Annotated in this window: 203 protein-coding genes, 5 pseudogenes, 2 riboswitches and 2 other annotated features; of the genes and pseudogenes, 84 read left to right on the top strand and 124 right to left on the bottom strand. The window is 36.4% G+C overall.

Going from position 1 to position 215592, the window contains the following annotated elements; all coding sequences use genetic code 11:
• Both ACKTSC_RS04035 and ACKTSC_RS04030 read left to right on the top strand, forming a co-directional pair.
• Positions 1 to 256: IS3 family transposase (locus tag ACKTSC_RS04035; RefSeq protein WP_407856906.1), on the top strand; the 256-nt coding region annotated here is incomplete at its 5' end.
• Between the two features lie 235 nt (positions 257 to 491).
• Positions 492 to 962, top strand: a complete 471-nt coding sequence (locus tag ACKTSC_RS04030) for a universal stress protein (protein ID WP_407856905.1) — start codon at positions 492 to 494, stop codon at positions 960 to 962.
• A gap of 42 nt (positions 963 to 1004) precedes the next feature.
• Here ACKTSC_RS04030 and ACKTSC_RS04025 read toward each other — a convergent pair whose 3' ends face one another.
• Entirely contained in the window at positions 1005 to 2087 is a 1083-nt protein-coding gene (locus ACKTSC_RS04025) for an iron-containing alcohol dehydrogenase family protein (RefSeq protein ID WP_407856904.1), read from the bottom strand.
• A gap of 143 nt (positions 2088 to 2230) precedes the next feature.
• Between ACKTSC_RS04025 and ACKTSC_RS04020 the strand changes: the two genes are divergently transcribed.
• The 4 genes from ACKTSC_RS04020 to ACKTSC_RS04005 all read left to right on the top strand — a co-directional run bounded on the left by ACKTSC_RS04020 (position 2231) and on the right by ACKTSC_RS04005 (position 6612).
• Positions 2231 to 3682, top strand: coding sequence for an ABC transporter substrate-binding protein/permease (locus ACKTSC_RS04020; RefSeq protein ID WP_407856903.1), 1452 nt, complete (start codon positions 2231 to 2233; stop codon positions 3680 to 3682).
• Positions 3675 to 4397 (top strand): amino acid ABC transporter ATP-binding protein, encoded by a 723-nt coding sequence (locus tag ACKTSC_RS04015; RefSeq protein ID WP_407856902.1) that lies wholly within the window; start codon positions 3675 to 3677, stop codon positions 4395 to 4397. The genes ACKTSC_RS04020 and ACKTSC_RS04015 overlap by 8 nt, the downstream gene beginning before the upstream one ends.
• 24 nt (positions 4398 to 4421) lie before the next feature.
• Positions 4422 to 5573, top strand: coding sequence for a pyridoxal phosphate-dependent aminotransferase (locus ACKTSC_RS04010; RefSeq protein WP_332580932.1), 1152 nt, complete (start codon positions 4422 to 4424; stop codon positions 5571 to 5573).
• A gap of 142 nt (positions 5574 to 5715) precedes the next feature.
• Positions 5716 to 6612 (top strand): NAD(P)-dependent oxidoreductase, encoded by an 897-nt coding sequence (locus ACKTSC_RS04005; RefSeq protein ID WP_407856901.1) that lies wholly within the window; start codon positions 5716 to 5718, stop codon positions 6610 to 6612.
• Positions 6613 to 6684: 72 nt separating this feature from the next.
• Here the strand turns inward: ACKTSC_RS04005 and ACKTSC_RS04000 are convergent, their stop codons facing one another.
• Entirely contained in the window at positions 6685 to 7629 is a 945-nt protein-coding gene (locus ACKTSC_RS04000; RefSeq protein ID WP_407856900.1) for a magnesium transporter CorA family protein, read from the bottom strand.
• A 470-nt stretch (positions 7630 to 8099) separates the two neighbouring features.
• Here ACKTSC_RS04000 and ACKTSC_RS03995 point away from each other — a divergent pair, with 470 nt between their 5' ends.
• Positions 8100 to 8924, top strand: a complete 825-nt coding sequence (locus ACKTSC_RS03995; RefSeq protein ID WP_332580929.1) for a manganese catalase — start codon at positions 8100 to 8102, stop codon at positions 8922 to 8924.
• Between the two features lie 39 nt (positions 8925 to 8963).
• Here the strand turns inward: ACKTSC_RS03995 and ACKTSC_RS03990 are convergent, their stop codons facing one another.
• Positions 8964 to 10133 carry a galactokinase gene (locus tag ACKTSC_RS03990; RefSeq protein WP_407856899.1) on the bottom strand — a complete coding sequence of 390 codons (1170 nt, stop codon included), beginning with the start codon at positions 10131 to 10133 and terminating at the stop codon, positions 8964 to 8966.
• A gap of 1 nt (position 10134) precedes the next feature.
• A complete protein-coding gene (locus tag ACKTSC_RS03985; protein WP_407856898.1) occupies positions 10135 to 11166 on the bottom strand; it encodes a galactose-1-epimerase in 1032 nt (343 codons plus the stop codon).
• 245 nt (positions 11167 to 11411) lie between these two features.
• On the opposite strand from ACKTSC_RS03985, the pseudogene ACKTSC_RS03980 reads away from it, so the two are divergent.
• Positions 11412 to 12317: pseudogene (locus ACKTSC_RS03980) on the top strand (AraC family transcriptional regulator).
• Positions 12318 to 12331: 14 nt separating this feature from the next.
• On the opposite strand, the gene ACKTSC_RS03975 reads toward ACKTSC_RS03980, so the two are convergent.
• Positions 12332 to 13408 (bottom strand): NAD(P)/FAD-dependent oxidoreductase, encoded by a 1077-nt coding sequence (locus tag ACKTSC_RS03975; RefSeq protein ID WP_407856897.1) that lies wholly within the window; start codon positions 13406 to 13408, stop codon positions 12332 to 12334.
• A 140-nt stretch (positions 13409 to 13548) separates the two neighbouring features.
• Between ACKTSC_RS03975 and ACKTSC_RS03970 the strand changes: the two genes are divergently transcribed.
• Both ACKTSC_RS03970 and ACKTSC_RS03965 read left to right on the top strand, forming a co-directional pair.
• On the top strand, positions 13549 to 13875 hold the full coding sequence (locus ACKTSC_RS03970; RefSeq protein ID WP_332580925.1) for a PadR family transcriptional regulator: 327 nt from the start codon (positions 13549 to 13551) through the stop codon (positions 13873 to 13875).
• A gap of 2 nt (positions 13876 to 13877) precedes the next feature.
• Positions 13878 to 14831, top strand: coding sequence for a permease prefix domain 1-containing protein (locus ACKTSC_RS03965; protein WP_407856896.1), 954 nt, complete (start codon positions 13878 to 13880; stop codon positions 14829 to 14831).
• A 200-nt stretch (positions 14832 to 15031) separates the two neighbouring features.
• Here the strand turns inward: ACKTSC_RS03965 and ACKTSC_RS03960 are convergent, their stop codons facing one another.
• From ACKTSC_RS03960 to ACKTSC_RS03940, 5 genes are all read right to left on the bottom strand, one after another.
• Positions 15032 to 15616 carry a DUF1700 domain-containing protein gene (locus ACKTSC_RS03960; RefSeq protein ID WP_332580922.1) on the bottom strand — a complete coding sequence of 195 codons (585 nt, stop codon included), beginning with the start codon at positions 15614 to 15616 and terminating at the stop codon, positions 15032 to 15034.
• A complete protein-coding gene (locus ACKTSC_RS03955) occupies positions 15613 to 15927 on the bottom strand; it encodes a PadR family transcriptional regulator (RefSeq protein ID WP_407856895.1) in 315 nt (104 codons plus the stop codon). The genes ACKTSC_RS03960 and ACKTSC_RS03955 overlap by 4 nt, the downstream gene beginning before the upstream one ends.
• A gap of 108 nt (positions 15928 to 16035) precedes the next feature.
• Positions 16036 to 16998 carry a DNA/RNA non-specific endonuclease gene (locus tag ACKTSC_RS03950; RefSeq protein WP_407856894.1) on the bottom strand — a complete coding sequence of 321 codons (963 nt, stop codon included), beginning with the start codon at positions 16996 to 16998 and terminating at the stop codon, positions 16036 to 16038.
• A gap of 22 nt (positions 16999 to 17020) precedes the next feature.
• On the bottom strand, positions 17021 to 17290 hold the full coding sequence (locus tag ACKTSC_RS03945) for a hypothetical protein (RefSeq protein ID WP_071857201.1): 270 nt from the start codon (positions 17288 to 17290) through the stop codon (positions 17021 to 17023).
• Between the two features lie 163 nt (positions 17291 to 17453).
• Positions 17454 to 19025, bottom strand: a complete 1572-nt coding sequence (locus ACKTSC_RS03940) for an Nramp family divalent metal transporter (protein WP_407856893.1) — start codon at positions 19023 to 19025, stop codon at positions 17454 to 17456.
• A gap of 161 nt (positions 19026 to 19186) precedes the next feature.
• On the opposite strand from ACKTSC_RS03940, the gene ACKTSC_RS03935 reads away from it, so the two are divergent.
• On the top strand, positions 19187 to 19636 hold the full coding sequence (locus ACKTSC_RS03935; protein WP_407856892.1) for a hypothetical protein: 450 nt from the start codon (positions 19187 to 19189) through the stop codon (positions 19634 to 19636).
• A 31-nt stretch (positions 19637 to 19667) separates the two neighbouring features.
• On the opposite strand, the gene ACKTSC_RS03930 is transcribed toward ACKTSC_RS03935, so the two are convergent.
• The 5 genes from ACKTSC_RS03930 to ACKTSC_RS03910 all read right to left on the bottom strand — a co-directional run bounded on the left by ACKTSC_RS03930 (position 19668) and on the right by ACKTSC_RS03910 (position 24040).
• Positions 19668 to 21197: an ABC-F family ATP-binding cassette domain-containing protein gene (locus ACKTSC_RS03930; RefSeq protein ID WP_332580917.1), complete on the bottom strand. Its 1530-nt coding sequence runs from the start codon at positions 21195 to 21197 to the stop codon at positions 19668 to 19670.
• 466 nt (positions 21198 to 21663) lie between these two features.
• Positions 21664 to 21810: a hypothetical protein gene (locus tag ACKTSC_RS03925; RefSeq protein ID WP_407856891.1), complete on the bottom strand. Its 147-nt coding sequence runs from the start codon at positions 21808 to 21810 to the stop codon at positions 21664 to 21666.
• 182 nt (positions 21811 to 21992) lie between these two features.
• The gene (locus tag ACKTSC_RS03920; RefSeq protein ID WP_407856890.1) at positions 21993 to 22541 is read right to left on the bottom strand and encodes an ECF transporter S component; all 549 of its coding nucleotides are present in this window, start codon (positions 22539 to 22541) and stop codon (positions 21993 to 21995) included.
• The gene (gene thiD / locus ACKTSC_RS03915) at positions 22531 to 23349 is read right to left on the bottom strand and encodes a bifunctional hydroxymethylpyrimidine kinase/phosphomethylpyrimidine kinase (RefSeq protein WP_407856889.1); all 819 of its coding nucleotides are present in this window, start codon (positions 23347 to 23349) and stop codon (positions 22531 to 22533) included. Before thiD ends, ACKTSC_RS03920 begins: the two co-directional genes overlap by 11 nt.
• A gap of 157 nt (positions 23350 to 23506) precedes the next feature.
• Positions 23507 to 24040, bottom strand: a complete 534-nt coding sequence (locus ACKTSC_RS03910; protein WP_407856910.1) for a PadR family transcriptional regulator — start codon at positions 24038 to 24040, stop codon at positions 23507 to 23509.
• 111 nt (positions 24041 to 24151) lie between these two features.
• Here ACKTSC_RS03910 and ACKTSC_RS03905 point away from each other — a divergent pair, with 111 nt between their 5' ends.
• Complete coding sequence (locus ACKTSC_RS03905) at positions 24152 to 24685, top strand: phenolic acid decarboxylase (RefSeq protein ID WP_332580913.1); 534 nt, start codon at positions 24152 to 24154, stop codon at positions 24683 to 24685.
• Between the two features lie 38 nt (positions 24686 to 24723).
• Here ACKTSC_RS03905 and aspD read toward each other — a convergent pair whose 3' ends face one another.
• The gene (gene aspD, locus ACKTSC_RS03900; protein WP_332654185.1) at positions 24724 to 26325 is read right to left on the bottom strand and encodes an aspartate 4-decarboxylase; all 1602 of its coding nucleotides are present in this window, start codon (positions 26323 to 26325) and stop codon (positions 24724 to 24726) included.
• A 311-nt stretch (positions 26326 to 26636) separates the two neighbouring features.
• On the opposite strand from aspD, the gene ACKTSC_RS03895 reads away from it, so the two are divergent.
• A complete protein-coding gene (locus ACKTSC_RS03895) occupies positions 26637 to 26891 on the top strand; it encodes a hypothetical protein (protein WP_332580911.1) in 255 nt (84 codons plus the stop codon).
• Positions 26892 to 26923: 32 nt separating this feature from the next.
• Here the strand turns inward: ACKTSC_RS03895 and ACKTSC_RS03890 are convergent, their stop codons facing one another.
• Positions 26924 to 27658 (bottom strand): ElyC/SanA/YdcF family protein, encoded by a 735-nt coding sequence (locus ACKTSC_RS03890; protein WP_407856888.1) that lies wholly within the window; start codon positions 27656 to 27658, stop codon positions 26924 to 26926.
• 83 nt (positions 27659 to 27741) lie between these two features.
• Entirely contained in the window at positions 27742 to 28005 is a 264-nt protein-coding gene (locus ACKTSC_RS03885; protein WP_332580909.1) for a DUF6442 family protein, read from the bottom strand.
• Between the two features lie 203 nt (positions 28006 to 28208).
• Between ACKTSC_RS03885 and ACKTSC_RS03880 the strand changes: the two genes are divergently transcribed.
• Positions 28209 to 28823 carry a histidine phosphatase family protein gene (locus tag ACKTSC_RS03880; protein ID WP_407855177.1) on the top strand — a complete coding sequence of 205 codons (615 nt, stop codon included), beginning with the start codon at positions 28209 to 28211 and terminating at the stop codon, positions 28821 to 28823.
• 51 nt (positions 28824 to 28874) lie between these two features.
• Here ACKTSC_RS03880 and ACKTSC_RS03875 read toward each other — a convergent pair whose 3' ends face one another.
• A complete protein-coding gene (locus ACKTSC_RS03875) occupies positions 28875 to 29369 on the bottom strand; it encodes a GyrI-like domain-containing protein (RefSeq protein WP_332581657.1) in 495 nt (164 codons plus the stop codon).
• A gap of 71 nt (positions 29370 to 29440) precedes the next feature.
• Positions 29441 to 30403 carry a GIY-YIG nuclease family protein gene (locus ACKTSC_RS03870; RefSeq protein ID WP_332581656.1) on the bottom strand — a complete coding sequence of 321 codons (963 nt, stop codon included), beginning with the start codon at positions 30401 to 30403 and terminating at the stop codon, positions 29441 to 29443.
• Positions 30404 to 30645: 242 nt separating this feature from the next.
• Here ACKTSC_RS03870 and ACKTSC_RS03865 point away from each other — a divergent pair, with 242 nt between their 5' ends.
• The 5 genes from ACKTSC_RS03865 to ACKTSC_RS03845 all read left to right on the top strand — a co-directional run bounded on the left by ACKTSC_RS03865 (position 30646) and on the right by ACKTSC_RS03845 (position 37608).
• Entirely contained in the window at positions 30646 to 32403 is a 1758-nt protein-coding gene (locus tag ACKTSC_RS03865; RefSeq protein ID WP_407856887.1) for a C40 family peptidase, read from the top strand.
• Between the two features lie 139 nt (positions 32404 to 32542).
• Positions 32543 to 34219 (top strand): metallophosphoesterase family protein, encoded by a 1677-nt coding sequence (locus ACKTSC_RS03860; RefSeq protein WP_407856886.1) that lies wholly within the window; start codon positions 32543 to 32545, stop codon positions 34217 to 34219.
• Between the two features lie 201 nt (positions 34220 to 34420).
• On the top strand, positions 34421 to 34954 hold the full coding sequence (locus ACKTSC_RS03855; RefSeq protein ID WP_332653588.1) for a PadR family transcriptional regulator: 534 nt from the start codon (positions 34421 to 34423) through the stop codon (positions 34952 to 34954).
• Positions 34955 to 35003: 49 nt separating this feature from the next.
• A complete protein-coding gene (locus ACKTSC_RS03850; protein ID WP_407856885.1) occupies positions 35004 to 36539 on the top strand; it encodes an MFS transporter in 1536 nt (511 codons plus the stop codon).
• A 124-nt stretch (positions 36540 to 36663) separates the two neighbouring features.
• Positions 36664 to 37608 carry a tocopherol cyclase family protein gene (locus ACKTSC_RS03845; protein ID WP_407856884.1) on the top strand — a complete coding sequence of 315 codons (945 nt, stop codon included), beginning with the start codon at positions 36664 to 36666 and terminating at the stop codon, positions 37606 to 37608.
• A 44-nt stretch (positions 37609 to 37652) separates the two neighbouring features.
• On the opposite strand, the gene ACKTSC_RS03840 is transcribed toward ACKTSC_RS03845, so the two are convergent.
• Positions 37653 to 38096, bottom strand: a complete 444-nt coding sequence (locus ACKTSC_RS03840) for a MarR family winged helix-turn-helix transcriptional regulator (protein WP_407855184.1) — start codon at positions 38094 to 38096, stop codon at positions 37653 to 37655.
• Between the two features lie 73 nt (positions 38097 to 38169).
• Between ACKTSC_RS03840 and ACKTSC_RS03835 the strand changes: the two genes are divergently transcribed.
• Positions 38170 to 38733 (top strand): NADPH-dependent FMN reductase, encoded by a 564-nt coding sequence (locus ACKTSC_RS03835; RefSeq protein ID WP_407856883.1) that lies wholly within the window; start codon positions 38170 to 38172, stop codon positions 38731 to 38733.
• A gap of 107 nt (positions 38734 to 38840) precedes the next feature.
• Here ACKTSC_RS03835 and ACKTSC_RS03830 read toward each other — a convergent pair whose 3' ends face one another.
• The 3 genes from ACKTSC_RS03830 to ACKTSC_RS03820 all read right to left on the bottom strand — a co-directional run bounded on the left by ACKTSC_RS03830 (position 38841) and on the right by ACKTSC_RS03820 (position 42803).
• On the bottom strand, positions 38841 to 40163 hold the full coding sequence (locus ACKTSC_RS03830) for a 2-hydroxycarboxylate transporter family protein (protein ID WP_407855185.1): 1323 nt from the start codon (positions 40161 to 40163) through the stop codon (positions 38841 to 38843).
• A gap of 120 nt (positions 40164 to 40283) precedes the next feature.
• Complete coding sequence (locus ACKTSC_RS03825; RefSeq protein ID WP_332653577.1) at positions 40284 to 41999, bottom strand: malolactic enzyme; 1716 nt, start codon at positions 41997 to 41999, stop codon at positions 40284 to 40286.
• Positions 42000 to 42212: 213 nt separating this feature from the next.
• Positions 42213 to 42803 carry an isochorismatase family protein gene (locus tag ACKTSC_RS03820; RefSeq protein WP_407856909.1) on the bottom strand — a complete coding sequence of 197 codons (591 nt, stop codon included), beginning with the start codon at positions 42801 to 42803 and terminating at the stop codon, positions 42213 to 42215.
• Positions 42804 to 42939: 136 nt separating this feature from the next.
• On the opposite strand from ACKTSC_RS03820, the gene ACKTSC_RS03815 reads away from it, so the two are divergent.
• On the top strand, positions 42940 to 43398 hold the full coding sequence (locus ACKTSC_RS03815; protein ID WP_407856882.1) for a MarR family winged helix-turn-helix transcriptional regulator: 459 nt from the start codon (positions 42940 to 42942) through the stop codon (positions 43396 to 43398).
• A gap of 116 nt (positions 43399 to 43514) precedes the next feature.
• Positions 43515 to 44867, top strand: coding sequence for a dihydrolipoyl dehydrogenase family protein (locus ACKTSC_RS03810; protein WP_407856881.1), 1353 nt, complete (start codon positions 43515 to 43517; stop codon positions 44865 to 44867).
• Positions 44868 to 44961: 94 nt separating this feature from the next.
• On the opposite strand, the gene ACKTSC_RS03805 is transcribed toward ACKTSC_RS03810, so the two are convergent.
• A complete protein-coding gene (locus ACKTSC_RS03805; protein ID WP_407856880.1) occupies positions 44962 to 47274 on the bottom strand; it encodes an HAD-IC family P-type ATPase in 2313 nt (770 codons plus the stop codon).
• A gap of 278 nt (positions 47275 to 47552) precedes the next feature.
• Between ACKTSC_RS03805 and ACKTSC_RS03800 the strand changes: the two genes are divergently transcribed.
• The 3 genes from ACKTSC_RS03800 to yjeM all read left to right on the top strand — a co-directional run bounded on the left by ACKTSC_RS03800 (position 47553) and on the right by yjeM (position 52009).
• Positions 47553 to 48317, top strand: a complete 765-nt coding sequence (locus ACKTSC_RS03800) for an ABC transporter ATP-binding protein (RefSeq protein WP_407856879.1) — start codon at positions 47553 to 47555, stop codon at positions 48315 to 48317.
• Positions 48307 to 49902 (top strand): ABC transporter, encoded by a 1596-nt coding sequence (locus ACKTSC_RS03795; RefSeq protein ID WP_407856878.1) that lies wholly within the window; start codon positions 48307 to 48309, stop codon positions 49900 to 49902. Before ACKTSC_RS03800 ends, ACKTSC_RS03795 begins: the two co-directional genes overlap by 11 nt.
• Before the next feature lie 619 nt (positions 49903 to 50521).
• Positions 50522 to 52009: a glutamate/gamma-aminobutyrate family transporter YjeM gene (gene yjeM / locus ACKTSC_RS03790; RefSeq protein ID WP_332653573.1), complete on the top strand. Its 1488-nt coding sequence runs from the start codon at positions 50522 to 50524 to the stop codon at positions 52007 to 52009.
• Positions 52010 to 52045: 36 nt separating this feature from the next.
• Here yjeM and ACKTSC_RS03785 read toward each other — a convergent pair whose 3' ends face one another.
• Positions 52046 to 52345, bottom strand: a complete 300-nt coding sequence (locus ACKTSC_RS03785) for a DUF2316 family protein (RefSeq protein WP_407856877.1) — start codon at positions 52343 to 52345, stop codon at positions 52046 to 52048.
• Between the two features lie 261 nt (positions 52346 to 52606).
• Here ACKTSC_RS03785 and serC point away from each other — a divergent pair, with 261 nt between their 5' ends.
• The 6 genes from serC to ACKTSC_RS03755 all read left to right on the top strand — a co-directional run bounded on the left by serC (position 52607) and on the right by ACKTSC_RS03755 (position 59121).
• The gene (serC, locus tag ACKTSC_RS03780; protein ID WP_407856876.1) at positions 52607 to 53689 is read left to right on the top strand and encodes a 3-phosphoserine/phosphohydroxythreonine transaminase; all 1083 of its coding nucleotides are present in this window, start codon (positions 52607 to 52609) and stop codon (positions 53687 to 53689) included.
• Entirely contained in the window at positions 53690 to 54874 is a 1185-nt protein-coding gene (locus ACKTSC_RS03775; protein ID WP_407856875.1) for a phosphoglycerate dehydrogenase, read from the top strand.
• Positions 54874 to 56100: a DUF1015 domain-containing protein gene (locus ACKTSC_RS03770; protein ID WP_407856874.1), complete on the top strand. Its 1227-nt coding sequence runs from the start codon at positions 54874 to 54876 to the stop codon at positions 56098 to 56100. The genes ACKTSC_RS03775 and ACKTSC_RS03770 overlap by 1 nt, the downstream gene beginning before the upstream one ends.
• Positions 56101 to 56184: 84 nt before the next feature.
• A complete protein-coding gene (locus ACKTSC_RS03765) occupies positions 56185 to 57309 on the top strand; it encodes an SLC13 family permease (RefSeq protein ID WP_407856873.1) in 1125 nt (374 codons plus the stop codon).
• Positions 57310 to 57424: 115 nt separating this feature from the next.
• Positions 57425 to 58582 carry a trans-sulfuration enzyme family protein gene (locus ACKTSC_RS03760; protein ID WP_407856872.1) on the top strand — a complete coding sequence of 386 codons (1158 nt, stop codon included), beginning with the start codon at positions 57425 to 57427 and terminating at the stop codon, positions 58580 to 58582.
• Between the two features lie 80 nt (positions 58583 to 58662).
• Positions 58663 to 59121, top strand: coding sequence for a hypothetical protein (locus tag ACKTSC_RS03755; RefSeq protein WP_407856871.1), 459 nt, complete (start codon positions 58663 to 58665; stop codon positions 59119 to 59121).
• A 151-nt stretch (positions 59122 to 59272) separates the two neighbouring features.
• Here the strand turns inward: ACKTSC_RS03755 and ACKTSC_RS03750 are convergent, their stop codons facing one another.
• The 4 genes from ACKTSC_RS03750 to ald all read right to left on the bottom strand — a co-directional run bounded on the left by ACKTSC_RS03750 (position 59273) and on the right by ald (position 64957).
• Positions 59273 to 61018: a putative polysaccharide biosynthesis protein gene (locus ACKTSC_RS03750; protein ID WP_407855198.1), complete on the bottom strand. Its 1746-nt coding sequence runs from the start codon at positions 61016 to 61018 to the stop codon at positions 59273 to 59275.
• A 77-nt stretch (positions 61019 to 61095) separates the two neighbouring features.
• Entirely contained in the window at positions 61096 to 61797 is a 702-nt protein-coding gene (locus ACKTSC_RS03745) for a TIGR00266 family protein (RefSeq protein ID WP_407856870.1), read from the bottom strand.
• Positions 61798 to 62029: 232 nt separating this feature from the next.
• Positions 62030 to 63727 (bottom strand): M3 family oligoendopeptidase, encoded by a 1698-nt coding sequence (locus tag ACKTSC_RS03740; RefSeq protein ID WP_407856869.1) that lies wholly within the window; start codon positions 63725 to 63727, stop codon positions 62030 to 62032.
• 102 nt (positions 63728 to 63829) lie between these two features.
• A complete protein-coding gene (gene ald / locus ACKTSC_RS03735; protein ID WP_407856868.1) occupies positions 63830 to 64957 on the bottom strand; it encodes an alanine dehydrogenase in 1128 nt (375 codons plus the stop codon).
• 311 nt (positions 64958 to 65268) lie between these two features.
• On the opposite strand from ald, the gene ACKTSC_RS03730 reads away from it, so the two are divergent.
• Positions 65269 to 65652: a hypothetical protein gene (locus ACKTSC_RS03730; protein WP_332579698.1), complete on the top strand. Its 384-nt coding sequence runs from the start codon at positions 65269 to 65271 to the stop codon at positions 65650 to 65652.
• A gap of 5 nt (positions 65653 to 65657) precedes the next feature.
• On the opposite strand, the gene ACKTSC_RS03725 is transcribed toward ACKTSC_RS03730, so the two are convergent.
• Positions 65658 to 67193, bottom strand: coding sequence for an AcpB/EbpR/MafR family transcriptional regulator (locus tag ACKTSC_RS03725; protein WP_407856867.1), 1536 nt, complete (start codon positions 67191 to 67193; stop codon positions 65658 to 65660).
• Positions 67171 to 68694 (bottom strand): AcpB/EbpR/MafR family transcriptional regulator, encoded by a 1524-nt coding sequence (locus tag ACKTSC_RS03720; RefSeq protein WP_407856866.1) that lies wholly within the window; start codon positions 68692 to 68694, stop codon positions 67171 to 67173. Before ACKTSC_RS03720 ends, ACKTSC_RS03725 begins: the two co-directional genes overlap by 23 nt.
• Positions 68695 to 69019: 325 nt before the next feature.
• On the opposite strand from ACKTSC_RS03720, the gene ACKTSC_RS03715 reads away from it, so the two are divergent.
• From ACKTSC_RS03715 to ACKTSC_RS03705, 3 genes are all read left to right on the top strand, one after another.
• Positions 69020 to 69295 (top strand): HU family DNA-binding protein, encoded by a 276-nt coding sequence (locus ACKTSC_RS03715; protein ID WP_332579701.1) that lies wholly within the window; start codon positions 69020 to 69022, stop codon positions 69293 to 69295.
• 162 nt (positions 69296 to 69457) lie between these two features.
• Positions 69458 to 70381, top strand: a complete 924-nt coding sequence (locus ACKTSC_RS03710; RefSeq protein WP_332579702.1) for a permease — start codon at positions 69458 to 69460, stop codon at positions 70379 to 70381.
• Positions 70382 to 70391: 10 nt separating this feature from the next.
• Positions 70392 to 71228, top strand: a complete 837-nt coding sequence (locus ACKTSC_RS03705; RefSeq protein ID WP_332579703.1) for a TIGR03943 family putative permease subunit — start codon at positions 70392 to 70394, stop codon at positions 71226 to 71228.
• Positions 71229 to 71364: 136 nt separating this feature from the next.
• On the opposite strand, the gene ACKTSC_RS03700 is transcribed toward ACKTSC_RS03705, so the two are convergent.
• Positions 71365 to 72525, bottom strand: a complete 1161-nt coding sequence (locus ACKTSC_RS03700; RefSeq protein ID WP_407856865.1) for a cation diffusion facilitator family transporter — start codon at positions 72523 to 72525, stop codon at positions 71365 to 71367.
• A gap of 232 nt (positions 72526 to 72757) precedes the next feature.
• Here ACKTSC_RS03700 and ACKTSC_RS03695 point away from each other — a divergent pair, with 232 nt between their 5' ends.
• The 7 genes from ACKTSC_RS03695 to ACKTSC_RS03665 all read left to right on the top strand — a co-directional run bounded on the left by ACKTSC_RS03695 (position 72758) and on the right by ACKTSC_RS03665 (position 80249).
• Positions 72758 to 73096 (top strand): hypothetical protein, encoded by a 339-nt coding sequence (locus ACKTSC_RS03695; RefSeq protein WP_332579705.1) that lies wholly within the window; start codon positions 72758 to 72760, stop codon positions 73094 to 73096.
• Positions 73097 to 73470: 374 nt separating this feature from the next.
• Positions 73471 to 73710 carry a hypothetical protein gene (locus ACKTSC_RS03690; RefSeq protein ID WP_407856864.1) on the top strand — a complete coding sequence of 80 codons (240 nt, stop codon included), beginning with the start codon at positions 73471 to 73473 and terminating at the stop codon, positions 73708 to 73710.
• Positions 73697 to 75526, top strand: coding sequence for a glucosaminidase domain-containing protein (locus ACKTSC_RS03685; protein ID WP_407856863.1), 1830 nt, complete (start codon positions 73697 to 73699; stop codon positions 75524 to 75526). Before ACKTSC_RS03690 ends, ACKTSC_RS03685 begins: the two co-directional genes overlap by 14 nt.
• A 178-nt stretch (positions 75527 to 75704) precedes the next feature.
• Positions 75705 to 76562 (top strand): formate/nitrite transporter family protein, encoded by an 858-nt coding sequence (locus ACKTSC_RS03680; RefSeq protein ID WP_407856862.1) that lies wholly within the window; start codon positions 75705 to 75707, stop codon positions 76560 to 76562.
• Between the two features lie 274 nt (positions 76563 to 76836).
• Positions 76837 to 78357, top strand: coding sequence for a metal ABC transporter solute-binding protein, Zn/Mn family (locus tag ACKTSC_RS03675; RefSeq protein ID WP_407856861.1), 1521 nt, complete (start codon positions 76837 to 76839; stop codon positions 78355 to 78357).
• Between the two features lie 183 nt (positions 78358 to 78540).
• On the top strand, positions 78541 to 79476 hold the full coding sequence (locus ACKTSC_RS03670; protein WP_407856860.1) for a YibE/F family protein: 936 nt from the start codon (positions 78541 to 78543) through the stop codon (positions 79474 to 79476).
• Positions 79473 to 80249, top strand: coding sequence for a YibE/F family protein (locus ACKTSC_RS03665; RefSeq protein ID WP_407856859.1), 777 nt, complete (start codon positions 79473 to 79475; stop codon positions 80247 to 80249). The genes ACKTSC_RS03670 and ACKTSC_RS03665 overlap by 4 nt, the downstream gene beginning before the upstream one ends.
• Positions 80250 to 80330: 81 nt before the next feature.
• On the opposite strand, the gene ACKTSC_RS03660 is transcribed toward ACKTSC_RS03665, so the two are convergent.
• Both ACKTSC_RS03660 and ACKTSC_RS03655 read right to left on the bottom strand, forming a co-directional pair.
• Positions 80331 to 80612, bottom strand: coding sequence for a hypothetical protein (locus tag ACKTSC_RS03660; RefSeq protein ID WP_332579824.1), 282 nt, complete (start codon positions 80610 to 80612; stop codon positions 80331 to 80333).
• Between the two features lie 176 nt (positions 80613 to 80788).
• On the bottom strand, positions 80789 to 81748 hold the full coding sequence (locus tag ACKTSC_RS03655; protein WP_407856858.1) for a YncE family protein: 960 nt from the start codon (positions 81746 to 81748) through the stop codon (positions 80789 to 80791).
• 123 nt (positions 81749 to 81871) lie between these two features.
• Positions 81872 to 82110: a binding site (T-box leader), on the top strand.
• Positions 82111 to 82156: 46 nt separating this feature from the next.
• Positions 82157 to 82388: a binding site (T-box leader), on the top strand.
• A gap of 96 nt (positions 82389 to 82484) precedes the next feature.
• Here ACKTSC_RS03655 and ACKTSC_RS03650 point away from each other — a divergent pair.
• From ACKTSC_RS03650 to cydC, 13 genes and pseudogenes are all read left to right on the top strand, one after another.
• A complete protein-coding gene (locus ACKTSC_RS03650) occupies positions 82485 to 83831 on the top strand; it encodes a chorismate-binding protein (protein ID WP_407855213.1) in 1347 nt (448 codons plus the stop codon).
• Positions 83828 to 84358, top strand: coding sequence for an anthranilate synthase component II (locus ACKTSC_RS03645; RefSeq protein WP_332579713.1), 531 nt, complete (start codon positions 83828 to 83830; stop codon positions 84356 to 84358). Before ACKTSC_RS03650 ends, ACKTSC_RS03645 begins: the two co-directional genes overlap by 4 nt.
• Positions 84359 to 85372: an anthranilate phosphoribosyltransferase gene (gene trpD, locus ACKTSC_RS03640; RefSeq protein WP_407856857.1), complete on the top strand. Its 1014-nt coding sequence runs from the start codon at positions 84359 to 84361 to the stop codon at positions 85370 to 85372.
• Positions 85372 to 86128, top strand: a pseudogene (gene trpC / locus ACKTSC_RS03635) (indole-3-glycerol phosphate synthase TrpC). Before trpD ends, trpC begins: the two are co-directional and overlap by 1 nt.
• Positions 86125 to 86730 (top strand): phosphoribosylanthranilate isomerase, encoded by a 606-nt coding sequence (locus ACKTSC_RS03630; protein WP_407856856.1) that lies wholly within the window; start codon positions 86125 to 86127, stop codon positions 86728 to 86730. The pseudogene trpC and the gene ACKTSC_RS03630 overlap by 4 nt, the downstream one beginning before the upstream one ends.
• Before the next feature lie 12 nt (positions 86731 to 86742).
• A complete protein-coding gene (gene trpB, locus ACKTSC_RS03625) occupies positions 86743 to 87933 on the top strand; it encodes a tryptophan synthase subunit beta (protein WP_407855217.1) in 1191 nt (396 codons plus the stop codon).
• Positions 87930 to 88682 (top strand): tryptophan synthase subunit alpha, encoded by a 753-nt coding sequence (trpA, locus tag ACKTSC_RS03620; protein ID WP_407856855.1) that lies wholly within the window; start codon positions 87930 to 87932, stop codon positions 88680 to 88682. The genes trpB and trpA overlap by 4 nt, the downstream gene beginning before the upstream one ends.
• Positions 88683 to 88806: 124 nt before the next feature.
• On the top strand, positions 88807 to 90213 hold the full coding sequence (locus ACKTSC_RS03615; protein ID WP_407856854.1) for a C69 family dipeptidase: 1407 nt from the start codon (positions 88807 to 88809) through the stop codon (positions 90211 to 90213).
• A 153-nt stretch (positions 90214 to 90366) separates the two neighbouring features.
• The gene (locus ACKTSC_RS03610) at positions 90367 to 91266 is read left to right on the top strand and encodes a diacylglycerol/lipid kinase family protein (protein WP_332579720.1); all 900 of its coding nucleotides are present in this window, start codon (positions 90367 to 90369) and stop codon (positions 91264 to 91266) included.
• 306 nt (positions 91267 to 91572) lie between these two features.
• A complete protein-coding gene (locus tag ACKTSC_RS03605) occupies positions 91573 to 92994 on the top strand; it encodes a cytochrome ubiquinol oxidase subunit I (protein WP_332579721.1) in 1422 nt (473 codons plus the stop codon).
• Entirely contained in the window at positions 92987 to 94003 is a 1017-nt protein-coding gene (gene cydB, locus ACKTSC_RS03600; RefSeq protein ID WP_407856853.1) for a cytochrome d ubiquinol oxidase subunit II, read from the top strand. Before ACKTSC_RS03605 ends, cydB begins: the two co-directional genes overlap by 8 nt.
• Positions 94000 to 95712, top strand: coding sequence for a thiol reductant ABC exporter subunit CydD (gene cydD / locus ACKTSC_RS03595; RefSeq protein WP_407856852.1), 1713 nt, complete (start codon positions 94000 to 94002; stop codon positions 95710 to 95712). Before cydB ends, cydD begins: the two co-directional genes overlap by 4 nt.
• A complete protein-coding gene (cydC, locus tag ACKTSC_RS03590) occupies positions 95709 to 97457 on the top strand; it encodes a thiol reductant ABC exporter subunit CydC (RefSeq protein ID WP_407856851.1) in 1749 nt (582 codons plus the stop codon). The genes cydD and cydC overlap by 4 nt, the downstream gene beginning before the upstream one ends.
• A gap of 155 nt (positions 97458 to 97612) precedes the next feature.
• On the opposite strand, the gene ACKTSC_RS03585 is transcribed toward cydC, so the two are convergent.
• Positions 97613 to 98908 (bottom strand): chloride channel protein, encoded by a 1296-nt coding sequence (locus ACKTSC_RS03585; RefSeq protein WP_407856850.1) that lies wholly within the window; start codon positions 98906 to 98908, stop codon positions 97613 to 97615.
• Positions 98909 to 98964: 56 nt separating this feature from the next.
• Positions 98965 to 99038: riboswitch (Fluoride riboswitch) on the bottom strand.
• A 360-nt stretch (positions 99039 to 99398) separates the two neighbouring features.
• Between ACKTSC_RS03585 and ACKTSC_RS03580 the strand changes: the two genes are divergently transcribed.
• Entirely contained in the window at positions 99399 to 100244 is an 846-nt protein-coding gene (locus tag ACKTSC_RS03580) for a class F sortase (RefSeq protein ID WP_407856849.1), read from the top strand.
• Positions 100245 to 100285: 41 nt separating this feature from the next.
• On the opposite strand, the gene ACKTSC_RS03575 is transcribed toward ACKTSC_RS03580, so the two are convergent.
• The gene (locus tag ACKTSC_RS03575) at positions 100286 to 101836 is read right to left on the bottom strand and encodes an AcpB/EbpR/MafR family transcriptional regulator (protein WP_407856848.1); all 1551 of its coding nucleotides are present in this window, start codon (positions 101834 to 101836) and stop codon (positions 100286 to 100288) included.
• A gap of 164 nt (positions 101837 to 102000) precedes the next feature.
• Between ACKTSC_RS03575 and ACKTSC_RS03570 the strand changes: the two genes are divergently transcribed.
• Positions 102001 to 103374, top strand: coding sequence for a M24 family metallopeptidase (locus ACKTSC_RS03570; RefSeq protein WP_407856847.1), 1374 nt, complete (start codon positions 102001 to 102003; stop codon positions 103372 to 103374).
• 46 nt (positions 103375 to 103420) lie between these two features.
• Here ACKTSC_RS03570 and ACKTSC_RS03565 read toward each other — a convergent pair whose 3' ends face one another.
• From ACKTSC_RS03565 to ACKTSC_RS03550, 4 genes are all read right to left on the bottom strand, one after another.
• On the bottom strand, positions 103421 to 104689 hold the full coding sequence (locus ACKTSC_RS03565) for a PTS sugar transporter subunit IIC (RefSeq protein ID WP_407856846.1): 1269 nt from the start codon (positions 104687 to 104689) through the stop codon (positions 103421 to 103423).
• Positions 104690 to 105858: 1169 nt separating this feature from the next.
• The gene (locus ACKTSC_RS03560) at positions 105859 to 106221 is read right to left on the bottom strand and encodes a cupin domain-containing protein (RefSeq protein WP_407856845.1); all 363 of its coding nucleotides are present in this window, start codon (positions 106219 to 106221) and stop codon (positions 105859 to 105861) included.
• A 96-nt stretch (positions 106222 to 106317) separates the two neighbouring features.
• The gene (locus ACKTSC_RS03555; protein ID WP_407856844.1) at positions 106318 to 107565 is read right to left on the bottom strand and encodes an MFS transporter; all 1248 of its coding nucleotides are present in this window, start codon (positions 107563 to 107565) and stop codon (positions 106318 to 106320) included.
• Between the two features lie 67 nt (positions 107566 to 107632).
• Positions 107633 to 108844: a pyridoxal-phosphate-dependent aminotransferase family protein gene (locus ACKTSC_RS03550; RefSeq protein WP_407856843.1), complete on the bottom strand. Its 1212-nt coding sequence runs from the start codon at positions 108842 to 108844 to the stop codon at positions 107633 to 107635.
• 136 nt (positions 108845 to 108980) lie between these two features.
• Between ACKTSC_RS03550 and ACKTSC_RS03545 the strand changes: the two genes are divergently transcribed.
• Positions 108981 to 110615, top strand: a complete 1635-nt coding sequence (locus tag ACKTSC_RS03545) for a PucR family transcriptional regulator (protein ID WP_407856842.1) — start codon at positions 108981 to 108983, stop codon at positions 110613 to 110615.
• A 30-nt stretch (positions 110616 to 110645) separates the two neighbouring features.
• On the opposite strand, the gene arcC is transcribed toward ACKTSC_RS03545, so the two are convergent.
• Genes arcC through allC form a run of 7 tightly spaced genes read right to left on the bottom strand, consistent with a single transcriptional unit; the run spans position 110646 to position 118692 of the window.
• Complete coding sequence (gene arcC, locus ACKTSC_RS03540; RefSeq protein WP_407855232.1) at positions 110646 to 111584, bottom strand: carbamate kinase; 939 nt, start codon at positions 111582 to 111584, stop codon at positions 110646 to 110648.
• Between the two features lie 45 nt (positions 111585 to 111629).
• Positions 111630 to 112484 (bottom strand): oxamate carbamoyltransferase subunit AllH family protein, encoded by an 855-nt coding sequence (locus ACKTSC_RS03535; RefSeq protein WP_407856841.1) that lies wholly within the window; start codon positions 112482 to 112484, stop codon positions 111630 to 111632.
• A 33-nt stretch (positions 112485 to 112517) separates the two neighbouring features.
• The gene (locus tag ACKTSC_RS03530) at positions 112518 to 113780 is read right to left on the bottom strand and encodes a YlbE family protein (RefSeq protein ID WP_407856840.1); all 1263 of its coding nucleotides are present in this window, start codon (positions 113778 to 113780) and stop codon (positions 112518 to 112520) included.
• A gap of 11 nt (positions 113781 to 113791) precedes the next feature.
• Positions 113792 to 115549, bottom strand: a complete 1758-nt coding sequence (gene fdrA / locus ACKTSC_RS03525) for an acyl-CoA synthetase FdrA (RefSeq protein WP_407856839.1) — start codon at positions 115547 to 115549, stop codon at positions 113792 to 113794.
• Between the two features lie 15 nt (positions 115550 to 115564).
• Positions 115565 to 116632, bottom strand: coding sequence for an ureidoglycolate dehydrogenase (allD, locus tag ACKTSC_RS03520; RefSeq protein ID WP_407856838.1), 1068 nt, complete (start codon positions 116630 to 116632; stop codon positions 115565 to 115567).
• Between the two features lie 20 nt (positions 116633 to 116652).
• On the bottom strand, positions 116653 to 117438 hold the full coding sequence (gene allE, locus ACKTSC_RS03515; RefSeq protein ID WP_407856837.1) for a (S)-ureidoglycine aminohydrolase: 786 nt from the start codon (positions 117436 to 117438) through the stop codon (positions 116653 to 116655).
• Positions 117439 to 117462: 24 nt separating this feature from the next.
• Entirely contained in the window at positions 117463 to 118692 is a 1230-nt protein-coding gene (allC, locus tag ACKTSC_RS03510; RefSeq protein ID WP_407856836.1) for an allantoate deiminase, read from the bottom strand.
• Positions 118693 to 118845: 153 nt separating this feature from the next.
• On the opposite strand from allC, the gene ACKTSC_RS03505 reads away from it, so the two are divergent.
• Entirely contained in the window at positions 118846 to 119688 is an 843-nt protein-coding gene (locus tag ACKTSC_RS03505; protein ID WP_407856835.1) for an alpha/beta hydrolase, read from the top strand.
• A gap of 58 nt (positions 119689 to 119746) precedes the next feature.
• On the opposite strand, the gene ACKTSC_RS03500 is transcribed toward ACKTSC_RS03505, so the two are convergent.
• Positions 119747 to 121024 carry an MFS transporter gene (locus ACKTSC_RS03500; protein ID WP_407856834.1) on the bottom strand — a complete coding sequence of 426 codons (1278 nt, stop codon included), beginning with the start codon at positions 121022 to 121024 and terminating at the stop codon, positions 119747 to 119749.
• A gap of 252 nt (positions 121025 to 121276) precedes the next feature.
• Here ACKTSC_RS03500 and ACKTSC_RS03495 point away from each other — a divergent pair, with 252 nt between their 5' ends.
• On the top strand, positions 121277 to 121465 hold the full coding sequence (locus ACKTSC_RS03495; protein ID WP_407855241.1) for a hypothetical protein: 189 nt from the start codon (positions 121277 to 121279) through the stop codon (positions 121463 to 121465).
• 177 nt (positions 121466 to 121642) lie between these two features.
• Here ACKTSC_RS03495 and ACKTSC_RS03490 read toward each other — a convergent pair whose 3' ends face one another.
• The 13 genes from ACKTSC_RS03490 to ACKTSC_RS03430 all read right to left on the bottom strand — a co-directional run bounded on the left by ACKTSC_RS03490 (position 121643) and on the right by ACKTSC_RS03430 (position 135312).
• Entirely contained in the window at positions 121643 to 122647 is a 1005-nt protein-coding gene (locus ACKTSC_RS03490; RefSeq protein WP_407855242.1) for a PfkB family carbohydrate kinase, read from the bottom strand.
• A 4-nt stretch (positions 122648 to 122651) separates the two neighbouring features.
• The gene (locus tag ACKTSC_RS03485) at positions 122652 to 123296 is read right to left on the bottom strand and encodes a bifunctional 4-hydroxy-2-oxoglutarate aldolase/2-dehydro-3-deoxy-phosphogluconate aldolase (protein ID WP_407856833.1); all 645 of its coding nucleotides are present in this window, start codon (positions 123294 to 123296) and stop codon (positions 122652 to 122654) included.
• Between the two features lie 58 nt (positions 123297 to 123354).
• Complete coding sequence (locus tag ACKTSC_RS03480) at positions 123355 to 124872, bottom strand: UxaA family hydrolase (protein ID WP_332579733.1); 1518 nt, start codon at positions 124870 to 124872, stop codon at positions 123355 to 123357.
• An 83-nt stretch (positions 124873 to 124955) separates the two neighbouring features.
• Positions 124956 to 126419 carry a glycoside-pentoside-hexuronide (GPH):cation symporter gene (locus ACKTSC_RS03475; protein WP_407856832.1) on the bottom strand — a complete coding sequence of 488 codons (1464 nt, stop codon included), beginning with the start codon at positions 126417 to 126419 and terminating at the stop codon, positions 124956 to 124958.
• A 96-nt stretch (positions 126420 to 126515) separates the two neighbouring features.
• Entirely contained in the window at positions 126516 to 127931 is a 1416-nt protein-coding gene (gene uxaC, locus ACKTSC_RS03470; RefSeq protein ID WP_407856831.1) for a glucuronate isomerase, read from the bottom strand.
• An 18-nt stretch (positions 127932 to 127949) separates the two neighbouring features.
• The gene (locus ACKTSC_RS03465; RefSeq protein ID WP_407856830.1) at positions 127950 to 129368 is read right to left on the bottom strand and encodes a tagaturonate reductase; all 1419 of its coding nucleotides are present in this window, start codon (positions 129366 to 129368) and stop codon (positions 127950 to 127952) included.
• A 205-nt stretch (positions 129369 to 129573) separates the two neighbouring features.
• Positions 129574 to 130581, bottom strand: a complete 1008-nt coding sequence (locus ACKTSC_RS03460) for a LacI family DNA-binding transcriptional regulator (RefSeq protein ID WP_407856829.1) — start codon at positions 130579 to 130581, stop codon at positions 129574 to 129576.
• A gap of 294 nt (positions 130582 to 130875) precedes the next feature.
• Positions 130876 to 131124, bottom strand: a complete 249-nt coding sequence (locus ACKTSC_RS03455; protein WP_332579738.1) for a GlsB/YeaQ/YmgE family stress response membrane protein — start codon at positions 131122 to 131124, stop codon at positions 130876 to 130878.
• Positions 131125 to 131150: 26 nt separating this feature from the next.
• A complete protein-coding gene (locus ACKTSC_RS03450) occupies positions 131151 to 131774 on the bottom strand; it encodes an Asp23/Gls24 family envelope stress response protein (protein ID WP_332579739.1) in 624 nt (207 codons plus the stop codon).
• A gap of 56 nt (positions 131775 to 131830) precedes the next feature.
• Positions 131831 to 132031, bottom strand: coding sequence for a DUF2273 domain-containing protein (locus ACKTSC_RS03445; protein WP_407855248.1), 201 nt, complete (start codon positions 132029 to 132031; stop codon positions 131831 to 131833).
• Positions 132032 to 132042: 11 nt separating this feature from the next.
• Entirely contained in the window at positions 132043 to 132618 is a 576-nt protein-coding gene (gene amaP / locus ACKTSC_RS03440) for an alkaline shock response membrane anchor protein AmaP (RefSeq protein WP_332579741.1), read from the bottom strand.
• Positions 132619 to 132756: 138 nt separating this feature from the next.
• Complete coding sequence (locus ACKTSC_RS03435) at positions 132757 to 133650, bottom strand: SDR family oxidoreductase (RefSeq protein ID WP_332579742.1); 894 nt, start codon at positions 133648 to 133650, stop codon at positions 132757 to 132759.
• A 606-nt stretch (positions 133651 to 134256) separates the two neighbouring features.
• Positions 134257 to 135312 carry a bifunctional transcriptional activator/DNA repair enzyme AdaA gene (locus ACKTSC_RS03430; protein WP_407856828.1) on the bottom strand — a complete coding sequence of 352 codons (1056 nt, stop codon included), beginning with the start codon at positions 135310 to 135312 and terminating at the stop codon, positions 134257 to 134259.
• A gap of 206 nt (positions 135313 to 135518) precedes the next feature.
• Here ACKTSC_RS03430 and xerS point away from each other — a divergent pair, with 206 nt between their 5' ends.
• Complete coding sequence (gene xerS / locus ACKTSC_RS03425) at positions 135519 to 136628, top strand: tyrosine recombinase XerS (protein ID WP_407856827.1); 1110 nt, start codon at positions 135519 to 135521, stop codon at positions 136626 to 136628.
• 105 nt (positions 136629 to 136733) lie between these two features.
• On the opposite strand, the gene ACKTSC_RS03420 is transcribed toward xerS, so the two are convergent.
• The 3 genes from ACKTSC_RS03420 to ACKTSC_RS03410 all read right to left on the bottom strand — a co-directional run bounded on the left by ACKTSC_RS03420 (position 136734) and on the right by ACKTSC_RS03410 (position 139506).
• Positions 136734 to 137453: an alpha/beta family hydrolase gene (locus tag ACKTSC_RS03420; RefSeq protein ID WP_407856826.1), complete on the bottom strand. Its 720-nt coding sequence runs from the start codon at positions 137451 to 137453 to the stop codon at positions 136734 to 136736.
• A gap of 147 nt (positions 137454 to 137600) precedes the next feature.
• Positions 137601 to 138527, bottom strand: coding sequence for an aldo/keto reductase (locus ACKTSC_RS03415; RefSeq protein WP_407856825.1), 927 nt, complete (start codon positions 138525 to 138527; stop codon positions 137601 to 137603).
• Between the two features lie 112 nt (positions 138528 to 138639).
• Positions 138640 to 139506, bottom strand: a complete 867-nt coding sequence (locus tag ACKTSC_RS03410; RefSeq protein WP_407856824.1) for a VOC family protein — start codon at positions 139504 to 139506, stop codon at positions 138640 to 138642.
• 162 nt (positions 139507 to 139668) lie between these two features.
• Between ACKTSC_RS03410 and ACKTSC_RS03405 the strand changes: the two genes are divergently transcribed.
• Positions 139669 to 139980 carry an ArsR/SmtB family transcription factor gene (locus tag ACKTSC_RS03405; protein WP_407856823.1) on the top strand — a complete coding sequence of 104 codons (312 nt, stop codon included), beginning with the start codon at positions 139669 to 139671 and terminating at the stop codon, positions 139978 to 139980.
• A gap of 151 nt (positions 139981 to 140131) precedes the next feature.
• Here ACKTSC_RS03405 and ACKTSC_RS03400 read toward each other — a convergent pair whose 3' ends face one another.
• Positions 140132 to 140695 (bottom strand): TetR/AcrR family transcriptional regulator, encoded by a 564-nt coding sequence (locus tag ACKTSC_RS03400; RefSeq protein WP_407856822.1) that lies wholly within the window; start codon positions 140693 to 140695, stop codon positions 140132 to 140134.
• Between the two features lie 124 nt (positions 140696 to 140819).
• On the opposite strand from ACKTSC_RS03400, the gene ACKTSC_RS03395 reads away from it, so the two are divergent.
• Positions 140820 to 141722: an NADP-dependent oxidoreductase gene (locus ACKTSC_RS03395; RefSeq protein ID WP_407856821.1), complete on the top strand. Its 903-nt coding sequence runs from the start codon at positions 140820 to 140822 to the stop codon at positions 141720 to 141722.
• Positions 141723 to 141899: 177 nt separating this feature from the next.
• Positions 141900 to 142205 (top strand): hypothetical protein, encoded by a 306-nt coding sequence (locus ACKTSC_RS03390; RefSeq protein ID WP_407856820.1) that lies wholly within the window; start codon positions 141900 to 141902, stop codon positions 142203 to 142205.
• A 467-nt stretch (positions 142206 to 142672) separates the two neighbouring features.
• Here ACKTSC_RS03390 and ACKTSC_RS03385 read toward each other — a convergent pair whose 3' ends face one another.
• The 12 genes from ACKTSC_RS03385 to ACKTSC_RS03330 form a co-directional block, all read right to left on the bottom strand.
• Positions 142673 to 143251, bottom strand: a complete 579-nt coding sequence (locus ACKTSC_RS03385) for an ECF transporter S component (protein ID WP_407856819.1) — start codon at positions 143249 to 143251, stop codon at positions 142673 to 142675.
• Positions 143252 to 143257: 6 nt separating this feature from the next.
• Positions 143258 to 144232 (bottom strand): nucleoside hydrolase, encoded by a 975-nt coding sequence (locus tag ACKTSC_RS03380; protein WP_407855267.1) that lies wholly within the window; start codon positions 144230 to 144232, stop codon positions 143258 to 143260.
• A 24-nt stretch (positions 144233 to 144256) separates the two neighbouring features.
• Positions 144257 to 144301, bottom strand: a riboswitch (PreQ1 riboswitch).
• 570 nt (positions 144302 to 144871) lie between these two features.
• On the bottom strand, positions 144872 to 145729 hold the full coding sequence (locus ACKTSC_RS03375) for an aldo/keto reductase (RefSeq protein ID WP_407856818.1): 858 nt from the start codon (positions 145727 to 145729) through the stop codon (positions 144872 to 144874).
• 43 nt (positions 145730 to 145772) lie between these two features.
• Positions 145773 to 146753 (bottom strand): aldo/keto reductase, encoded by a 981-nt coding sequence (locus ACKTSC_RS03370; protein ID WP_407856817.1) that lies wholly within the window; start codon positions 146751 to 146753, stop codon positions 145773 to 145775.
• Positions 146754 to 146830: 77 nt separating this feature from the next.
• Positions 146831 to 147142, bottom strand: a complete 312-nt coding sequence (locus tag ACKTSC_RS03365; protein ID WP_071857302.1) for a carboxymuconolactone decarboxylase family protein — start codon at positions 147140 to 147142, stop codon at positions 146831 to 146833.
• A 6-nt stretch (positions 147143 to 147148) separates the two neighbouring features.
• A complete protein-coding gene (locus ACKTSC_RS03360; protein WP_407856816.1) occupies positions 147149 to 147565 on the bottom strand; it encodes a cupin domain-containing protein in 417 nt (138 codons plus the stop codon).
• 21 nt (positions 147566 to 147586) lie between these two features.
• On the bottom strand, positions 147587 to 148105 hold the full coding sequence (locus tag ACKTSC_RS03355; RefSeq protein ID WP_407856815.1) for a flavodoxin: 519 nt from the start codon (positions 148103 to 148105) through the stop codon (positions 147587 to 147589).
• An 86-nt stretch (positions 148106 to 148191) separates the two neighbouring features.
• Complete coding sequence (locus ACKTSC_RS03350; protein ID WP_407856814.1) at positions 148192 to 149073, bottom strand: LysR family transcriptional regulator; 882 nt, start codon at positions 149071 to 149073, stop codon at positions 148192 to 148194.
• 142 nt (positions 149074 to 149215) lie between these two features.
• On the bottom strand, positions 149216 to 150049 hold the full coding sequence (dapF, locus tag ACKTSC_RS03345; protein WP_407856813.1) for a diaminopimelate epimerase: 834 nt from the start codon (positions 150047 to 150049) through the stop codon (positions 149216 to 149218).
• Positions 150050 to 150072: 23 nt separating this feature from the next.
• Entirely contained in the window at positions 150073 to 151371 is a 1299-nt protein-coding gene (lysA, locus tag ACKTSC_RS03340) for a diaminopimelate decarboxylase (RefSeq protein WP_407856812.1), read from the bottom strand.
• Positions 151372 to 151381: 10 nt separating this feature from the next.
• A complete protein-coding gene (locus tag ACKTSC_RS03335) occupies positions 151382 to 152536 on the bottom strand; it encodes a M20 metallopeptidase family protein (protein ID WP_407856811.1) in 1155 nt (384 codons plus the stop codon).
• A 147-nt stretch (positions 152537 to 152683) separates the two neighbouring features.
• Positions 152684 to 153646 (bottom strand): bile acid:sodium symporter family protein, encoded by a 963-nt coding sequence (locus ACKTSC_RS03330; protein WP_407856810.1) that lies wholly within the window; start codon positions 153644 to 153646, stop codon positions 152684 to 152686.
• 453 nt (positions 153647 to 154099) lie between these two features.
• On the opposite strand from ACKTSC_RS03330, the gene dapA reads away from it, so the two are divergent.
• The 5 genes from dapA (at position 154100) to ACKTSC_RS03305 (ending at position 158926) form a co-directional block, all read left to right on the top strand.
• Positions 154100 to 154984, top strand: a complete 885-nt coding sequence (gene dapA / locus ACKTSC_RS03325; protein ID WP_407856809.1) for a 4-hydroxy-tetrahydrodipicolinate synthase — start codon at positions 154100 to 154102, stop codon at positions 154982 to 154984.
• Position 154985: 1 nt separating this feature from the next.
• Positions 154986 to 155741, top strand: a complete 756-nt coding sequence (gene dapB, locus ACKTSC_RS03320) for a 4-hydroxy-tetrahydrodipicolinate reductase (protein WP_332579766.1) — start codon at positions 154986 to 154988, stop codon at positions 155739 to 155741.
• Positions 155742 to 155804: 63 nt separating this feature from the next.
• Positions 155805 to 156506 (top strand): 2,3,4,5-tetrahydropyridine-2,6-dicarboxylate N-acetyltransferase, encoded by a 702-nt coding sequence (gene dapD, locus ACKTSC_RS03315; protein WP_332579767.1) that lies wholly within the window; start codon positions 155805 to 155807, stop codon positions 156504 to 156506.
• Positions 156507 to 156625: 119 nt separating this feature from the next.
• Positions 156626 to 157267: a hypothetical protein gene (locus ACKTSC_RS03310; protein ID WP_407856808.1), complete on the top strand. Its 642-nt coding sequence runs from the start codon at positions 156626 to 156628 to the stop codon at positions 157265 to 157267.
• A 381-nt stretch (positions 157268 to 157648) separates the two neighbouring features.
• Positions 157649 to 158926, top strand: a complete 1278-nt coding sequence (locus ACKTSC_RS03305) for an amidohydrolase family protein (RefSeq protein WP_407856807.1) — start codon at positions 157649 to 157651, stop codon at positions 158924 to 158926.
• A 342-nt stretch (positions 158927 to 159268) separates the two neighbouring features.
• On the opposite strand, the gene ACKTSC_RS03300 is transcribed toward ACKTSC_RS03305, so the two are convergent.
• The 9 genes from ACKTSC_RS03300 to ACKTSC_RS03260 all read right to left on the bottom strand — a co-directional run bounded on the left by ACKTSC_RS03300 (position 159269) and on the right by ACKTSC_RS03260 (position 166978).
• The gene (locus ACKTSC_RS03300) at positions 159269 to 159805 is read right to left on the bottom strand and encodes a TetR/AcrR family transcriptional regulator (RefSeq protein WP_407855279.1); all 537 of its coding nucleotides are present in this window, start codon (positions 159803 to 159805) and stop codon (positions 159269 to 159271) included.
• A 30-nt stretch (positions 159806 to 159835) separates the two neighbouring features.
• Positions 159836 to 160537 carry an ABC transporter ATP-binding protein gene (locus ACKTSC_RS03295; RefSeq protein WP_332579771.1) on the bottom strand — a complete coding sequence of 234 codons (702 nt, stop codon included), beginning with the start codon at positions 160535 to 160537 and terminating at the stop codon, positions 159836 to 159838.
• Positions 160538 to 160587: 50 nt separating this feature from the next.
• Positions 160588 to 161649, bottom strand: coding sequence for an ABC transporter permease (locus tag ACKTSC_RS03290; protein WP_407856806.1), 1062 nt, complete (start codon positions 161647 to 161649; stop codon positions 160588 to 160590).
• A gap of 133 nt (positions 161650 to 161782) precedes the next feature.
• Positions 161783 to 162526, bottom strand: coding sequence for a nicotinamide riboside transporter PnuC (pnuC, locus tag ACKTSC_RS03285; RefSeq protein ID WP_332579773.1), 744 nt, complete (start codon positions 162524 to 162526; stop codon positions 161783 to 161785).
• 47 nt (positions 162527 to 162573) lie between these two features.
• Positions 162574 to 163269, bottom strand: a complete 696-nt coding sequence (locus ACKTSC_RS03280) for a deoxynucleoside kinase (RefSeq protein WP_332579774.1) — start codon at positions 163267 to 163269, stop codon at positions 162574 to 162576.
• A 283-nt stretch (positions 163270 to 163552) separates the two neighbouring features.
• Positions 163553 to 163963 (bottom strand): prenylated flavin chaperone LpdD, encoded by a 411-nt coding sequence (gene lpdD, locus ACKTSC_RS03275; protein WP_407856805.1) that lies wholly within the window; start codon positions 163961 to 163963, stop codon positions 163553 to 163555.
• Complete coding sequence (locus ACKTSC_RS03270) at positions 163953 to 164525, bottom strand: UbiX family flavin prenyltransferase (RefSeq protein ID WP_407855283.1); 573 nt, start codon at positions 164523 to 164525, stop codon at positions 163953 to 163955. Before ACKTSC_RS03270 ends, lpdD begins: the two co-directional genes overlap by 11 nt.
• Before the next feature lie 9 nt (positions 164526 to 164534).
• Positions 164535 to 166007, bottom strand: a complete 1473-nt coding sequence (locus tag ACKTSC_RS03265) for a UbiD family decarboxylase (protein ID WP_332579777.1) — start codon at positions 166005 to 166007, stop codon at positions 164535 to 164537.
• A gap of 95 nt (positions 166008 to 166102) precedes the next feature.
• Complete coding sequence (locus ACKTSC_RS03260; protein ID WP_407855284.1) at positions 166103 to 166978, bottom strand: LysR family transcriptional regulator; 876 nt, start codon at positions 166976 to 166978, stop codon at positions 166103 to 166105.
• A 112-nt stretch (positions 166979 to 167090) separates the two neighbouring features.
• Here ACKTSC_RS03260 and ACKTSC_RS03255 point away from each other — a divergent pair, with 112 nt between their 5' ends.
• Entirely contained in the window at positions 167091 to 167822 is a 732-nt protein-coding gene (locus ACKTSC_RS03255; protein WP_407856804.1) for a DUF554 domain-containing protein, read from the top strand.
• Positions 167823 to 167935: 113 nt separating this feature from the next.
• Here ACKTSC_RS03255 and dhaM (ACKTSC_RS03250) read toward each other — a convergent pair whose 3' ends face one another.
• The 10 genes from dhaM (ACKTSC_RS03250) to ACKTSC_RS03205 form a co-directional block, all read right to left on the bottom strand.
• On the bottom strand, positions 167936 to 168304 hold the full coding sequence (gene dhaM, locus ACKTSC_RS03250; RefSeq protein ID WP_407855286.1) for a dihydroxyacetone kinase phosphoryl donor subunit DhaM: 369 nt from the start codon (positions 168302 to 168304) through the stop codon (positions 167936 to 167938).
• Complete coding sequence (dhaL, locus tag ACKTSC_RS03245; RefSeq protein ID WP_407855287.1) at positions 168297 to 168875, bottom strand: dihydroxyacetone kinase subunit DhaL; 579 nt, start codon at positions 168873 to 168875, stop codon at positions 168297 to 168299. Before dhaL (ACKTSC_RS03245) ends, dhaM (ACKTSC_RS03250) begins: the two co-directional genes overlap by 8 nt.
• 32 nt (positions 168876 to 168907) lie before the next feature.
• Positions 168908 to 169891, bottom strand: a complete 984-nt coding sequence (gene dhaK, locus ACKTSC_RS03240; protein WP_332579782.1) for a dihydroxyacetone kinase subunit DhaK — start codon at positions 169889 to 169891, stop codon at positions 168908 to 168910.
• 61 nt (positions 169892 to 169952) lie between these two features.
• Positions 169953 to 170675: an MIP/aquaporin family protein gene (locus ACKTSC_RS03235; protein WP_332579783.1), complete on the bottom strand. Its 723-nt coding sequence runs from the start codon at positions 170673 to 170675 to the stop codon at positions 169953 to 169955.
• 66 nt (positions 170676 to 170741) lie between these two features.
• Positions 170742 to 172265, bottom strand: a complete 1524-nt coding sequence (glpK, locus tag ACKTSC_RS03230; protein ID WP_407856803.1) for a glycerol kinase GlpK — start codon at positions 172263 to 172265, stop codon at positions 170742 to 170744.
• A 10-nt stretch (positions 172266 to 172275) separates the two neighbouring features.
• On the bottom strand, positions 172276 to 174075 hold the full coding sequence (glpO, locus tag ACKTSC_RS03225) for a type 1 glycerol-3-phosphate oxidase (RefSeq protein WP_407856802.1): 1800 nt from the start codon (positions 174073 to 174075) through the stop codon (positions 172276 to 172278).
• A gap of 261 nt (positions 174076 to 174336) precedes the next feature.
• Complete coding sequence (locus tag ACKTSC_RS03220; RefSeq protein WP_407856801.1) at positions 174337 to 174738, bottom strand: VOC family protein; 402 nt, start codon at positions 174736 to 174738, stop codon at positions 174337 to 174339.
• A 146-nt stretch (positions 174739 to 174884) separates the two neighbouring features.
• The gene (locus ACKTSC_RS03215) at positions 174885 to 175703 is read right to left on the bottom strand and encodes an Asp23/Gls24 family envelope stress response protein (protein WP_332653523.1); all 819 of its coding nucleotides are present in this window, start codon (positions 175701 to 175703) and stop codon (positions 174885 to 174887) included.
• Positions 175704 to 175930: 227 nt separating this feature from the next.
• Positions 175931 to 178360, bottom strand: a complete 2430-nt coding sequence (locus tag ACKTSC_RS03210) for a glycyl radical protein (protein ID WP_407856800.1) — start codon at positions 178358 to 178360, stop codon at positions 175931 to 175933.
• 152 nt (positions 178361 to 178512) lie between these two features.
• Complete coding sequence (locus tag ACKTSC_RS03205; RefSeq protein WP_332579788.1) at positions 178513 to 179256, bottom strand: DeoR/GlpR family DNA-binding transcription regulator; 744 nt, start codon at positions 179254 to 179256, stop codon at positions 178513 to 178515.
• A gap of 157 nt (positions 179257 to 179413) precedes the next feature.
• Here ACKTSC_RS03205 and ACKTSC_RS03200 point away from each other — a divergent pair, with 157 nt between their 5' ends.
• The 3 genes and pseudogenes from ACKTSC_RS03200 to ACKTSC_RS03190 all read left to right on the top strand — a co-directional run bounded on the left by ACKTSC_RS03200 (position 179414) and on the right by ACKTSC_RS03190 (position 180991).
• Positions 179414 to 180190 (top strand): glycyl-radical enzyme activating protein, encoded by a 777-nt coding sequence (locus tag ACKTSC_RS03200; protein WP_332579789.1) that lies wholly within the window; start codon positions 179414 to 179416, stop codon positions 180188 to 180190.
• An 87-nt stretch (positions 180191 to 180277) separates the two neighbouring features.
• A complete protein-coding gene (locus ACKTSC_RS03195) occupies positions 180278 to 180451 on the top strand; it encodes a hypothetical protein (RefSeq protein ID WP_407856799.1) in 174 nt (57 codons plus the stop codon).
• Between the two features lie 145 nt (positions 180452 to 180596).
• Positions 180597 to 180991 (top strand): annotated as a pseudogene (locus ACKTSC_RS03190) (GtrA family protein).
• A 22-nt stretch (positions 180992 to 181013) separates the two neighbouring features.
• On the opposite strand, the gene ACKTSC_RS03185 reads toward ACKTSC_RS03190, so the two are convergent.
• Both ACKTSC_RS03185 and ACKTSC_RS03180 read right to left on the bottom strand, forming a co-directional pair.
• A complete protein-coding gene (locus ACKTSC_RS03185) occupies positions 181014 to 181991 on the bottom strand; it encodes a Gfo/Idh/MocA family protein (protein WP_407855292.1) in 978 nt (325 codons plus the stop codon).
• A gap of 26 nt (positions 181992 to 182017) precedes the next feature.
• Positions 182018 to 183037: a Gfo/Idh/MocA family oxidoreductase gene (locus ACKTSC_RS03180; protein WP_407856798.1), complete on the bottom strand. Its 1020-nt coding sequence runs from the start codon at positions 183035 to 183037 to the stop codon at positions 182018 to 182020.
• Between the two features lie 220 nt (positions 183038 to 183257).
• Between ACKTSC_RS03180 and ACKTSC_RS03175 the strand changes: the two genes are divergently transcribed.
• On the top strand, positions 183258 to 184118 hold the full coding sequence (locus tag ACKTSC_RS03175; protein WP_332579827.1) for a MurR/RpiR family transcriptional regulator: 861 nt from the start codon (positions 183258 to 183260) through the stop codon (positions 184116 to 184118).
• Between the two features lie 70 nt (positions 184119 to 184188).
• A complete protein-coding gene (locus ACKTSC_RS03170) occupies positions 184189 to 184680 on the top strand; it encodes a GNAT family N-acetyltransferase (RefSeq protein ID WP_407856907.1) in 492 nt (163 codons plus the stop codon).
• A 43-nt stretch (positions 184681 to 184723) separates the two neighbouring features.
• On the opposite strand, the gene ACKTSC_RS03165 is transcribed toward ACKTSC_RS03170, so the two are convergent.
• On the bottom strand, positions 184724 to 185410 hold the full coding sequence (locus ACKTSC_RS03165; protein ID WP_332579793.1) for a DNA-directed RNA polymerase subunit omega: 687 nt from the start codon (positions 185408 to 185410) through the stop codon (positions 184724 to 184726).
• Between the two features lie 356 nt (positions 185411 to 185766).
• On the opposite strand from ACKTSC_RS03165, the gene ACKTSC_RS03160 reads away from it, so the two are divergent.
• Together ACKTSC_RS03160 and ACKTSC_RS03155 are read left to right on the top strand one after the other, a co-directional pair.
• Positions 185767 to 186330 (top strand): LOG family protein, encoded by a 564-nt coding sequence (locus ACKTSC_RS03160; protein WP_407856797.1) that lies wholly within the window; start codon positions 185767 to 185769, stop codon positions 186328 to 186330.
• The gene (locus ACKTSC_RS03155) at positions 186331 to 186768 is read left to right on the top strand and encodes a nucleoside 2-deoxyribosyltransferase (protein ID WP_407856796.1); all 438 of its coding nucleotides are present in this window, start codon (positions 186331 to 186333) and stop codon (positions 186766 to 186768) included.
• Positions 186769 to 187063: 295 nt separating this feature from the next.
• On the opposite strand, the gene ACKTSC_RS03150 is transcribed toward ACKTSC_RS03155, so the two are convergent.
• Positions 187064 to 187348 (bottom strand): PspC domain-containing protein, encoded by a 285-nt coding sequence (locus ACKTSC_RS03150; RefSeq protein WP_407856795.1) that lies wholly within the window; start codon positions 187346 to 187348, stop codon positions 187064 to 187066.
• A gap of 6 nt (positions 187349 to 187354) precedes the next feature.
• Positions 187355 to 188947, bottom strand: coding sequence for a daptomycin-sensing surface protein LiaX (gene liaX / locus ACKTSC_RS03145; RefSeq protein WP_407856794.1), 1593 nt, complete (start codon positions 188945 to 188947; stop codon positions 187355 to 187357).
• A 192-nt stretch (positions 188948 to 189139) separates the two neighbouring features.
• Between liaX and ACKTSC_RS03140 the strand changes: the two genes are divergently transcribed.
• Positions 189140 to 189625: an AmiS/UreI family transporter gene (locus ACKTSC_RS03140; protein ID WP_407856793.1), complete on the top strand. Its 486-nt coding sequence runs from the start codon at positions 189140 to 189142 to the stop codon at positions 189623 to 189625.
• An 86-nt stretch (positions 189626 to 189711) separates the two neighbouring features.
• On the opposite strand, the gene dhaL (ACKTSC_RS03135) is transcribed toward ACKTSC_RS03140, so the two are convergent.
• Genes dhaL (ACKTSC_RS03135) through rpiB form a run of 8 tightly spaced genes read right to left on the bottom strand, consistent with a single transcriptional unit; the run spans position 189712 to position 194556 of the window.
• The gene (gene dhaL, locus ACKTSC_RS03135; protein ID WP_332579799.1) at positions 189712 to 190380 is read right to left on the bottom strand and encodes a dihydroxyacetone kinase subunit DhaL; all 669 of its coding nucleotides are present in this window, start codon (positions 190378 to 190380) and stop codon (positions 189712 to 189714) included.
• A gap of 57 nt (positions 190381 to 190437) precedes the next feature.
• Positions 190438 to 191430 carry a dihydroxyacetone kinase subunit DhaK gene (locus tag ACKTSC_RS03130; RefSeq protein WP_332579800.1) on the bottom strand — a complete coding sequence of 331 codons (993 nt, stop codon included), beginning with the start codon at positions 191428 to 191430 and terminating at the stop codon, positions 190438 to 190440.
• A gap of 15 nt (positions 191431 to 191445) precedes the next feature.
• Positions 191446 to 191787: a Lin0368 family putative glycerol transporter subunit gene (locus tag ACKTSC_RS03125; RefSeq protein ID WP_332653506.1), complete on the bottom strand. Its 342-nt coding sequence runs from the start codon at positions 191785 to 191787 to the stop codon at positions 191446 to 191448.
• Between the two features lie 25 nt (positions 191788 to 191812).
• On the bottom strand, positions 191813 to 192235 hold the full coding sequence (locus tag ACKTSC_RS03120; RefSeq protein WP_332579802.1) for a Lin0368 family putative glycerol transporter subunit: 423 nt from the start codon (positions 192233 to 192235) through the stop codon (positions 191813 to 191815).
• A gap of 26 nt (positions 192236 to 192261) precedes the next feature.
• Positions 192262 to 192645 carry a dihydroxyacetone kinase phosphoryl donor subunit DhaM gene (gene dhaM / locus ACKTSC_RS03115; protein ID WP_332579803.1) on the bottom strand — a complete coding sequence of 128 codons (384 nt, stop codon included), beginning with the start codon at positions 192643 to 192645 and terminating at the stop codon, positions 192262 to 192264.
• Position 192646: 1 nt separating this feature from the next.
• Positions 192647 to 193420: a triose-phosphate isomerase family protein gene (locus tag ACKTSC_RS03110; RefSeq protein ID WP_332653503.1), complete on the bottom strand. Its 774-nt coding sequence runs from the start codon at positions 193418 to 193420 to the stop codon at positions 192647 to 192649.
• Positions 193421 to 193447: 27 nt separating this feature from the next.
• Positions 193448 to 194092 carry a fructose-6-phosphate aldolase gene (gene fsa, locus ACKTSC_RS03105; RefSeq protein WP_332579805.1) on the bottom strand — a complete coding sequence of 215 codons (645 nt, stop codon included), beginning with the start codon at positions 194090 to 194092 and terminating at the stop codon, positions 193448 to 193450.
• 14 nt (positions 194093 to 194106) lie between these two features.
• On the bottom strand, positions 194107 to 194556 hold the full coding sequence (gene rpiB, locus ACKTSC_RS03100; protein WP_332579806.1) for a ribose 5-phosphate isomerase B: 450 nt from the start codon (positions 194554 to 194556) through the stop codon (positions 194107 to 194109).
• A gap of 224 nt (positions 194557 to 194780) precedes the next feature.
• On the opposite strand from rpiB, the gene ACKTSC_RS03095 reads away from it, so the two are divergent.
• The gene (locus tag ACKTSC_RS03095) at positions 194781 to 195551 is read left to right on the top strand and encodes a DeoR/GlpR family DNA-binding transcription regulator (protein ID WP_332579807.1); all 771 of its coding nucleotides are present in this window, start codon (positions 194781 to 194783) and stop codon (positions 195549 to 195551) included.
• A 165-nt stretch (positions 195552 to 195716) separates the two neighbouring features.
• On the opposite strand, the gene ACKTSC_RS03090 is transcribed toward ACKTSC_RS03095, so the two are convergent.
• From ACKTSC_RS03090 to ACKTSC_RS03080, 3 genes are all read right to left on the bottom strand, one after another.
• Positions 195717 to 196799 carry a WxLIP family cell surface protein gene (locus tag ACKTSC_RS03090; protein ID WP_407856792.1) on the bottom strand — a complete coding sequence of 361 codons (1083 nt, stop codon included), beginning with the start codon at positions 196797 to 196799 and terminating at the stop codon, positions 195717 to 195719.
• Positions 196800 to 196802: 3 nt separating this feature from the next.
• The gene (locus ACKTSC_RS03085; RefSeq protein ID WP_407856791.1) at positions 196803 to 197543 is read right to left on the bottom strand and encodes a WxL domain-containing protein; all 741 of its coding nucleotides are present in this window, start codon (positions 197541 to 197543) and stop codon (positions 196803 to 196805) included.
• Between the two features lie 228 nt (positions 197544 to 197771).
• Positions 197772 to 198920: a cation:proton antiporter gene (locus tag ACKTSC_RS03080; RefSeq protein ID WP_332579809.1), complete on the bottom strand. Its 1149-nt coding sequence runs from the start codon at positions 198918 to 198920 to the stop codon at positions 197772 to 197774.
• Between the two features lie 180 nt (positions 198921 to 199100).
• On the opposite strand from ACKTSC_RS03080, the gene ACKTSC_RS03075 reads away from it, so the two are divergent.
• Together ACKTSC_RS03075 and ACKTSC_RS03070 are read left to right on the top strand one after the other, a co-directional pair.
• The gene (locus ACKTSC_RS03075; protein WP_407856790.1) at positions 199101 to 199451 is read left to right on the top strand and encodes a DUF488 domain-containing protein; all 351 of its coding nucleotides are present in this window, start codon (positions 199101 to 199103) and stop codon (positions 199449 to 199451) included.
• Positions 199452 to 199620: 169 nt separating this feature from the next.
• Positions 199621 to 200178: pseudogene (locus tag ACKTSC_RS03070) on the top strand (YitT family protein); the annotation flags it as partial.
• A 130-nt stretch (positions 200179 to 200308) separates the two neighbouring features.
• Here ACKTSC_RS03070 and ACKTSC_RS03065 read toward each other — a convergent pair.
• From ACKTSC_RS03065 to ACKTSC_RS03055, 3 genes are all read right to left on the bottom strand, one after another.
• Complete coding sequence (locus tag ACKTSC_RS03065; RefSeq protein WP_407856789.1) at positions 200309 to 200632, bottom strand: hypothetical protein; 324 nt, start codon at positions 200630 to 200632, stop codon at positions 200309 to 200311.
• Between the two features lie 17 nt (positions 200633 to 200649).
• On the bottom strand, positions 200650 to 201309 hold the full coding sequence (locus tag ACKTSC_RS03060; protein WP_071857383.1) for an ABC transporter ATP-binding protein: 660 nt from the start codon (positions 201307 to 201309) through the stop codon (positions 200650 to 200652).
• Positions 201310 to 201430: 121 nt separating this feature from the next.
• Positions 201431 to 202948 carry an ABC transporter permease gene (locus ACKTSC_RS03055; protein ID WP_407856788.1) on the bottom strand — a complete coding sequence of 506 codons (1518 nt, stop codon included), beginning with the start codon at positions 202946 to 202948 and terminating at the stop codon, positions 201431 to 201433.
• Between the two features lie 247 nt (positions 202949 to 203195).
• Between ACKTSC_RS03055 and ACKTSC_RS03050 the strand changes: the two genes are divergently transcribed.
• The 3 genes from ACKTSC_RS03050 to thyA all read left to right on the top strand — a co-directional run bounded on the left by ACKTSC_RS03050 (position 203196) and on the right by thyA (position 206155).
• A complete protein-coding gene (locus tag ACKTSC_RS03050) occupies positions 203196 to 203870 on the top strand; it encodes a response regulator transcription factor (protein ID WP_332653494.1) in 675 nt (224 codons plus the stop codon).
• A gap of 4 nt (positions 203871 to 203874) precedes the next feature.
• Positions 203875 to 205200, top strand: coding sequence for a sensor histidine kinase (locus ACKTSC_RS03045; RefSeq protein ID WP_407856787.1), 1326 nt, complete (start codon positions 203875 to 203877; stop codon positions 205198 to 205200).
• Positions 205201 to 205279: 79 nt separating this feature from the next.
• Positions 205280 to 206155: a thymidylate synthase gene (thyA, locus tag ACKTSC_RS03040; protein ID WP_407856786.1), complete on the top strand. Its 876-nt coding sequence runs from the start codon at positions 205280 to 205282 to the stop codon at positions 206153 to 206155.
• Between the two features lie 42 nt (positions 206156 to 206197).
• Here the strand turns inward: thyA and ACKTSC_RS03035 are convergent, their stop codons facing one another.
• The 8 genes and pseudogenes from ACKTSC_RS03035 to ACKTSC_RS03000 all read right to left on the bottom strand — a co-directional run.
• Positions 206198 to 206968: a DeoR/GlpR family DNA-binding transcription regulator gene (locus ACKTSC_RS03035; protein WP_407856785.1), complete on the bottom strand. Its 771-nt coding sequence runs from the start codon at positions 206966 to 206968 to the stop codon at positions 206198 to 206200.
• A 101-nt stretch (positions 206969 to 207069) separates the two neighbouring features.
• Positions 207070 to 207930, bottom strand: coding sequence for a ketose-bisphosphate aldolase (locus ACKTSC_RS03030; protein ID WP_332579817.1), 861 nt, complete (start codon positions 207928 to 207930; stop codon positions 207070 to 207072).
• The gene (locus tag ACKTSC_RS03025) at positions 207930 to 209351 is read right to left on the bottom strand and encodes a PTS fructose transporter subunit IIC (protein WP_332579818.1); all 1422 of its coding nucleotides are present in this window, start codon (positions 209349 to 209351) and stop codon (positions 207930 to 207932) included. Before ACKTSC_RS03025 ends, ACKTSC_RS03030 begins: the two co-directional genes overlap by 1 nt.
• Positions 209352 to 209807: a PTS sugar transporter subunit IIA gene (locus ACKTSC_RS03020; protein ID WP_407856784.1), complete on the bottom strand. Its 456-nt coding sequence runs from the start codon at positions 209805 to 209807 to the stop codon at positions 209352 to 209354. It lies immediately after the preceding gene.
• Positions 209808 to 210000: 193 nt separating this feature from the next.
• The gene (locus ACKTSC_RS03015) at positions 210001 to 213153 is read right to left on the bottom strand and encodes a type I restriction endonuclease subunit R (protein ID WP_407856783.1); all 3153 of its coding nucleotides are present in this window, start codon (positions 213151 to 213153) and stop codon (positions 210001 to 210003) included.
• Between the two features lie 11 nt (positions 213154 to 213164).
• Complete coding sequence (locus ACKTSC_RS03010; protein WP_407856782.1) at positions 213165 to 213767, bottom strand: restriction endonuclease subunit S; 603 nt, start codon at positions 213765 to 213767, stop codon at positions 213165 to 213167.
• Positions 213757 to 215352, bottom strand: coding sequence for a type I restriction-modification system subunit M (locus ACKTSC_RS03005; RefSeq protein ID WP_407856781.1), 1596 nt, complete (start codon positions 215350 to 215352; stop codon positions 213757 to 213759). The genes ACKTSC_RS03010 and ACKTSC_RS03005 overlap by 11 nt, the downstream gene beginning before the upstream one ends.
• 122 nt (positions 215353 to 215474) lie before the next feature.
• A pseudogene (locus tag ACKTSC_RS03000) lies at positions 215475 to 215592 on the bottom strand (IS30 family transposase); the annotation flags it as partial.

Below are 215592 nucleotides of genomic sequence, written 5' to 3'. Positions count from 1 at the left end.
CTGTGAGCGAGTAAAACAAAAAAACGTTATCCAAAGTATGTCCCGTAAGGGTACACCTTCAGATAACGCTCCAATAGAGTCGTTTCATGCCTCACTAAAGTCAGAAACGTTCTACATCTCAAAAGAGACGATAGGCTCTAATACTAGAGTAATCGATATTGTAGAAAATTACATCTATTTTTGGAATCATAATAGAATTTTATCCAAATTAGGGTATCTTTCGCCCGTCGATTACCGGTCAGCAAGATTAAATTGAGTTGCTCTTTTTATTTTGTATCAAAAAGTAGTTGCACTTCCCCTTATATAGAGGTTCTCTCTTTTTCTAGTCATTTGATACCTGCTATATAATATTTTATAAAAATAAAGGTATAAATATAGACAAACTGTTGATAGTGACAAAACTATTATGGGTGAAAAAGGCTGTTCCGATCTTTATCTTATAAACTGGTATATAATCAAATTATAAAGAAAAAATTGAAATGAGGGATACTATGAGTAATAAGATGTTAGTTTTAGTCGGAAGCGATGGTAAACCAGAAAATGCTTTTAGAAAAGCGGTCGAACTGGCTGAAAAAGAAAAAAGCGAATTACATGTTTTGATTTATAATACAACTTTAAAAGAAAATATTGCTTTAGAAGAAAGTGAAGAATTTTCTTTAGAAGATAGTTATATGGGAGAATTGACCGTACCAGATGTACAATTGATGGAAGATTTAGATGAAGAAAATCAGGCAGAAATAAAAGAATTTGTTTCGAGTATTAAATTGAGTAATCCGGATAACTTGATTATTTCATATGTGTCTTATGGATTAAAAAAAGCTGTTCTTAATTATGCGAATGAAAAAGAGATCGATTTGGTCATTTTAGGGCAAGAGGAGTCTCTTTATACACGCTTAACCTTTGATTCATTGATCAAACATCTGGCTAACAAATCAGCAAGCAATTTATTGATCATCAAATAATAAAAAGATCTTTTCTTTCAATTACGAAAGAAAAGATCTTTTTTAGTTTGTAGTGAATTTTTCTAACTCTTTCATTTTCTCAATGATCAATGCGGGTGTGATGGGTTCTTTCATTAAATGAATCGTTTCTTCTGGAGCACAGGCACGCTCAGCGACAGCTTGATAGTCACTCTCTGTTAACTGTAATTGTAAGTCCTTCAAGTTGGTTGGTAAATGTAATTGATGATAAAAAGGTAACAAGGCTTCTATTTCTGGTAGCTTTTTTTCAATCATTAGTTGGACCAAGATGCCATAGGCTACTTTATTTCCGTGAAGTTGTTTATGACTATCGGGTAGAACCGTCATCGCATCATGGATTGAATGCGCACCAGCCGTTCGGCCATATTCATCGCCAAATCCCCCAACCATTCCGGCTAACAAAATGTTCGTTTCGACTACATCGATAAATGATTGATTGATTTTTTTGTTTTCCATGGCCTCAAGTGCAGAGGTGCTTTCTTGTAATAAAATATCGCGACATTTTTTAGCAGCGAATTCCGCAACTTGTACTTCGATCGGCAGTATGTCTAGTTGTGAGATGATGGCAGAGGCTTCATACCATTTGGCTAAGGTATCACCGATGCCAGCTACCATCAATTCTTTTGGTGAATGAAGAAGAATTTCAGGATCAATCAAAACTAAATCGGTTGCTTTTGGAAAAATATCGTACCGTATCATGACATCCGTTTCGTCATAAATGACACTTAGCGGTGTATATGCAGCACAAGTTGCAGCTAAGGTTGGTAAGATAATGATCGGCAAGTGCGCTTTGTAGGCTGTAAATTTTGCTAAATCAGCTACTTTTCCTCCGCCGACAGCAATGATACCATCAAATTTTTCATTTATGCATAAAGACGCAAAATATTCAGCTGCTTTATCGGTACATTGGCCGCCATAATAATGAAAATTTTGTGAGATAGCTAATTTAGGGAAATGAGATTTAACCGCTTCCCATGAATCTTTTCCGTGAATTATCAACACATTTTTTATTTTTCGGCGTTCAAGGTGTGAGGGTAAATTCTCCCAAGCCTTTGTTTTAAGCTCATATTCTTGTGGAGCACCACGAACAATCAGTTGTTTCGTCATCTCAAAACTTCTTTCATCATTTTTTTATTTAAATCTTTTTTTATTATAATAGGTGTGGTAGTATAAGTGCAAGTTGTTTTGAATATTTATTCTTTAATTATTCATATACTTATATTATTATTCAATCAAAAGGAGCGGAATAAATGAAAAAGAAGTTTTGGCTACTGCTAGGACTAGTAGTATTGCTACTAAATTGTTTACCGATAAAAGCTCATGGAGCAGAAAAAGATGTAATCTATGAACGTATCCAACAAAGTGGAGAATTGGTTGTAGGTCTTTCAGCTGATTATGCTCCATATGAATTCCATGCCGATGTGAATGGCCAGGATAAAATTGTCGGATTTGATATTTCGATTGCAGAAAAAATTGCTAAAGATATGGGTGTAAAATTAAAAATTGAAGAATTAGGTTTCGATGCCTTATTAGGAGCATTGAAAACGGGAAAAATCGATTTGATTATTTCTGGGATGTCGATTACTGAAGAACGATTAAAAGAAGTTGATTTTTCAGATCCTTATTTTGTAGTTCAACAAAAGGTGTTAGTGCGCAAAGATGACAAAAATAAATACAAAACCACTGATGATTTTGAAGGAGTTTCTGTAGGGGCACAAAAACAGACAACACAAGAAGCACTTGTCAAAAATGAAATGACGGGTGCCGACTTGACCTCATTACAAAAGGTTCCAGATTTGATCAACAATTTGCTGAATAAAAAAGTCAATGCGGTGGTAATGGAGCAGCCAGTGGCAGAAGCTTATGCCCAACAAAGTAAGGACTTGGCAATCGCTTCGGTTGGCTTTGAACAAGGAGAAAAAGTCACTGCTATCGCTATGTCAAAAAATACTCCTGAGCTGAAACAACATGTTAATGCATCGATCAAAACGATCAACGATAAAGATCTATTAACCGGTTATAAAAAGAAAGCAAATGAATTGATGTTCCAAGAAGACCAATCATTCTTGCAAAAATATGGTCCTTACTATTTAAGTGGGGCAAAATATACGATTCTATTAGCTTTTGTCGGTGTTTTATTCGGTTTGATCTTTGGTAGTTTATTAGCATTGATGAAACTAAGCAAAAATAAATTGTTGAAAGCTTTGGCAGTTATTTATATTGAATACGTACGTGGAACACCGTTATTAGTTCAAATCTTTATCGTGTATTTTGGAACAGGGGTTGTAGGACTAGATCTTTCAAAATTATTAGCCGGCTGTATCGCTGTTTCGTTGAATAGTGCGGCTTATGTGGCGGAAATCGTTCGTGCAGGTATCAATGCTGTCAATAAAGGACAGATGGAAGCAGCTCGTTCATTAGGGATGAATCAAAAGGAAGCAATGCGATTCATTATCTTCCCGCAAGCAATCAAGAATATTTTGCCGGCATTAGGCAATGAATTTGTGACGATCATCAAGGAATCATCGGTCGTTTCAGTTATTGGTGTATCCGAATTGATCTTCCAAACAGGTGTCGTGCAGGGAGCAAGTTTCAAACCATTCTTGCCATACGTTCTAGTATCGTTGATTTACTTTGCGATGACTTTCTGTATTTCCCGTCTATTAGGTTTAGTTGAAAGGAGAATGGGATTGAATGATTAATGTAAAACAATTATCTAAAAATTTTGGTGAAAATGAAGTTTTAAAAGCGATTGATCTAAATGTCAAAGATGGGGAGGTCGTCGTTATCATCGGACCCTCTGGCAGTGGGAAAAGTACGATTTTACGTTGCTTGAATCTACTAGAGGAACCAACTTCAGGCGAAATCTTTTTTGAAGACCAGAAGATCACCGCTCCGGATAGCAACATCGATAAGATTCGTCAAAAAATGGGAATGGTTTTCCAAAGTTTTAATTTGTTCCCGCATATGAGTGTATTAGAAAATCTAACGATCACACCTGTCAAAATAAAAAAAGAAGATCCAGTAGCTGCAAAACAAAAAGCATTAGCGTTGCTAGATCAAGTGGGATTAAAAGAAAAAGCAGAAAGTTATCCATCGAATCTATCGGGTGGACAACAGCAACGGGTAGCAATCGCGCGAGCGTTAGCGATGAATCCTGATGTGATGTTGTTCGATGAGCCGACCTCTGCTTTAGATCCGGAAATGGTCGGAGAGGTCTTAACAGTTATGCAAGACCTAGCCAAAGAAGGAATGACGATGGTCGTGGTCACACATGAAATGGGCTTTGCTAGAGAAGTAGCCGACCGAGTAATCTTTATGGCAGATGGAGTGATCCAAGAAGAGGGGACACCAGAAGAAATATTTGATCATCCGCAAAATAGTCGGACGCAAGATTTCTTAAATAAAGTTTTGTAGCCAAAATTAGCAGGAGGACATAGGATGGACAAGAACAAAATAGCCCAACGTTTTCAACAACCGGCCGAAAATCTGTTGATGAATATTGCAATTTTAGCAAAAGAGCAAGAGGATATTATTGATTTATCGATCGGAGATCCGGACATCATCACGAATCAAAAAATCATTGATGCTGCATATCAAGAGGTGAAACAAGGAGCGACTAAATATACTGCCCCCGCCGGCAGTAAAGAGTTATTGTCGACGATCATCGATTATTATCAAAAAAAATACGATCTAACGTTCCAATTGGATCAAGTTCGAGCGACAGTCGGGGCGTTGCATGCGATTTATTTAGCTTTGCAAGCGATCTTAGATCCCGGTGATGAAGTTATTTTACACGAACCATATTTTTCACCCTACAAAGAGCAAGTGGTTCTCTCTGGTGGGACACCAGTTTTTGTTCCGACCTATGAAAAAAATAATTTTCAAATTGATGTGGCTGATTTAAAAGCTGCAATCACAGATAAAACGAAAGCTATTTTGATCAACTCGCCGAACAATCCAACGGGAGCGGTTTTTTCAGCCGAAACATTGAAGGAGATCGCCCAAGTTGCGATTGAACATGAACTTTTCATTATTTCAGATGAGATTTATGAGGATTTTGCTTTCAAAGAAACTTTTGTTCCAATGGCACGCTTGGCGCCGGAAAATACTATCACGATCAGTGGCTTATCAAAAGGATTTGCTATGACCGGATGGCGTCTCGGGTATATGATTGCGCCTGCTTACATCAATCAAATTGCTGGAGTTATCAATGAAAGCATCACTTATTCAGCACCAACTGCTTCTCAACGTGCAGGAATCTATGCGTTGAATCATTATGAAGAATTCGTACCGCCAACAGTAGCGATTTTTAAAGATCGCTTAGCTTATATTGAAGAACGAGTTAATGAAATTGATTATTTATCGCTAAATTCAGTCGCGGGCAGTATGTATGCATTTATCAATATTAGTAAAAGTGGTTTGGGTTCAGTGGCTTTTGTTGAAAAAATATTAGCAGAAACAGGAGTACTATTTGTTCCCGGCAAAGCTTTTGGTGAAACGGTCGGCGATGAGTATATTCGTTTAGCAGCTACACAACCAAAAGCGGTCTTAAAAGAAGCATTTGATCGTTTAGCCAAAGTCCAATTTTAAAGCAAAAAAGTATTCGATCTTTAACCAGAAGATCGAATACTTTTTTGCTTTTAAACAATTGCGGAAGGTGTGAAAGGATTATTGTTTACCTGATAGCTAGAAAGCTTTATCATAGAGATAGAATCGATTATGGGAGGCTGACATGAATAAATTTAAAAAAATGGTCGCGATTGAACCGACAAAGTTGTTGCCAGAATGGGATGAAGAATTAAAAGAGTTAGCGGAAGAAGCAATTTTTTATGAAGACATTCCTGCGGATACTAAAACAGTCATTGAACGGATCGGTGATGCGGATTGTGTGATGCTAAGTTTTACTAGCTTTATCGATCAAGAAGCATTAGCAGCATGTCCCAACATTCGTTATATTGGACTGTGCGCGAGTCTATATTCACCTGAAAATGCCAATGTCGATATTCGTTATGCGAAAGAAAATGGGATCGTTGTTACTGGAGTACGTGATTATGGCGATGAGGGTGTTAAAGAATATGCGATCAGTGAATTGGTTCGTCTGCTTCAAGGACGTGGTCCTGCGATGTGGAAAGAAGAACCCATGGAATTGACCGATGTTAAAGTTGGAATCGTTGGAATGGGAACAGTGGGCAGTTTATTGGCTAAAACAATGAAGTTCTTTAGTATGGATGTTAACTATTACAGCCGCACTCGTAAACCATTACTTGAAGAAGACTTGGCGATGACTTATTATCCATGGGATCAGTTGTTGCAAGAAGTCGATATTTTAATTACTTGCTTGAATAAAAATGTTGTTTTATTAGATGAAAAAGCATTCGAATTATTTGGCAATGGGAAAATATTGATGAATGTTTCGATCGCACCATCTCATGAACTACCTGCACTAAAACAGTGGCTAGAACAGCCAGGAAATTTTGCTTTTAGTGATACTGAAGCTGGACTAGGTGAAGAAGTGATCGGAATGAAAAATGTTTTTGCAGGAAAAACGAATGCGGGGTTGACATCGAAGGCTAAAGTTCGGTTAGCTCAAAAAGTGATTCAAAATATCGAAACATTTTTAAACAATTAAAAATTATCTCCAAAAAGAGTGGCTAAGATCGTTATCGGAGATCCTAGCCACTCTTATATTTGAACGAGCCGGCTATTTAGTATAATCTTTTCGTTTTAAATGGATGGCGAAGATAATTGACAAGACAATCGCACATCCGATAACGATAAAAAAGCCCATCTTAGATCCCTCACCTGGCAGACCACCGGTATTCATCCCCCAAATCCCAGAAATCAAGGCCGGAATCGCTAAAACCAATGCAGCTGAATCTAAATATTTCATCAAATGATTCAAATTATTATCCATCATATCACTGAATAATCCGCCGACTGTTTCTAATAAATCACGGTAGATATGGATCAGTTCTTCTGCGTGTGATTGACGCAATTTTATATTGTATAAGAGTTTAGTATCATTTAAATCAGTAGCAAAATCGGTCTCTTCCCACAAAATAGTCAAGGTTTTTGCTTGTCCGCGGAGCGTATGATCCAAGTAGATGACGTCTCGCTGCGTATCTGCTAAACGAAAGAGGGCTTCATTTTCGGTTGTTTTGCGTGCTGCCTGATCCAATTCATCAATCACTTTTTTTACGCGCAGCAATTCTTTAATAAAATGAGCATAAGTCAGGTAAATGACATTGGCACATAATTTATTTAAATCGCTAGTTTCGTTTGAAAAACGTTTAATAAAGCGATCAACAAAATTTGAATTATCTCCTACATAAGTAATGATCAATGCCTCAGAAATAATAAAAATCAACGGTTCTAAACGCTGTTCGATCGATTGATCGGTTTTAGCAGAAAGATTGGTCAACACTAAGATTTTTATATCCCCTAAAACAGGGTTATCCATTTGTTCTAAACGTGAAACTTCTTCTGCTTCATCGCCGCCGATAAAAATGTTTCGGGGCAGTTGGTAGGTAGAGACGATATCTGCTTGCTCACTCTCTGTCGCTTTTTCTAAAACGATCCAGTTTCCTTCATTGGATGAGCTTTTTTGGATGCCTTGTTTATCAGTGATCTCATAATAAGTAATCATTTTGTGAGGTCTCCTTTATAGTTAGTTAATAAGCGGCAGTCGGTGGCTATGAAAGAATTTTTTAGAACAATCTTATACTATCAGCATATAATCGGGTGGTTTTTATGTCAAATAATCAGATATAAACAAGTAGAAAAGAATAATTTTGTTCATGGGCGAGTTTGCTCGGGATATCCGCAGATAAAAATGAGTGCTCAGAAAAATCAACATCCCTAACTGAGTAGCGCTAAACAAATTTTTGCAGTTGATGCGATCACTAACAGGCGCTCGGGATCAATCAAGCATATTCGATCGAGTGTTTTCGCTTTCAAAAAAATATTTTATAGATTAACATAAATTATAGGGGAATATTATTTCTCTAAAGTTTGAACACAGTTATCTTATGTAAAGATGATGAAGTAAATGGACCAACCAGCACGAAGCAAGACCATTTTTAATGGTTGAAAACTCAAAAGGGAGGAATATTATTTATGTTTTTACACAAGAAAGAATTACAATTTGAAGCAAAGCCAGATCGTCCGAATCCAATGGTAGCCAAGTATTTACAAGAGTTGATCGGCGGGCAATATGGAGAAATGAGTGTTGCTATGCAATACTTATTCCAAGGTTGGAGTTGTCGAGGCGAAGAGAAGTATAAAGATATGTTAATGGATATTGCTACTGAAGAAATCGGCCATGTTGAAATGTTAGCAACAATGGTGGCGCGTTTATTAGAAGGTGCACCTGTGGAAGACCAAGAAGCTGCAATGAAAAAAGATCCGGCTATTGGGGCGATTATATCAGGAATGAATCCCCAACATGCTATTGTTGCTGGACTTGGGCCACGACCAGTGGATAGTATGGGAAACCCCTGGAATGCTGGTTATATTATTGCTAGTGGGAATTTATTGGCAGATTTCAGAGCAAATTTAAATGCCGAATCGCAGGGACGCTTACAAGTAGCTCGTATATATGAAATGATCGATGATAAAGGTGTCAAAGATTTGTTGAAAGTTTTATTAGCTAGGGATAGTTACCATCAAAATCTTTGGGCTTGTGCCGTTAAAGAGTTAGAAGAAAAAGAAGGAACGATATTAGTCCCGAGTACTTTCCCGCGTGAAGAAGAACGCTTAGATATCGCTTATGATTTTTATAATTTTTCTGAAGGTGAAGAGAGTAAAAAAGGTTCTTGGGCATCCGGCGAAGCGCTAGATGGACAAGGGGAATATCGATACTTCAAAGAACCTAAGATTGAAGGAGCAGCTCCGAAATTAGAGGCAGTAACACCAAAAATGTATGGAACGCCTAAAAAATAATAATAGCGCCTTTTAACGAATTCGTTAAAAGGCGCTATTTTAATTTATTTTTGCAGTTCCTGGACCAATATGGGCGACATAAAAAGCGGGCGCATAACCAATTGCTTGTGTGTAAATATCATGAACATTTTTTTTGAAAGCGGGAATCGCTTCTTCATTAACTAAGGCGATGGCACAACCGCCAAAACCAGCACCCGTCATTCGAGCGCCTAAAACATTGGGTTGTTTTTGTGCCGCTTCTACTAGAGTATCTAATTCTATTCCAGTTACTTCGTAATCAAAACGAAGTGAATGATGAGAGGCATTCAATAGTTTTCCAAATGCACCCAAATTCCCTTGAACTAATTCTGTTTTTGCTAATAAGGTTCGTTGGTTTTCAGTGACAGCGTGGCGTGCTCGGCGAATGAGTGTTTCGTCACCAATCAAGTAACAATTTTTTTCAAAAGTCTCTGTATCTAAAGCGCCTAAAGAGGGGATCGCTAATGTTTGTTGCAATCGTTCCAATGCCTCTTCACATTGACTTCGACGTTCATTGTATTTTGAGTCGGATAATTCACGGCGTTTATTTGTATTCATAATGACAATGGCATAGTCATTTAATTCAACAGGGACCATTTCATAATCTAGTGTATTCGTATCTAATAAAATCGCATGGTCTTGTTCACCAAAACCCACTGCAAATTGATCCATAATACCGGAATTTACCCCGATAAATTCATTTTCTACTTTTTGTCCAAGCTGAACGAGAGTTAAACGATCAATGGTCAAATCAAATAAATCTTCAAGCATCACTCCGACTAAAAGTTCTAATGAAGCACTGCTAGATAGTCCAGCACCATTTGGAATGTTGCCTTCGATCAATAAATCAAAGCCATGATCGATTGAATAACCTGCTTGTTGGACTTTTAAAATCATCCCTTTGACATAATTCGCCCAGTTGTCTTTTTTATCATAAGTTAGTTGATCGATTTCAAAACGGATCACTCCGAGTTCTTCAAAATTGTTTGAGTAGACCGAGACTGTTTTATCTTTTCTTGGGGCGGCCACTCCATAGGTCCCATAGGTGATAGAAGCGGGAAAAACGTGTCCACCATTATAATCGGTATGTTCACCGATCAGGTTGATCCGACCAGGAGAAAAATAATGATTACTTTCGTTAACTGCGTAAAGATCTAAAAATTTTTCTTTCAAAGTAGGGATGATGTCCATCTTAATCGACTTCTTTCATAATTATTTTGAAGCGTGTAGTAGTTTCATAAGGTTGATCAGCTGTTAAGCTGATTGAACCGAAAGCTGGAAATTGTTCTGCTCCTGGAGCTGTTTGCGTTTCAAAAGTGATACCGCCATGATCAGCTAAAGTTTTTCCATGCATTTCCGGTGTATCTTCACCAAAATTAGCTGTGAAAATAACGATACTTGATGCATCTGTAAACACTTCTAACGTGATTAAACCGTCTGGACTAGTTAATCTAGCTGCACGTTCTTGTAAAATTGAATTGTCCAAGAAGAATGGATGGTCGATACCATTGAATAATTCTTTTTGGTCAAAGTTACTTGAAAATACTGTATCCAACGTTTTAGCAACTTGGAAATCAAAAGCTGTATTTGTCACGGCTACTTTTTCTCCAGTCGGGATACTGTCGGAACGTAATGGTGCATAGTAGCTACTATTTAACCATAACTGGTGGTGATCGATTGGTTGAGTTACATCACCAGTCAAATTAAAATACACATGATTTGTCGGATTAAATAAAGTTGGTTGATCGCTAATCGCTCGGGTAGTCAGCTCCCAAACATTTTCTTCGGTCAAAGTATAGCGAACTTCGACTGTTAAATTACCGGGAAAACCGTGTTCGCCATCAGGACTAACAGTAGAAAAAATAATTGAAGCGGTATCGGCAGTTTCTTCGATTTGATAGGTCCATTTTTTTGATTCAAATCCAGGTTTGCCACCATGTAAGCAGTGACCGTTTAATGGATCTGTTGCTACTTGGTAATTCATTTTCCCTAATGAAAAGTGACCGTTTTCAATTCTTCCCGCAACACGACCAACCGTAGCGCCAATGTATGGATCTTTTGTCAAATATTCTTCGGCAGAATCAAAGCCTAATACTAATTCGCGCTCTTTTCCTAAACGTACGATTCGAGCACCTAAGTCAGTTGCTGACAGATGAAAACCCGCTTCATTTTCCAGCGTGATCAAACGGTACCCTTGTCCAAATTCTTTTTCTGTAATATGCATCAAAAAAACCTCTCTCTTATGTTAAATAATCCGCTCATAATGATTTTAACGATTAAAAGGGCAGCTGACAAGGAACAACTGATCGCTAATTCTAAGGATTAAGGATAAAACAATTTTAACAAGAAAAGGCTTACTTGGAAATGACTGGATGTGGCACCTATTTAACTTTTTGTTGCATAAAGGTATATATTTTAAAATGATATAATAGAAATAAAGAATAACGGCTAAAAATTTGGGAGGATAAGATGGAACAAGCAATCTTTTTAAAAAATAATATCCAGCATTTTGATAGTAAGTTGCATTTTGATTTTTGCGGTGTCTCAAAGACATTTCCGTTCCATGCGTTTGGGCCTTCTGTTCGATCAAATTATATTTTGCACATCGTTTTAGCAGGTAAGGGAGTCTATCACGTCAAAGATAAAAAATTTACTTTGAAAAAAGGAGATTTATTTTTGATTCGACCAGGAGAATCAACGTTTTATTTAGCGGATGGCTCAGACCCTTGAATCTATTGCTGGCTGTCATTTGGTGGGCCGGAAGCAGATCAAATCATGAAACAGTCTCCTTTTAAAGAAAATCAATATACGTTAACGTCAAAAAAAAGTGAACGCTATTTAGCTCTTATTTTAGAATGTCTTTCGTACAATCAAGAAACCCGAACCGATGAATTAAACTTAACAGCTTTAGTTTATCGTTTTTTAGCGGAGTTGTTGGCAGATGGTGGCAGTCCGCAAAAGGCAGAGCGACAAAAATACTCACCCATTGCAATTGAGGCGATCAAATATATCGAAAAGAATTATGAACAATCTTTGATCGTTGGGGATGTGGCAAAAGAACTAGCAGTTGATCGTAGTCATCTTTCACGTATTTTCCATGAGCATGTCGGTATGCCGATCAAACAATATATTTTAGCAGTGCAAATCAATCGGGCGGCTTATTTATTATCCATGACTAATGAATCCATCGAGTTAATTGCTGAAAAGGTTGGCTTTAAGAGTCTGGTTGTTTTTAGTCGTAGTTTTAAAAAGTTGACTGGGGAAACAGCTTCGGCATATCGGAAACGAATGAACGCTGATGAGTTTACAATTGCATCTTTAGATCAATTAAATCAACAATTAGAACAACAAATGATTGTTCGCCGAGCAACTTAAGAAGCGTTGGATGATTAATCCAACGCTTCTTTTTTAATATAGGTAGACAATTCTTTTTTGTACATTGCCCAGTTTTTTTGACCGGTGTTCAAGTATTGTGCTAATAGATAACCGATATATGGCCCAGTGGTCAAGCCGGAAGAACCTAATCCGCTAGCGACGATTAATTGGTCATTCAATTGGCCAAAAAAAGGTGCAAAGTCCGATGTATAAGCACGTGTGCCTACACGATAATGAAAAGGTTGATTAAATAAATAATCTGGATCTATTAAAAATTTTTTTGCGCTTTGTGTTAGTTGTGTAAAAGCTTCTTTGGTTGGTTCTAAGTCCCAAGCGGCATTATTTTCATGGGTAGCGCCTAATAAAATTTTACCATTCATAAAGGGGATCAAATCGGCCTCGCCATCCAACATTGCTACAGGATATTCGCTACTCATTTTAACTGAAGTATCAAACACTAAAAGTTGGCCTTTTTGTGGCCGAAGATCTACTTGATAACCTAGCGGAGCTAATAAATTTTTTAATTGAGGACCAGCCGTCAAAATAATTTGGTCAAATTTTTCTAATTGTTCAGTTAATATTACACGTTTAGTAATTAGGTTAATCCCTTTTTTTTCAGCTAAATGTTTTAAATGGATCAAATAAGCTTTACCGTCTAAACGACCGCCGCCACTAATCTTGACCGATGGAACGGCCTTTAATAAAGGTAGCGCATGCTGGGTTTGTTCTCCTGACAACCGTTCGATTTGACCTAATTCCGGAGCGGATAATTTACGTTGTTCTGCTAATTCAATTAAAGCATCCAACTTTTCTGCCGGCCGAATAATCAGTGTACCGCTTTTTTGGTAAATTGTTTGATTCAGGTGGAAATCTTGAATTAATTTTGGGAAAAAAGCTGCCCCATCCTTTGCAAGATGGTACCATTTTTGATTTCTTCTTTTGGAAAGCCAAGGGGAGATGATTCCCGCACTAGCTCCTGTCGCTTGCCCAGTCGGTTCATCAAACAAGGTGACTTGGTATTTATCGGTATCTAAATAATTGGCTAGCGTCATTCCGATAATTCCGCCGCCGATAATAGCAATTTTTTTCAATTGGCTCACTTCTTTCTTTTATTAAATTTTGCCATAGTCGTTCATACATTTCAAATAAATACTTTTTTTACTTTACCTGTCGTAGTAATTATCGTACAATGATTACAACGACAGATGAAGTAATTTTAGGAGGTGGCAGAATGATTTCAAGTGATGGGATTCGCGGTTACAATGATGTAATCATTTTGTCAGTATTAAAAGAGGGCGACTCATATGGTTATGCGGTCTCTCAAAAAATTCGCGATATCAGCGAAGAAATCTATGTCATTAAAGAAACTACGCTTTATTCGGCGTTTAATCGGTTAGAAAAAAATGGTTATATACAATCCTATCCTGGAGAAGTTACTCATGGGAAAAAAAGAACGTATTATCATATCACCGATAAAGGACTCGATTTTTTGACCGAAAAGAAGAATGAATGGCAGCAAACTAAAAAAGTAGTCAATCGATTTATGAAAGAAGGGTAACTATGGAAACAATTAAAAATTATTTAGCTACGCTATTTCTGGAATTTCCTAATACGCCAGAAGTTCAACGAGCAAAACAAGAAATTTTAACAATCATGGAAGATCACTATTTAGCTTTGATCGAAGAGGGTAAGAGTGAACATGAAGCCATCGGTCAAGTAATCAGTGAATTTGGCTCAGTTGATGAATTGCGCGAAATGTTACAAGTCGATGAAACTCTCGCCGATGAGGCTGAATTTGAAAATGAGATTGAGGAATCAGAAATGGTCACGTATTTAACTCATCGTAGAAAAGATACGTTAGGATTAGGTTTAGGAATCAGCGGATGCCTATTAGCAGTGGGAGCATTGATTGGTTTCAGTATTAGCGGGACAGAAATGTTAGGCTTGTTATTATTCTTTGTAATTTTAGCAATCAGTATTGGTTTTATCATCTACAATGGTATGCAACTATCCAAAAATGGTGCCGTTTTGAATGATCGATACGTTCCATCGAGTTTAGGGCGAGTAGCAACAAAAATGAAAAATGAGTATCAAAAAAGTTTTCAAATCAGCTTAGTTTTCGGAATATGTTTGTGTGTACTAAGTATCGCACCAATTTTATTTTTTCAACTATTTACGTATGCTGAATATGGTATTCCGGTAATGTTCTTCTTTATAGCAAGTGGTGTATTTTTGATTGTATACGGTAGTGTCAATTATACGAGTTTTGATAAATTTATCGATGCAAAGTATTTTATTGCGGACGAGGATGAACCGGGACCAAAAGCTATGTATGAAAAATATGGTTCGGCTGCATCGAGCAAACACTTGCTTGCTCGAATTTATTGGCCGATGGTCATTTTAATCTATTTTGGTTGGTCGCTTCTAACGGGATCATGGAGCTACAGTTGGATAATTTTTGTTTTTGCAGGAATCATGTACAGTGTCTTAGAAGCAATTTTTATAAAAAAGTAGTATAAAAAATACGCAGCCTGTGAGTATAAGGTTGCGTATTTTTTCTTATCGTTCGATATGAATAACGTCATACCAGTGTCTTTGGTGATAATCAAAGTAGCGATTTGCTGAAAAGCCAGACAATGCATATCCTAGTAACGTAAAAAATAACCCAGCTCCAATTAAATACATGGCAACTTTAGGGATTAAATGTTTTGTCTTCATACTTCCACGACCTTTCGTTGAAAAATATTTCGGCGAATAATGTTCATCAATTTTTGATGCATTTCGATAAATACAGCACTGAATTTGTATGTGAGCCACATACATAACAAGCCAAATCCAAAGAGCAGCATGCCCATTCCCAACTGGGTGACACCCATGAATAATGAGTCAAGCAAAACAAAAGGACTGGCAAAGGCTGCGATAGCGCCGCCGATGATTGTCCCGGTTGCTAAGCAAGCACCAGTAAAAGGTAGACACCAAATAAGAATATCGACACTAAGCAATAATAAAAAAATAGTCAATGCAATACTGCCCCATAAAGGAAAACCTAAAATTAAGAGGATGATCCATAACCAATGAAGCTTTTTAGAAACTTTCATTTCTTGAGGAACGCCGGCTGCTTCAAGTGCTAATTTTTGAGGATCGCCCAATTTTGCTACTGCAGCTTGTTCAGAATAGCCATCTTCCATCAAGTCCAAAATCATTTCATCATAATAGTCAATCAAACGATGGACCTCGCTTGGTCGTACTTCATAAGCTAAATAATTGCTCAACTCTTTAATAAATTCAATTCGATTCATTTTTTTACACCCCTTTTAATATACTGATGAACAGTTTCAACCTCATGCCACTCTACTAAAAAATTTTCGATACTACTCAATCCACATTCTGTTAGATGATAATATTTTCGCAACCGACCGTTATGAATTTTAGAATACGTAGTCACTTTCTTATTATTTTCCAAACGTTTTAAGATGGGATATAGTGTCGATTCTTTTAGTTCGATTTGAGTGGGAATCTCTTTGATAATCTGATATCCATAAGAATCAGCATCGATCAATGAGGCTAAAACACAATATTCAATCATTCCTTTTTTTAATTGACTATCCAATAACAACACCTCTTTATACCTCATACTATACATTACATAGTATAAAGAAAAAATAGGACTTTAGGCCGATAAAAAAAACTCCTTGAAGTAAATTCAAGGAGTTTACGATTATTTTGCTGCGCGATAGCCAGCTTTTTTTGCTTCAGCAACTGTTTTGAACATTTCTTTTGGATTGGTTGTTTTGTCGTAATATTTACTACCTGGGAGGTGATAGACACCACTATTGGAACCCTTAATCAATCCATTGCCATTACTATCGACATATTCTTGCTCAGCAGTCGAAGTATTAGCGGCAGTTGTAGAACTTGTTGCAGGGCTAGTCGTGGCTGTCTGCGAGCCTACTTGCTGAGTATTTTTTGTGATCGTACTGGTACCATCAACATAATTCAGTGTTACGCCATCTTCCACATTGAAAATATAAATATTAAATTGAATCTCATCACTATCGATTGATTGAGCCATCATATGCACACCGCGAGCTAAAAGTTCATCTCCGCGAAAAATAGGTGTGACCGAATAGCGTACATAATTTTTAGTGCTTTTTTCTAAATAATATTTGACATCCATTTCAAATCGCAACATTTCGGGACTATTCAATTGACGGGTACCTGTGATCAAATTTTTCCAGTTGGCATTTTCACCGGTCAACTGATAGCCAATCAAATGCGATCGATTGAATAAATATTGACCATTTACTTTTTTACTATGCCAACCTGTAGGTGTAACGCTCGAAATTTCACCGCGTTTTCCTGTAGGCATTAACTTTTTATTTAAAAGTGCTTCTGCGCCAGTAGCGCGATTCAAATTATCTAAATCATTGTACTTGTCCCAAGGCCCATTAGCGGTGGAAAGGTCTGATTGAGAAAAAGTTGGTTTATTTTGATTGATTTCAATTGTTTGGGTGCCATCATAATTCAGATTTGCCAGATCTTGTTGGGCGGAAATTGTTTGGGTTTGTTTTGTTGTAGATGAGGCGTTTTGTGTTGACTCGTTCGTGTGTTTCGCTGAACACGCAGCGAAACTAGCTACTGCAATAACAAGTACAGCAACTAGTTTAGATTTTTTTAACAAGGGTACTGCTCCTATTCATTTATTATTCAGGTGCGCCAATAATTTTGATGTATTCGTCTGGATTCATAATCTCAAAATGTTTAGCGACTAATTGATTCCGTTTGTTTCTTCGTCCCATAATGTGGATCATATATTTGTTTTCAGGGAGTCGAAAAACATAGCTAGACAGGTAACGATCTTTGATCAAGACCTCTGTTTTACTTTCTCCATCGCTCATAATCAATAAAGACATCATTATAGGTTTTTCCTGTAACAAAATGGTCTTTTCCAATAAACCGCGATATTCTTCCAAAAAATCACTTCCTTTAAGTCTGTAAATTGATTTTAGCATTTTTAACTGATAAATGCTCTGATTAAGGAAAAACTCCTGTTAATTTTTGTAATATAAAATAGAGGAAGACTTATTTATCTTATAAAATAGGAAAAGCAGAAATCAAATCGATTTCTGCTTTTTACTATTCGGACAGGTCTTCCTCTAATTTTTTTGTTTCGAGTGCTACGCGTTTATTGCCTCGATAAAGATCGACGATTGTCCAAGCTAATAAGGCGAGAACACCAGCAATTAATACATAAGCAATCGTGTCAGCAGTATCGATTTCTAAAGCAGAGGGATGATCTCCGAAGAACCCCTCGATTTGGCTAGGCAAACCAATTAGATTCAAATACGTCAAACCAATCACTGAAATCCATCCAAGCAATTGAACAATGCGGTTATTTCTAAAACGTTCACCCATTTCTACTTTGCTGCTGGTCATCATTAACAGCGGCAGCATAGAGAAGGGAAGGGCGAAAGCTAAAAACACTTGCGAATTGTTCATTAAATTATTTAAAGCCTCATGTTCTTCGATTACTGTATTACCACGAGTAAGTAAGACACAAATGAGAACTGGAACGACTGAAATTAATCGAGTGACTAATCGACGGAGCCAAATAGGCATCCGCATATGAATAAAACCTTCCATGATTACCTGTCCTGTTAATGTCCCAGTAATCGTAGAATTTTGACCAGAAGCTAGAAGAGCGACTGCAAAAAGTGTCGATAAAGCGCCCGTTTTTGCAACATTCATCAAAATACCATTACTCATAGTTGCAGGATTTGATAAGGCTTCATACAGGCCAAAGAATGACGGATCTTTCACGGTTCCCGTTTTGAAGACTGCAACCCCCATAACCAATAATAAGGCATTGACTAAAAAGGCCAAAGACAATTGGATATTTGAATCCCAAGTGGTGAAGCGGACAGCATTTGCAACCTCTTCTTCATCATTATGATCGACTTCTCTAGTTTGAGAAACGGCTGAATGAAGATATAAGTTATGAGGCATCACAGTCGCGCCGATGATACCGAGTGCACCAGTCAAGGGTGTTTGCCCTCCGATAGCAGGAGAATCAGCAAATGTTTCGCTCGTTGGAACAAACCCTTTGATCACTTCACTCCAATCAGGATTGGATAACGCGACTTGATAGATGAAAACAAAGAGAATAACAAAAATTAAACAAACGACAATCGCTTCAATTTTTCGAAAACCGATTTTTGTTAATAGTAATAACAAGAAAACATCTAAGACAGTGATAAAGACAGCGATAACTAATGGAATATTAAAAAGTAGATACAGTGCAATTGCTGCGCCGATTACTTCCGCAATATCTGTCGCCATAATAGCAAGCTCCGTCAAAATCCAAAGTACGATGCCTAACCCTTTACTTGTCCGAGCTCTGATCGCTTGTGCTAGGTCCATCTGAGTAACGATTCCTAGTTTTGCGGCCATGTACTGTAAAAGCATTGCAACTAAACTTGAAAGCAAAATAACTGACATTAATAGATACTGGAAGTTTTGCCCTCCAGTGATTGAAGTAGACCAGTTACCAGGATCCATGTAGCCTACAGCAACTAGCGCTCCTGGTCCTGAATAGGCTAAAAGTGTTCGCCAAAAACTTTTACCATTTGGTACTTTGATGGTTCCGTTGACTTCTTCTAATGAAAGTCCATTTGTATGTTCGAGAATGGGACGTTTTTTTGTACTCAAGTGATTCCCACCTTTCTATTTCTTTTCTACGATGCCATCATACACCCAATGATAGGAAAATGAAAGAAAAAGATTCGGTATGCCTAAAATTTTTAAAATGCAAAATTCTTTCAGGAATAAATTCTTTGCATTACACTGATATAAAAGGACGAGGTGAGTCGATGAGAACTTGGCACAAACAATTAGATGGTACCTGGGAAATCAAAGGCACAACATTTCCGATGTGGTTATCTGAAAAACGGAAAAATCCGCGGATTACTTATAAGCAACTTGATAAAAATTCGATTGAATTACTAGATCTGGTGGAATATGAGTCAAAAAATAAAACAAAAAAAATCAAAGGGACCGATCGTGTTTCTGATAATCAATTTGTTTGGCGTGGAATCGGACCTTTAAAAATTTTAAGCAGTCGTTGGCAGGTGGTGACGATCAAAGGGGATGTAATGGTAATTCGATTTGAAAAATCATTAGTAACACCTGCCGGAATCGATGTCTTAGTCAGAAAAGGCAGTCAAATTCCGGATTTGATGGAAAGAATTCTGACGAATTATGAAGCTTTTGGTTTGAGTAAAACGGAAAAGAATGAACTTCAATGGCTAAATGATAAATAAAAAAAACTTCCCAAACTTGGGAAGTTTTTTTTTATTGACTGATTTCAATAACGCGGTCGGTCCAATCCTGATAGAAACCCTCTTCATGGGATACAACGATTACGGTACCAGCAAAGTTCGCTAAGCTTTCACGCAAACTGTCTTTTGTACTTTGATCGATATGGTTTGTTGGTTCATCCAAAATCAATAAATTTCCTTTTTGCATGGTCATTTGACAAAGTTTTACCTTAGTTTGTTCACCACCGCTAAGAGTGCTTAAAGGTTCTTGTGCCAATTGATTTGGTAAACCCGCTTTAGCTAAATGTTTACGTAATTCTTTGACCGGTTCTTTAGGGAAATGATCGCTTAAATATTGTAAAGGCGTTTGAAAGGGATTTTCCCATTGTAAGTCTTGTTCAAAATAATTAACCGTAGTATTTGCTGGAAAATGAAATTCACCAGCTAGTTTAGGAATCATTCCGATAAGCGTTTTTAATAATGTAGATTTACCAATCCCGTTAAATCCGCGAATCGCGACTTTTTCACCATATCTCAATGTAATATTGATAGGAGATAGTAAAGGTTTTTGGTAACCAATTTCTAAATCGGTCGTTTCTAAGGCTAGCGTTGTCACAATTGGTGTATAAGGGAAATCAAACTGAGCAACTGCATTTGAAGAAGGGGGTGTTAGACGTTCGACCTTATCCAATTGTTTTTGACGACTTTTAGCCATCGTTGAACGAGAGCCCGCTTTATATTTGCGGATATAAGCCTCTGTTTTTTCGATCTGGCGTTTTTGAGCAGCATATTGTTTCATATATGTTTCTTGGAATTGTTCTTTTTGTTTCAAAGCTTTGGTTAAATTACCTGTATATTTGGTTAACTTTCCAAATTCGATATCTGCAATATGAGTAGTGATTTGATTTAGAAAATCACGGTCATGAGAGATCACAATAAAGGTTCCAGTGAATTCTTGTAGAAACTGACTTAACCAAGCTACGTGCTCATCATCTAAATGGTTTGTTGGTTCATCAAGAATTAAAACATCAGGTTTCTCAAGTAATAATTTTGCTAAAATCAATTTGGAACGTTGACCGCCACTTAAATCTTCCAAGGCTGTATCCATACCTAAAACATCTAGGCCAAGACCACTACTCATTTCAGCAATCAATGTATCGATTTGATAAAAGTCTCCTTGGTCCAATTCTGTTTGTAAGCGACCAGCACGCTCTAATAATTTATCATCCATCGATTCACTATATTCCATATATAGATCACCAATTTTTGCTTCTTTAGCAAAGTCAGCGGCATAGGCAGTTTTTAAAAAGTCCTTGATTGAAAGAGTGGGGTCGACTTCTACGTATTGATCTAAATAACCTACGTGGATATTTTTTTGCCAAGCAATTGTACCTTCATCGGGTAATTGTTCTCCCGTAATAATTTTGATTAACGTACTTTTTCCGGCACCATTTTGTCCGATCAGACCAAGGTGCTCGCCTTTATTTAAATGTAATTCTAGTTCTTCATATAAAATTTTATCACCAAATTGTTGGGTGATTCCGTTTAAGTCTAAGATACTCATGTTTCTCCTACTTTCTTACTCAAAACCTCATCATCTAATAAAAAAGGAGGTTAGTCAAGTAAAATCATAACTGAGCAGAAAATAGGTAAGTAATTAATCCAAGAATAAAATCAAATAATCCCAAAAATGTGTCAGAAAGTACTCTAAAAAGTTGATGTAATAAATCGAACATAAAGGCCTCCTTAGCTAAAAAGTTGATGGAACCAGTCAATTGGATAAATAGTTAGGACAAGAGTGGCTTTAGCTAACAAATAACTTAGTGCGAAAAAAGGAACTAATAGTTTTTTCATCATGAAGTGAACCTCCTAGTGTTTTTTTTAAGTTTAACTGAGATCAAAAATTTAAAACATGGATTAGGCATAAAGAAAACGAACAGTTATGTAAGATAATCAAAATAAAAAAGCCTCCGCTTTATTTTCAGCAGAGGCTTTTAACTATAACTATCAATCATTGCAGGAAACACTCCTTAAACAGATTTTTTTAAATCATAAATTGCTTGTTCAATCGTAATTCCGCTTCCTTGATGTCCGGTATCCGTTGAATAAACGATAAAGATATTATCAGCTAAATCAAATGTTACCCGGTAATTCATTTTTTGATCAAAAAACGTCATAAACTTTCTCCTTTCAAAGGTAATAATATTTTACATAAAAAGTATATCACATTAAAAAATAATAATAAAACAAAAATATAAAGATTAAATTAAAATTTGGATCAATAAAAAAGTAAGCAGCTAAGTCATGATAACTTAGCTGCTTACTTTTTTTGCCCCTGCCAAGGATACTTAGTATACCATTAAATAGGTTGATTGTGAAAAATTCTTTCCATTGCATGTCTTAAGGGGAAAAAGACTAAACTTACTATTAAAATAGTTGAAAAAATGTTGATTACGGTTGCCGGCATTGTTGCGATTGCTGCAAAGAAAGCAGGTGTTAATTGGGCACCAGCAATAAGCCCCATCACGGTTGCTTTAATGACCGACATAATAAATTTCGCAATACCTGCAAAAATACCGATAATTACAATTTGATAAATCTTTGTTGGTTTTCTTTTGAAAACGGCGAAGGCCAAAAAGGCAGCAGCACCTACTACAAAACTTTCAAGTAAAAAATAAGGGGCTTCAGTAGCATAGCCATTTAAAATATCAAAAATGAAAAAGCCAATTCCTCCAGCAAGCGATCCTTGCCAATAACCAATCAGTAAAACAGCTAGTAAGACGATAGCATTTCCAAAGTGGATGAAAGCACCAGTGGGTAAAGGAATCTTAATCATTGTCCCAATAAAAGTCAATGCCGCGAACAGAGCGATTAATACAAGATTTTGGATTTTATTATCATTTGTCATTTGAAAACTCCATTCTATTTTCTCCATGTGTGTAAGCGCCGTGCCAGACATGTCCCACATATGGATTGATTTGCTCACCTAATTTGATAGCAGCTTGAACAAAATCGATCGCATGCTGAATCGATTGATCAATTGAGGCATCTTTAGCGATCCCAGCCGTGATTGCTGCCGCAAAAGTACAACCCGCGCCATGATTATACGGGGTATCGATTATTTGATGTGGATAGGTTTGAAAAGTGGAGCCATCATAATGAAGATCAAGTGTTTCAGTTTGACTTAACCGAGCACCGCCCTTAATCACAACGTGTTTTGGTCCCAGTAAAGCTATTTTTTGGGCTGCTTTACGCATTTGTTGTTCCGAAGATAATTCCCCAAGTTCTGATAGGATCCCAGCTTCACGCAAGTTTGGGGTAGTCACTAATGCTTTTGGCAATAATGATTTTTGTAATGCTTGAACTTGCTGATTCCCAATAAAATCTGGGGTACCTTTTCCACCAATCACGGGGTCAACGATCAACGGTGTAGAAAAAGGGAGGTGACTGGCAACGAGTTCAATAATTTCTTGCGACGGCAATAACCCGGTTTTGATCGCATCAACACTTCCAGCAAAGACAGAAGCCAATTGCTCTTGCAACCATTCAAGCGGTAAGACTCTTAAATGGTGATTTCCGGTCGTAGGATCTAAATTTACAATGGAAGTAATGGCTGTAAGGCCAAATGTTCCATATTCTTGGAATGTTTTTAAATCGGCTTCTAAACCACCGCCGCCAGTCGCATCTGATCCAGCAATTGTCACAACTTTTTTCATTTTATTCACCTCGAAGAATTGATTTTTAATTAGCATAGCTGTTAATTCACTATTTTTAAACTGCCAATTGGCTTTATTTTAAACCCGCCAATTTTAAAAAATACAAAAAGCATAGAAATTGTTTCTATGCCTTTACTTTTCTATAAAAATAGAAAGATTAATCCCTTTTCAAACATTCTAACCAGTTTAAATATTCTTCTTCACGATGGATAGCGTGCATCAAAATCAAATAATGGCCATAATTTTCTTGGATTTCTTCTTCCGAAAACACGATTTGTTTTCTTTGTTTTAAGTGCTCTAACTTTTTTGAATGTAATTCTATCTGTTGTTGGATCATTTCTGGCAACCGTTTATCATCCATGCTCTTAATAAAATAGAGCTTCAACACGAATTCATCTTTATTTACGGGAAGATCAATTAAAGGTTCTTTTAACCATTCATTTAAGACCCTTTTTCCATCGTTAGTTAGGGAATAGACTTTCTTTTCTAATTTAGTTCCAACAACTTCTGTTTGAAAATCAATTAAGTTTTTTCGAGTCAACTTAGAAAGCTCTGGATAGATCTGACTGTGTTTGGCTTGCCAAAATTCACCAATTTCAGTTTGAAAAGCATTTTTTATCTCATAGCCCGTATTGGTACCATTTTGGATCATTCCTAAAATAATGTATTGTAAAATATTTTTTTGAGCGATTTTAAACACGTCCCTTGACATTCGTTAAAAATTATTTTAACATAATCACGTAATCGAAAACATGTAATTAATTACATGTATATATTAATTTAATTTATTGGAGGAATCATCATGAAAGAATTTAAAACTTTAGCAGATTTTGTTGGAACTCATTTTATTTATACGTATGATAATGGTTGGGAATATGAATGGTATGCAAAAAATGATCATACAGTCGACTATCGAATTCATGGCGGAATGGTTGCCGGACGTTGGGTCAAAGATCAAGAAGTTCAAATGGATATGTTAACAGAAGGGGTATACAAAATTACTTGGACTGAACCTACTGGTACAGATGTTGCTTTAGATTTCCTTCCAAATGAACAAAAATTACATGGAACTATTTTCTTTCCTAAATGGGTGGAAGAACATCCTGAAATTACGGTAACATTCCAAAATGAACACATTGATGAAATGTTAGCTGCTAGAGAAAAATATGAAACTTATCCAAAACTAGTTGTTCCTGAATTTGCTAAAATCACTTATATGGGTGAAGCTGGGGTAGACAATGAAGATGCTATCAGTGAAGCCCCATACGAAGGAATGCCCGAAGATATTCGCACAGGAAAATATTTTGACGAAAATTATCGTCGTATCAATAAATAAAAAAATCTCCTTTCTATTAATATAGAAAGGAGATTTTTTTATTTTGTTTTCATCCATTGATCACGGATGCTGTCTGTTAAACGGATTATCCGTTTTCCTACTTCGGGGTATTGATTTGTGGCTAAGTTCGCTAAAGAGACACGAACAGCCCATTCACTACTACCGAAAGCATTGGCTTTTAGTAGCATCAATTGTTCTTTTTCAGCTAGTGAAGTCAAGACTTTTGTGACAGTCCATTTATTTTTTAGATAGTCGGCAAAAGCATTCCCGTAACGTTTACGACTCCAATCTTCATAATTGATTTCACAATAATAAGCGGTATCCAAATCTTCTAAAGGTTCTTGTAAGCCTAACGTATGGAATAATAATTTTTCACGTTGACGGCAAATATCCATCACTTCTGCTTTGTAGGCTTGCCCTTCATCTAAAAGACTATAGAGACTAAACATCACCATCATCACTTGTTGAGGAGCAGATAAGCCGGAAGCGTGATTTAAAGCAACATCACGACTGTCAGCAACAATTCGATCAACAAACGTGATCGTAGTTGGATCAGCGGTCAAAGAAGCGTAACGTTCATTTAGTTGTTCAATATTTTCTTTAGGTAAGTTAGCGATCAATTCATCAAATAAATTATGCTTGGCAACAGCAATCGTTCCTACACGCCAACCAGTAGCACCAAAGTATTTTGAATAAGAATAAATACACGCAGTATTGTAAGGTAATTCAGAAAAAAGAGAAGTAAAAACTGGAACAAAAGTGCCATACACATCATCTGTTAGAATCATCAATTCTGGATTATCAGTCGAAACGATATCTTTCAGCAGGTCAATTGTTGGTTGTGCTAGAGCATTCGCTGTTGGATTGCTAGGGTTGACTACAAAAACAGCCTTGATATCGGAATCGCGTAATTTATTGATTTCTTCATCAGGGTATTGATAGGTCATTTTTCCATCAACCATTGTTTGTTTCGCTTGGACTTTGACGATCTCAAAAGCATATTTCGGTAGCTCAGGAATTTCAAGATAAGGAGCAAATGTAGGCAGCATTAAAGCAATTTTATTGCCGCGATTCAATAAAAAATTGTTCAGCAGTGTGTCAAAGATATAACAAATACCAGCAGTTCCGCCTTCTACAGCAAAAACATCAAAAGGGATTGTGCTATTTGAAAAAAGTTCTTGGTTTAGATAAGCTTTGATAGGTGCCTCACAGGCAGTGAGACAACGTACAGGATTAGGATAATTGTCACCAATAATATGATCTAAGATATCCGTTAACCAAAGTTCTTTAGGCATTCCTAAGAAATTATTATCTGAAAACCAGATTTTTTTTAAAAAGTCAGCACCTTTGCTAGGATGATTTTGTAGAAAATCAACGAAACGTTGTCCGCGAGTCGCATCAGACTGAATCATTCCGGCAGTTAATTCGCCTGTACCGTATAATGTTTCCTGTGTAGCAAATTGTCCCAAGAGAAAAAAAGCTTCTCGGGGAGTAGGCGCTGTCCAGTTAGGATTTCCCCGGCCAGCATTTAAAAGATTGGTGACATTTTTATTTTCATGAATTTTTTGTTCTAAAAAAAGACTTAGTTCGAAAGGACTTAATTCTTCTAGGGCTTGCTCTGTAATTGTCGACACAAACATGACTCCTTTTATACTTTATTATAATCATAGTAACGAGAATTGTTTTTATTACAGCGTAAATACGCTTAAAGTTTATGAGAAAAATTCTGTAAAAATCCAAAGAAATAAGAAGCGTTTTCTTTTAGATTAGATTAGAAAGCCTCGTCTAAAAGGTTTTGTAGCGCTTACTAAATTCTTAGAAATCAATTTAGTCTTTTTTAAACAGATATCCGACTTCCGACCCATGAAAAACAAACGATTTTATTGCATAATGATCAAGAAGTTATAAAAAGTAAAATTAATTCAAAAACATAAATAAAGGAGTGAAACAAATGGAGCAATTATTAGCGATTGCATTTATAGCATTACTGATTTTCTTTGTTGTAAAAGTAGGTTCTATTCTGTGGCGGATCGCCGGTGTGTTGTTTTTGCTATTTATTATTTATATCTACAAAGATCAGATGCTTACACAGGTACAAAATTTTGTAGCTAACCCTGATTTTGGTGGTATTTGGCAAAATTTAGCAAATTTTTTCAGTAACGTTTTTGATAAAGTAACTAGCTTTTTAGGTACTGTGATCGAATAAGCAAAGAAGTTCTCTAGGGAGAGCTTCTTTTTTTATCTGCGATTGCTGCCGGTCAAATATTTTTGGCAACGCTGATAACTCAAGAGAACGTCATCCGGCAGTTCTACATGCGGGATATAGTTGGTGCCCTTTGGTCCATAGCCTTGTTCGTTGTCTTGCAGTCTGCGAATTTCGCCTAAAGTTAATGAAAGAAAGTAATCTGTTTGCCACCAACTATCCATTTCGGCATTTTTAAAGTAAGGTCGCCCATCAAAAGCAAGCAATACAGGCTTTTCGAAAATCAATGAGTGGATAGCACTCAATGGTAGTTCCCATTCTTTGCTAAAGGTTAAATGTGTTCGTTTTTGAACGAGAGGATCTTGGACTAGCCAAAAATTTTCGGGACGAGCAGTTTCAAATAAATCACGGGAGAAACGAGCATTTTCACCAGTATTGCTAGAATGTGTTTCTAATAATTGGAGAACCTCTCGAGAACAATAATTAGAGAAAATCTTTTGCATGATTTCAGCTTCAGACAATAACGGCCAGTCTGGCTGAACTAAATTTGGAATGTGTTTTTCGGCATTGGCGATCAAAGGAGCAGTCCCATGGCCTCTACCACCAACAAAAACAACTTGTTTGATCTCTTTATGGTCTTCACAAAATTTGGCTGCTGAAACGATTAAAGATATTAAACTATTCCCGGCGATGACCAATGTATCGGAATAAAAGCTGGGAGTTGGGGATGTGGTGGTTAAATAATCAACTAGAACTTCAAAATCAGACATAGGAACCTCCAAAAAAATAAGTAATTTAATCTATGATAACAAAGGCAAACAAATAAAAAAACCGTCAAATTATTTGACAGTTTTCAGAATAAGTATTTGATAAAAAAGAAAATACATAAGACCAGTAGACCGACGGCGGAGACTAACCAGCTCGTTTGTTTTATCCAAATAAATTTACCGTAGCAAAAAGCTGCGCCAGCGCCTGTGAGTAAACTAAAAAGATCCATGATTTCATGATGTTCAATCACACGGGCAATCATCAATATGCTAAAAAGGATGAGACTAAAAATACCTGAGGTAGCTAAGGCTAAATCGGTACTTGTTTGTGCTCGTTTTTCTTTTTCCATCAAGTAACCTCCAATAATAAATTATTTTTTACAAAAAATAATAGGGTATCAAATAGATAAGAGCATATAATATTGTTTTTTCTTAATTTCATTATAAATGAATCCGATTACAAAGTCACTGATTTAAAAGCAGTTAAAAAGTTAAAAATGAGAGAAGAACTATAAGATGTTAGTGTATACTAGTCATTGAAAGAGGTGAGTGTGTGACACTTTTTTATTTTATTAGACATGGAAAAACAGAAATCAATGCTGAAGGCCGCTTTAACGGTGGAACAGTAGATTCTCCATTGGTTCCCGAAGGAATCGAGGCAACAAGGAGAATCGCACAACATTTGAAAGATGTTGCTTTTGATGCAGCTATATCCTCGCCGCAAATGAGGGCGCAGACAACGGCGAAGATCATTTTAGCTGATCAGAAGAAGGCCCCCGAACTAACCATTGTTGAAGGCTTAAGAGAAATGCGGTTAGGTGATTGGGATGGTAAAAAAATTACTGAGATCACTGGTAAATATCCGGAAGATATAAATCATTATCGAACACGCCCAGATTTATTCGATTCAAAAAAATTTCATGGAGAGTCTTATGCTGAATTAATCGAACGGAGTAGACAAGTAATCAAAGAGATCACTCATCAATACCCAAATGGAAATGTTTTAGTTGTAAGCCATGGAATTTTATTGATGGCATTATTAAATACATTAAAAGGGATGACCCTAGCTGAAATTCGTGAAGGTGGCATCGTAGATAACTCAAGTCTAACGATTATGGAATTTGATGATTCTAAGATTGATTTTCATGCATGGGGTGAGACCTTCTAATCCCGAAAAAAGCATCCTCGCTATTGAGGATGCTTTTTTGGTTTAGTAGGATTAATCATTAAATAAATCTTTGCGTTTTTTACGAAAGGCCAACTCGATCATTGTTTCTTGATCAGCTAGGGGCACAGAAGCATCCGTCAAATAGTATTCATAACTACGGTAAGTAAAAATGCCATTTTCTTGCTTGATAGCTTCAATCAATTCTTTATATGAATCCGTCAGATCATCATAATCACCGATATAAAGCGTTCGTACTGCTTGATAGCTTGGAAGCAAGTAACTCTGGAATTTTTCAGTTGAAGGCAGTTCTTTGTTGATGGGAAATCCAATTTCAATTTCTAATAATTCATCTTTCGGTAGTCCAGATTCATCAAGATTTAAATATGAAATAAATGGTGTCCCGATTAACTCAGCACCATTCTTTTGGATATATTCTAATAATTCTACAAAAGAAGTACCAATAAAAGTAGGTAGAAATTCATGTGCTATATGGGTAGATGTTGAGACGACGAGCTGCTCTGGTTTTGTAATTTTTTCAATTTGCATAAGTATCCTCCATCGTATGATGCTATTACATTATTGTATCAATTAATGAAATCGAATACAAACTAGAATGATTATTCTAGAGGGTCAAAAGCTGATAAATCGCCATGGCGATTCAAATAATTAAAAAAGATGGGAAATAAGTCAACATCTGCTTTTTCTAAGTATTTTTTTGAGTCGAGTTGTTGCCAATCCTTTAAAGGAATTCTCTTTTCTAATCTTTTTTTTGCTTGTTGCATCGAAGGACGTCGCTTATAAACGATTCGATTCAATATTTCTCCTTTAGCATATAGATAGCAATAAAATTTACCTTGTTCAGGAAGGATGCCGACAAATCTTTTATTCTGCATAATCTGAAGGATTTGCTTATTTCGACGTAAAAAGCGTTGAACGGTCAAATATTTTTGCCACCACTGTGCGGATGCTTCATAATCTTCTCTTTGATTTGCCGCTTGGACCCGTTCTTCAATGCGTGTCAGCAAGGCAGTAGAATTACCTATCAAGGTAGCCTTAATTTCTTTTATTCGTAAATCAAATTCCTCTTCTGGAGATATATTCTGGTAATTTGCCACGATGCCAGCGGCATATTTTAATGGACCATCCAAACGGTATACGCTATTGATAATCTCTTTTATTTCTTTGATTTTACTCTCTTTGTAAAAAGGCCCTAATACTAAACCTTTTTCAGACCAGTCACTTACAACATTTAAATACGGCGAGGATTCGATAAATTGAAAATATCCGTAGCTCTCATAATAGTTCATCATTCGGTTGTATCGCGGGCGGAATTGATGAATCAGCAGGCATTCTAATAGTAGTGCATCAAATTCCGTGTCAACCAATTCAATATCAAAATCATCAATCGAACGGACCATATCGAGAACTTTTTTTGAATGTTGCGAATTTTTTATAAAATAAGAACTAACACGTTGTTTTAGATTTTTAGCTTTGCCAATATAAATAATTTCACCTTTACTATTTTTCATTTTATAAACACCAGGTGTTTGAGGCAATGAACGTATTTTTTCTTTCAGCATAAGGAACCTCCAGCTAGAAACAGTCAATCTTTTACAGTACTTTAAAAAGACTTTTGTTTATTTTTAATTCTTATGAGACTATATATAAAGGTCATTAAACTTATTTTTATCGTTCGTACAAAAAAATAATACGAAAAATAAAAAAAGCGGGGCTATAAATTAAGTCGTTCTATTTAGTGTGTGTTATAATTAGTTGGATTAAAAAAAATTTAAGAATTATTGAGAGAACGGAGAGATGATTAATGGCTAGTAAAGTTTTAACCCGACGCGAATTGCGCCAGCAAAAACGGCAGAAGTCCAATAACTATCGCTACCTAAAAAAAGGTTCTGCTGTTTTAGGTACAGCGTTAGTAACGGTTTCCGTTGTAGCACCTTTATTAAAGACACACCAAGTAAAAGCAGTTGAAGATCAAACGACCGCAACGACGTCCAATGCAGATAAAAAAGCATTTATTGAAAAAATTTCAAAAGAAATCCAACCTTTAGCTGATAAACATGATTTATATGCTTCAGTAATCATTGCTCAAGCAATCATTGAAAGTAATTGGGGACAAAATGAATTTGCTCAAGCACCTTACAATAATCTTTTTGGCTTAGAAGGACAATATCAAGGCCAATCAGCGGTTCTTGACAAAACTGATTCAGAATCTGGACTTACTCAAAAGAAAGAACTGAAAAAATATGGTTCGTTCAAAGAAGCTGTCCAAGATTATATTGAAATTTTAAAAACGACTTCTCAAGACGGAAAAGAAAATTACTTTAGCGGAACATGGCGAAGCAATGCACAGGACTATCAAAGTGCAGCGCAAGCGTTAGAAGGCCGTTTCAATAAAGATCAAAGTTATGTTCAAAAATTAGTTTCAACAATTCAAGAAAATAATTTAACAACGTATGATGCGACGGAACCTGTTACAGCTCCTGTTGCACAAACAGCACAAGTAACGACTTCCGCACCGCAACAATACACGGTTCAATCAGGTGACACAGTTAATTCTATCACGGATCAATTTGGAATTGGTGTGAAAGAGTTTACCGATTGGAATAGTATCACGGATAATAATATTTATGCAGGCCAAACAGTGGTCGTTGGAAATGGCGAAGCAGCCCAAGTCACTAATGACCAAGTTGTGACTCCGCCAGTCGTAACAGATACATCAGATGTTACAACTGCCACAGATGATAACACATTACTTTCTACAACACTGCCAACTACGGATGATACTGTAACTCAATTAGATACACCATCTGCCGAAACAGCAGTAGAAGTATCACCTGCAGCTGAAACGACACCAGTGCAACAAGAAGAACAAACTACAACTAACCAAGATCAAACAGTATCTCAAAATCCAACGACAGATCAAATTGCTAATCAAAATCAAGCAACTGATCAAGGCGTAACACAAGAACAAACTACTGATCAAAATCAGGTAGTTGATCAGACAGCGACAACAGATCAAACTGGCAATCAAAATCAAGTAGCTGATCAAACAGCGACAACAGATCAAACTGCCAATCAAAACCAAGTAGCTGATCAAACAGCGACAACAGATCAAACTGGCAATCAAAATCAAGCAGCTGATCAAACAGCGACAACTGACCAAACTGCTAATCAAAATCAAGCAGCTGATCAAACACAGCAAACATCTCAAGGTCAACAAATTGTAAACGAAGCTGAAAAATATATTGGTACACAATATGTTTGGGGTGGAAAAGATCCAAGTGGTTTTGACTGCTCTGGTTTGACACAATATGTCTATAAACAAGTAACTGGAGAAAATATCGGTTCTTGGACAGTCGCTCAAGAATCATCTGGAACACAAATTACTGTGAGCGATGCGCAAGCTGGAGATTTATTATTCTGGGGCGATCGAGGTGCGACGTATCATGTGGCGATCTCAGCCGGTGGCGATCAGTATATTCATGCTCCTCAACCAGGTCAAACGGTTACTTATGGTTCGACTCAATACTACACACCAGATTTTGGTGTTCGCGTAAATTAAAACTATTGATACCCGAAACTCGTGCAGACGAATTTTTCGGGTATTTTTTCATTTTCGAAATTTTTGATTTATTGTTATACTAAAGGCGATAATAAAATGAAATGGGCAATTAATCGTTCCCATAATTTAAGAGGAATAAATGAAATCAAAAAAAAATGAGTTGAAAGTTGGTACATTCCAAGAACCTCATAAAGAGAACCAGTTACTACAGATTCTTGATCAGCGAATTGAGTTGTATCCAGAAAATAAACGTCGACCAATCAATAAAACTATTTTGCGTAATGAATATTTTCAACTTACCTATAATGTTCGTGATCAAACGATGGCCATTTCTTCGCGAGGCGATCTAGTCTATTCAGCGATCCCTTATGATACTGCACGAAATTATATTCAACGTGCAGCGATTCAATATTTATTGCATCCGACAGAGGTCAGAATATACATTGAATCACATAAAGAAAATCTAGAAAAATATTTAATGCTGAGCCTGTTTCAAACGACACAGCAAAAAGTGAAAGAGGATTCGAAGGAAGTCAAACAGGCGTATCAAGCTATTTTTCAAAATCCTTTGTTGGAGATCCAAATCCTTGGAAGACTCATGCAACATGATGAAACAGGGCCATTATCAGCGAATTTAGCTGGAAAATTTTTATGTAGTGAAAATGTTAAAACTGGAATAGCCGGATATATCTCTGAATATCTAGCCTTTGTTGTTCAAGTGACACAGTCTTTACCACTAATGATTGATGGGCAACAGATTCAATTGATACAAAATGCTGTAGATGTACCATTGGGATTACATTATGAGACTGATATAACTCCAGGCTTAGCTTTATTACCGCAACCAGTCAAACAGCGTATCGAATCAGTGTTAGTTGTTTCTAATCAAGAAAATTCAATTAATACGAAGCCATTATTACGTTCTGAATATGGTGCTGAATTGTCTCACTTACGTGAAAATTATATAGCCCACAGTGTTCGTCCAGATGCTATTGCGAATCATTTTAAAAATGTACACTCGAATGAAAATAAGAACCTGATCAATGTCATCTCTGATATCCACGCAAAAGAGGGTGATTTACCGATAGTAAATCATCATTTCAATCTATTGATTGGTGATATCTCAGAATCTCATGTCAGTAATAGTGAGATTGAAGGGCTTTATGTGATTGGGGGCCATGAATTAACTGATAGTTTACCACAAGAACACGATAAACAGTTGGAAGATTGGGACAAGTGGCGGCCCTATTTTAAAGAACGATGGTTCCAAGAATTAATGCTTGATTCAGATGAACAATGGCATTCATTACCGTTAGGAGATCATAAGTTTTATTCTGTTGTTCAGACTGAATTACAAAAACGATTTCCTAAAATGCGTATCCTTAATAATGAGGTTTATACGTATCAAGGAATTCGTTACGTGGGCTTAACGATTCCAGTTGTCTTGATAGAACGGAAACAAGCTCAGCAGAAATTTATTTTACAGACCTTAAAACGATTGCTGAAAGATGATTATGAAACACCGATCGTGATCTTATCGCATGCACCCTTATTCAATGAATTAAGCATGCTATCACCTCAAAGCAGTGCATATAGTAAACAATATGCTTGCGATAATGATGAACTTGAAAAAGTGTTCCAAGATTATCCGATTTTGGGTGTCGTTCATGGACACCATCACATCCCCGCATCTTCAAGAAGATTTCAAAAAGTGACTTTTGCGAATAAACAATTATTTGTTGTTTGTTCGATCTATTCGAAAATTAATACGGGCTTTGATTTAAGCCAATTATTAGAAAGCACCAACCGGTCATAAGCCTGTTGGTGCTTTTTTATGTTTGACAAGAATAAATAAGAAAAGAAGCTCTATTGAAAGATACATAATTGTTGAAAGTCAATTGTAAATAAATGCTGAAATAAAATGAAAGTTTTTTCTTGACAATAAGTCTAAAAGATCTATAATAAGCAAGCCGATACATCTAAAAGACATATTTGAATTTTGTGGAAGGAGGATATAATGTACGATTTATTATTGTTAGGTTCGTTGATCACTGGTGATAAAACTGGCTATAAACTTCAAAAAATCGTAGGCTCTGCGTTGCAGCCGATGCGTAAAGTATCGAGCGGGGTATTGTATCCATCGCTAGAAAAATTAGAAATGGATGGAATGATTACTTCAACGATTCATGAAGAGGGACGAAAAACAAAATTATGGCATATCACTGAAAAAGGGATTGAACGCTTTACTTGTTTAATGAAAGCAAAAATTCCGTCTGATGCAAAACGCAATGATATGATCCATTTTAAATTACGATCCTTAGACAGTGTTGAAGTTTCAGAACAGATAAAAATTCTAGAAGAATTTCAAGAGTTTATCGAAAAAGACTTAGTTTTCTATCAAGAAGCTCAAAAGGATATGGTAGAAAAACATAAACGCTATCCAGAAGTCGCCGAACGTTTTCGAGTAATTATTGATTCATATGAATTAGATATTCAATTAGCCAATACAAAACTTTCTTGGATCAAAAAACAAATAGAAAATCGAAAATAGTCTTTTTTACAAACGATGGATTTTATAATAGTAGGAGTGTTGAAAAGTTATGGAAAAATCTTCAAGCAAATGGTTCGCATTAGTTGCCATGTCTTTAGGTGTCTTTATGGGACTTTTAGATGTTACAGTGGTCAATGTGGCGTTACCAACCATGCAAAAGGCCTTCAATGAGCCTTTTACTCAATTACAATGGGTATTAAATGCCTATACATTAGTCTTTGCAGTGACTTTATTGATTGTTTCAAAAATGGGGGATATGTATGGGCGGAAAAAAATCTTCTTAGCTAGTTTGATTTTGTTCGTTATTGCTTCTGTAGTAAATGGTTTTGCACCGTCATTACTTATTTTAAATATTGGTCGTGGGGTTCAAGCTGTCGGGGGTGCTGGAATGATGTCGCTATCAATGGCATTGGTCGCATCCAATTTTGATGGGAAACAACGGGGCTTAGCTCTAGGTATCTTAGGCTCAGTTATAGGTTTGTCTTCAGCATCAGGTCCATTGGTTGGTGGATTATTAGTTGACGCTTTTGGTTGGGAATCTATTTTCTTCATCAACTTACCAATCGGAATCATTGCCGTTTTAATGACCATTCGATTTGTTAATGAAACACCTAGTTATGGTAGAGATCAAAAAATTGATTTTCTTGGTATGATCTTATCTGCAGCCACATTATTTAGTGCGGTTTATGGCTTGATCCAAAAAGAAACGAATATCGATTGGGCTTGGACAAGTGCTAAAGTTGGTGGCTGGTTGCTTTTAGCAGTTATTTTGTTGATCATCTTTATCTTTACTGAATCAAAAGTCAAAAACCCAATGATGAATCTAAAAATGTTTAAAAATATCAACTTTGTCGGATCAGTTATTGTAGCGTTTGCTCTTGGATCTGGGATTTACGCTTTTAATACGTATCTAACAGTATTGATGCAAAACTATATTGGCTGGTCGGCCTTTGATACAGGAATTCGTCAACTTGCGCTTTCTGTTTGGTCACTTATTTTAGGACCAATCGTTGGTATTTTGGGAAATAAATTTTCAAGAAAATGGATGATCGTTGCAGGCCTTTTAATTAGTGGTGCTGGTTTCTTATTCTTGATCCATCAATTATCACCAACGATGGGCTATGCTCAATTATGGCCAACACTTGTGATGATCGGAATTGCAAATGGGATCGTGAATCCTGTATTGAATTCTGCTGGTTTAGAAGGCGTTGCGCCTCAAGAAATGGGGATGGCTTCAGGATTATTGAATGTCTTCCGTCAATTTGGTACCAGCTTTGGGGTAGTCATTTTAGGTTTAGTTGAAGCGAACCGTTATGCTGATGTCATAAACGATCATGCTTCAAGTATGAATTTGCCAGATAAATTAAAAAATGCTTTGATTGATGCTGGTCCATTTTCTGGTCATGAAATTGCTTTTTCTGAAGCGATTAGTAAAGCACCTTTCGCAGCGGAGTTACAAAAAGTTGTTATGCATGCTTTTAATAAAGGAATGGTTCAAATCTGTTACGTAGCTGGAGCTATCGTTTTGATTGGTGCTATCGGAGCGGCAATCTTTATGCGTGAAAATAAAAAAATTGTTGAATAATCATTTAAAGACTGACGGTCAATGTGACTGTCAGTTTTTTTTTATTATCATTTGTCTAAAATCCTTTTCAAACTAAGAATCTTGAGGTTCATGCTACACTTAAAATAAAAAGTGAGGCGAAAAGATGATTACTACCGATCGTTTCTTCCATGCAAATGAAGCAACACATTCCTTTTTTGAGGGTTGGTACTTTAAACACCAGATAGGAAATCAAGTCTACGCATTTATCCCAGGTATCTCAATCAATGAGGAGGGGACTAAAGAAGTCTTTATTCAAGTAATCAGCCAGCAGGGTTCACATTACTTTCCATTCTCGATCAATGATTTTCACGTTTCAGAGTCCAAAAGACTGATTAAGATTGGTCCAAATCAATTTAGTGAAAAAGGAATAACGCTAGCTCTGAAAAGCAAGGAATTATCGGTGCAGGGGACATTAGTCTACGGTGAGCTCAATCAAATTAAAAAAAATCGTTATGCACCCAGTATTATGGGGCCCTTTTCCTATCTATCCTTTATGGAATGTTATCATGGTATCCTTAGTATGGGTCATACTCTTAACGGCACGTTATTTTGGAATAAGCAATCAATAAACTTTAGAAATGGGACTGGATACATTGAAAAAGATTGGGGCAGTTCCTTTCCTTCAGCGTACTTATGGGTCCAATGCAACCAGTTCGTGGATCCAACTGTGCGCTTATTTTTTTCTGCTGCCGATATTCCATTTATAAGTTTTGCCTTTTTAGGCGTGATCTGCGTAGTTCAACACGGTGAAAGAGAATATCGTTTTTCAACGTATGATGGTGTGAAAGTAGCGCCGATTGTTCGAAAAAATGAGCATTTGATCATTGAATTAATCCAAAAAAATTTACGTTTGAACTTAGAGGTAACAACGGAGGCGGGGCACGCGCTCAAAGCTCCTTCATCAGGTGCGATGAGTCGAATCATTCGAGAAAATACCAGTACCGAAATTTCATTAACATTGTTTAAGGATAATGAACTAGTCTTTAAAGAAAAAGGGCAATCAGCCGGATTTGAAGAGGTAGGAATTTTAAAAGGATTTGATTATTAACCTAAGAAAACAGCCCAGGTCTTATTACTAGATCTGGGCTGTTTCTATTTTTTTTCGAAGCTATCAGTTAAGATGTCCGAGACCTTTTTCAGACTCTCAGCAATTTGAGCTAATTCTTGTTCTGTAAGCTGGATAAACAATTCGTCCATGACTCGTTCCCTGGTAATAGTGATCATGTCGTAGATTTTTTGTCCGTCTTCAGTAAGACTTACTGAACGAATTCTTTTATCAACGTTATTTTGAGTAGAAGAAAGTATTCCATCTTTAACAAATTTATCAATCTGTCGACTTGTTGATGAATGGTTTTTTCCAAGCTGGTTGGCCAATTCTCCTACACTGATTGTGCCTCTTGCTCCAACGCGAACTATTATCGGTAATAAATTCTTATCTTCTTTGATACCAGCCTCTCTTAATAAGTTAGCATCACGTTTAGGATCGTTTAAGAAATTTACAATCGTAAAAAGAGAATTGAAAATTTGAGTGTTCATAGTTGTAATTATAGCATACTTAAATTATAATTTTTATGTGCAAATTGCACATAAAAAGAAAAGAGCTGTGTAAATGAATAAAAAAATTGGCATCATCTTAGGAACAAACCGTCCGAATAGAATTGGAAAAGAAATCGCTGCATGGGTGAAAGGCAAGATGGCAAAGCCCGAATTAACTATTGATATCATAGATTTAGCTGAAATCAATCTGCCATTCCTTGATGAACCAGAGATACCCGCAATGGGCAATTATCAAAAGACTCATACAAAGCAATGGAGCAATTTGATTTCACAATATGATGGTTTTGTTTTATTATTTCCGCAATACAATTGGGGTTACCCAGCAGTAATAAAAAATGCACTTGACTACCTTTATGAGGAATGGCAGCATAAACCTGTAAGTACTATGGTGTATGGTGGGCATGGAGGATTTCAAGGGTTAATCTCAATGAAATTAGTAACACAAGGACTTCATATGTATAACATGTCAGTGAATCCGCCCTTAGATATCGATAACAATATGTTTGATGAAAATAAAAAATTCATAGATATCGAAGAGGCTTTTAAAATGATTGCACCGCAAATAGAGTTGGTTTCAGAAGAATTTATTCAATTATTTACTTACATGGAGAAGTAAAATAATTTTGTAGAAATCGGTGTGATCCTTAAAATATGGGGAAATCAATCGCTCTAGCTAAAAAAGTCAAAAAAATCCGCAGTAGTCTTAACTACTGCGGATTTTTATTATGAAAAGAGCTGCATCAAGAAGCCTGAAATGATCAGAACGATCGCGCCGCCTAAACGGTTACCCATTTGAGCAAAAGCAATCAATTCCATCCGGTTTGAAGCAGATAGGACAGCAACGTTACCAGTACCACCCATAGAATTGTTACATAAACCAGCTGTGATTGTTGATTCGATGGGGTACAATCCGAATAAACGACCAACAAAGGCTGAAACAAGAGAGATAGCAACGACACTTGTTAAACATAAAACAACAAATTGCCATGTCAAAGCCGAAGCTAAAACATTTAAGTTCAATAATGCGATACCAATACCAGCAAGAACTGCGGCTGTTAAGTTTTTAACGATCAAATTATTGAACATGATTGCGGCATCTTCATAATATTTAGGTAATACATCCGTGATTTTACAAATGACCACGATGATAATCATGAAAGCATACGCATGGATCTTAGGTAAAAAGAAGTTACAGATTTGACCTAAGATAAAGAAGGTCAACGCAACCATTAAACCAACACCTAGTTGAGCGATATCAGGTTTTACTTCCCGTGGTTTTCCATCGCCAAGATCACCTTTTTCCATTAATTTACCATTCCCATTGATTTTTGGGAAGGATTGACCTGCGCGGGCAACTAAGGCAGCCCCGATAATCGCCAAGACGTTGGTCATAGCTGTTGCAGGGATCAAACGAGAAATAATAGAAGAAGCATCTGTTCCTAAAACATGAGCATAAATTGATGATAATGGAACGGCACCCGCACCAACACCACCAGCCATGGCAGGTAATGAGATATATAAAACAGAGTTGGCAAAGCCATTACCGATCAGCATACCAACAAGACCGACAGCAAAGAATGAAACAACCATTGAGATCAATGCGACTGGGATAAAACGAACAGAAGCTTTCATCAAAAGTTTACGGTCCATTCCAAGAATACTACCAGTGATAAGTGCAGCAATATAAAAATCTAAGAATCCCATGTTGCTAACAAAGTTCGTTGTTGATTCAACAACTGAATGTGGAAGGATTCCGAAAGTGGCAATAGCTGCAGAAGCAAAAATTGCAAAAACGGAACCACCACCTAAATAACTTTTAACGATTGGAATTTTGTTCCCAATAAAATGGAATAAATTACCGAAAATAACAAGAATTGCGATTGGTCCGATCATGTTCGTTGGCAATTTACCTAAAGCCATCGCTACGATCAATACAGCAACCATGATCAAATAAAGCGGAAGACTCACACCAGTGATCTTAGTAGACCAGAACCAATTTTTCTTTTTTTCAACGACTGGCGTAGTTGATGTATCTTTTTGTGACATTTCAAAAGATCCTTTCTTGAATAACTTTGTGTTTATCCTCATGAAAATGAGGGAGCAGAAGAACTCTCCCCCCTCATTTTGAGAGATAGTATTTATATCATATGGTTAAAGGAATTATGCTTAGTATTCAGGAACCCATTTAGCAGCTTCAACCGCAGCTTTGATATCTGAAATTTCTTCACGGTTCAATTTTTGTTCAACGACTGATTTAACCACTGTTTCAGCAATTACTTGAGAAAATTCAGTGATTTTTGCAACTGGAGGTAAGATAGATGCTCCTGGTTTAGTTACATCAACGATACCACCTAAAGCGCGGCTGGCTTGAGAAATGATTTCATCATTTACACGTGTTGAAGTTGAAGCAATCAGACCTAAGCCTAAACCTGGATACATCAAAGCATTATTAGCTTGACCGATTTGGTAAGTAACCCCGTTATACTCAACGTCATCTGCAGGAATCCCTGTTCCGATCAATGCTTTTCCGTCAGTCCATTCGATCAAATCTTGAGCTGTTGCTTCAGCTAATTTTGTTGGATTTGATAAAGGCATAATGATTGGACGAGGCGTATGTGCAGCCATTTCTTTAATGATCGTTTCACTGAAAGCACCTGGTTGGGTAGATGTACCGATCATGATTGTTGGATGAATTGTTTTTACAACGGCTTCTAAGCTTGTAAGTTCCGCATTGTTCGCAAATTCAGCACGTTTTCTAGCAAATGGAATTTGTCCTGGAGTCAAGCCTTCAGTATCTTCAAATAATAAACCTTGTTTATCTACTTGATAGAAGTGTTTGCGCGCTTCTTCTTCAGGTGTTCCTTGGCGAACCATTTCTTTTAATAAAATATTAGCAATACCAACACCAGCAGTACCAGCACCAAAGGTCAAGATTGTTTGATCTTTCAACGCTTCGCCAGAGATGTTCAAACCACCTAAAACACCAGCAAGTACAACGATCCCAGTTCCTTGGATATCATCATTGAAGGTTGTGATTTTGTCTTGGTATTTTTCTAGAATATTTGCAGCATTTCCACGGCCAAAGTCTTCCCAGTGTAATAATAATTCAGGGAAAAGATCTGTTGCAGCTTCAACAAATTGATCGATGAATTCATAATATGTTTCGCCTTCAACACGGGCATGACGGTTACCTAAGTAAAGTGGGTTGTTCAATAATTCTTCGTTGTTGGTACCAGAATCGATTGAGACAGGTAATACTTGTGCAGGATTGATTCCAGCTGCAGCTGTATAAACCATTAATTTACCGATTGCGATATCGACACCGTTAACACCCCAGTCGCCCATACCTAAAATTCCTTCAGCATCTGTTACGACGATCAAACGGATATCACGTCCATCAGCTGCATTTTTCAAGCTGTCTTTGATACTTTCAGGATCATCGATTGAAAGGAAGGCAGCGTCTTGAGGTTCAACAAATAATTCATTGTATTGTTCGATTGAATCAGCAACAACTGGATCATAAACGATTGGCATGAATTCAACTAGATGTTGGCCCATCAATTTATAAAATAGTGTTCTGTTTGTGTTAAATAAGTTCATTAAGAAGATACGTTTTTCTAAATCCGTTTGCTTGCTTAAGTATTGACCATATGCTTGAACAGATTGTTGTTCTAATGTTTGAACGGTACTAGGTAGCATACCTGTGATGCCATATTTCGCACGTTCTTCTTTTGTAAATGCTGTCCCTTTATTTAAAAATGGGTTGTTTAATAAATTTAAACCAGTAATCATAAAATAAATCCTCCTAAAGTTTTGATTGCATACGCAGTATACGAGGGAGTAAAGTTTATAGTCAAAACCTATAGTAACGATAAATATCATTTATATGAAAGACCATATAAGTGCAATTTATTTAGTTGTCAATAATCTTTTTTTTACTTTTAAATGCTGATATAGCAACATTTATCTTACTTAATTTAGCATTTTATTGATTAATATCAATAAATTAGCTTTAGGATGAAATCAATCAAAAATAAAAAAGCTCATCAAAAATTTATTAAAAATTTTTGATGAGCTTTAATTTGAAAACAAATATTATTTTGCTTGTTGAATCAATTTCAGTATTTCAGCTGTTTTCAATGGCTGGCTGATTTTAGGGAATAATTTTTCAAAAAAGATAGTGTGCAATTGTTCATCACGGTCAGCACAAGCATCTTCAATGACTAATAAGCGGTAACCGTGTTGGTAAGCATCTAATGCCGTAGCATAAACACCATTCGCAGTTGCGACACCTGTAAGGATCAAAGTATCAATTCCTCGACGGCGAAGTTGTAAATCTAAATCTGTACCAAAAAAAGCCCCAGGATTGTATTTTGTTACTTCAATAACATTATTAGCGGTTGGATCAGATGCGATACCCATCGATAATTTTGCATAGCCTTCCGGTAACTCCGTTCGCTTAGCAGCCGAGTGATGAGGATGTAGATAATGGAAGGTGGATACGTCGACATTGACTAATGTAATCAAGGCATCAGTATTTTTAAGAGCTTTGGCAATTTGATTATTTGCTTCAAGCACCTCGGTATTTGAATGAGGGAGAAGCGTACCAGAATTTAAAATTCCTTCTTGTAAGTCAATAGAGATAAAGGCTGTTTTTGATAAATCTAAAGTTTGAATCACTGATATTCCAGCTTTCTTATTTTTTATAACTGGATCATAGCAGAAAAAAGTAAATTTTGACAATAATATTTTTTACTTTACAAGAATCTAGAAAAGAATTAAGATATAATAAATCGCACGCGATATGTTAAGGAGTTTTTATATGACTAAAAATGTTTCTCGAAATGAATTGAATTTGACTAATCAGCTTTGTTTTGCGATTTATGATTCAAATCGTTTATTTAATAAATTTTATCAGCAAGCATTAAAACCATTTGAATTGACCTATCCTCAATACATCGTTTTATTATCGCTTTGGGAAAATGATCGTCAAAGTCTAAAGGATTTGTCAGAAGAGTTATCGCTTAAAAGTAATACGTTAACACCTTTATTAAAGCGGTTAGAGGATCATGGATGGGTCGTTAGAAACCGACCAACGTCTGATAAACGTCAATTAGAAATTTGTTTGACTGAGAAAGCCAATGAAAATAAGGATGCTGTTCTTCAAGCGATTGAAACATGTATCGGAAATCAATTAGATTCAGATATGTTGTCTTATCAAAATGCGTTAAATACTGTTTTGAAGATCAATCAAGGGCTTAAAGAATTGATAAACGAATAGTTCAGATTCATTAAAAATTGAGAGCAATCCTCTTTGAAGTGTACAGTAGTATAGTTCAAAGAATTTTTTAGCTAATATATCGCGCACGACTTAAAATTAAAAAAGAAGGTTATATAATGAAAAATTTTGATGTTTTATTTATCGGTAGTGGACAAGCTGCTTGGAACGCAGCATTACCATTAGCAATGGCTGGAAAAAAAGTAGGCGTCATCGAAGAAAATAAAGTAGCTGGTGTTTGTACGAATTTTGGTTGCGATGCAAAAGCGGTATTAGATGGTCCGGTCAAAGCACTAGAAATTATGAAACAATATGAAGAAGTAAGTTTGAATCCTTTGGATGCATCAATCAATTGGGAAAAATTAATGCAGCATAAACATACAATCATTGACCCATTAGCTGATCAAGTTCAAGGACTTTTAGAACGAGTAGGCGTGACCTTTATTTTTGGTCATGCAGAATTCACAGATCCAACAACGATCGAAGTAAAAAATGAAAAGTATACCGCAGAAAAATTTGTGATTGCTACTGGACAAAGACCAGCTCGTTTAAATATTGAAGGTAAAGAATTACTAAAAAGCAGTACTGACTTTTTTGATTTGGAAAAATTGCCAAAGGAAATGGTCTTTGTGGGAGCTGGATATGTATCGATGGAATTAGCATCAATTGCAGTTTCATCTGGAGCAAACGTGCAGATCATTGAATTTGGTTCGCGTGCATTGAGCGGTTTTGACTCAGAATTTGCGGATAAATTAGTTAAGAAAATGAGTAATGAGGGCGTATCCTTCCACTTTAACCAAGCAGTAACAAAAGTTGAAAAAAATGGAGCGGATCAGTTGATCGTTACAACGGACGGAGGCAAACAAATCACCGCTGACTATGTGATCGATGCGACTGGTCGTATTCCGAATGTTGAACATGTCGGCTTAGATAAAGCGGGCGTAACCTATGACCGCCAAGGAATCATTGTCGACGATTATCTTCAAACTACACAAAAAAATATTTATGCTAGCGGAGATGTTGTCAAAAAAGAAGTACCTAAATTAACACCAACAGCCGCTTTCGAAGCCAGATATTTAACCCGTTTATTTACTGGTCAAACACAAGCAGAAATCGACTATCCTTTGATTGCGACCGCTGCTTTTACGCTTCCAAGAATTGCCCAAGTAGGTGTAACAACAAGTGAGGCTGCAGAAAATCCTGAAAAATATACGATCAAAACAATTGATTTGGCCAATACTTGGGACTACAAAGCCATGAATGAAAAAGAGGCTGCAATGAAATTGATTTTTGATCAATCAAAAAATCTAGTTGGAGCTGCAAATTATAGTAATGAAGCGCCGGAAGTAATTAATAGTTTAACCACCATCATCCAAAATAAATTGTCTTTAATGGACTTGGATAAAATGTTGTACGCTTTTCCAACCTTAGATTACAATTTACCTTTCTACCTTATGCAAGCAATGGGTTAAAAATATAGTACGATTAAGATAAATTATTACTTTAAGCAACGATGAAAAACGTGAAACAAATCCTGCACTGATTTGTTTCACGTTTTTTAGTATTCTAAATTTGTAAAAAGGCCAACTTCAACTTTTGTACTTGTTTAGCCAGTGGCTTCCAAAAGAGTAGATTACCCAGCATAAAAATAATAAATAGTCCAAATGTCAGTGGTGAAAGCGTCCCTACAGATAGCAATTGATGGAATAAGATGATTGCTATATAACTTCCGATAGTTGTAGTTATGGTAAGAAAAAGACGTAACTGATTGAATGGCTGACAAGATTTCATGACCGCAAAACAACTAATCCCAATCAAAAGATAATACATCAAGGTACGAGCATCGGCGGATGGTAGAAAGAGTTTTTCTAACAGCCATACAAGTAGAATATTAGCCATAACGAGCAATCCGCTTGGTAAAGCGCGTTTGATCGCGGTAGGTAAAAAGCGTCCCGTGATTTTTTGATTGTCTTTTTCAAAAGATAAGAAAAAGGCGGGATAACCTTCGATTGCTAAATCAATCAATGTAATTTGCAGTGGGATAAATGGAAACGTTGAGACGGTCAAAATACAAAATAGAGAAACAAGTAAAGAATAAATCGTCTTAATAAAAAATACGCCTGAAGAACGAGTGATATTATTAACTACCCGTCGACCTTCAAAAATGATTGCAGGCAGTTTGCCAAAATCTGAGTCTAACAAAACGATATCTGCAATTTGACGAGTTGCATCATCACCTTCAGCCATCGCAATTGAAATATCAGCTTCTCGTAGGGCTAGAATGTCATTGACACCGTCGCCAGTCATACCGACAGTTTGATTTTGCTGTTTTAATTCATGGATCAATAATTTTTTTTGCTGCGGTGTCACTCGACCAAAAATTGAATGACTATGAGCCAACTGGCGGATATCACTTTCATCTGAATAATCGGAAAGATCAATCGCCGTTTGATAATTTTTAAAACCAGCTTTTTCGGCAATCGCCGCTACAGTTTTAGGATTGTCACCCGAAATGATTTTTAAATCAACTGCTTGCGTTTCAAGAAAATCCAATGTTTCTCTAGCATTGGCGCGAATTGGATCGCTTAAAGTAATAAAGGCGATAGGAACTAAATCAAGTGGGACATCTTGAATGGCAGTTGTACTCAGTGCGATCAAAAGAATTCGTAGCCCCGATGCTTGATACTGTTGGATTATCTCAGGAATTTGATTTGCCGCTAAGAGATTTTCAGGCGATCCTAAGTACAAAGTCTGATGATCTTCAAATGTCACAGCCCCATATTTTCTTTCCGATGAGAAGGGGAGTATCTGTTCAGCTGCTTTCGTTTGGCCTTCGCCAAAGAATTGTTTAAGAGCTTGTGCAGTTGGATTACTATCATCGGTTGCTGAAAGATAATTTTTCATTAAATCAGGTAGCGATTTTTTATAAGTGTCGTTTAAATAATGCAGTCCTTCTACTTGCATCTTGCCTTCTGTTAAAGTCCCTGTTTTGTCTAAACACAGAACATTCATATGGGCTAAATTTTCGATTGCATACATGTTTTGGACTAATACTTGCTTTTTAGCTAATTTTAAAACACCGGTTGTCAAGGCAATACTAATTAACAGAACCAAACCTTTTGGCAGCATACCTAATAAAGCGGCAACAGAAGCTACGACGGCTGTATTTGTCGCACTATGCTTTAGAAAGAAAGCTTCTATAAATAGTAAAATTCCGATTGGCAAGATGATAAAACTAGTGAACTTTGATATCTTACGAATCGAACCAATCAATTCTGATTTTAATGGTTTAGCAGACTTGGTTTCATTGATTATTTTAGCTGCGTAATTATCCGCACCGACATGTTTAACTTCTGCCAGTACCTGACCGCTAGTTAAAAAACTGCCAGATAAAAGCGGATCCCCTATTTTTTTAAGGATTGTATCTGATTCTCCAGTCAGTAACGACTCATTCACTTCGGCTTTACCATCCAATACTTTCATGTCACTAGGGATTTGTTCGCCAGATTTCAACTGAACATAGTCACCTAAGACTAATTGATTAGGAGCAATTTTTTGTTTCTTGCCATCTCGTATGACAGTGATATCACTCTGAGCTAATAAAGTTAAACGTTCCACCATTTTTTTTGCTCGAATCTCTTGGACGATACCAATCGTAATATTCATAATAATGATGACAATGAAAAACATATTACTATATGCTTTCACTGCAAATAAACAGGCAGCCAATAAAAAATTGAGCAGATTAAACAAGGTAAACGTATTTTCTCGGATGATTGTTCCAATCGTTTTTCCTGGATTTAAATTTTGTTCATTGTTTTGACCAGCGTTATACTTTTTTTCCACTTCCTCGGTTGTTAATCCAGTAAATTTGTACATAAATAAGTGCCTCCGTTAAATAAGAATGTATTCAGTAGTATTAGTTCAAGCTTATACTAATCAATAAAAATAACGTCAAGAATACGTTAAAATTAGTAAAATGTTTACAAATTATAGGTGTTTTGCTGAGAAAATTTCTAAGAATACCTGAAAAATAATAAAGATAACTAAAAAAAGTTTTAGAAAAGCTAGTTTAATCTAAGTGTTAGGTTCTTAATCAGTAAGTGATTGTCAGGCGTTGCTTTTTCTCGTATAGTAGAAAAAAGGAGTGAGTAAACATGATTGAATTAGTTGGAGTAACGAAGTCGTACGGAAATAAAAAGGCATTAAATAATTTGAATTTAACGATTGAAGCAGGTAAGATTTTCGGTTTTTTGGGACACAATGGAGCTGGAAAATCAACGACTATCAAAAGTTTAGTGAGCATCTTAGAACCGTCTCAAGGTGAAATCTTCTTTGATGGTAAAAATCTAAAAGGGAATCGCCTAGCAATCAAACAAAAAATCGCGTATGTTCCTGATTCACCAGATATTTTCTTACAATTAACAGCCAATGAATATTGGGATTTAATTTCTGCAGCATATGAACTTCAAGCCAGTGATGATAGGCGTCAAGAATTGATCGAATTGTTTTCCTTGGTTGGTCATGAAGATGAAACAATCGAAAATTTTTCTCACGGAATGCGGCAAAAAACGATTATTATCGGAGCACTGTTACCTGACCCGGATATTTGGATCCTAGATGAACCACTGCAAGGACTAGATCCGCAAGCTGCCTTTGACTTGAAAAAGATGATCCGTCAGCATGCTGAAAAAGGGAAAACAGTTATTTTTTCAACCCATGTTTTAGACAGCGCTCAGCAATTGTGTGATGATTTAGCTATCTTGAAACAAGGAGAATTGCTTTATAACGGATCTGTAGTTGATTTACTCAATGCGCATCCTGGAGCGTCTTTAGAAAGTATTTATTTAAAAATGACTGGACGACAATCGGATGAAGACCTAATAGCGGAGTTGGAAGTGGGGCAAGATAATGAATCGTGAACTCATCAAAAAATTGATTGCTGTAAACATGCTGTACGTGAATCCATCTACCACTAATCAAGTTCGTAAAAAAGGCCATGTAGGTAAGAAGGTTATTCATAGCATCTTGAGACAATATTTGATGTCCGGAATTATTTTTGTCATCATTTATGGATTAACAATGGTAATGATTGATTTTGGAAAATTACCGGGCTACTTCACTTATTATATGGCCTTGTTTTCTTTGATTGGTTTTTCGCAATCCTTATCGGCTATCTTCAATGTTTTTTTTGAGAGTAAAGACTTGATGGACTATTTATCTTTGCCAATTAAACAAAGCCAAGTGTTCATTGCTAAATTTTTAGCAGTAGGAATGACGATCATCCCATTTTTATTGCCACTGTTAGTTTTATTCTTTTTAACAGCTTTTAAGAGTGGAATACCTATTGTCTTAGCTATTCTTTTCGCAATCGTCCTATTTTTGGTTTTTTTCTTTTTATTGTTTAGCCTATGTAGCTTGATTGTTTTTGGGTTAACGAAAACTAAATTATTTCGCCGGCATAAAAAATTATTTACTAGTTTGATGTTAGGTTTTTCAATGCTGATATCTATCGGCGGGATTTTAGCAATCAATTTCACGCAAAATTCAGGTAGCTATGAAAGTGTTCGGACAGACCGGGCACCAATCAGTTTGTTCTTACCTTTTTATCAAGTCCTGCATCAGTTATTTTCGATTGAAGGATTATTGATGCTTTTAAGTATTTTATTCGTAACAGTCATCTTATTTGCAATCCTAAAAGGATTTGTGATCCCCAGTCTCTATGAGCAATTCAGCGATGAGGGAGCCCGGGACTTTGCTACCAAAAGAAAACACAAAAGCAATCAATCTTTAAAAAGGCAGTTAAGCAATTACAATTTTCAATTGATAAAAAATCCATCCCTGATCATGCAAGTCTTGACATCTTCTTTAATCATGCCAATCGTGATGATGGCTACGATCATATCGACAAATGTTATAAATTTACAGGGACTTTCAAATAAATATTTTGGTGTTTTATTTTTAACAGGGATCGTTTTTTCTAGTGTAATGATGAATCAGACATCATTTGTCAGTAACTTTATATCGCTGGATCGTGAAAATTTTTCATTTATTCAATCGTTACCATTATCAATGCATCGCTATCTGAAACAAAAATTTTGGATCGGTTGTAAACTACAGCTAGTAATTTCAGGGATTATCGGTTTGATCATCGCAAGTATCGTTCATTTACCATTAAGCTTGCTTTTGTCTTTCTTGGTTGGGGTGATTTTTGGGACATACTTGCTTTCCTTACACTTTTTTACTCGGGATTATCGGTTGCTAGATGTCACTTGGACCAATGTGAATCAACTATTTACTCGAGGAGGAGGAAATTTTGGATTAGTCTTATGGATGATGGCAGTCATTATTCTTGGAGTGATCCTCATCTCATTATATGCTTTTGCTATTAGTTCAAATTTCAATGCGTCAATTATAAACGTGCTTGTATTACTATGGATTTTGATTATGTCAGGTGCTTGGATTTGGATCAATCATAATAATTTTTGGAAAAAATTTATCCAGTAATCAGGAATAGGTAATAGCTACAAGTCAATGCGTACGTAACTTTGACGAACAATTATGATTACTCAATTAAGATTTAAATTTTATAGAATTTAAATTGAGTGGTAGAAAAATGGTATTTTGATAAAAAAAAACAAATTTTTAGACAGCCTAAAATTAAATAAAAACATTAGTAAAAAAATAAATACAACTTTAGTGATAATAATTTTGAAAGATAGTCAATAAGACTGTCTTTTTTTAATTTTTATCGTCAATTATGATTGCTGAGATAAAAAATTTTTTTTTAAAAGATGAATAATAACGTGTGATATAACAGCTTTTTTAAATTATTTCTAACATATATTATTTTAAAGAGAAATACAGACACGTTTTTATTTTTGTTGTAAGCGTTATTTTTTAATCTTGTATTTTAAATATACAGATAAGGCTAACTCTATTAAGAAGAGATTTTTCAGAATATTTATAAAATATTGATAACTTGCAAAGTGTATTTTTTCATTGTAAAGTTATAGTCGGGGTTTTACTTTGTTTGAGTTATTATTGTCTAATTAATAACTAGTTATATAGATCGAATGAATTAAAAAAAAACAACCCCTAAATTAATTGAATAGGAGTGGTTTCAATGTCCAAAGCAGAAAAAGGCATGACGCTTGGCGCTCTGGTCATGATGATCTTTACCTCAGTATTCGGGTTTGCCAACGGACCGGTAGCCTTTTACTTGATGGGGTATGGCTCAATCGTCTTTTATGTCGTAGCTGCAATTCTATTTTTCATTCCATTTGCCTTGATGATGGCTGAATTTGGTTCAACAATCAAAGGTGAAAATAGCGGAATGTATAAATGGTTAGAAGTCAGCGTAGGACCACGTTTTGCATTTATCGGAACATTTATGTGGTTTGCTTCTTACGTTGTCTGGATGGTATCTACATCATCTAAAGTTTGGATTCCTTTTACAACAGCCTTTGCTGGGAGTGACCAAACACAAAAATTACACATGTTTGGTTTAAACTCAACACAAATGGTTGGGATCTTAGCCTGTGTCTGGATGGTAATCGTTACTTTAGTCTCTATCAAAGGGGTTAAAGGAATCGTTAAAATTACTAGTTTAGGTGGACTTGCTGTAACAAGTTTAAATGTCGTATTGATCGTGATTTCAGGAATTATCTTGGTTGCTAAGGGTGGACATTTAGCTCAACCATTTGATCACATTCTACATTCTCCAAATCCTAGTTACCAAAGTCCGATTGGTTTATTAGGTTTTGCTGTATTTGCTATCTTTGCTTATGGTGGTTTAGAAGCTGTCGGCGGTATGGTAGATAAAACAAGAAATCCAGAAAAAACATTCCCTAAAGCGGTCGTTTTCTCTGCCTTGATTATTTCTGTAGGATACGCGTTAGGAATCTTCCTTTGGGGTGTAAGTACAAACTGGCAAGATGTTTTATCAGGTGATACAACAAACTTAGGAAATATCTCATATGTTATGATGAATAACTTAGGAGTAGAATTCGGTAATGCTATCGGCCTGAGCCATTCTGCTGCTATCAGTATGGGTAATTGGTTTGCGCGTTATACTGGTTTAGGAATGTTCTTAGCCTATAGTGGTGCGTTCTTCACATTGACTTATTCACCATTAAAGACAGTGATTATGGGAACACCTAAAAAATTATGGCCTAAGAAATTTACAGAATTGAATGAAAATGGTATGCCAAGCTATGCGATGTGGACACAATGTTTGATCGTTGTAGCAATCATCTTGATTGCCTCATTCGGGACACCTGATCCATCAGCTTTCTACAATATCTTGACATTGATGGCAAATGTTTCAATGACGTTACCGTACCTATTCTTGATTTATGCATTCCCTAAATTCAAGAAAAAACCAGGTTTGGATCGTCCATTTGAAGTATATAAATCTCATGGATTAACAATTGCGATTAGTGTTGTCGTCTTCTTACTTGTTTTAGGTGCGAATGTCTTTACGATTTTCCAACCAATCATTGAAGGTGCAGGCGTTCGCGATACACTATGGATGATTGCTGGTCCAGTTGGATTTACAATTGTGGGTATTATTCTTTACCAAAACTATATTCGACGTTCAAAAGCAGAATAACAAAAAATCCTCAGCAGAAATTGCTGAGGATTTTTTTTATCCGATCTTTCTTTTTTCAATTCGGCGGCTATTTAAAAACCAATACCGATGATAATCTCCTACTAGTGCGCTAAAAGGAATACTAGCAATACCTTTTTTATCAAGCACATCCTCTAAATAATTTTTTAAGACCCAGGGATCTTCAATTCGAGAAACGTTTAATACTAACGTATCCGCAATGATGGCAGGTGAAGTATGCAAATCTTCGGCTATTTGTTCTAAAGTTAAACCAGTACGTTCAAAATTTTCCTGAAATTCTTTCTTTGTATCGAGTGTTTGTTGAGCAGTTAAAGACATGATATCCGCTTCTTTCTTAAAATAAATAGTTGTAATTTAAACTATAAGAAGAGTAATCCATTCTAGTTTAGTTGTCAAATAAATAGTTGTCTTTTTAAGTAAATAATCAATTGAAGATTTACATCGCTATTTTTCTCAAATAAATAAGTGGATTTTTATCAAATTGATTAAATTACTGATTAATTAGTTTTAGATTAATCTTTTATCATTTAAAGAGATCTGTTATAATTGGCATCACATCTTAAGAAGGAGCGATAGTATATGACAATTTATAATTTTTCAGCTGGCCCAGCAGTCTTACCCCAAAAAGTATTGGAAACTGCACAATCCGAATTGCTAAATTACAGAGGTAGCGGCATGTCGGTCATGGAGCTGAGTCATCGGTCCTCCTTATTTGATGAAATTATTTGTTCGGCAGAATCTTTATTAAGAAATTTAATGAAGATTCCTAATAATTATAAAGTATTATTTCTTCAGGGAGGGGCTAGTCTGCAGTTTAGTATGGTGCCGTTAAACTTAGCTCAAGGTAAAAAAGCTTTGTATGTAGATACAGGCTCATGGTCTAAAAAGGCGATCACTGCAGCAAAAGCAATCCCGAAAGTTAATGTTGAAATTATTGCCTCAAGTCAAGATAAAAATTACAGTTATATTCCCGAGTTGCCGCAAACAGTAGATCAAGAAGCTGCGTATGTTCACATCACAACCAATAATACGATTGAAGGAACAGCCTATACGACTATCCCAAATTTTGGAAAAGTTCCTATTGTAGCTGATATGTCGTCAAATATTTTAGCTAATGATTATCAAGTAACTGATTTTGGTCTGATTTATGCAGGAGCCCAGAAAAATATTGGTCCGGCAGGATTGACGGTTGTGATTATTCGTGAAGACTTATTAAATCAAGAGGCCATTTTTGCCCCAATGCTTGACTATACTTTACAAGTCAAAAATAATTCGATGTATAATACACCACCGACTTATAGTATTTATATCGCTCAGTTAGTTTTTGAATGGTTGAAGGAACAAGGTGGTATTGATAGTATTCTTAAGCAGAACAAAGAAAAGGCAGCAGTGTTATATGATGCTATCGAAAAATCAGCTCTTTTTGAAAGTCCGGTTCGACAGGATAGTCGTTCTTTGACGAATATTCCGTTTATTACAGGAACTGCGGAATTAGATAAAGCTTTCAATCAAGCAGCTGTAGCTGAAGGATTTCAAAACTTAAAAGGACATCGCTCTGTCGGCGGGATGCGAGCGAGTTTGTATAATGCTTTTCCACTTGAAGGTGTTAAAGCATTAGTAACCTTAATGGACAAATTTGAAAGTGAACATGGAGGGAAGTAAATGTTTCAAATAAAAACGTTCAATGCGATTGCCCCTGAAGGATTGGAACGATTTGATCAAGAAAATTATCAAATCAATAAGAAGAATGATCCAGATGGAATCATTTTAAGAAGTCAAAAACTCCATGATTATGATTTTCCTGCATCTGTATTAGCTGTTGCCCGAGCAGGCGCGGGTACAAACAATATACCAGTAAAAAAATGCACTGAAAATGGTATCGTTGTTTTTAATACACCAGGAGCGAATGCAAATGCAGTCAAGGAGTTAGTGATCGCTAGTTTATTATTAGCTGTTCGACCAATGGTAAAAGGAATCGGTTGGATTCAGCAGCTTAGCGGTTCTGATGTGGACGAACAAGCAGAGGCTAAAAAAGCTCAGTTCGCTGGAACAGAACTAGAAGGCAAAAAATTAGGAGTAGTGGGTTTAGGTGCCATTGGAGCGATGGTCGCCAATGATGCGTATCGATTAGGAATGGAAGTAACTGGATATGATCCCTATGTTTCCGTTGATACTGCATGGAGCATTTCTAGAAGAGTGCGACGGGCTCAGGATTTAAAAGAGGTTTTAACTAATTGCGATTTTATTACGATCCATGTACCACTGAATGATCAAACACATCACTTGATTAGTGAAAAAGAATTATCGCAGATGAAGCCGACCGCTCAACTGCTTAATTTTGCGCGTGGTGAAATCGTTGATACGGATGCCGTTTTGAAAGCAATCAATAAAAATCAACTTGCTGGATTTACGACTGATTTTGCAGAAGAGAAATTATTGCATAACGAAAAAATTACTGTATTGCCGCATCTAGGTGCATCTACAGCAGAGGCAGAGGTGAATTGTGCCAAAATGGCCGCACGTGGCTTGAAACGATTTTTAGAAACAGGCATCATCAAGCGTTCAGTCAACTTTCCTACGGTTGAGATGGCCTTTGATTCGCCATACCGGATTACAGTAATCAATCAAAATGTTCCGAATATGTTAGGAGTAATTGCTTCTGAGATTGCTGCTTTAGAAGTTAATATTGATAATATGGTCAATCGCGGAAAAGATGACTATGCTTATACTTTAGTCGATATTTCTGAAAAAGATCCTGAGAAAATTTCTGCTATTACTGAAAAATTAAATCAAATTGCTGGCATTATCCGTGTGCGGGTTATCAAACATCAGGAAGGGGAATTTTAATGGTTCAAGTATCGCCGTTCAAAGCTATTCGACCGGATAGAAAATTGGCTCATAAAGTAGCCGCTTTGCCTTACGATGTCGTGAACTCACAGGAAGCTCAAGAATTGGCTCAAGGCAATCCTTACAGTTATTTCCATATTGATAAAGCAGAGATTGATGTCTCAGAATCCATTTCTGTTTACGATCCAGAAGTCTATCAAACAGCAGCTAAAAATTTGACCGATTTTTTAGCTAAAGGTTGGTTAGTTAAAGAAGCAGCTGCTGCTTTTTACTTATATGAATTAGTAATGGATGGACGCAGCCAAACGGGGATCGTGACTTGTACGTCTATCCAAGATTATCTAGATGAAAAAATAAAAAAACATGAATTTACTCGCCATGAAAAAGAAATCGATCGAATGAATCATATCCGAACGTGTGATGCTAATACAAGTCCGATTTTTTTAAGCTATCGACCACAGAATGACATTCAGTTATTAGTAGCAGAATGGAAATCTACACATAGACCCATTTATGATTTTACTAGTTTTCATGAAGTGACTCATCGTGTGTGGATGATTGATGACCCATTAACGATTCAAACAATTAGTGATTTATTTACGAAAGTTGATGCTCTGTATATTGCTGATGGGCATCATAGAACAGAATCAGCAGTGAAAGTCGGTCTAGAAAAAAGAAAAAGCGGGGAACAAAATAGTGAAACGGAAAAATTCTTATCGATCATTTTTCCAGAAGACCAATTAGCGATCTGGGAGTACAATCGAGTGCTTAACGTTGATGTACCTGAAGATTTCTTTCCCCGTATGGCTGAAAATTATACGATAACAAAAACACAGCACAAGAAACCAACTCAAGCGGGGGATTGCCAACTATACGATGGTCAAGCTTGGTATACGTTAAGCATTAAACCTGAGAAAATACCTCAAGACCCAGTTGGAAAATTAGATGTCGCTTTGTTACAAAAATATATATTAGAAGATATTTTTGACATCAAGGATATGCGAACAGATCAGCGAATTGATTTTGTCGGCGGGATTCGTGGGACAGCGGAATTAGAAGAATTGGTCGACTCTGGTGCCTATCAATTGGCTTTTTCAATGTATCCGACTCAAATGAAGGATTTGTTAACAGTGGCTGATGCAAAGCAAATCATGCCGCCAAAGTCTACCTGGTTTGAACCAAAACTATTAAGTGGATTGTTTTTACATGATTTAGAAACAAAATAACTTTTAAAAGACTCTTGTTGTAAGAGTCTTTTTTTTGTAAAATTTTTGTTTGCTAAGGTATTCTAAAGATGGAGGTGAGAATATATGAAAAAAGTTCTAAATTATTTTAAAAACAATAAATTATTGAGTTTCTCATTTCTATTAGCAATTATCAGCTGTCTTATTGGTCGCTTTTCGATTGGAGATATTGATTTCAAAGTTATCTTGACTTTGTTTGGTTTGATGTTATTGATTCAGGGATTTGAAGAAATCGGTTTTTTACGCTTTGTTGCTCAAAAGTTGATGCATTATTCAAAAGATAGTCGCCAATTAGTTCAACTAATGATCATTTTAGCTTTGATTGGTTCAATGTTTTTAACAAATGACGTAGCGATTTTGACGTTATTACCAATCTATTTGAAAATATTACAAATACTCCCACAGTTTAAAGGGCGTTTTTTGGGCGCGGTATTGATCATTGTAGCAGCAAATTTAGGAAGTAGTTTTTTTCCTTTTGGAAACCCTCAAAATTTATACTTATATGACTTCTATCATGTTGAATTAGGTCAATTTTTGTCATGGATGGGAGCAGTTTTAGTATTAAGTAGTGTATTGATTGGATTGCTGACTTTTTTTGTAGAAAAAGATCCTTTATCGGAAATGAATTTTGAAGAACAATCGGAAATGAATTTTGAAGAACAAGTAGTAGATAAAAAAGAAGGATTTTTGTTAGCTGCTTTGATGCTTGTGATGATTCTAGTTGTTTTAAATATTTTTGCATATTTATGGGCGGTGGCGTTAGTCGCATTAATCATTTTATTTTATCGTCGAGAATTATTTGCTCGTGTCGACTATGGTCTATTACTGACTTTTGTTTTCTTTTTTATTATCGTGGGAAATATTGGCCAAATGGCTGCTATCAAAAACTTTTTAAAGTCATTGAATGGGCACAGCGTTTATTTAGCCAGCTTAGGATTAAGCCAAGTTATTTCTAATGTACCTGCAGCATTTTTGATTGCACCATTTACGACAAATCAACAAGCTGTGATTTTAGGTGTGAATATCGGCGGATTAGGAACCTTGATTGCTTCGTTAGCAAACTTAATCGGCTATAATTTATTTCGCGTATACTATTCGAATGAAACAAAAAAATTCTTAGGTTTATTCAGTGTCATCAATTTTACGCTCTTACTGGTTTTGGGTGGAATCTTTTATTTTGTGATCCATTAGAATTAGCTAGCTTTTACTAAAAGTTAGCTAAATTTTCTATGGGAATTCTTCTAAAAACAATGAAAACGCTTTTAAAAATGATATGCTTAAATTGTAGATAAAAGGGGGATTTCTGATGGAAAATAATACTAAATTAATACACGGCTATCGTGCCTTTGATGAAACGACTGGGGCATCATCGATTCCGATTTATCAATGCTCGACATTTAAACAAACGTCAATCAAAGAGGGACAACCGTATACGTATTCTCGTTTCGGAAATCCAACGCGTGCAGCTCTAGAAGAGGCAGTTGCGGCAATGGAGAATGGGAATTACGCTGTAGCTTTCGCTTCTGGAATGAGTGCTATTTCAGCAGTTTTATTGAGCTTTGATCAAGGCGATCATTTAGTGATGTGTAAGAGCATCTATGGTGGGACTTTTCAATTAGTCAATGAGGTCATGCAACGCTTTGGAATTGAGATAACTTTTGTAGATGAAACAGATTTAACTGCTTGGGAAGAGGCGATTCGACCAAATACTAAAGGACTCTATCTTGAAACACCATCTAACCCATTGCTTTCGGTAACTGATATTGTTGGTGTTGTCTCGATTGCTAAAGCACATGGATTAGTTACGATGATCGATAATACATTTATGACACCACAATTTCAAAACCCTTTAGACTTAGGAGTGGATATCGTGATCCATAGCGCTACAAAGTTTATCAATGGGCATAGCGATGTTGTCGCTGGATTAGTCATTACAGATGATCCGGTGTGGCATGAACAAATCTTTTTACAACAAAAAGTATTGGGCGGTATTTTAGGTGTTGAAGATTGCTGGTTAACAATGCGTGGACTCAAAACGATGGGGCTACGGATGGAACAAAGTGTTCGCAGTGCAGAAAAAATTAGTCAGATGTTAGAACAGCATCCGGCAGTAAAAAAGGTCAATTATCCCGGCTTAAAAAGTCATCCTGGATATGAGATCCAAAAACAGCAAGCCTCATCTGGTGGAGCTGTTTTATCCTTTGAATTAGCGGATCAAGAAGCGGTTTTCGCTTTTGCAGAAGCTTTAAAAATACCGATCGCTGCTGTCAGTTTAGGTGGGGTTGAATCAATCTTGTCTTATCCTGTGACGATGAGTCACGCTTGTGTGCCGAAAGAAGAGCGAGAGAAGCAAGGAGTGACTGATGGGTTATTAAGATTATCTGTAGGCATTGAAGATACAGCCGATTTATTAGCTGATCTGACCCAGGCATTAGCCAAAGTTGAAGAAAAAATAGAAAAATAAATAAATAGCGTTGGGATTTTTATCCCAACGCACTTTTTTTTCGGTATAATAGGAACATCATTTAGAGGAAGTGAACGTGAATGGGAAGTAGTAACATCCCCAAAATTTTACTAGCAATTATCGTTATTGGCCTATTTATATTTATTTTATGGCGCCAGAGCAACAAGAAAAAGCAGCCAGTAGCTGAAATGACGGAAACGATTATCGTGCCAGATAAAGCGAAAGACATCGCTGCAGTAATAGAAGTTTCGATTCAAACAATGCAATCTTATAAGAACAATTTGAATAAATATGGTTACGTTTATTTTCAAGAGACGACGCCATTTGTTGTTCAACAATTGAAAGCTGAAGCAGACAGCCTATTGTTGGAAGAAAGAGAAAATCAAAAAATTTTGACTCAGTTACAAAATAATTACGAAAAGCTCGAAAAATTTTATCAATCAGAGGCTGCGGATCCTAAAAAAACGGAGTTGGAAGTTTTGAATCATGTCAATAAGACAATGATTACTTGGCGGAATCTATTGAAAGAAAATCAATAAGTTTTAATCCAGAAGCCTATTGTTTTTTAGAGAGTAATGCTTTTGATCTTCATGTGGCTATTGAGATGACTTAAATTTTAAAAAATATATAAGCATTCTAACTATTTGAATAGTTAAAAAAGACACGTAATATCATACGTGTCATAAAAAACTATTTAATGTGTAAACGACGGCGAATACCATCTACTCTTGGTCCTAGTAAATTATCAGCCATACGTGTTTTTAAAGCTAGGACGATATAACTCAATCCTCCGAGAGCCGCAACTATTAAGATAATAATCATCGATTGGACTTTAGAATCAGAACTTAGAACGGCCTCACAAATAAATTTCACAACAAATGCTACGATCCCCATTACAATTGACATGCCGGCGATTTTAACAATAGCATTAAGAGTATCTCGAAAGGCAAATCCGGTCAGTACATGAATCCGATCCAGTAAAAACATATTTGCAACGAACAAGCCAACAAAGGTAGCAATCAAAGGACCGTATGAGCGGAACATATAGATCAATGGGAACTGAGTCAAAACTTTGACTAAAATACCCACTCCTAAGAACCAAACAGCTTGCATGTTTCCATCTAGTCCTTGAAGCATTGTTGAACAAACCATAAACAACCCCATCATGATTCCAACGATACAAGAAGCAGCCAATAGGTGAGCGCCTTGCAGATTAGGGCGATAGAACAATGTATTCAATGGGTAGGAAAGAACGATCATCCCAATAGTCGCAGGCATCATGACAAAGAATAGTAATTGAATATTATTCGTTACTAGTTTTGCCAATCCGACATGATCCTTTTTAGTAAAGCGTTCTGTGATCAATGGAAGTCCAGCAGTTGCCATCGCTGTTCCTAATGCAATCACGACCATAGTCAATTTATCTGGGTTGGCAGAAATCAAAGCAAATAGTTCTGCATTTTTAGCAGCAGAATAATTTGTGACCATTCCCATGATCGATTCAAACGAATATTGATCGATCAATTTAAAAATACTGATTCCACTACCGACAATGATGAATGGAATAGCTTGGGCAATCATTTGTAAGACTAATTGACGTCCAGAAAAACTAATCTTATTGCTGCTCTCTTTGATCATTTCTCTGAATGTAGCTCGTTCTTTTAATAATGAAACCAGTAAAACGGCCATTGCGAAGGCTACACCGATAAATGCAGCAAACGTTGATTGGACAACAGCTGTTTTATAGCTGCCTTGATTGACTTGCATAATGATATAAGCTGTCGCTAGCATATAGCAAACCCGAGCGATCTGCTCAATGATTTGTGAAATAGCATAGGGCTTCATATTGTTATTTCCTTGGAAGAAACCTCGGATTACGCTCATTGCAGGGAAAATCAATAAAACTACGCTTAGTGAGCGCATAACCGGAATCAAATCCGCATTTCCTTGAGCTAAGAAAGGGGCTCCCAAGTACATAATACCTGCACAGATAATACCACCAATGGTCATCAAGCGTAATGTATAAAAAAGTAATTTTTTACTTAATCCATACTCATTCATGGAATTGTATCGAGCCGTTTGTTTAGCAACAGCTGCTGGAATTCCGGCCGTGGAAATCATCAAGAACAAGGCATAAACGTTGTAGCCTTTGGTATATAAATAATTGGCCGCTTCCCCGTGAGGCTGCATCCACATATACCAAGGGATGACATAAACAGCTCCTAAAAGACGGGAAAAGATATTTCCGACAGTCAGCCAGGCGGTGCTTTGCACCATTTTTTCTTGAGCAGTGGCTTGTTTCTTTGGTGCAGTAGTCGCAGCGACTACTTTTTCATCAGGTTCCTTTTTCATGATTGGAGCCTTCTCAGTGTGGTAACGGGCCATTCGTGAAGAACTATTTTGCGGCTCCGCCTCATGTAAATTTTTTTCAGTCATATAAACCAGCTTTCTACAAAAGTGTCTTCCATATTTTACCCGTTATTTAGCTGAGATACAATCCTGTCAGCAAATTATTAGGAATTAGTATTTGGAATAAAGTCGCTAATGTGTCGAGCGAAGCTTCTGAGATTTCGGGTTTGGATATAAATACACCCCTGGCCGCTAAATTCAGTCACTATACCTGCACCGGTTTTAAAACCAATTTTACCTGAAGCTACATGGATTGAATAATCTAAAGAATTTGACCAAGCAATCACATGACGGTTATTAATGGTCACTGTTTTTGTTCCATCCAATTCAATTTTTTCGATGTCACCGAAAGCAGAAACTAAAATCTTTCCGTTACCAGTCGTTTCCATGACAAATAGCCCTCCAGTACCTCCAAGTAAAGCACCAGATAATTTTTGTCGTTTCATTTGATAGTTAACATTTTCTTCACTAGCAAGAAAAGCTCCTGTATTTAAACGCCAATGCTCATTACCTACATCCAAAGCAAAAATTTTTCCTGGATCAGAAGGAGCAATCGCGATTACAGAATTGTCCGAATGAGAAGTTGCAGTACTAATGAATACGCTCTCGCCACTGGTGACTGAACGGCCGACTGCACTTAAAGCCCCACCAAAACCTTTTTTACTATTCGAATTCATCGTTCCTTCTAGCTCTATATTACCAGTTGTATAAACCATAGCTCCTCGTTCAATACGTAGTTTCTCATTCGTGCTTAAAGTGATTTTCGCAATGGGTGCAAATGTGCTATCTGAGATCTCATAATTCAAATCAATCAATCCTTTCTAGTTATTTAATTTAATTATACCATCTCATAGAGTAAATCAGCTATTTTAAACTAGATACAAAAAAAGCAACTGGATAACAGTAGTTTCCAGTTGCTTTTTATAAATATAGCGTATTTGAAATTCAATTTTTTCAAACTTAAACAATGCAACAAAAAGAATGTTTTGTCATTTTTTAAATTTATACGAGTCTATAAGACTATTATCTGACACTTTTTTATCGCAAGTCATCTTCTGTGATCATTGATAAATAATTATCGACAACAGCAAGTAAAGACTTCATTTTATTTTGATCGAAAGGGGAAGCGAGGTGACCTGTTTTAACTGTTTCTAAGAATGTTTGACTGCCACCGATGCGACAAATCGCGAGGTAATCCGTCCAAGTCGTAGGATCTTGTTCGACGATCGCTCGTTGCCAAAATTGTAATGCACAAACTTGAGCTAACGTATAATCAATATAATAAAAAGGAACTTCAAAAATATGACCTTGACGGTACCAATAAATTCCACGCGCCAACGCTTCAGATGTTTGATAATCACGTTCAGGACAATACAATTTTTCTAATTTGCGCCAGCAATTTTTCCGCTTTGTTGGTGTCCATTCAGGATGTGAATAGACTTTTTCTTGAAAATGATCAACTAATGCTCCATAGGGCAGAAATTCTAGGGCACTGCTTAAGTGAGCAAATTGATACTTTTTACTTTCTTCTCCAAAAAAGTTAGACATCCAAGGCCAGGTTAAAAACTCCATGCTCATTGAATGGATCTCAGCAGTATCTGAAGTTGGAAAAACCAATTCAGGTTCTTCAATCCAGCGTGACAGATAGCTTTGGAAGGCATGACCAGTTTCGTGGGTCAGGACATCGACATCATCAGAAGTACCGTTAAAGTTTGCAAAAATAAAAGGCATTCTGACTTCATCAATGTATTCACAGTAGCCACCACTTTGTTTTCCAGGCCGACTAATTAAGTCCATTAATTGTTCTGCAATCATTTGATCAAAAAATTCGCCGGTTTCTGTAGATAATTCATGATACATTTTTTTGGCTTCGTGAACCAATGTTTCAGCGTCACCATGAGGTTGAGGATTTCCTTTAGGATAGACAAGTGGTAAATCATAATACTCCAATGATGCTATATCCAGACGTTCTTGTTGTCTTTTATATAGTTTTTGATTGATCGGTACAACATTTTCAATGATAAATCTACGAAAATTCTGAAGCTGTTCACGACTATAACTCCAACGATTCATTAAACGATCGCCATATTCCACATAATTTGCAAAGCCCAAATTTTTTGCCTGCTGATCTCTTAAATGAACGAGTTGGTCAAAAATTTGATCGAATTCTGATTCATGCTCACTAAAAAATTGAATGTAGGCTTCTTGCGCTGTTTTACGTAGTTCACGATCAGGTTGACTGAAATATGCTGCTAATTCAGAAAGGGTACATTTTTTTCCATCGAACAATAATTCTGCAGAAGCAATCAATTGAGTATAACGGCTAACGACTTCATTTTCTTTTTGTTTCAATTCAATGACCGATTCGTTTAATAAAGCGAGTTGATCTTCTGCAAAAAGAAAAAGTGTTTCTGGATAGTCATTCAGTAAGTCCGTTTTAAAAGGAGAAGCGAGCAGACTTTGATAAAAGGTATTATGTAGTTGATCAACTAGTGGTTCATGATGATCCCAAAATTCATTTTCTTGATTGTAAAAATCATCCTTTGTATTGATAGAATGGCGAATATACGCCAACTTCATATTTTTAGTCATTTCACTGCGCATCGCATTTAATTTTTTCATGGCGTGTTTCGCATTGGTATAATTTTTGGCTGTTGAAAATGTTTGCGTTGCGGATTCAAATTTCTTTTTGTATTGTGCTAGATCCGGACGTTCATATAGAAAGTCAGAAAACATAAATAAAGTCCTCCAGTCTTGTAGTAAAAGTTGTTATTAAAATATACTATCCTTCATTATACCAAAAAAACCTGTCAGTAAGAGCTGACAGGTTTTTTATTCCTATGAATTTGCTGGCGCTAATAAATCGTTGATCGGAGTATAATCCATTGATAAATCTTTTGCCACTGCTTCTAAGGTCAAGCTTCCATTGAAAGTATTCACACCACGACGGATAGCTAAATTATCAGCTAATACTTTTTCTAATGGATTATTAGCTAGGATATTGGCATAGGTCATTGTGCTGTTACTCAAAGCATGGGTTGCTGTTTGCGGTACTGCACCCGGCATATTAGCTACAGCATAATGAACGATTCCCTCTTTAACGTACGTAGGATTATCATGAGTCGTTACGTGATCTTCTGTTTCGAAAATTCCTCCTTGATCAATAGCGACATCGACAACTACAGAGTGGTCAGGCATTGCAGCCACCATTTCTTTAGTTACTAAAGTAGGTGCTTTATGGCCAGGAATCAAAACAGCGCCAATGACTAAATCGGCAGTTTTCAAACATTCTTGAATATTGAAACTGTTAGACATTATAGTTTGGACACTGTTACCAAAAATGATATCTAATTCTTTCAATCGGGCAACACTAACATCTAAAATCGTTACATTTGCACCTAATCCGACAGCAATTTTTGCAGCGTTCAAACCAACGACACCGCCACCGATCACTACTACATTCCCTCGACGCACACCCGGAACACCGGATAATAAAATACCCTTGCCACCATTGATTCGTTCTAAATAGTTGGCACCGATTTGTGCAGCCATGCGACCAGCAATTTCACTCATTGGAGCTAGTAAAGGAAGTGTGTTGTCTGCTGGTTGAACATTTTCATAAGCAATCGCATTTACGCCACTTTCAATCAATGCTTCGGTTAGTGGTTTATTTGCCGCTAAGTGTAAATAAGTAAATAGGAGTAGTCCTTTGCGGAAGTATTTATATTCTTCTTGTAATGGTTCTTTTACTTTCATCACCATTTCAGCAGCCCAAACATCCGCTGCGTTCTCAATGATCGTTGCACCTGCTTCGATGTATTCATCATCTGAAATGGCAGAACCTTTACCAGCGTCTTTTTCCACTAAGACTTTGTGACCACGATTTGTTAGATCAAAGACACCAGAAGGGGGAAGGGCTACTCGATTTTCGTTATTTTTGATTTCTTTTGGAATTCCAATAATCATTTGACACACTCCTTTTTGACAGTTTTCGCGCGAATTTGAATTCGCTTACACTATAATTGTACAGGTTTTTGTGAATATTTCAAATAAGAATTTGCCTAGTATTATTAACTATTTTGATAATAGGCCATGATAAAAAAGCTTATAATTAATTAGTATCATGTGCTAGAGAGAGTTTAATTGTTAAGAATTTTGGTCGATATTTTCTATTTGTTTAACAAAAAGGAAAATATCGATTAAATAGACCAGAAAATATTTGCTTAAAAGGCATTTAGTAGAGATAATAGAGCCAGAGTATAAGGAGCGAAATAATTATGCCGGAACAACGGATTGACTTATTAAAAGAACAAATTAGTTTTCTTGAAGCTCGATTGATACGCTATGAAGGATTGCTTAACGGATCAACCTTAAATCGAATCATTTTTGGCGGTGGACGTCGAGCAAAATTGAGTATCATCGAAACGGTCATTGCTATCATCGTATTGTTGTATACATTACTACGAGTGAATCTGAATGCTATTTCAATTGTTGTGATTCTCTTAGCGTTAATAGTTATCCTATTTTCATTTGTTGAATTGAACTTGATTCGTAAAAAAAATGGGAAAGAAAAATATCAGCGTATGATCGATAGTTTGACAGCAGAAAAAAATTCTATGGAAAAAGAATTATCCCGATTAAAAAATGAAAAAACACAGTAGAATAATTATTCTACTGTGTTTTTATTTGTTTCTATAAATTTTTGACTGCGCTCTCTTTGCAATTGATCGATTAAATTTTGGATTTTATTCAATGATTGGATGCTGGGACAAAGTTCAACTGCGATGATAGGGGTTTGACAATTTGGCACGTCGAAGGTGGAGGTACTGACTACGATATCACTCTGATTAAATACGGGTAGTAGATTATCGCCCTGTATTTCATCTATTCCAATTTGCTGCAGTCGATAATTTCCACGGATCGAAAATTTGATAAACTCTGTCAATAAAGCCTCTTGCATTTTTGAATCGGTCGAAATAATCGTAATATCTATCGGTTTTTCACTTTGTTTCATACCGTCCATACAACGAGGGATCGTAGCGATGATTTGATAAATGTAATTATCAATAAATTCAGGTGTATTGAATAATTGATATTGCTCAGTAAAGTCAACGACCAATTGTCGTAATTGATAAACACAATGAGCGTGGAAAGCTTCCATTAATTGAAGACAGTCGCGTTTACGATCTTGTACAACGCTGATAAATTCTTTCGTTTTTGCATGGAAAAGATGTTGATTGATTAGAATCGTGGCTAATTCATCTTTCTGTTGCTCACTCAAAGGTTCGATCAATCGTTTACTGAGTGTTTCAGCAAATTCATAGTGGGTCTCGTAGTGATAAGCTAATGAAAAGTTAGTACTTAATGACTTTTGCTTTTGTTTTTCACTTAATAAAAAAAGATCTGCATATAACAGCCAAAAACTATCTTTCATGATATCTTCAGAATAAATCAATCGTAATTCTCTTCTTAAATAAGGACTAAAATTATTGATCGCATGTTGATTTGGTGCCTCAATACTTTTAGACGTCAAATTACGAGAAGTAATTCGATGTCCCTTAGAGATTCGAATCAAACTGATAAAAAAATTGAGATTCAATCGATTATATTGAGCTAGTGAAACAGGAAGCTCATTTTCAGTAATCATTGAGCGAACGATAGCATCACCAAATTGATAAAATTCAGTACTATAACGAGTCTGTTCACGAACGAATTTTTTCTCTGAAAAATACAAAAAGAACAAGTGTCGAATGGCAATCTCATTTCCAGTTAAACGAAACGGGCGGCGTTCCACGGTCATTTTCCATTGTCCTAGAGCTTCTTGCAAGTCTTTCATTGCAGACTGAACAGTCGTCAAACTACAAAATAATTTTCGTGACAATTCTTGCAAGGTGGAGCAATCCTCAAAAAAGATGGCCTCTAAGATTTTAAAGGCCATTGATTGGTTGATCAAAGTAGAAAAAAGGACATCGATCGTCGCGTTATCTGCTAACTCTAAGCGGTACAAACTATTTTCACGAATAATTTGATAATAGTCACTTTGAGTATTGATTGAACGAATATCATTCAACAGCGCAGGTGTCGTACATTTTGTGATTTTAGAAAGCTCTTCACTAGACCGTGGATTCGGAGAGTAATAGAGTGTTTCTATCAATTGTAATTGTCGTTGGCTGTCGCGTTTAAGTAGATGGCGTAAGTTCATTGCTCTGTTCCTTTCGTGATGTAAGAGGTTCGTATTGATTAATAAAATGTTGAATTCGATCATAGTCTTTGCTTGTAGGATACGTATTGATCGCAATCAAAGGGCAGGCGAAGTATAAATGATCCATCGTGATATTGGTAATGACCAAATCATAATGTTTGGTTAAACTTGTGAATTCGTTTTGCGAAATAAAACTATTTTCGAAGTATTCATAACAGACCGATCCCTTGATGAAAGCGGGAAAAATCGATTGCCAAAACCGTTCATGAGTAGAAGAAGTATCTGAAAGTAACAAAATTTTGATAGGTTTTTCTGCATCAATTAGTCGTTGTAATAAACCATCGATAGTTGTAATCAAACGACTAATATACATATCAATAAAGGCAGCGTCGTATTGATCAACTAAGAAATCAGCAACTAATTTTTTTAGTTTTCGAATTTCACGACTATACTTTTTATCAAGCAAAACCAATGAGTTTTTACTCGTTTGCTGAAGTATTTCGATCGAATGTCTTTCGGGATAATAGCAGAACAACTCATTTCCTAGCAAGCGTAATGCTTCGACTATCTCAGTTCTTACGATTTGGTGACTTAATTTAAGATTTAGTTGTTCTAACAATAGATTATGAGCTTCGTAAAAATCTGATAAGTCTTCGTCCATTTGATTTGCCAATGATTGTTGTCGAGCATTCAAAATCAATTGATGTGTAAACAACGGCCATAAGCATTCTGTTAATTGTGCTTTATTGAAATCTAAATTCGTTTCACGTTTAATTAACTTGGCTAGTCGTTCCAATTGATCTAGTGAAGGGATGATCAAACCACTATCTGAAGAAAGCTTGGTTATATGATGCCCTTGTTTAATGCGCTGCAATCCAATTAGAAAGCTGTGCATCAATTGCGAATGGATATTTATATTGTTACTGATTTGATTCATTTCTAATAACTGTTGAACCATTTGGTCAATACTTGAAATAAGTTCTTCAGAAAAATCGTATTCATTAAAAGCCATCCGAGATTCTTTAAAGAAAAGGTAATAGAAATGTCGAATCGTTACTTCATCACCAGCTACACGAAGAGGACGATGATAGACGTTGATGTCCCAATACGCTAATTTATTTTTTATGGATTTCAAGTAACGCTGCATGTTAGAAAAGCTACAGTTCAAACGATCAGCAGCTAGTTGGATTCCGCGATTCTTCTCAAAAAATAAACTTTCAATTACTTGGAATTCTAAACTTGTTTTCAAAATATAAGCGTACATTACATCAATAGTTGCATGGACATCAAAATCGATTGAATATAATCCTTTGATTTTTGTGATGGTTAAAGGCAAAGATTCCTCATTTAAAAAGCGGATGTCACTAATCAATGCAGGTAATGAGCATTGTAATAAGTCCATAAGTTGTTCGGAAGTAAGACGATCCTTGGCATAATATAATTCCTCGACCAATCGTAATCGTCTTGTTGTTTCTTTTTTCATTAAGCTTCTAAGATTCATATTAAACTCCTTGAATATTTTTTTATTTAATATAATGTTCAAAGCTTGTTAAAACAACCTGTAAGTGCTTAATTTTCAGTTATTTTCGTTATTTAACTAAGTATCAATAAGCTTTATTATAATTAAATGTATTAATTTAATAAGGGAAATGCCAATTAATAGAAAAAAAACTTTTAGAGATTTTTTTATTTTTTTTATTTGGATAAATAAAAAAATAAAGTTGGGAGAAATTCGGTTAAAAAAGAGGTTAAGTGTTGCCTTTCTGGGAAAGAACGAATAAAATTAGCCTTGGAATACATTATAAAGATAGTGGAGGCAATACAATATGATTAATAAACAAAGCTTAGTTGAACAAGTAGCAGAAAAAACTGGTTTAACAAAAAAAGATGCAGCATCTGCAGTAGATGCATTGTTTGACGGCATCCAAACATCATTACAAGCTGGAGAAAAAGTTCAAGTTATCGGTTTTGGTAACTTTGAAGTACGCGAACGTGCTGCACGTAAAGGTCGTAACCCTCAAACAGGGGAAGAAATTACTATTGCTGCAAGCAAATCACCAGCATTTAAAGCTGGTAAACAGTTGAAAGATGCTGTGAAATAAAAGAGTTAGTGAAAAGCCCACTCCTTAGAGTGGGCTTTTTTTAATAGAAAAGAGCCTAAAATATAAAAAAGACTAAAAAATAACTTTGTGAATCATTCTTTTCTTGTTTCTTACTAAAAAAAAGAGTATATCTGTAAACAGTGAGAAATATGGAGGAATTATATGTTTGATTTTTTACCCCATTCAGTTTTACAGATGAGTACCATTTTTTTATCGATTGTCATTGAGGCAATCCCTTTCGTGTTATTAGGTTGTATCATTTCGGGAGCATTACAGGTGTTTTTAACACCAGAGCGTGTTCAAAAAATTATCCCTAAAAATAAATTTTTAGCTATTTTAGTAGGTTCTTTTTTAGGCTTTTTCTTTCCATCCTGCGAATGTGGAATTGTTCCTATCGTGACGCAATTTATGAAAAAGGGCGTTCCTGAGCATACAGCATTTGCTTTTATGGTCACTGCGCCAATCATTAATCCGATTGTTTTGTTTTCTACCTATATTGCATTTGGAAATAGTACAAAATTTGCGCTATTAAGAGCTTTGGGAAGCTTACTAGTTGCATTAGTTATAGGCTCATGGATCGCCTATTTCAATCGTTCACCGATTTTAAAAAATGAAGAAGTCGCTGATCATCCTCATGGCGAACATAGTCACGTTCATGAGGAAGAAAATCACCCTGAACACTCGCTAACTGTTTGGAATAAAATCTGGTCGGTTTTAGTTCACGGAATTGATGAATTTTTTGATACCGGTCGTTACTTAATTATTGGCGCTTTGATTGCCAGTGGGATGCAAGTCTTCTTGCCGACCCAATTCATGTTGCAATTAACTTCATCAAAAATTATCGGAATTTTAGTTATGCTGGTCTTAGCATTTACAATGTCGCTTTGCTCTGAAGCAGATGCGTTTGTAGGCTCTTCTTTATTAAGTTTATTTGGAACCAATGCAATCGTAGCCTTTTTAGTTTTTGGACCGATGGTCGATATCAAAAATTTGATGATGATGAAACACAATTTCCACGGAAAATTTATTGTCCAATTAATCGCTCTGATCAGTGTGGTCGTGACGATTTTTGCACTTGTAGTATAGGAGGAGACATATGATACGCTTTTTAATTTTATCTGGCTATTTTGAATTAATGATGTATCTTCAAGTCTCAGGGAGATTAGATCAATACATCAATGTACATTATCGTTATTTGGTTTTTTTGACTATGGGTTTATCGATTTTATTAGCCCTCGTTCAATTAAAAATTTGGGCTGATGGGGATAAACATAAACACCATGATCCTCACGATGGTCATGAACATGGATTGAAGAAACCCTACCAACGTGCGATCGCTTATGTTTTACTGGTCGTTCCTTTAGTGGTTGGTTTGTTATTTCCTACAATTACTTTGGATACAACAATCGTAGAAGCGAAGGGATTCAGTTTTCCTATTAGTAAAGAATCCGTTGGTGATCCAGAAATGAATACTCAGTATTTAAAACCGGATACGAGTATCTATTACAATAAGAGTGATTATAATGAACAAATGACAAAACTAATGAAGAAGTATGAAACCGATCAAAAACTAGAAATTACTGATGAAAATTATTTAGAAGTGATGGAGTTGATCTATAATTATCCGAACTCCTTTGTCGGGAAAAAAATATCTTTCAATGGTTTTGTTTATGAAACCTCTAAAGACAATCAAAAATATGATTTCCTTTTCCGTTTTGGAATCATTCATTGTGTTGCTGATTCGGGTGTCTTTGGATTGATGACCAAGTTACCCGCCAATATGACGGTTAAGAATAATGAATGGCTGCATGTTGAAGGAACGATCACTTTAGATTTCTTTGAACCATTTGATCGCCAAATACCATCAGTAGAAGTAACGAATGCTCAGACAGTATCTGCACCTAAAAATCAATATGTCTATCGTGCATTTTAGAATAAGTCATCTCTCTTCGTTTTTAGAAGAGAGATGACTTATTTTTTTATAAATAATATTATAATAGAAGAAAACGGCAGTATTCTTGATTGAATACTAAAAAACCTGTACCAAATAAGGGTACAGGCAAGGAAATTTATAGTAAATAAGTACGATCAAAGGTGATCGTTAATTTTGCTGGTTCAATCAATACAATAAAACTTTCGCTGATTCGATTATGTAATTCGGTATTGCTTATTTTTTTTAGATCACTTGGAACAACCAAATCAAAATAAATAGTTTCCGGAGTAGTAGACTTATCTACCCTCAAATCATGGAACCGCAATTGGGGATGAATGGTTTTTAAAATCATTTTTAATTTTGGCGCGATGCGTTTAAAATCAGGATCGTCTAGAGGATAAGGATCTAAGTGACAAACCAAATCAAAACCTAAATTTTCTTTGATGTCATACTCAATGGCATCAATTACTCGGTGTGCATGGGTCAAACTCCAAGTTTCATCGACTTCAATATGAACTGAAGCAAAAATACTGTTCGGCCCATAACTATGAATAAGTAAATCATGATAGCCAATTATATCGGGATAATTATCTAAATGTTTTCGGATTGCTAAAATCTCTGTTTCTGGCGCTCTGCCACCCATTAAATCATTGATAAAACTCATGATCATTTTAATACCTGAGTAAATAATATAAAGAGCAATTAAAAATCCGATATAACCATCGATCCGCCAGCCGCTAAACCATTCAATGATGGCGGATAATAAAACGGCAATTGTTGTATAGACATCATTGATACTATCTTGTGCGGTTGCTTTTAATGTGTCTGATTGAATATCTTTACCTAAGGAACGGTACATGTGAGCTTGCCAAAATTTCATCAAAATTGATAATCCTAGTACGATGTACACGATAGGAGACAAAGAAATACTACTAGGATGCAAAATCTTTAAAAATGAACTATCTAAGAAACGGAAACCAACATAAGTAACTAAGATAGAAATCACAAAACCACTGATGTATTCAAAACGTTCATGCCCATAAGGATGTCCTTCATCCGCAGGCTTTCCAGCAATTTTAAATCCAGCTAAAGTGATCACTGAAGAAGCGGTATCAGAGAGATTATTCATAGCATCTGCCATGATTGATACACTACCAGATAAAGAACCAATAAAAAACTTAGCCAAGAATAATAATAGGTTTGAAATTAACCCTAAAATCCCTGCTAAGATTCCGACACTCGTCCGTTTATTTCCTTTAGAACGAGCAATAATTTTGTTAGTTAAAAAATTCAGCATAAAAATCATCCTAATCAATAAAGTAGTAACAGTATAACGGAAAAATGAAAAGAGAAAAAGTTAAAACGATTAAAAATGATTTTTATAAATGAAGTTTACTTTATTTATAAAAGGTTTACTTTATTGTTTTGCTGTTTAGTTTTTAATAAAACTTTTTTTGATATCTCAGACATTTAAAATGAAAGCACTATATAATAACAATGTAAAGGTATTCAAAAACGGAGGTACTAAGATGAATAGTCAAATAAATATAACGTTATGGAACATTCAGACAACAAACGTTGTTACTGCTTTAGAAGATTTTATCGAGGATTGGAAAGTTTCTAAAAATAGTGATCTTGAAGAGTATTTACGTAGTTATCCAGGATATTTTAAAAGTGATGAGGACACACGCGAAGCGATTCGTTTAGTGTTAGGTTATGCAAAAGAATTGATGGATGGGCAAAGAGATACCGTTGGTTTTTACGAAAATAAAATTTGGCGGACGGAAGATGGTGAAAGTGTTCGTATGACACATTTCCATGAACGGACGATTTCAAATTTAATGCAAAAAATAGTGGTTGAACGATAATAGCAATTCAAATCATCGGTTTAGAATTGATGATTTGAATTTTTTTGCGTAATTTATAATAATTACTAAAAAAATAATATACTCAAAATAAATGTAGCATTTATTTAATTGAGACGAATGAAATTCTTTTTGTTAAAAAGTAAAATCAAATGAAAGATAACTAAGCATTTTTATCTTTGATAAATTTTGAATTTCTTTATTTTGCTAGTTAATATAAATGATAATTGTTAGATCAACGTAAAATGAAACTATGAAGAAACTGTGAAGTCTGCTGTTCAATTTAGACAGTGCTATAAAATAATGATATTATATTATAGAATTGAGAAATTTAATTGTTAGATCCTTGTATCCAAAAAAGAAGAAATGAGGTATAAATGGTGAAGTACAATAAAATTGTAAGTTTAATGGCGATTGGTACTTTGTTTGGACCAACACTATTATCCTCACAACAAGTTTTAGCGGAGGAAACAAGCACGGTTGGAAGTAATACTGTCGCTACAGCGAATACGGTGGATTCGCAAGTTGCTGATGAAACGACTGTAAGTTCAGAAACACCTGCTCCAACCTACCAATTTAAAGTAAATGATAAAGATAAAGCAATTGAAAATAACTAACTACGTTGATGAATATGGTAATACTATCGCTATTCAATATGATGCTGCTAAGGGATCAAGTGAAGGAAGTGCCATTCATTATATTGTGACACCTTCAACAGACAAAGCTGTTCACTTAAAAAGTGTTAAATTTGTTAGTCAGTCTGATAACAAAGTGTTAGCTGAAAATTCAAATATCACTGAGGCTGTAAACGGCGATTTTAGTATGCCTGATTCGGATGTCTCAATTGTCATTGAAGCGTCAAAAGATGCTACGGATAATTCATCAAACGGTGAAAGTACGGATACTTCTAATAGTAACAGCTCAAATAGTAGTTCTGAAAGTAGCAACTCAAGTAATAGTAGTACGGGTAATAATAATAGTTCTTCGGGTACTAACAACAGCTCAAATAGTAGTACTGGTAATTCAACTACTGGAAGTAGCAATAATTCTTCAACAAATAGTAATGCAAGCACTAATAATCAAAATGCCAATAATTCAACTGAAGTACAAGGCCCATCTGCTGCGCGTCAACCAGCATATGATTCGACAGCTTCAGACGTACGTGTTCCTTCTAACCAGAATGTTCCAACATTTAGTAACGATGTTCAGACAGCCATTGTTCAAGAAGCCTATCGTCATTTAGGAAAACCGTATGTTTGGGGAGCTAAAGGTCCCAATGCTTTTGATTGTTCTGGCTTAGCTTATTTTGTTTATGCGAATGCAACAGGACACAATATTGGCGGATGGACCGGCGATCAACAATACGCAGGAACTCAAATCCCTGTTAGTGAAGCTCAACCGGGGGATCTGCTTTTCTGGGGAGCACCAACGAGCGTGACAACACACGTTGCTATTTATATTGGAAATGGTCAATATATCCATGCGCCCCAACCAGGCGATGTGGTGAAAATTGGAAATATCAGTGATTTTACACCGACCTTTGCAGTACGTGTCAATGTGGCTGGCCTGTCTCAAGCAACAGCCTCTAGCTCGCTATCAAATGCATTCGGGGAATATAGTACGAATACACCGTTTATTTTTAATAAAAATCAAAGTACAGATCAGTTTATCAAAAAAATTGGTGAAACAGCTCGTGAGATTGGACAAAAGAATAATGTTTATTCTTCTGTAATGATTGCGCAAGCTATTTTAGAAAGCGGCTCTGGCAATAGTTCTTTAGCTAGTGAACCGAATTACAATTTATTCGGTATCAAAGGTAAATATAAAGGCCAAGGTGTAACTTTCCAAACATTAGAACAAGATGAAGCAGGCGCAAATTATCAAATTTCAGCTGAATTTAGAAAATATCCTTCTTATAAAGAATCGTTAGAAGATTACGCAAAATTAATTAAGAACGGGATCTCTGGTAATTCTGATTTCTACAAAGCTGCTTGGAAGAACCAGACAAGTTCATATGAAGAAGCAACAAAACATCTTCAAGGTCGTTATGCTACTGACAAACAATATGCTGAGAAATTGAATGCTATCATTAAAGCTTATGATTTAACAGAATTTGATCAAGCAAAAAATAGCAGTGCCACAACGCTGAAAGCTACAAAAGGTCCTGTGATCAAGTCAATGAAGACGTCCTTCGATTCTTATGATCGGATACAAGCAAAATTGATTGCAAGTGTTATTACCAGTTATCGAATTCCACAGATCATGTCAGCAAAACATTTTGTTAACTTATTTAGAGGAGATAGCCTAATTGCATTAGCTGCAACAGCAACTCCCAAAATCAGTAATTCTGACTCATCTTTACCAAAGACGGCCTCAATTTATGTCGCATTGAGTAACGGATTATTAGCAGTAATACCACCACTAAATGAATGATTTTTTAAAGCTATCGCTTTTTGCGATAGCTTTTTCTTTTTGAAATTTAATATAAATCGATATTTTGTGCATTTTATAGCAATATTTGTCTATTTCCTGTTTATTTAGTTGTAAAGACACATTGAATCAGGTATGATATTTTTACATTGTGGAATTTTTCCAAGAAGGAAGGAACTATATGAAATCGGATTTGTTTATGGAAATTGAGGAACAACCAGTTGCTAAGAAAGAGAAAATGGTCACATCAGATTCAAGTTTGATGTCACAATTAGAATATTCGATTAGCAAAAAAATTGATTTATTTAATACAAGTTTACCGCGTTATGCTGTACGATCGATGCTAGCGTGTTTATTTTTGTCATTAGGAACAGCAATTGCCTTTTATATTGCAATTCGGATGCAAGAAGCGATACCTGGATTGGAAAAAATGGCCTATGCATTTATGTTTAGTTGGTCGTTAGTCATGATTTTATTTATGAATGCCGAGTTAGGAACTTCCAATATGTTATATACTACGATTGGTGTGTATAAGAAAAAAATGGCGGTATCTTTCGCATTTAAACTATTGTTTACCTGTATTTTATTTAACTTAATTGGTGGCGGCCTTTGTGGATATTTACTTTCATTAACAAGTCCATTTGGCCATTTAGAAGCAGATAATTATATGTTTGCCGGCGTAGCTGCTAAACTTACAAAGTCGACTTGGCAAATTATTATTGAAGGAATGTTTGCAAATATCGTTGTAAATACAGCGGTGTTGATCAGTTTACGAATGAAGGATGATGCTGGAAAAGTAATCGCAATTGTATTTGTTATTTTTATTTTTGCCTTTCTAGGATTTGAACACGTTATTGCAAATTTCCCAGCGTTCTCACTTGTCTATTTTGCTTCACATGGTACTTTAGCAGAAATGACCTTGAGCAATGTCATTCATAATTTAAGTTTCGCTTTGGTTGGTAATTTCATTGGTGGCGGCCTTGTCATGGGATTGGGTTATGCCTGGTTAAACAATACAGAATCAAAATATAAAGATTAAAAAAAATCTAAGACTTTAAGAAATTATATTTCTTGAGGTCTTTTTTCTTTTTAAACTAATACTATTTTTATTATACAAACTCATATGAATATAATTTCATGTTATTTTTTGTTGACGGTTCTTTTGACAGATGTTACAGTGTTAAATGTAAATCGTAATAATTTCGCTTTCTTTTTTTTGCAAAATACTATTTTTTTTATTTTAAATGACGAAGGATCGTTTTTGGATGTAAGATAATTAGATTTCAAGAAATAGACAACGAAAGAGGATGAGAATGAAAAAGAAAATAGGATTGTTAATGCTAGCAGCATTGGGAGTATTTGGAATAGCTGGTTGTGGAAATAATGAATCAGTACGTGGGGAAGAAAGCGACGAAATAAATATCGTGACGACTTTTTATCCAGTTTATGAATTTACAAAGCAAGTAGCTGGGGAAGCAGCGGATGTTAGTTTATTGATTCCAGCCGGAACAGAAGCGCATGATTATGAGCCTTCAGCAAAAGATATGGCGAAAATCACCGAAGCCGATGTTTTTGTATATCACAATGAAAACATGGAGACATGGGTACCAAGTGCTAAAAAAACTTGGTCGAAAAATGGGCCTGAGGTCATAGAGGGAACTAAGGGGATGCTTTTACTTCCAGGAGGAGAGGATGATCATGACCATCATGGAGATGAGGATCATCATCATGAACTGGATCCTCACGCATGGGTTTCACCATACCGTGCGATTCAAGAAGTAACAGCAATTAAAAATCAATTAATAGAATTGTATCCTGATAATAAAGAGCAATTCGAAGCAAACAGTAATGAATATATTGAAAAATTAACTGCTTTAGATAAAGAGTATACAGAAGCTTTTCAGAATGCTAAACAGAAAAATTTTGTCACGCAACATACGGCATTTAGTTATTTAGCCTTGGATTATGGCCTAAATCAAATTGGTATTTCAGGTATCAATCCGGATCAAGAGCCAACTTCATCACGAATTGCTGAGCTGAAACATTACGTAGAAGATAATGGCATTCAATATATTTATTTTGAAAATAATAATACTGGAAAAACCGCACAAACGCTCGCTAGTGAAACGAAAGTCGAACTAGAAGTACTGAATCCTTTAGAAAGCTTGACTCAAAAAGAAATGGATAGCGGGAAAGACTATTTGTCAGTAATGAAGGAAAATCTTTCTGCATTGAAAAAAACAACTGATACTGCTGGAAAAGACATTCAGGCTGAAGAGGCAACACATACCGATGAAACAATCTATAATGGTTATTTCAAGGACTCGCAAGTGAAGGATCGCAAGCTTTCAGATTATGCGGGAGAATGGCAATCGGTTTATCCTTTGTTACAAAATGGTACGCTGGATCAAGTTTTTGATTATAAGGCAAAGCTCCAAAAAGATAAAACAGCCCAAGAGTACAAAAAGTATTATGATGTAGGCTACAAAACTGACGTCGATGAAATTAAGATCAAAGACGATCAAATTGAATTTATTGTTGATGGAAAATCACACAAATTTACTTATGAATATTCTGGTTATGAAGTGCTGACTTACAAAAAAGGCAATCGGGGTGTTCGTTTTACGTTTGTAACGAATGATCCTGATGCGGGTGAATATAAATATGTCCAGTTTAGCGATCATGGCATCGCACCGGCTAAATCTTCTCATTTCCACATTTATTTTGGTGGAGAAAGCCAAGAAAAATTATTAGATGAAGTCGATAATTGGCCGACCTATTATCCTTTAGACGACTCTGGACATGAAATTGCGCAGGAGATGTTAGCGCATTAAAATGAAAAATCTATTCCTAGCGCTTTTTTAGGAATAGATTTTTTATCTTTTGCAGTAATGATAGGGGAGGTAAGACAAATCAAAAAAAGTATTTATTCAATCGTATTATTCGTCGCTATTATTTTGGCGGGCCTCTTAATTCAGTTTTATAGTGGCTTCTTTTATTCAGAACTAGTGCTTCGAGTGGAAAGTGTAGAAAAAAATGAAGCATTAAATACCCAAACAGTAGTAGGAACGTTAGTAAATAAAGAGAGTATCAAAATTGAAACACCTTTTTTTGAAAATGAAAGTGTTGCCCCACTTTATAAGCCAGGAAACCAACTGATTGTACAGAAATCAGAAGGATATTGGCGTATTATTTCATTAAAAAGAGATGGCTATATTTTTATTTTAGTCGGAATCTTTATCTGGACGATTATTCTTATTAGTAGGAAAAAAGGTCTTTTTTCATTGGTTGGATTAATAATCAATAGCGGTTTAGTGCTCCTTATTTTATGGATCAATGGCAATTACCCTCGGTTTTCTTTAGTTCTCTTAATGAGTGTCTATACTTGTCTAGCCGTTTTGATCGCCATGGTTACTACCTATGGTTTTAGACAAATCGATGCTCGAAAAATACTAGCTACTTTAATCAGTGTTTTTTGCGCTTTCTTTATTTGTCTGTTAACCATGAACCTTCTAAAAGATCGAGGATTACGATATGAAGAACTACAATTTATTACCCGGCCTTATCGTTCGGTATTTCTGGCTGGATTATTGATCGGAGCGATTGGAGCAAGCATGGATATTGTGGTTACATTGCTAGCTGCTTTAGATGAGATCCGACAAAAAGATCCGAAAGTTCCCTTAGAAGAATTAGTGATCTCTGGAGGAAAAATAGCTCAAGATACAGTACCTTCGATGGTCAATGTTCTGATGTTCGCGTATCTTAGCGGAAGTATTCCAACGATTATTTTTTTTATTGCAAATGCTTGGAAATTCGCGAGTGTCCTAGATATGTATCTATCGCTAGAATTTTTACGGATATTGTGCGGTGGTTTTGCGATTGTTTTAGCGGTACCAGCCGCGTTACTTTTATTTGTTTTGGGAGAAAGATCGAAAGGAGCGAATAGAATTTGACAGTACTGCTAGCGCTCACCTTTTTACTTTTGCTGATGACAATGATCGTATTTAAAAAAAGTTCACTCTATATGATTACTGGAACATTTATGAATTTAGGCTTGTTTATCCTTTTGCTTTTTCTAATTAGTCGAGGGTATTCTGTTTATGGAACCGCGTGTTTCATTTTTTTAGGAATTACGATCGTGACATTATTTTATATCAATGACATTAATCAAAAAACACTCGCTGCATTTATTTGTGTGGTCGGCTTTCTCTGCTTCTTTTCAGCCACTACAATTCCGTTGATTCAAGTACTCAAAACACACGGATTTCCTGTTGAAGAGTTGGATGAATTACAAATGATGGATTTTACTGTTTCAGTTCCATTCTCAAAGTTGAATTTCGCCATTATTTTAATGAGTTTCTCGGGAGCGGTCATTGATAGCAGCATGGCTGTCAGCAGTTCAACATATGAAATTTATCAACGTACAAAACCTTTGGTATGGAAAGAATTTTTAAATTCTAGTTTAACTGTTGTTCAAGAAATTGTTAGTACGACAGTGAATACATTACTATTTGCTTTCTTAGGTTCGAGTTTGGGTTTGATTATCTGGATGCAAGACTTAGAATATACATTGATTGAATGGATCAATTCCCAAGCATTAGCCGGAGAACTATTGATCAGTGTGCTAACTTGTCTAGCTGCGATCATTATTTTGCCGATCACATCTTTAGTAGCGAGCTATATTTTTTTCCATCCAAAATTTTTTTCTAAACGCTCTTCGATGTAGATAAAAAAAGCTTGGACAAAAGTATTTTGACTTCTGACCAAGCTTTTTTTATGCTCTTATTGTAGAGACTTAAGGTTCTGTCTAAATGAACTGTTGGATAAAGGCTTTAATCACGGGCAAGAAATAGATAAATGCAGCAGCCGCTAAAACCAAAAGCAGATGATTCCGCTGTTTTTTTCGTTTTAGCATACTTGTGGTTGAATTTATAAAATACATTACACTTTTTGCCCCAGCGGTGAGTGTTGATAATAAGACAGTAGGAGAATAGGCATTGTGGTTGCTGGTTAGATTTAATAGACTAAGTCCATGGGTAGGATATTTAATGATTGCTTGATAACTGGCAATTAAAACAAATAGTCCCATAAGATAACTCAAGCCTTTATTGATTCTTTTTTTTAATTTTCTATTCACTAGTAGAACTCCTTTAAAAAACGTTATAAAAATTTTTAACAGAGTTCATTATACAATAAAGAATTAAAAACATACATAACAATTTATATTTAAAATAGTTGCCCAAATACTTTAATAAGTAGTGTAGATTAGGATTTAAGTAATTTTTTCAAATCAATTTGCAACACTTCATCCATAATGAAGGGCGTTTTTGTACGATAATGGGCTGCACCATTTTCAAATAAGGCATATAAATGATGGTCCTCTACCCAAATTTGTTCTAAGTAAGGCGGAGTAGAAATAATTTTAACGGCCTCTTTAAGATTTGAAAAATCTTTGGTTAAGTGAATATCAAAAATAAAGAGTTTTCCTGCCTGCGGGCCCCAGGACTGAGAGAAAATAACATATTGTTGATAGACGGCTAACCCTTGGATTTTTTGCAAAAGCGTTAAATTTTTGTAAGGTGACTCGACAAAATTTTTAGTGGTTGTTTGCCTTAAATTACCCTTTGTATCTATCGGGTAGCAGGCGAACTGTCCCTTATCTTTTAGTGAAAATAAACCGACATAAAGATAGCCTTTATCATATGACAGAAATGAAGCACGAGGCAGATCTTTTAAAACGATTTTTTGTTGATATCCGATCGGTGCTAATTTCGTTTTATGTTGTATCAAATCTACCAATGGTATCGCAGTAATCGCTGCATAGTTACGATGCGTATTGCTGACCCATAGTTTACGATGGATTGGGTCGTACGCTAAACCGCCCGCATGAGGAAAATCCGGTAAAATTACTGTCTTGATTTTTATTCCGCTGAAGCGGTCTAGAACATAAATGACCGAGTGATGTATGTACTCATGGCAATAAGCTGAAATCAATAGATATTCTTCAGTAAAAGTCAATCCTTGGGGAGTCATCGCAGTGCAAAAGTCTAATTGCTGATTTTTATCCAAGGACAGAACTTTTGAGAGTCCCGGTATAGTGTAGTGTGATCTTTCTGCTGCTTCAAACAATTTCGGAAAATGCTTGGCAGTATTATTTGATTTTCTATGAAATATTTTTAGGCTAGTAAAAAACCAATTTTTTTTGAACTTTAGTTTCTTGGTCATAGGGAGCACCTCCAAGTATTTATAGTTTAACAAGTTCGATTTGTTTCGGGTAGCAAACAAGCTTAAAAATATTTTTTTGAAAAAGAATTGACAAAACTTATTATAAAGCGTAATATTCTAAAAAAATAAGTGTCGAACAAAAGAAGAGTAACATAAAAAAAGACTTTTCAGAGAGCTGATGGGACTGCGAATCAGTAAGTATTTTTATGCGAATGGGCTTTTGGACAGAAGTTTTGAATCAAAAAGTAGGAACTTCCGGGAACTCCCGTTATAGAGTAAGGTCGTTGATGGACGGCTGATAAAGAGATACCTTATTTAGGTATCCATCATTGAGGTGGCACCGTGGATTTTCCGCCCTCAAGTCGATTCGTTTCGGCTTGGGGGCTTTTTTGTATTTAAAAGCATTATAAAAAATCTTAAATAAGAGAAGTAACTAGGATCGTAAAAATGACAGAAAGCTTCGTTTGATGAGAAGAAGTATTTTATCCCTAGCGAATGGACTTATTCGAGCATTCTTGAATCATAGTAGGGAATGACGGGAACTCCCGTTATAGAGTCAAATCGTTGATAGACGATGAGAGTATTATTGAGTTGTTCAATAATAAAGATGAGGTGGTACCGTGCTAATTGCGCCCTCAGACCAATATTTTTTGGTTTGAGAGCTTTTTTTGTTTTCTGACGAAAAGTTCAGATGACAAAACTTAGAAACAGTAATAACTAATGAAGGAGTAATTCAATGCGAATAATCAAAAAAATACCTCAAAATAAGTTGTCAGTTAGTGATATCTATTATCGCGTAAAAGAAAGTGGGACGTGTCTTTTGGAGCGTAAGTCGTCTGATCGAGCATATACACTAATCGCGATTGATCCGGTCAAGCATCTTTATTTCAAGGATGGAATGTTTCATGTTGATGGTAAAAAATTTCCAACTAAAGACCCGTTAAAAGAACTTGAGAAACAAGTCTTGATCAATGAGCGTGAAGAGGATGAAGAGCTTCCTTTCATTGGGGGAGCAATTGGGTATGTCGGTTATGATGTAGCTGCTTGCTATGAAGATATCGGTGATATTCCTTATGATGAATTGGAATTACCAGACTTAGAATTTTATTTATACAACTTATTTATTATTTTAGAAAACCACTCGATCACTTTAGTAGCAACGGATAGTTATAGTGATCAAACAGTGTCGGATTTACGAATAAAAATAAAGGAGCTTGAACAAAAATTAGAAAAGGAGCAAGTGATACCAGACATCGAATTAGGCCAATTAACATTTTCAAGTAACTTTTCTCAAATTGATTTTGAGCAGATCGTTCGCAAGGCAAAAGAAAAGATCGTTGCAGGTGATTTATTTCAAGTTGTTCCTTCGCAACGTTTAACAGCCGATTTTACAATGGACTCTTTTAGTTATTATCGAAAATTAAAGGAAAGTAATCCTTCTTCGTATTTATATCATTTAGTATTTCCAACAGCAACGATAATCGGAAGCTCACCAGAAAGTCTAGTGACAGTTGAAGGTCGCAAAGTTACTACGAATCCGATTGCTGGAACGAGGAAACGTGGACAAGATCTTTTAGAAGATGAAACATTAGCTGCTGAACTACAAAATGATCCTAAAGAGGTAGCGGAACATCGGATGTTAGTTGATTTAGGAAGAAATGACCTAGGAAAAGTAGCCGTTAGAGGCTCGATAACGATTCCAACCTATTTAACGATCGAACGGTACCGTTATGTGATGCATCTTGTCTCGGTTGTTACAGGAACTTTGCAACCGGGATTGCGTTCAATCGATGCATTGAAGGCTACGCTGCCTGCGGGAACAGTCAGCGGTGCACCAAAAATCCGTGCGATGACCCGAATTTATCAATGGGAGCCGGTAAAACGCTCAATTTATGCGGGTGCGGTCGGCTTTTTAAGTCAAGATGACACGGCTGATTTTGCGATCGCGATTCGGACAATGGTTGTTAAAAATAAAAAGGCCTATGTCCAAGCAGGTGCAGGGATTGTCTATGATTCAAATCCAACGAGTGAATATTTTGAAACATTACAAAAAGCAAAAACATTGATGGAGGTGGGGAAATGATTTTGCTAGTCGATAATTATGATTCTTTTACCTACAATTTAGTGCAATTACTGCCGGGAGAAATCCAAATTTTACGCAACGATGATCCGACACTCTTCGCAGTCGCAGCTCAAGCTGCAGCCATTATTTTATCTCCAGGACCGGGCAGACCAGCAGAAGCCGGTCTGATGGAATTACTGATCAAAAAATTTTATCGTAAAAAACCGATTTTAGGCATTTGCTTAGGTCACCAAGCGATTGGAGAAGTGTTTGGCGGAAGGGTCATCAGTGCCCCAGCGATTATGCATGGAAAACAGTCGACATTAGCAGGTGGAGATGGTCGCTTAGTCATGCGCTACCATTCGTTAATCGTCGATGATCAAACATTACCTAAAGATTTACAAGTCACAGCTAGAGTAAACGAGTGTATTATGGCTTTCCGTCATAAACGTTACCCAGTCTTTGGTCTACAATTCCATCCTGAATCGATCGGTACAGAAAATGGAAAACAGTATATCCAAAATTTTTTACAGGAAGCAGGGATTTAAATGCAAGAAATATTTGAAAAACTATACCGTGGAAATCATTTAAAAATGGAGGAAATGGAGAAAGTAGGCAGTGCCATTTTTGATCATCAGTTAACGGATAGCCAAATCAGTGCCTTACTAATTGGCTTGAAAGTGAAGGGGGTAAGTGCAGATGAACTTACTGGTCTAGCCCATGCGATGCAGGGACGCGGAACAATAATGCAAAAAGCCCCTGTCGGAGTCATGGATAATTGTGGGACTGGTGGCGATCATTCTCAAAGTTTTAATATTAGTACGACTGCTGCCTTTGTCTTAGCAGGCGGCGGTGTACCGATGGCTAAACATGGAAATCGTAGTATTTCTAGTAAAGCGGGAAGTGCAGATGTTTTAGAAGCTTTAGGGATCTCTCTAAATGTATCGCCTGAAAAAATTGCCTACTTGATTAAAGAAACAGGAATAGCCTTTCTCTTTGCTCCGACATTGCATCCGGCCATGAAAGAAGTGATGCATATTCGAAAAGAATTAGCGACACCAACGATTTTTAATTTATTAGGGCCGATCATAAATCCTTATCCGCTAGAGTATCAACTAATGGGGACGTATGCCGGTGACACACTGATCGAATCGGTCAAAACTTTAGGCAAATTAGGTAGAAAACGAGCGATTGTCGTGCATGGTTATGGCGGAATGGATGAAGCTAATTTAGCAGGCCGGACACAATGTGCTTTGTATGAAGCTGGAGCGGTACAAGAGTTTTCTTTTGAACCAGAAGAAGTGGGTTTTAAAAAGGTTCCGCTTCAGGGCATCATTGGTGGTTCAGCAGAAAAAAATAAAGAAATTTTATTATCGGTCCTAATGGGAACTCCTTCGGCTTATTATGAAACTGTTTTGGTAAATGCGGGATTAGGTTTTTATGCCAGTGGTAGAGTCAACTCTTTAGTTGAAGGGGTCGCTGAAGCAGAAGAATCGATTCTTTCCGGAGCAGCTTATGATTGCCTACAACAACTAATCAAAAAACAACAGGAGGTTGCTTAATGGATTTTTTAACTAAAATATTAGCAGAAAAAAAAGTACGAAATCGAATCACTTGATCCAGTAGAGGAAACGATTATAAAAGTCCGTCCTTCCTTTTATCACCAGGTTAAAAGTGATTCATCAATGGTTCATATCATTGGGGAAATCAAACGGGCATCTCCCTCAAAAGGAGCCATCAATGAATCCGTAGATATTTTAGCTCAAGCTAGGCAATATGAACAAGCGGGGGTCAGTGCTATTTCAGTTTTGACTGATCCGGTCTTTTTTAAAGGTCACATTAATGATCTGGCAGCTGTTGCTACAGCGGTTAATCTACCTATTTTATGTAAAGACTTTATTATTGATGAACGACAAATCCTTAGAGCGAAACAAGCGGGAGCGAGCATCATATTATTGATTGTTGCAGCACTATCGCAAGAGCGTTTAAAAGAGTTATATCGATTTGCGACAGAACAAGGTTTAGAAGTGCTAGTCGAGGTCCACGATATTGCTGAATTACAATGTGCGCAATTACTAGGTGCAAAAATAATTGGAGTAAATAATCGTAACTTAAAGACTTTTCAAGTTTCCATCGAAACGAGTGTCGAATTAAAGCAGGCCATCGGTGAAACAATTTTTGTCAGTGAATCAGGATTTAAAAATCGTCAAGATATTGAAAAAATCTTACCTTATTATCAAGGAGTATTAATCGGCGAGACGCTGATGACGGTAGTTGATCCAATGAAAAAAATAAAGGAATTGAAGGGATTGCAATGACCAAAATAAAAATTTGTGGTTTAACGAATCGAGCGAGTATTGAAGCAGCGGTCATTGCAGGTGCTGAATATTTAGGTTTTGTTTTTGCGGAGAGTACTAGAAAAATTTCACCTGAAAAGGTCCGTTTGTTAACAACAGACTTACCCAAGGAGATAAAAAAGGTAGGTGTCTTTGTTGCTCCTAATTCAGCAACAGTCGAAAGCAGGATTGCGGTTGCTGGATTGGATCTTGTTCAAATTCATGGAGAAAATCGATTAGATAGCTGTTATCGTCCAATCATTAAAGCGATCAATGTAGCGAAAGATCAATCATTTAACACTAACAAGTACCCCTATTTACTGCTTGACGCCCCTCCCGAAAGATATATGGGCGGAACAGGGAAAACCTTTGACTGGGATTTAGTCGACGTCCAATCATTGCCAAAAGAAAAATTATGGATTGCTGGTGGTTTGAATGAAACCAATGTAGCAAGCGCGATCCATCATTTCGATCCACAAGTTGTCGATGTCTCTAGCGGAGTCGAAACAGACGGGGAGAAGGATTTAAGTAAAATTTTTGCTTTTTGTCGAGCGGTCAAACAAGCAGATAAAGAAAATTATTAGGAGGAATAAAACATGTACCATGAACCCAATCAAGCAGGATTTTATGGCGAATATGGTGGGAAATTTATCCCAGAAACATTAATGTATGCCATCCAAGAATTAGAAACGACCTACGAAGCCTCAAAAGTAGATGAAAACTTCCAAAAAGAACTTGCGTATTATTTAAAACAATATGTGGGGCGGGAAAATCCATTATACTACGCCGAACGATTGACTAAAGAATTAGGGGGGGCAAAAATTTATTTAAAAAGGGAAGACTTGAATCACACGGGTGCGCATAAAATCAATAATGCTTTAGGTCAAGTACTGTTGGCTAAAAAAATGGGCAAACGAAAAGTTGTAGCTGAAACAGGTGCGGGACAACATGGCGTGGCGACAGCAACAGCTGCTGCACTTTTTGGAATGGAATGCACTATTTTTATGGGAGAAGTCGATGTTAAACGTCAAGCCTTGAATGTTTTTAGAATGGAATTGCTAGGCGCAAGAGTTGAAAGCGTAACTTCAGGCAGTAAAACCTTAAAGGATGCTGTCAATGAGGCGTTGCGTTATTGGGTAGCAACCGTCGAAGATACGCATTACGTGATGGGATCAGTTTTAGGACCACATCCTTTTCCAGAAATTGTTCGTGATTATCAAAGTGTGATCGGGATCGAGACCCGTAAACAAATTTTATCCGCAGAACGGCGTTTGCCGGATCTCGTGATTGCTTGTGTCGGCGGAGGCAGTAATGCGATGGGGATATTTTATCCATTTATTGAAGATGAAACAGTTCGTCTGATGGGGGTTGAAGCAGCTGGGCTTGGCTTAGAGACTAATGAACATGCGGCTTCGATCAATAAGGGCAGCGTCGGGATATTGCATGGTGCAAAAATGCATTTATTACAAGACAACGACGGACAAGTTCAAGAAGCTTTTTCGATTTCAGCTGGCTTGGATTATCCCGGTATTGGTCCAGAACATTCATTTTTACATGAAATTGGTCGAGCAGAGTATGCGGCGATCACAGATCAAGAAGCACTAGAAGCCTTTCATTATCTCTCACGTTTAGAAGGGATCATTCCGGCTTTAGAAAGTTCACATGCTCTAGCTCAAGTGATGAAAGTTGCTCCAACAATGGAAAAAGATCAAATCATCGTGATGAATCTATCTGGTCGAGGAGATAAAGACGTCCAGCAAGTCAAAGAATTGGAGGCGGAAAAATGAAAGCATTGACGAGAATTCTAAAAGACAAAGCAGTGAACGAAAAATTATTTGTGCCATATATCATGGCTGGAGCTCAAGGGCTAGCCCAATTACCACAAGAAATCGAAATGTTGATTGAATCCGGTGCTTCAGCGATTGAACTCGGCGTTCCTTTTTCTGATCCAGTAGCAGATGGACCAATGATTCAAGCAGCGGGAATCCGGGCTTTTGAACATCAAGTAACCTTGAAAAAAATTATTGCGATATTAACAGAAAATAACTTTTCTGTTCCGTTAATACTGATGGGCTACAGTAATTCTTTTTTTCATTATGGAATTAAAAACCTCGTAACTGATCTACAAAAAACGGATGTGAAAGGTTTGATCATCCCGGATCTACCCTATGAGCATCGAGCACTGATTTTAGAAGATTTAGCGGACATCGCACTGCTGCCGTTAATATCATTGACTAGTTCTAGTGAACGAATTCAGACATTGGTTTCAGAAGCTGAAGGTTTCGTTTATGCTGTTACTGTCAATGGAATAACCGGGACAGATCAAAATTATCGGACGGATTTAACAAAACATTTAGCAAACATCAAAGCGTTCAGTGATATTCCCGTACTTGCAGGTTTTGGTATTTCGACGAAAGAACATGTTGGAAATTTTGAACAAGTTTGTGATGGTGTAGTGATCGGCTCGAAAATTGTTCAATCGCTTTATGAAGATGGCATTGCAGAAACCAAAAAACTGTTAGCAAAAATCATTTGATAGTCAGTTTAAATAAAAAAGATTGATTTTTTTGTTTAAAAAAACCTGTTTTAGGCTTTCGTTTGGTATTTATTTTTTTTAGCGTTATACTTGAGCTACCATGAAAAGGGAGAGTGTTTCAAGTATGACAAAACGAGTAAAAGGATCTTGTACTACGGTACTAGTCGGAAAGAAAGCATCGATCGATGGCTCAACTATTATTTCAAGGAACGATGATGGGCATGAAGCTTTAGACCCACAACGCTTCGTGGTAGTTCAACCAGAAGAGCAACCAAAAAATTATCAAGCGGTTATCAGCGGAGTTAAAATTGCATTGCCAGATAACCCATTACGCTATACGTCAATGCCAAACTCTATTTTGACCAATGGTATTTGGCCAGCAGCAGGAATCAATAGTGAAAATGTTGCAATGTCAGCAACAGAAACGATCACAACAAATCCTAGAATCCAAGGAATCGATCCATATGTAGATGGAGGTATTGGAGAAGAGGACATCGTAACCTTAGTCTTACCTTATATCCATAGTGCACGTGAAGGGGTAGAACGTTTAGGTGCGTTACTAAAAGAATTTGGTACCTACGAACCAAATGGAATTGCTTTTTCTGATAAAGAAGAAGTTTGGTGGTTAGAAACAATCGGCGGTCATCATTGGGCAGCAGTTCGTATTCCAGATGACGCCTATGTCGTTGCACCAAACCGCATGAATATCGATACGTTCGATTTTGATTCTGCAGATACATTGTGCTCAGCTGATTTAAAAGATCTAATCGAAGAAAATCATTTAAATCCTGATTTTGAAGGGTATAATCTACGCCATATCTTCGGCAGTGCATCAATTAAAGATACTGTCTACAATAATCCACGTGCATGGTACGGTCAAAAATACTTTACACCAGATGCAGAACATGACATGATGGACCAAGATTTACCATTCATTTGTCGTGCAAATCGAAAAATATCAATCGAAGATGTGAAATTTGTTTTGAGTTCACATTTTGAAAATACTAAATTTGATCCTTATGGTGACGGTACTGAAACTGAAAAAACATTGATCCGTCCAATCGGTATCAATCGTAATCATAATGTTCATATTCTACAAATTCGTAATGGTGTTGCAGATGAGATCGCTGGGGTACATTGGTTAGCCTATGGTGCAAACACCTTTAATACAGTCGTTCCGTTTTATGCTAATGTGAATGACACACCTGCTTGCTATAAAGATGCGACAGGGACTTTCGATTTGAATAATATGTACTGGTTGAGTTGTGCAACTGCTTTGCTAGGAGATACGGATTACAACTTCTATGTTGACTTCCGCAATACGTTTGAATTAGAAGCGATGTCAGCTTATCACCGTATTCAAAATGAAACAGATAAAGCAGTGGCAGATCAAAAAGATGTTCAAAAATTCCTAGAAGCTGCGAACGAAAAACTAGCGGCTGAATCGTTAACTCGTCAAACAAAATTATTTGGCGATATGGTGATTTCTGGTTCTGAGCATATGAAATTACGGTACAATCTGAACGACTAAATTTTTCATTTAAACATAATAGAAGTAAAAAGACAGAAACGTTGATGTTTCTGTCTTTTTTTATTGAGTCGTCTTGAAGAAAGATATCTAAAAACCCTGTTATACTGTAAATATAAAAATAAGCTAGCCAGATATTCGAGAGGATGAGTACGAATGAAAAAAGCAGTATTGATCGTCAACCCAAGCTCCGGAAATGAAGAAGCATTAGAATATGAAAGCCAAGCTGAACGTAAATTAAGTCTTTTTTTTGATGAGGTAGAAGTCAAACGAACAGCGAAAGCTAACGATGCGACCGAATTTGCAAAACAAGCAGCTGAAGAAAAAGTCGACAGCGTTTTTGCTATGGGAGGAGATGGGACAGTCAATGAAGCCATCAGCGGATTAGCTGAACAAGAGTATCGCCCCAAATTTGGATTTTTTCCATTAGGAACAGTCAATGATTTAGGACGTTCACTAAATATTTCGATGCATCCACAAAAAGCTATTTCGGATTTTGATGTAGAGCGAACAATCGATTTGGATATCGGTAAAATCAATGATGATTATTTTATGAATATCGTCGCAGTAGGTGGAATACCTGAAGCAATCAGTGATGTGGAGGTGGAAGAGAAGACTAAGTTTGGCAAATTGGCTTACTTTATCTCTGGCGTTAAACAGGTGCTGAATAATAAAACGTATCACTTTGAATTGGAAATTGATGGAGAAGAAAGTGAGATTGAGAGTAGTGCGGTAGTCATTGTATTGACTCGAACGGTGGGTGGCTTCCAAAACATTGTTCCAGACGCAAAAGCAAATGATGGTAAGTTGTATTTACTTTATCTGAAAGACCAAACAATCACCGACACTTTAAAAAGTGTTCCTGATATTGTTAAAGGAGTCGATCAATCGACGGAAAATATTGGTTATAAACCATTTACCAAAGGACGTTTAACCATCAAAGAAGACGCCGAATTACATCCAAGTGTTGATGGCGATGAGGGACCAGAGTTACCGCTGGACATTGAAGTATTGCCACGACATTTAGAAGTTTATTTCGGTTCTGAACCCCTGTAGACCACCATTTAAGGTGGTCTTTTTTTTATGTAGTAATAAAAAAGTAGTAAAACGAATTTTTTGTTTTTTCTATGTGAAAAACTATCATAGTTCAATTAATAGTCATTAAATTAATTAAAAAAACAAAAATTTGATTTCTCAAAATCATCTATTTTTGATAATTTCTCTAGGACGAATTTTCTCGTATACATTCATAAAAATGCAGTTTAAGCTGAAAATTTGGCAATTCTTTTTATTAAGCTTATAGTTAGATAGTAAGGGCTTTATTATCGTTTTTTTATTCACAATAGTAGGGGAGGAATCAATATGGATATAGTGACGTTGGCTCGTTTTCAATTTGCGATGACGACCGTATTTCACTTTTTCTTCGTACCATTCTCAATTGGGATGGGATTAGTTGTTGCCATTATGGAAACTTTATATGTTAAAACGAAGAATGAGAAATATCGTCAATTGGCGAAGTTTTGGGGAAATATCTTTTTATTAAGCTTTGCGGTAGGGGTCGTGACCGGGATCATTCAAGAATTTCAATTTGGAATGAACTGGTCTGATTATTCTCGTTTTGTCGGGGATATTTTTGGTGCGCCTTTAGCAGTAGAAGCATTGTTAGCATTTTTTATGGAGTCGACTTTCTTAGGACTCTGGATTTTTACGTGGGATCGGGTCAAACCACTCACCCATGTCATTTTTATGTGGTTAGTAACTATCGCTTCAATCTTATCAGCTTTCTGGATTTTGACTGCAAATAGTTTTATGCAGCATCCGGTTGGCTATGCCCTTCGTAATGGTCGAGCAGAAATGACCGATTTTAGTGCATTATTGACCAATCATCAAGTTTGGTATGAATTTTCTCACGTAATTGCAGCAGCGATTACGATGGGTGGGATGATTGCTGCTGGTTTAGCAGCGTTCCAATTAATTAAAAGAAAAGATCCACTGATGCGGGCGTTCTTTAAAAAATCAATGCGAGTCGGATTAGTGATTACTTTGTTAGGTTCATTGGCAGTACTGACCGCCGGTGATTTGCAGATGAAAGCTCTGATTGAAGAGCAACCAATGAAATTTGCGGCAATGGAAGGAACATATGAAGATACCGGTGATCCGGCTGCATGGACATTGATTGCTTGGGCAAATGAAAAAGAACATTCACAAGTATTCGGAATCAAAGTACCGTATGTCTTGAGTATTTTATCTTACGGAAAACCCTCTGGATCGATCAAGGGGATGAACACGGTCAATCAAGAATTGATCGAAGAACACGGGTTTAAAAATTATTATCCGCCGGTAAATACGCTATTTTGGAGTTTCCGGATCATGGCTGGTTTTGGTATGTTGATGCTTTTTGTGGCTGTAGCAGGATTATTTTTAACAAGAAAGAAAAATCCGATTTTATACGAAAAAAAATGGATGTTGTGGATCATGGGATTATGTACGTTTGCACCATTTTTAGCCAATACTGCAGGTTGGTTAGTCACGGAATTAGGCCGTTATCCATGGACTGTTTATGGATTGTTTACCATTAAAGACAGCGTGTCGCCAAATGTATCAGCGACCTCTTTATTGATTTCCAATATCGTTTACTTTTTACTATTTTCGGGCTTAGCGATCACAATGATTTATTTAGTGAAGCGTGAATTGAATAAGGGACCTGAAATAGAAGGTACGATTGATCCTGATCGAGATCCATCGATAGATCCTTTTGATAAGGGGGCGTTTACGAATGAGTAGTTTACAATTTTTTTGGTTTTTATTGATCGGTATTTTATTTGCAGGTTTCTTCTTTTTAGAAGGTTTTGACTTCGGTGTTGGGATGTCAGTGCGAACACTTGCTCATGATGAACATGAAAAAGATCAAGTTGTTGAGACGATTGGACCAGTCTGGGACGGAAATGAGGTTTGGCTGATCACTGCCGGAGGCGCTATGTTCGCTTCATTTCCTTACTGGTATGCCTCATTATTTAGCGGCTACTATTTAATATTATTTGCGATTTTATTTGGCTTGATCATTCGAGGTGTTTCTTTTGAATTTAGAAGTCACATGCCCAAAAAATATAAGAATATTTGGAATTGGACATTGACGATTGGCAGTTTTATTGTGCCATTTTTCTTTGGTATTTTATTTATCAGTATGATTCAAGGAATGCCGATGGATGCCAACCATAATATGATGGCTACATTTACTGATTATATCAACTTGTTCTCTGTAGTTGGTGGTGTGGCTTTGACCTTATTATGTTATTTACATGGTTTGAATTATATTTCGTTACGAACAGAAGGCCCAATCCGGGCTCGTGCGAAAAATTATGCGCAAGTTTTATACGGTGTTTTGTATGTAGGTTTAATTGCCTTTGCAGTTTTAATGTATTTCAAAACAGACTTTTTCCAAAATCATTTTACGGTGACTCTTGCCTTGTTAGTCGTCATTGTAGTATTGACGGTCATCGCCAATATCTCTGTCTTTAAAGAGAAAGAATTATTGGCATTTCTAGCTAGCGGCTTTACTATGCTTGCTCTAGTTGCATTATTGTTCAGCGGACTATTCCCACGCGTTTTGATTAGTTCAATTCCAGGAAATGATTTATTGATTCAACATGCTTCATCTAGTCCGTATACGTTACGAATTATGTCATATATTTCGTTGACGATTTTACCATTCGTGCTCGCTTACACAGCATGGACATATTACATTTTCCGTAAACGGATCAAACATCCGCATGCGGTGGGGGTTCAACAATGATCGATAAGAAGTTATTACAACTTCCTGGTATCAAAAAAATTCTTGGATTGCTTGCAGGATCATCGATCTTGCAAGCAATCTTTATCATTGGCCAAGCTTATGGATTAGCACGGTCAATCACGAATTTATGGAGTGGGGAAGTCATACGTAACCAATTTATTTGGCTAGGTCTTTTTTTTGTTGCTTATGTATTGCGTCATTTGATGACCTATTTAAGAGAACAAGTTTTAGAAGATTATGCTTATGAACAAGCACGTGGATTAAGGAGTCAATTATTAACGAAAATTTTTCGTTTAGGCCCTCAAGTTGTTCAAAAACAAGGCACTGGAAGTGTTGTAACAACAGCATTAGATGGTATCAATCAAGTTGAAGAATATCTTCATTTGATAGTGCCTAAAATGCTAAATATGATGATCATTCCTTGGATTTTATTAGTAATGATATTTCTCTTAGACTGGCAGTCTGGAATTGTCTTATTAGTTGTTTTCCCATTGATCATTATCTTTATGATTATTCTGGGTTATGCTGCTCAAAGTAAGGCGGATAAACAATACAAAGTTTTTCAACTGTTATCCAATCATTTTATTGATTCATTGAGAGGAATCGATACATTAAAATTTTTTGGTATCAGCAAACAATATAGTCGTAGTATTTTTTCGACTAGTGAACGGTTCCGTGAAGCAACTATGAGTACATTAAAAGTGGCAATATTATCGACATTTGCTTTAGACTTTTTTACGACACTATCAGTAGCAGTCGTAGCGGTCTTATTAGGTTTACGTTTGATTAACGAAGAAATTTTTCTTTTTCCAGCGCTAACAGTATTAATTTTAGCGCCCGAGTATTTTTTACCGATCAGAGATTTTTCCAGCGATTATCACGCAACACTTGATGGAAAAAATGCCATGGATGATGTAAACAAAATTTTAGATATACTTGAGAACCAAGATGAAAAGCTGCCACTGCCTAGCTGGGACAAAGACAGTCGATTGGCCGTAGCATTACAATATAATTACGAGGATAAGTTAGGGGCTGAAGTAGACTTTTCAGTTAAGGGCTATCAAAAAATTGGAATCATCGGGATGAGTGGATCCGGAAAATCGACACTGATTAATTTACTGAGCGGCTTTTTACGACCGAATAAAAGTCAAATTACTTTTGACGATATTGAGATAAAGGCTTTTGACCAACCGAATTGGCAGGAACAATTAATATATATTCCACAAAATCCTTATATTTTCCAACGCTCTATGCGAGAAAATATTGCCTTTTATCATCCGAATGCTACTGACGAAGAAATTCTACAAGCGATTGAGGTTACTGGATTAACTGAATTACTCGCAGAACTTCCAGACGGGTTAGATACCAAACTCGGTGAGGGAGAACGCCCATTGAGTGGTGGGCAAGCCCAGCGGATTGCATTAGCTCGTGCCTTTTTAAACCAAGAACGAAAAATATTATTATTTGATGAACCGACAGCGCATTTAGACATCGAAACCGAAGTAGAGATAAAAGAGCGGATGCTGCCATTAATGGAAAAGCATTTAGTCTTTTTTGCAACACATCGACTTCATTGGTTAGCTGAAATGGATTATATTCTTGTGATGGATGAAGGCAAGTTAGTCGAAAAAGGAACGATCGAAGAATTAAAACAGAAAAATGGCGCTTTTGTTAAATTAACTCAGGCATTGCGAGGTGAAAAAGTATGAATCGAATCGGTTTATTTCAAGTTTTGAAAACAGATGAATGGGTAAAACCCTTCTTCAAACAATATAAAAAATCTTTGATTCTTGCTTTGATCCTAGGTTTTATTACGTTCTTCTGCGCAGGAGCATTGATGTTCAACTCCGGCTATTTGATCAGCCGAGCAGCTTCCTTGCCAGAGAATATTTTATTGATCTATATTCCAATTGTTTTAACGCGTGCTTTTGGGATTGGTCGACCTGTATTTCGTTACATTGAACGCTTAGTAAGTCATAACTGGGTGTTAAAGATGACCTCGAATTTAAGAGTGAAGCTCTATGATTCATTGGAACAAGATGCGATTTTTTTCAAACAAAATCATCGAACAGGAGATATCTTAGGATTACTATCTGAAGATATCAATCACATTCAAAATTTGTATTTAAGAACGATATTTCCAACAATTATTGCCTGGATATTGTATGCCTTCCTGATTATTGGATTAGGGTACTTTTCTCCATTTTTTGCACTAGCAATGTTGTTACTATTAGGCGTCGTGGTATTTTTATTGCCGTTATGGTCAGTGATCATTAACGGCGCTCGTCAGGAACAGCAAAAACAAATGAAAAATAATTTATATAGTGATTTGACGGATAATGTTCTAGGTGTCTCCGATTGGATTTTTAGTCAAAGAGGACAGGATTACGTGAATCATCATGAAACTTCTGAAGCAGAACTATGGAAAGTAACTCGGAAGATTCAGAAATTTCAGCGAAAACGTAATTTTATTTTACAACTGATGTTCGGGATCATTACATTAGCTTTATTGTTATGGACAAGCAAAATCTTCCCTGGAAATCATGGAGGGGCTGCTAATTGGATCGCCGCGTTTGTTTTATCGGTTTTCCCACTAATCGATGCTTTTGCGCCATTACCAGCTGCAGCACAAGAAACCAATATTTATAAGGATTCAATTGAAAATTTAAATGCTTTACCCGAAATCAACCAAATAATTACTGAGATTCCAAAGATCAATCAACCGATAACTTTAGTAGTAGAGGATGTTCATTATCGCTATCCGAATAGTCCCAAAGAAGTTTTAGCAGGAATTGATTTGCAATTAGTTCCGGGAGCTAAAATAGCGATTTTAGGCCGGAGTGGTTCAGGTAAAAGTACTTTAGCCAATTTAATTCGTGGTGATTTGAAGGCGACTAAAGGAAAAATTACCTTAAATAATATTGAGACAGATCAGTTTGGTGATGCGATTAGTCAGTATCTAGGTGTTATTCATCAGACACCTTATTTATTCCATACAACGATTGCGAATAATATTCGGATTGGCCGAGAATCAGCAACAGATACTGAGTTATGGTCGGTTCTTGAACGAGTCGGATTAAGAAAATTGGTTGAGAACTTGCCCAACAAGCTAGAAACAATGGTTGATGAAGCGGGATTACGTTTTTCTGGCGGTGAAAGACAGCGATTGGCACTTGCCCGAATTTTATTACAAAAAGTACCGATCATCTTACTGGATGAACCTACTGTTGGATTGGATCCTGTAACTGAGCAGCAGTTAATCAATACTTTTTTTAATGAATTGAAGGATAAAACAATTATTTGGATCACACATCATCTACAAGGAATAGAAGCCATGGATCAAGTTATCTTCATTGAGGATGGGGAACTGACCATGCAAGGAACACCAACGGAATTGAATAATAGTAATAAGCATTATCAAAAATTAAAACAAATCGATAATGGAATCGTGTAATAACCGAGCGTTCTAGGAAACTAGAGCGTTTTTTTTTGCCTTTGAATTAAAGGGCTAAAAATATTGCATATAAAATATTTGCAAACGAAAATTTATCGTCCTTAAGGATAGACAAACGCCCTAATCATTGCTTTTATGACTAGGACGTTTATGATCTATTTTTTATTTTTCACGACGTCTTTAAGTGTCCCGATACGATAGCCTTCTTGGTTTTTAAAGAAAATACTTTTTGAGCGAACAATTGTTTGTGAAGTATAAATTCCTTGATGGCCTGAGACATAATAACTGATAAAAGCTGCCAGAACAAAATAAGGTAGAGCATTTGAACCAAAAAGGTCAATACCTAACATGATTGTCGTAAGTGGAGCATTTGCTGCACAGCCAAATACGGAGATCATCCCTAATGCTGCTAAAAAGGCTGGTGAAATTCCAAATAAATTTCCGAAGCTGCTACCTAGTGAAGCACCGATCGTGAAAAGGGGCGTTACTTCACCACCTTGTAAACCAGAACCTAAACTAAGGGCGGTGACGATCAATTTCTCAATTGGTTCATAGAAAGTTGTTTTTCCTGCAAATGAATCATCTAGTAAAGGTAAACTTAAACCTATGAATAACTGATTATGTAATAGCCAGATAACCAATACGGCGATTGAAGCTGATAAAAAAGCGCGCACTAAATAGTTTTTGAATATTTGACTATAAAGATGTTTCAACGTATGAGTAAGTAAAGCAAATAAATGTCCAAAAAGACCAAAAAAGATCGAAGCAAGTAACACGACTAAAATCAACTTAATGTCTAAGTGAGGAATCGCTCCTATTAAATGTTGCTCATGAACAGTTCCCATTGCAAGCGAAACGTAATTAGCCAAATAGGAAGCGTAAAAGCAGGGGATAAGTGCAGCACGTTCTAAATTACCCACATATGCCATTTCCATTCCGAAAAAGGCTCCTGCTAATGGTGTGCCGAAAATAGACGCAAAGCCTGCACTGATTCCTGCATGAATCAATGATTTTCGGTAATTCTTTGCTAAATGAAAAGCATCAGCGGCTTTGTTTGCAAAGACGCCGCCGATTTGAACAGCACTTCCTTCACGACCTACAGAAGCTCCGAATAAGTGAGAGAGCAAGGTAAAAATAAAAGTAAAGATTGCCATTCTACCAGGTACTTTTGTTGCTTTTTCAGTACTTTCAATGATCAAATTATTTCCTTTTTGAGATCCATTACCAAATTTTTGATAGGTAAAGGCCGTTAGCATACTTATCAGGGGCAAAAAATACAATAAGTAATTATGTTGCTCCCGATAGTTTGTTACAAAATGAAGCCCAGCTAATAAATAATGTGAAACAATTCCTGTGATGATACTTGTTAATGTTATTAAACAATAAAAGATAATCAGAGCTTTTAAATCCCTTCTTCGACGATCTGCGTTGTCTATTTTATTTACTTCCATAGCAATTAGAACCCTCCTAAAAAAATAAAAAAAAGCCAATGATCCCTACAACAAAAAAGATTGTAGAAGTCATCAGCTTGATTAGCGGTTTAAGAAAAATCTAAGGGAGACACTCATTCCCATATTAAATTCTTAATAATTTTACATTAGGAAGGACAAAAAGTAAATAAAAAAATTTTCTTATTTTACTATACGATAGAAAAAAATGACAAAACATTTTATTTTACATTTCCAAAAAAATATTATTTAATAACTAAATTTATATAACGATTGAAAAAGTAAAATTATTAAAACTGAAAATTTTGCTCGACCACTTTTGTCTCTGTAATAGAAAGTTATGAAAGTAAGGATTAAACGCTTGATATCAGTACTTAGCAACTATGAAAATATAATAATATTTGTTATCTAAGGAATGATTTACAACATAATCTCCTGTATATACGGTATGGTTAAGACAGATAAAACAACAACAAACTAGGAGGAAAACAACATGAACACTCATATAAAATTTATCTTTATTGCTGCTTTGTTTTTTACTACTAGTGCCGTGTATGCTGCTACGAATCCATTTGATCAATCTCAACATTCAGATACAAGCGAACAATTAGTGACTAGCGAAACAACAAATTCATCCATCGCAAATTCTAGTGAAGCGTCTACTGAATCGAATGTTAGCGATACTGAAGAAAAAGAAAATGCTTCTACATCAAGTACTGAGACATCTGAAGAAGCAAAAAATATAGAAGAATCCGTTGTGGAACCCTTAGATGAAGCAGATACTCCTACTGATAATACAAATATTGCCGAACAAACTTCTGAAGAACCAACTCAAGAAGAAACCTATTATACTGAAGAAACAACATTAGTTGAAGAACAGACCGCTTCAGAGACTACATCCGAAGAAACAACCCCAAATCAACAATCTATCCAACGAAATCAGTTAAATATAAATGGGCAATTTATTTCTTATACGAACGCTGGACAAGGAAATGGACAAGCTATTATTGATGCAGATCATACTCAAGTAGCTACTTGGGGAGGAGCTTCTGTCCAATCCGGTGAAGACGGATCGAATACACATTTCATTGGTCATAATCCAGGGATATTCAATGTTCTATTTTCAGTCTCAACAGGGGCCACTATTGCCGTATCAGACGAAAACAATACTGTAACGAATTACACAGTGAATCAAATTGTTACAGTTAACGATTCAGCAACTGGAACGGACGGCGTGAATTATTGGGATCAAATTACTAGTGCAAGCGGAGGAGAACGAATTACCTTACAAACTTGTATCAATGACGATTACAACTTAATCATCTTTGCCAGTAAATAAAACCACGTCGTGTTAACGAAATGCTGACACGACGTGGTTTTTTATTGTATAAAAGGTTGTGAAAAATAAATTTCTTTGGCTGTTTTTAATTTGATATTTCCTAAGCTCTTCAAGTGAGTTTGTGAGGCACATTTTTGAATCGCTACAATGAAGTTCACTAAATTTTCTCGGTCAGAAGCCGAGAAAAAATTATTTACGATCAACACATTTTTCTTATCGTATCCTTTGATTGGATTATTACTTAGTACGATATCATATTGATCAAATTGCTTGAAATCTTCTGGACCGGTAAATAAAACAGCCTCTTTATAAATCGAAACAACAATTCGATTAGGATAATTTGCCAGCAAAAATTCTTGAGTCATCTCTGCATGACGTTGCCCTAGGTCACTTACAACGATAATAGAGACTTTACGTCTCAAATTTTCTAACTGTGTAGACAGGTGCCGCCATTCTTTCATCAAGAGATAATAAACATTGGTTAATCGAATATCCGTCCATAACTCAGGGGCTTTTTTTTCAATATCCTCTAAATATATTTTTACTAAAGTTGAAAATATAGGATAGACAGTCTGGATTTCGCGTGCAAATTTCTGATGTTTGTCATACAACATATCTAGACGATAAGGGTAAAAATTATATTCGACATACCAGGTCATCATAGTTTGAATAATTTTTTGTCTATCTTCTTGGATGATAGGAAATTGTACTGTATCAGAAAGAGTGTCTAAAAAAGTCTCAATTTTCTCTTGAATTCGAATCATCTGTTGGGGATTGTCCCAATTATAAAATTCATGAAAGACTGTACGGCTTATTTCACGATACCATTTATTTGATAAGTTATAATCGGTATTGCGTACTAAATTTTCAGCAAGGGGAGTGCTATAATTCAATACTTTATCGATGGTATCGTCTTCTTCATCATAAACTTCTTGAGGCAAATAAAAACCTTGATGCATTCGTTTTAAGGAGACGACAAATAAAAAAGCTGCTTCTTGAATTTCACGATCATCTAAAGCTACATCAAATTCAGTCGAAGCACGCATAATAAAACAAATAGTTTCTTCATGGCTAATAGTGAATGGCCATTTTTTCACCCCATACGCTTCAGAAAAATATTGTTGATAAAAGAAGCGAACCCACCGTTCATCAGGACCAGTTATTCTAAAAGGCGCTCTTTCTAAAGTTAATCCACGCCGTTTTAAGAAATCTTCCAAGGTATTGACCATTCGATAGAACGAAGCTTCGCTAATGAATAATTCATTGATCCAATAATCCGCATCTTGATTTGCTTCTGAAAGCATTTTTTCAACAAATTGAAATTCTACTGACTCAGAATAAACCAAATTATAGATATTGCTCAATTTATTGGAGGTAATATTATTTAAACGTACACCCTGAAATTTTGAATATTCAATATAGACATATCGACCCCAAAATTCATTAATAAAAGTGATATCTGATAACAATGTTTTTACAGAACACCCTATTTTTTGAGCAATTTCTTTAGTATCGAACCAAGAGGGCATCTGATCTAAAAATTCGACAAATTGAAGCCGTCGATAGGTAGATGAGTTTATTAGTGTCTTCATTTGAAAACTCCTTAAAAAAATAATCTTTATAGTAATAATTTTATCTAATTTTTACTAATAAAGCGAATTATTAGCTACAGAAATAAAAAAGAACTTCGGTCTAAATGGCTATTTTATTACTTATGACTGTGCTATGATAGAAAAAAATAAAGGAGTTACGACTAGTGATCAAATTTGATAAAATAACTGCACCTCAACTCGATAAAGTACTAAAACCTGTCCAGCTAACGGATGAAACGATTAACCATCGCAAAGATAAGATACTAAAAAAAATGGAACAAGAACAATTAGATGCTGTTGTGATCTATGCTGATTTGGAACATGGCGGAAATTTTGAATATTTAACCGGCTTTGTTCCACGCTTTGAAGAAGCGCTATTAGTATTACATGCAAATGGAAAGGCTTTTTTAATTTTAGGGAATGAGAATCTTAATAAAGCATCTTTAGCTAGAATTGAAGCCGAAGCCATCCATATGCCGCATCTTTCACTACCAAATCAGCCAATGGATACCGTGCTGAGCGTCGCACAAATTCTTAATCAAGCTCAAATCGATCATGCTAAAACGATTGGATTGATCGGGTGGAAAAAATTTACTAGTTCAACTGATGATAATTCCGTTCTCTACGATCTTCCGTATTTCTTGGTCGAAGGCTTAATGGCAGCGGCACCGATTGCCCAATTCAAAAATGCTACTGATTTAATGATTGGATTAAATGGTGCTCGCATTACAAATAATGAAAATGAAATCGCACACTATGAATTTGGAGCCATCTTGGCTGGAAATGGGATTTTATCAGCTATGGATCAATTAGAACTTGGAAAAAGTGAAATGGAAGTCGGCGGCTATTTAAATGCTGCGGGACAGACTCCCAGTGTCGTAACAATTATGGCAACGGGGGAACGATTTGAAAAAGCTAATCTATATCCTACCACCAAAAAAATTCAATTAGGTGATCATATTTCGATGACTGTCGGCTACAAAGGCGGCCTACAAAGCCGCAACGGCTATGCGGTAACTGTAACTGAAGAACTTCCTGCAGAGGAAAAAGATTATCTAGATCGAGTAGCAAAACCATATTTTGGAGCGCTTATTACTTGGTTAGAAACAATTAAAATTGGCCTGACTGGCGGAGAAATCTATCAAAAAATAGAAGCAGTATTACCAAAAGAAAAATATGGCTGGCATTTAAATCCAGGACATTTGTGTGCAGATGAAGAGTGGCTAGCTTCCCCCATCTATCCCGATTCTGACGAAATGATTCAAAGCGGTATGCTTTTTCAATTAGATATTATTCCTTCTGTCCCTGGTTACGCTGGGGCAAGTTGTGAAGGTGGCATCCTTTTAGCCGATCAAAAATTATGCCTTAAAATACAAGCGGAGTATCCCGAGATGTGGCACAGGATGCAAGCCAGAAGAAACTATATAATCCAAACACTTGGTATTCATTTGTCTGAAGAAATTTTACCAATGAGTAATGCGACAGCTTATTATCGTCCATACTTTTTAAATAAAGAAGCTGCTTTAGTCAGCCGTTAATAAAAAAGGAGGCGACTTAGGATTTTTTTAAGTCAACTCCTTTTAATTATGATTTTAAGCTGATTGGATCCGGGTCATTTTTCTCGGCGTTCTCCATTTCCTCGATCAAGCTTCGTTCACTGATTTTAAAGAACGGATAATAGATGGCCACGCTGATAAATAAAGAAACAATACTCCATAAAACCGCTGGAATATTTCCGCCGGTAGCTAGATACGTATTGATAAAGGGGGGCGTTGTCCAAGGAGGATTGAACATGATCCGCCCAATAATATTGGTCACTGATAAAAAATAAGTTCCCGTACATAATACTAATGGCGTCAGAATAAAAGGAATCATCATTATCGGGTTCATGACGATCGGAAAACCAAAGATAATTGGTTCATTGATACAAAAAATAGCGGAAGGTAAGGCCATCCTACCTAAGGAACGGTAAGCTTTTTTCTTAGATAAAAGCATATTGATAATCAAGCCTAAGGTCGAACCCGTTCCACCATAGCATAAAAACATGATGTAAAATCCACCCGCAAAAATATTAGGTAAGGGTTCCCCTGCATTATAAGCTTCTGTATTAAGTGCTAATAACGTCAAAAAGATCGGATCACCGATACTGCCCATGACATTACTTCCATGGATCCCCAAGCACCATAATAATAAAATCAAAAATGTATACAATAGCATCCCCGGTAGTGAATTTAGTCCCACCGCTAAAGGGGAGAAAATGATTTGAATAAAGGAATTAACATTGAACTCCAATAGGACCCTAATTACCCATGCACCCGTGATAATAGCAGCTCCAGGAATCAAAGTAGCAAAACTTTTTGCCACAGCCGGCGGCACTCCTTGCGGCATTCGGATCACCAAATGATGTTTGATAAAAAAATGGTGGATAATTACCGTCAAAATCGCTGTGACAATACCTGTAAAAAGTCCTGTCGCACCTAATGAAGTAACATCGATCGTCCAATCATCAGTGGCTTGTAAAAGTAAAAAAGCACATACGGCTAAGACGATCGATCCAACGGCGTCGATCTCATAAGACAAAGCCAAATAATAAGCGATCCCAATACAAGCAACCAAACCGAGGATTCCAAAAGTAAAATTGCTAGCTGCCCCTAATTTCTCACCAAAAACCCCCATAAATTCAGACCAACCAGCAAATGGTAGATTGGCTAAAATCAAAAATAAACTACCGATGATCGTTAGTGGCATGGTGATCGCCACACCGTTTCGTACAGCGACTAGAAAACGATTTTCGCTGATTTTGATAAGTTTAGGCGCAAATTTTTCTTCAAAAATTGTTAGCAATCGATTCATAAAAACTCCTTTCAACCATTAAGTAATAATTTAATTTAAGAATACCTCAAAAAAGCGTTTTCTGCATTTTTTTAAGCTGAAATCTAATAAAAAATATCAGTCAAGAATGTACGCGATTGAACCCCTCGGATGACTAGTTGAGAGTCGTCAGTCATTGGCGTTGAATCAATAGATTGAAGAGAAAATTATCGGTCTGGTAAAACAGCTCAGTCTTTATATGCTAATAGCGACGGGCTGTCATAACCTAGCATGAAATTATCCGATGCCGACATTTGATCACTCTCTGCGTTAATCGATTGAACAAATAAGCTACCCTAAATTCACTCATCTGAGAACAACGATAAGGGTATGATACTTTATTATGTTTTAAGAATAATGTTAGTTTTTCTCAAACCATAACAAAGAACCTAAACCTCTCTCAAGATTTATCTAAAATTCTTAGATTTTAACCGTTACTTTTATTTTGCTATTTTAGCGTAAAAAAAAGAAAAATCATTTTTTAACTTTATAAATTTGAGTGATTACTAGATTTAAATTGACATTCTATTTTTATCACCTTCAAATGATAAATGAATTGTCCTAATTATTCTGATACAAAATATGTGCGTTACTTGAAATTTTTATTTGACTAAAAAAATTTGAAATGACGTTTTTTTATCTTAATATTTTTTATAAACTAGTCAATTAAAATTACTGTTAATTCGCAAAAGAACTTTTAATAGTCTTTTTTAAGATTGCTGTTATGCGGAGTTTTAGCCATAAAATTCATTCATTTTCGTTTTTATCTTCTTTTAGCTTAAAAAAATAGTGCTAAATTCTTTTGCAAATTAAAAAAATCTTTTAAAAGTCTTATGTGTTCGCTTTTATAAAAAAGAATTAATTGTATTTAAAACGTTATTTATCTACTCCCTCCTTTTATCTATTATCTTTAGAAACATTGATTTATCAATATTTTAGAAATTTGAATTAAACTATTCATAATAAAATTAAATAATAAAACTGAGCCAATAAAAAATAAAATTTGGCGCTTTTTTAGATTATTTAATCCGATGGCTCAATAATTTTGAAACGATTTGGCTATCGTTATACACTTAAAAATTTGAAATGAGCTTAAAATGCTCCTCTCGCGACTTTGAAAAAATAGTAATAAAAAAGCTGGGCTTGCCAGCTTAAGGGTGTATAATGACATCCATTGGATTTGGTTCTGCTACACCTACAAAGATAAATTGTTCTGAGCCGGTATTTTTCATTCCATGATGTTCACCTGGTCTTGAAATAATCATGTCACCTTTTTCAATTACGACTTCTTCACCAAATCCCGGAAAAAAAGTTCCTGTTCCTTGAATGCAAATCCAAAAATCATCTGAAGTTGTATGCGAATGATTGAACACTGATTGACCGGGTTCCAAACACCATAACGCTCCCGCAGTTTTTTCTGTTTCATATAAGAAAGTTTTCTTTCCTTCATTTGGATCAAATGTTGCTACTTTTTCTACTTTGAATAGTCGTTCTTCGATTTTCGAATTTGACATGTAAATCCTCCTTCTATCATTAAAGAAAATACCTTTTTAATATTCAGTGTGGTACACAAAATACTAAAAAGGTACTTAGCATCCTACAGGTTCGGTTTAAGCTTTTCTTTTGGCTTTATTTATATTTGAAATTAAGAATAAGATCGAACCGATCACTAGTAAGACAACTGCAATATAAAAACCCATTACTTTTGAACCAGTGGCATCAGAGATTGAACCGGTCAATGTAGGCGCAATTACTGAAGACATCATCCCAAAGAAATTGAAAACACCTAATGTTGTACCAATCCCTACTTGTGGTGCATTTTCGCCTAACCAAGAAATAATGATTGGTTCTACCGCTAATTTGCCAAGAAACCCATACATGATCAACGCAATCATTAAATAAGTAGAAGTTGATGATTGAACTGTAATAAATAGCATGGCTGCTGCCAATAATTCTAAAATGACAATAAAACTAACTTTTCGATGCATGTATTTATCGGCCAAACGACTAAAGAACAAGGCTCCAGGAATCGAAGCGAATGCAACAAGTGAAGAAGAAAATCCGATCGCCGCCCCTTCAAATCCACGCTCAGTTCCTAAATAATTTGGTAACCAAGTGACAGTAATATAATAAGCATAACAAGTAGCAAAATAAAGAACATAAGTAAACAGCATCGATGGTGAGAATAAGGTCTTGAGCGAAATTGATTCTTCAGCTTTCTCTTCAAGAGACTCGTCCGGCTGATTATTAAAGGCAACATCATCTTTATTGTTTCGAATGATCAGACTAAATGCAAAGAGCATAATCACAGTCATAACCATTGAGATATACATCATGATCTGCCAAGGTAATCCTAATTGAACGACTAAGTAACTGGATAAAATCATTCCTAACCCCGAACCAATTGCGGAACCGCTGTTTACAATCGCTGTAGAAAAACTTTTCTTTTCTGCTGGAATATTTTGTGAAGTCAGTGAATAGGCTGAACCATAAAATGATCCACAGCCAACACCGGCGATAAAGCTCCCTACATAAATCATTGTAATCGTTGAAGCTTGCGAGATGATCAATGCTGCAATAGCAAAAAAGATAAATCCGGGGATCAAAACTTTTTTCTTACCAATCATATCGACTAAAAAACCAGCAGGAATTTGCATGATCACATACCCTAAAAAGTAAAAACTGGCAATCGATCCTAACGCTGTATCTGAAACATTCCCCCCTAATGATGCATTGATCTGTGGATAGACTGGTGACAATGCTGAGCGATAGATCCAAATTGAAACCCAGCCTGAGCATAGTAAGATAATAATTTTTTGCCAATACTCCATACCGGTTCGATGTTTATTCATTTCCATCGTTTTTCCTCCATGTAATAAATAATTTATATTTCTTTAGAGACACTTTTTCATTTGACCCATAATTTTAGACTGAATACAGCTCTAAGGCAGCTTTTACAGCTTCTCCTTTATTAATTTTTGCGCCATAATAGATCAAAGCTGCTTCCAAAGCACCCAACACTTGGAGTACATTTTCTCTTCGACTGCTATACCCCATGTTGCCAATCCGCCACACTTTTCCTTTTAAATCACCAAATGAAGAGGCGATTTCAATTCCAAAAACATTCAATAGCATTTTTCGAATGTCTTCACCGTCTTGTGCGTCTTCAGGAATTAGAATAGGTGTTACTGTCGGCATTTTTGTATCCATATCGCCATAAAAGCCTAAGCCCATAGCTTTGATTCCAGCAATGATCGCTCGGTCATTCAATTCATGTCTAGCCCAAACATTTTCGATTCCTTCATTGATCATAGTGCGCAACCCTTCATGTAACGCATAAATCATTGTTGTAGCTTCGGTATGATGGTTGATTCGTTCAGAATTCCAATAACGCTGCAATTGACTCAAATCCAAATAATTACTACTGATATGATTTTGGTTACGAACATCTTTACTTAAACCTAATTCTTTTTGGTATCGGCTCGTCAATATTTTTTCAACCCGTTCATTGTAGGTCACTAACGACATTCCTGAAGGCACACTGACACATTTTTGTGTCCCTGCGATCGCAATATCAACCTTCCAATCATCGACGTAAATAGGAACACCGCCATATGTAGCCACCATGTCTACCACGAAGAAGATATCCTTTTCTCTGCAGGCGGCACCGATCTTATCTAACTCTTGCATCTGACCATTTGCTGTCTCACCATGAACCATAGCAACAATTTTAGGTTGAAACTCTTCAATGGCTTGAATGATTTCGTTCTGTTCAAACGGGGCTGACCAATCTTTTTCTAAATATTTAACCTCAGCTTGAGCACGTTCACTGATTTCACCTAGTAAATAAGCGAATCGACCATATACAGGAATCAATACTTTGTCTCCCGGTTCAATCAGACCAATCAAGGCAGCCTCTAAGCCCGAACGAGAAGTCCCGTCGATAGCAAAAGCTTGTTCATTTTTTGTTCCAAATGGGACTTTAATCATTTCTTTTACTTCATCCATGATAGTTAAAAAAGCCGGATCGAATTGCCCTAAGATTCTTGAACTCATGGCCCGCAAAACATTTGGGTGTGCTTCTACTGGACCTGGAGTCATGATCGTACGATTTGGTATAGTTAATTCTGAAAACATAAGCATTCTCCTTTTAATCATTTTTTTTGGTTCAATTTGTATTATTTGCATAAAATATTCGAAAAACTATTATCTATAGCTAGACATTTCTTGTATCTTTTCTTAGTCTCTTCTATACTTGATTCAGGAGGTGTTTATGAAAACATTAGTTGATTTATTAGAATTGCCGCGTTTTTCAGATTTAGTTTTACTAACAGATAAAACGACAGCCAATTTAGAAGTTGATAGTATCGAAATTACAGAGACACCTGATATTTCATTATATATTCCTGAAAAAACATTCTTATTAACAACGGCTATGATCTACCAAGAGCATCAAACGGATCTATTTGCCTTGATCGATTCGCTGCAAGAAAAAAAGGCAGCCGGACTGGGGATCAAAGTTGGGCGTTTTATTGATTCGATTTCCCCTGAAGTGATCGCCTATGCAAATAAAGTTGATTTCCCAATCGTACAAGTTCCCTTATCTATCCCTTTAGGAAGTCTGCTGCATCAAATGTTGAATTTCTTATGGGATAAAAAGACGGAACAATTGAATTATGCGCTCGATATTCAGCAACGTTTTTCAAATATGTTGGTCAATGATGTCAGTATTGCTCGCTTTATTGCTGATTTTGGTCGGTTGATCAATACACCAGTCATTTTAATGGACCCCTATAAACGAGTATTTACAGCTTCGAAGCACTTTTCAAAAACAACAAAACCTGCGGAATACTATATCGATCAGTTGGCATTGACTGACCCTTTGTTCACAACTAAAAAAGAAGATTCTGTTTTGATCAAAGACTTAGATCAAAAAGCCTTTCTTGTTTCGTATTTTTCAATCGAAGCGAATCATTACTTTCCTCACTATTTGATAATTTTGAATCCAGAAAAAATTCCTTACCCGATCTCGAACTTTGCTTTGGAACAAGCCGCGCTAGTTCTTTCATTCATGTTATATAAGAATCAAAAAAATCAAGAATCTTACGATGTTTTGAAAACAGATTTTTTGACTCGGATGATCGAAATCCAACAGACGCCAAATCAAGTTCCTCGTGATTGGATCGACTCTGGAACTATTTATGGCTTAGTCAAAGCTCGGCATTACCGGATCATTTATGCTGCTTGCGAACAAACGAATAAAACGAATCCTCGAATCAAACACGATGAAGAAGTCAGTCAATTAGGCTTCAACTGGTTAAGTGATAAGTTAGCCCACCATATAAAAGATGTTGTATTGTTTAAGGTCAAGGATACCGATCATTACGCGATTCTGATTCAGCATAAACAAGATAATTTGGAACCGATTTTGACAAATGTAGCTGCAGATTTTGCTGAACGGATGACGATTAATTTACAGTTTGGCCTTGGAAATATTTATGATTCGATCGATGATCTAGCTAAGTCATTTATCGAAGCTAAGACAGCTTTTGAAGAGATGCAGTTATTGACAAATGTGCCTCAAATTTATCAGTATCATCAAAAAGGGCTCCGTAGTTTGTTCGAAAAAATGGATGATTCGAATATTACTTATTTCTGTGAAACGACATTGAAAGATTTAGCCTATCCCAAAGAGCCTTCAGTGATCGAGCTTCGCAAGACGCTGAAATATTTTTTGGATTATCAGTGTGAAATTGCTCGTACATCAAAAGCTTTATTTGTCCATCGAAATACGATTAAATATCGGATTGATCAGTGTAATACACTATTAGGACGAAATGTTCATGACCCAAGTGTGAGTTTAGACTTGCGATTGGCTTTAGAGTTATCTGAAGACGCTAATTTGTAACCGTTTTTAATATTAGAGGGGATCGCAGGCCTAGCCTACGATCCTTGTTCCTGCAGTTCCTGCTAATGCTTTATCTGCTTCTTCTAATGAACAAATAATTGCCGTTTTTCCTTGCTCAGCAAAATTGATTGCAGCTTCGATCTTTGGTCCCATGCTTCCTTCAGCAAAGTGACCAGCATCGAAATATTCTTGTGCTTTTTTGGGTGTGATCGTTTCTAATTTTTCTTGGTTTGCTTTGCCGTAATTAATATAGACATTGCTGACATCTGTCAACATCATGAAAACATCCGCATCAACTTGTTCAGATAGCTTTTTACCTGTCCGATCTTTATCGATCACTGCTTCAATACCTTTTAAATATCCTTGATCATCACGGGTTACAGGAATCCCGCCACCGCCGCCGGCAACTACGATTGTGTTTTGATTTAATAAATTAACGATCGAATTAACGCCATGGATAGTCAATGGTCTTGGTGAAGGAACGACTCGACGGTACCCACGACCAGCATCTTCCATCATGGACCATTTTCTTTTTCTCACCATTTCATCTGCTTCTTCTTTAGAGTAAAAGACACCAATTGGTTTACTAGGTTTTTCAAAGGCTTCATCTTCGGCAGAAACTTCCACTTGTGTCAGCATCGTGACTACACCACTAGTCAGCCCTTCTTCTTCAATCTTATTTTTGATTGTTTGTTCCATTAAATAGCCGATAAATCCTTGTGATTCTGCATTACATACGTCTAATGGAAACGGTGGAACAATCTCTTTTGCTTCTTCATTTTGGCGTAAAATGTTTCCCACTTGTGGGCCATTTCCATGAGTAACAACAATCTGATAATCTAATTTTTCTATTTTTGCGATCATTTTTGCACTGGTTTTGATATTTTCTAACTGTGCTTCAACCGTTTCTTCTTGCCCTGGTTTTAAAATTGCATTACCTCCAAGAGCAACTACCACTCGATTAGCCATCTTTTTCCTCCTTAACAGTTACAAACCCTAACTATTGTTTTCATTTTAAATCCTTACTTTTTCATGAGTAAAATTTTTGATAGATCTAGTAAATCCGGCTAAAAAATCAGCACCAGAAGTATGTCCCGTGTTTAAAATTTCTTGTATGGTATTTTGAACATTAGACGGTTCATCATTGATTAATGCACTTATTAACGCTATAATACTGCGGTTAAAGCGTTGGTCTAAGCTGCATAAAAGATAATGTAAACTAACATCGGTTGTTAAATCATTGATGGTCATTAATTTAGTACCTAAATAAGTTTCCATTACTTGGTCTCGTTTCTTATTGATAAATCGTGCTGCTAGATGACCCACGATCATATCGTCACCTGAAGGAGTCAGCCCCGGACCACGGCCAGTTAAAAATTGGAGTGCTTGTCGTTGTTTAATGAGTTGGCTTGAGCATAAGTGATCGATAGCGATCAAAAAAGGATCACCGCTAACTGATACAGAGGATAATGATTCATGATATCCCGTCTTTTTTTCAACTTTTTCCAAACTAGTCAGCAGTAAAGAGACTGAATTTGAGTCCAGCAATTTTGTTGTTTCGATCAGTTTCGTTTGATATTGCTGACCAGTTAATTCTAATATGTTGAATCCAAAACGTAATGAATGTCTATCCATCCAAACTAAGTCATTGATCTTTATTTCAGAAGTCAATCGTTTGAAGCTGTGCTGATCAACATAGATTCCGTTAGGTACTACATTTTTTTGTTCAATGGAAACAACTACTAACTGTTTTTTAGTTTCAGCTTGAAGATTGAAACTATTTTTAAAGATGCTATGGATATACCAACGGCTTTTAGCAAATGAATAATCATAAATATCACGATCTAAATACATTGCATCGATCCTCATTTTGTACACTCCTCAATGATGCGTCGGACTTTTTTACGCTTCAAAACCTAATTTCTTAGCATAAGCCAATACGGCTTTTTCAAAACAATCCATTGGCGGATGAACAGTTCCCGCACCGATTTGTCCTAATCCAGCTTTTTTATTAGCGATTCCCGTATTGATAACCGGTAAAATCCCCGTTTCTACCACTTTTCGCGCATCGATTCCCAGACAAGTTCCTTTGAAATCCCATGTTGGTACAGAAAAATTTGGATTATGATCAATACAAATCTCGGTCATTTCATTACTCGTATTTAATGCATCATAAAAACCACCGGAGCCGACAAAACGTGTGACAGCTGGAGCTGCAATCATTGCCATCCCGCCAACACCAAAGGTCTCGGTAATTGCACTATCACCCATATCAGGTGAAGCATCCGCTTCACTAAAACCAGAAAAATATAAGCCTGCAGGTGTATTTACAGGACCAGTAAACCATTCATCTCCCATACCGGCGATGCGAATACCAAATTCATGTCCATTACGACACATAGCGGTGACGATCGTTCCTTCCTCGATCGTTCGTGCGCCATCTAATACGGCTTTAGCTGATGCCATCATGATATTCAAGAAAAATTGATCGGTATCTGCTAAGAATTGAATGACTTCTTGTTTTTGGTCCTCAAATCCTTCTAATGCCACAATCACAGGCGCCATTTCTTTCAGGAAAGCTAACGAGGCAGCGATATTGCGTTGGTGAAATTCATCTCCCATAGCAATCGCTTTCGCAACTAATACATTAACATTCAAGCCATTCTCCATTGATTGTAAAGCGGCACTTAAGACTGGACCTAAAGTATTTTTCATCCAGTGCAACCGATCGATAACCTCTTGGGAATACGCCCCAAATCTTAAAACAGCTCCAATTCCTTCATTCATTGTACAGAAAGCGCGATTTCCATCTGTTTTATTTTCAACAACTAAAACAGCCATATTGGCAGATGTGATACCGCCCATTGGTCCAACGGCATCCACATGATGACAAGGAATCAGTGTAACTTCTCCAGCTTCTAACTGTTGGCGAACTTCTTCTTCCGTATCGCCCCAGCCTTCAAATAAAGCGGCACCTACACAAGCACCTTGAATAGGATCGATCATTTGGTCATAGCGGATCGGTGGTCCGGCGTGTAATAAAACTTTCCCGTTATTCAATTCTTTAATCACTGATTTTGCTGGAACTACATCTAGTAAAAAAGGAGATCCTGCAACGATTTTTGCTGCTACAGCCTCATTGGCTTCATCAATTGTTTGATACACTTTTTCTCCTCCTAAGATAATTTTATTTTATTTAAGAACTGTAAGGCTTTTTGCAAGGTAACATTTCCACCCGCAACCGGCTGCCAATCAAATTGAATGACTTTGCCATCGTGACTAGTGATTGCTTCGGAAAAACTGCGAATACCAATATTGATAAAGGCCGAATTAGTTAACATAGCAGTCATATCTTTACTCGGTGTAAGCGGCGTATGTTCGCTCGTTTTTTTAGGCAAAATATCTCTAGCTTTTATCTGAAGTGGGTGACCTAACATAACTAAAGCCAACTTCACTGCTTGAGCATTGCTATTACACAAGAAAACGCCTGCTTCTGTTAGAATTTGTTTTTGTTCTTCAATATTTTGAGGATCTTCTTCTGTTCCAACGATAGTTGCGATAACTGCTAGTTCTCGTTGGTGTTGTTGGGCTTTATTTTTTATCTCTTTGATTGTAGGAGCCAATTCTTTCGCCATATTTTGATGTGAGCCATAGCCTAAAACGATATCTAACAAAACGACTGCTGTGGATGGATCGTCAGCTGCTTTGGCCAACATTTCTTTACGGATCGTCGGATCAATCATCGGATGTGGTTTTCCTTGAGTATAGATATCATCCCCTAGATCAATAATTTCATAGGGGCCTGTTTTTAAAATAAAGCCAGCTGTTGCTTTTTGATTTGTGGTTAAATCTAAGCCATTTCTAACTAGCATGGCCGCCTCATAAGCTAGCGTCCCACCAGAATAAAAACCTTTGATCCCAGTCTGTCCAGTTGAAAAAGTAAGTCCAGGATTTTTGGGTACTTCTTCTTTTAATTCAACTGATTGACCGTTCAATAATTGAACAGCGATCTCTGCAGCTTCTTCTAATGTATATGCGCGATACAAATTTTTTTCGTGATTGGTCGGCTCTTCACCTAGAAAAATCGTTACTGCTGGTTTTGATAAGCCTCTTAATAGGTCTAACACTTCATCTCTAACCTTAGGTGCTGGCGGTTTAGAAATCACAACGATCACTTTTGTATCTGGGTCATTTTCTAGTGTGGCAATACTATCTTTTAACGTGATTCCGGCGACTTCAGCTTTTAAATCACGTCCGCCTGTTCCGATGGCATTCGTTACGCCGCCTCCTAATTTATGGATCAAGGTCGTTACTTCTTGGATACCCGTTCCAGAAGCACCAACCACACCGATTTTGCCTTTTCTAATTGCGTTAGTAAATGCAACCGGGATGCCATTAATAATCCCCGTCCCACAATCTGGACCCATTAAAAGCAGACCTTTTTCATGAGCTATTTTTTTCAAACGAACTTCATCTTCTAAAGCAATGTTATCGCTAAAGCAAAAAACATGTTTTCCTTCATTTAATGCATGTTCAATTTCAGGAGTAGCATAACTACCTGGGATCGAAAAGACAGCAACCTGAGCATCCTTTCCAATAGCCAATGCCTTATCCCAGGTTTTGACCGTTTCTGTCCCTTGATCATTATTGCCGGCGCTTTGTTCTTTCAAAAATTCATCAACTGTGTTTAGTACATTTTGGATTAATGTTTCATCATTATCTGCGATATCTAAAACAATCGCCATATCATTTGAAGAAGCAGCGGCTAATTCCGGTGTATCCAATCCACCCGTTTTAAAAATATCTTTATTTGCGGGAGTTCCCATCATAACGGAGGCTTTTTTTACACCTTGAATCGTATTTAATTGATTCGTTAATAGCATTAAAACTATCGAATCTTGATAACTATTTTTTTGGATGATCGTGTGTAACACATGATTCCCTACTCTCTATGATTTAGTTGCAAAACTTCCTGTACCGCCATATTGATCAAAATGAACCGTTTCACTTTTTAAATAGTCAAAAACAGCTTTAGCGATCGGGATCCCTTCTTTCATATAGCGATCATAATTAATTTGATTTATTTCGCCGGGATAATAAACTTGGTTAAAACCTTCCGCCGACTTCGTTGCATGGAGTTCTCCGATCATTGTTTCGATACTATGTTTAAAACTCGCTAAATCGGTGAACCGCTGCGGATCAATCAAGATAAATAATTGACCCAAGTTTCTCTTTTCGGTTAGATCGGCATACATAGATGACACATGTTTTCCAAAAGGCAAGCCTAATAACATACCTGAAAGCACATCGACCATCATCATTAAGCCAAAACCTTTAGGTCCAGCCATTGGGAGTAGACCTTGAACATCATGAGGATTCGTTGTTGGTTTGCCATCAGCATCGACAGCCCAGTTATTTGGAATCGATTGATCTTTTGAACGAGCATCTAAAATTTTCCCCCACGCCTGAACAGTCGTCGCCATATCAAAAACAACCGGTGCACCTTGTTCTCGAGGAGCAGCAAAGGCAATTGGATTCGTTCCAAAATAATTTTCTGATCCGCCAAAAGGAACGACCATTGGATCGGATTGACACATTGAAATTGCGATTAAGTTTTTTTCAGCGGCTCGCTTGACATAATAAGATAACGCTCCACAATGACTCAAACGTTTGATCCCTACAACAGCGGCTCCAGATTCTTCTGCTTGATGGATCGCATATTCTAACCCTTGCAATGCAACGTAATGTCCCACACCATTATCGCCATGGACGATTCCGGTACTAGGACCCGTTTTTTCAAATGTAATATCCGGATCAAGCGTGATTCCACCTTTAGCGATTCGTTCTGTGTAATAATCGACACGAACAGCTCCATGAGAATGAATACCGCTTGCATCAGCAAAGACCAAATGTTCTGCAACAGTATCTGCTTGGTCAGCTTTTAAGCCAGCTTGAATCAATTTGGCTTGAATCAATTCATGTAATTTTTTGGGTTGTACTGTGACTGTTTCTTCCATAATTAAACGACTCCCTTTTTTTAGATTTCAGGGTCACGATTACAATCTTTTGAATAAACATATTTCAATGGTTCTTTACGCCCAACGGCATAAGCTGCTTGATGAACATAGGAGCTCATAAAGATATAGTCCCCTTTTTCGACTGGCAGCCATTCATTATCTAAGTTGTACATGCCCTTTCCTGAAAGTAAATATGCGCCATGTTCTTGGTAGTGAGTCTCGATATACCCATGACTTGCACCTGGCTCAAATGATAAGATATGAAAATTCATATCAAAGCCTAAATCTTTTGGTAAGAAATCCCAAAGCAAGACATCTTCCATACCTTCATAATGAATGGGTTCGATATCTGAACTATTTCCAACTACTTTATGTGCTTGATAGCCTTCTAAAGGTTGATAACGTTTTTTGTATAGGAAAAATTCTGTATCTTCAGTTTGTCCATTCGCTAAATACATTTTTTCTCCTGCCGGCAAATACACGTATCCACCAGAAGTAACGGTATGGCTTTCATGACTATCCTTAACGGTCAAAATACCATCGATTACATAAACCAATGTTTCAATTCCTTCTCCGCCAAATCCACGGTCATTTTTTCCATTTTCATGGAACGTCATGATGTAATCAACAAAACTTGCGCCTAATTTGGGTGATCCCAAGATCGAGCAATCGCAATTTTCAAAACCAGGGATAACATTATTGACTAAACCATCGTGTGGTAAAACAGCATAATTATCTTTTTTAATGATAGCTCGCGATGATAATAGGCCTTCAATGTAGCCTGTATTTTTATTTTTATACCCCATTCTTTTCTCCTCTTTCTCTACTGGTTACTCTTGATAAGCCAATTGATAAAGTGCTTGTGCTAATACTTCGACACCATTGACAAGATCATCTAAATTCGTTGCTTCCGCTGGGTTATGACTTATTCCATTTGTACTTGGAACAAAAATCATAGCCGTTGGATAATACGGTGCAATAATTTGGGAATCGTGTCCCGCGCCGCTATGCATGACTTTATATTTTTTGTTTTCTGTTTTTGCTGCTTTTTCAACTACATCTACGATTGTTTGATCCATTGGAATTGGTTTTTCATCCATCCATAAATCTGTTTCGAGTGTTAGCCCTAATTTATCAGCCACTTCGTGCATATACGTTTCAGCTTCTTTTGAGAAACGATCTAATGCTTCTGCATCTGTGTGGCGACAATCCATCGTAAAGGTAACTTCCCCCGGCACTACATTGACAGTATTGGGTTTTGGTTCAACTTTTCCAAAAGTCACGACTAATGGATCACCTTCTTCTAACGCTTTATCGATCACGCCCGAACAAATTTTAGAAAATCCATAGACTGCATCATGGCGATACCCCATAGGTGTTGTCCCAGCATGATTAGCCTGTCCTTTTAATACAAAGGTATAACGCTTTTGACCAACAATATTATTGACCACACCGATTTGTAATTTTTCATTTTCTAAAACAGTTCCTTGTTCAATATGAATTTCAACAAAAGCTTTAATGTCTTTTCGATGCGAGTGATTTTTGGGTTCGAAATCAAAACCTTGGCGATGCATTTCATCAACGAATTTATTTCCCTCAGAATCTTCAATAGCTTTTACTTGATCGTCTGAAGCTTCTCCGACAAAATTTTTACTGCCCCAAAAAGCAAAGGGGAAGCGGCTTCCTTCTTCTTCAGCCATAGAGATCGTTTCTAATGAACGTAACGGTTTACCATGATTTTCTAATAAATACTGAACGGCTAGATAAGCAGCTACTACGCCAAATTGGCCATCTAAGGTGCCGCCATTCACCACAGTATCGATGTGTGAACCGGATAAAATCGTCTCGTCAGGATACTTCGTCCCATCAATGTGACCGTATAAATTTCCGACTGCATCGAATTTAGTTTTTAATCCAATCGTTTGCAATTTTTTTTCAACAAATTTTTGTGCTTCTAACCATGAATCTGTATAAAGCAACCGCGTCATACCGCCTGACGGATCACTACCTATTTTTGATAATGCTTGTGTATTTTCATCTACGCGTTTCTTCAAAGTCATTTTGTGGTCCTCCTTTATTTGTTACATTTAGTATAGCTAAGATATAAAGCGCCTTCATTGGTTAATAAAAACAAATTGTATAGTTTTTTTGTTCAATTATTACAAACCTATTCTTTTTCAATTTTCTATAATAAGTAAAAAAGGAGTATTCTAATGACACCTAAAAAATTTATTTATACTACTTATCAAGATTTACCGCTCAATCTTTCCTTTTATCCCAAAAGGAAACCCACTTCAGCTGATCAAACAATCTTCTATCTCCATGGTGGTGGTTTTATTTTTGGTAAGCGAGATGATTTAGCCCCAAAATATCTTGAAGAATTATTGGATTCAGGATTTAATATCCTCACGCTCGACTATCCATTAGCACCAGAAAGCCCATTAATTGATATTATTGAGTGTTTAAATCAAGCGGTAGAATGGTTTCTAACAAATTATCATGAACAATTAGCTCTTTCAGAAGCGGACTTTTTCCTATTTGGTCGTTCGGCCGGCGGCTATTTAGCGACATTGTTGACTACGTATCAATACCAACAGCAAATAGGATTGATTCGCTTTTATGGTTATCATGATCTTTCCATGACGGAATTCCGCATGCCAAATCGCTTCTATAATCGGCTACCGAAAGTTGCACCTATGAATGCTCAATTACTGATTAAAAACACCCCACAAATAGCCAGTGCACTGACTGATCGTTTTCCTATTTATCTTTCAGCCCGACAGTATGGGAACTGGTTGACTTATCTTGGTCCCGTGGCTGACTTGATGACGACTGTTGATCAATCATTGAAACAATTTCCTTCGACATTTATTGTTCACTGCTCAAAGGACCCCGACATTCCAGTCCAAGCTTCCCGTGATTTTGATTCGTCGCTTGCAGACAGTGTGTATTTTGAATTAAATCGGGAAGAACATGATTTTGATCGAACAGAAAATATTTTAGCTGACCGTATTTATCAAAATTTGATTGATTGGTTGCAAGAGAAAATAAAATGAACACAAAAAAATTGTTTCGTTTTTACTGTTTTAGTAGAAATGAAACAATTTTTTTTATTTATTTTACTGAACTCATTTTTATAGCTAAGATTGCTTTTTCTTTTTTAGCATAATGACTACTGATGAAATAAAACAAAAGTGCACTAAAAATCATAATAAAAATCGATACATAAAATCCGGCCTCTTTTGAACCAGATACATCCGAAATCATTCCAGTGACCGTCGGTGCGAAAATCGAGGCACTCAAACCAAAAAAATTAGCTATTCCCAATGTCGTACCCAAAATTTTAGGATCTGCTTGTTCACTAATATAAGAAATCAGAATCGGTTCAACGGCTAATTTTCCCAATAAGCCATATAATATCAGTGAAATGAGTAATAATGTCGCGTTAGTAGCTAAAACTGTTATCAATAGCATCATAGCTGCCCCTAGCTCTAGCACTAAAATAAGCGCAGCTTTTTTTTCACGATGTTTATCTGCGATTCGGCTGAAAATCAAAGCACCGGGAATGGCTGCAAATGCAACCAAGGCGGAAGAAAATCCGATAGCAATTCCTTGAAAGCCTCGTTCTTCTTGTAAAAATGCTGGCAACCAAGTAACGACCATATAATAACCGTAACACGTTCCAAAATAGATCAAATAACAAATGAGCATCCTAAGTGACAATAAGCTGATCTTTTTGTGTTCGATAGTCGGATTTTGGACGGAACTATTTGAATCCAGTATTTTGATCGACTTTTGCTTGGATGACCTCAATCCAAAAATAAAGACTAACACCGTCCCAGCAATTAAGAATAAACATAGGTACATCATGGATTGCCACGGTAAACCTATTTTTTTAACTAATAAGCTGGATAGAATCATTCCCATGCCCATTCCTACAGCGGCACCATTATTAATAAATGCTGTAGCAACACTTCTTTTTTCTTCGGGAATATTTTCTGAAGTAATCGAATACGCCGCACCATAATAGCACCCGCAGCCTAGACCGGCAAATACACTGGCAGCGTAGATTATTTGTAAGCTAGGAGTCTGAGAAATAACTAAAGCAGCAATTCCAAATAATAGAAAACCTGGTATTAAGATTATTTTTTTCCCAAAACGATCTACCAATACGCCGGCAGGAATCTGCATAAAGGTTGAACCGGCAAAATAAAAGCTAGCAATCATTCCCATTTGAGTATCACTATGATTACCGACAGTTCCTTGGATTTCACTGAATAGTGGGGGCAGTGCCGAACGATAAATCCAAATCGTTACCCATCCCATGCATAACATCACGACAACTCTCATCCAATAGGTATCTTTCTTTGAGGACTTACTTTTTAACTCCATCTATAGAATGTCTCCTTTATAAAAATTTGACTTAATTACCCGTTAATTGTAATCGTTTTCTCTGCGCTGTACATTATGGAAAATAACTAATTAAATTTTGAGACTTGAGCAGAGTAACTAAACTACATTTATCTTACGTTCTCGTTTGTACGATCAAATCAAGAATCATTCTTTATAAAAATAAAATTGGAAGATTTGATAAATATTGTTTTAAAATTGGACATGGTACAATCATTTTAAAGGAGTGATCACATGAGTATCTTGATACTTTTAGGTGTCGTATTATTTTTAATTGGTATGTTTATTTTTCTATTCGGTAAAAAATTTTTTCTATTAAGAGCATTTTTTGGAGATAGAAGTATGTTTTCTCAAATCTTTTGGGGCATAGTAATCGTTATTATTGGTTTACTATTTATGTACTTAGGAGGAGCTTTCAAATAGATCTGTTTTTCTTTGCTACAATTGTGAAACTAGGTTCCTCTCCAAAATACACTTCTTCAAGTTAAGAGACTTTTTATTTAGTCCAAAATAGCATGAAGGATTTTAAACCAAACGAAAGCCTCTGATATTTACATATCAGAGGCTTTTTTTGTCAGCTATCATTACTTGTACTGAGGATTATCGCAGAACCTCACCAGAATTACTATTCATATAGGCGATGATTTCACTTTCGGAGAATTGGTTCTCGTCTCCAAAAACTGTATGTTCCAGGGCCGAAGCAGCTGTCGCAAACTCAACGATTTGTTGTGGCTCTTGATTGGTTAGAATTCCATGGAGAATTCCTCCGGCAAATGCGTCACCGCCACCGATGCGGTCAACGATCGGATCGATTTGGTGGACACGCGATTCTACGTATTTGCCATTGGACCAAAAAGTACCAACTAAATCATTATGGCTAGCAGAGTAGACGGTTCGAATCGTGGAATACAAAACTTTTATATTGGGATATAATTGCTGGATTTGTTCATTATAATAAATAATTTCATTACCACTGCCAGTAAAGGCTGGAATTGCTAATAAATATTGAGCATCTAATTTTCCGGCAGAACAGATATCGACTAATGGCAAGACTTCTTTTAAAAAGGCTGTGCATCCATTAGCCCCCCATAATTTTTGGCGATAATTAATATCTAAACTGATCATACAGCCAGCTTTTTTAGCAGCTTTAATCAATTCTAGTGTCATCGACCGCCAATTATTTGATAATGCCGGGGTAATACCCGAAATATGAAAGATGGTGACATCTTTAAATAATTGATCAATTTCCCATTCCAATTCGGTCATCTCGGCAAAACTTGAACCTTTACGATCGTAAATCACTTGTGACGCTCGAGCGCCGCTGCCCATCTCTAAATAATACGTTCCTAAGCGGTCACCGCCAGCTAACATAAATTGCGTATCGACACCTGAACGTTTTAAGTGTTCGATTGCAGCTGTACCTAGATGATTAGCTGGTACTTTACTTGCGAATGATACTTGATGGCCATAATTGGCTAGTGAAATAGCGACGTTGGCTTCTCCTCCACCGTAGTGAGCCATAAATGAATGTGCACGTGTCACTCTCGTCCCGACAGTTGTCGAAAGACGCAACATGATTTCTCCTAAAGTAACTATTTTAGCCATCTAATCATCCCTTTATCTCTGCAAATTTTTCCATATATTGACGTGCAGCGTGTGTCACTGCGGCAAAATCTCCTGTTTCCGCCGGAGCTAATAAACTCCCGCCGACACCAACAGCCGTTACTCCTGCATCAAACCAATCCGCCATATTTTCCAAACAAACCCCACCAGTTGGCATAATATTTAAGTGCGGCAAAGGAGCTTTGAAGGCTTTGACGATCGATGGTCCAAATGCTGATCCTGGGAATAACTTGATGATATCACTTCCCGCTTTTAAGGCTTCTTTCATTTCAGTAATTGTCATACAGCCAGGTAAATATGGAATTTGATACAAATTACAGATTTGTGCAGTTTCCAAATCAAAACACGGGCTAACGATGTATTCAGCTCCGGCCATGATGGCGATTCTTGCCGTGATCGCATCTAAGACCGTCCCCGCTCCAATCACAACGTCTTCATGATCAGCATAAATTTCGACTAATTCCGCAATCACTTTTTCTGCTCTTGGAACCGTAAAAGTCAATTCGATCCCTTTCATCCCGCCAGCGACAAGAGCCTCAGTAGCTTTAATGGCTTCCGTTTTATTTTTCCCGCGTACTACCGCAATCACACCAGCGGCTTCTAATTTATTCAAAATAGTATTTTTTTTCATAATTAATCCCTTTCTCCCTAACAAGAAGTACCAAGAGTATTCTTTATTCTACAAATTTTTATAATGTGACCCCATTTTTAAAAATGGCGATTTCTCTGAAATTATTTTCTTCATTTCGGGTTTCTTCTCCGCTAGCAACGGCAATTATCTTATCAATAAAATCCGTTAGAACGTGTTCCTTTTCTTCCTGTAATAATCTTCCGGCATTAAAATCCATCCAATGAGGTTTGGCATGAAAAATCTCATTATTAGTTGCGACTTTCATAGTCGGGACATACGATCCAAAAGGCGTTCCTCTTCCGGTTGTAAATAAGACCAATTGACAATCAGCTGAAGCCAAATTGCTCGCAGCAACTAAATCATTTCCTGGACCTTCCAACAAACTCAATCCTGTTTTTCTTAACTTTTCTCCATATTTTAAGACATCAACTACAGGAGCTGTCCCCGCTTTTTGTGTACAGCCAAGTGATTTGTCCTCTAACGTTGTGATACCGCCATCTTTATTTCCTGGAGAAGGATTCTCATAAATGGGTTCGCCATAATTCGTAAAGTAATGCTTGAAGTCATTGATCAAATCAACAATATTTTCAAATACTTCTTGATTTTCAGCCCGAGCCATCAATAGTTGTTCTGCCCCAAACATTTCGGGAACTTCTGTTAGTACTGTACTACCACCTTGAGAGATCAAGAAATCAGAAAACATACCTAATAATGGATTCGCAGTAATACCTGAAAAGCCATCTGATCCTCCACATTTCAAGCCTATTTTTAATTCAGACAAAGGAATCTCTTCACGGTGATCATTTTTAGCTGCTTGATAAATCTCTTCTAATAAGTTGGCACCTGTATGAATTTCATCTTCTACTTTTTGAGCCACTAAAAATTTCACACGCTCAGGGTCCACTTCTCCTAACAATTCACGAAACCCATCAACGGTGTTATTTTCACAACCTAAACCAAACACTAAAACCCCGCCTGCATTTGGATGTTTGACTGCATCTGCTAAAATCTTACGTGTATTTTCGTGATCGTTTCCCAATTGTGAACAACCATACGGATGTTTTAAAATAGTAATATTGTCGAAAGGAGCAATCGTTGGATGATTGTTCTTGAACAGCTCAACAATTCGCTCAGCAATGCCATTAACACAACCAACAGTTGGAACGATGAATAAATCATTTCTGATTCCAACTTTTCCATTCTTTCTTCGATAGCCTTGGAATGTTCTGGCTACTTTGGGATATGTAATCGTTCGTAATTCTGGCTCATAACTATATTCCAATTCATCATTTAAATTTGTTTTTACATTATGTGTATGCAGCCATTCTCCCGGTTTTACATCTGTGGTGACATGACCGATTGGCGCACCATATTTAATAACGTCGTCATCTTTCTTTAAATCGCTCAATGCAATTTTATGTCCTTGCGGAATATCATTTAATACTGTTAAATATAATTCGCCTTCACTAATAATTGTGCCTTTTTTTATTGGATGAAGTGCTACAACAACATTGTCACAGGGATTCAACTCCATGATATCTTTGATTGCACCTTTTTTTTCCATCACACTGTTCATCGTTTATCCCTCCAAAACGCAAATAAATGTTCACGTTAACATATGTAAGAATACTCATCGAGTATTCTTACATCGTTAAATTATTAATCTTTTTTTGGACTTTCACCAATAATCCCATGTTCCCAACGTCCGTTAGAAAGGTCTTCTGCGATTTGACGATATTTGTCATCTGATAATCCATATAAGAAGAAGATAATGATCGCAGCCATAACTAATGCGATTGCTGGATATAGCGTCATGGCGCTCTTTATTCCTAATAATGTACTAGCTGATTGATGTTCATTGGCAATATAGCCAGTTAATCCTAAAATTCCTGCTGAAATAATCGCCGCTAATGATTGGGCTAATTTTCTTGAAAAATTGAATGCAGCATACGTGATTCCTTCTTTTCTAATACCTGTATGCCATTCTCCATAGTCGATAACATCTGACACAAAGGCCCAAGTGATACCATTTGGGATTGCCAATGCTACATAACCAATTGTGACTAAAAGAATAAATGTGACGATGTTCGTCGGTAAAATGAAGTTCAGACCGTTTGCGACTGCGCCAATAATAAATGAAACGATTGCTGTTTGTTTTTTACCGAAACGTTTTACCAAAGTTGGGATCAAAAGAATCGCAACTACTGATGCGCCCATCATGATACCGTTAACAATCGGTTGTAATGCTAAATTCCCTAGATTGTATTGGCAGAAATAAACCATCATTGTATTGTTTGTATTCATAGCAGAAATAGTAAATAAAGTTAATAAGATCATTGCACCTAAAGGTTTATTTGTGAAAATTACTTTAGCATATTCTTTAAAGCCTTCTCGTTTCGTATCCGACGCTTGACGATTTACTTTAACATGTTCCCGTGTTCCTAAATAGCAAACAACAAATCCTAAGACACCGGCTAAAGCCATTACTAATGCAGCAATCGTATAGCCGTGAGCACTTGGCTTTCCACCATGATTTGTAAACATCATCACGATCGGGATAAATGCGACTCCAGTTACTAATTGCGCTCCTAAAGAACCTGCTTGTCTTGTCGTTGCTAATTCAGCCCGGTCTTCAACATTTCTAGTCATAACAGAAGCAAGTGATCCATAAGGAACATTGGTAAAACTATAGACAACACCCCAAGCCATATAGGTTAATAGCGCATAAAGGATTTTTCCTTTCATCGAGATGTTCGGCATAGTAAAAGTTATTACAGTCAATACGGCTAAAACACACGCAGAAACCATCATAACTGGACGGAATTTTCCACGATGACTGATTTTTTTACGACCATCGATAAATGAACCTGCTAAAGGATCCATAAAAGCATCAAAAATCTTAGTAGCCGCAAAGATAGTTCCTACGATTCCAGGCGCGATCATGGCTACGTCAGTGAAAAATTTAGTTAAATACGCTTGTCCTAAGTCAAACATAAATCCATTTCCGAAATCACCAAAACCATAAGCAATTTTCTCTTTCCAAGATAATCTGCCACTACTTACTTTCGTTACTGGAGCTCCCGATTTTGGGATTCTAGTATTATTTCCTACATTTGTTTCCATCTTCTTTCCTCCTTGATTTAAAGCGAACGTTTTCACCTAATTAAAATTTGAAACGAGACAAATAGTTAGCATATCCACCTGTCTCGTTAAAGACAATTATTTTAAAAATCCAAAATATTCATCGGCATTATTGAAGCTGATATCTTGAACCATTTTTCCTAAGCGTTCTTCATCGTTAGGAATTTGACCTCGTTCAACCATTTCTCCAAGCAATTCACAAAGTACGCGACGGAAATATTCGTGACGAGGATAACTTAAGAAACTGCGAGAATCAGTCAACATTCCAATAAAATTACCTAATAAACTTTGTTCCATCAGCATCTGTAATTGGTTGCGCATACCTGTTCGAGTATCATTGAACCACCATGCAGTTCCAAATTGGATTTTTTGTTTCATTCCTCCCTGGAAACAGGCCATAACTGTCAATAACTGCATCCAATCATTTTGATTCAACGAATAGATGATTGTTTTTGGTAGCTCACCTTCTTTGTAGCCAGCTTCTAATAATTTACCTAAGGAAACAGCCACCGCTTCATCATTGATTGCATCATAACCAGTATCTGGTCCCATCGTATCGAAAGTTGTTGCATTTAAATTCCGAAGCGCATGCATATGATATTGCATGGTCCACTCGTGGTCCGCGTAAACTTTGATCAGTGCTACTAATAATGCTGAGCGATATTGTGCGACCTCTTTTGAATTCAATGTCTCTTTTTGAAGCGCCTTAACTAAGATTTCATCTAATTCTTCAATTGTTGCTTCTTGATAATCTACAGAGTCTAAGGCATGATCACAAATAGTACAGCCATATTTTTCAAAATATTCCACTCGTTTTTCTAACGCACTTACGACATCTTTAAAATGTTCTATTTTAACACCGCTGACTTCACTTAGACGATCCATATAATCAGAAAACTCATTTTTATGAATGTTCAATGCTTTGTCGGGTCTAAAACCAGGGATGACTTTAAAACCATTTTCTTTTTCCTGTGCTTTTAACAGTTCATGATAATGTAAATCATCAATTGGATCATCGGTCGTCGATAAAGCTTTTACCTTCATATTTCGAATCAAACTTTTTCTTGAGAAAGCAGACTCTGCTAATTTTTGATTGGCCTGTTCCCAAATCTCTAGCGCTGTTTCGGTTGTTAAAACAGTCTCAATATCGAAGAAACGTCTCAACTCAAGATGACACCATTCAAAAATTGGATTACCATAAGCTTTTTCTAAGACGCCAGCAAAAGCTAGAAATTTTTCGTAAGGATCACCATTTCCGGTGATCAATTCTTCTGGTACACCATTAGCTCGCATTAATCGCCACTTATAATGATCACCGAAATTATTTCCTTCTGTTAACCAAGCTTCCGTGATATTATTGAAGTTTTTGTCTTCATAAATTTCTTTTGGATTCAAGTGACAATGGTAGTCGATAATTGGCATTTCTTTTGCGTAGCCATTGAAAAGTTTTTTTGCAACATCCGTAGTTAATAAAAAATCTTGATCTAAAAACATAGTATTTTCTCCTTACTATTATGAATTTTTATTGATGGTTTGTACTAATTTGCGAGCACCTTGTGCTAAAATAAACGCTACGTCATCTTTTACTTCTGTTTCTAATTCAGGGTATTGAGTTAAATCCTCTCCCCAAAGTTCTTGATCGTTCAATACTGCATGCACATAATCATTTGATGCCTTCAATGTTTTAAATTTAGCAATCGTCTCTTCTCCGTCAACAGGTTGAACGGTGATTTCTTCATAGTTTCCGTAGATGACAAGCAATGCGGCCAAGGCTGCAACCATCCGACGAGGTACTTTATTCGTTTCATTAAGGCTTTGGATAACTCCCGGTAATAAACGGGTTTTATATTTTGAAATACTATTTAAAGCGATTGATTGCAATTCGTGGTGAACAAATGGATTTTCGAAGCGTTCTTTGATCGCTTCACAGTAAGAAGCCAATTCATCTTTTGGTAGATCAATGATTGGTGAGATTTCTTTAGTCATTTCATCTTGAATAAATTGACCAAAATCTTCATCATTCATAACCGATCCCACAGTATCGATTCCAGCTAATAGACCTAATGGGGTCATTGTCGTGTGTGGTCCGTTTAACAATCTGACCTTTCTTTCACGATACGGCTGCATATCATCGGTAATGATTACATTCAATCCGGCTTCTTTAAATGGCAGAACCTCTGCTAATTTACTATTTCCTTCAATCACAAAAAGTAAGAAAGCTTCTGCTTTGACTAACATGTTGTCTTCATAACCAATTCGCTCAAATACTTCTTCCTTATTTTCATGAGGAAATCCTGGAACGATTCGATCAACTAATGTACCGTAAAAGTAATTTTCTTTTTCAATCCATTCTTTAAATCCTGTGCCTAGTTCCCATAAGTCTGCATATTTTAAAATAATTTCTTTCAATTTCTTTCCATTATAGTTAATCAATTCACATGGAATAATATGAAAACCAGCCTTACCTAATTCGAATCTTCTATATAGTAACTGAGTCAATTTTCCAGGATATGATTTTGCGGGTGCAGCATCTTTTTGATCTGTTTCATCATAAGTAATACCCGCTTCAGTCGTATTTGAAAAAATAACTTCGATCGTATCTTCTTCAGCAAGTTCTAAATATTCTGAAAAATCAGTATATGGGTTAATTGTGTTATTGATTGATGTGATCACTTCATCACTTTGAACTTTTTTACCATCTAACAATCCTTCTAATGTTACAGTATATAAATTATCTTGTGCCTCTAAATAATCAATCATTCCTTTTTCAATTGGTTGAACAATTGTTATCCCACCATTGAATAATTGCTGATTGTTCATCTGTTGTATTTGCCAATCAATAAACGCTCGTAAAAAGTTTCCTTCACCAAATTGAATGACTTTTGTCGGTATTTTTTTTTTGTCTAAGTTTAGTTCATTTATTTTTTTCATACTACTACTCCTAACATCTATCTTTGTTAACGCTAACAAGTATTTATAAAAAAATATACTTATGAAGTTTTTTCTTTTTTTGTTAGCGTGAACATTTGTTAAAAAGAGCTTATCATCATTCCATTGTGAAATCAATAACTTTTTTAAAAAAAAATAAAAACTAATGCCAATATTTCTATGGCACTAGTTTTTGAGCTAATCATTTCTATTTTACAGAATCGCGAATTATCAATCCGCTATCGATATTGTATTTGTATTTTTGAGGAGCTTTCTCTTCTAGTAAATCCAGTAGAATCTCCATTGATTTTTGAGCCATTTCTCGATAAGGTTTATGGATCGTAGTCAATGCCGGACTCATATACTTTGCATAATTTGTGTCATCAAAACCAATAATAGCAAGATCTTTAGGAATCGAATAGTTTAACTCTTTACAAGCTTTGATAGCGCCGATCGCCATGTCATCATTTCCACAAAAGATTACTTCTGGTAATCTATCATTCTTTATAAGAATTTTTTTCATGGCTTCATAACCACTTGCAATCGTATACTTTCCTTCTTCAATAGCGGAATGAAGAATATTGATTCCGGCTTGATCGCAAGCTTCTACTAATTTATGATACCGTTTTTTAGCAGAAGAAAAACTCGAGAATCCTTTGATCGTTCCAACCGTCTTAATACCGCAATCAACCAAATAATCAACCATTTCTTGAATACCCACAGATTCATCCGTTGATACATTATAAATTTCTTTATTTTCTATATATCGATTCATGACCACGATAGGAAGATTCAATTGATGGAGATATTCAATAAATAAATCATCCTTTTCGGATTGAGTAGCTATGATGACACCATCAAAACGGCCAATCACTGCTTCAATAAGCGAATTTTTTTCTTCGTTGATATTCATCTTATCTATGCTATTGACTGATAATAAATAATTATGCGGCAGCAATTGATAAATCTGATTGACTAAATCGCCTAAGAAAACTTCTGAAGTTCCCTCCATTGAACTAAAAAAAAGCCCGATTGAAAAGTTTCGATTCATGACTAAACTTTTAGCATTATAATTAGGGATATAGTTTAATTTTTTCGCAACTGCTAAAACTTTTTCTCTCGTGTCTTTTTTAATACTACTGTTTGCTTGAAAAGCTCTTGAAACAGTCATATGAGAAACATTTGCTGCTTTTGCAACATCTTTACTGGTTACCATCTAGTTATCACTTCCTGTCGTTTATTTAAAAAATAGTATTTCTTTATGTACTAAAGTTGTTTTTTTATACGAGTATAATTAATTTGTATGAAAAAATAAATTTCAGAGATAGTATATCATCATAAATAACTATATACTATCAGTTTTACATAAATAATACCCCCATGCTCTTATTATAAGAACATGAGGGTACCATACTTTTAAAATTTAACGCAAGTCTATATTGACTGATTTTAATCATTTCAACATAAATATTTTAAGGATTATTTGTTATTGTTCAACTAAAATCTGTAGTTATGATTTTGATCTGCCTAAAATAAGTGAAACAATCAAGACTAAAATGACTGCCCCAATGATCGAAGGAACTAAAGCCATCCCTGCTAGCGATGGTCCCCAAGAACCAAGTAGCGCTTGCCCTAAAGCTGAGCCCACTAAACCAGCAATGATATTAGCGATCCAGCCCATGCTGTTTCCTCTTCCAGTGATCGCTCCCGCAATCACACCAATAATAGCACCTACGATTAATGACCAAATTAAACCCATGATAATTCCTCCTCTATTTTAATTTTTTATTGTACACGAGGTTCACGATTTTCTTCTATTTTTGCTTGTGCTTTATTCGTGCCTCGGCTTACCGCATTTTTTGCCTTATCTGTTTGTTTTGAAGCGAATTGCCCCGTTGTTTTTGCAGCACTTGTGACTTTATCCTGAACTGTTTCACTATCATCTTCATATTCAGAACGTGATTTGATATCGACAACATTGACATTTACTTCGATTACTTCAAGATGTGTCATGTGAGCAACTTCTTCAGTGATCACTTTCTTGATTTGATCATCGATAGCTGGGATATCACGGCCATATTCAATGACGACATCCATATCCACTGCAACTTGTTTTTTTCCAACTTCTGTTTCAATCCCTGCTGTCACATTGTCGGTATTAACTAATTTTTCAGCAATATTAGAGAAAAATCCGCCATCAACTGTTAATAATCCATCGATTTGTTCTACGGCTTTGCCGACGATTTTTTGAATTACTTTATCGTCGTAAGTTAATTCACCGTTGATATTATCCACGTGATCATTTTTTGTTGGATCATTTAAATTTGGATTGGCAGCATGCTGCGCTCTTGTTTGTCCAGCAACTCCGGGAGTTGGATTTAAGTTATTGTTCTCAAAATTGTTAGCCATTATAAATTCCTCCGTCTTGGTTAAATTATTTAAGTCGTTTTAATAATAAAAGATAGTTATTTATTTTCTCGTTGATCAAAAAATTCATTTAATAAGCCCGTTTGCTCAAGATAGAAACCTAAAGCAATTCCTAAACCAGTTAATATGATGATCAACAACGTTTTAAAGAAGCCGATAGAGACAAACAAGATTGCCAAAATCAAACCTAATCCCCCGAAAATAATCGGGAGCTTATATTGTTCAAATATTTTTTTCATGGAACTCCCTCCTATTCTACTCGTGAGTGATCAGACGCATTTTTATCCTGCTCATCATCATATTTAGCAAATGTAACATCTACTTTAACTTTTTCTTTATTACCTAAAATGTCTTGTAATTCTCGTTGGATTTCTTCCATTACGGCTCCTGTTTTTCCAATAATAGAAGAAGTCCGAGTGAGTTGGCCTTTCACTTTTACTTTGATTTTATTCTTTGTCGCTCTCACTTTAACGTTTGGCGCTGAGACAAAACCGGCATCTTTTAGTTTTGAACGAACAAAACCTTCAATTGCCTTTTTATCTAATGTCAATTGACCTTTGTCTTCTTTAAGTACAAAAGTTTGTTTGGCTTTTGGATAGAAGATAAGGAATAAAATAAAAATCAACAAGATGGCAATAAGCACTAACGCAACCCAAAATAGATATTGTCGGAAATAATAGTTTGATAGCGAGCCTAGCAGAAATTCTGTACGTCTCATTCCAAAAGGCAAATTCAAATATGGAGAACTGATTGCAAGGACTACCAAGAATACCGAGATCAATATCACTGAAACAATAATCCCAACTGCTTTTAATCCACGATTCATGACGCACCTCCTTCGATATATTGCAACTGATTCGAAGTACTATGGTTATTAAACTATTATTCGTATACTGTTGAATCAGTTTAGTAATACTCAACAAAAGAAATAGGAATTATTTCTTTTCAAAGCCTTAGATAAGTTTTAAAGATTGATCGGTTCTCCACCAGTCACACCATAAATCTGGGATGTCACATAGCTTGCATCATTTGATGCTAAGAAAACATACACTGGAGCTAATTCAACCGGTTGACCCGCTCTTTCTAGTAAAGATTCTTGGCCAAAATCAGGTAATTTATCTTTTGGTTGTCCTTGATCTAACTGAAGCGGTGTCCAGATTGGACCTGGTGCCACTCCATTGACACGGATACCTTTCTTCGCTAATTGTGCTGCTAAACTAACTGTGAAATTGGCGATCGATGCTTTGGTTGCTGCATAATCCATCAGATGATCACTAGGATTAAATGCCTGTACTGAAGTCGTCGTAATGATGCTACTGCCTGCTGGTAAGTGGCTGACCGCTTCTTGAACAATCGCAAACATCGAAATGATATTTATCGTAAACGTATCCCTTACTTGTTGAATGGGTAATGTTTCAATTGATTCTTGAGAAATTTGCTGTGCTGAGTTAAGCACTAATGTGTCTAATCCATTTAATTCAGCGACCGCTTTTGCAACGATCTCTTTTGGAGCAGATTCATCTCTCAAGTCATAAGGAAGTAATACTGCTTTTCTGCCAGCTGCCTCTATTAATTCAGCAACTTCTTTTGCATCTTTTTCCTCACCTGGGAAATACTGAAAAGCGATATCTGCACCTTCACGAGCAAATGCAATTGCTGCAGCCCGTCCGATTCCTGAATCTGCGCCAGTGATCAATACTCTGCGATTTTCTAATTTTTTACTCCCAACATAACTTTCTTCGCCACAATCAGGTCGTGGAGTCATGTCTGTTTGTAGAGCGGGAGTTTCTTGATCTTGCTTCTCAAAACGATCATCATAAAATAACTTTCTAGGATCCTTTAAATTAGGTTCTGTCATTTGCTTCTCCTCACTTTCTATATTTATCTTAACGTACTTTAAATTTTTTTAAAACTGATATGCCTGTTCGTCACAACAATCACAATATTTTTATTTGAAATTTGATAAAAATAGCCATTAAATTGGTTATAAGTTATAAATTGATCTTCTATTTAATAAAATAGTCTTTCGATTATCACTAATAATAAATAACAAAATATACCTTATTTTTTTTATGTTTTTTCTAAAAAAATTTTATACAGCACCCTACAGTAAGGGTTTTCATAACGAATCTCCTAAATTTCCTCGGAGAACGTTTTTATAAAGAACATTAGAAGATACAAACGCTGGCAATAGTCTTTAAAAAAATGATAGCGGACCTTAATTTTTTAGTTATCTCATTTTGAAAAACTTTTTGAGAATGAATGAATATGATCAAGGATAAAACCGAAAAATTTTTCTAATAAATTAAGTAATAAATAAGAATCGACAAGTCAATACTGTCCCTAGCTACTTTTTTATTATTTTATAAATAGTTCATTTGCGATATTAATACTTTGATTTTTAATTTAGAATCCTTTTTGCCTAAAGATGATTGTTCAATAAAAAAAGATGATCGAAATAAGATCATCTTTCAGGATTATTCATTTGTTCTAAATTAAGTAAATACTGTTTACGGGCTAACCCACCGGCATAGCCAGTCAACTTCCCATCCTGTCCAATTACTCTGTGACAAGGAATAATAATGGCAATTTTATTCATGCCATTCGCTCTGCCTACAGCTCTGACCTTATTTCGATCTCCCAAACGAATCGCTAATGCTTGATAGCTTCTCGTACTTCCTGAAGGAATCAATTCTAATTCACTCCACACTTTTCGTTGAAACTCAGAGCCATCATAAAATAATGGGATCGAAAATGTTGTACGTGTTCCCGCAAAATATTCATTCAGTTGCTGCTCAACTTTTTGACTAATCGCTGTTCGGCCGTATATACTGCGAAAATTATATTTATTCCGCAGTTTTTCAATCTCTAACTCCAAACCTCGACGATCCTCAAATTCTAATAGGTACAGATAGTCTTCATCTGTTAAGCACAACATTCGGCCTATCGGTGTAGAAATAAATGAAGCCATCAGAGGCTTTGTATTCATTTTCTTAATCGGATTTCCCATAATTTTACTAAATGCATCATTAAACCCGCTGGCTGATTCATAACCAGTATTCAATTGTTGCTCGATTACTTTACTCCCTTTTTTTATTTCTTTAAAAGCAGCCCCCATTCGTCTTGCTCGTGCATATTGGACAAAAGTCATCTGATAAATTTCTTTGAATTTTCTCCTCGCACTAGCAGAATGTAATCCGATTGCTGAAAAATCTTTTTCTTTCCATCGTTTCTCAGGATGTTCTTCTACTGCATTGACTAATAATTGAACTTCTTCCGGAATCATTTGGGGAAAAGAAAGCGACCGACATATTTTACATGGCCGATACCCTGCTAATAAGGCTTCTTGAGCTGTTTTATAAAATTCACAATGCTCAAACTTTGGCTTACGAGCTGTACATGATGCGTGACAAAATATTCCAGTTGTCGTGATACCCGCAAAAAAAATTCCGTCATAGGCTCGATTCTTTGCTTTTAAAGCTTGATAATATTCTTGTTGCTGTTCAAAAGAATCAATCAATTAAAACGCCCCCCTTTATATTTTTAGTTTACTACGTTTTTAATTGTTGTTCTTTCGAAAACTGAACAACTAATTTTTTCCAGTTAAATAACTAAACAACAATACCAAAAACCTTACTATTTAGTTTTAATTTTATATAAAATAACCAATGTTTGACATTTTAAAAAAGCTGTTTTATACTTTCATTTATAAAGGAGCTGGCATAAATGAATCAACAAGAAGCCAATCGGCGAATGGAAGAAGAAATTCAATTCTTTCCTTGGTTTATCCAAAACTATTTTCGAAAAAAAGGTGGAGATCAATATTCATCCATCACTCTTTATGAATATGCAAAAGAATACCGTCGCTTTTTGAACTGGTTGATCCAAGAAGGTTTCTCTTCTGCTGATAAACTTTCAGCCGTCACTTTAGCTGAATTCGCTAATTTATGGCCAGAAGATTTAGAATTCTATAAGGCACATTTAGTGAAAGCACCGAAAATTCTAAAAGAATCAACACAAAAACGTTTGAAAGAAAACGATCAGTCTTTACCCCTAAGACAAAATGCGACTGTTCAACGAGGGATCACTGCTTTACGTTCCCTTTTCAATTACTTAAATGATGCTGTTGATCGCAAGACTGGCAAACCTTATCTTGAAAACAATATGATGGCAAAAGTCGCCAATGTCAAGGACAATAAAACGATGGCTGAACGCGGAGCTGCAATCGAAAAAAAATTATTTTTAGATGAAGAAGCGATCGACTTTCTAGATTATATCGAGCATCGCTATATCGATACTTTAGAGACAAGACAAGCGATCACGGCTTTCAAAAAAAATCAACTCCGTGATCTAGCAATCATCGCGCTCTTCTTAGGCACCGGCATGCGTCTTTCAGAATTAGTCAATATGAATGTTCAAGATCTAGATTTAACTGCTGGCGAAGCACGCGTTTACCGAAAAGGTGGTAAATGGGATATGGTCGTTATCTCTTCGATCGCTCTGGAATTCTTAACGAATTATCTTGCTCAGCGGGAACAATTGTATCAACCAGTTGAAACAGAATCGGCACTCTTTCTGACTCGTTATCGAGGCAAAGCGAAACGTATCGCTAGTGGTGCCGTTGAAGCAATGGTCGGTAAATATTCCGAAAGCTTCAAAATAAAAATATCTCCCCATAAATTACGTCACTCAGTGGCTACTCAACTATACAGCAAAACAAATTCTTTAGTCCAAGTTGCTGAACAATTGGGGCAATCCGGCACATCTGCCACAACAGTCTACACTCATATCGCCGGTAAACAAAAACGCGATGCGATGAATGATTTATGGACCTAAAAAGACAGATCTAATTTCTCTATTTTTTTAGAAAATTGGATCTGTTTTTTGCTATTCATTTTTTGTATATCACTTATTTCAAAAGACGTTCTAAAGGTTCTTTATTTAATCTTTGATTGTTTCTAACCAATCGATCAAATCAGCGGCTACTTGCTGGTTTTGATTATTGATTTCTGATTTTCCATCGCCTTTTTGCTTCCCATAATCACCAAATCCAGCATGGTTTCCGCCAGTAATTTTTTTATAATCCGTATCTTTAGGTAAATAGTTTTTCGCCTCTTGGTAGGACGTTTGATTTAAGACATGATCATTAGAGCCAGTGATAGAAAGAACTGGAATGTCTAGTTTTTCTAAACTTCCTTTTTCATCAGGATAACTAGCTAAAAAGAAGACCCCTTTTAAATTTTTACTATGTTCCTCGGCAAAACGACTCGCCATTACACCGCCCAGTGAGTGTCCTCCAACGATATATGATCGATTCGCATCTTTTGCTAATACCTTTTTGGCACTATTAGGTGACAATACAGCTAGATCTAGCGGCATCTTCATGATATACACGGAATACCCCGCTTCAGCAACCGCTTCTGCCCAAATACTATAACTTGTTGGGTCTACTAATGCACCTGGATAAAAAATAATAGCAGGATTATTTTGATTTTTTACCGGAAAGTACAACCAATCATTCGTTACATTCGCTTGTTCAGCAGAACTTTGTGCTTGTTCACTGGCAGAATATGTCTGGGTACGCAAATAAAAGATACTTCCTAAAAGAATTACTACAATACCCACTAAAATCCCTAAAAGAATTTTTTTCCATCTTTTCATTTATTGACTCCTCCCTTACTCTATTTAACTGAATAAAATTTACAACTATTTCAGCTTTATCTATCATACATGATAAAAAATATTTTTATAACTAAATTATTTGCATAAAAAAAGCGTGCTTGGTTAACAAGTACGCTTTTTTACAATTTACTTAAATGAGGCGAATACAGCATCAATTTTTTCATATTCCGTTTCACTTAAAGAAATTTCTGTTGCTTTGACTAATCCCTCCACTTGCTCGGCATTTCGAGCACCTGGAATCACTGTAGCAATATCAGGATTTTTCATATACCAAGCTAAAATAATTTGTAAGACTGTTGCTTCATGAGCTTCAGCAATCTCTTTTACAATAGCTAAACATTGAATGATCTCTACAAATTGCTCTTTAGAAAATTTATCAAATTTTTCGTAATCTGCTTCAGAATATTTTCCAGTCAATAAGCCAGACGCCAAAGGAAAATACGGCACAAAAGCAATATTATTCTCACGTAAATATTCAAACAACTGGTCTTCAGCTTCACGGTGAATCAAATTATAATGTTCTTCTACGATATCTACTAACCCATCACGATTGGCCTCTTTTAATTGCTCAAAACTAAAATTAGAAACGCCCACTGCGCGAATTTTTCCAGCTTTTTTCAATTTATCTAGCGCAGCTACAGCTTCTGCTTTATCTGTTTTTTCATCTGGAAAATGAATATAAAAAATATCGATATAATCTGTTTGAAGGCGCGCTAACGCTTCATCTACGGCTTTGGTCAAAAAAGCCGGATCATTCGTTACTTTTAAATCATTAGCTGGGTCTTGTGCCGCTTTGGTTGCAATAATGACCTTGCTTCGAGCGTATTCCTTGTATTCCTTTAAGACTTCCCCAATAATTTCTTCTGAGCGACCTAATCCATACACATAAGCTGTATCCAACAAAGTAATTCCTGAATCAAGTGCTGCTCTTACTTGATCATACCCGTTTTTTTCGTCTAAATTCTCAAATAGATTATGCCCACCAACCTTATTGGTACCCAGTCCTAATTTACTGACAACAACTTCAGAATAGCCAATTTTACTAGTCTTCATCGCTTATCCCTCCACATATAGTTAATGTATTCAATAAATTAACCACATAAAGAAAAATAAATCAAAACATCGACACTTTAACTTAGGTTTAATGCTAAATCTAGTTAAATAATTATTTTACTTCGATTCGAATCAAAATACCATTGGGATCATTTAGAGAAAGACTTTGATTGGTTTCTGCATCAAAACGTGTAGCGGTTGCTTTCAATTGTTCTTTTAACTGGTCAAAAGCTGTTTGATTAGGAACAACAAAGGTATAGTAGGCCAAACCTAAATCATTTTCTTCCATTGCGGGAATATTATTTCCCATCCAAATGTTCGAACCAATATGGTGATGGTAGTCGCCGGCAGCAAAAAATTTAGCTTGAGCGCCAAAATCAGAAGTGCGAGTCAGACCTAAGATATTAGTATAAAAATCGTCGGTCTTTAACAAATCCGAAACTTTTAAATGGACATGACCCACTGTTGTTCCCTCAGGAAATGATGCCGACTTACGATCTGCTGCAGCAAGTACCCCTTCTGCATCCATCTCGATAGTAATCCCTATAATATCGCCATTCGGACGAATATCCCATTCACTTCTTGGTTTATCATGATAAACTTCGATGCCGTTACCTTCAGGATCTGTTAAATAAAGGGCTTCACTATAACCATGATCACTAGCGCCTTGTAGTGGTGCTTGTGTTTCTAAATAATGATACAAAATATTTCCTAAATCTTTACGAGATGGTAATAAAAATGCGACATGAAAAAGACCCGTTTTTCTAGCTAACGGCATAGGATTATCAACTTTTTGCAGTTCTAACAATGTCTGATCGGCTACTCCTAAACTGGCTGTATTTCCATTTTCCCCTAGAACAGTCAAGCCAATGATTTCAGAATAAAATGCGGTCACTTTCTCAATATTTGCTACTTTAAGGACTACTTTTCCAATTGTAGTTTTTGAATCGATTTTAAAATTTGCTGTAGTTACTTCCATCATAACTCCTTCTTTCTAAAAAAATAATCTATGTATTACTTTAGTATACTTCTAACTAATAGTAAGTAAAATTAAATGCTTAGCTCATTCTTCATTTTATAGTTGAATTGGTTCCTAATATTAATTGCTTTACATATCGAATTTTAGCGATATAACAAATTTATGGAAAATATTGAGCTATTTAAAGCTTTAGCGAATGAGCATCGCTTACAGATTCTTTTTTGGTTAAAAAATCCTACTGCTTATTTTGTTCATGATACAGATGTTGATATGGTCGAAATCGCTTTTTGCGTTGGTGAGATTCAGAAGAAACTTGGCTTAACACAATCAACGACTTCCCATTACCTTTCGATTCTACAAAAATCAAATTTATTGATTACTACTAGAATTGGCCAGGTGGTGAAAGCATTCAAGAGCTACACACTGGCCGCTTTGATATGTTTTATAAAAAGTAAGTTTTGCTTTACTAGCTAAACTGTACAAATAAACACCGTTGAACTTCTTTTATTGTAGAAGATCAACGGTGTTTTTAGCTATTTAGTGAACTTAATTTTTTTAGACCATTATTAGCTATGATCTCTTTATACCATTCAAAAGAATCTTTTTTATTGTGAATGACACTAAGTCAATTATCTTCTGATTCAGTAATCAATTGCTGATACTTTTTCCAAACTATTTCCATACTGCTTGAAAAATCAATTTCTTCATTTTTTAACCATTGTTGAAAGGCTAATTCAAAAATTTGAAAGACCATCCCTACTGCCAATTCGATTTCTATAATTTCAAATTTAGTTTTTAAAATAGCCACTTGATTACATATACGTTTCTTCATTTCCTGCATTTTTAATAGCTCTCGTTCTATTAAATCGGGATGTTCTTCAATAATTTTAGACCGCATCAGAGTACGATTTCTATTTTGATCAAAAACTTTGACCTGCTTCAAAGAGTGCATCAATAAATTGATTATGGAAGATCTTTCTTCATAATTTTCATTAATATATGCCGATACTTCTTGATACAACGGATTATCTCGTTCAAACAAAACATCTGCCTTGTCTCTAAACTGTCTAAAAAATGTTCTTTCCGTAACACCAGCAAGCGTAGCGATTTCTTTGATCGTTGTTGGGTCGTACCCTTGACTCATAAATAACGACATTGCCGCCGTTTGAAGTTTCTCTTTACTTTTCATGACTGTTCCCCTCCTAAAAATGTCACACTACGACATTTTCATTGACATATCGTCTTGACTGTTCTAAAACACCCTCGATGTCAGTTTATGACATTTTATCAAAATTTAAAAGGAGAATCAAGATATGAAAACTTTACAATATAATGACTTTGGCGGACTTGAAGTTTTAAACTTAATCGAACTTGCTGAACCGACTGTAACAGCAGAAACAATCAAAGTAAACGTAACAACTATTGGTCTTAACCCTATGGATTGGCTTATTATGTCGAATAAAGAGCTTGCAACAAACTTTGGTGTTCAATTACCACAAATTTTTGGATATGATTTTTCGGGTATCGTTACCGCTGTCGGTCCTAAAGACTCAATGTTTAAAGTTGGTGATCGTGTTTTTGGTTCCACTATGACAGGAAGCGCCGCAGAATATATTTTAGTTCAACCAAATCAACTTTACTTAACACCCGATGCGGTTTCAGATGAGGTAGCTGCAACAATAGCAATTGCTGGCGCTACAGCCATTGATGCTGTAAATAAAGCAGCGATTACAAAAGATGATACTGTTCTGATTGGGGGAGCCGCTGGTGGTGTTGGAATTTTTGCAATCCAATTAGCAAAAATAAAAGGCGCAAAAGTCATAGGTACTGCTTCAAATGCCACAAGTAATTTTCTTTCTTCTTTAGGAGCAGAACAAATTAGTTATGGTCCTGATTTGGCTAAACGTTTAGCTGATAAAGGTATTACTGCTGCAATCGATTTGTATAGTCATGAAGCGTTAGATGCAGCCATTGAATTAGGTATATCGCCCCATAAATTATCGACTATCATTGATTTTCCGGAGCCTCCAAAAGGCGTATCTTATGCCACCGGTTCAAATATCACACCAACAGATATGGAATTGGTTATCCATGCGGTTGCTTCTGGAAAAATTCAGGTTCCGATTGAAAATAATTTTCCAATAGAAAACTTTAAAGAAGCGATTGCGACTTCTATGGCTCGACACACACATGGAAAATTAGTTCTTTCATTTTAACTATCTATCCCAATTGTTAACCTTCTTAATTACATCAGAAAGCATGCGGTGAAATAAGAATCGCTCCATATTTTGTCTGTCGTTAATTATTGGATAGAATAACCGCTTTTATATCTCAAACACCATTTACAAAGCGCTTTCATTATTCTAAAATTGTTTATGTAAGGGAGGGAAACCATGAAAAATTTATGTTTTGTATTAACAGTCAGTTCTGGTATCAATTATGGGTCAATTTCATCAGTACCACTGATCAAAAACAACGAAGACTTAAAAGAATACTTCTCAGATGACTACACTGTTTCGACAAATTATATCAAAGACAAGGACAAAGTAGATTATTTAGTCGTTCCTGATCCGTTTGTTCCTTTTGAAAATGAAAATGACCTTCCCATCATCAAAGTACCGGCGAGGCTTTTTATGACTAAAGATTTTAATGCAATAAAAAATTGCATTGAAGAGTACTTTGATAAAAATCCAACCTAAAAATACAAGCGCTTGTTCGCTTGTATTTTTAGAGTCATTCGCATTAATAATAGTTCCGTGAACAAAAAAAGGCAGTACTTATTGATATTTTTGACTGCTAGCCTTTTAGAGAATCACACAAATGCTAAAAATATCGTCAAAATGAATGTCTACTTAACAAATGCTGATTATTTAGGTCCACTTAGAAAAGGATTAGGTAATTTTTTATAGTGAGCATAAACCAGCCATGACATTGGTGATCGTAGCCGGCTTGGTCCATCCTAAGTTCAAGGTAGAAATCGATAGCATCGTAGCAATCAAATAGTCGTTTTAGACACATATCAATGTGTCTCTTTTTAACGAATTTTTTTATCGCTGGTTTCTTTCACGTATAGAAATACATGTTTTCACGAGTAAAACGAACTAAAATCATTAAACTAAAAACTCTTAAACCATAGATATTTGTCTATGGTTTAAGAGTTTTTAATTTATGAATTACTTAAAAATAAATTTCGTTTAGGTAATATTGCTACTACAGCAATTACGACCATCACAGATAATAATCGATCCAAATAATCGGTTCCAATCTGAACTAAAATAACACTCATCGTTTGAGTCATGCCTAATCCGTTTAATACTTGAACGATCAGGCTTGAACCTGACGAGGTAATTCCGCCAAATAAATAAACTGTAATAAATGAGGATACTAATGTGCCCGGAAATGAAAGTAAAAATGCTAAACCGGGAATTTTCCATGATCTTTTTTTGATCAACTTCCCTTTTAATAAAAATCCTGCAAGTAAACCGGTAACAATTTGTACTGGTGAATAATATAAAGAGAAAATATCTGTCGTGATCCCACTTAATAAACCACCTAAAAGTCCTGTAACAAGACCCACGATTGGGCCACCGATCGCTCCTGCAAATATCGTCCCGATACTATCAAGATAAATCGGTAATCGTAAAAGCAAGGCGATCGATCCTCCTAAAAAATTGATCCCGATACATAAGGCCATCATCGTTACGATTCTAACATTTATTTTTGGATTATTCGTAGTGCGTTTCATCTATCATCATCCCATCTGAAGTTTTTCTAAATCTGATTCGATCGTTTCTTTTTGTGCATTTAAAAGAACGGTCAAAAACTTCGTGAAGAACTGACGAGAATCGACAGCTGTTAAAATTTTACTATTTGGTGCTTTTTGCCAAAACTGATGACGATCAACTAATGTCTGACCTAAACTGATTCCTTGGGTCTCTACAACTGTATAACTTTCAAACCCTTGACAAAGAGAATCATCGATAAAGTAGGCCACGGCTAATGGGTCATTGATGACACAGCCCAAAATACGTTCTTGTTTCCAATGAAAATCAAAATAAAACCGTGTGATCGCTGCTAAAAACTGTCCCACTTCAGGATTCATTTGACAACAATATTCAAGAATCGTTGGTGTAAAAACAATTTCTCTCGTAACGTCGAGCCCTACCATTTCGACCAACTGGCCAAGTTTTTCAAATACTACGGCTGCCGCATCTGGATCACACCAATAGTTATACTCGCCAACCGGCGAACAATTCCCATGACTTTTATATGCGCCGCCCATCGTTACAAAGCGCGCCATATTTTTTCCTAACGACTCATTCAACAACAATGCTTGCGCAATATTCGTCAATGGTCCTAGCGCAATAACAGAAATTTCTGTTGGTTCACTAAACGTTTGAGCTAAATATTTTGCGGCAGATAACTGTTCCACAGCTTTGCCACTGTGAATCAAAATATCAGATTCGCCCAGACCATCGATTCCATGAGTATCCTGCGCACTGACGAAATCACGTTTGAGCGGCTGTTCAGCCCCCTGAAAAATCGGGATATCCAAACGATTCAGCCGTTCTAAACATTTGATTACATTTTTTGAACCCAACTCGACCGGAACATTTCCGCAAACAGTAGTAATTGCTACTACTTCAATCTCTGGCGATTGAATCGCTAACAAGAGCGCTAACATATCATCAATACCAGGATCGCAATCAATAATTACTTTTCGCATTATTTCCAACCTCCAATCTATGAGAGATACTTAGTTTTTTTACCTGGGAAGTTTACGAACCAGTCCAAGACATTGTCTTGATTTAAATGCACGTTGTTAGTATACCATTTTGAAGGGTCTTGTAAATATTAGAATGTTAGCCTAGTTACAAATAAAAAAAGTAGCCTGAATTAAAAATCAGACTACTTTTCCAATTTAAGATAACAAAAATCGATTATTTACTAGTTTAATTTTGAGATTATTTCTCTCATTTTTTGTTCTGCTTCTATATGGACGAAATGCAGCTTGACCCTCAACTACTTTTTCAATACTAGTTAATGTATCCAAAGGCGTCACTTTTTTTCCATTGAAATAGCCAGTATTTAAAATGTAGCAATCCGTTTTTTGACTTAGAAATAATACATGTATCTTCAGTAACCAAAATCTTATTCCCAAATTCGTCTAATGTGACCCTAACATTTTGATAGGTCAAATAATATTTGATAGCCTCACTTCTCATTGGGTAATCCTGTGTCTTATCAATCTAACTATGTGTCAGAGAATTGTGATTGAAAATTAATCAGACTATTTATTAAAGACAAAAGACCTTAAACATGCTTCTAATGTTTAAGGTCTTTTGTCTTTAAACTGTTTATTTTTTTATTTCTTATTATAAACTGGAAAATTACTTGATTCCCCATAATTATCAATCGCTTTGATCGCATTCAACGTCTCAATATCAGCTTTTTCTAATTGAAAATCTAACTCACCGTTTGCTTTGATATGTTCTTTATTTGCTGATTTTGGCAAAGGTAATAATCCTAATTCAATACAGTAACGAATAGCTAATTGTGGAACACTGACGTCATATTTTTCAGCCATTTTCTTTAATTCAGGATTTTTTAATAATTCACCATGTCCAACTGGAGAATAAGCTTCTATTAGAATATCTTTTTCTTTACAATATTCGATCAGATCAAAAGGCACATTAGAAATATGAGCTAAGATTTGATTGACCGCGGGTTTTATCGTAGCATGATCCAAGATGTTTTCTACGTCATGTTGATTAAAGTTTGACAGTCCGATAGCTTTAACTTTACCAGCTTTTTGGGCATCTTCTAACGCCTTCCATGCTTCAACATTTCCAGTATCGTAATTTGCTTCTCTGAATTCCGCCCATGGTTGTGGTGCATGGATGATCATTAAGTCAATGCTGTCTAACCCTAGTTTTTCTAATGATTCATCGATAGAATGTGCAGTTGTTTCATAAGTTTTATGTTCCGCAGCTACTTTACTGGTTAGAAAAATTTCAGAACGTTTAATTCCAGAAGTCCGTATGGCTTCACCGACCCCACGCTCATTTTCATATGCTTGTGCGGTATCGATATGACGGTATCCGATTTCAAGTGCGTCTTGCACTGCTTGAACAACCGCTTCATCATCGATCATCCAGGTCCCGAATCCCACCTTAGGAATGTTGATGCCACTATTTAATTGATATTTTTCTTGTAAAATCATTTTAATTTTCTCCTCTCATTACGCCTAACTAATTCTTATTACGCTATCCATGTCCCACAATCGTATGTGGAAGATAAGGTTCTTCTAAATAAGCGATATCTGTCGGACTAAGCTCGAAAGCTACAGCCTCAACTACATTTTCAATATGTCTCATTTTTGTTGCCCCGACCACTGGTGCAGCAACTGGTTGTTTTTGTAAAAGCCAACTTAAAGCAATATTTACTCGATTTGTCTCATATTTATTCGTCATTTCCGCCACTCGATCAATGATGAGTTGATCCTGATCAGCAGTCAAATCATATTTATTTTTTTGTATATAGTCCGTTTGACTGCGCGTTGTTGTTTCGGTTTTACCTCTGATCAATCTTCCTGAAGCTAATGGACTATACGGTGTCAAGGCAATTTTTTCTGAAAGACAATATGGGATCATTTCGCGCTCTTCTTCTCGATAGATAAGATTCAAATGATTTTGCATGGAGACAAATTTTGTCCAACCGTTTTTTTCAGCAATCGTATTTGCTTGTTGGAACTGATAAGCAAACATTGATGAAGCACCGATATAACGGGCTTTACCACTTTTTACGACATCATGAAGTGCTTCCATGGTTTCCTCGATTGGCGTATTGTAATCCCAACGATGAATGATGTACAAATCAACATAATCTGTCTGAAGTCTTGCTAAACTTTGATCTATTTGAGCCATGATCGCTTTCCGAGACAAACCTTGTCCATTAGGACCCTCAAACATTTTTTGCTGAACCTTAGTTGCCAAAACAATTTCATCTCTTTTAGCATAATCTTTTAAAGCTTTTCCTACTATTTCTTCACTTCGACCAAGAGAATAAACGTTAGCAGTATCGAAAAAATTGATCCCTAATTCGAGTGCTTTTTTTATCAGTGGGCGGCTGTCCTCTTCTTCCAAGACCCACTTATGAATCCAGTTTTTTGGATCACCAAATCCCATTGAGCCTAAGCAGATCCGCGATACATCCAATCCAGTATTCCCTAATTTCGTATACTCCATGATCGTCTCCTCTCGATATTAAAGCTTCTTGATCTAAATCTTAAATGCTGTATTTTTAGAATTCAAATTAAAGAAATTTATTCAAATAGCTCTTTTGCTAGTGAAAAAGCACTCCATGCTTTCGGCCATCCAACATAAAAAGCTAGCTGGGTGATCAACTCCACCACTTCTTCTTTTGTGACACCATTTTGTTTAGCAATTTTCAAATGGGCTTCCAGTTGTGGTGCACCCATAGCTAAGAGTGCAGAACAAGTGATCATGCTTCGATCATGAGCAGATAATTTTTCTTCGCGAGCCCAAACTTCACCAAATAAAACATCATCATTTAAAGCGGCGAATTGGGGTGCAAATTCTCCTAATTGCTCTCTTCCAGCTGTTTGTTTTTTCAAGCTGATCTACTCCTCTTCCAATTTATCGTACACTTCATCGCTAACAGGTTCTAGCCATTCTGGAGTTCCTGCTGTAATTGCCAAATGTTCAAACCAACTATTTTTTGCTGCCCCATGCCAATGTTTTACACCATCATGGGTCACGATTACATCGCCAGCTTGAAGAAACTGCGCTTTTTTGCCTTCTTCTTGATACCAGCCTTCACCGCCAATGACTAATAATAATTGATAACCATCATGATGGATATGCCAATTATTACGACACCCTGGTTCAAACGTCACATTACCTACACCTACATTAATCTCTGGATCAGCAATCAATGTTTTCAAATAACTTTGTCCAATAAAATATTTAGCGTAAGCATCATTTTTTTCACCACTAGGAAAGATAATTCCATTTTTTACTTCTTCATATTTTGCCATTTATTTTCATCCTTTCGTAGATCACTGATTAATATATTCTATCAACCAATTACTGATCGCTAAATCAGCTTTCTCGACCCGGGAGCCGCAGACCGGTAAACCTGTATGGACAAACGCTCCCGAACAATCTCTTTCTAAATCTTCAATACTTGAGCCCATAGCACTGCCCTCATGGGTACAAAATGGATAAATTACTTTGTCCTCCCAATCGTTAGCTTGGATAAAAGTTTTGATAATTTCAGGATAACTCCCCCACCAATTGGGAAAGCCTAAAAAAATTGTTTGAACTTTTTTTAAATCCAGAACTAACGGTCGATACTCGACTGCTTGAGCTTCTTCCTTCTCTAGCTTTGTTTGTTTGAGTAAGCGATTATATTCTTTGGGGTAAGCCCGCTGGGGAATTAACTCAAACATGGGAACTTGCAATTGTTCATTGATTTTGAGTGCTAAAAATTTTGTATTCCCAACTAAAATCGTTTGTTTTTTCCCACGGATAAAATTCTCTCCTGATTTTGAGAAAAAAATAATAACTGTTTCCATGATTCCTCCTAAAAAAGCGCCTTACAATGACTAAATCCATTGTAAGGCGCTCCGTACTATTCGTCTAATTCCTATTATCAATACCTCTATACCTGAAAAGCATGTTTGAATCGTTTAATCAATTCTTGAACTAACGGGGTTTGAACTCTTTTTTTCCAAACTAAGACGCATTGTGTTTTTACTTCTGGATTCAAGGGTAGAAAAACGAGGTTTTCTGCTTGTCGATTATACAGCGCCCCTTCAATAGCAAAAGCTGCTCCTACTCGATTTTCGACTAAAGGTAATATATTGAACAGCAAATTATAATTTCCAATAATATTCAGCTCATTTAAAGTCATGCCTGACCAAGTGCACAACAGTTCTTTTACTTCTTGACGATTTGAACATAAGAGCGGCATACCTTTGATATCTTCAGAAGTGATTTGATCATTTTGTGCAATGAATAATTCGTTGGAAACGACCACTCCCCATTTTTCTTCTCTCGGAAGTCTCAGCTGTTCTACTTCATTTAATATTACTGGCTCTAACAATACGGCTAAATCTAAAATACCTTTTTCTAATCGATCGACGATGTCATCGCTTGTACCAGTGACTAAGTTAAATTTGACTTGAGGATAGTCGCTGATCAATTCTTCGATCATCATTGCTACCGTGTCTGAATTATCTGCCTCGACACATCCGATTGAAAAATGTCCGCTCAATTGTTCATTTCTTCGATCAAAAAACGCTTGTTCTAATTTTTCATCTAAACTGAGGATTTCTTCCGCTCTTTCTTTTAAGAATAGACCATCAGCAGTTAAACTCAATTTATTTTTTTCGCGATTGAACACAGAGGTTCCAAGCATTTCTTCCAATTCTTTGATTTGCCTGCTCAATGTTGGCTGGGTGATATTCAATAATCTAGCCGCTTTAGAGATATTGCCTTCTTGAGCAACGGTCCAAAAATACCGTAAAAGCCGTGTTTCCATGCTGCACCTCTTATCATGTTATTTTAGCACTGACTATCTATTTATCATATTTCTCTAAAACTAAATAATCAAGTACGCTAATTTCCAATAACACAAAAAAACTGTAACGAATGAAGAATCCCTCGTTACAGTTTCTTTAGTTTTAATTTGTCGTTAAATCTTCATCTAAAATGGTTCCCTTAACAACTAGATTCGTATCTCCGATCAGATACAGCTCCTCTTCCTTGATCATCACTTTCAGTTTTCCACCTAACACTTCGACATTGACTGGATTTTCATTGATCAATCCTTTTTTTGTTAATGCGTAGGCAGTTGAACCGGTCCCTGTCCCACAAGCTAGAGTGAAATCTTCAACACCACGCTCGTACGTCCGTTCAATAACTGTTTGGTCAGCTAAAATATCATAAAAATTGACGTTCGCTCCTTTGACAAAAGCACTGTGATTTCTCAATTTACGGGCAAAATCAAAAATAGTCGTAAGCTCAGTTTGTGCTAGATTGGGCAAGGCAACAACTAAATGTGGAATTCCAGGATCACCTAATTCAACATAATCAACAGTTACTTCCTGACCATCGAGCTCAATTTTTTTATCTGCTTCAAAAATCGTCGGTGAGTTTAATTGTACTCGATACGTTCGCTGATCAAGTCGTTCCGCTGGAACCGTTCCAGCAATGGTTTCAATCAGCATATATTCCTCAGCTAGCCCTTGCTCATAGGCAAGTCGAGCCACACATCTTGCGCCATTTCCGCACATTTCAGCTTCTGATCCATCTGCATTGAAAAAACGAGCATAAAAATCGCCTTCGCCACGAGGTGCTTCGATCACGATCAATGTATCAGCACCGACTGAAACACGGCGTGTACAAACACGTAACGCAAATTTTGCCAATTCTTCACTTGAAAAACCTAAAGGCTGATTGTCAATCAAGATAAAATCATTGCCTGCACCTTGCATTTTATAAAAAGGTATTTCCATTTTCCCACCTCGTTCACTAACTTTTATTTTAAAGATTCTGGAATCACTTCATTTTGGATGATTTGATCTAAAGTCTGCCTTTTCACGATAACTTCTGCTTTACCATTTTTTGCTAAAACAACCGCCGGAATCGCTAATTTATTATAATTACTGGCCATTGAATAGCCGTAAGCACCCGTAGAAAAAGTAGCAAAGATATCTCCTGGTTCTATAGCTGGTAAGGCGATATCTTTCACTAAAATATCTGTGCTTTCACAAGCTTTTCCCGATATAGTAACGATTTCTTCATTTGCTTGATCGATTTTATTAGCCAAAACACCTGTGTATTCTGCTTCATAAAGACCTGGACGAATATTATCCGTCATCCCACCATCAATACTGACATATTTTCTTAATCCAGGTAATTCTTTGATCGCGCCGATTGTATGCAGACTAATTCCCGCTTCAGCCACAATACTACGACCTGGCTCGATCACGATCGCTGGTTGCGGATAATTTTCTTGCTCACAAAAAGCCAACACTTTATCCATCATTGGATCTGTAAAATAATTAAAGGGTTTAGGTTGATCTACATCTGTATATTTGACACCAAAACCACCGCCAAAGTTCAATTCTTTGATCGTATAATCAAAACGTTCTTGAACCAGTTTTACTAAATCTAAGGCAATATCTACCGCCGCTAGATGGGCTTGATGATCAAATAATTGACTACCTACGTGAAAATGAAACCCTAAAAAATGAACTTCTGGTGTCTTGATTGCTTGTTCGATTTGTGGAAATAAAATGGATTCATCGATGGGAATCCCAAATTTTGAATCTTTTTGACCAGTAGAGATGAACGAATGTGTCGTTACATTCACTTCTGGTGTAATCCGGAATAAAATATCGACGGTCTTTTGTTTTTCTTTTGCGATTGCCGCGATCAAGCCAACTTCTTGTAAACTATCCACGATGATTCGACCCACACCATAATCGATCGCCAACTCTAATTCTTCGATCGATTTATTATTTCCATTCATTTCGATTCGTTCTGCTGGAAAATCGGCTTTGATCGCCGTATATAATTCTCCATCAGAGACAACATCTAAAGAAAAGCCTTGCTGCTCAACAATTTTTAACATCGCTAATGTTGAAAAAGCTTTACTAGCGAATGCCACACGAGCATTCTTATATTTTTGAACAAAATTCTTTTGTAACTCATGACATTTTTCTTCAATTTGTGTTTGAGAAAATACATAAAGCGGTGTGCCAAATTCTTTTGCCAGTGCTACTGTGTCACAGCCAGCCCAAATTAAATGTCCGTTATTTGTTTCAAATTCCATGTTTAGCCTCCTACGCTTCATTTAAACCAGCAATCAAATTGATATACGTTTGAACGCCAAGTAATAAATTCACTTCATCAAATTTCATTTTTCCGCTGTGCAACGGGTACGTATAACCTTTCTCTTCATCACGGATACCCAGGAAGAAAAACATTCCTGGAATTTCTTGCTGATACCAAGAAAAATCTTCAGCAATTAAATAAGGAGGCGTTTCAACATAATAATCGGACGCCACTTTTTCTAACACCCGAACCATCGCAGGATCATTATCAACAATTCGATACATATGATTGAACTCTACGATCGCCTCACAGCCATAACCTTTAGCAATTTCTCCCGCTAATAATTCCACGCGACGGACGACTTCATCATAAACGCGATCATCAAAAGCTCGCATAGTTCCGTGAAGAACCACTTCTTTTGCAACGATATTCATCGCCTCTCCACCATGGATCGTTCCAAAGGTTAAAACGACATTATCCAGCGGACTGATATTTCTTGCTAAAATACTATTTAAACCAGTGATGACACCGCCAGCCGCCACGATCGCATCTTCACCTAGTTGCGGTTGTGCACCATGAGTGCTCACACCTTTTATCGTGATCGTTACTTCAGCATTTCGAGCCATCATAGCTCCAGGACGGCAAGAAATTTTTCCAGCAGGAAGATCTGGGAATACATGAAGACCCACGATTTGTTCAACCCCTAGTTTTTGTAAAATACCTTCCTTCATAATTAGTTCAGCGCCTCCGGGCCCTTCTTCTGCTGGTTGGAAAACAAAAACAAGTGTCCCTTGGATTTTTTCAGGATGCTGATGCAAATACGCAAGAAAGCCTAATACAGTAGCCATATGACCATCATGACCGCATGCATGCATTTTTCCTGGTGTTTTTGAAGCAAAATCATAATCAGTTTGTTCTTCTACCGGCAATGCATCGATATCGGTTCTAAAAGCTAACGTCTTGCCAGGTTTATTGCCACGTAATACAGCAATCGTTCCTGTGCCCAAGACTTCATATGTTTCTGTTATACCAAATGAAACCAGTTTTTCACGTATATATGCAGCCGTTTGATATTCTTTTAATCCAAGTTCAGGGATTTGATGCAATTCACGCCGCATCGTCGTAACTAATCCTTCTAATTCTTTGACTTCTGAATCGATCATGTATTCCACTCATTTCCTATATATATTCTGAGAATAGTGCTCTTTAGATTAAAATCTAATTGAGAGTTTCTCATATTATAGTACAGAAATGAGTTGCGGTCATTAATTTCTTGCTTTATTTGTTAACAAGCTGAAAAAATAATTAAATCAATAGCTTTCTGGTGCTTTATTTACTAATTTATTTTTATCATGATTTCTCCACCAAGAAGAAAGGATTGAACCTGAAATGTTATGCCAGATTGAAAAAATAGTCGAAGCAATCGCCGCTTGCGGTACAAAAAATTTCATAGCTAATGTTGCACCCAAGGCGGAGTCTTGCATTCCAACTTCAAACGTGATGGCTTTTTGTTGTCGTAAGTTTAAATGGGTCGCCTTAGCAAATACAAAGCCTAACAAATAGCCAAAAAGATTATGCAGCATAACCACTGGGATAATTAACAGACTAGCTTTATTTGTAAACTGAGCATGATTTGCAGAGAAAACCGCACAGATAATCGCAAGTATTGCTACTTGAGAAATCAAAGGTGTTACGTGGTTTACTTTTTCGACCTTTTTACCAAATAGCGTATGAACTAAAACACCTAGTACCACTGGGATCAAAACGATTTTTAGTGTATTTAAGAACATGGATAAAGCTGGGACCTCGACGTATTTTCCGGCTAAGGTTGAGACTAATAATGGAATCATGACCGGTGCTAAAATGGTCGATAATAATCCAATCGAAACATCTAAGGCAACATCACCACCCGCTAAAAAGGCCATCACATTGGAAGAAGTTCCTGAAGGACAAGACCCAACTAATATTACTCCTACAGCCGCTGCTCCTTGCAAATGAAAAAGATGGACTAAAAGAAATGCCATTCCCGGCATAATGATATAGTGGGCTACCGTTCCTAAAACAACTGGAACAGGATGCTTCCCGATTCGTTTAAAATCTCCTACATTCAAACTTAATCCCATTCCGAAAAGAACAACCATCAATAAAATCGATGTGTGTGGTGCAATTGACAATCCTAAAGATGGAAAAAAATATGAAAATAAAGCCACAATAATTACCAATACCGTAAAGTTTTTTGATACAAATTTTGTCAATGTTTCGAGTGTTCTCATTTGAATTCCCCTTTTCTTACATTTAATTTAAAACATAAAAAAGCATCCCACTATAGAAATGGGATGCTTGCTGAATCCCATTTTCAAAAGCAAATAGGACTTTAACGATGTAAAAAATCTACTCGTTCTAAGTCCTGATTTTAATAATTAAAATGACGACAGTTGTTAGTTGCTTTTGATTCATAATAGAGACTCCTTATTTTTTAGATTAAAAATAAAATGTTTTTTGATTAAATGTTTCTCACAATATAAAACTGCTTTATTAGATTGTCAATCATTTTTTGAAATTTTCTGAAAATTAAATTCAAGAGTACTCCGCTCAGTTATTATGGCCTTTTATTGAAAATATCATGAGATTTACGTTGGCTTTCATTAACAATTGCGCTATAATTCTAATATTAAAAACCTTTTTAGCGTTTTCTAAAATAATTATGAATGAAGGAGTTGATTTCCTTGAGTATATTCGAAGGATCTGGTGTCGCTTTAGTTACCCCTATGAAAGCAGATGGTGCGGTGGATTATAAGAAGTTGGATGAATTAGTTGAATGGCAAATCAGCGAAGGAACCGATGCAATCATTGCTTGTGGAACGACTGGTGAAGCCTCCACTCTTTCCAATGATGAACACATCTCTGTAATTGAAGCAGTGGTCAAAAAAGTCGCAGGTCGTATTCCTGTTATTGCAGGAACCGGGGTTAACGATACTCGCCATGCGATTAAATTATCCACCGGCGCACAACGCGTTGGTGCAGATGCACTATTAGTTGTCACCCCTTATTATAATAAAGCTTCTGACGAAGGATTATTTTTACACTATCAAGCAATTGCTAATAGTGTCGAAGTGCCGATTATTTTATATTCCGTCGCTTCACGGACAAATATGAATATTACCCCACAAATGGTCAAACGATTGGCTGAAATTCCAAATATCGTCGGTATCAAAGAAGCTAGTGGTGATATCTCGCAAATTGCTGCAATCGCCCAGCTAATGCCTGCTGATTTTGCCATTTATTCTGGTAATGATGATCAAGTATTACCGATTATGGCTTTAGGTGGTCGTGGAACCATTTCAACGGTTGCTAATATTGCACCAAAACAAACACATGAATTAACGGCGGCAGCTTTAACAGGTGATTTTATTAAAGCGAAAAAACTTCAATTAGCGCAAATTCAATTGATTCACATACTTTTCTGTGAAGTCAATCCAATTCCAGTCAAAACAGCGGTCAGCTTACTTGGAAAATTTGATGTTCATTTTAGATTGCCGCTTTCGCCTGCCAAAGCTGAAACAGTGGAACGCTTGAAAAAAGAAATGTCAGCTTACGGGTTGGAGGTCTAATATGTTAAACGTGATTTTAAGTGGTGCAAACGGACGAATGGGCAAAGTATTGCAAACGTTAATTGCTCAACAAACCGAAATGCAAGTTGTTGCTGGGATTGATCGTGAAGCTTTTGAAGCAGACTTTCCTACTTATCAAGCCATTGCTGACTGTCGTGAATCCGCAGATGTCGTGATTGATTTTTCTCATTACAGCGCAGTCCCAGACGTTTTAACGTATTGTGTCGATCATAAATTACCGGTCGTGATTGCAACAACTGGTTTAACTGATGAAGTAAAGACACAATTAATTTCTGCCAGCAAAGAAACAGCGGTCTTCTTTTCAGCTAATATGTCGATTGGAATCAATCTCTTAGCTAAAGCGATTCGTGAAATCACACCGTTATTAGAGGATGAATTCAATATCGAAATTGTAGAAAAACATCATAATCAAAAGAAAGATGCTCCCAGTGGAACGGCTCTTTTATTAGCGGATGCTGTCAATGACGCAGTGGAAGAACCAAAAACCTACATCTATGGGCGCCATGGCAACGACTTAGAAAATCCTCTCTCTGAATTAGGGATCCACGCAGTTCGTGGCGGCACGATTCCTGGAGAGCATACCGTGATTTATGCTGGTCCAGATGAAGTGATTGAATTAAATCATTTGGCATTGTCCCGTGATATTTTTGCTAGCGGTGCTGTCAAAGCGGCAAAGTATGTCAGCCAAAAAACAATTGGTTTATTCGATATGGAAAAACTAATCAACGAGAAATAAAACCCATAGCCATTTTTAAATAAATATAGCAATTCGCTATGCTATTAAGATAGGAGAAATTTTATGACGTTAACAGATCCATATGAGATTGCAAAATATATTAAAGATGCTGAAAAAACAACGCCAGTCAAAGCCTATGTGCAAGGTGATCTGAGCGATGTTAAAAAAGAGAATATTCAATTTTTTGGTCAAGGTGATTCTTGGATCCTAATTGGTGAAAGCCAAGCGGTCAATGAATTATTAAACGAACAAGCAGCAAAAATCAACGCTGTTCATTTAGAAAACGACCGTCGTAACTCTGCGATTCCAATGCTGGATATCACAAATATCAATGCACGTATTGAACCCGGCGCAATGATTCGTGACCGCGTTTCGATTGGTGACAAAGCAGTGATCATGATGGGCGCAGTTATTAACATCGGTGCTTCGATCGGTGAAGAAACAATGATCGATATGGGTGCGATTCTGGGTGCTCGAGCAACAGTTGGAAAACGTGCGCATATCGGTGCTGGTTCTGTGTTAGCTGGTGTTTTAGAGCCACCTAGTGCTTCACCAGTTATCGTGGAAGATAATGTTTTGATTGGCGCCAATGCCGTGGTTTTAGAAGGTGTTCATATTGGAAAAGATGCGGTGGTTGCAGCCGGTGCAATCGTGACTAAAGACGTCCCTGCCGGTGCCGTAGTAGCCGGTGCTCCAGCTAAAATTATCAAAACAAAAGATGAAGTTGATCCTGGAAAAACAGAATTTTTAGACGATTTACGTTAGAAAAAGGCGAAGAGATGCTTCTCTCCGCCTTTTTTGCGTATTTTTACTGCACTTTGCGGGAAATATGCTATAATACAAACGGAAAGAAACTCTATAAAGAAAGCGACTGAATTATTCTCGTGAATTTAAAAAGTATCAAGAAATCTATCAAAACTCGTAACAAACAAATCAGCAAAGCATTCGCACAAGTTGAAGAAACTTTAGCGAACCACATCCACAGCGATGTTAAAATTTATTTTGATAAAGTTGAAACTTATCGCATTCATTTGGATGAAACAACTCCAGAAGGCCAAGCTCGTCAAATCGTAAGTGCTGAAGATGATCATTCATTTAAAAATCTAGTTGATAACTATTTACAAAAACCTGAAACAGAAATCCTAAATCAACTAACAAACAGCCTATACAATCTATGGTCTGAAAGTTTCAAAGATTCAACTGCTGTTTCTGCAACAGAAACAGATCAAGCAGCTGAATTAGCTCAAGACATCTTAGCTGATGTTGTAAAAGAACCAACTGTTTCTGGCGTTTCAGCTGAACAAGCGGAAGCGTTGAATCAAGCATTAAAATCTAAAGCTAACTATTCTGCTGAATGGTCAGATGCTGATCAAACAATCGAAGTCTTTTACAATCCGCCTAAGAAAGATCGCCAATTATTAGCGACTGTCGCTGCAGATCAAACCATCACTTACATGGATGCTTTAGCAACTAAACGAGTAATGAAAAAAGAATTACCAGACATGATTGCATCTGTCTTAGCCTAAAAAGGAAAGTCTAACTTTTAAAATCATAAAAGTTAGACTTTTTTCTTTTTCAAGTTGTATTGAAAGCAATAAAAAACGAAAAACGTATCAAAATGGGAAATCATTACCCTTTTGATACGTTTTTTTAATCTCATTTAATTGTTCTTACTACTAAAATAGTAATTAAAATTAGATTTCAATAATCAGTATTTAATTGTATAAAATAATATAAATGTTAATTAATTGACACTTTGTTAAAAATGTTAATATACTTATTATAATAATAAGTATTTTTATGTTATCTATTGTTTGGTAGTTAAAAAGCTAGCAAATTATTTTTCAATTAAAAAAATATAACTATATGAACTGAATCAATAAAATTATTGAATTAGGAGTGTTAATGTGGAAAATTTTGTGCTAAAAGGTCAAATTTGTTATAGTGTTTCACCTACTGAAATAAAAACTATCGAGAATGGATACATTGTCTGCGTTGATGGTAAATCCAGGGGCGTATTTGAAAAATTACCTTCAAACTATCAGAATTTAACGATCAAAGACTTCGGCGATCATTTGATTATTCCAGGCTTAACAGATGCCCATGTTCATGCTCCCCAGTTCGAATTTAGAACTTTAGGAATGGATCTAGAATTATTAGATTGGTTGAACACCCACACCTTCCCTACTGAAAGCAAATACGCAGATGTTGAATATGCTAATCGGGCTTATCAGCAATTTGTTAAAGAACTTGTAACCACACCGAATACACGAGCCATTATTTTTGGCACGCTTCATGTTCCAGCAACAATTACTTTAATGAATCAGTTGGAGGCTTCAGGACATGTGACCTTAGTAGGAAAAGTGAATATGGATCGTAATGGCTTTGAAACGCTAGAAGAAGAAAATGCTGAAAATTCTATTCTTAAAACAGTTGAATGGCTAGAAAGTATTCAGGGAAAATATCAGCGAACGATGCCGATTATTACTCCTCGTTTTATTCCTTGTTGCACAGATCAATTAACTAAGCGCCTTGGTAAACTAGCGCGTAAATACAAATTACCCGTTCAAAGTCATCTTTCTGAAAATCTTAATGAAGTCGCTTGGGTTAAAGAATTGGCTCCTGAGTCTAAGTTTTATGGGGATGCCTATGACCGATTAGGTTTATTTGGCGATGATATTCAAACCATCATGGCTCATTGCGTTTGGTCGTCAGAAGAAGAAATTGCCTTAATGAAAGATAGGAATGTCTTTGTCGCTCATTGCCCTTCTTCTAATACTCACTTATCTTCAGGGATAGCACCCATTAGAAAATTTATGAACAACGGTCTCAATATTGCGTTGGGAAGTGATATCGCTGGTGGAACTCATACCTCAATCTTGCGAGCAATGGCAGATGCTATTCAAGTTTCTAAACTTTACTGGCGCTATATCGATCAAAACGACAAGCCTTTAACAATAGAAGAAGCGTTCTATTTAGGTACGATTGGTGGTGGTTCTTTCTTTGGTAAAGTCGGTAGTTTTGCAGAAGGATATGAATTTGATGCAGTTGTTTTAGGTTCTGATGAGAATATCTTACCTCAACGTCCGGAATTAACTTTACTTGAAAGATTGACTCGCTGTATTTATCTCGGTGATAACCAAAATGTAGCTGCTAAATTTGTTCGTGGTCAACAGATCGTCTAATGAAAAATTTTCCTACTATTACATTCACCTCATACTATTGAACAAAAAGGAGCAGTAAAATTATGCAAAAACTTTTTGTAATAGCAATGAAGCGTTAGCGATGAAAAAAGTTTTTATTCATGTTTATCTCTCAATCGATAGTTTATTAGGTAATTTTAAGTAACCTCGATTTCAAGTGGGCTATTTGCATTTTTTTATTATAAAAATGACTATACGCTTAGATATAAATTGAAATTTTTTGCTTTGATTAGGATGAAGAAACAAAAAAACCGACTGGATTTTTTTAGTCGGTTTATTTCTGATTATTTTAATACTAAAGTTTCAAAGCGGTATTGTAACTCTCTATTTGAGAATTCCGTAAAAAAATAATTGAATCGCTGCTTGGAGATTTTCTTTGCGATTTTCTATAGGTGAATCCAGATAAGCAGAAATCAAAATAAATAGTTGACGGACTGCAAAATCTGCTTCTACTGTCGAACGCAATTTTGATGATTGTTGAAACAAATCAATAAATGGTTGTTTATAAGAATGTTCCCATAAAACAAATAATTTTTTTGATGTTTCAGGTTGTAAAATGTGCTGAATATCATGCATCATCATAAATAAACTGAATGGATGCCTTGCTTGTAGATAAAAAGCCATCGCTACTATTTTTTCTTCAAAAGAATCCTCACTAATCCCGATCTCAATCAAATTTTTGCGAACTTCATGTGATAAACGTTGCATCACTTGATAATAAATAGTTTCTTTATTTTTAAAATGATAATAGATATTTGGCTGGGTGATTCCTAAAATATTTGCGATTTGTCGTGTAGACGTATCATTATAGCCTTGCTTCATAAATAATTCTTCCGCAACATCTAAGATTTCTTCATACATGGCATCGCCTCATTCTCTTTGATACCTTTATTATACGACAGTTGCCGCTTGTTCTTCATGCTTGATTTCTTTTTCTGTCAATCGTCCATCTCTCATTTCTAAGACTCGGTCGCAATATTTCACTAAACGAGTATCGTGCGTTACCATGATCGTGGCTTTATTTTTTTCTTTGGTTTCTTTTGCTAAAATTTTGACCACTTCATACGCTTTTTCAGAATCCAAGCTAGCCGTTGGTTCATCAGCTAAAATGATCGTTGGATCATGATATAAAGCTCGCGCAATCGCTACACGCTGACGTTCGCCCCCAGAAAGTTCCTCAGGATATTTATTTTCTAATCGATCGATCTCCAATTGTTTAAAAAGTTCATCCGCTTTTTCAGTATTTTCCTGTTTGCTGACTTTATCGACCAATTTTAATTGTTTTTTTACTGTCAGAAAAGGTACTAAATTTGATGCTTGAAGAATGAACCCAATCTCTTTAAAGCGTAGTTTTGCTCGCTCTTTTTCTTTCTTTCCACTAAAAGCTTCATCGTTGATCCGAACTTCTCCTGAAGATGGTGCTTGGAGACCACCTGCAATCGTCAAAAAAGTACTTTTACCAGATCCAGATGGACCAATAATTGCTACAAATTCTCCTTTTTCCACCGAAAAATTGGTTTCTTTTAGTGCTTCGATCGTTGTATCGCCATCTTTAAAATCTTTTTTTACTTGTTTAAATTCAATTGCACTCATCTTGATCCTCCTATTCATTTCTTATTACTGATAATCGTAGATCCGAATTCTTACCCGATCGCCTTTAAAGGATCGATTTTAACAATTGTTCGAACTGAGAAAAAGGCTCCGATCAATGCGACTATGATCATCAGTAAACTGATGGCGATAAAGAATAAACTATTAACTTGGAAAGGTACTGCATCTGGTAGTACCAATGCTGTCCCTACTGTAGCTACTAATCCAATCACTACACCAACAGTTGCTAATAAAAAGGTTTGGGCGATGACTGAAATAGCAATATAGCGGCTCGAAATCCCTTGTGCTTTCATCACCCCAAAAATTTCTGATTTTTGCATCGTTAAGACATAGATAAAAATCCCGATTACGATCGCTGCAATAACGATTAAAAAGCCAATCATAAAGCCAAAAGTCAAGACTTGAGCACTATACCCCGGTAATTCATTGATAAAGTTTTTAATGCTTGTTTTTTCTAAATCTTTTGGCACTGAATCAACCGTTCCTTTTGTTACAACTGCATTGATTCGTGTGTTTTGACTCGTTCCTTTCGTTTCAAAACGAATTTCTTGATAGGCTCCCAGAGTAGTGTATAAAACTGGTGCTACATTAAACTTGGCATTGTCGGTAAAGCCAACAATTTTTAAGGTTTTATCATTGCCAGCCATTTTGATCGTTTCTCCTAGTTTCAAATTGTACTGTTCTTTCAATGAAAGATCTGCAACAGCTTCCTGATCTGAATCAAACATTTTACCACTAGTAATTTTAGGCGCTAAAAATTGATCTTTATCGATTCCAAAAAAGCTAACATCGATTTTTTCTCCATTGTCCCCTTTGATAATACCCGCTGTTTGGGCCAGATAAGCTTTCTGATCTGCTTTCACTTCATCAAACGTTTCCAACGGAATCATCGACATATTCAAATTATCATTTGCTTCCTCTGCTAAAAGAATCGTATCGGCATTCCATTTATCCACTGCAGTTCGATTATCTTGCGCTAACCCATATGCTAAACCCGTCAAAAAAAATACCAGATATGCGATCAAAAACATTACGCCCATCACTAACGTGTAACGCAATTTAGAATGTCGGATCTCATTGATTGCTAAAAACATACTTTCCCCTCCTACTTATCACTTGATAAAATAAACGTAACATGTTTCATTTATTTTCGTTACTAAAATGCTTGCGGTCTCCTTCACAGAGTTAAAATAAGTCGATTTTAAATAAAAAAAAGCCATTGAAAAATCAATGACTTAAATGATAATATTCTTCTTCCATCGCTTGCATACGTGCTCGTTCCTTTTTATTGTACCAAGGAGAGACGGTGAACGCCAACACATCGTTGATCAAATACACAGAGCTATTTACAAACATCGCCAAACTAGCTGAACCATGTCTAAACGAAATATACCATAATACCATTTGAGCTAAACCCGAAGCTAACCACCAATAGTATTGATTATTGTAACGTAAGAAGCTGATTACTCCAGCCGTCAAACTAATTGAAAACGCGATTGCATCGATCCAAGGTCTTGGATCATCGGTAAAGCGCTGGATCAAGGTGCCAGAAACAAAGTAAACGATGATCGTGCTGACAATCGCGATCACCCAGACTTTTCCGGTAAATTTACGGATCTTGGCAGCCATGTTATGATTCCATTCTTTACTCAATAACACTGGAATATCTAGCGTGATCATATAAGCAATTTGTTCGCCGATACTCAAATAGTTTTTAGCTGAAAAGCCGACATAAATAAAACAAATGGCTGAAATGATACCCAAAACACCATTAACTGATTTAGCTGCGTTAATGGACAAAATACATAGCACGCCTAAAGTAGTTCCGATAAATGTTACGACTGTTAAAAATGTGATCGGTTGATTGACAAGTGTCATGATTTGACAACCTAAACTGAAAAAGAATAAGTAATAATTTTGTTGCGGCCATCCTTTTAATTGATGGAATAAAAATTTGAAATAGTTTAACATGATTGGCTCCTTCTACAAAACAGTCGTTCTTTATTGATTAAAAAAAATTAAAAAATGCCTTTTTCAAGATTATTTGAAGAATAATACTTTGAGACTTTACTTTCAGATCGATTCATTTGGACCATTTTTTCTTTGATCTCAGCAATAACGATTTCAGCAGCTTTGGGATCTGCCACAAAGTCATACCGATCGCCATCGATCTGAATTTTAGGACATAAATCAAAATGGTCATACCAGTCTTGATAACGTTGATTGACTAATCGATAGTACTCATATAATTCTGGATTGGTTGAGACTTGTTCATAATCACGTCCACGTTTTTCAATTCGTTCCAACATCACTTCGAATGAGACATTGATATGGATCAATAGATCCGGTCGCTTTTTAGGCGCTACTTTGTCTAATTCCTTTAACATCGTATCCAGCAAATGATCATACTGGATAACTTCATCTTGAGTGACTCTTCCAAGATCAGCATTTAAATGAAACAGCAAGCTATCCTCATAAATCGTTCGATCTAAAACATTATTGGCTTGTTGCAGTGCATCTTTCATTGCTAAAAAACGCTTGTTTAAAAAAAATATCTGTAACAGAAATGTATATTTTTCTGGATTCGAGTAAAACAACGGCAAGACTTCATTGTCATCGACATTTTCATAAAAAGGCCTTGAGTTCATTTCTTGTGACAACATATCTGTCAGGCTGCTTTTACCAGCACCGATTGTTCCAGCTATCAGTAACATTGTTTCATCTATCCTTTCTTATTAAATTTAAAAATACCTGTTAGATCCTTGATAATAGTACGTCTAAATTTTTGTAAAGTAAAGACTAGATTTTGTGCTTTTTTAATGGTATAGAGAAAATGCATACAACATATGGTGTAGTTTCTTTATATAAAATGTATGTGCTTTCTTCAAAAAAAACGTTCCTCATCTATTTTTTAGCAATTAGAATAACTAATCGATCGTTTATTCAGAATAAGAAGCTGGGGCAAAAGTAAAATTACTTTTGCCCCAGCTTCTTTATTTATTGCGGTTTCTCACCGTTTTGATAATAAACTGCTTCTTCGCCCCAATTGACTGTTTCTAACCATTGAACAATTTCTCGGCTCAATGATTCAACCATTGGAAAAGAGGATGCAATCTGTGCTTTTGAAATATGATCAACATGGACTCCAGACGTTACGACTAAATAATGAGGAATAGTTTTAGCTACAGCTTTGACAAAAATATCTGCTAAAACATCATCTTTATGGAAGCGTCCATCGTGACTCAGAAAGCGAGTGACTTTTTTTTCTTCTATAGTATAGGTCGTAACTGTCCCGATGTGTGGCGTATCTCCACCAGTGATAGTGGCTAAAACATCTTGACCAATAATTTGAAGTGCGATCGAGATCGTAAAACCTGCTTGTCGGATCGAAAAGAGTTTACTTTCCATCCTTCCACCTGCGTCCTTCATTTTCAATCCCTAAAGCATCCAATAATTTCATTGTTTGGTGATGCAACAAATCATCGATCGTCTCTGGGTGATTGTAAAATGCTGGAATCGGTGGAATAATTTGCACACCTAGACGTGCCAATTTTGTCAGATTTTCTAAGTGGATCGCATTCAGCGGTGTTTCTCGTGGGACGATCACTAATTTTCGTTGTTCTTTCATTGTGACATCTGCTGCACGAGAAATCAAACTTTCACCAAAACCAATCGAGATACCAGCGACTGTTTTCATGCTGGCCGGCACAATGATCATTCCTTCAGTCAAAAATGATCCGCTAGCTACCGCCGCACCTAAGTCTTTGTTGCTATATTCAACATCGATCAACGCTGATAAATCTTTCATTGTTAAATCCGTTTCAAGCTTCAAGTTTTCTTTGGCCCACTGACTAACGATGACATGTGTTTCAACTTCCGGGATGGTCTTTAATTTTTTTAATAAATCAATAGCATAAACTGTTCCAGAAGCTCCACTGATTCCGATCACGATCCGTTTTTTATTGGTCAATTTTTCCACCTACTTCAAATATTTTTCCCAATCAGGAACTTCTTTAAATTGTGCACGAATAAAATGTTCTTTCATGTCATATGGATATGTTCCATCTAGAATTGTTTTAGAACTCATTCCGCGGAAACGAATGTTTGCTGGATCGTATTCAGGCAATTCAGAAGGATCTAATGGATGATTACGCATACCAGGAAGTACCATAATATCTTTTGTTCCTTGGAAGCGTGTGTTCAATGTCCACATTACGTCATTCATATCAAAAATATCAACATCTTCATCAACTAAAATAACTGTTTTCAATTCTTTGAATGCAGATAAAGCTAAGATAGCTGCTTGACGTTGGATTCCTTCATCGGAAGGCCCATTTTTCTTGATTTGCATGATTGACATTAATTTACCGCCACCTGCTGGAGGATTGTATACATTCAATACATTTCCTGGGATAGCTTTGTCAACTAATGATAAGATGCTGGCTTCTGTTGGGATACCCGCCATTGATACGTGTTCTTCAGAAGGTCCAATTGTTGTTTGCATAATTGGATTTTTACGATGTGTCACAGCTTTAACTTTTATCACATTCACAGCTGGGTTAGCATCACCAGTATAGCCAGGGAATTCAGGCATTGCTTTACCAGTATTTGTGTTGATATCTTCTTGCATTGTTTGATGAGGCATAAGTTCTGCTTCAATAATGAATTCAGCACGAGCGATGCCGACTTCATCTACTGCAACACCGTCCACGATTTGAACTGGTTCTTTACGTAATGCACCAGCAGTCCACAATTCGTTGTAACCAAGTGGTGTGGTTGGTGGTTCAAATGTAGTACCGATCGCAATTGCAGGATCTAAACCAATGTTGATTGTAATTGGCATTGGTTTGTTTAATGCTTCATATTGTTTGTGGAAATGTCCGATGTGACGTCCACCAGGCATGATATAGATACCAATTGTATCTTCATCTTCTAAAACCATCCGGTGAATTGTTACGTCACTCATTGTTTTTTCTGGATCTGATCCTAAAACAACACCTAGAGTGATATATGGACCAGCATCTTCTGGAGTGTTTTTAGGAGCTGGAATAATTTTACGAATATCAAAACCTTCATCAGTTGCTAAATGAACTACTTCTTGAGCAGGAGCATCTGCTTTAGAAACTTTTTCAGGCATAACTGGATTTTCGACAGCATCTTTTAAGTAGCGGCCTAATGTCTTATAGTCATGATGTAAAATTTCGCCTACACGACGACGGCTAGCCATTGTTCCGATATTGACACGAGTTCCAGGGAACCCTTTTACATTATTGAAAGTCATTGCTGGACCTTCTTGAGTCGGACGTTTTACAGTACCACCGGCACCGATATAACGATATACACCAGATAAATCTGCTTCTGGATCAATTTCTACATCTGTTTCATGGTATTGACCAGGCAATTCTTTTAATTCCTCAATTACTTTACGTAAATCATATGGTTGATTTGACATAATTGAACCTCCTTTGTTGATTACAGTCTCTATTCTAGTCGTATCGTTGGAGAAAACAATTCGTAATTGGGTAAATTAAATTCCAAACTGGAATACTATTGCTGTTCTTTCAAATAATCCCAAAATTCATTTACGATCATCGAGGTATCATTTTTGCGTTTGATAAAGGCTAACTTGCTTTTGACATTTGGTGTAATCGGCAACGCGACTAAATGATCTTCTGGATTTAATTTGAACGTTTTACTCATTAAAATAGCAATCCCTAAATTTTCTTTCGCCATTTGGATCAATAAATCGATCCGCGAGCTGACATTTGCGATGCTCGGATCAAAACCTGCTTGATGGCATAAATCAATCACTGGTTGTTTTAATTGACTCGTCTCTCTTAATAGTAAGAAGCGTTCATGTTCCAATTCCTTTAATGAAAGCTCGGATTTTTTTGCTAGCGGATGATCTTTAGTAAATACTGCCACAAATTCGTCCTCTTCTGTTATTAGCACCTCCGTATCGGGATGATTCCACTCAAAAAAACGTGAAAAAACTAACCGATTTTCTCCATGCTCGAGCACTGCTACTAGTGCATCCGTCTCTGCTTCTCGTAATTGCAAAGTTGTTTCTGGATGCTTATTTAAGAAAGACATGATTGTAGTAAATCCTTCATACTTGATCAAAGTCGGAATCGTTGAGATATGCAAAATCGTTTCTGAGCCTGTTCTCAAATCAACTAATTTATTTTTCATTTGATGGTATTGATCGACAATAGTCTGAACATAAGTCAAAGACAATCTTCCAGCTTCAGTTAATTCTATTTTCTTGTGTGATCGGGTAAACAGTTTAGTATCCAACTCTTTTTCTAAGGAAATTATTTGCTTCGAAACATTTCCTTGACTTGTGAACTGACGCTCAGCTGTTTCAGTATAATTTAAGGTTTCTGAGAGATCGATAAAAACTTCCAATTTATGAATATCCATACTGATGCTCCTAACTATTCTAATTAAGAATAATCTAGCACAAAAATGGAATTGGTGCGAATAAAAATCGATGCTACAATAACATCGCAATCGTAGAAAGGGGATTTATTTTATGCCAACTGGAGTTATTATCAATGCTGGATCCGTGTTATTAGGCGGAATTATTGGAGGATTTTTCGGAAAATATTTATCAGAAAAGTTCAAAACTGAAATCAATATGATTTTTGGGGCTTGTTCGATGGCAATGGGGATATACGCAGTCGCACCGATGAAGTATATGCCCGCAGTCATTTTTGCGGTCGTTATCGGAACTGCTTTAGGTCTTTTCTTCCATCTAGGAGATTTAGTGAATCGTGGAGCAATGGTCATGCAACGTCCGATCTCAAAGATTTTTCCAAATGAAAATTTAGGGATGACACACGATGAATTTGTTGCTACATTAGTCACTGTAATCGTGCTATTTTGTGCTAGCGGTACTGGGATTTATGGTAGCTTGGACTCAGGTATGACTGGTGACAGTTCTGTTTTGATTGCTAAATCAATCTTGGATTTCTTCACTGCTCTTATTTTTGCTACAAATTTAGGTTATGTTGTTTCAATTATTGCGATTCCACAATTTATTATCTTTTACATTTTGTTCTTATTAGCAAAATTCATTTTCCCACTAACTACACCAGATATGATTTTAGATTTTAAAGCTGCTGGTGGTATTTTGATGTTAGCAACTGGTTTCAGAATGATCAAAGTAAAAATGTTCCCAACCGCCGATATGATACCGGCAATGATTTTGATCATGCCTTGTAGCTGGATCTGGGCTAATTTGATTTTACCTTTACTTAGCTAATAAAAAAAAAGGTTTGAGTATCATACTCAAACCGTTTTTTTATTATCCTAATTTTCTAATTCACCAATTACTGGTTTATACTCTATTTTTAAAGTGTCTTTCATTCAACACTATTATTTTATTTTGAGCTCAGCTAATTGTTTTTCGATTTCTGACTCTTCGGCATCTGCTGCTAATAACGCGCAAGCTGTATATGCACTTTCAACAAATGCTGTATCAAATAAAGTAACTTTTTTGTCTGTCATCTCAATCGCCATCTCTAAATTCATTTTGGCGCTTCCTAAATCATAAAAAGCTAAGATCTCATCTGCTGAATTTTCTTCGATTGCTTTAGAAATACGTTCCATTGACGTTCCAATACCGCCATCTTCTAAACCACCCGCTGTTGTTACAGGTACATCCTTAGCAACTTCACCGATTAAACGTTTCAATCCTTCTGGAATTTCTTTTATATGTGATACTAAAACGACACCTCTACTCATTAAAAACACCCGCCTCTATCAATGATTCAAAGAAATAAGCTGAAGACATCGCACCTGGATCGATATGACCGATTGAACGTTCACCTACGTAAGAGGCACGACCTTTCGTTGCTTTAATATTCTTCGTTTGCTCAACTAAAATCTCTAAAGTTGCTGTGTTTAAAGTACCGTTATTTAAATTATCAACTGCTGGTACCCAAAGATCCAACATTGTTTTTTCTCCCGGTTGAGAATTCCCTCGTTTTTCAATTCCAACAATCGCTGCTTTAAGCAATGTTTCAGGATCGTTCGAGTCCTTACTTGCTTTCATCATTTCCATCATTGCTGTGCCATACAAAGGACCAGAAGCTCCACCGACCTTATTGATCAAAGCCATCGCTGTTGCTTTAAAAATTGCTGGCAAGTCACCGGATAAGTCAGCTGCCATTACAGCATCCATTCCTCTTGCCATATTGTTACCATGATCTCCATCACCAATCGGTGTATCTAACTCACTTAAATAATCTTTTTTAGCTTGAATTTTATCGTTGAATATTTCTAGCGTTTTACGTAAATTTTCTGGTGTGAACATAAGCTTCTCCCCTTTAACCCATTTAATTTGTTTTACCAAGCAATTGTATGCACCGGTTCATTTAGTAATCGTGTACGTTCGTCATCTAATTTAACCATAGTGATCGAAGCTCCTGCCATTTCAAGAGAGGTCATATAATCACCTACTTTTGTAAAAGCCAATTCAATCCCATCTGCTTCCAAAAGTTTTTTGGCATCATTAAAGTAAATAAATAATTCCATCAGTGGGGTACCACCCATACCATTGACTAATAAACCAAATTTATCACCTTTTTGCCACTTAAATTCAGCTTTCAATTTTCCAATGATTTCTTCAGCAATTTCTTTTGATGGTTTGATTTTCTCACGACGATATCCTGGTTCTCCATGAATTCCAACACCAAATTCCATTTCATCATCAGCTAACGTAAATCCTGGTTTTCCTACTTCTGGAACAGTCGCTCCTGATAAAGCAATCCCAACTGTTTTGATATCTTGAACAAGATCCTTACCGTATTCAGCCAACTCAGTAACTGATTTTCCTTCGCGAGCTAATCCTCCTAAAATTTTGTGGACTAAAACAGTTCCTGCAACCCCTCGACGACCTTGAGTGTAAGTACTATCTTCGACCGCGATATCATCATCTACTAAGACTGTTTCAACTTTGATATCATCCATATCAGCCATATCTTTGGCCATGTCAAAGTTCATTACGTCGCCAGAATAATTTTTAATAATCAGTAATGTCCCTTTTCCTTTGTCAGTTGCTTTGATTGCTTCATAGATTTGATCCGGTGTTGGTGAGGTAAATACTTGTCCACAGACCGCCGCACTCAACATACCATCTCCGACAAAGCCTGCATGTGAAGGTTCGTGACCACTTCCACCACCGCTGACTAATGCTACTTGATCGTAATCATCGTTACGAGCAACTACCAATGTTTCCGGAAGTTGTTTCACATATTGAGGGTAAGCATTGACAAGGCCACTGACCATTTCTTCAACTACATTTTTTGGATCATTAATAATTTTTTTCATCGTATTTCCTCCCTTGTAGAAAGTCTTAAAGGGCGATAGTAAACTATCACCCTTTTAATCATTAAATTGGTAATGCCATAAATAATAATGCTGCTAAAATTCCGCCAATGATCGGGCCGACAACGGGTACCCATGAGTAACCCCAGTCAGAATCACCTTTGTTAGGAATGGGTAAGAATGCATGAGCAATTCGTGGCCCAAGGTCTCGCGCAGGGTTAATCGCATATCCTGTTGTTCCACCTAAAGATAAACCAATAACTAAAATCAAAATACCTACGGCAATCGGATTTAGTCCATCACCAAATTTACTCATACCGAATGTCAATAAAGCAAAAACGAGCATAAAGGTTCCGATGATTTCACTAATTAAATTGGCACCTAGACTACGAATCGCTGGCCCAGTTGAGAAAACACCTAAAATAGCTGCTTGGTCTTTTGTTTCTTTCCAATGTGGATAGTAATGAATAAACACTAATACCGCACCAATAATCGCACCAATCATTTGGCCTAAAATATAAGGTACGACCATATCCCAGCCGATTTTTCCGGCAATTGCCATCCCGATCGTTACTGCTGGATTCAAGTGAGCAAACGACATATAACCTGCGGCATATGCACCAATTGTTACTGCTGCACCCCAGCCTAAGGTAATCGCGATCCAACCTGCTCCCTCAGCTTTACTTTTTCTTAAGCTTACTCCGGCAACAACACCATCACCTAATAATACTAAGACCATCGTACCGATAATTTCTCCAATTACTTGAGTTGTCATACTCGTATCCATAGAGCTTTCCTCCGGTTTCTTTCCATCACAATGATTTTTTCAGCGAAAATCATCCATTATGATCGATTATTTTTTTGAATCGTCTTTATCGATTGGTTTATGTTTATATTGCATTGTTGCTTTAACTGCTTCTTGCCAGCCTTCATATAAATCGTCTGTCATTTCTTCATCCATTTCAGGTTCGAAGTGTTGACCATCTGAAGCGAATTTTTTGATTTCTTCAATATCTTTCCAGAATCCCACCGCTAATCCGGCTAAGTAAGCAACACCTAAGGCAGTTGTTTCTAAATATGGCGCACGTTCAACTGGCGTTTGTAAAATATCAGCTTGGAATTGCATCAATAGATCGTTTTTCGAAGCACCGCCATCAACTCTCAATAGTTTAATTTCCGTATTTGAATCTTTTACCATTGTTTTAACTACATCCGCTGTTTGATATGCCAATGATTCTAGCGTTGCACGAATGAAATGTTCTTTCGTTGTTCCTCTAGTTAAACCAAAGATTGCTCCTCGAGCTTGTTGATCCCAGTACGGTGCACCTAACCCAGTAAATGCCGGTACAACATAAACATTTTCACTGCTATCGACACGTTTTGCATAGTCTTCTGATTGGGGTGCTTGTTGGAATAGTCTCAATCCGTCACGCAACCATTGGATCGCAGAACCAGCTACGAAAATACTTCCTTCAAGTGCGTAAGTAACTTTTCCATCGATGCCATAACCAATCGTCGTCAATAATCCGTTTTCAGAAAGAATTGGTTTATCCCCAGTATTCATAACAATAAAGGCACCTGTACCATACGTATTCTTAACGGTTCCTTTTTCAAAGGCTAATTGGCCAACCAGCGCAGCTTGTTGGTCTCCGGCCATACCAGCGATTGGTACTTGGTTACCATAAAAATGATAATCTTCGGTGTGACCATAAATTTCTGAATTTGATTTTACTTCTGGCAACATTTCTTTGGGAACATCTAATAAGTCCAAAATTTCTTGATCCCATTCTAAATCATAGATATTGAACAACATTGTTCGGCTTGCATTACTATAATCAGTCACATGAACTTTTCCGCCAGTTAATTTCCAAACTAACCAAGTATCGATTGTTCCAAATAATAGTTTCCCTTTTTTAGCTCGTTCCCGTGCACCATCGATTTTATCTAAAATCCATTTTACTTTGGTTGCTGAGAAGTAAGAATCGATCAATAGACCCGTTTTCTTTTGGATCATTTCTGAATGACCTTGTTCTTTTAATTCATCAGCGATGTCACTCGTTTGTTTTGATTGCCACACGATGGCATTGTAGATGGGATGTCCAGTATCTTTTTCCCAGACAACAGTTGTTTCACGTTGGTTCGTGATCCCGATTCCTTCGATTTGAGTCGGGCGGATACCACCTTCAATCAAAGCACCGGCAATAACCGATTGAACAGAGTTCCAAATCTCATTAGCATTGTGTTCTACCCAACCAGGTTTTGGAAAATATTGGTTGAATTCTTTTTGCGAAGAGCTGACTTCTTTTCCTTCTTTATCAAAAATAATAGCTCGTGAAGAAGTTGTTCCTTGATCGATTGACATGATATATGATTCCATATTCCCACTCCTATTCTTTTAGATCCGCTAATTGCGTGATGCGGATTTGATTCTCTAAATCTGATTGATACGTTTCTTTAGTTGCTTGATCCCAATCAAAATACTCTGCCATCGCTTCGACAACAGCATCTTTGATCTCCATCAATCGATGACTGATGAATAGCATGTAATTGGAACGACGCAACAAGTAATCGACAGGTGTTACGACCATTTCAGCTTGTAAGGCATACAATAATGACATCGATTCGCCTTGGCTCAATCCATCAAAAACTTTTTCATCTTTCAAAGCAAAGACTTTTTCAGCATTGGAGCCATATAAATCGGCGATGTATTTAGCATCTTCTTTACTGAGACCTTGATCTTCTCCCGCTTTAGCAAATTTTTCTAATTCCTCATCCACATTTTTAGCATCGAAGTCGCCACCAGAAACAGGATATTTTGCGGAATCGATCAATTCGACTTTTTGATCTAATAAATCAATGATTTTCTTCATAGCTTCAGAAGCCATTAAACGATAATCAGTTAGTTTACCACCGGATAAAATCAATAAACCATCCTCTGCAATCGTTAAATCACTGCCACGAGATACGGCCGATGGATTATCTTTAGGTTCTTCTTTTGCTGCACCGGTAATTGTTTTCTCAACAGCGGCTCGTGATTGATTGCCTTTTGAGTAGTCTTCGGCTGCATTGATAATTTTTTCAAAATTCTCATCACTGATTTTTTCTTTGGTCGTTCCATTGTAGTCGCCACCGGCTTCACTGATCAACGGACGTAAGCCCGCCCAAGCAGCCTCAATATCATTCACTGATAATTTTGCATCAGGGTAACGACGATTAACGATTTTCAACAAATAATCCACATCGGACTGTTCAACTCTTGGATTATCAAAATCACCTTGATAGTCAGTATCTGTTGTTCCAAAATATGTTTTGTTCTCTCTTGGAATGACAAAAATCATTCGACCATCTTGTTCGCCAGTATCAAAATATGTTGGTTGCGGCACTTTTAATTTTTCACCATCGACAACTAGATGGACACCCTTTGTTGGGCGCATATGTGGTTTATGATCAATTTCTTTGTCTAGTTGTTTAACGATGTCAGACCACGGACCAGCGGTGTTGATGATTAATTGGCTATTGATAGTGATCGATTCATCATTCAATAAATCTTTTGCTTTGACCCCTGCAACTTTTCCGTCGTCATTATGGAAAATTTCTTCGACTTTCAAGCGGCTAACAGCCACTGCTCCATCTTCTACTGCTTTTTTGATATTTTCGATGACTAAACGAGCATCATTATTGCGGTAATCTAAATAAACGCCACCGCCTAATAATCCTTTTGATTCCAACTGAGGTTCGCGTTTTAAGATTTCTTCTTTGCTTAACATGTAGTTAGCGTATTTTCCGCCAGTGATACCCGCTAAGTGATCATATAAATCCATTGCTACTTTAATTGAAAATAAATTAAAAGTTGATCCTGGTTCGTCAAAAATCGGTAAAATCATCGGATCCGCTTTCGGAATATGCGGCGCAATTCCTTGGATTTTCGCTCGTTCACCAACTGTGTCGGCGACAACTTCAACATCAAATGTTTTAAGATAGCGAAGCCCTCCATGAACTAATTTAGTTGATCTTGAAGATGTTCCTTCAGCGAAGTCTTGCATCTCAAGCAGTGCTACAGATAGTCCTGATGCTGCTGCTTGTAAAGCGACTCCTGCTCCAGTGATTCCTCCACCAATGATCAACAGATCAAATTTTTTTGATTTCAATTTTTCAATTTCTTTGTTGCGATCAATAAAAGAAAACATAATCTTCCTCCTTACGGGTTTCTTCATAAAACAATAGATGATGGCTACAAAAATAGTGTAGCACAACGAAAAACGCTTTCAAAAACATTAGATTGTGAATTTTCCAATAAACCATTAAAAACTTCGGAAATTCTGACTGTTTTTGAATAAAAAAGATCACACTGATGATCCACGGAAATAAATAAAAATCGTAAACTTCTTTCCTACAATGAAGAAAGAGTTACGATTTTTATCTATCATATTAATTATTTTTTTCCTTATTTAAGGCATCCGCATCCAAACCGGTTCTAGTTGATTCCCATCCAAGTCCACTACTTCTAAGCTAAACATTTCCTCTTCAGGTATGTCCATATCCACTGAGAAATAGTCTCCGCCATTTGCTTTAGCTAGTTCAGCAAATTTTCTAACTGCTGCCGGATTCTCAACGGTAAAAGAAGTCAAAACACCACTAACAGTTTGCGCGTCAGCAATTTTTTTATTTTTTAAAAACAGTTGATACAATTCGTGTTTCAATATCATGATCCAAAAAGTATCGTCCCAAATCATTGTACTAGCGGTTTCAGTAGACATACTCTCATCTTTTTTAAATCCCAACTTTTCATAAAATTCAGTTGATGCACTCAAATCTTTGACTGGAAAATTAGTAAATACAATGGTAGACATTTGAACTCACCTCTTTTCTTTTTTAGTTTCCCTCATTATGCTTGTATCCCAAACCCAAAGTAAAGAAAACGCTTTAATAATAGTTTTTCACAATTCCAAAGAAAAATACCAATGCAGTCAAAAAGACTACACTGGTATGTTTGTTCTTATTTATCTGGTGATTGCTGTGCTTCTTTTGTTTGATCTGTAGCATGATCAGCTGAATCTTTTGCTTGATCCGTCGCCTCATTGACTGAGTCTTTTACTTTTTCAGTTTGCTCAGAAACTTTTTCACCAGCTTTTTGTGCTGTATCGGTTACTTTATCTTGAACCGTTTCGCTGTCTTTTTCAAATTGTTCGGCTGTTTTAACATCGGTAACATCGACATTAACTTCGATCACATCTAAATGGGTCGCATTGTGGACTTCTTTTTGAATCAGTTCTTTTATTTTATTGTAGACCTCTTCAATATCTTTTCCATATTCAGCAACAATCTTTAAATCAACCGCTACTTGTTTTTTACCAACTTCAGTCTTGATGCCGGCTCTCTCATTATCAACATTAACGAGTTTTTCAGCTGTATTTGAAAATACACCGCCATCTACTGCTAATAACCCATCAATATCATTGATGGCTTGGGCGATAATTTGTTGAATCGCTTTATCTTCAAATTTCAACGAACCATCATTTTTTTCATTTGCTGAAGTATTCTTGACATCATGGTTGGACTCAGCTGCATGATTACTTGATGCGTTGCCTTTTGAATCCTTAGAAAAACGGTCATCTTTATCAGAATGATTTGACTGATTGTTCGATTGTGTTTCTTCTACCTTTTTTTCTACATTTGGAACAACTGGATCTGGATGCGCTGAAACGGGTGCAGTCACATTTTTCAAATCTTTTGTGCCTTTTGATTCATTTGGAGTAGTTGGATCTGGATGGGCTGAAATCGGTGTTTTTGTATCCTTGTTATCTTGTTTACTCATACTAAAATCCTCCTAAGGTTTAATAGTTATCGATTAAAAATATTGAACACTGTTACTCATGCTAAATTTTACTTTTTATGAATATTTAATGGCCTTTTTTCTAATACTCTATATTAAAACGATAGTCTATTTTAACGATAAAATCAAAAAATATGCACTTTTTTTGACGATATACAGAGGATTTATGAAATAAAAAAACGAGCAGAAAGTTTCTACTCGTTCACCTATTAAATAATATGCTCCGTCCGTTCAATAATATCGTCTTGCGTCGCTTTCGATAACACATTGAAGAAAGCTGAGTAGCCGGCCACTCGAACGATCAAGTCTCGATGTTTTTCTGGATGTTTTTGGGCATCGATCAATGTTTCCCGTGAGACTACATTGTATTGGATGTGGTAGCCATGAAGCTTATTAAAGAAAGCTCGTAAAAGCATGATCAATTTTTGTTTATCTTCTTCTTTAGCTAATGTTTGAGGATTAACTTTTTGATTTAACAACACGCCACCAAGAATATCTTCTGTACGTAATTTAGAAACAGATTTCAACACTGCTGTCGGACCATTTTTATCCATATTATGAGATGGAGAACAGCCTTCCGCTAATGGTGTCCATGCTTTTCTGCCATCTGGTGTAGCCATCGTTGCTCGCCCTTGTCCCACGTTGGCTGAAATAGAGGAGGTTCCTGAATAGCGAATGCCGCCAATCGGCCCACGACCATAACGTGTATTTGGATATTTAGCGATTTCATCGATGTAACTATCATATGCCTCCGTGATCAATTGATCAACTTGATCATCATCGTTGCCGTATTTAGGTACTTCTTCCAAAATCATTTGTTGGATTTCTTGACTACGTTCACTAGCATAATCAGTCATCAAGGCTTCCCAAAGTTCGGCAGGAGCAACTTTTGCTTCGTCAAAGACGAGCTGTTTGATTGCAGCCAGCGAATCAGCCATATTAGCAATTCCCACTTGTAGACCCGAAATAAAATCGTAAACAGCCCCGCCTTCTTTTAAAGTTTTACCGCGGCCAATACAATCTTCAGTCAATGTAGAACATAAAATATCTGGTACATCGCGTTCCAAGCCTAGATCAATGGCATTTTCTACGATCACACTCATTCGCGTCAACTCACGGACGGTCTTATCCCATGCAGCTTGCAATTCTTGATAAGAAGTCATCTCTTTGAAATGACCGTAGCCTTTAACAAAACGTTTCCCAGAAACAGGATCGATTCCATCATTCATGGCGATCATCAAAATTTTAGGGAAGTTCATATAACTCATCCCTGTACAACGATAACCCCATTTTCCTGGTACTGCTGTTTCTACACAACCGATAGCACTATAATCATAGGCATCTGCTTCGCTCACTCCAACTTTCATAAATGAAGGAATGATGATCTCATCATTATTGAAAGCCGGCATACCAAAGCCTAGTTTCATCACTTCAATACATTCGTTCATAAATCGATTATCTAAACCAGAATGATAACGAACAGTTAGGTTGGGCTGTGGTAATTTTGTCTGTGCCACACTGCGTAAAACCAAATAGGATAACTCATTGACTGCGTCTTTTTTGTCTCTCGTCTGACCGCCAATCGTTACATTCTGGTAAAGCGGACTGCCGGCACTACTAAAAGTATGCGCTTGGCTACGAACTTTGTTGACCGTCAATGTTTTGATCCAAAGATTTGTTAAAAGTTCTACTGCCTGAGCTTCAGTAATTGTCGCTTTAGCTAAATCAGCTTTCAGGTAAGGATACATGTATTGATCAAAACGTCCATAAGACAACGAGTGCCCATTTGATTCGATTTGTAAAATCAATTGAATAAACCAAACTGCTTGGATAGCTTCCTGAAAATTTTCCGCTGGCTCATAGGGAACTTTCCCACATATACGGCTGATTTCTAATAGTTCAGCTTTCCGTTTGGGACTAGCTGTCTCCGCCATTTCTTTTGCCAAACGAGAATAGCGTTCTGCATATATTTTTACGGCTTCGATGACGATCAAGACTGAATTATAGAAACAATATTTATCGATACTCTCAGGCTGTGTCAAGTCTAACGCTGCTTTTTCGGCTAATGTCCGCTGTTGATATCCTTTGAGCCCAACTTTTAGCATTTGCCCATAATCAACAGCTAAATGAGCATCTCCCGAATTCATCTTACCTTCCATTCCAAAAAAGCCGGTTTCCATAAAGACACTTACTTCATCCGGCAATAAAGCCCCAGCTTTTGCACGTAAATTATTATTTTTCCAAAAAGGTGCAATCGCGCGTAAGTCTTCTTTAGTTTTCTCCGTAATATAAAAGACATCTCCATCACGTTTTTCAAACAGGTCCAGTTCATTCAACACGAATTCCATCGTATACTCCGGAAAGATCGGTGCATCACGGTTTGAGGCCGCTTGATTTCCAACAATTAATGTCTCATCCTCAATATAGATCGACATTTTTTCTAAAATATTTTTAAGCATCAGTGCGCGTTTAACTGTATTTGGTTGATTCTGATGTTCTTTGTAAGCTTCTGTCACTAATAATGCTCGCTCTGCATCGATATAAGGTTTCTTGGTCAGCACAGCTTCGCGAAATTGATCCATTCGATCTGTTAATTGTCCAAAATAAGGAATAATTTTTTCTTTTGTTTGAGTAATCATTTTTACGCCTCCATTTTCATTCGTAATTAAATTAAACTTCTTTCGTAACAATACTAACATGTGTATTCCATCACGGTCAATGCACATTAAATTGATTTCAAAATAAAAAAAAGAATGCACAGATGTGCATCCCTTTGACGTATCTTGAAAACTCAAATGGTTTGGATATCAATACTTTCTGCAATTAAAAACTTTTTGATTTCGGGATCGATTTTTTTATCTGTAAATACGCGGCTGATCTCATTGAATGAGAATTCAGAAACAACGCCGTTTTGAGTAAATTTACTCGAATCCGTTAAAACGATTGTTTGATTTGCAGCGCTGGCCAGCATTCTTGTCGTATCGCATCTTGTGATATCACTTCCAGTAAATCCGCGGCGATGATCAAACCCGTCGATCCCGACAAACAATTTGTCTACATGAAATTCATCCACCACTTTTTTTACTAAAGGACCTACATTTACTTGAGACTCTTTTTGATATTCACCGCCAAGTAAGATGACTTTGACTGAATCCGCTTTTCGAATATACGAGGCGATAAAACAAGAATTCGTTATGATAGTGATATCGTTACGATTGAAAGCTAGTTCTTCTGCTAATAATGCACAAGTAGAACCCGATTCGATCATCACAACTTCTCCATCACTAACTATTTTACTTGCTTCCAAGGCAATTTTTCGTTTCAAATCATAATTTTGTGCTAAGCGGTAATTGATGTCGTCCGTATTATTTAACAACGCATAGCCATGTTGACGATGCAAAAGACCGCGAGATTCTAATTTATCTAAATCTTTTCTGATCGTTACTTTTGAGACCCCTAGCAACGTAGAAAGCTCATTTACTTCGATTTTTTTCTTTTCACTAACAATAGCAAGAATTTCTTCTTCTCTAGACATACTTTTTACTCCAATAAGTTTTGACATATGGTTAAAGATTAGCATAATTTCAGCAGAGGAACAATCAACTATTATTTTTAGTTGCGTACGAAACAAAAATCATTTGCGTTAAAAATATATTGTGCTAAAATTAGCATGTATAAAAGGAGGTAGAAGAATGACCGATACAGCTTGTATTTTTAATATTCAAAAATTTAGTATTCATGATGGTCCTGGTATTCGGACAGTCGTGTTTTTTAAAGGTTGTCCCTTAAAATGTTATTGGTGCTCTAATCCTGAATCGCAATCTGGAAAACCAGAAGAAATGAAAGATATTCAAAAGAATCAGCTCACAACCGTTGGCGAGTATCAAACCCTTGAAGAAGTTATTGCAGAAGTAATGAAAGATGAAGCTTTTTATGAAGAATCAAACGGTGGTGTAACTCTATCTGGCGGTGAAGTATTGTACCAAGCTGAATTTGCTACCGAACTTTTACACCGTCTAAAAGAAAAAGGAATCCATACAGCTAGTGAAACGACTGGTTTTGCTAAACCTGATGTTTTTAGTCGCTACATTGATCAAGTCGATTTGCTTTTTTTTGATGTAAAGCATCATGATGAAAATCAACACAAACTTGGCACTGGCGTTTCCTTAAAGCCTATTTTAAAAAATCTTACAATCGCACTTGATAAACAACAAGAAGTGATCGTGAGAGTTCCTGTCATTCCTGGCTATAACGATGGGACAGCTAATGCTCAAGCCTTTGCTGACTTATTCAATCGGTTAGGTATCACAAAGATCGAATTATTACCCTTTCATCAGTTTGGTGAAAAGAAATATACTTCTTTAGATCGTGAGTATAAAATGCATGATATTCCACAATTGCATTCCGAAGATTTAGGTTATTTCAAAAAAATTATGGAAGACGCCAATATAATCTGCAGTATCCAATAAATCTAAACTATTTTTAATTACAAGATCTACTATCAATAGACGGAAAAACTTTTCTCCTTTATACTTTTCAGTGAAGGAGGAATCGTTATGTTACGTAGATTACTTAACGCGTTGCTTGCTACTCTCATTTACTTGATCGTCTCGAATATCGGCAATTTATTTTTTGCCATTACTCCACGTTATAGCTGGACCACAACCCTTTGGGAAGCACTTTTCTTTTTTATTTTTATCTTCTTAATCCAGCAATTTAGAAAAAAATGATTTCCTTTTAGCTATTAGGCGCTCACATTATTGAGTGCTTTTTTATTTTATACTTAATAATATGTTATTTCCAAAGCTTCAGCATAGTTTTTTTGCTATTTTTGGTATAATTAATTAAGAATACTTATCCTAGGAGTGATCCCTTATCAATAAAAAAAGAGAATGGCAAACCATTAAATTTTTACTGTGGGGTATTGCCACCATGATTTTCAATATTGTGTTTTATCATCTACTATTTTTGAAATTAGATTTTGAGTATCAAACAGCCAATCTGATTTCTTGGTTTGTGACAGTCTTGCTCTCCTATATCGTTAACAATTATTTGTTTTCAATTCTAGTTCAGTGATTACCCTAAAAGAAATCGTACTTTTCTTTGGCTCACGTATTTGTTCTTTAGTCGTTGAACTTATCATTTTATTTATTCTATACGATTGGCTAAAATTTGGTGTGACTTCTAGTAAAATCGCCAGCCATGGAACTGCGCTGATCATTAATTATTTTCTAAGTAAAATTTTATTCTTAAAAAAAGATTCAGCATGAGGACCTCTCATGCTGAATCTTTTTAGCCTAAATGTATCTTAGCATCTTCCAATGCTGCTTCCACTATTTCCATTACGATTTTACTATGCATTAATTGTTGCTTTACAAATTCTTGGTCATTTTCTTGGATCACTCGATCGAATACCGCAAATTCTTCGTACATACGATGGGCGTGTTGATTGTCATTTACTGTTTGAACTTCGCCTTTTAATGATTCAATCGTGAAACTGTCCAATGTATTAGTCGGCCCATTTATGATAATCGACCCTTGCGTACCTTGAATGGTTGAGCGAATCGAAGCTGTTGAGTCCTTCGCACCGATACATACCACCTTTTGCTTGCCATAATCTAGTACTAACATGCCTGACGTATCGATTTTTTGTTCAACATTCGCATAGTAATTTACGCCCAATGGCTTGCCTAATAATCCTACGACCAAATGAATATTGTAGATATTGATATCCATCAACGCTCCACCGCCCATTTTAGGGTTGAAAGCAGGTAAAATTGTCCCGGCTTTGAAATCATCATAACGTGAAGAATACTGAGAATAATTACATTCAATGATTTTTAGTTCACCGATCGTATTTAATGCTTTTTTGATGCCCTCAAAATTTGGTAAATATTGATTCGTGATTGCTTCGATCAACACTAAATTTTTTTCTGACGCTAATGCTTCTAATTCTAACAACTCGGCTTTTTGTAGCGTAAAAGGTTTTTCACAAATAACATGTTTCCCATTTTCTAACGCTTTTTTAGCAAAACTAAAATGCAAATGATTGGGCAATGCGACGTAGACTGTATCAAACGCTTCACTCGCCAAGCATTCTTCAATGTCTGTATACACTTGATCAATCTCAAATTGCGTTTGTAAAGCTTCCATTTTTCCAATACTACGAACGGTACCAAAAACAGCTTTGACTTCGAGTTCGGGTATGTCTTTAACGACCGGTAAAAAATCATGAACGATTTTTCCTGATCCTAAAATCGCTAATTTCATTGAGTCTTCCTCTTTTCTTGTAAAGATTATCGAACGATCTGCTGAATGCCTTTTTCTAACATTTCAATTTGTAAAATAGTCTCTTCATCTTTAACAGACTTAGGTTTTCCGTTGACCAATGTTTGATAGATATCTTCATAAACTCGGCTATAATCGCCTATTTCCGAAACAACTTTTTCTTCATGATAAACACCTGCATCATCAATAAAGGTCAACGTCCCATAATGTTCAGGCAAATCGACACCAAAATCTTCATGGTCAGGCAAATAAAACATTTTTAAATGTTCCTCTTGCCGATCCTTTGTTTCTTTTACAAAGACACCTTTTTTACCATAAACAATAAAGCTTGGACGCTCTTTCAGACGAAAATAACTCGATTTGACTGAGACTTTCATCCGGCCATAAAACAAATCCAAATCAAAATAATCATTCATTCGATCATCGCCTAAAAGCTGTCTTACTTCATAATGAACATCATCTGGTTCACCAAAATAGGAGATGACTTGATCTAATGTATGGCAGGCATGACCATAAAGATAGCTTGTGCCGATCGAAAATGATTCCACACCTGTTGGAATTTCTGGACGAAAATAATCATAATGCATTTCTACTTCTAACAGATCACCTAACACGCCGCTCTCAATAACTTTCTGAACAGTCAAGAAGTCAGAATCATAGCGACGGTTCTGATAGCACTGAACAAAGAGTCCTTTCTCCTCAGCTAATCGAAATAATTCTTTAGCCTCTGCTGATGTCTCAGTAAACGGCTTTTCAATCAAAACATTCTTTCCATGTTCTAAAGCTTCTTTTCCTAATTCAAAATGCAACGGGCTTGGTGTCGTAACAACAACCAGCTGGATCTCGGGATCATCATAAATGTCATTGATGTCTTTCGTGTAAATGACATTTGGTATTTTATCCCAAGTAATTTTTCCACTTGGTGAATAGATCGTTTTGATAGTGATTTTATCTTTCAATTTAGTTGAAAAAGGCAAATGATAGCGATTGGTACTCTTGCCATTCCCGATATATGCGATAGTTAGCATAGCTGATTCCCCCACTTTTCTTTTGATGCCTTAAGTATACAAGAAGGCTTGCAGAAAAAAAGATATCTAAGTCAAACAGGTCGTTTTCTCCAATCATTTGATCAATCGTAGCGAATTATTGAACATTTATACCCAAGTAATGAACTTTGCTTTTGTTTAACTTCTTGAATCGAAAAATTTAAGGTATGATAACACTAGAAGAACGATGAAAGGTGTGCCTATGTTATTAATCGATAAATTGAAAATCCAAGCAGACTTGACGACAACAGAAAAACGCATTGCGGAATATATTTTGAATCATTTAGCGACGATCCCTGCGATCAATGTGGACGAACTCGCTAAAAAAACATATACGTCTCATTCCTCAGTGATCCGTTTAGCCAAAAAAATGGGCTATGAAGGTTTTCGTGACTTTCGAGTAGCGATTTCAGCAATTGCTCACAGTAATTTATACCGTGAAGAACAGGTCGATGCTAATTTTCCTTTCTTACCACAAGATTCAACTCAAGAAATAGCCAAAAAAATGGCCGATTTAGCAGTCGATACGGTAAAAAAAACGTATGCACAGTTAGACCATGATATTTTAGCAGCATCAGCTGATCTACTTGCAAAGGCGGAACGAATCTTTTTATTTGCCCAAGGTGATTCACAAATCCGAGGCCGGAGCTTCCAAAATAAATTAGTTAAAATCAATAAATTTCTGATCGTTGCAGATGAATATTCTGATGAAGATTGGAATGCCGTCAATCTTACACAAAAAGATTGCGCCTTGTTTATTACTTACCGAGCTCGAGTTCCTCAATATGAACGGATTTTAAAGCATTTTTTAAACGAAAATGTCCCTTCCGTTTTGCTGACTGGAAATGCTCGTTCTAATTTAATTCCTTTAGCTCGCCAAGCGATTGTTTTTACTCAAGCTGAAATGGATTTTATAAAAGTCAGTACCTTCTCGTCACAAGTGGCTTTTGAATACGTTTTAGATACTCTTTTTTCACTGATTTATGCTAAAAATTTCAATGGAAATATTCAAGATTTAAAAAATAAAAATACTTGGATCGAGCAACGGCTTTCTCCCGATTAGTCTACTAGTAGTCCTTGTGCTATAGTAAATAAATCCAAAGTGGAAATTTTTAGTGAATCAGGTGACATTGATGAATTTTTCTTTTAGACAACCACGCATGCAAGATTTAGAACATATTATGGAAATCGAACGATCAGGCTTTTCTCCAGCAGAAGCCGCTTCAAAAGAAGCGATGGCTGAACGTATTCAAGTGATCAGCGATAGTTTTCTGTTAGCTGTAAATGCAGAGGATCAACCTGTCGGATATGTTGTTGGGCCGGTTATTCCGGAGCGTTATCTTTACGATGAACTGTTCGAAAAAACCGTACCTAATCCTCCTACTAATGGTTATCAAACAATTTTAAGCCTAGCTGTTGCTCCAAATTATCAGAAATTGGGAATCGCTAGTGCTTTGTTGACTGAATTAGCCCAACATGCTCGTAAAGTTAAGCGAAGCGGGATCACGTTGACCTGTTTAAAGGACTTGATTCCCTTTTATGAAAAAAATGGCTATCATGTCGAAGGCGTTTCAAAGTCTCAACACGCTGGAGAAGTTTGGTATGATTTAGTTTTAGATTTATAAGAATGAAAAAGCTGACCGAAATTTAATTCGGTCAGCTTTTTTTCTATTGATGTTGATCAACGATTTGTTGTGATTTATCAGCAGTATTCTTTACGTCTTCATTTGCTTTTTGTAATTTAGCGATATAATCTCTCAAATCAGAATTTTCTTTTTCTGAATTTGCTAATTGTTGTTTTGTTGTATCCAATTGTGTTTGTAATGACGTTTTTTCATTATTCACCGTGTTGATTTGATTCGTTAAATTATTTACAGTATCTTGAAGCGTATTGGCTTTATTTTGAGCTTCTTGTAATTTCGCGTTCCATTCTTCATTTTTCTGATTGATTTCTTGCGTTTTTTGTTCGATTTCTTTGATTTTATCATTGATTTCTTGTTGTTTAGCTTGAATTTCTTGATCTTTACTAGTTAGTTGTGATTCTAAATTAGCTTTATCACTATTCAATTGTGTGCCTTCAGTTTTTAATTCAGTGAGTTGTTGCTGATAAGTAGTAATACTTGTTTGCGTAGCAGTCAATTGTGTTTGCGCGTCCGTTGATTTGGAAGTCAGGTCAGCGATCTGTTTTTCTTTATTAGTTAATGACGTATTCAACTTATCTAAATTATTATTGATCGTTGAGATGTTTTCTTCTCCACCCCAGTTGATAATATTATCGGCATAATTTTTTCCAGCAAATCCAATTACCATCAATAACATAGGAATAGCGATCAACAACATTTTTTTATTTTTCATTAGTAGGCGTTCTCCTTTTTTTCAAACCAAAAGTTACTAGCGACGATCCTTATCATAATCGAAATACGCATAAATACCATTAATTTGTTTTCAACTCCATTAAGAATTTCTTTTTTTCTCATTTTTGTCATTCTAACTAAATTTATTTGTTGTTTCAGAAAACAAATGTAAGTATTCAAAAATATAAATTTAATTAGACTTATCTTTCTATAATTAGAAATTTTAAACTCTAAACAAACACTATATATTGTGCTTCTATTATTATTAACACAAAAAAAATACAATATCTAGACTTTTTTTATTTTTTCTTTCGCGCTATGATAAATGCTCAAAGAAAAATGACAGGTGGTAATTTTATGAAATTAGCTGTTTTTTGTGGTGCACGCTACGGAAAAGAGAAAAAATATATTAATTTAGCAACAGAAATTGGCGAATATGTGGCTGAAAAAAGACTTGGTTTGGTCTATGGCGGATCATTTAGCGGCTTAATGGGTGCTGTAAGTACCGGAGTTCTTGCTAAAAATGGTCATGTAACTGGGATTTATCCGCGTGGCTTGTTTGATGATGAATTGCCTCGAGAAGAAGTTTCCGAGTTCATCTATACCGAGACAATGGATGAGAGAAAACAATTATTGATCAATAAATCAGATGCTTATTTGATTTTACCCGGCGGCTTAGGAACATTAGAAGAACTATCTCAGGTTCTTTGTTCGATTTCCATTGGTTTGATTCCTAAAAAACCAATCGGAATTTTAAATATTGATGGCTTCTATAAGCCCTTAGTAGATTTTTTGGTTCATGCAGCGGATGAAGAATTTATTGATCCTGAAACAATCAAACATGTACTTGTTTCAGCTGATTATAAATCATTGATCGATCAAATCAGTACGCAATTAGCTGAAATGAAAGAGGTGGCCTAAATGAAAATTTATTTAGCTGGTCCATTCTTTTCCGCAGAACAAATCGAATTAATCGAAAAAGTAGAAACGGCTCTAAAAAATAATCCAACCGTTGATACTTTTCACTCTCCTCGCCTTGATCAAGAAGGTGAATTTGAAGAATTCACTCCTCAATGGGCCAAAGAAACTTATTTAAAAGATATGCATCATATAAAAACTGCTGATTGTTTGGTTGCTCTTTTAGATTATGAGCATGGTATCACTGATCCCGGAACAGCTTATGAGATCGGAATAGCAACAATGCTAGAAAAACCCGTGGTTGGTTTGCTTACTGCAGGTGATCGAGTCAATATCATGCTGACAGAATCACTCCATGCTTTTACTAAAAACGTAAACGATTTAAGTAACTATGACTTTACTGTCCTTCCTCGGTCTGCTTATTTTGGGAACTATATTTAAGCAATAAGTAAAAAAGGCGATTTATTTCTGTCATCTGCAGAAATAAATCGCCTTTTGTGTCTTTTACATCGGTTCTATTCGTCCTTTTTGGATCAAGCGACTTGAACTATCAGGCTTACTGATTCTTAGAATTATCCAACCGTTATTTTTTGATTAAAGGTGATAGCTTTTTTTAATAGAATGACTTTCTATATTCGTGAAATCCATAGAATCTATGTGATCCAAATGGCAGATTCGCTGTCTTTTGTTCCATTGGTCCTATCTGAACGACTTTTTTCAGTCTCTTTTATTTAATTTAAAAGTCACTCCACTTATCTTCTTCTGAATCCATTGTTTTTTTACTAGACGATTTTGATTGATGGAACGAATCTCGATCGAAGTCTTTTCCCTTAGCTTTATTTTTGGGCATCAGAATCGCAAATAGAATGTAGAGTAAAATCGGACTGCCTTCAAAAATAAAGATGGCAATAACGAACACAACACGTATGATCGTTGGATCGATTCCAAAATATTCTGCTAGACCAGCTAATGTTCCCGTTAAAATTTTATTGGTTGATGATTTAGTCAATTTTTTATGCATTATCTGCTACCTTCCTTCATAATCTTTTAAATAAATACTACCTGTTTTGGATGAAACATCAATGATAGCTGTTTTTCCCATTCTTCTGCGAAAATGAAAAATCTTTTGCGTGCGTTCATTACGTTCAAAGACTGTTTCACAATCATTAAAACGTTCGTTGATCGTTCCAGTGCTAGTTTTGGCTGTTCCTTCAATACCAATCATTTCTGGTAAAGCAACTTTGACGTCTCCTTTGATCGTATGAGCAGTGAGGGTCTTTAATGAATCATTGCCAATCGTCAATTTGATATCCCCATTGATTAATGATGCCGCTAAATGATTCACGTCCGATTTTGAAATAATCGTCCCATCAACTGTTTCGATTTCTGCGTCAGATATTTGATCTGCTAAGAGTTCAATTTTATTAGTAGTTCCTTTAATATTCAGTCTTGATACGGTTGATTCTTTAATCTTGACAGCTCCTAAGGTTGATTTGATTGATAATTGCTCACTGATTAAATTTTCGATCGATAAATCACCTGAGAGTACGCGAATCGTTGTTTCATCATAGTGACATTGTGGTAGATAAAAAATCAATTGAGCCTCTACACGCTTGTTAGGAATATGAAACAAAATTTGTTGATCTTCGATGTCGATTTGACTTCGCTCTAGGAAGGCATCCAATGGATCTGCTTGATCCATCTCACCCAATAATTTGATTTTTGCTTCCACCTCAACATCCTCTTTGGGCCATGTTTTGAGCTGAATATTTCCTTTGGCAACTTTGATATCGATGTGTGTCGCCTGAACGTCATCAAATGAAAAACGCCGGCTAAATTGAATAGCTCGCTCATTCTTTGAACCAAATTTTTGATTGCTATTCTTCCAAATTGACTCTCCGTTTAATTTATCAGCCATCTTTTCGACTTTCTCTGACGCTTTAGTTACAAAACGTTCTAGTCGATTCGTATAAGGATGCGATGTTTCTTCAAAAAGATCACTTGGACGATACGTTTGTTCATCAAAGTCATCTGGTATTCCAAAAAAGTTAGGTTGTTCCGGCGTTTTAGCAGTTGAAGTAAAAAAATCTGCCTCCGTCGTTGCATAACTATCTTTGATTTCCTGGATTTCAGTTTCCAAGGCTTTGATTTGTTGTTGAATTTGTTGATAACGACGTTCATTTTCTTTAGTAATGATCCCTAACTCCGCTTCTAAATTCAATTCATGATATTCTTCTTGCAACGTAGTTAGTTCGCTCTTTTTTTGCTCTAATGTTTGATCAAATTCTTCCATCGTACTCGTTACTGAATCGGACGTATCAGATTTCAGTGGATCTTTTTCCCAAGCATCGATCAAATCCGTCACGCTATCGGATTGTTGAAAAATCTTTTCTTCGGGGGTTGTTTTGTCAACTTGTATTTCTTCCATGCTGGGCTCTTCATTAAAAACCGCTTCAGTACTTTTTTCTGCTGTATCGCCAGCTTGCTCCATTTTGATCATCGTCTCAGGCGCAGGTGTTGTAGATGCTTTTGTCTCAAGATGTTCTAATAAATCTAAGCCTTCTTCCGGCGTTAAAATTCCTTTTTTTATGGAGGCTAAAATTTGTTCCCGTTGATTCATAATGACCTCTCCTCAATCACTCTATTTTATATTTCTATTATGCTTAATTTTTAGCCTTTCGTCATGGGTCGAAAGAAGTATTTTTTTAAGAATCTTAAAAAATGGCCGCATAGGGTGTTTTATCATAATTTGAAGTCCTCTTTCATTTATTAAAATAATTTGTTATTCTAATGCTAAGAACAGGAGGCTACTATGTTAGGAATTGGACTTTTTTTTGTAGGAATAACCTTAATCATCAATGGATGGGGAAGTTTATTAAAGATTGATCATCGCTCACTAGCTCTGATCAATTTATTTACTGGTTCGCTATCTTTTATTATCAATGTTTTATATACGATCCAAGGAAGCTATTATGAAGCGGGGACGGGATTTTTATTTGCGTTTACTTATCTGCTCGTAGGAATTTTGTATTTATTCGATTTAGACATGCGAATCTATGGTATTTACGCACTATTTGTTGCGATCAATACGATTCCCTTTGCATGGATATCTCGGCAAATAGAAGGTGATCCAATATTTGCGGTCATTTGGTTGACTTGGGGCGTTTTATGGTTCTGCGGATTCTTAGATGCTGTCATCAAAGTAAACTTCGGCAAATCGATCCATTACTTTGCCATCGCTTGCGGAATCTTCACCACTTGGATTCCAGGAATTATGATGTTGACGGGGATTTATTAAAAAATATTTATTCTAATTCAACAATAACAAAAACCTCTGTTAAAATTATTTACAGAGGTTTTTGTTATTGTTGAATTATTTATTATTTATGCAGTTAACTCTTCATTTCTTAGAGCTTTCATTTCTTCTAAAAAGATATTTAATAACATCCATGAAGACTCTGAGCCTGGATCTTTATGTCCTATTGCTCGCTCACCTAATCTCATAGCTCTCCCTTTTTTAGCCACTAAAGGAATAGTTGAATCTGCTCCTTTTTTCATAATAGATATTGTTTGTTCCATAACAGCAATAGAATCTGAGTCATTTTTATGTTCCTCAAGATAATCGATTCCTGGTTGTAAAGCGTCTAACATAGTTTTATCACCTAATTCTGCCTTACCCCGCTGTTGGATTGCATCAACACCATTTTTTAGCATACTTACAAACTCTGGAAATGATACCTCATCTTTTCCCTTTTCATCTTTTCCCATTTTTATAAAAAAACTACCATATAATGGACCGGAGGCCCCACCTACTTTACTCAATAATACCATACCTGATTTTTTTAAAAGTGTACTTATATCTTCTGAATTCTCAAAATTATTTTGAAGATCTTTCTTTACAGCTCTAAATCCTATACTTAAATTAATTCCGTGATCTCCATCTCCGATATCTGAATCTAATTTTGTCCAATAGTCCCTATTTTTTTCTGTTAATTCTGCCATTTTATCTAAACTATCTGCAAAAAATTTTTTATCTAATACAATGCCACTCATAGATACACCTCAATTTCTGAATTATTTTGTAACAAACCTAAATAATAATATCTATATTTAAATTTTATAATATGGCGTATTACAAGGTGCATCAAGTAATTCTTTGATTTCTTCATCCAATTTTACTAATGTTACCGACATGCCTACCATATCCATAGAAGTTGCAAAATTGCCTACATCTGTACGGTTAATTTTTATACCTTTTTCATTTAGTACTTGATCAACTCTACGATAACAAATATATTGATCTAATAATGGTAATGCGCCAAGCCCATTTAATAATACGTATACTTCATCACCAGACTCTAATTGTGAATCTTTAAGAATAATGTCCATAATTTCATCGATAATAGTATCTGCTTTTTCAACAGGTCTTCTTTCAATACCGGGTTCTCCATGCAAACCCATACCAATTTCCATATCTCCATCTTCCATTTTAAATATTGCTTCTCCAGTTACAGGAAGTGTCGATGATGACAAGGCAACACCTAAAGAATAAGTATTATTGTTAGCTTTTTCGGTTACTTCTTTTACTTTATCTAAATCATAACCCTTTGCAGCTGCACTCCCAGCTACTTTAAATACTGGTAAATCACCTGCTACTCCTCTACGATCTTTTTTTTCTTTTGCAGAATATACATCATCAGTAGTTGTAACCGTTTCCACTTTAATGCCGTCTTCTTCTAGAGCCATTTCAGCACCCATGTCAAAATTCATGACATCCCCTGCATAATTTCCATAAAGGTATAAACAGCCTTTCCCACTATCGACTGCTTTTACTGCTGCATAACAAGCATCTGGGGCTGGTGAGGTATTAATATTTCCTACTACTGCTGCATCAGCAAAATCTTTTCCGACATATCCTAAGAACATCGGTTCGTGTCCTGAGCCTCCACCTACTATAATTCTTACTTTAGGTTCTTCACTAATCATTTTACTGACTACTAGACGATTTTCCAAATCTAATTCTACATAATTCTTATTAGCCGCTGCATAACCTACTAGCATTTCTTCTACTACTTCATAACCATCATTAATTAATCTTTTCATTTTATTTTCTCCTTTTTATAAAAATAACGATAGTAACAATCCACCTAAAATACCACCAGATACTGCAGCTAATACAGTAGGAATTGATTTCTTTATTTTTCCACCAACTAATACTGAGGCCACCCAAACACCAACGCCTGCGGCTAATCCTTGATCTACCCAAGCTCCACCTGATTGGGTAATCATAGGGGTTGATATTCCATGATTTATACACCAAATTGTTCCTACGATAAATAGTGCAGCCATCCATCCACCAATCGGTCCCCAATGATCTACCATTTTTCCCCATGCCATTCTAATAACAAATGGAAACATAAAACTCCCGCACAATGTTGCAATGCCCAAATTAAAAGTCATATTTTCTCCTCCATTTTAAATTAATTTAGTCTTCACTAACTAATCGATTCATCTCTTTTTCAGTCATTCCAGGCTCAGGTGCTTTCTCATCTCTCAACGTTTCCTTAGATAAACTCTTCTCAAATGACGCCGCAACAATTCCACCTAAAGTTGCTCCAATAATAACTAAAATAATTGTTGGTAAAGACTCGCCAACAGTAAATGATCCTTTCATGAAAGCATCTCTTGCAATACCGCAAACGCCAATAGCTAGTCCCATGTCTACGAATGCTGCATCATCATCGTTACCAGTTAAATTAAGATAATGATTCATAAACCACATTGGACCAATAATAATTCCCGCTGCTAAATAGCCTCCAAAAATTCCAAAACTACCTAATTGACTCCATACTGCCATTACAATTGTTCCAGCGATTAAATAGCCAACAAAACTTCGTACAAATTTCATCTTTTTTCCTTCTTTCTATTTATGATTTAAAGTTGTGCTAACTCTTTTAAAATGAGTTCTTTTTCCTGACAAACCGTAGATTGAACAGCTGCGGCAAAAGCTCCTTCTACAAGAGGACAATTCATAATTTCAACTTTATCAATAATAACTGGATCTTCAATCATGTCGACAGCCGTTTCCGAACTAAGTATAGCGCTCCCAATATCACAGAATACCAAAATATGATCACAATCTGCATTTGACTCTATTGCCTCCATAATCATTAAAGTATTTGTACCTAGTCGTCCATCACCGGTTCCTCCAGCTGAGGTAATTCGTACTGCATCACTTGTTCCTGTCATTTCTTCAATCATCTCTTTTGTTCCCTCAGTAATTTTTTGACTATGTGAAACTAAGATAATCCCAAACATTTTATTTCTCCTTCACTTTTTTTACAGTTTCTACAATAGATGCATATTGTTCTGGATTATGTCCAAAACGTCCTATAAAAACGCCGTCAACGTTATCATCAGATACAATCAATTTTGTATTTTCTTGTGAAACAGATCCGCCATATATAATGCGAATATTTTCAGCCACTTCTTTACTGTATAATTCCTTTATACATTCTCTAATTAATCCATGTACTTTTCTTACGTGAATAGCACTTGCTGCACAAGTTTTGCCTACAGCCCATGCAGGTTCATAAGCTAAAATAACCTTCATTGCTTTTTTATCTACCACCTGAAATAAATCTAAAAATAATTGTTTTTTCATTAGTGCTTTTATTTGATCATAGTCATCTGTTTTAGAGATTTCACCTATACACAAAACTGGTATTATTCCATAAGATAATGCTAAATGAACTTTTTGATTAATTATATCATCTGTCTCTTTAAAAATAGTTCTTCTCTCAATATGTCCTATTTCAACATATTCGCCATGTAAATCTTTCAAAGTTTCAATTGAAAATTCCCCTGTGTATGCTCCATTAGGCTCTGGTCCAATATTTTGTGAACCTAATCCTATTTCTGAATCTTTTAGAATCATTGCTGCAGGATATAACACACCCATTCCAGGACACATAAACTGTTCAATTTTCTTCTCATTACCTACGGCTTCTACAATTGAATGAGTGAAATCTCGTACATCTTCAATTTTATTTTGGTAAAGCTTAAGACTTATACCGACTATTGGCTTTCTCAAAATTATCATCCTCTTCTATTTCAAAATTTATTGTTTAAAATTTTCCCAATCTTTTAAAAATCCCTTTATACCTGAATCAGTCAACGGGTGTGACCATAGCTTAGGAAACAATGTCCCAGGAATTGTTGCAATGTCTGATCCCAATTCTGCAACCTCTTCTACATGTTTAAGACTTCGAATACTTGCGGCAATTATTTCCGTTTGATATCCATAGTAATTCAAAACTTTTTTCAAATTAGATATAAGCAATAAACTATCCGATGAAATATCGTCCAAACGCCCAACGAAAGGGCTTACAAAAGTTGCTCCGGATTTTGCTGCCATTAAACCTTGTGCTACAGTAAAAATAAGTGTTACATTTGTTTTAATTCCTTCTTTAGAAAGTACATGGACCACTTTCAAGCCTTCTTCTGTCATTGGAATTTTTACAACTACATTATCTGCCCATGTAGCAATATCTCTCGCTTCTTTAATCATCTCCTCTGCTTTTAATGAAATTACTTCTGCGCTTACTGGACCATCTACGAGTTTACAAATCTCAGTAATTACTTCTTTAAAATTTCTTCCTTCTTTTGAAATAATTGAAGGATTGGTTGTTACCCCATCGACTAGCCCTAATTCATTTATTCTTTTGATTTCTTCTATATTTGCAGTATCTAAAAAAAATTTCATATACTTCGTTCTCCTTATTTTGAAAATTCTGCTTCTTTATCCATAATTTGATTGATTTTTCTAGACGAATTACCACCTTGAAAAGTTACTGATAAATATTCTTCTACAATTTTTTTAGCAGCTTCTATACCAATTACTTGTGATCCCATAGTAATTATTTGAGCATTATTACTTAATTGTGCACGTTCCGCTGAGTAAGTGTCATGAACTTGGGCGGCACGGATTCCAGGTATTTTATTAGCAGCCATAGCCATGCCTATACCTGTCCCACAACATAAAATACCTCTTTCAATGTTCTTATCTATTATTCCACTACCAACTTTGAATGCAATATTAGGATAGTCAACTTCATCTGATGAAAAACAGCCATAATCAATTACATCAAAACCTTTTGATTGTACATATTCAATTAACTGTTGCTTCATTTCAAATGCATTATGATCAGAACCAATACCAATTTTCATATTTTTCGCTCCTTTTACTTTTTCTATCACAAGAATAAACATAAGTTTTCGAAATGTCAACATTTTTTTCGTTTATTTTCAAAATAAACGCTATTACAATATAAAACGAAATTATTTTAATCTAATTTCGAAATCAAACGAAAGATAAAACGTTTATTTTTTATTGTTTTTTGTAAAAATTTACCTTATACTAGTTGTAATCATTCATTGTGGGGGAAAATCTGATGTATACAAATCAACGAAGAGAAAAGATACTATCACTATTAAACGATCAAAACTCTATATCTGTAAATGAACTATCCCAACTTTTATCTATTTCTAAAGCTACTGTTCGCTCTGATCTAAATTATCTTAGTGAAAATAAAATGTTAATTCGAACACACGGAGGAGCAACACGAGTAAAAGAAGATGAATCCTTGGTAATCGATAAAAACTATGACATTCGAAAGCAAAAAAATATAGAGAAAAAAAGTGATATAGCTCGAAAAGCCTTTAAACTTATAAAAAATGAAGAATGTATCATTTTAGATGCTAGTTCAACATGTTATGAATTGGCAAAATTAATCAGCCAATCGGAACTAAGGATCACAATTTTGACAAACGGGTTACGTACCGCTTCCCTCTTAAAAGAATGTCTTAATTTAACAGTTGTTTTAATCGGTGGTGTTGTAAAAGGAAACTCAAATGCGATTGAAGGAATTTTAGGTATCGAAATCTTGAAAAAAGTTAATGTAGATACTTTATTTACTTCTGCTTATGCAGTTTCTATTTTTGAAGGGCTCTCAGACTTTAATCTATACGAAGTAGAATTAAAAAAACGAATGGTAGAAGTTGCATCTCAAACAGTTGCTTTAATTGATAGCACTAAATTTGAACAGAAATCAATTGCTACTTTTGCTTCTCTAAGCCAATTAGATTTGTTAATTACAGACTCCGAACTTTCAAATAAAATAAAAGATAACTATGAACCATTTATTACTATTATTGATAGATAGTAAAATGAAGAGCGTATGAATAACTATTCGTACGCTCTTCATTTCTTTTTTTTAATTTTATCTATCTATAGTATTATCTTTCTTAACGTTTTTTCCTGAATTTATAATAATTTTATATATTATAAATGAATTCTCTTAAAAATAATTCTATTCCTTACAATGTAATTATTGGCCCTGCCGAACTTTCTTATTTTTTCGCCCAACAATAAACAGAATTATCATGGCTAACAAAACTATACTGATTAGGATAAGTATCCACGTATCAGCTTGTTTGATTGTTACATCAGAGTCGTTTAATTTTTTAGCTTCTGCGGCTTTGATTTTGAACTCTTTTTCTAATCGCCAATGATAACGATAATTTTCTTTTATTTGACTATCAGCTGTTTGAAATTGGTGCGCCCCATTCTCCACTTTTTCACCATACGCTTCCATTTTCATCGTATACTGACCTGCTTGTAGCCGTTCTCCATTTAATGGGATAGAAATATCAAAATGTGTATTGGGGGCTACTTGCATTTGCGCTTGTTCATGGGTATAAAGAATCTTAGAATCAGCTTTTTTAGTGATCGTTGTTTTTACCGCCAATTGATTTAAATAAGTGGCATTTGGATTTTGCAGTGTACCTTTGATGACGTTTCGAGCATTTCTTTGATCCGGGTATGCATGCGTTAATTTCAAATCTGGAGACCCATTATCGGTAGTTTGCCGCATCAATAACGCAACAACATAAGAATATTCATTTTTGATCGCTAGGCCTGCGTTCTTTCTATCTTTAGCAGTCGTAGTTTCAGCCGTTTGTTTTTCTTTGAAAGTAATTCCACCTGCAATGATTCCATCAAAAACATTATTTGGCATCTTTATCCGCATTTTATATTCAGCTACAGATTGGGGCCTCAAAATAATTTCTTCAGGCGCTTTCACGTGATCTTTTAGATCATATTTGAGTGTCGCATCGCGAGTTATCTCATTTTGACTATATTCAACTACCCCATTCCCATTCGTAGTCGCGCTATTAATCTGTACTTCTACTATCACTTCGTTATCAGTATCATTGCGTAAATCAACCGTTAGTGTTTCTTCCTGACCAGGTTGCAATAATAAATCAAAATACGTTTTCTCTTTATCGATTTGGTTTTCAGCTGTTCTAGGTATCACTGAAAAACTAAATTCAGCAGCGCTGACTCTGGTAGTTATTATTATGCTTCCCATAAAGGCTAAAAGTAAAAAAAGCCGTTTGCAACGTTCCATGATTTAGTTTCCTGGCGCATCTGTTAATACCCAAGTGAATGTTGTTGAGTATTCTTTGGCATATTTTGTCGTTGCACCAGGTACATGTAATTCAATACTTTTAGCAGCTGTTTCAGCGTCTGTTCCCCAATTATGCAAGAAAGTCCCAGCCCCTTGCCCTACTTTTGCTGCCATCACATTCTGGAGTGAGCCATCGGTATCAGTTGTAATCTTTGCTTGTCCGGTCGGTTTTGCTGAAGCAGATGTGGTCACAACATTCCCGTTTTTAAATACGACTTCCGCTCCAGTCAACTCTTTACTATTCGCTGTTTTAAATTGTCCATTTTGTTTTACCTGTAGTGTCCAACCGGCTTCTGTTCCGCGATTATCGGTTACTTGAACAAAGTTAGGGCCGTTTTTTTCTTGCTTGTCTTTAGTTATATATTTTTGGGCTTTTGCCATGTATACTTCATCTTTAGACGTAATTTTTTGCGTACCAAAATCTAAGTTTGAAGCATAATCAATGGATAAAGGACCCTTCGTACCAGTTGTTGGCTCCGTTTCTGGATTAATTGGATCGATGGGTTTGATAGGGGAAGATGGATCGTTCGGATCTACTGGGTCAGTCGGATCAACGCTTGGTGTAAAAGTAATCACTCCTTTTGACTCGTACTCACCACCCTCTTCAGCGAACACAGTGATCACACCTAAAGACAGACTGACTAAAAGACCTGTTGCAAATACCAAAGAACCTAATTTTCTCATGTTTATTCTCCTTTTTATTGTTTTATTTTCTTTACTCCTAAATTGAAAAATTCTAAAAATACCGAAAGCTTTTTATAGATTTAGCTCAGCTATACTTTTTCAATAAGATACGTAAACATTTGTGATTTGAATAAAATAAACCGCACAACTAGATCTGTTGTGCGGCAATAACTGATATTTTTAATTTTAAAAAGCATCCTCACATTAATTTTTTGAGGGCGCTTTTTTTCATCTATAGATTTTTTTAGTAAAATATTTTAGTAAAAATGGCGACGATAATGTAGTGAATAAAATAACCAGAATAAATGGTGAATAATATTCTTTCGTCACTAAGTGGGCTTGATAACCTAATTGGGCGATGATCAAGGCCATTTCACCGCGTGAAACCATGCCTGAACCTACCATCAAACTGCTTTGATTATCAAAACCGGCCGCCTTACTCCCTAAGAAGCCACCGATCAATTTTGTCAAGATCGCTACTACTGTTAAAACAATGATCAAGCCTAATTGTTGCGTGATTCCATTAAACGATATTTCAAGTCCGATACTGACAAAAAAGACCGGAATAAAAACGGCATAACCTAATGCTTCCACATTATACTGTACTTCTTTGACGACTTTCGTTTGGCCGATCGCCACGCCGGTAAAGAATGCTCCGATCACCGAGCTTAATCCGATCAGATCAGCCAAATAAGACATACTTAAACACAAAACAAGTGAGACGATGATCACTGAAGATTCAGCTAATAATTTTTTGCTGAGCCGCATCAAGTAGGGCGCTCCCCAACGAATCAAAAAGAAAATCCCCACAAAAAACAAGACTTGTTCCACCAACGTTAGACTTAATGGCACACTACTGTTGCTTGCTGCGCCTAAAAAAGACATACTTAAACTAACGATCAAGACGACCAAAATATCATCAACCACCGAAGCGCCCAAAATCGTTGAGCCTTCTTTGGTATTCAGAACACGTAATTCTTTCAGCACTTCGACCGAGATACTAACTGAAGTAGCTGCTAGAATCAACCCTAAGAAAAATGCGTGATTCAATGTGATCCCAAATAGCTGACCACTGATCGTCCCAAAGATCACTGGAAAAAGAATCCCTAATATCGCTACAAAGATTCCTGGTCGAAAATATTTTTTCAATAGCGATAGATCACTTTCGATACCAGCTAAAAACATCAATAAAATGACACCAATCTCAGCAAAATCTTTTACGAGAATATCGGGATGGACCCAATTTAAGCCTGCATTTCCCAACAAAATCCCGACTAACAATTGTCCGATCACCGCTGGGATGCCAAAACGACGCGAAAGATGGCTCGCCAACGTCGTACAAAACAAAATCAAACATAAAATACCAATAAATTCCATGATAACCTCCCAAACATCTTTTATTTTAGTTTATCGAAAACGCTAGTTGTTTTCTAAAAAAATAGACTACATGTTATTCTAACATAATAGCTTCCATGAAAAGGTTTTAGTCGCTGGATAATAGTTTTATTTACGTTTTTTTCATAGAGGGATTAAAATTAAAGAAAAGGACGTGAGCAGATGTTACAAATCAAACGAGCTTATTTAGCACCAAATGAAACGGATGGTTATCGTGTGTTGGTTGATCGGATTTGGCCGCGAGGAAAATCTAAAGAGGTTGAGAAAATTGATTGTTGGTTAAAAGATATTGCACCAAGTACCGAGTTACGTCAATGGTTCAATCACGAACCAAAAAAATATGCGCAATTTAAAATAGACTACTTAGCTGAACTACAAAATGAACCGCAAAAAACAGCTTTAGAAGAATTAAAACAACTTGTTTCCCAACATTCGACTGTCACGTTAGTTTATGGTGCTAAGAACGAAGAGCAAAACAACGCACAAGTTTTATATGAACTATTGACTAAATAATAGCTGGAGCTAGCAATTTTTTCATTGCTAGTTTTTTTATTGTCTAAAAGAAGAACTATTTTTTCATAGAAGACTGAAAAAGTTGACTCAAAATCAAGACGATTGAATGATAAAGTGGACTTAAAGGAATGCGCTTGATTTGATAAGCGACAACTAAGGAGGCGTTAAGATGTACAAGCAAACGAAACAACTTTCTAAAATTCTATTAGCCGTAATTATATTAGCTGGTAGTATCAATTTGTTTTTAGGTCCTCACAATATAGCTGCGGGCGGTGTCAGCGGGATCGGTCTGTTAGTCGAATATTCACTAGGCATTGATCGTTCTTGGGTCGTACTCGCTTTAAATATCGTGGTACTCGTCCTAGCTGCGATTTTTTTAGGCAAAGAGATCTTTTTCAAAACATTGATCGGGAGTTTCTTGTTTCCCCTGGCATTACAGATCGTTCCGGCAGGTATGCTGATCGAAAATCATTGGCTATCAGTGATCGTGGGGAGCATCCTCTTCGCCGTTGGGGTCGCGATTCTTTATGATTCAAAAGCTTCAAGTGGCGGCACGACGATTCCACCACTGATTTTCAAAAAGTACTGGGGATTGAGCACAGCGATCGGTTTATTGCTAACAGATTTTGTTATTGTTTGTATGAGCTTGTATATTTTTGGTTTCGAAGCCTTTTTATTCGCGATTTTATCGATCGGGATCACGTCTGTCTCGATGATTTTGATTGAACGGATGCAATCAAAGCTACCCGTATTCACTGAAAAAGTCTTGGCAGTCTTCAATCCGAATCCATAAAAGAAAAAAACTGATAACTGTCTTCTCGTCCTAGAAGAAAGTTATCAGTTTTTTTGTAGTATTTTTAAGCGCTAGTCGGAAATGCCTGCCACTCGATCGTTAGTTCAGCTTCTCTGGCAGCATTGATTTTGATCGTTGAAGCGTTTGGCTTTTGATTCTCTTTTTTGCGGAGAGCCCTTGCTTCATAAACAGCGCCAAAATACCAAGCTTGTTGGAGTTGCTGATAATGATCATTTATTTGAACATCACGTGTAGCCGAAAAACTTTTGCGGCGTCTGTGATCTAGTTTGATGACAGTATGCGAACCGAGTGAGCGTGCACGGCGATCGAGGATATATTTTCCATTGATTAATTCGCTAACTTTTATATTGATTTGAGCAACATTCACTCGAATCCCTCCTTATTTTATGATACTTGACTGAATTTTTTATCTTTCAATTCATAAACGACATCACAGGCTTTGGCGACATCTTGTTCGTGAGTGACTAAAACGATACATTTTTGTTGTTCATGCGCGATTTCTTGGAAAAGACGGACAATCTCTTGCGATGTCGTATCATCTAGATTCCCAGTTGGTTCATCTGCAACAATCAATTCATGTTCACAACACAACGCTCGTACGATCGCTACCCGTTGTTGTTGCCCACCAGATAATAACGTAACTTTCTTTTCGGCTAATTCTTTGGTAATACCGACTTTTTCTAAATTGGCTAGCGCATAGGCTTTTTTGTCGGTTTGTTGACTTTGTGCGATTTCCATTGCTGTTACGACATTGTCGACAGCTGATAAATATGGCAATAGATTATAAGCTTGAAAGACGATCGAAACATCTTTACGACGGTATTCTCGTAAGCCAATTTTTTTCAAAGAAGCATCTCCGTATAAAATTTCTCCACTTTTCGGTGTATCCAAACCAGCGATCAGTGATAGAAACGTCGTCTTCCCAGAACCACTCGTGCCTAAAATAGCGTACATTTTGCCTTTTTCAAAGGTCAAATTAACATTTTCAAATAATGGTCCACTGTTTTCATACCAGTAGCCTAGATCTTTCGTTGCTAAAGTCATAATAAATTCCTCCTAGATGATTGAGCGATTCGATGTTTTCTCAGCAAACGCCGCTTCAGCGAAAGAGTGCTTTCGTAGTCCGTACGATCTTTCGCTTTGGCTTGCGTCGTGTCTTCCTTGATTAAGAAATCAAAATTTTCTTCGGATTCAAGCGTAAGATTCCGGCAGAGGATAGAACGATCGAGAAGAGACTGATGCCTAGACCGATACCGGCTAAACTCAAGATTTCAACTGGTTGCACCGAGATATTCAAATCTTTGATTTCTTGTGTTGAAGAAAATGGATTGTTGCTTGAGTTGCCGCGTCCGCCGCCGCTTGGTGCTTGACCGCCTTGTCCCGGGCCGCCATTTCCACCAGGGCTATTTTGATCTCCGCCATTATTTTGTGAAGTCGTTTGTTGCGACGTGGTTTGTTGACTCAATAATTGATTTCCGACAGCATTTCCGACGATATTTCCGCTGGCTGCTGCAATCCCTAAGGCAAACAACATGCAGACGAAGATTTCAACGAAAAATTGCGAAATCACTTTTACTCGTGACTCACCTAATGAAAGCAAGACGCCGATTTCATATTTACGTTCACGGATCGACATCATAATGATCAATGTCAAGATGATCACACCTGCTACAGCAACTAAGATCACGATATTTTTAGCAAAGCTTGAAACATTGTTCAATGGTTGCAACATTTGTTGATACATTTGATCGTTGGTTTCTAAACTAAAGGTATCAGTGTCGATCAATTTTTTCGCTTTTTTAACGAAGCTGTCCATGTCTTTTGGATCCGTCAAATTGAAAACAGCTGAGTCGATCGTTGTTCCATCTGAACCACTCAATGTACTTACGAAAGTATAAGAAGAGAAGATCGTATTTGATGGATTCAAGAAATTGAAACTATTACCTAAACTGTCGCCAGAGTCGCTGGTTTTATAGATTCCTTTAATAGTGACTTCAACATCTTTATCATCAGAATCTTTGATCTTGAACGTATCGCCGACACTTAAATCATTGGCTTCAGCCAAACTTTTTTCGATCAAGACATTATTTGTGCCTTCATCAGAAGCCGTAATGGCTTTCCCACTAACTAAAGTTGCGGTACCAGCTGAAAAATCAGTATACGAACTACTTTGTGAGACACCTTTGATTTGGAAGTCGTCTTGACTAGTCATCATTCCACCAGGGCCACCTTGGCCACCCGCTTGTTCACCAGAAGAATCAGTCGCATCAGAGCTGCTGCTGTCAGTACTGCTATCACTGCTGGAAATCGGTGTGATGCTGGTACTTTTATCTGCTGAAGTGCTAGCTTCAAACGAATAAGATTTCACATTAGCTAATTTCGCGATTTTTTTCGCATCGCTTAGATTAACTGGCGTTTGTTCAAAACTGCCTGGGTCTGGTGTGGAGCTCTCATCGCCTGAACTTGACGTAGATTGGTTTTTGAACATCGCTTCTCGGTTGGCCGATAAGGTGACGGTCGCTCCTACGCTTTTTTTTGCATTCGATGTCGCCAGCTCTGCGCCGCTGCGGATCGTTAGTCCGGCTAAAACAAAAATTAAAATTGCAGAAAAGACGGCGATCAATAAGATGCTGCGGCCTTTCTTCGCCCAAAGGCTTTGTACTGCCCGTTTGATAAAATTCATGATGGTTCCCCCTCGTATCGATTGCATTTCTTTTTTTAGAAATGAATGTAAGCTTCATGCTCGCTATCAGATCGATTCCTTACTTTCAGCCGATCGTAAATTCGTCGATCGCACAGCGCTCATGTGACTACCTGTAAGATAATCGTCCTGCCTTAACCGAAGCTTAAGTCAATGACAAAAAGTTTTAAGGTTGTTTTAGGAAAGCATGGTACACTGAAAGAGCAAACTAGATTGGGAGGACTTATCCATGATAAAGCTACTTATAATAGAAGACGAAGCAACCTTATCAAATAACATCAAAGAAATTTTAACGGATCTGGGTGAGATCACCCAAGCGTATGATGGAGCAGAAGGCTTGTTTGAAGCAGAAAGCGGGATGTATGATTTAATTTTATTAGATTTGATGTTGCCTGAAAAAAATGGTTACGAAGTCTTAGCAGACTTACGGGCCAAAAATATCCATACACCGGTGCTAATCTTGACGGCTAAAGATAGTCTTGAAGATAAAGTGACTGGCTTCCAAAAAGGCGCTGACGATTATTTGACCAAACCATTTTACCGCGAAGAATTGATCATGCGGGTCAAAGCGTTGCTGAAACGTTCCCTCGGCTTATTTGCTGAAAATCAATTAGCCTATAAGCAATTAACTTGTAACTTAGCAACTAAAGAAGTACTTGCCGATGATCAGGTCTTACCGATCCAAGGGAAAGAATTCGACCTGCTGGTTTATTTCATCCAAAATAAAGGTGTGATCTTAACCAAAGAACAAATTTTTGACCGCATCTGGGGCTTTGATTCGGAGACGACGATCACGGTAGTCGAAGTTTATATGAGCCATTTACGTAAACACTTGAAACCAACAGAAGTCGATAAATGCTTCAAGACTCTTCGCAATGTCGGTTACATCTTACAAAAGGACTGAGGCTATGAATACTGAAATCTCAAGAAAACAACGCTGGAAATTTTTCTTCATCAATGTCGCAGCCTTTGCCGGGGTCTTCCTACTCTTAGGATTCATTACTTTACAGCTGCTACAAAGCTCGGCCTATCGCCAAACAGATCTTTCACTTAGTCAGATGGCTAAAAATGAGCGATTGATCGAAATGGAAATCACCCGCTACCAAGAAGGAAATCCTTTCTTGTCGCAACAGCAAACCCCTGATGACTTACAAACGAACGACGGGCCTAACGGTAATAATCGGTTCAATACACAAATTATTTTATGGTCGAAAGAGGGAAAAATCTTAAACAAAGAAGTGTTAGGCGGCCGCTTCACTGAGCTAGCCAATCTTTCATTAGATACTAGCAAATTAAATAGTATCCAGTCCTTAGATTTGAACAATAGTACGGCTGCAAGCCAAAAATTGGCCTTCCATTCGTATACGATTAAATACGAGCAAGACGGCGAGGTCGCATATGTTCAATTTTTAGCCAATACCAATCAAATCGCTGATTCGATGAAGACCTTCGAAACGACGTTGATCCTTTGTATGATCGTCTTTTGGCTCTTATCGATCGGATTAAGTTTTTATATTTCCAAAATGAATATGAGACCGATCATGAGCTCTTGGCGCAAGCAACAAGAATTCGTTGAAAATGCCTCCCATGAATTGCGGACACCACTGGCGATCATCCAGAACAGCTTGCAACAGCTGTTCACCCGACCCGAAAATACGATCATGGAAGAATCTGAGCCAATCGCTCAAGCCTTGAATGAGACCCGTCGACTCAGCGGATTGACTAATGACTTGCTGACTTTGGCTAGGAGTGACTCCAATCAATTATTATTACAAAAAGAGGCCCTTGATCCACAACCATTTATCCAACAGTTGGCACAACCTTTCCAAGAAATCGCTGCGATGCAAGACAAACGATTTGTCTTAGAAAACTTTGCCAACGAAACCGTCACCGTTGATGAAAAACGAGTCCATCAAGTGTTAGTGATCCTATTAGATAATGCCTTGAAATATACCGATGCCAAAGATAAAATCATTTTGCAATCTGAAATCTCAAACGATCATTGGCTGATCGAAGTCAAAAACAGCGGCGCATCGATCAGCGATGAAGACAAAAAACATATCTTTGAACGTTTTTATCGCGAAGATCAATCGCGTTCAAAAGAAACTGGCGGCTATGGTCTAGGTCTTGCGATCGCCAAACAAGTCATCACGCAACACAAAGGAAAACTCACCGTGCGCGACTGGCAACCACAAGGCGTGGTTTTTCAGATCCGCTTGCCGCTTAAAAATTGAAACAAAACGAGAATATTTTAATCCAAGCAAGCCCAGAATGTGTTAGAATCTAAAAAAAGCAAAAAAGAGGAGATTTCTTGTGACTAAATATACTGGCTTTGATAAAATTTATCGTGACATCGTCATGGATATCATAGAAAATGGGACGGATCAAGATCCAGCTTTAGTTCGGGCCAAATACGCTGACGGCAGCCCTGCCCCCACGCGTTTTATCCAAGGCGTCAATTTTAAATTGAAACCAGAAGACGGCATCCCGATTTTAAAATCAAAACGGGTCTTCCAAAAAACACCTTTAGTCGAGTTGGAATGGATTTGGCAAGAACTATCAAACGATGTGACTTGGCTCCAAGAACATAAATGTAAAGTCTGGAACGAATGGGCCGACGATCAAAATACGATCGGTAAAGCTTATGGGTATCAATTAGCTAAAAAATGCCGCAAACTTCCTGACCATGAAGAAAAACTCAATCAAGTCGAATACGTCTTGCATCAATTACAAAACAATCCTGGTTCACGTCGGATCATGACCAGCCTATGGGATGTCGATGATCTAGATGATATGACGTTAGAGCCTTGCGTTTGGGCCACCAATTGGAAAGTCAATAACGGCGTGTTAGATCTACATGTCAAACAACGCTCCGCTGATATGGCATTGGGACAACCATTCAATACGTATCAATACGCCGTGCTTCACCGTTTGATCGCGGATCAATTAGATCTAGCATTAGGCACGATGCACTGGACGATCGATGACGCCCACGTCTACGATCGCCACATCGATAACTTAAAAGAACAATTATCAAAACCGATCCCTGCAAGCGAACCAACACTTGTCTTACCTGATAAATACGACGAAGACGGCCAGAAAAAAAGCTTCTTTGAACGCCGCTTATCAGAAGTAAAACTCGAAAACTACGAAAATAATGGCGTATTCAAATATGAGATCGCGGAATAAGAAAAACGCTCAACTAAAAGTTGGGCGTTTTTTATTTATCACTTAATATAAACATTTTATATGGTGATTATTCAATTTATCGAGTTGTTCTTTGGCTAATGGGATATCTGTAATTAGGTAATCAACTTCATGACAAGCGACACTTTGATAAATATACTTGTGCTCTAATTTATCTTGTGTCGCTAAAACGACCAGATGATTCGACTGCTTACGAAATGCTTTTTTCATTAAGGCTTCACCTTCATGAGTTTCTGTCACACCATGCTCGAAGTCCCAACCTCTACAACCAATAATCGCGAGGTCTGCATAATAGCTAAGTGAATCATCATACGCTTTTGAGCCATTAATAGTTGCTCTTTTTGGGACAATTGTTCCTCCAAGAATCGAAACACTGGCATTCGTAAATTCACTTAACATAGCCGCAGTTAAAACGCCATTCGTAATAATTTGCAAGCCATCAAATTTACTCAAGTTTTTTACTAAATGTAAACTAGTAGTACTAGAATCTAAAAAAATTACCATATCATCTCTAATTAATGTTTGTGCCACATCCGCTATGTACTGTTTATTATTTTCTTCATCTAGATGGGTAAATTTCATTAAATAAGGAACATCTATTTTTTGGTTATCGACGATCATCGCACCGCCGCGTGTTCGACGGATCAAACCTGTTTGTTCTAAATATACCAAATCTCTTTTGATTGTTGCTTCACTATAATTCACTAAACTAATTAGATCAGTAACATTGGCGAATTGATTGATTTTTAAATAATTAACTATTTGCTGTTGACGGTCCTCTACGGCATTAAGCATACTCCAGCCCTCCTACACATTTAAATTCTTGATTTTAACTAATTATACCAAAAAAGATAGCCCTTTCACTGAAGAAAGAGCTATCTACTTATTATTACTAATTAATACAGCTCAGCTTTTCCAATCGTATTTAGTACGCCTAATTTATGTTTCACGACTTCTTTTACTTTATCGTTCGCTTTTGGATAAACAGCATTTGGTTCAAACATAGAAGGATCATCTGCTAGAATTTCACGTAAAGCATCAAAGAATACGCTCTTTAAATCAGAACTTAAATTAACCTTTGCGACGCCATATTTTACGGCTTCGCTAACTTCAGTATCAGGATTGCCCGATCCGCCATGTAGAACAAACGGAATATCAATTCGCTGATTTAATTCTTTTAACAATTCAATATTCAATTTAGGAGTTAAATCTTTTGGGTATAGGCCGTGAGCTGTTCCAATAGCTACAGCTAAGGTATCAATTCCTGTTTCTTTAACAAAGTCTTCTGCTTGATCTGGATCAGTGTAAATAATATTTGCTGAACCACCCTCTGCTGAACCGTTATTGCCAATTGTTCCAAGCTCAGCTTCAACTGAAACATTAACATTATGGGCAAGCTCAACTACTTCTTTAGTGATCGCTAAATTGTCTTCGTAGGATTGAACAGATGCATCAATCATCACTGAAGTATAACCATTTCTAACTGCTCTCATAACATCTTTGATCGTTCCACCGTGATCCATATGAATAACAACTGGAACTTTACTGTTATGGGCATATTCTCTAACTGAAGCAACGAACTCATCGTTTAAGTAAGCAATCTCATCTGGGTGAATTTCTAAAATAACTGGAGCATTTTGTTCCTCTACTTCTTCCATAATCGCTTTTAACATATCATAAGAACAAATATTAAATGCGGGAACCGCAAATTTATTTTCTTTCGCAACTTTCAAAAGATCCTTCATAGTATATAACATTATACTTCCACCTCATTAATTAATTTTTTTTTATTTTCTGTTTGTGTTTCAACTTCTACTTCATTCACTGGTTTTTTTAATAAGCCAACCGATAAAGCAGTAACTACCGTACCAGCAACGATTGCTAATAAATACATTGGTAGGTTATTCATAACATTTGGAATTAACATTACCCAAATACCGCCATGGGGCGCCATCGATGTGACACCTGCAGCCATCGAAATGCCAGCAGCTGTTGCTGAACCTAACATCAAACTTGGGATAACTCTTACTGGATCAGCGACTGCAAAAGGAATTGCGCCTTCTGTAATATATGAAGCCCCCAAAATCCAACATGATTGTCCAGATGTTCGTTCTTCTTTTGTAAATTTCTTTTTAAATAAGATTGTAGCTAATGCTAACCCTAATGGCGGTGTCATGCCAGCTGCCATACATGCAGCAATTGGCGCATTTACTCCTGCTGACATTAAACCAATTGAAAAAGTTGAAATTGATTTATTAATTGGACCACCCATATCGGCAGCCATCATAACACCGATCAGTAAACCAAATAGTAAACCTGAAGTATTTCCTAAGCTATTTAACCAGCTCGTTAGTGCGTCTAATACCCATGCAATTGGTTTATCGATTAGGAAAACCATTGCTAGACCGATAATTAAAATAGAAATTAGCGGAACAACAATTAGTTGATAAATGGATGCTAGTTCTTTTTTAATATTTATTTTATTGGCAAGGATATCCGTTAAATAACCTGCTAATAGCCCACCAATCATTCCTCCTAAGAATCCCGATCCGCCATTTGCTGCTAGTAATCCGGCAACAATCCCTGGCGCAAAGCCAGCTTTTCCAGCAATAGAACTAGCGATCCCTGCCCCAAGAGCTGGTACCATCATAGCGAATGCCGTTCCGCCACCAATAGTTGAAAGAGCTCCAGCTAATGCGTTATAATCTGGAGATTCTGGATCAGATGCATGAATACCAAAGGCAAAACTTAAAGCAATAATAATTCCACCAGCGATTACGAATGGTAGCATGTAATTTACACCATTCATAAAATGGTTATAAATACCGGCTTTTTTTTCGGTATTCTTGGTATTTTCGGTACTTGATACTTTGACAGTTCCTACATTATTTAATGCTTCTTCAATAATAATTTCAGGTTCTTTAATTGCTCGACTTGTAGAAACTTTTTTGATGTTCTTTCCCGAAAAACGACTTAAATCAATTTCTTTATCTACAGCTAAAATAATTGCATCTGCTTGATTAATTTCTTCTTGAGTTAATTCCGATTCTGTTTTAACACCTTGAGTTTCGAATTTTGCGCTATGGCCTAATTTTTTTGCGGTTACTTCTAATTTTTCAGCAGACATATACGTGTGAGCTATCCCTGTAGGACAAGCAGTAACTCCGATGATTTTCATTTAAGACTCCTCCTTGTTGATAATAGATAAAACCTCTTCTCCACTTCTTGCCGCTTTTAATTCCTTTCTAAAGCCTTCATTCATTAGTTTTCTAGATAATGAACTTAAGATATCTAAGTGAATATCTGAAGATTTACTTGGAACTAAAATAGCAAACGAACATTCAATTGGCTGACCATCTAATCCTAAGTAATCTGAGAGCTTTTCCGTATGAATAAAACAAACCGTTGGTTCTAATACATGCTTACTTTTAGCATGTGGGATTCCAAAGCCATCTTCAATTCCTGTAGATGTTTCTTTTTCACGTTTATATAGATCTTTCATAATTTTTTTAGCTTTAGTTACACGTTTAGTTCGTTCAAGCTCATTAGCTAATCGTTCAAACAGCTCATTTTTCGAACGAATTGTTTCATCAAAAATAACTAAATCGTTCATCATCAAATCAGTAATTTCCATCTAAAAACTCCTTTATAGCAGTGATGTTATCGCTTTCTTTAACTTGAATAGAATATATCACGATTATCTAAAACGATCAATAGTATGAACTATTTTATCGGAATTAGCCAAAATTAGACTATAGAGATCATTTAATTGATCTATAAAGATCAAAAAAAAGGACAACCTAACTAGGTTATCCTTTTTGATCAACTTACCTCAACTCATCTTCTAATGGCAATAATTCTTCATCTAACACGATTCGCCAAGCGCGTTTCATTGCTTGTGGATATTTAAATGGTTTGGCTTCTGGATGAGTCACTTTATAGGTTTCGAAGTTTTTACTTTCAATAATACCTTTAATGTTGGGAATTGGATCTTCGCCCACGATATATTGAACTCTGGATGATTGGAGTTCACTTTCCGATACGGACCATTCAGTTGAAAATTGTTCAATTATCTGATTAATCGTCTGAGTAAAATAGAATCGTTTGATGACGAAGATATCTTCATTTTCATTGATTTCCTCAGTATCAAATGCATTTAAAATAGCTCGATAAACGTCTTTTACACACTCTGTTTTATTTAATTTGTTTAATGCTTTTTCGATTTCATCCCGAACATCGGAGCTATTTGCGGCATAGGTACCTAACAATTGATCAATATAGGACGAATCAATATCGTATAGTTTAATGGAATTGTCACTATAAAATTCAATCGAAGAAAAATCAGTTCCTTTTTCTCCTTCAGTTGCTTCTTCTACCAATGACCCTTTAACCGTTTGGTAAATACCAACTTGGTCTTCTAACAGAGCGACTTGATTTTTTAGTGCACCAGATGCACTAATATCCTCATTGTATTCATCGTAGGTTACTAAGGCTTCATAGGAATTATTTAACTCTTGAAATGCTTTGACATAATCCACTCGCGTCTCTAAGGGTGTATCCTCACTTAAACCCGGTACAATTGTAAACTCCTGTAATTTTCGGACAGCTTTTTTAAAACGTTTTTTCGATTCATCATAGGTTGGATAAATCAAGCCAGATTCTTCATTCGATTCTGAATATAGCTTTGTTGCATTGGCGACATTTTGTTCCATCGTATTTGGCTTTCTAAAAGTAACAATCAATCCTTTATTCTTTTCAGGGTAGGTTCGATTAGTACGAGAAAAAGCTTGGATCAAGCCTGCATATTCTAAATTACGATCGACAAATAACGTTTGAATCGTAGGCGCATCAAAACCAGTTAACAATCGATCCACAACAATTACTAGATCGACTTGACGGCCGAATTGCTTGAACTCGGCTTTTTTTCTTGCCAAACGGTTATTGATATCCCCGTTATAACGATCAATCTCCGCTAAATTCCACGCTGTACCATAGTAAGCGTTGTATTCTGCAATAATTTTTTGCATTTCGTCTTGCTGTTGAGTGGCATTATCGGTATTTTCATCTAGAGAATAGGTAATCGCAATTCGTGGAAAATCAGGGTCATCCATTGTCCGACCTTCACGAACAGGTTGATTCGGAAATGCTTCGGCTAGCCAATCATCTGACTGAGTCATTTCTTTAATGGCATGATAATATTTTTTGGCCATTTGAATGGAGCTAGTTGTTAAAATAGCTGATTTTGTAGGTCGTCCATTGCGAAAATCAAATTTTGTATAGGCATTATTAGGACGGAAAATTTTATGAATTACTTTTTGAATGTGTTCATCGTTTTCATAAATAGCGGGATCTAGATACGCTTCTTTTTTTAGTGCATCCATATTATCTACCACTAAATTTAATTGTTCTGGTGAATTACTAGCATATTTTTCTACTTCCCGCAATTTATGATGGATTAAATTATCTAAAGATGTAGGCTCAATCGTATTCTCATGCTCAACTTGAAACCCTAAAACTGATTTATCTTCTAAAGCATTTTTAATTGTATAGGTATGCAAATTATCCCCGTATTGATCTTGAGTCGTCCGAGCTAACTTGCCTTTTGCTTGTTTTTTATTGACTTCAAAAATCGGGGTGCCGGTAAAACCAAACCAGGTAGAATTTGGAAAAAAGCCTTTGATTTCTTCCATATTTTCAGGACTCAAAGCACGGTGACATTCATCAACGACAAAGATGATGTGTTGTCCCATCAGTTTTTGATAGCGATTAGTTCCACTTTTTTCTTCTTGTTTCTTGGCATACTTCAATGCGGCATCTAATTTTTGACGTGTAGTCACAATAATCACATTTGCATTGGCATCAGCTAATAACGTTTCTCCTAATTCTTTCGCACTTCCTGTCCCTACGATTAAACTATTCGATTTCGCATCCCCTGAAGAAATTCCAGTATTAAATTCTGACGCAAATTTAGTAAACTCATTGGTGGTTTGACTGTCTAAGTCTTTACGATCGACTAACATGATTGTCCGATCAATGCCCGATTTTCGAGCTAATAATTTGGTAGAGACAAAACTGGTTAAGGTTTTTCCAGAACCAGTCGCGTGCCAAACGTAACCAGATTGATGCTTATTGGCTGCCGTAAATAAGGCTTCAATCGCATGAATTTGATAAGGATGTAAGACCATCAAAACTTTATTGTCTTGATCTTCACTAACAATTGTGTAGTTAGCGATCAGACGATGAGCTTCTGGAATGTTTAATACCTGTTTACAAAACTCATATAGATTTTCAACTTTTTTATTGTCACGTGTCCGCCAACTAAATAAAAATTTCCGGTCCATATCTTTAGGCATCGCATTAGCAAAATAGCGCGTGGTTTGTTCATTCGATACGACAAATAATTGCAAGGTAGAAAAAATATTATTGCGGAAGATCCCTTCTTCAGCGTACTTTTTAATTTGATTAAAGGCTTGAAAGACACCGTCTTTCGCTGTTGTCTGTTTTAATTCAATTTGAACAATCGGTAAGCCATTAATTAATAACGTGACATCAAAGCGACGATCTCTTTGCTCGTCACTACTAGATTTTTTAGCAATCTGATTCACGACTTCATAACTAGAAAGGCCACCACCAATATCTTGATTGGAATAAATAATTGGCGAAATCGATCCTAGCTGTGCATCATCACGCTCAATCGTAATTCGCGCGATGCCATTTTCACCTTTTAACCATTTTGCCGCGTCAAAAGGTGTCTGAGTGCGTAAAAGCAATTCGGTTTTAATTTTATCAAATTCTCGATCTGTTAAGGGATGTTCCCCTAACTCAGATAAATTATTTTGTGTAATTTTTTGGCGTAGATTTTGCCAAAGATCCGCTTCTGATTTTAGGTCCGATCGATACGTCCATTGATTATGCCCTTCTCCTAAGACGTGAATTAATTGACGTTCGACTTCAGCTTCCTCACGATGTGCAATTTGCATCAAGACACCTCCTAAACAAATAATTTTTGTAAAAATGCTTTTTTAGTTGCTTGCAATAACTCTAACTCACGCTGATGAAGAGCGATAGTGTTATCTAGTTGTTTGAAGAACGAACCTATTTTTTCTTGTTCTTCTTTGTGTACAGGAACATAGGTAGAGATATTTGAAAAATCTGTTTTATTCACTATCTGCATGGTTGCTGATGCTGCAGTTTGCTTCATCTTTTCAGACCACTTTTCTGATTGTGTCAACAGAAAATATGAATCATTTTCAGAAGTTGGAGTAAGTGAATTGATTTGTTGATTAAATCCAGCATCCATTCTTAACAATGTGTTTTTCCCAATACTTGCGATACTAGTTACTAGTATCGACCCGGCTTTAGCAATTCTTGCTTTGGCGACACCGACCTGTGAAAGTTTTTTTGCAGTATTAGATATAACAAGCGATTTGATATCTGTTGGAGTAACCCATAGCACACCGTCCAGAGAATAATTATCCGAATCGCTAGTTGGAGGTGTATTGCCTGTCTGTATATCCCCGAGTTCTTTTAACTTACGCTCTTCCCAATCATCAGTAAATCCTGGAAAACGGATTTCTGGTTGTTTATTCTCCATGTTCAAACACCTCTAATGCACCTTTTAACCAAGCTTCATTTTCTGGTGTTGTTTGTAGGGTTGCGATTGTCTCATACAGACTTTTTTCTAAAACTTGTTTTTCTTCACGAATGGCTTTGATTTCTTTACCCACACTTACCATATCAATTGGTTCTTCTTCTTCAAAGGTATCCACGTAACGAGGGATATTTAAGTTGTAGTCATTTTCTTTGATTTCATCAAAACTAGCTAGATGAGCGTATTTTTCACTAGCCTTTCGGTCAATATAAGCAGATACGATTTTATCAATGTTTTCTTTGACTAGCTTATTTTGATTTTTTTCTTTAACAAAGTCACTGCTAGCATCGATAAATAGCACATCGCGAGTAGTCCGATTTTTCTTCAAAATAATTACCGTTGTTGGAATTGATGTACCAAAGAACAAATTCGCTGGCATGCCGATCACAGCATAGATACTGCCATCTTCTAATAATTTTTGACGAATAGCTCCTTCTGCCGCCCCGCGGAATAAAACTCCATGGGGTAAAACGATGGCCATTGTTCCAGTTTCTTTTAAGTGATAAAAACCATGTAAAAGAAACGCAAAATCAGCTTTTGATTTAGGGGCTAATTTCCCATAACGGTTAAACCGTGAATCATCCAAAAATGAAGCATCTGCCGACCATTTTGCCGAATACGGTGGGTTCATCACGACAGCATCAAAGGTATAGGGTTCATCGGTTGGCCAGTCTTTATTTAACGTATCGCCATTACGCAAATTCATATCTTCTGAATCCACACCATGAAGAATCAAATTCATTTTGGCTAAATTAAATGTTGTGGTATTTAATTCTTGCCCATGATATTTCACATTTTCTGGATAAGTTAAGTATTTTCTCACATTCAACATTAGTGAACCTGAGCCCATCGTAGGGTCAAAAACACTAAATAATCTTTTATCTTTTTGGTCTAACGCCACGATTTGCGCCATCATATCTGAGACCATACTTGGTGTATAAAATTCACCCGCTTTTTTCCGTGCTTCTGAAGCAAATTGACTGATCAAAAATTCATACGCATCACCAATCACATCGCCATCATGTCCGAGGACATCGACATCGTTTAATTTCTTTAATACTTCGGTGATTGTAACGTTTCGTTGTTGGTCATCTGACCCTAATTTTTTTGACTGTAAATCCACATCATCAAACAAGCCATTAAACTGTTCATATTTTGCGGACAATTCCGCAAAGGCTCTATTTAAATCATTTAATTGGAAAATATTTTGTTTCGCTTGTTCTGATAAAACATTGAATAAAAATGGCGGTTCAATGTCATAACCCAAAGTATCAACAATTGTAGCCACTAAGTCTTCGCGTGACTCTTCATCTGACAATAGTTCTTTAAAAAGCTGCGTTTGTTTTTCTACCGAGTCATATTTTTCTAGCGATTCATCTGCTAATAATACAACTTGCTGTAGTAATTTATCGGAAAGGTATTTATAGAAGATTAATCCTAATAGATAGTTTTTATATTCGGAGGCGTCCATTTTGCTACGAAGATTATCTGCTGCACTAAATAAACGTTGATTCAATTCTGCGCCCATTTTATAAGCTCCTTTTTCATTAAATACATACCTTATTATCTTACCATTTTAGTGGCAATAATGAAGGAGGAAATAGAGAGAAGAACTGATTAATATAATAATTGTTATATTGATCTTAATTGTCAAATTAAGTTAGACAAATCATCAATACTTACGTAACTCAAAAATACTTCCAAAGGTGTTCGATAATCCAGTGATTTTCTAGGAATATTATTTCGTTTAGATGTGACAGATTGAATA

This window comes from Enterococcus hailinensis (assembly GCF_045862035.1).
GTDB classification, from domain to species: Bacteria; Bacillota; Bacilli; order Lactobacillales; family Enterococcaceae; genus Enterococcus_A; species Enterococcus_A hailinensis.
The sequence above is the reverse complement of the archived record's forward strand: the minus strand, read 5'-3'. Positions and strand labels throughout refer to the sequence as shown.

What these genes read in the sequence shown, in the direction of transcription:
- dhaK (WP_332579782.1), bottom strand. Translation starts at nt 169,891, where the DNA reads ATGAAAAAAATTATTAATGATCCAAAAAATGTAGTTGAAGAAATGGTC.
- ACKTSC_RS03610 (WP_332579720.1), top strand. Translation starts at nt 90,367, where the DNA reads ATGAAAAAAGCAGTATTGATCGTCAACCCAAGCTCCGGAAATGAAGAA.
- ACKTSC_RS03705 (WP_332579703.1), top strand. Translation starts at nt 70,392, where the DNA reads ATGATACGCTTTTTAATTTTATCTGGCTATTTTGAATTAATGATGTAT.
- ACKTSC_RS03495 (WP_407855241.1), top strand. Translation starts at nt 121,277, where the DNA reads ATGAGTATCTTGATACTTTTAGGTGTCGTATTATTTTTAATTGGTATG.
- ACKTSC_RS03675 (WP_407856861.1), top strand. Translation starts at nt 76,837, where the DNA reads ATGAAAAAGAAAATAGGATTGTTAATGCTAGCAGCATTGGGAGTATTT.
- ACKTSC_RS03010 (WP_407856782.1), bottom strand. Translation starts at nt 213,767, where the DNA reads ATGGAGAATAAACAACCAGAAATCCGTTTTCCAGGATTTACTGATGAT.
- pnuC (WP_332579773.1), bottom strand. Translation starts at nt 162,526, where the DNA reads ATGTTAAACTATTTCAAATTTTTATTCCATCAATTAAAAGGATGGCCG.
- ACKTSC_RS03960 (WP_332580922.1), bottom strand. Translation starts at nt 15,616, where the DNA reads ATGAATCGAATTGAATTTATTAAAGAGTTGAGCAATTATTTAGCTTAT.
- ACKTSC_RS03200 (WP_332579789.1), top strand. Translation starts at nt 179,414, where the DNA reads ATGACCGATACAGCTTGTATTTTTAATATTCAAAAATTTAGTATTCAT.
- ACKTSC_RS03700 (WP_407856865.1), bottom strand. Translation starts at nt 72,525, where the DNA reads ATGCTGAATTTTTTAACTAACAAAATTATTGCTCGTTCTAAAGGAAAT.
- ACKTSC_RS03765 (WP_407856873.1), top strand. Translation starts at nt 56,185, where the DNA reads ATGAAAAAAGTTCTAAATTATTTTAAAAACAATAAATTATTGAGTTTC.
- ACKTSC_RS03265 (WP_332579777.1), bottom strand. Translation starts at nt 166,007, where the DNA reads ATGTCAAATCAACCATATGATTTACGTAAAGTAATTGAGGAATTAAAA.
- ACKTSC_RS03210 (WP_407856800.1), bottom strand. Translation starts at nt 178,360, where the DNA reads ATGATTACTCAAACAAAAGAAAAAATTATTCCTTATTTTGGACAATTA.
- glpO (WP_407856802.1), bottom strand. Translation starts at nt 174,075, where the DNA reads ATGTTTTCTTTTATTGATCGCAACAAAGAAATTGAAAAATTGAAATCA.
- ACKTSC_RS03045 (WP_407856787.1), top strand. Translation starts at nt 203,875, where the DNA reads ATGAATACTGAAATCTCAAGAAAACAACGCTGGAAATTTTTCTTCATC.
- thiD (WP_407856889.1), bottom strand. Translation starts at nt 23,349, where the DNA reads ATGAAAAAAGTTGTGACAATTGCTGGATCAGATGCGACTGGCGGCGGT.
- ACKTSC_RS03195 (WP_407856799.1), top strand. Translation starts at nt 180,278, where the DNA reads ATGTTACGTAGATTACTTAACGCGTTGCTTGCTACTCTCATTTACTTG.
- ACKTSC_RS03090 (WP_407856792.1), bottom strand. Translation starts at nt 196,799, where the DNA reads ATGGAACGTTGCAAACGGCTTTTTTTACTTTTAGCCTTTATGGGAAGC.
- ACKTSC_RS03350 (WP_407856814.1), bottom strand. Translation starts at nt 149,073, where the DNA reads ATGGAAACACGGCTTTTACGGTATTTTTGGACCGTTGCTCAAGAAGGC.
- lpdD (WP_407856805.1), bottom strand. Translation starts at nt 163,963, where the DNA reads ATGGAAAGTAAACTCTTTTCGATCCGACAAGCAGGTTTTACGATCTCG.
- ACKTSC_RS03555 (WP_407856844.1), bottom strand. Translation starts at nt 107,565, where the DNA reads ATGGAAATGAATAAACATCGAACCGGTATGGAGTATTGGCAAAAAATT.
- ACKTSC_RS03850 (WP_407856885.1), top strand. Translation starts at nt 35,004, where the DNA reads ATGGAAAAATCTTCAAGCAAATGGTTCGCATTAGTTGCCATGTCTTTA.
- ACKTSC_RS03885 (WP_332580909.1), bottom strand. Translation starts at nt 28,005, where the DNA reads ATGGAAAAAGAAAAACGAGCACAAACAAGTACCGATTTAGCCTTAGCT.
- ACKTSC_RS03435 (WP_332579742.1), bottom strand. Translation starts at nt 133,650, where the DNA reads ATGACAGAACCTAATTTAAAGGATCCTAGAAAGTTATTTTATGATGAT.
- ACKTSC_RS03500 (WP_407856834.1), bottom strand. Translation starts at nt 121,024, where the DNA reads ATGGAGTTAAAAAGTAAGTCCTCAAAGAAAGATACCTATTGGATGAGA.
- ACKTSC_RS04025 (WP_407856904.1), bottom strand. Translation starts at nt 2,087, where the DNA reads ATGACGAAACAACTGATTGTTCGTGGTGCTCCACAAGAATATGAGCTT.
- ACKTSC_RS03565 (WP_407856846.1), bottom strand. Translation starts at nt 104,689, where the DNA reads ATGAATCGATTGCTAACAATTTTTGAAGAAAAATTTGCGCCTAAACTT.
- trpA (WP_407856855.1), top strand. Translation starts at nt 87,930, where the DNA reads ATGAAAGCATTGACGAGAATTCTAAAAGACAAAGCAGTGAACGAAAAA.
- ACKTSC_RS03655 (WP_407856858.1), bottom strand. Translation starts at nt 81,748, where the DNA reads ATGACCAAGAAACTAAAGTTCAAAAAAAATTGGTTTTTTACTAGCCTA.
- ACKTSC_RS03280 (WP_332579774.1), bottom strand. Translation starts at nt 163,269, where the DNA reads ATGTTACTGATAGCTGGAACAATCGGTGCTGGTAAAAGCAGCCTGACA.
- ACKTSC_RS04010 (WP_332580932.1), top strand. Translation starts at nt 4,422, where the DNA reads ATGGACAAGAACAAAATAGCCCAACGTTTTCAACAACCGGCCGAAAAT.
- ACKTSC_RS03770 (WP_407856874.1), top strand. Translation starts at nt 54,874, where the DNA reads ATGGTTCAAGTATCGCCGTTCAAAGCTATTCGACCGGATAGAAAATTG.
- ACKTSC_RS03605 (WP_332579721.1), top strand. Translation starts at nt 91,573, where the DNA reads ATGGATATAGTGACGTTGGCTCGTTTTCAATTTGCGATGACGACCGTA.
- ACKTSC_RS03585 (WP_407856850.1), bottom strand. Translation starts at nt 98,908, where the DNA reads ATGGAAGTAAATAAAATAGACAACGCAGATCGTCGAAGAAGGGATTTA.
- ACKTSC_RS03140 (WP_407856793.1), top strand. Translation starts at nt 189,140, where the DNA reads ATGTTAGGAATTGGACTTTTTTTTGTAGGAATAACCTTAATCATCAAT.
- ACKTSC_RS03760 (WP_407856872.1), top strand. Translation starts at nt 57,425, where the DNA reads ATGGAAAATAATACTAAATTAATACACGGCTATCGTGCCTTTGATGAA.
- ACKTSC_RS03935 (WP_407856892.1), top strand. Translation starts at nt 19,187, where the DNA reads ATGAGAACTTGGCACAAACAATTAGATGGTACCTGGGAAATCAAAGGC.
- cydC (WP_407856851.1), top strand. Translation starts at nt 95,709, where the DNA reads ATGAATCGAATCGGTTTATTTCAAGTTTTGAAAACAGATGAATGGGTA.
- ACKTSC_RS03170 (WP_407856907.1), top strand. Translation starts at nt 184,189, where the DNA reads ATGAATTTTTCTTTTAGACAACCACGCATGCAAGATTTAGAACATATT.
- ACKTSC_RS03020 (WP_407856784.1), bottom strand. Translation starts at nt 209,807, where the DNA reads ATGGAAATTACTGATTTGATGATGAACGATTTAGTTATTTTTGATGAA.
- ACKTSC_RS03150 (WP_407856795.1), bottom strand. Translation starts at nt 187,348, where the DNA reads ATGCATAAAAAATTGACTAAATCATCAACCAATAAAATTTTAACGGGA.
- ACKTSC_RS03725 (WP_407856867.1), bottom strand. Translation starts at nt 67,193, where the DNA reads ATGAACTTACGCCATCTACTTAAACGCGACAGCCAACGACAATTACAA.
- ACKTSC_RS03505 (WP_407856835.1), top strand. Translation starts at nt 118,846, where the DNA reads ATGACACCTAAAAAATTTATTTATACTACTTATCAAGATTTACCGCTC.
- ACKTSC_RS03490 (WP_407855242.1), bottom strand. Translation starts at nt 122,647, where the DNA reads ATGGCTAAAATAGTTACTTTAGGAGAAATCATGTTGCGTCTTTCGACA.
- ACKTSC_RS03545 (WP_407856842.1), top strand. Translation starts at nt 108,981, where the DNA reads ATGAAAACATTAGTTGATTTATTAGAATTGCCGCGTTTTTCAGATTTA.
- ACKTSC_RS03695 (WP_332579705.1), top strand. Translation starts at nt 72,758, where the DNA reads ATGAATAGTCAAATAAATATAACGTTATGGAACATTCAGACAACAAAC.
- ACKTSC_RS03295 (WP_332579771.1), bottom strand. Translation starts at nt 160,537, where the DNA reads ATGAGTGCAATTGAATTTAAACAAGTAAAAAAAGATTTTAAAGATGGC.
- ACKTSC_RS03385 (WP_407856819.1), bottom strand. Translation starts at nt 143,251, where the DNA reads ATGAAACGCACTACGAATAATCCAAAAATAAATGTTAGAATCGTAACG.
- ACKTSC_RS03990 (WP_407856899.1), bottom strand. Translation starts at nt 10,133, where the DNA reads ATGGACATCATCCCTACTTTGAAAGAAAAATTTTTAGATCTTTACGCA.
- ACKTSC_RS03550 (WP_407856843.1), bottom strand. Translation starts at nt 108,844, where the DNA reads ATGTTTTCAGAATTAACTATACCAAATCGTACGATCATGACTCCAGGT.
- ACKTSC_RS03055 (WP_407856788.1), bottom strand. Translation starts at nt 202,948, where the DNA reads ATGAATTTTATCAAACGGGCAGTACAAAGCCTTTGGGCGAAGAAAGGC.
- ACKTSC_RS03360 (WP_407856816.1), bottom strand. Translation starts at nt 147,565, where the DNA reads ATGGCAAAATATGAAGAAGTAAAAAATGGAATTATCTTTCCTAGTGGT.
- ACKTSC_RS03475 (WP_407856832.1), bottom strand. Translation starts at nt 126,419, where the DNA reads ATGGAAACAAATGTAGGAAATAATACTAGAATCCCAAAATCGGGAGCT.
- ACKTSC_RS03370 (WP_407856817.1), bottom strand. Translation starts at nt 146,753, where the DNA reads ATGGAGTATACGAAATTAGGGAATACTGGATTGGATGTATCGCGGATC.
- ald (WP_407856868.1), bottom strand. Translation starts at nt 64,957, where the DNA reads ATGATTATTGGAATTCCAAAAGAAATCAAAAATAACGAAAATCGAGTA.
- arcC (WP_407855232.1), bottom strand. Translation starts at nt 111,584, where the DNA reads ATGGCTAATCGAGTGGTAGTTGCTCTTGGAGGTAATGCAATTTTAAAA.
- ACKTSC_RS03575 (WP_407856848.1), bottom strand. Translation starts at nt 101,836, where the DNA reads ATGAAGACACTAATAAACTCATCTACCTATCGACGGCTTCAATTTGTC.
- ACKTSC_RS04030 (WP_407856905.1), top strand. Translation starts at nt 492, where the DNA reads ATGAGTAATAAGATGTTAGTTTTAGTCGGAAGCGATGGTAAACCAGAA.
- ACKTSC_RS03985 (WP_407856898.1), bottom strand. Translation starts at nt 11,166, where the DNA reads ATGCATATTACAGAAAAAGAATTTGGACAAGGGTACCGTTTGATCACG.
- ACKTSC_RS03795 (WP_407856878.1), top strand. Translation starts at nt 48,307, where the DNA reads ATGAATCGTGAACTCATCAAAAAATTGATTGCTGTAAACATGCTGTAC.
- uxaC (WP_407856831.1), bottom strand. Translation starts at nt 127,931, where the DNA reads ATGTTTTTAGATCAAGATTTTTTATTAACTACGGATGTTGCAAAAAAA.
- ACKTSC_RS03080 (WP_332579809.1), bottom strand. Translation starts at nt 198,920, where the DNA reads ATGGAATTTATTGGTATTTTATGTTTGATTTTGTTTTGTACGACGTTG.
- ACKTSC_RS03380 (WP_407855267.1), bottom strand. Translation starts at nt 144,232, where the DNA reads ATGCGAAAAGTAATTATTGATTGCGATCCTGGTATTGATGATATGTTA.
- ACKTSC_RS03165 (WP_332579793.1), bottom strand. Translation starts at nt 185,410, where the DNA reads ATGAAAAATAAAAAAATGTTGTTGATCGCTATTCCTATGTTATTGATG.
- ACKTSC_RS03025 (WP_332579818.1), bottom strand. Translation starts at nt 209,351, where the DNA reads ATGAAAATCATCGGAGTTACTGCTTGTCCTACAGGGATAGCTCACACG.
- ACKTSC_RS03330 (WP_407856810.1), bottom strand. Translation starts at nt 153,646, where the DNA reads ATGAGAACACTCGAAACATTGACAAAATTTGTATCAAAAAACTTTACG.
- dapD (WP_332579767.1), top strand. Translation starts at nt 155,805, where the DNA reads ATGACGTTAACAGATCCATATGAGATTGCAAAATATATTAAAGATGCT.
- ACKTSC_RS03125 (WP_332653506.1), bottom strand. Translation starts at nt 191,787, where the DNA reads ATGACTTTTAATTTGGGCATTGCAACATTGTGCGGGAGTTTTATGTTT.
- ACKTSC_RS03035 (WP_407856785.1), bottom strand. Translation starts at nt 206,968, where the DNA reads ATGCTTAATGCCGTAGAGGACCGTCAACAGCAAATAGTTAATTATTTA.
- ACKTSC_RS03095 (WP_332579807.1), top strand. Translation starts at nt 194,781, where the DNA reads ATGTATACAAATCAACGAAGAGAAAAGATACTATCACTATTAAACGAT.
- ACKTSC_RS03805 (WP_407856880.1), bottom strand. Translation starts at nt 47,274, where the DNA reads ATGTACAAATTTACTGGATTAACAACCGAGGAAGTGGAAAAAAAGTAT.
- ACKTSC_RS04000 (WP_407856900.1), bottom strand. Translation starts at nt 7,629, where the DNA reads ATGATTACTTATTATGAGATCACTGATAAACAAGGCATCCAAAAAAGC.
- ACKTSC_RS03120 (WP_332579802.1), bottom strand. Translation starts at nt 192,235, where the DNA reads ATGAAATTTGTACGAAGTTTTGTTGGCTATTTAATCGCTGGAACAATT.
- dhaM (WP_332579803.1), bottom strand. Translation starts at nt 192,645, where the DNA reads ATGTTTGGGATTATCTTAGTTTCACATAGTCAAAAAATTACTGAGGGA.
- ACKTSC_RS03690 (WP_407856864.1), top strand. Translation starts at nt 73,471, where the DNA reads ATGGTGAAGTACAATAAAATTGTAAGTTTAATGGCGATTGGTACTTTG.
- ACKTSC_RS03390 (WP_407856820.1), top strand. Translation starts at nt 141,900, where the DNA reads ATGAAAAATTTATGTTTTGTATTAACAGTCAGTTCTGGTATCAATTAT.
- ACKTSC_RS03290 (WP_407856806.1), bottom strand. Translation starts at nt 161,649, where the DNA reads ATGTTTTTAGCAATCAATGAGATCCGACATTCTAAATTGCGTTACACG.
- ACKTSC_RS03180 (WP_407856798.1), bottom strand. Translation starts at nt 183,037, where the DNA reads ATGCTAACTATCGCATATATCGGGAATGGCAAGAGTACCAATCGCTAT.
- ACKTSC_RS03060 (WP_071857383.1), bottom strand. Translation starts at nt 201,309, where the DNA reads ATGACTTTAGCAACGAAAGATCTAGGCTACTGGTATGAAAACAGTGGA.
- allE (WP_407856837.1), bottom strand. Translation starts at nt 117,438, where the DNA reads ATGGGGTATAAAAATAAAAATACAGGCTACATTGAAGGCCTATTATCA.
- ACKTSC_RS03835 (WP_407856883.1), top strand. Translation starts at nt 38,170, where the DNA reads ATGAATAAAAAAATTGGCATCATCTTAGGAACAAACCGTCCGAATAGA.
- ACKTSC_RS03445 (WP_407855248.1), bottom strand. Translation starts at nt 132,031, where the DNA reads ATGAAAAAAATATTTGAACAATATAAGCTCCCGATTATTTTCGGGGGA.
- dapB (WP_332579766.1), top strand. Translation starts at nt 154,986, where the DNA reads ATGTTAAACGTGATTTTAAGTGGTGCAAACGGACGAATGGGCAAAGTA.
- ACKTSC_RS03400 (WP_407856822.1), bottom strand. Translation starts at nt 140,695, where the DNA reads ATGAAAAGTAAAGAGAAACTTCAAACGGCGGCAATGTCGTTATTTATG.
- ACKTSC_RS03755 (WP_407856871.1), top strand. Translation starts at nt 58,663, where the DNA reads ATGGGAAGTAGTAACATCCCCAAAATTTTACTAGCAATTATCGTTATT.
- ACKTSC_RS03460 (WP_407856829.1), bottom strand. Translation starts at nt 130,581, where the DNA reads ATGGTAACCAGTAAAGATGTTGCAAAAGCAGCAAATGTTTCTCATATG.
- trpD (WP_407856857.1), top strand. Translation starts at nt 84,359, where the DNA reads ATGCAAGAAATATTTGAAAAACTATACCGTGGAAATCATTTAAAAATG.
- ACKTSC_RS03860 (WP_407856886.1), top strand. Translation starts at nt 32,543, where the DNA reads ATGAAATCAAAAAAAAATGAGTTGAAAGTTGGTACATTCCAAGAACCT.
- allD (WP_407856838.1), bottom strand. Translation starts at nt 116,632, where the DNA reads ATGGAAGAAACAGTCACAGTACAACCCAAAAAATTACATGAATTGATT.
- ACKTSC_RS03875 (WP_332581657.1), bottom strand. Translation starts at nt 29,369, where the DNA reads ATGCAAATTGAAAAAATTACAAAACCAGAGCAGCTCGTCGTCTCAACA.
- ACKTSC_RS03560 (WP_407856845.1), bottom strand. Translation starts at nt 106,221, where the DNA reads ATGTCAAATTCGAAAATCGAAGAACGACTATTCAAAGTAGAAAAAGTA.
- ACKTSC_RS03205 (WP_332579788.1), bottom strand. Translation starts at nt 179,256, where the DNA reads ATGTCTAGAGAAGAAGAAATTCTTGCTATTGTTAGTGAAAAGAAAAAA.
- ACKTSC_RS03260 (WP_407855284.1), bottom strand. Translation starts at nt 166,978, where the DNA reads ATGGATATTCATAAATTGGAAGTTTTTATCGATCTCTCAGAAACCTTA.
- ACKTSC_RS03085 (WP_407856791.1), bottom strand. Translation starts at nt 197,543, where the DNA reads ATGAGAAAATTAGGTTCTTTGGTATTTGCAACAGGTCTTTTAGTCAGT.
- dhaL (WP_332579799.1), bottom strand. Translation starts at nt 190,380, where the DNA reads ATGAGTGGCATTGTATTAGATAAAAAATTTTTTGCAGATAGTTTAGAT.
- ACKTSC_RS03650 (WP_407855213.1), top strand. Translation starts at nt 82,485, where the DNA reads ATGCGAATAATCAAAAAAATACCTCAAAATAAGTTGTCAGTTAGTGAT.
- ACKTSC_RS03075 (WP_407856790.1), top strand. Translation starts at nt 199,101, where the DNA reads ATGTTACAAATCAAACGAGCTTATTTAGCACCAAATGAAACGGATGGT.
- ACKTSC_RS03615 (WP_407856854.1), top strand. Translation starts at nt 88,807, where the DNA reads ATGACAAAACGAGTAAAAGGATCTTGTACTACGGTACTAGTCGGAAAG.
- dhaM (WP_407855286.1), bottom strand. Translation starts at nt 168,304, where the DNA reads ATGAGTAGAGGTGTCGTTTTAGTATCACATATAAAAGAAATTCCAGAA.
- ACKTSC_RS03905 (WP_332580913.1), top strand. Translation starts at nt 24,152, where the DNA reads ATGAAAGAATTTAAAACTTTAGCAGATTTTGTTGGAACTCATTTTATT.
- amaP (WP_332579741.1), bottom strand. Translation starts at nt 132,618, where the DNA reads ATGAATCGTGGATTAAAAGCAGTTGGGATTATTGTTTCAGTGATATTG.
- ACKTSC_RS03005 (WP_407856781.1), bottom strand. Translation starts at nt 215,352, where the DNA reads ATGGGCGCAGAATTGAATCAACGTTTATTTAGTGCAGCAGATAATCTT.
- rpiB (WP_332579806.1), bottom strand. Translation starts at nt 194,556, where the DNA reads ATGAAAATTGGTATTGGTTCTGATCATAATGCATTTGAAATGAAGCAA.
- ACKTSC_RS03720 (WP_407856866.1), bottom strand. Translation starts at nt 68,694, where the DNA reads ATGAATCTTAGAAGCTTAATGAAAAAAGAAACAACAAGACGATTACGA.
- xerS (WP_407856827.1), top strand. Translation starts at nt 135,519, where the DNA reads ATGAATCAACAAGAAGCCAATCGGCGAATGGAAGAAGAAATTCAATTC.
- ACKTSC_RS03535 (WP_407856841.1), bottom strand. Translation starts at nt 112,484, where the DNA reads ATGAGGATCGATGCAATGTATTTAGATCGTGATATTTATGATTATTCA.
- ACKTSC_RS03890 (WP_407856888.1), bottom strand. Translation starts at nt 27,658, where the DNA reads ATGTCTGATTTTGAAGTTCTAGTTGATTATTTAACCACCACATCCCCA.
- ACKTSC_RS03155 (WP_407856796.1), top strand. Translation starts at nt 186,331, where the DNA reads ATGAAAATTTATTTAGCTGGTCCATTCTTTTCCGCAGAACAAATCGAA.
- dhaL (WP_407855287.1), bottom strand. Translation starts at nt 168,875, where the DNA reads ATGTTCACACCAGAAAATTTACGTAAAACGCTAGAAATATTCAACGAT.
- ACKTSC_RS03420 (WP_407856826.1), bottom strand. Translation starts at nt 137,453, where the DNA reads ATGAAAAGATGGAAAAAAATTCTTTTAGGGATTTTAGTGGGTATTGTA.
- ACKTSC_RS03405 (WP_407856823.1), top strand. Translation starts at nt 139,669, where the DNA reads ATGGAAAATATTGAGCTATTTAAAGCTTTAGCGAATGAGCATCGCTTA.
- ACKTSC_RS03845 (WP_407856884.1), top strand. Translation starts at nt 36,664, where the DNA reads ATGATTACTACCGATCGTTTCTTCCATGCAAATGAAGCAACACATTCC.
- ACKTSC_RS03660 (WP_332579824.1), bottom strand. Translation starts at nt 80,612, where the DNA reads ATGGGACTATTTGTTTTAATTGCCAGTTATCAAGCAATCATTAAATAT.
- ACKTSC_RS03715 (WP_332579701.1), top strand. Translation starts at nt 69,020, where the DNA reads ATGATTAATAAACAAAGCTTAGTTGAACAAGTAGCAGAAAAAACTGGT.
- fsa (WP_332579805.1), bottom strand. Translation starts at nt 194,092, where the DNA reads ATGAAATTTTTTTTAGATACTGCAAATATAGAAGAAATCAAAAGAATA.
- ACKTSC_RS03300 (WP_407855279.1), bottom strand. Translation starts at nt 159,805, where the DNA reads ATGTATGAAGAAATCTTAGATGTTGCGGAAGAATTATTTATGAAGCAA.
- ACKTSC_RS03450 (WP_332579739.1), bottom strand. Translation starts at nt 131,774, where the DNA reads ATGGCTAACAATTTTGAGAACAATAACTTAAATCCAACTCCCGGAGTT.
- glpK (WP_407856803.1), bottom strand. Translation starts at nt 172,265, where the DNA reads ATGGAATCATATATCATGTCAATCGATCAAGGAACAACTTCTTCACGA.
- ACKTSC_RS03455 (WP_332579738.1), bottom strand. Translation starts at nt 131,124, where the DNA reads ATGGGTTTAATTTGGTCATTAATCGTAGGTGCTATTATTGGTGTGATT.
- ACKTSC_RS03485 (WP_407856833.1), bottom strand. Translation starts at nt 123,296, where the DNA reads ATGAAAAAAAATACTATTTTGAATAAATTAGAAGCCGCTGGTGTGATT.
- ACKTSC_RS03050 (WP_332653494.1), top strand. Translation starts at nt 203,196, where the DNA reads ATGATAAAGCTACTTATAATAGAAGACGAAGCAACCTTATCAAATAAC.
- ACKTSC_RS03810 (WP_407856881.1), top strand. Translation starts at nt 43,515, where the DNA reads ATGAAAAATTTTGATGTTTTATTTATCGGTAGTGGACAAGCTGCTTGG.
- ACKTSC_RS03030 (WP_332579817.1), bottom strand. Translation starts at nt 207,930, where the DNA reads ATGTTATATACTATGAAGGATCTTTTGAAAGTTGCGAAAGAAAATAAA.
- ACKTSC_RS03335 (WP_407856811.1), bottom strand. Translation starts at nt 152,536, where the DNA reads ATGATCGATTCAGAAGTCAAAGAATTAGAAGGATTAGTTACGACGATG.
- ACKTSC_RS03785 (WP_407856877.1), bottom strand. Translation starts at nt 52,345, where the DNA reads ATGTCTTTAACTGCTCAACAAACACTCGATACAAAGAAAGAATTTCAG.
- ACKTSC_RS03930 (WP_332580917.1), bottom strand. Translation starts at nt 21,197, where the DNA reads ATGAGTATCTTAGACTTAAACGGAATCACCCAACAATTTGGTGATAAA.
- ACKTSC_RS03185 (WP_407855292.1), bottom strand. Translation starts at nt 181,991, where the DNA reads ATGAAATTAGCGATTTTAGGATCAGGAAAAATCGTTCATGATTTTTTA.
- ACKTSC_RS03480 (WP_332579733.1), bottom strand. Translation starts at nt 124,872, where the DNA reads ATGAACAGTGTGATGGAAAAAAAAGGTGCAATCAAAGATATCATGGAG.
- ACKTSC_RS03995 (WP_332580929.1), top strand. Translation starts at nt 8,100, where the DNA reads ATGTTTTTACACAAGAAAGAATTACAATTTGAAGCAAAGCCAGATCGT.
- ACKTSC_RS03855 (WP_332653588.1), top strand. Translation starts at nt 34,421, where the DNA reads ATGTACGATTTATTATTGTTAGGTTCGTTGATCACTGGTGATAAAACT.
- yjeM (WP_332653573.1), top strand. Translation starts at nt 50,522, where the DNA reads ATGTCCAAAGCAGAAAAAGGCATGACGCTTGGCGCTCTGGTCATGATG.
- ACKTSC_RS03920 (WP_407856890.1), bottom strand. Translation starts at nt 22,541, where the DNA reads ATGACAAATGATAATAAAATCCAAAATCTTGTATTAATCGCTCTGTTC.
- ACKTSC_RS03255 (WP_407856804.1), top strand. Translation starts at nt 167,091, where the DNA reads ATGCCAACTGGAGTTATTATCAATGCTGGATCCGTGTTATTAGGCGGA.
- ACKTSC_RS03800 (WP_407856879.1), top strand. Translation starts at nt 47,553, where the DNA reads ATGATTGAATTAGTTGGAGTAACGAAGTCGTACGGAAATAAAAAGGCA.
- ACKTSC_RS03815 (WP_407856882.1), top strand. Translation starts at nt 42,940, where the DNA reads ATGACTAAAAATGTTTCTCGAAATGAATTGAATTTGACTAATCAGCTT.
- ACKTSC_RS03750 (WP_407855198.1), bottom strand. Translation starts at nt 61,018, where the DNA reads ATGACTGAAAAAAATTTACATGAGGCGGAGCCGCAAAATAGTTCTTCA.
- ACKTSC_RS03645 (WP_332579713.1), top strand. Translation starts at nt 83,828, where the DNA reads ATGATTTTGCTAGTCGATAATTATGATTCTTTTACCTACAATTTAGTG.
- ACKTSC_RS03395 (WP_407856821.1), top strand. Translation starts at nt 140,820, where the DNA reads ATGAAAACTTTACAATATAATGACTTTGGCGGACTTGAAGTTTTAAAC.
- ACKTSC_RS03355 (WP_407856815.1), bottom strand. Translation starts at nt 148,105, where the DNA reads ATGGAAACAGTTATTATTTTTTTCTCAAAATCAGGAGAGAATTTTATC.
- ACKTSC_RS03925 (WP_407856891.1), bottom strand. Translation starts at nt 21,810, where the DNA reads ATGACGTTTTTTGATCAAAAAATGAATTACCGGGTAACATTTGATTTA.
- ACKTSC_RS03015 (WP_407856783.1), bottom strand. Translation starts at nt 213,153, where the DNA reads ATGCAAATTGCACATCGTGAGGAAGCTGAAGTCGAACGTCAATTAATT.
- ACKTSC_RS03375 (WP_407856818.1), bottom strand. Translation starts at nt 145,729, where the DNA reads ATGATTTTACAAGAAAAATATCAATTAAATAGTGGCATCAACATTCCT.
- ACKTSC_RS03215 (WP_332653523.1), bottom strand. Translation starts at nt 175,703, where the DNA reads ATGAGTAAACAAGATAACAAGGATACAAAAACACCGATTTCAGCCCAT.
- cydD (WP_407856852.1), top strand. Translation starts at nt 94,000, where the DNA reads ATGATCGATAAGAAGTTATTACAACTTCCTGGTATCAAAAAAATTCTT.
- ACKTSC_RS04005 (WP_407856901.1), top strand. Translation starts at nt 5,716, where the DNA reads ATGAATAAATTTAAAAAAATGGTCGCGATTGAACCGACAAAGTTGTTG.
- ACKTSC_RS03580 (WP_407856849.1), top strand. Translation starts at nt 99,399, where the DNA reads ATGAACACTCATATAAAATTTATCTTTATTGCTGCTTTGTTTTTTACT.
- ACKTSC_RS03175 (WP_332579827.1), top strand. Translation starts at nt 183,258, where the DNA reads ATGTTATTAATCGATAAATTGAAAATCCAAGCAGACTTGACGACAACA.
- ACKTSC_RS03775 (WP_407856875.1), top strand. Translation starts at nt 53,690, where the DNA reads ATGTTTCAAATAAAAACGTTCAATGCGATTGCCCCTGAAGGATTGGAA.
- ACKTSC_RS04020 (WP_407856903.1), top strand. Translation starts at nt 2,231, where the DNA reads ATGAAAAAGAAGTTTTGGCTACTGCTAGGACTAGTAGTATTGCTACTA.
- aspD (WP_332654185.1), bottom strand. Translation starts at nt 26,325, where the DNA reads ATGTTTGTGTCGACAATTACAGAGCAAGCCCTAGAAGAATTAAGTCCT.
- ACKTSC_RS03680 (WP_407856862.1), top strand. Translation starts at nt 75,705, where the DNA reads ATGAAATCGGATTTGTTTATGGAAATTGAGGAACAACCAGTTGCTAAG.
- ACKTSC_RS03235 (WP_332579783.1), bottom strand. Translation starts at nt 170,675, where the DNA reads ATGGATACGAGTATGACAACTCAAGTAATTGGAGAAATTATCGGTACG.
- ACKTSC_RS03710 (WP_332579702.1), top strand. Translation starts at nt 69,458, where the DNA reads ATGTTTGATTTTTTACCCCATTCAGTTTTACAGATGAGTACCATTTTT.
- trpB (WP_407855217.1), top strand. Translation starts at nt 86,743, where the DNA reads ATGTACCATGAACCCAATCAAGCAGGATTTTATGGCGAATATGGTGGG.
- ACKTSC_RS03410 (WP_407856824.1), bottom strand. Translation starts at nt 139,506, where the DNA reads ATGGAAGTAACTACAGCAAATTTTAAAATCGATTCAAAAACTACAATT.
- serC (WP_407856876.1), top strand. Translation starts at nt 52,607, where the DNA reads ATGACAATTTATAATTTTTCAGCTGGCCCAGCAGTCTTACCCCAAAAA.
- cydB (WP_407856853.1), top strand. Translation starts at nt 92,987, where the DNA reads ATGAGTAGTTTACAATTTTTTTGGTTTTTATTGATCGGTATTTTATTT.
- allC (WP_407856836.1), bottom strand. Translation starts at nt 118,692, where the DNA reads ATGACTTTGAAGAAACGCGTAGATGAAAATACACAAGCATTATCAAAA.
- ACKTSC_RS04015 (WP_407856902.1), top strand. Translation starts at nt 3,675, where the DNA reads ATGATTAATGTAAAACAATTATCTAAAAATTTTGGTGAAAATGAAGTT.
- ACKTSC_RS03825 (WP_332653577.1), bottom strand. Translation starts at nt 41,999, where the DNA reads ATGATATTTATCGTTACTATAGGTTTTGACTATAAACTTTACTCCCTC.
- ACKTSC_RS03840 (WP_407855184.1), bottom strand. Translation starts at nt 38,096, where the DNA reads ATGAACACTCAAATTTTCAATTCTCTTTTTACGATTGTAAATTTCTTA.
- ACKTSC_RS03865 (WP_407856887.1), top strand. Translation starts at nt 30,646, where the DNA reads ATGGCTAGTAAAGTTTTAACCCGACGCGAATTGCGCCAGCAAAAACGG.
- ACKTSC_RS03630 (WP_407856856.1), top strand. Translation starts at nt 86,125, where the DNA reads ATGACCAAAATAAAAATTTGTGGTTTAACGAATCGAGCGAGTATTGAA.
- ACKTSC_RS03830 (WP_407855185.1), bottom strand. Translation starts at nt 40,163, where the DNA reads ATGTCACAAAAAGATACATCAACTACGCCAGTCGTTGAAAAAAAGAAA.
- ACKTSC_RS03160 (WP_407856797.1), top strand. Translation starts at nt 185,767, where the DNA reads ATGAAATTAGCTGTTTTTTGTGGTGCACGCTACGGAAAAGAGAAAAAA.
- ACKTSC_RS03740 (WP_407856869.1), bottom strand. Translation starts at nt 63,727, where the DNA reads ATGTTTTCTGACTTTCTATATGAACGTCCGGATCTAGCACAATACAAA.
- ACKTSC_RS03465 (WP_407856830.1), bottom strand. Translation starts at nt 129,368, where the DNA reads ATGAAAAAAATAAATGAACTAAACTTAGACAAAAAAAAAATACCGACA.
- liaX (WP_407856794.1), bottom strand. Translation starts at nt 188,947, where the DNA reads ATGAATCAACGGGAACAAATTTTAGCCTCCATAAAAAAAGGAATTTTA.
- lysA (WP_407856812.1), bottom strand. Translation starts at nt 151,371, where the DNA reads ATGGAATTTGAAACAAATAACGGACATTTAATTTGGGCTGGCTGTGAC.
- ACKTSC_RS03415 (WP_407856825.1), bottom strand. Translation starts at nt 138,527, where the DNA reads ATGAAGACTAGTAAAATTGGCTATTCTGAAGTTGTTGTCAGTAAATTA.
- ACKTSC_RS03730 (WP_332579698.1), top strand. Translation starts at nt 65,269, where the DNA reads ATGCCGGAACAACGGATTGACTTATTAAAAGAACAAATTAGTTTTCTT.
- ACKTSC_RS03220 (WP_407856801.1), bottom strand. Translation starts at nt 174,738, where the DNA reads ATGTCTACCATTGTATTTACTAATTTTCCAGTCAAAGATTTGAGTGCA.
- ACKTSC_RS03970 (WP_332580925.1), top strand. Translation starts at nt 13,549, where the DNA reads ATGATTTCAAGTGATGGGATTCGCGGTTACAATGATGTAATCATTTTG.
- ACKTSC_RS03965 (WP_407856896.1), top strand. Translation starts at nt 13,878, where the DNA reads ATGGAAACAATTAAAAATTATTTAGCTACGCTATTTCTGGAATTTCCT.
- dapF (WP_407856813.1), bottom strand. Translation starts at nt 150,049, where the DNA reads ATGGAAATACCTTTTTATAAAATGCAAGGTGCAGGCAATGATTTTATC.
- ACKTSC_RS03895 (WP_332580911.1), top strand. Translation starts at nt 26,637, where the DNA reads ATGGAGCAATTATTAGCGATTGCATTTATAGCATTACTGATTTTCTTT.
- ACKTSC_RS03870 (WP_332581656.1), bottom strand. Translation starts at nt 30,403, where the DNA reads ATGCTGAAAGAAAAAATACGTTCATTGCCTCAAACACCTGGTGTTTAT.
- ACKTSC_RS03130 (WP_332579800.1), bottom strand. Translation starts at nt 191,430, where the DNA reads ATGAAAAGATTAATTAATGATGGTTATGAAGTAGTAGAAGAAATGCTA.